Origin of the sequence: Mesorhizobium waimense (assembly GCF_003601975.1) — a bacterium.
Lineage (GTDB): Bacteria > Pseudomonadota > Alphaproteobacteria > Rhizobiales > Rhizobiaceae > Mesorhizobium > Mesorhizobium waimense.
Genome location: NZ_QZWZ01000002.1, coordinates 283552 through 509820, shown reverse-complemented (window position 1 = coordinate 509820; position 226269 = coordinate 283552). Strand labels below are relative to the sequence as shown.

Sequence of the window (226269 nt, the reverse complement as noted above, 5' to 3'; positions counted from 1 at the left end):
GACCTTCGCCCAGGACTCCAGCACGGCATCCATCAGCCGGCCCTTCATCGCCTGGTAGTCGCGCGCCCGTGCCTCGCCGAACACCTTGCCCTGCACCACCACTTGCGAGCCGATATCGGTCTGCGGCTTGAGTAGCACGGGGTTCATGTGGACGGTTGGCGCAACACCGCAGGCGATCGCCTGCAACCACTGAGCGCGGCCGATCTCGCCGCCGGCGGCATTGTTGTCGCCTGGAATGTCGGCGACGGCGGCGTTGTTCGACATGTTCTGCGGCTTGAACGGCCGGACCTTCAGGCCGCGTTTCTTCGCGGCGCGGCAGAGCCCCGCGACCAGCACCGTCTTGCCGACATCCGAGCCCGTGCCTTGCAGCATGATCGCCTTGGCCATCACGCCCTGCCCTGCGCAACGGTGCCGGTGATATCAGACTTCTGCGCCAGCGGCCCACCGCGCCAGATATAGAGCGCCAGCAACGGCTCCTTGGCCGTGCGCATGGCGTGGCTGACATTCGACGCGTGATGAATCACTTCGCCGGCCTCGCGAACGCGAAAGCCACCCTCGCCCATGCGCCATTCAGTGTCGCCGGTCAGCGGAATGTAGATCTCCTCGGCGACATGATGGTGGTCTGGATAGACGATGCCGGGTCCGAGGATCAGCAGGCCGGCCGCAACCTCGTCATTGGCAAAATGGCCGCGCGTGCCGAACACCTCCAGCCAGCCATATTTTTCCAGAAATGCCGCGCCGAAATCCGTCACATTATAGGTCTGCCCCCAGCGGAATTCGTTCCGGCGCCGGGCCAGCAGCCGCGCCAGCGGTCTGGCGTGGGCCGGAGCAAGCTCGACGATACGGTCGAGTTGGGCAAGGCAAGGCAGCGCATGCGGCGCGAGCGCACGGGCCGGCATGTCCCAGTCGATTTGCGCCACGGCGTCCCGTACCAGCGCACTGTCCACCGTGTCCAGATAGCCATGGAAGCCATCGAGGAGGTCATCGAAATGTGTCGGCACGCTATACTCCGCTGATCCATTCGCGCACGGCCGCTGCGCAGCAGGCCGGGTTGCGCGGCGGCATCATTGGTCTAGATTGAGCGGCGCGCAAAGCCAAAAACGACAGGCCAGAGACTGGCCAAGGACATAGGGAGCACGCCATGGACGCCGCGGTCGATGCGAGCACCAGCCAGTTCGAACTCAACGAGGACCAGCGCGCCATCCAGGAGATGGCGCAAGCCTTCGCCGCCGACCGCGTCGCGCCCAACGCGCTCGACTGGGACAGGGCGAAGCATTTCCCCGCCGACGTGATCCGCGAGACGGGCCCGCTCGGCCTTGGCGGCATCTATGTCCGCGACGATGTCGGCGGCTCGGCGCTCGGGCGGCTCGACGCCGTGCTGATCTTCGAGGCCCTGTCGCGTGCCGACCCCGCCTTTTCCTCCTTCATCTCGATCCACAACATGGTGGCGTCGATGATCGACCGTTTCGGCAACGAGGAGCAGCGCCAGCGCTTTTTGCCGAAGCTGACATCTATGGAATGGCTGGCCAGCTACTGCCTGACCGAACCAGGCTCCGGCTCGGATGCAGCGGCGCTGAAGTCGCGCGCGGTGAAGAGCGGCGACGGCTATGTGCTCAACGGCGCCAAACAGTTCATCTCCGGCGCCGGCGACAGCGACCTCTATGTCGTCATGGCGCGCACCGGCGCCGACGGGCCGAAGGGCATCTCTACCTTCGTCGTGCCCAAGGATGCGCCGGGCCTTTCCTTCGGCGCAAATGAGCACAAGATGGGTTGGCACATGCAGTCGACCCGCCAGGTCATCTTCGAGGACTGCAAGGTGCCGGCGGAAAACCTGCTGTCGACCGAGGGCGCCGGTTTCGGCATCGCCATGGCCGGCCTCGATGGCGGCCGGTTGAACATCGCCGCCTGTTCGCTGGGCGGCGCGCAATCGGCGCTCGACAAGGCGCTCGCCTACACGGCGGAGCGCAAGGCCTTCGGGTCGAAGATCAACCAGTTCCAGGCGCTGCAGTTCAAGCTCGCCGACATGGAGACCGAGCTGCAGGCGGCCAGGATGTTCCTCTACACCGCCGCCTCGAAGCTCGACCGCAAGGCGCCGGATGCCGGCAAATGGTCGGCCATGGCCAAGCGCTTCGTCACCGACACCGGCTTCAATGTCGCCAACGACGCCCTGCAGCTGCATGGCGGCTACGGCTATTTGCACGACTACGGCATCGAGAAGCTGGTGCGGGACCTGCGCGTCCACCAGATCCTCGAAGGCACCAACGAGATCATGCGGATCATCATCGCCCGCGCGCTGATCGGCCGCTGAGCAGAACCGGGAGACATTCGATGACCACCATCGCCTTCATCGGCCTCGGCAACATGGGCAATCCGATGGCCGCCAATCTGGTCAAGGCGGGGCATACCGTGCACGGCTTCGACCTGATGCCGGAGAACCTGACTATCGCCCGGGAGCACGGCGTCGTCATCATGGCCAATGCGGTTGCCGCGGTGAAGGACGCCGATGCGGTCATCACCATGCTGCCTGCCGGCAAGCATGTGCTGTCGGTCTATGAGGACATCACGCCCAAGGCGAAGAAGGGCGCGCTGTTCGTCGATTCCTCGACCATCGACGTCGAATCGGCGCGCAAGGCGCATGCCATCGCAAGCAAGCATCGGCTAGCGTCGATCGACGCGCCGGTCTCCGGCGGCACCGGCGGCGCCACTGCGGGAACGCTGACCTTCATGGCCGGCGGTTCGAAAGACGCGTTCGCCGCGGCCGAGCCGATCCTCAAGCCGATGGCCGGCCGCGTCGTCCATTGCGGCGGCGACGGCGCCGGACAGGCGGCAAAAATCTGCAACAACATGATTCTCGGCATCTCGATGATCGGCGTTGCGGAAGCTTTCGTGCTGGCGGAAAAACTCGGGCTTTCGCACCAGGCGCTGTTCGATGTCGCCTCGACCTCGTCGGGCCAATGCTGGTCGCTGACCAGCTACTGCCCGGTACCCGGCCCGGTGCCGGCGTCGCCTGCCAACCGCGACTACAAGCCCGGCTTTGCCGCGGCACTGATGTTGAAGGATCTAAAGCTGTCGCAGGAGGCCGCCCAAGGCGCTGGCGCGGTGACGCCGCTCGGCGCCGAGGCGACGCAGCTCTACGCGCTGTTCAACGCGCAAGGGAATGCCGGCGCCGACTTTTCCGGCATCATAAATTTTCTGCGCGGCAATTCTAATTAAGCTTCGAATTTCACAGCGCTTTTTTCGCTTTATCCGGTGGAAAGAGCGTAAATTTAGATTTGCTTAAGTTCTCGATAACCGGCCGGTAACGATGTGCCTATAAAACGGACAGCGAGGCGGACATTTCGCATCCGCCCGGCGCTCCGGATCAGGTCTCGCGTACCGGAGCCCGTAAGTTTCGCAAGTGTTTTGTTGGCGAAACGCCATGCGTATCTGGCAAAGCCGCGTTCCCGGTGGGGCGCGGTTTTTGCGTTTGGCAACGCTGCTTCGCGAGCCAGAACATCTGGCGCCCTCACCGAAGGCGCCAGACGATTGTTCGCTTGGAGCAATTCCAGGAAAAGTGTGAAACGGTTTTCCGTCCGGAATTGCGTCAAAACAAATTACCGCTTGCGCAGATCCGCTTCCGCCAGGTCGAGCGCCTTGGCAATGCGCTCGCAGGCCATGTCGATGGTCTCGCGTGTCCAGATCAGCGGCGGCGACAGGATCATCGTGTCGCCGGTGGCGCGCAGCATCAAGCCCTGGGCGATGGCGTGGTCGCGCACGACCACGGCGGCACTGCCCGCCGGCAGGAAGCGTTCCTTGGTCGCCTTGTCCTTGACGATCTCGATCGCGCCCATCAGCCCGATCGAACGCACCTCGCCGACCAGATTGTGCCCGGCAATGCGGTCCTGCAAGGCTTCAGCGAAGTACGGCCCGGTGTCGTTCTTGACCCGATCGACCAGACCCTCGCGCTCCATGATCTCGATGTTCTTCAGCGCCACGGCACAGGCCACGGGGTGACCGGAATAGGTGTAGCCGTGATAGAACTCGCCACCCTTCTCGACCAGCGTCGCGGCAATGCGGTCACCGACCAAGAGCGCCGACAGCGGCTGGTAGCCCGACGTCAGCGCCTTGGCCGTGGTTATGGTGTCGGGCTCGATGCCGAAGGTTTGCGCGGCGAACCACTCGCCGGTGCGGCCATAGCCGGTGATGACCTCGTCCAGCATCAGGAGAACATCGTATTTGCGGCAGATACGCTGCACCTCCGGCCAGTAGCTCATCGGCGGGATCTTCACCCCACCCGCGCCCATCACCGGCTCGCCGATGAAGGCTGCGACCTTGTCGGCGCCGGCTTCGAGGATAGCGTCCTCGACCGCCTTGGCCGCGCGCAGGCCGAAATCATGGTCGCTTTCGCCGGGCAGCGCCAGCTCATAGGCATAGGGCATCATCACATGGACGATGTTGGGCACCGCGCCGCCGAGCTGCTTGTGCATCGGCTCCATACCGCCGAGCGAGGTGCCGGCGATGGTCGAGCCGTGATAGCCCATCTTGCGCGAGATGATGCGGTTCTTCTCCGGCTTGCCTTCCAGCGCCCAATAATGGCGCACAAGCCGCAGCGCCGTGTCGTTGGCCTCTGAGCCGGATGAGCCGTAGAACACCTGGCTGACGCCCTTTGGCGCCAGTTCCGCCAGCTTTTTGGACAACAGCACCGGCGTCGGCGTCGAGCATTTGAAGAAGGAGTTATAGTAGGGCAGCTCCTTCATCTGGGCATAGGCCGCCTCGGCCAGCTCGTCGCGGCCATAGCCGACATTGACGCACCACAGCCCGGCCATGCCGTCGAGGATTTCCGTGCCGTCGGCATCGTAGATGAACGGCCCATTGGCATGCGTGATGATGCGCGAGCCGGCCTCGCGCAATTCCTTGTGGTCGGTGAACGGATGCAGATGATGCGCGGCGTCGATCTGCTGAAGCTGCTTCAGCGAATAATTCTGATAGGTCATGAGTTTGGTCTTTCCTCTTGAATCAATCCGGCAAGCTGCCGGGGCGGATTCGTCAGAGGAAGGCGGGCGGCGAATAGCCGATGCGGGCGCACAGGCGCAGAAGCTCGGCACGCAGCGTGCGCGGTGACGGCGTCACCGCCACCCCGAATGCGCTGGATGTCTTCATCAGAGCCATGGCGGCACCTTATGACGCCTGAGGCCTTGTGTTCAAGCCGTGGCAAGTCTTTCGAATGAGCATGGGATCATCCGAAAACCGATTTCACTTTTCGGTCCGATGCTCCAGCGCCCCTTGCAGAAACACATAGCGCATCGCAGCCTGTGCCGCCTGCGGCCGGCGATCGCCGCGCCCGCCATGTCCGCCCTCGGTCTCCTCGAAGAACAGCGCTCTCGCATGGCCGGCGGCCTGCAGGCGTGCTGCCATCTTGCGGGCATGGCCGGGATGGACACGGTCGTCTGCCGTCGAAGTGGTCAGGAGCACCGGCGGATAGTCAGCGTCGGCCGCGACATGCTGGTAGGGCGAATAAGCGGAGAGCCACGCCGCCTCTTCCGACTTCGAGGGATCGCCATATTCGGCCATCCAGGAAGCACCGGGTGGCAATTCGGTGTAGCGCAGCATGTCGAGCAACGGCACGTCGATGATGACGGCGCCGAACAGCTCCGGGCGCTGCGTCAGCGAGACGCCGGTCAGCAGGCCGCCATTCGAGCCGCCCTGAATGCCAAGCGAGGCCGCCGTGGCAATGCCGCGCCTGACGACATCCTGTGCAACCGCGGCGAAGTCGTCGAAGGCATTCTGACGGTTGCCCTTGAGCGCCGCCTGGTGCCAGGCCGGGCCGAACTCGCCGCCGCCGCGGATGCTGGCCTGCACATAGGCATTGCCTTTCTCCAGCCACAGCCTGCCGCGCACGCCGGCGTAGCCGGGCAAGAGCGGCACTTCGAAACCGCCATAGCCGTAGAGCAGCGTCGGCACCGGTCCTTTCTGGTCGCGGCGCCGGACGACGAAATACGGGACCATGGTGCCGTCCTTCGAGCGCGCCTCGAACTGCTCGGAGACATAGGGCGAAGCATCGAAACGCGCCGGCTGCGACTTCACCGTCGCCAGCGTCTCGCCATCGTTGTCCGACCAGATGATCGAGCTCGGGGTCAGGAAATCGGTGAAGGAGAAGGAGACGCTGGTACCGAAATGCTCGGCATGGCTGATGCCGACATTGCCGTTTTCCGGCAGCGCGACTGGCTTGAGCGACCATCCGCTGCCGACGCGGTCGCAGGCGATGACCTTGCCGCGCACATTGTCCATCAAATTGATGAACAGTCGCTCCTGCGTGCGCGCGAGCCCGGCGATCGAGACCCGGTGCGCTGGCTCGAGCACGGTTTCGGCAGGCCCCAGCGCGCCTGTTTCGATCCAGCGCTCGAAATCCACCGAATAGAGAGCGTCGGGCAGACAATTCGTGCCGTCTGGCGCCGTCCACGGACTGCGCACGCCGAATACCAGTTGCCCCCTGAAGATCGCCGTGTCGGTGACGTCGTCCGGCAGCGGGATGCGCCTGTTCTCGCCGGAAGCCAATCGCAGGAAGCTGTGCGAGGAGAAGAAGTCGATGGTGCGGGCAAGGAACAGGTGCCGCCTGTCGCCGTCGATCTCGACCCCGCCGCCGGCCGCGAGATCCTGCTTCTCGGCCTCGAAGATCAGCGTCGCGTCCTCCAGTTTCGTACCGCGCTGCCAAAGCTTGACGACGCGCGGATAGCCGGACTGGGTCTTGTCCTCCTCCTCGAAGGCGGCCGAGACGATCACCGTGTCCTTGTCCAGCCAGGAGAAACCCGACTTCGAGGCTGGCGCGCGAAAGCCGTCCTCGACGAAGGATTTCGCCGCGATGTCGAACTCGCGCATCTCGCTGGCATCGCCGCCATCCGGCGACATCGAGACCAGGCAAAGGTTGAAGTCAGGGTAGAGGCGGCTCGCACCGCTGAACACCCATTTGACGCCCTCTTTGGCCGAGAGCACGTCAAAGTCGATGATCGTCTGCCATTCGGGCTTGTCGGTCTTGTAGGAGGCGACCGTCGTGCGGCGCCAGAGGCCCAGCACATTGGTCCTGTCCTGCCAGAAATTGTAGACATGGCCGTTGAGCGCAGCGCCAACGGCGATGTTGTCCTCGGCCGTCATCAGGTCGAGCGCGGTTTCGAACGCAGCCTGGTAGGACGGATCGCCCTGCAATTCGCCGACTGTGACCTCGTTCTGGCGGTGAACCCAGTCGAGCGCCTCTTTCCCGCTTCGGTCCTCCAACCAGAGGAAGGGGTCTTCGACAGCGGCTTCGGTCTGGCGTTTTGTCGTCGATTGGGTCACGCATGGTCTCCAAGCTATGTCTGGCGGCCCTGCCTACATCGCGTCCCAGGCGCCTACATTCAAGATGGTGACGTCAGGTCATCGGCCCGAATTGCCTCACACCATGCGCCGGCGCAGAACCGTAGCCACCGCCAACACCGCGCAGATCACACCGAGCGTCAGCGGCAGGCCGGATGCGCCGATCACATCCATGACGCCGCCGGTGAGCGGCGGGACGAGGATGCCGCCGACGCCCCACATCAGCGAGAAAGCGGCGTTGCCGGCGACCAGCGCCGAGCCGGTGAAGCGCTCGCCGAGCTCGATGATCGACATCGTGTAGATGCCGTAGGAAACCGCGCCCCAGATGAAGACGCACGGCCAAATCAGCGGCGTCTCTATCAGCAGCGTCAACAGCGCACAGCCCAGCACTGTCAGCGACACGCAGATGAAGCGCACCAGCCGTGCCGTCAGCCGCTCCGCCAACAGGCCGAGCGGCACCTGCATGGCGATGTTACCGGCAATCATCATCGACAGCAGCGCCGACATGCGCGCTTCCGTAATGCCGTAATGGGTCCCATAGACCGGCAGCAGCGCCAGCACGCCCTGTTCGAAACCTGCGGCCACGACGACCGCCGACAGCAGCAGCCAGGCCATCGGCATGAACCCCATGACCGAAACCTGGTGCCCGGCCTCGTCGACTTTAGGCAACCGAGGCAGCACCAGCGCCAGGCAGCCGCCGCAAAAGACGAAGGCAGCGATGCCGACCAGAAACGGCGGCCAGCCTTCGGTGCCGACCGCAAGCAGGCAGAGCGGACCGGCGGCGAAGCCGGCCGAAATGATCGTCGAATAGACACCCATGACGCGACCGCGCCGCGACGGTGGCGCCAGTGCGATCACCCATATTTCGCTGAGAACATAGAGCGGATTGGTGACCACACCGATCAGGAAGCGCAGCGGAAACCACAGATAGACATTCTGCGTCCAGCCGATCAGTGCCAGCACGAGCGCGGAAAGTGCTGCGCAGATCAGTGCTGTACGCCCTGCCCCGAACCGCCGCGCCAGCGCCGGAATCATCGGCGACGAGAGGATGAAGCCGACCGGCGTCATCGCCGCCGAAAGGCCGATCATGGCCGGCGAGACGCCCTGGCGCTGCAGGATGAAGCTCAGCAGCGGATAGGAAAGCCCTTGCGCGATGGCGAACACCGAAACGGTCGCGATCACGCCGGTGATCGCTGCCCACTGCATCGGCTCATCTCTGCTCGTTTCCGCCAAATCCATGCGGGCAGCCTTAGCGGTTCGCCTCTATGGCCGTAAGCCCCGCCGCCGAAAACCGCTTGCTCCAGCCAAAGCCTGTCAGGAGCTCCTGCGCCTGGCAGATCTGTAGAGCGCGAAGGCAATCAACACCGCATCGAGCCCGGCGATCACCGCCGGCAGGCCGAGCGGGCCGATCACCTGCATCAGGGAGCCTGCGCCGGGCGGGCCGACAATGCCGCCGGCACCCCACATCAGCGCGAAGGCGGCGTTGCCGGCGACAAGTGCTGTTCCTCTGAACCGGCTGCCGAGCTCGACCAGCGCCATCGTGTAGACGCCGTAGCCGACCGCGCCCATCACCACCAGCACCGGCCAGACCAGCGGCGTCGTGATCAGCACGGGCAGCGACAGCGCACAAGCGGCCGTCGCCAGGGCGCAAAAGACGATCATCGCACGCCCGCCGAAGCGTTCGGCCATCAGCCCAAGCGGGATCTGTAGCAGGATGTTGCCGGCGGACAGCGCGGTCACAAGCGCCGCCAGTCTCGCCTCTGGTAGATTATACCCAGCGCCGAAGACCGGAATCAAAGCATAGGTGCTCTGCTGCACCGCAGCCGAAACCAGCACCGCCAGCAGCAGCGCCGGCGCCAGCCTGGCGAAGCCGACAAGGCCGCCGGAAGCCTGGCCGTCTTCCTCGAAACCGGTCAGCTTCGACGACACCGCGCGCAGGATCAGCGCGCAGAGCGCAAAGCCTGCAATCGCCGCGATGAACGGAGGCCATCCAGATGCGCCGACCGTGATCAGGATCAGTGGTCCCGCCGCGTAGCCGGCGCCCATCAGCGCGTTGAACACGCCAATCACCCGGCCACGCCGCGACGGCGGCGCCAGCGACAGTGCCCATACTTCACCGAGCACATAGAGCGGGTTGATAACCACGCCGACGAGAAAGCGAAGGACGAACCACGCGACCCAATCCTGCAGATAGCCAATGGCCAGGAAGCAGAGCGCGCCGGCCAGCGAACAGCCGACGGCGAGATTGCGCGCCCCGAAGCGCCGCACGGCCGCCGGCACGAACGACGCCGAGAGAATCAGGCCAACCGGCATCATCGCGGCGGAAAGACCGATCAGCGCCGGCGACATGCCTTGCCGCTGCATCAAGAGCGTGAACAGCGGATAGCTCAACCCTTGCGCAGCGCCGAACATGGCGAGCGCCGCGGTGACGCCGGCAAGCGCTGCCCATTGCGTTGCCGCCTCGCCATCGCTCGAATCGGTCGCGACCATGCTGCCATCCGTGTGAAAATGCCCACCCTGCGGTCGGCAAGCTATCCGGCTAGCGGTTCGATCCGGGAAAAGGAAGGGCCGCGCCGGCAAATCCGCTGCGCCAAGTCACCCAGGCGGCGCCGCTGATCCTGCTGCCCTTCCGGCATGTCGCTTCCCTCGCCCTACTGGTCGCCGCCTCCGCAATGGCCGGCGAGCCGGCGGTCCATTATGCCGCCGCATTATCGCAGCGTACGAGGCATTTCATGACCGCCGCCCTTCACCCCGCCGAACCTGCATTGGCAACTGACCGCGCCCGTCGCGGCGGCCGCGCGGGAAAGCGCGCCGGTGGGTCGGCGGCGTTCGAGCAGCCGCCCTTTCGTCAGTTGAAAAACCCGCTGACGCCAACCAAGCTGGTCTCCGACGACGAGCTGGAATCGATCCACCTCGCCTCCTTGCGGGTACTGCGGGAAATCGGCGTCGACGTGCTGCATGACGAGGCGCGCCGCATCATGAAGGCGCATGGCGCCGATGTGCGCGAAGGCAGCGAGCGGGTGCGCTTCGACAGCGACATGATCCTCGAGCTGGTTTCGCACTGCCCGCCGGAATTCACCATTCACGCCCGCAACCCGGCACACAATGTGCGCTTCGGCGGCAACAATCTGATCATCTCGATGATGGCGTCGGCGCCCAATTGTTCAGACATCGATCGCGGCCGCCGGCCGGGCAACCAGGCGGACTACCGCAACTTCCTGCGGCTGACGCAGATGCACAACATCCTGAACTGCACCGGCGGTTATCCGGTCGAGCCGATCGACATCCACCCGTCGGTCCGCCACCTCGAATGTATCCGCGACCTCAGCCTGCTCACCGACAAGGTGTTCCACATCTATTCGCTCGGCAAGGAGCGCAATGTCGACGGCATCGAGATCGCCAGGATCGCGCGCGGCATCAGCCACGAGCAGCTGCTCGAGGAACCGTCCGTCTTCACCATCATCAACACCAATTCGCCGCTCAAGCTCGACGTGCCGATGATGGAAGGCATCATCCAGATGTCGAGCAAGGGCCAGGTCGTCGTCGTCACGCCGTTCACCCTGTCCGGCGCCATGGCCCCGGTGACCATCGCCGGCGCGCTGGTGCAGCAGAATGCCGAGGCATTGTCCGGCATCGCCTTCGCGCAGATGGTGAAGAAGGGCGCGCCCGTCGGCTATGGCGGTTTCACCTCCAATGTCGACATGAAATCCGGCGCGCCGGCCTTCGGCACGCCCGAATACATGAAGGCCCAGCTGGTCGGCGGCCAGCTTGCTCGCCGCTATAACATCCCCTACCGCACCTCCAACACCTGCGCTGCCAACACGGTCGACGCGCAGGCCGCCTATGAGAGCATGTTCTCGCTGTGGGGCGCCATCCAGGGCGGCGGCAATCTGATGATGCATGCGGCGGGCTGGCTCGAAGGCGGCCTGCGCTGCTCCTACGAAAAGACCATCCTCGACATCGACCTGCTGCAGATGGTGGCCGAATTCCTCACCCCGCTCGACCTGTCCGAGGAGGCGCTCGGCTTCGACGCCATCCAGTCGGTCGGCCCGGGCGGCCATTTCTTCGGCACCCAGCATACGCAGGACCGTTACAAGACCGCCTTCTATTCGCCAATCATTTCCGACTGGCGCAATTTCGAAACCTGGGCGGAAGCCGGGTCGCCGACGGCGATCGAGAAGGCAAACAAGGTCTGGAAGGAGCGGCTGGCTTCCTATGAGGAGCCTTACATCGACCCGGCGATCCGCGAAGAGCTCAACGATTTCGTCGACAAGCGCCGCGCCGAAGGCGGCGCGCCGACCGATTTCTGACCGACGAGCAGCGGCGCGTTGACTTCCGTGTCGAGGCGCAGGCTCATCGCTGACCAATCATCTGATTCAGTTTACGCAAAAACGGATCTATCCTCATGAAATCTCACGTAAAAGCGGTAGTCATCGGCGGCGGTGTCGTCGGCTGCTCGGTGCTCTACCACCTCGCCAAGGCCGGCTGGACCGACATAATGCTGATCGAGCGCTCCGAGCTCACCTCCGGCTCGTCCTGGCATGCAGCGGGCGGCTTCCATACGCTGAACGGCGATCCCAACGTTGCTAAGCTGCAGGCCTATACGGTGCAGCTCTACAAGGAAATCGAGGAGATCTCCGGCCAGTCCTGCTCGTTGCACCTGACCGGTGGCGTGATGATGGCCGACACGCCCGAGCGCATGGACTTCCTGCGCCTGGCCCACGCCAAGGGTCGCTATCTCGGCATGGACACCGAACTGATCACGCCGTCCGAAGCCAAGGCGATGTTCCCGCTAATGGACGAGAGCAACTTCGTCGGCGCCATGTGGGATCCGGTCGAAGGCCATCTCGACCCCTCCGGTACTACCATAGCCTACTCCAAGGCGGCGAAAAAGCTCGGCGCCGAGATCGTGCTGCGCAATCGCGTCGTCGAACTGACGCAGGAGGTCGACGGCACCTGGAACGTCGTCACCGAGCAAGGCACGGTGAAGGCCGAGCATGTCGTCAACTGCGGCGGCCTTTGGGCGCGTGAGATCGGCCGCATGGTCGGCGTCGAGCTGCCGGTGCTGGCCATGGAGCACATGTACCTGCTCACCGAGCCTATGCCGGAGGTCGAGGAGTTCAACAAGTCGACCGGCCGCGAGATGATCGGCGTGCTCGATTTCAAGGGCGAGATCTACACTCGCCAGGAGCGCAACGGCATCCTGCTCGGCACCTACGAAAAAGCCTGCAAGCCATGGTCGCCGGTCAACACGCCGTGGGATTTCGGCCATGAACTGCTGCAGCCCGACATCGACCGCATCGCGCCGTCGCTGGAGATCGGCTTCAAGCATTTCCCCGGCATCGAGAAGGCCGGCATCAAGCAGATCATCAACGGCCCCTTTACCTTCGCGCTCGACGGCAACCCGCTGGTCGGTCCGGTGCAGGGTCTGACCAATTTCTGGTGCGCCTGCGCCGTCATGGCCGGCTTCAGCCAGGGCGGCGGCGTCGGTCTGGCGCTGTCCAACTGGATGGTCCATGGCGACCCCGGCTTCGACGTCTGGGGCATGGACGTGGCGCGTTTCGGCGAATGGGCGAGCCTGCGCTACACCAACGCCAAGGTGCGCGAGAACTATTCGCGCCGTTTCTCGATCCGCTTCCCCAACGAAGAGCTGCCGGCCGCCCGTCCGGCGCAGACGACGCCGCTCTACGACACGATGCTCGCCAACAACGCCGTGATGGGTGACAGCTGGGGTCTGGAAACGCCGCTCTGGTTCGCGCCCAAGGGCAAGGAGCCGAAGGACATCGTCTCGTTCCATCGCTCGAACGATTTCGGTCCGATCGGCGAGGAAGTGCGCGCCACGCGCGAGCGCGTCGGCGTCACCGAAATCGCCAACTTCGCCAAATACGAGGTGTCCGGACCGGCGGCCGAGGACTTCCTCAACCGTCTCATGACCAACCGCATGCCGAAGATCGGCCGCATCGTGCTGACGCCGATGGTCAATGAATTCGGCAAGCTGATCGGCGACTTCACCATCGCCAAGGCGGGTGAAGACCGTTTCATGATCTGGGGTTCGTCCGCCGCACAAAAGTACCACATGCGCTGGTTCGAAAAGCATCTGCCGAAGGATGGAACGGTGCGCATCCACCGCTTCGACCAGACGCTGGTCGGCCTGTCGATCGCCGGACCGAAATCCCGCGACCTTTTGCAGAAGCTGGTCGATGCCGACATCTCGACCAAGGCCTTCCGCTTCATGGATTTCCGCGAAATGGCGGTCGGCGGCGCGCCCTGCATGGTCAACCGCATCACCTATACCGGCGATCTCGGCTACGAAATCTGGATGGCGCCGGCCTACCAACGCCTGGTCTACAAGGCGATCAAGGACGCCGGCGAGGAATTCGGTCTGGTCGATTTCGGCATGCGCGCGCTTTTGTCGATGCGCCTCGAAAAGAACTTCCCGACCTGGTTCCGCGAGTTGCGGCCGATCTACGGACCGTTCGAAGGCTCGATGGATCGCTTCATCAAGCTGGAGAAGAACGACTTCATCGGCCGAGAGGCGTCGGCGAAAGAACATGCCGAAGGGCCAAAACTGCGCCGCGTTTCCTTCATTGTCGATGCGGCGGACGCCGACGTGATGGGCGACGAGCCGATCTGGGCCAAGGTCAGCAAGGATTACGGCACGGTGGAAAAGCCGCACGGCTACGGCGCGCCGCGCTTCGACACGGCAGGCAAAGAAGTGCGTGGCTCGAAGGCCGCCGAGGGCGCTTCCGCTGTGCGCGGCATCGTCGACGGCGACTGGCGCGTGGTCGGCTGGGTGACCTCGGGCGGCTATGCGCACTACGTGCAGAAGTCGATGGCGCAAGGCTACGTGCCAGCGGCGCTCGCCGAGGATGAAAGCGCCAGATTGTTCGAGATCGAGATCCTTGGCCATCGCCGTCCGGCCCGCATCAATGTCGAAGCGCCCTTCGATCCGAGCGGCGAGAAGATGCGGACCTGAGGTTCAACCATGGACAGCGCGGCGCCAAAGGGAAGCTTCGGCCGCCATCGCAAGATCATGCCGTTCGAACCCGGCTCGATCGAAGCACTGCGCGAGGACTCCCGCCAGAAGGCGGCTTTGCTCAACCAGCATGTGCTGGGCTACGGCGCCGTGGCAGAAGCCGAATGGGCAGCGGCAGGCATTGCCGCGCCAGACTTGGCCGGGATGCGCAAATACCGGCTCGAACGCATACGCGCCGAACTGAAGCGCCGCGGCTATGCCGGAGCCTTGCTCTATGACCCCGTCAACATCCGCTACGCCACCGACTCGACCAACATGCAGCTCTGGGTCGCGCACAACCCGACCCGCCACTGCTTCGTCGCCGCCGAAGGCCCGGTGGTGCTGTTCGACTATTTCTCCTGCGAGCACCTGTCCGACCATTCCGGCGTCGTCGACGAGGTGCGTCCGGCCGTGTCGTGGATATATCTCTACAGCGGTGAACTGACGGAACTGAAAGTCCGCCGCTGGGCCGGCAGCATCGCCGATCTGGTGAAGGAACATGGCGGCGGCAACAGCCGCGTCGCGGTCGACCACATCAATCCGGAAGGCGTCGAGGAACTGGCCCGCCTCGGGATAACGATCGGCAATGGCGAAGCGGTGATGGAGAATGCGCGGCTGATCAAATCATCAGACGAAATCCTCGCCATGCGCCGCGCCATCGTCGCCTGCGAAGCGGCGATGGGCGAGATGGAGCAGGCGCTGAAGCCGGGTGTCTCCGAGAACGAACTCTGGGCCGAACTGCACCGCGGCAACATTGCGCGCGGCGGCGAATGGATCGAGACCCGGTTGCTGTCGTCGGGACCGCGCACCAATCCCTGGTTCCAGGAGTGCTCGTCGCGCATCATCGAAGCGGGCGACCTTGTCGCCTTCGACACCGACCTGATCGGCCCTTACGGCTTCTGCGCTGATCTCTCGCGCACCTGGCTGTGCGGCGATAAGAAACCGTCGAATGAGCAGCGCGATCTCTACCGCATCGCAGCCGACCAGATCGCCCACAACACCACGCTGATGCAGCCGGGCACGTCGTTCCGCGACCTCGTCGAACGCTCGGCGGTGCCGCCGGGCGATTGCTTCCCAACCCGCTATGGCGTGCTCTATCACGGCGTCGGTCTGGCCGACGAATATCCGACGTTGCCGCATGCCAACGACTGGACGGCGGATACGCCGGACGGCGTGATCGAACCCGGCATGGTGCTGTGCGTCGAAAGCTACATCGGCCGGCTGGGCGGGCACGAGGGCGTCAAGATCGAGGAGCAGATCCTGATCACCGAGACTGGCAACGAGCAGTTGTCGACCTACCCGCTCGACGAGCGCCTGTTGGGCTGAGCCTATCCGAGACCCGCGACGGCCTCTCTTAGCGCGGCCACCGTCTTCTCCGGCGTCGTCCTGGCGGTGATGAACGGCAGGCCTTTGCGCCGGCCCGTCCAGCCGACGACCTTCACCTGCCGCGCCGCCGGCTCGAAGCGCTGCGCCAGCGCCCAACTCTCGCAGTCGATGGCCGCAATGTCTGCCCTGCCTTCGGCGATGGCGACGATCGAGGACCGGTGGCCGCCGCTCGGGCTGCGCGAAGCAAAGAGGTCGAGGCTTTCACCTATCGCCTCCAGATCGCGCTTCAGTCCGAGGAAGCCGGACATCGAACCGGTGTCGTTGAAGGTGAAGCGCCTGCCGCGCAGGAGGTCGAGCGGGATCAGCGGAGCACCGTCAACCGGCGACGCAACCGATGGCCCGCCATCCGCCGGCATCACCAGCGCGCTGGAATAGAGCTCGCCCTGCCCGCCTTCATAGGCATCGTAGCTCGGCTGGGCGACAACCTGGACATGTGCGGACAGGCCGCGGTCCATCGGCCCCCAGCAGGTCTGCCCGAATAGCAGCGCCGGGTGCAGCCAGAGCCGGTGAAAGTCCAGTTCGTCCGGCGGCAGCGTCACCGGATCGGGCGCGATAACCTTGCCCTCGGCGTCGCGGATACCACCCGGCACCGGCGGCAGGTCGCCATTGACGCGGGCAAGCGTTTCGGGCGCATCGATGCCCTTCTTACGGAAGGCGTCGCGCAGCAACGCCCATTGCGCGTCGACCTCGCCCCGCATTTCGGGCCAGTCATACATCGGCAAGGCCGCAATAAATCCGCCGTCATAAGCCATTGATTTTGTGTACTTCCCTTTAAAAGCCCGTTGCGCAGTGTTGCGCTACATGTTGCGCATCGTTGCGCATTCGACCATATCGCCGCGCATTCTCACCCGGTAGTATCACAATGTAATTCCGACAGGAGCCTTGTGATACCGAAATGGGAACGATCGTTGAGCGCCGTCGCGGCGACGGCACGACCGCCTTTATGGCAAAAATCATCCTCAAGAAAAAGGGCAAGATCGCCCACCGGGAGACAAAGACATTCGATCGCCGGCCGGCCGCGAACGCATGGATCGCCAAGCGCGAAGAGGAGCTATCTAGGCCGGGCGAGATCGAGCGCGCGAACACGCCGAGCGTGACGCTCGCCCAGGCGATCAAGAAGTACAAGACGGAAAGCGTCAAACAGATCGGGCGCACGAAAGGCCAGGTGCTCAATTCCATCCTGGAGTTCGAGATAACCAACAAGCCCTGCGACCAGATCGCCAGCCACGACATCGTTCAGTTCGCCACCCAGCTTGCGAAGACGCGCAAGCCGCAGACGGTCGGGAACTATCTTTCCCACCTGTCCGAAGTCTTCACCGTGGCGCGGCCGGCATGGAACTACCCGCTCGACCGGCAAGCGATGGATGACGCGCTTATCGTGGCGCGCCGGCTTGGGCTCACAGGCCGCTCAGACAGCCGCGACCGCCGCCCGACGATCGATGAACTCGAGAAGCTCATGACGCACTTTGCCGGTCGGAAGGCGACCGCGATCCCGATGACGAAGCTTGTCGCCTTCGCGATCTTCTCGACCCGACGCCAGGAGGAGATTACCCGGATCACATGGGCGGACCTGGACGAGGAGCACAGTCGCGTCATGGTCCGCGACATGAAGAACCCGACCGAGAAGATAGGCAACAATACGTGGTGCGACCTCCCGCCCGAGGCGCTGGCGATCATCCAGAGCATGCCGCGAGGAAATGGGCCGATCTTCCCGTACAAGCCCGACACGATCGGCTTTGCTTGGCGCGATGCCGTCGCCATCCTGGACGGGATCGAAGACCTCAGGTTTCACGACCTGAGACACGAAGGCATAAGCCGCCTATTTGAACTCGGCTGGAATATCCCGCACGTCGCCGCCGTCAGCGGGCATCGATCGTGGCAAAATCTCAAACGGTACACGCACATCAGGCAACGTTCTGACAAATACGCCGGCTGGAAATGGCTGGAGATCGTCGCGCCCCAAAAAGAGAAGGCCGAGGAACGGGGGTGACAATCCTATTCCTCGGCCTCTTGACCGGTTGCACGGGTCAGGACGGGCGCTACACCCGATTCGATTTATACCGCAGCTGCGACCGATTTGTAAGCCGCCGCGCGCTGCTTGTGCTGATTGGCCTTGACCAGGCAGACCACGACAACGACCACGACGACAGCCGCGATGACACCGATCAGCCACCAGTTCGGCCCGCTGTTCATGACGGCATCGGTTCCGCTCGCGCCAGTGCCACCGGCCACCGCGCCGCCCGCACCATTGGTCTGCGTCTTAGCCTTGCCCGCCGCCTTGTCGGCTTCAACGTCAAGCTCGATCTTGCGGCTCGCTGGACTCGTTCCTGAATTGGCGAGCCACATGGCGACGGCCTTGGCTTCAACGTCTGCAACGCGCGCTGACCAGCCGCGTTTAAACGTGTTCCAGATTTTTAGACCTTGCATGAAGCTGAGCCGCTTGGCGCAAAACTTCTGGATGGTCTTTTTCTTGTCGGCCAGGATCAGCGCCTTGAGCGTGCCAGCGCCAACCTTGCCATCGGCCGCGACGCCGACGACGCGCTGCAAATCGCGCACCGCACGCGACGGACCCGAGTTGATGCCATAATCCATAGTCGCGAGATCGACGCCGAACGGCAGATCGTCGCCACGGATCGGCGTCCAGAAGCCGTCACGGTAGATGAATTCAACATCGGTCTGACTGATGTTGCGAAGCTGGGTCTTGCTCGCGCCCGGCTTGTATCGCCGGAACGTCCCGAGCGTGATCCCCTTCATGGTCGCGCCGCCTGGGTCTTTCTTGTTGTCGGACCAACCGCCTTCGTAGGCCAGAGAGACGGGCAAGCATTTCGACAGGTTTCCAGTCGCCATAGTGTCAATCCCCGTTGGGTGTGAAGCTCGACAACTATCCCCGGCAATAGTTGGCGGCATCGAACACCCCCGCGCGGAACTCCTTGCCAATCGCATCGTGAGAGATTGGTTGAAAATGGCCGTCATCGTCCGAGGGGATCGGCGTCGGGCCGCGCATGGGGTATCGGGACCATGAACCCGGCGAAATGAGGCAAATCACGGTGACGGGGCCGCGACCGGAATGAGCCGGGCGCGGCTCTTTCATTTCACCAATCCATTTTCTCGTCGGCATAGGTCAGCAAGTCAGGCTTGCCGCTCCGGTAGATCGTCCTGTCTTCGCCATCCTTGCGGTCGCGCTCAGCTTGCCATCCAAGCTTTTTCATGATCCGCCCGACGCGATCGGAATGACGCCGGTCAGCATCCTTTTTCAGGATGCCGAGCGTCTCGAAAATTTCCAACTGAGTGACTGACGTTCTTGTCTTGAGCATCGGCGCGATGTGGCTGACCCATACGTCGACATCGGTGCGCTTTTCCTGCTCTGCCTCTACTGTCGGGGTCTCGTCTTCCTTGATCCACCATTGCGCGCCGCTCTTGAACAGCGCCACAGCCTCAGCCCAAATCTGATCACGGTCGCGGTGGATCGCGTCGATATCGATCTTGCGGCATTCGAGCGGCCAGAACCGGCGCGCACCGGTTGGATCATGCAGATACGGATTGCCTTCCGGGTTGATGGTCCCGGCCATCACCACGCGGCGAGGCGCTTCAATGACGGACCGGCCATATGGCGGGCGGAACCGGTCAATCTGCCGAGGCAGGAATTTTTTGACCGCGCTGGTTTCGGCGGCTGAGAAGCGGTGCATTTCAGCGACCTCAAGACCCCATACGCCTTGCAGTTCCATTATCGCGTCTTTGGAGCCGATATCCGACAGGTTGTCGCTAAAAAACTCGTCGCCATAAAGAGCCCTGATAGCAGTCGACTTGCGCAAGCCTTGCGGCCCTTCAAGGATCGGCATCGTGTCGACCTTGCAGCCAGGCTTGAGCCCGCGCGCGACGCTGGAGATCAGCCAACGTTCGCTCACGATCGGCGCATAGGTGTCGCCGAGGCACCCGAGGTAATCGTTGGCGAACCGCTTCACGCGCTGCTTGCCGTCCCAGGCCAGGCCTTCAAGGTATTCAGTCAGCCGGTCGAAGCTCGAATGTTCCGCGACGGTCTGGATCACCGCCGCTATGTTCGACGCCTTGGGCGTCATGTACCGCCCTTCCAGCCACATGACCGCCTCGCTGTAGTCGCGATCCTGGACGGCGCGCGGCTCCCAGGCCGAACCCTTCCCCGCCCACGGCGGCGCGCGCATCAGCATGACGCGCAGTTTGAAGGCATCGAAGGCGAACACGTCGACCGTTTCGGGATGGTTTTCGAGGAACAGCGCCCAATTCTTGGTAGCGCCCGGCTTGATCTTGCCTTCCTCATTGCAGATCAGGCCAAGCTGCCAGCTATCGTCAGCCTTGACCGTCTTGCGCGTGTGCAGCTGGGTCACGGTCGCGGGCTGGGCCTGCTCCACCGTGCGGGCCTCTGCAACGGGCTTGGCAGGGCCGGCGGCGGGCGGAACGCGCTCAGCGGCCTCGCCTGCCGGTTTCTGTTGCGGCGGCGACCATGGCCGAGCGGTAGCGCGCATGAAGGCGTCAAGCTGATCCTTCGACCAGCCGTCATCGATCGCGTCGGCGCAGTCCCACCCCTTCTTAGGCTGCTTGCCTTCCTGCCAATCTGAAAATGAATAAGTCATTTCTTGGCAGCGCGCCCGGTCTTGGCCCAAGTCATGCGGCGACCGCCGCCGCGTCCAAGCTTCACGTCGATGTCGAGACCGCGAGCGCGTATCTTCTCTTTGAAATTCCGCATGCCGACTGACAGGCTATTCTCTGCCATTTCAGGCCCGCCATCGGGATCGTCGGCGTACAGCACATCAACGATCTCGCCCGCCGAAAGGAATTTGCCGAAGTTGCCGGCGAAGATAGCGAACAGCGCCCGCTCTTTGCGCGTCAGACGGATCGTCTTCCCGATCTCGACCGGGCTTCCGGTTCCTTCACGGAAGCCGCAGCAAGGACAAGCGCTCATTGTGCGGCCCTCAGCATCATCTTGACCGAACAGCCCAGCCCCGTCAGGAGCCCGGCGATCTCGCCGGCAGTCTTCAGGCCGGGCTCATCGTCATCCGGCCAGATCACCGCCGAGCGCCCGGCGAGCGGCGACCAATCCACATGGTTAATCCCGTAGGTCCCCCCCGGCCAGGTCACGACATTGCGCCCGCTGGCGGACGCCAGCTTATCGCGGCATTTCTCGCCCTCGACCACGATCACTTGCCCATCGCGAAGCGACATAAGCCCGTAGAGCGGGCGCGGCCTGGGAAACGGGAAGCGGGACCAGCATTCTTTGCCGTTCGGCAGACGCACCCACATCACCATGGGCGTTTCCTTGCCGCCGTCTGGTAGATCGTGGCGCAGCACATAGCCGATCAGCGACCCATCTGCGCGGGAGTACGGGAACACCATCGACGGGGCGAACGACCCCCATTCGCGGTCAGTGTCGGCGCGCTTCGGGTTGTAGAGCGTGACCTTGCGCCCGACGACGATCTCACCGGCAGGATGTAGCGGCACGATCCCCGCGTAAACGTCCCTCGCCTCGACCTTGCGCGGCGTGATGTTTGGGCCAGCCTTGCCGCCGCCGAGAATGCGGATCGCTTCCTTGAGATCGACGCCCTTGATCCCTTGAACAAAGTCGAGCACGTCGCCACGCTCACCGCAGCCGAAGCAGTGGAAGCGCTCGACGTGATCGTTGCCCGTGAAGATCGTAAAAGACGCGGTGTTGTCGGCGTGGAACGGGCAGCAAGCCACCCGCTCTTTGCCGTCTTCCTCAAGTCTGACGCCGAAGCTTTCAGCCGTGGCAGGTAGGGAAACCTCGCGCCGTATGCGCTCGACATCGTTGGCCATTTTGCAATTCCCTACACTGATTTGCCTGTTGCGAATATCACAACATAGCGTTGAGCAAATCGCAAGAGCTTGCCGACGATTTGCATAAAATCTTAGGAGGCGGTCAGCGCCAGAGGATTTGATTTAGGTCCGCTTCGTTGCGGGCAACACCCGCCCTGCCGCCAGCATTGTTGACCGCATCGACCCACGCGGTTTGTTCCTTCGTCGGCCTGCCGTTTTCCTTCACCTCGACCTGAGCGTAAACGGCGACGGTTGAGCCGATCATGTCGTGAGTGATCTCGACAGGAACCCAGCCGCCAAGATCGGACATACCTTCAAACCCGGCATGGAACGGGCGAGCGTTGCGGATCACGACATCGCCGGCCGCAAGCCGGAAATGACCCGGCCCGCGCTCGACCTTGCCTACCCAGGCCATGCCGACTTGCTGCCTGAAAAGCCGCGCCCCGAGAGAGGACGCGAGCTTTTGCAGCCGGCGCATGAGATCGCCCTCAGCCATCAGCGAGCCCGACAGTCGGCAACCATCGCCAACCGCTTCTCGCCATAGGTGATCCGCTCCGGTATGCCCGAAGCAATCGCAAGCTTGGCCGTATGCTCCAGCGGGCCAAACCTATCTGTCTCGATTGCGCCGGCCTTCACCGCGAGCGCTCGCTTGCTCATGGCAATATCGAAATGGACCCAACTGGCATTGCGATACTTCCCAAAGGAAAGCGTCTGATGCCCCTGTATCCATTTCCTCTGGACGCCGATCTTGTCGGCCATCGTCAAAAGCTCATCGTCAGTATCGGCCCACATGTGGCACATAACCATGTTGCCGAACGGCGCTTTCATGTCGTCAACGTAGACGCCCATCATCGCACCTCAGAACGGGATTTCGTCGTCAAGCTGACGCGACGAAGACTGGTTAGAGCCCTCGCCGTTCCGCGCCGCGCCGCCCGATTGCGCGCCGTAGCCGCCGCCCTTGTTGCCCGGCCTGTCTGTGTTGCCGTTCTGATCGGGGCGAGCACCGCCGCCGCCATCGCCGAGAAGGATCAGCTTGGCGTCGAAGCCGGTCAGGACAACCTCAGTCGCGTAGTGCGTGACGCCATCCTTTTCCCATGTGCGGGTTTGCAACTCGCCCTCGACGTAGACCTTGCTGCCCTTCTTGACGTACTTTTCGATGACGCCGATCAAGCCGTCATTCCAGACAACGCAACGATGCCACTGCGTCACCTCTTTCTTTTCGCCCGTGTTCTTGTCCTTCCAGCTTTCGGACGTGGCCAGCGAGAAGTTCGCGACAGAGTTGCCGCTGTTCAAATTCTTGATGTCGGGATCAGCGCCGAGGTTGCCAATCAGCGTGACCTTGTTGAGTGAGCCGGCCATTTCAATGAACTCCCAGGATGAGGCGATACCCTTGGCGATACCCCACGTTTTCGACGGTGATACCGGACCCGGCCAAGCGAGCCCGAAGGTGGCAGAGCGCCACCTTGAAAGCGGCATACATGCGCGTCGGCGACGGCCCGCCATCGGGGTCATCAGCGTACATCGCGTCAAAAATTCTTTCGGTCATGACGGGCATTCCCTTGCCCTTCCAGACCGCACCGAGAATGCGCGCCTCAAGCGGCGTGACCTTGTAGCGGTCAACCACGATCGCGAGCGTAGGAACCGCCACGTGCTGTTGGCAGCACGGGCAGTTAATCGGTGAAAGTTTGAGTGTTGAATGGCTCATCATCATCGTTGGTCCCCGTACCTTTCCGCCTTTTTCGCAAGCCTCGCCGTGAGAACGTGAGCCGCCCATTTCGCGGGCGACTTCGACCTTTTCGCCGTTGTCGTTTCGAGTAGGATTTTCAGCTGCTTCTTGATGCCGGCGTCGAGATCGTCGGTTCGCCCGTCGATGATATCAGCCGCCAACTGGCGAGCTTCCTCATCGTGTCGCCGCTTCCGCTCACGGCGAACCGTCTCAAGGTCGACCTCCTCAAGCTCGCCCTCGACCTCATCGAGAAGGCGACCCATGCCAGCGCCATCATTCTTTCTGACCGGATAGACAAAGCCGCAGTCAGGGCATTGCGGAGCGGGCGCGTGCGAATAGAAACACTCTTTGCAGATGAGTACGCCCTCGCCGCGATCCGCTTTCTTGCGCCCCTCAAGCGACCATTCGCGCTCCTCATCCGGCAACCCGTGACGGCCAAGGTTGCCGACCAGATCGAGAAGGATTGCCGGCTCTGGCTTCTTGCGCAGCCCGCGCCCGAGTTGTTGTAGGTGCTTCGCCAGCGATTGCGTCGGCGAGTATTGCAACACCGCCTCAATCGTCACGTCGCGATCGACCTGGGCGGCGAGATCGAAGCCCTCGCAGAACAGCGCGCAATTCACGATCACATCAATTTGCCGGTCGGCGAAGCCAACGAACGCCGAGCGGCGATCCTCTTGCGGCGTGTTGCCATCGAGCGCCACGGCCATGACACCGTTCGCGCGGAACTCAGCTGCGAGTTGCTCGCTTCGAATGATCGACGGCGAAAAGGCAATGGTGCGCTTGCCTCTCGCGAACTTGCGCCAGTGCCGCACCGCGCCGGCCAGCACCGCCCTGCCCGACATTAAGTCATCGATCTCCGATGCCACATAGTCGCCGTTGCGCGTGTGAACGCCCGACAGATCAAGACCGGCAGGAGCGAAGGCCCGATATTTCGAGAGGTGCCCATTGTCGATCAGCCAACGGACGGACGGCCCCATGACCATCGTATCCCACACGTCGCCGAGCGGCTTCCCATCCAGGCGCTCAGGCGATCCCGTCAGGCCAATCAGCCTTGCGAGCATTTCCTTGTAGTGCAGAGCGACCGCAGCCCATCCGCTCGCCGCACTCAGGTGCGCCTCATCCACCATGATGTAATCGGCGGGGATCTTCCCGAGCCGGTTTTTCAGCGTTGCGATAGAGGCGATGAAGACCTTGTGATACGGGTTGAAGTGATAGCCGGCCGCGATGTAGGAAAACGGGATACCGAACTTCTCAAAGGTCTTGGCCGTTTGAGTGATCAGATCGACACGGTGAACGCAGAAGATCACGCGCTTGCCCGCCGCAATGATCAGCTTGATCAGCGCCGCCGCAAGCACCGTCTTGCCGAAGCCGGTCGGCGCATAGACCAGGACGGCCGCCGACGAACGCAGCGCCACCCGGAGCTTTGCCCGCACGTCTTCCTGATCAGGGCGAAGCTGGATCATCAGTCTGGCGCGCCGAGCAGGAGTTGCGCCTTGGGAGCTTCAAGCGACTTCGCGCCCGACGCCTCGGACGTGCAGAGCCGGCCCATGCCGTCGCGGCAAAGTGCGCCGTTCCAGGACATGTGATCCAGGCGCATGCGGTCTTTGGTAGTTGAGCCGTCCGCCATCAACCGGACAAAGCCGCCCGCCGTTTTTGCGTATAGGAAGCCGTCGCGCTCATAGAGATCGACTTGCTTGTAAACGCCTTTGATGACGACGATCGCCGCCTCACCCTCGACTTGCTTGAAAAATCCCACGTTACCGCCTCCCCGTAACCATGTGCTTGATCGCGTCCTCATGCGGCGCAATGCGGCGCAGCCGGGCGGCGATCAGGCGCAAATCCTCGGCTTCCTTCTTGGTGACCGTCATGTGCGTCTCGACCGCGTCGGAGCCGTCGCGCATAACGCAACGGGCGGCTATCTGATCGATGAATTCCGCCTGCTGCCCGATGGTCATGGGCCTGGTGTCGCCGGTCATTGAACTTCCGGCGTCAGATCGTCAGAGGTGAGCGGAACCTTATGGTCAGCGGCGGCTTGAATGATCAATTCCTGATCCTTGCCGCTGATCAGCCCTTTCTCGTCGCTAAGCGCGCGGCTGATCTTGGACCTGTGCCGATTGAGGACACGCGCGAACTGAGACGGCGACATGCCGAATTTCGCATGCACTTTCTGCCACGGAGTTTTGCATGGTTCCGCCAAGTGAGGTGTCTCCTTTTGATGCATGTTTCACAACAGTACGTTGCGATTTTCACATCGTCAAGGCATCTCAACACCGGGTTAACCAAAAAAGCTGGATTAACCAAAACGGCTCATACCGGGCTACCTCCCTTGCCCGTCTTGCCGTTTGTTGCGAAAGGTGCAACGGTATCAATGCGGCGGGATTATCAATCTCGCATACGGAAAAGTGCATGCAAAAGACTATGGAGCGTCCAGTCATCGATAAAGATTGGTTCATCGAAAAGCTGGCAGAAGGGGGCAAGTCCGTTCGCGGCTTGGCACGGCATCTTGGTGTTGATGCGTCCGCTGTTTCGCGGATGCTGTCAGGACAACGCAAGATGAAGATGGAAGAAGCCAACGAAATCGCACGATTTCTAGGCGCGCCCATCAGCGAAGTTCTAGTTCATTCAGGCGTTTCGATTGACCTGGATCAGCAATCTACAAGCATATTGCTTGCCGCGATCATTGACGAACGCGGCATCATGGAAAAGCTCGCGGACCCTAAGCCATTGCCGCAAGCGGTGATCGAGCGCGCCCAAGCGTCGATCACGGTTCATGGCAACAGCCGAATCATCGGGGCGCAGATACGAGCCCTGACCGGCCCGCTATCGGTTATGGATGATGCTGTCGTGCTGTTTCGACATTCGGACAGCGTTGACCCGGCAGCGATTGGCGTCCTGTCTATTTGTCGGACAAGAGACGGAGAACAGTTCTTCGGCAAGGTCGAACGCGCAAGGAAAACTGGCGAGGCCCATGTGATTTGCGCAACCGGCGAAGCTAGGGACGTTCTGCTAGAGGCGGCAACGCCCGTGCTGGTGATGATCCCATAAGAAAAGCCCGCCAGATCGGCGGGCTCTTCACTTCAAAATCACAGCCAATTGATCAGGCGAAAGATCGCCCAGGGTCGAAATAGCCGGCAGTGTAGACGGGTCGCCTCAGTGCGAGCGCAGCGAGCGTGTACAAGGCGTGATCCATCCGCATTGATTTCCCTTCCGTTGTGAGAGCCCTACGCGATCAATCTGACTGCGAGACAGTTGAGCCTGTGAACAGGCCAAAAAAACGCCCGACGCAGGGAGGTGATGCGTCGGGCGTGAGTGGGCCGCTCGGGAGGAGGTGAACGACTGTTGCGAATTACGCACAGATCGCCACACTCGTCAATCATAAAAATCCTGAAATTCTGAAATCCAGCCTATTGACTGTTGCTGGCTGTTGCGCATATCGTTGTGGTCTTAGCAACAGAAACAACACTAGGAGCAACAGCGGTGAACCAGATCGTCACCATCCCGAAGGGTTTCAAGGCGGGCGTCTATCACGGTATCCCGAATGAGGATTATCACGCCGGCCCCGGCATCTCTAAGTCCGGTCTCTGGACTATCGAGACGCAATCGCCGGCTCACTACAAATTCAGCGAGCGCGAGACCACCAAGGCTTTCGACTTCGGCGAAGCCTGTCACCTCGCAGTACTCCAGCCCGATCTATTCGAGGCCAACGTTGTTCGCGGTCCCGATGATCGGCGCGGCAACAAATGGAAAGACCTTGCCGAGGTTTGCGCCGCCGAGGGCAAGCTGTTGCTCACGTCCGGTGACTATGACGGCGTCCTTGCAATCCGCGACACCGTTCATGCTGACCAGCGGATCAATTCCATCATCACAGGCGGCAAGCCTGAGATCGAGGCGTCGGGGTACTGGATCGACCCCGCCACCGGCCAGATATGCCGTTGCCGGCCCGACCTGTACCGAAGCGATCTCGCCGGCATCCTGGACGTTAAGTCGGCCAGATCGGCGCACCCCGACGCCTTCGCCCGTGCAGTCGTCAACTATGGCTATCATGCACAGGAAGCCCACTATTCGGACGGCTGGCGCGTCTTGGGCCGCAACGTCGATTGGTTCGCCTTTCTCGTTTTCGAGAAGGAGCCGCCCTATGCGTTCGCAGTCTACGAGCTTCCGCCGTCCATCGTGGACGAAGGCCGCGCGATCATGCGCAAGGCGCTCGACACCTACGGCGAATGCGTCAAGGCCAACCATTGGCCGGCATACGGTGAAGGCGTCCAGGAGCTTTCGTTTAAGCGCTGGGCCTACCGGCTCACCGAAGCGCCGGGCATCGACGGCGAGGAAGCGGCTTGATGCTGAACCTCGCCGACCGGACCCGAAATTTCTGGTGCGCGGCGTACTTCTATCGCCGCGCCGATCCGAGCAGAGACCGCGCCATCGTCCCGAAGGTGCTTGAGCAAGTCACCACGAAAGCCAACGGCACGGTCAAGGATCGCGCCGCAACCCTCCTGAGAGAGATCAATGAACCAGATCGCAACCCTCCCCGCGCTTAAGCAGAACATCGCCAAAATGGGCGCGGAGTTCGGCAAGGCCCTGCCAGGCCACATCAGCGCCGACAAATTCGTTCGCACCACGCAAACGGCTATCGCCCTCACCCGCAACATCGACAAGGTGCGCAACCCGCAATCCTTGCTCGCCGCGTGCACCAAGGCGGCATCGGACGGCCTTATCCTGGACGGGCGCGAGGCCGCGCTTGTCATCGACAACAACGGCGACGTTCAATATCGGCCGATGATGCGCGGGCTTCTCAAACTCGCTTACAACAGCGGCGCGATCAAAAGCCTCGTTGTCGAAGCGATCCGCGAAAACGACCTGTTCGACTATCAGCCGACGCGATCGGCAGAACCGATCATTCACAAGATCGACCTCAAGTCAGATCGCGGCGAAGTCTATGCCGTCTATGCCCTCGCGGTATTCAAAGACGGCGGCATTGTTCATGAGGTTATGACGGTCTCGGACGTGAACCGCATTCGCGACCGATCCGACGCATGGCGGGCGCACAAGGCGGGCAAGATCAAGTCGACGCCCTGGGCGACCGACTGGAGCGAAATGGCGCGCAAGACGGTGTTCCGCCGCCTGTCCAAATATCTGCCGGCCAGCAGCGACCGCGACGATCGCTTGCAGCAAGCCGCCGAGCGGATCGATGAAGATTACACGTTCGACATCGAAGCAGAACCCGCACCGGCCGGCAGCGCCCTTGCCTCGACCGCCAAGAAGCGCGGCGGCGCGGCGGCGGCTCTCAAGGACGTGACGCCCAAGCAGCAGGCAAAACAGGCTGCAAAGCCGCAGGAGAGCCAGCCGAAACAGGGCGGCGGCGATGACTATGATCCCGAGACGGGCGAGATCATGGACTATGACGGCCCCGATCAGAGGCCCGGGGACGACATATGAGCGTCGTCACCATCCCCGGATTTTCCCGCGTGGAAATCAGGACGCGCGGCAAGGATGATCTCTCCCTTGCCGCCGCCGAACTCAAGCGCCTTGCCGGCGAACTCGAAAGCATCGCCGGCCAGGATCACAACGACGAAACCGCGACCATCCTTGCGCACCACAAGATCAAGGCCACGTCGCAAATACTCAGGGGCAAATGATGCAGATTGAAGACGGCAAGTTCTACACGACCCGAACAGGCGGCGTTGTCGGTCCTGTTCGCGCCGGTCCAGACGGAACGTATTTCTGGCTTGGTCGGACCTACACCAAATCCGGGAGCTACCATGCGGACGGAGAGAGCAGCCCTTTCGACCTAGTTGAGGAACGCGAGCACCCTCTCGCGGAGGCTAAGCCTGCCGCACCGCAAGAGAACATCTTGCAGTTCTTCGCCTATGACCATCTTCCGCCGACGATGAAGGAAGTCAGCCGCCCGTTCGGCGCTATGGCCGAAAACATGGTCAAGACCCTGCCGCGCAATCCCGAGCGCACCGTTGCGCTTCGCAAGCTCCTGGAGGCCAAGGACGCAGCTGTCCGCGCCTTCATCGCCAAGTAACCACCCACGCCAGCAACGGAGATCATCCACATGGCAAACCAGACTGGAATAGCAATCGTGATCAAGGCGTTCCTGCCGACCGGCAGGACAATTGATGAGCAGTTCGCCGCGCTTAGCATCGTGAAGACAGCGCACGAGACCGGCGACTATTCGGCGCTGTTGCAGGCGTCGACCGTCGAAGAGGTGAAGACCGAGCAGAAGACGCGCCGGATCGAGGATCAGACGCAGACCACGCAGGAACCCTCGACCGAGGGCGAGCAGGGCCAGGGTACGGCCAGCGAGCAAGGCGGACAGGCCCCGGCCACAACGACCGCCAGCGAGGCCGCAAGCGCGAAGCCAGCGACCGAGACCGCCAGTGACGCCGATGTCCCGGAATTCTTGAAGAAGGACAAAAAGTCCAAAGCTGCATAATTGCTGTTGCGATAATCGCAACATGTTGCTATCAAGGGCCACGAAGCGTTTAAACGCCGTGGCCCTTTTCGCATCAGGAGCGCAACACATGGTCGTGACACACAAAGGCTGCTTGGAATGCGGCAAGCTCTGGAATGACCGCAAGCCCGGCCGCGAGTTCTGTTGCTCATCCTGCCGTCTGACGTTCAACAATCGACGGATGAAACGCGGCGCTGAGCTTTACGATTTATTCCGTGCCATGCGCCGCGAGCGCGATCAGGCGAAGCTGCTTGGCCTGTGGTCGGAAATGTGCCGCCTCGAATTGCAATATCAGATCGAGGACGAAGCCCAGCGGCCAGGCCGGCGTTCCTACATGCCGCCGAAAAAAGCCCTCGCCAATCTGTTTGACAAGGGCTCTTTGCCGCGCGGTGATGTGCTGACTACGAATGCAGCCGGATTGCGCCGCCGCTAGTTCCAACAGCCTTGCGAGACGCCGAACCGATTATGACCCGCGATCCCCTGCCCTGCGGCAACGTCATTGCCGGCCAGATAGACGGCTGTCGCCGGTTTCACGGGAATCTTATTCCACCCCGCGCAATTGCTTGCAGTCGTCTGGCAGCCCGCCAAGCTCGACGCACAAAGCAGAAGCATCCATATTCCGAACTGTCGCATCGACATCAGTCCTTTTCTTGTAAGCCTTCACCGTGTCCGCCAGGACAGCCACGCGCCCGTCAGAGCGGCCCTTGGCGTATCCGCCGAGGAACAGCGCCGCGCAGATCGCCGTCGCCGTCCCGAGCTTCCACAGCAGCGCGGTCACCTGTTCGCCTCGTCATCATCCGGCAGCACGGCGGCGCGCGGGCGCATCCAGATGTTGGCCAGGACAACGGCGATCGTGAAGTACGGGAGGTACTTCGGCGGGATGATGTCGCCCCAATAGACGCCGCCAAGCTGTTGCAGGATTTCCGGCAGAGCGAGGGCGACGGCGGCGAGGATGTTGAAAATCCAGGTGCGCCAGCGGCGCAAGGTCTTGATCATGGGAGGTCTCCGGTTGGACGGAAGACCATTCACCGGCAAGAGTTGCAGCGAGAAATCAGGTGATCCGCAGCCAATGCCGAACCGCCGTCACAGCGGCATCACCGGCCCACATGAGAAATGCGCCGAAGGAGAGCCCGCCAACGGCCAGGAGCCCCGCTATCCCGATCCCTAGGGACTTCATGCGCTTCCAATCCTCAAGCGAGGGATCGACTTTCTCGTTGAGCGCCTTCAACTCGTTTCGAACCTGGGCCTCAATCTTGCCGGCAATTGTGACATCGGTTCGCAGGCTAGCTATCTCTGTCGCATGTTCGTCAAGGCGGCGGTGTATCGATGTGCGGCTTTCGTGGGCGCTGCGCTTTTCTTCCTTGAAGTCATCGCGCAATTGCTCAACGCCTTCTTGAACGCGCCCTAGGGCCAGGAAAATATCTTCCAGGGAAGCCAAAAGCCCAAACCTCGCGCCGCCGTTTTGAAAGCCTTAGAGGCGAAAGGTTGACCTGATAAACGGCAACGCCCGCGCGAAGACGGGATGGCCGGGCTCCAGCGGCGGGACTTCATTAGCCGGACGGCCCATCGGCGTCGGGCTCGGTGCCGGTAAAACTGGCCTGCGCCTATTGCGATCTCACGATAAGCTTTGTCGCGTTGGGAAGATCGCCAAGCAGGGAATAGCCGGCTTTCTGGAACCCGTCCGGCACGACTGCGGCATCCCCGATGGGGATATCGGTTGCCGCTATGTCGGATGGCGGCATTGTTTCAGATGCGGCGGAAAACTGGTCAATCGTGGTTTCACCATCGCCCGCGTCAGAGACATCCCAATGAATCGGGCGACCGTTGGCTTTTGCATATATCGCTGCCGTTGCCTTGACGTAGTTGGCTCGCACAGTGTGGGCGCGCTTTGCGGACAACAGGGCACAAGAGGAAGCTCCAATGACCGCAACCGCCACAACAGCTAGAGCGGTCCATGGTCGGCTTGACAACGCCAGCGAGGATGAACTGACCGCCACGGCCATCAGAGACCCCATGGCAATTATGGTCAATAGCGGCGCCAAGTGGATCCCGGGGCCAGTAAAGTCGACCCACAGGAGGCCTGAAATTGTCGGTGCGACTACCGGCGCCAGTGGCGCATGGATGAATGGCTTCAGCACTATGACAGCCGTCACCAAGACCGAGCCAATGACCAACACGATGGCGCTGGCTTGCTTCTCTCGCTGTCCGAGCCACACCAGCCCCAGCCAAACAATGACGGTTGAAGCGCCGTCGACGTAGCGGCCATAGATGACGTGATCTATCCGACCGGGCGTCATCATCTGCATGACAGAAGCCGCTGTGATTGCCAGCATAGCAGCGACTGAGAAAAGGATCATCGGTCTAACGGCGGGGCGCGATTGAACCATCTGCCAGCAAGCCAATAAGCCAACGACAAAGAACCCCAACGAGGATGCGATCAAGGACCAGAGTTGCCCTATCGACACGGCGACGGCAGACTTGAACCCATAAGGCGTCATCAGCGCTTGCAGAAAGCCGGCTATTCTTCCGCTTTGTGATAGGTCTCGCCCCCAGATCGCTATCTCAAAGTGGTTGTTTGCAGCATCGACCCCGAACCAGAGCAGGAGCATGGCAGCAGCCGACGCCCCAACTTCCGTCCAAGTCGCCTTTTGCATGGCCCGGGCAACGACCAGCGCCACGAATGCTACCGGGACGATACCCAGCGCGCGGGGATGAATGGCGTAGAGAATGATCACCATGGCCCCGAACAGCACCCAACGCCATGGCCGCCCAGCCACCCAAGCCGATGTGAACGCAAACACGGTAAGCAAAAAGGCCAGTCGAAAGGTCGCATCGGACCACACTACGGCATTGTGATAGGAATAGGCTGGGAATACAGCCACCAGGAACGAACAGGCGACCAGAAACAATGACCTGGGTTGCCCTATCTTTTCGGCTATCCCGATCAGAACTACAGGCACCATTGCGGTTGCGAGGCAACTGACGACTACGCCGATCCTGTAGACCGTCGCCACATCGCTCGTTACCCAGAATGCCGGCGTCAACAGGACGGCGTGTCCGAAGCTGTAGTTCGCTAAAGTAGAAAGATTGAGCGCTTCGCCAGTCGCGAGGTACTTTGCGATTGCGAGATACCCCACCTCATCCGGCAAGACGGGAACGGTCCCGTCAGACGTGGCGTAGACCAGAATAACGAACAGAACCACTCCGGCCGCCGCAATCCGACTAAAACCGACCTGACTGCTCATGCCCTGTCAGAAGCCAGGGCACGCCACGGAGTAAGGGACGCCTTGCGGTGCTGTCTTTTCCGCTTCGCTCATGCATTTCTCGATGGCGCCGGGCATGACGGTTGATCTCGAATGGCCGAAGATGGCCAATCCGACGACGAGAAGCGCCGCTGCGATCGCAAAGTAAGGTTTCGGCTGGGTCATTCTCTTTCCATCGCACCATAGCCACCTGATTGCAATGCGGTTTCTTCGCGGTCGCGTCAGGCGTTCTTTATCCGGGCTTCCCAGCCGAAGAACCAGTTCGCGCTAGCCGCCGCGTTCACGGTGACAGTGAATGTCGTGGCCGTAGCGGCGCTGACCCAGAAGCCGGTCAGGGTCGATGTCGCAAGGCTTGTTGTCGGCGTGATGCGAATGTCCGTAACGGCAGGCGTGAAGCCGAGGCCGTGGTTTATGACCGCCGACGAAGCCGCCGAGTTGACTACGCCCGCCCCCTGGTTGTTGGTCTTAGCCCCGGCGCAATTGCGGATGATTGTCCCGGTGCCGTTGTCCACGATTGGCGTTGTGCAAAGCGAAGCGTCGATGTTGTCGAGCGTAATCCCATTCGCGCCAGCGTCGATCTGGACGCCCCGCGTCGGGTTGTTCGGGCCGTAGCCGAGATTTGTGCCGATAGTGACATCACGGACCTTGCCTGTCGTCCCAGAGACGAACTGGATTGCCGGCAGGTTGGCCGTGTTGCTGGCGTTGATATCAGCCATAAGACCGCCGCTGATCTGGGTGTCTTTTGACCCAGTATCCACCAGGATGCACCGACCGCCAACATAGGTCCACTGGCAGCCCTCAACGACCGTGTGAACAGCGTCGGCCAGATAGAGCCCGGTGGCGGTAAGGAACGATGAGAACCAGCACCCAAAGAACTTGGTGCCAACAGCCTTGAAGACCGCCGCAGCCGTGATCATAGCGCTATCGAACAGGCATCCATTGAAGACGTGGAACAGCGAGCGATCCGCGTTCGAGGTGCTAAGCGCATCGATCAGCAGTGGATAGTCCCCGCCTGAGACTTCCGTACCATCGTAGACGCCAGCATGGCAGCGGCCATAAATGCGGATGCCGCCATTGGTATGACCGTTGACCTTGGTGGCGAGCGTGCCGGTAGCCCCAGACGTGCTTCCGGTCAGAACCTGGCTGACGGTCGGAACCGTGGCGGTGAACACGCCCTTGTAGTTGTTGCTTGCGTCCTTGAAGATCGTCCCAGAGCCACCAGAGAACGTGACCGTCTCGCCGCTCTGGAACGTGCCGGTTATCCCGGTCATCGTGATCCATGAGCTATTCGCGGCAAAGACGCATCCGGGTGCAAGATGGATTTCGTTTGTGCCGTCGATAAAGAATGCCGAGTAGCGCGTGTCGGTCGATGTCTGCCGCGAACTCGTCACCCATCCCGAAACCGCATGGACGCCAACGTAGCAGCCGTCCGTAGATATCTGATCGACCACGCCGCGAGCCTGCGAGCCACTGTCGAACAGAATGCAGTCACCAACAGTGGGCGCTATGTTCGGGGTCTGGCGCTCGAAGCGTACCTGCTTGACCGAGCCATAGAGTTGCGATGAGAACCGGAAGCCACGCGTTGCCGTGCCGGAAAACACCAGCTTGGCATTGGATGCACCCTTGTCGGAGGATACCTGCTGGCCCTTGGTGCATTCGATATAGGCCGAGCCATCGGTGGTGTAGTACCCGAGCGTGGCCTTCAATTCGCCGCCGATTGTTACACTGTCCGCCCATTTCTGCAGCAGCGTCAGTGAATTGGTCGCCGTGTTCAGGTTGTCGCCGGCAAACCATCCGGCATAGCTCTTTTGCAGGCCGGCGATAGCGCCAGTGCCAGTGAGATAGAACCTTTGCTTCTTGGGCGCATGTATTTCAGGCTCGGCTAAATTGAAGTCGACCGTCACGCCATTGGCAACCAAGAACTTCGTTCCAGATGAGAACCGCAGCGTCTTTGTCGGCGTGTAATTGGTGCCTATGAAATAGCTGGCATTCTTGAGGCGGATCACCTCTTCGGCGGTCGCTTCCAGCGCCACAAGAGCAGCCACATCATTGGTGACGCCATCGGCGGCCGGCGTGCGCGCAAAGGAGTTGATGAAGGGCGAGCCGAGAATGTCGCGGACCTGGGCGGCCGTCTTCGTAAGATAGCCGGAAGCATCCGGCTTAGCCTGGAGGAACGTGTCGGCCGAGACCGGAGGCAGGTTGATACTTGCCGCCGACGCCGCCGCAGCGATAGCCGAAGCCGAAGCCGAAGCTGCATAGCCCAGCGCCTTGCGCATCCAATTGAACGCGGAAAACCCAGGCGCGTGAACGCCGTCGTTTACAGCAACGTCCTCATCCTTTTGAGCCCACTCCCATGCCGTCACAGCAGACGCCGCCGCAGCGGTTGCGGCCGGGCCAGCGGCGACAACTTCCGCAGCTATGCCCGCAACCGTAGTCACGTCATCCTCAATCCCCGCGACAGTATCGATCTCGTCGGCGCTGTCAGCCAGCCGCAAGATGTCGTGCACCAAACCATCAAGCTGGGCAGGGTCTTCCGACGCCGGAATGGTGACGGCGCGGTTGATTTGTTCCTGCAATTGCTGATCGCGCATGACGGCAAGATCAAGGCCGGTCTCAACCGTCTCGGCGTAGTAAGCGCCTTGGTTTTCAAGATCGATTTCCTGTGTGAAGGGAACGTGCGGTAGGAGCGTCAGCGTCTGTCCGGTAGGCAATGCCACAGTTAGCACGACTTGGCCGCCCTCAGGCGCTCTCACCCCTGTAACCGCGTAATCGGCCGTGAGGGTCAGAACCGTTTCGACGCCAGCGGCATCAGCCTTGATCGCCCTGAGATAGCTCTCATCGACAATCCGAAATTCATAATCAAACGCGGTCGTGACCCCGTTGCCGTTGTAGGGGCCGGAACGGTTAGTTTCGCTTGGAACAGTCATGTGATCTCGCGCCCAAATGTTTCGGGCACGATAGGGGCCGATGGTTGCGGCCTAGAACTTCACGCGATCATTTCCCAAGACGGCCAAGCAGGTATTCGAGCGGCGAAACATCCTTGCCGTCAGCCTGCCTCCAGGCGGCGTCAACGGCGCGGTTGATTTGCGTCGCCGGCAGGCCGGTAGCCAGACCGGTCGCGTTGACGATCGACTTGATGAACTGCTTGCGCACCTCCCCCTTCTGGACTGACTTGCCGCCCTCCAGAAACGGCGTTGCGATTTCCTTGGTGATCGACCCATATGAGCCGCCGCCGTCAAAGCCTTGCAGCGGGCCGGTGATGTCGCGAACGCCGGGGATCGTCGCCATGACCGAAAATCCCGTCTGCTTGGCGAGGAAGGCCATCCAGCCGTCATCGTCATCGCCGCCGTCGCCGCTTGGCAGCTGGCCCTTGATCGCCGCGCCGATCACCGCCTCCAGCGTGAACAGGAAAGCCATGTCCAGCGTCCAGGAAAGCGCCTCCTGCCCCGAGCGAGCCGACAAACCCTCATCGCCGATTAAACGCTTGGCCTTGGCGGTGCGCTCATAGGCGACGTTGAACTTGGCGAACATGTACGAGCCAAGCGCCGTGAACAGCCGCACAACGTCATTCTGCCGCGCGGTGCGCGATACTGACCCGCGCTCGACCGCCGAGCGATCGGCAAACAGACCGGACGCCTGGGCGCGCTTCACCACGGCATCGGCATGGGCGACGGCCTTCGTCTCATCGTTGCCATTCTGCCGCAAGCCCTGCCGATAGCCGGCAAGCCATGTAGGAACGTCCGCCAGATACCATTGCGTCTTGGTCATCAGCCAGAACGCCAGCGGCCCGACGATCTCGGCTTTGATCTCACCCCAGCGCGAGGCAACCGGCCCGGTCTTCGGATCGGAATAGAAATCAAAGATATCCTTGTTGAACGTGGTCTGGCGTGTAGCCATGAACTGCGACTTGGCCGCAATGTCGCGCGCCATGCTGATCGGGTTTTTCGCCGCCTGCATGATGCCAACGGCCATGTCTTTCTTGCCGACAACAACCATCGACTGAGACAGGCCGGTAACCTGCATCGCAACCGTCGAAAGGTTGAATGCCAATTTAGCCGCGGTGAAATTCGACTTGAGCGTTCGCGCCGCCCGACCGACCAAATCGGCCGATTTCAACTCGCCCTCAGCCACGTCCTTGAGCCAGATTTCGAGCGCGTCAAAATCTGCCTGCTTGCCGGCGTCCATGAACGCCGAGCGGACCTCGCCGCTCTGGAGGATACGCCACGAATTCGCGACCGGCTCGCTTAGCTCCAGGTCATAGATGACTTGGTTGACGTGGCGATGCAGCACCGACATATCAAGCTCGACATCGCGGCCCGAGGACCGCGCACGTTCCTTGAGGTGACCTTGGCGCGTCTGCGCCTTGCCGAACCGGCCAGCCTGGAGCGCCGTGGCGATATCATTCGTTTCATCGTCACGCGCGAGCGACGACAGGCGCGGATCGTACTTCAACGGGTAATAGCCGCCCTTGAGCGTCTTCCCGGCGATATCGACCGGCGTTGCCTCGACCCATTGCGGTTCGACGCCAGTTGCCCGGCGCTCGCGAGCGGCGATATCGTCGCGGAACGATCCGACATAATCCCAGACCGACTGCACGAAATCGGCGTCGCGCGCATCGAGCTTGGCGATCACCGCCGAGATTTGCGCCTCAGTCAAAGATCCCCGAACTTTGGTATCGGTCAGCCTCGCCCGGTTGCCTTCGTTGCCGAGGTTAAGCGCGACCGCGATCCGTTCCCACTTCGAAAGCGCATAGCCAAGCTCAGGGATATGATGACGAACAGCCATGCGGCGGCGATCTTCCTTGGCGTAGACCGCATAGAGGCTTTCCAGATCGCTCGCCGCCTTTTCCTTGCGCGCGGTCAGCCGATCCGCCGCCTCATCAATCGGCGTCTTGATGTTGCGATAGGCCGCGCCCATGTCCTTGAACCCGTCGATCTCTCTAAGGATCGTTCCGGCGTTCAGCACAAGGTCAAAGAACTGGCGCACGGAATGCCGCAGCGATTCGCGCTTTGTGCCGACGCGACCAGGCGGGCGCTTGGGCATGTTCGCATCGAAGGCGGCGACGACATCGACAATCACCGCGTCGAGATCGCGTTGCTTTTGCGTGTCGATCAGCTTGTTCCAGCGAAGCGCCACATGCTCCAGGTTCTTAAGCGTGTCGACCACGCCCCGCAGTTCTTCGACCGGCAAGGTTTTGTAGGGACGGCGCGCTGCGTCGCTCAGGACGCCCTCAGGAATGGCAAGCTCGTTCTCCCGGCCAGCAGCCGTCATCGCGGCCACGAAGGCATTCAGCGCCCCTCGCCGGCTCTCAGCGGCCCCACTCAGCTTGCGGAAGTCGTAGCGCTCAAGGAGTTCATCGATAGCGCTCAGATAGTCGACCCGCGCGTTCTCTCTCCGGCCAGCGCCCGCGATCTTCTCTCGCGTCGATTTCTTCGCCAGCTTGGCAACGAAGTTTTCCGCCTTGTCGACTTCGCCGATCACGTTGCGCGCTTCCATGTAGAGCGCATGGTTGAGCAGTTGGCGACGCTTCGTTTCGATCAGGCGAGCGACCAGATCGTTATAGCCGTGCGATGTCGCGGTGCGCTCGCCGCCCTTGATCGTGAAGGCGTTGCCCGACTTGCTGACGGCCTCGCGATCAGGAACCGTGAACGTGCTTTGCGTCGTCGCGAACTTCTCGTTGTAGGCGTTGATCGCCGTGGCGACGGTATCGGGCGAGGTCTTGCCCTTCGACGCCGCGCGCGCCTTGCTTTCGATGCGACGGCGCGCGGCATCGACCCATACCTTGTCACGCGCCAGCATCGCGCCGAGCTTCGCGGCCTCATCAGCGGCTTTGCGTTCGGCGGCCAGGAAACGGATCGAGTTCACGGCATCGCGGACGCGCATCCGCGCAATCGACGCCCGAGCCGTGGCGCGCGCTTCTTTCGCGGTCATGCCAATGCCGGTTCCCGCGACCTCGACAACGGCCTTGAGTTCGGCGGCAATCCATTGCCCGCGCCTGTCACTGTGCAGCGCGGCCAGCGCCTCAGCCTCGATCGACCCATCAGTCAGCACGTCGCCATGCCGCTCGCGCATCAGCTTGTCTGTTTCGGCCTCAATGGCTTGCTTGCGCGGCGGCGCTTTTTCCATCGCCTGGATAAGCTCATCGCCACTGTCGAAGCCAAACCAGCCGGCAGCTTCGTCAGGGTCAATCCCGCCCTCGACCGCGTACATGGTCTGCATGCCGCGCGGCAGCGTCTTCAAGACGCCCTCGCCATAGAGCTCCACAAGGATATCCTTGGACAAGCGGATATCGGGCATGTCTTCCGGCTTGCCCTCGCCCCACCAGCGACGGTTGCCCATCCACTCCATCGCCCGATAGTAGCGATAGGTGTTGACGTTGCCTTCAACCTCATCGCGCACCTTGGCGCGCTCATCCTTGAACCACTTCTCTTGCGCGCGCTTCACCGGAGCCATGGCCTCGCGCAGCAGTCGCGCCTTGGCGTCATCCTCAGCCTGATCGCGCAGCTTGAGGAGCGACGCGAATTCGCCGGGCGTCAGGCCCATTTCCTCAGCTGTCGCGAAGATCGGGCCACGATCGCCAGCCTGATCCTTGGCCTTGGCGATCTCTTCGTCAGAGGCAATCATGCGGTCAAAGACCTCGCGAATGCCGTCAGACACAGTGACGTTGAGGCCGGCCAGCCGGCGATAGACCGAAATCAGCCAGGAGCGGAATTTCTCGAAAGCGCCGCGCAGTTCGATGGACGGCGCTTTGCCTTCCATTAGGTAGCTCTCGAACCCGCGCGCCCATTGCTCTTGCATGCCGACATCAATGGCTGCGTCCTTCATCAGATCGCCGGTCGTGCCGTTGTTGATCGCCGCGTTCACATCGTCGGCGGTCAGGGTGACATCGGGCATGACGCGCATGGCGTCTTTCGCCACGGCGTCGGCGTTCGCACTCCACCATTCCTTGACGCTGCCCATGTCGCCAGCGGCGGACGCCTCGCCCTTGTCGGCGAGATCGCGCAGCACCGTCAGGAAGTAATGCCCGCTCTCATGCAGGAATGTGGACAGATCGGCGCTTTCGAACAGCCGAACAACCGTGTCGCCGTTGCCGACGCCGCCGCCTGGGAATTGGATCGAGCCGCGCGGGCCGCGCACGTCGCCGGATTGCTCAAACGAGGTGACGGCAACGCGGCTGTCGTCATAGATGACATAGTTGGTTTTCTGGCTTTCGTGGCCTACGTATTGATGGCCTGGGATGCCAGCGCCCTCGCCCGTGCCGATGTGATCCGTTGAGAACTTGTCGAACAGATGCGGCGTGCCGTGATAGGCCGGCTGGGCGTACTTCTTTGCCTCATCTGCCTGATCAGCCTGGACAGCCTCACGGATCGCGGCATCACTGTCATCGAGCGAGACGCCCAAGCCCGACAGGTACGCCTCAATCTGATCAAGCTGCGCATTGTGATCCGCCTTGGCCGCGTCAACCGGTGCGGCGTGATCCGCCTCGCCGCGCATTTCGCGGCCGATCGCGTCGAGCAGCGCCTTGCCGATATTCGGCACTTGCCTGCCTTCCTTGATCGCGTTGCGGTATTCGGTCGCCACCGGATCGTTCGCCAGAAACCCGGCCTCAATCGCGGCCTGGGCCACGTCATCAAGCCCGTGCTTTTTGCCGCTCGCCTGCCCGAACATGTCGCGCACGCCGGCTATTGTCCCGCGCGCGATCTTGAGCGTCTTCTTGCCCTTCCGCTTGATCGTGGCGGCATCCATCGCCTTGATGTCGCCGCCGACATCATTGATCCCGCCGTAATCGGAAATGAACTCCAGCAGCGATTGCCGCTTGTCGAGACCGGCAGAGCGTTGGGCGCGGGCTTCGGCCAGCGTCCGGTTCAATGCGTCAACGTCGCGGAACTGCATGCCCTCAGGCAGCGATCCGCGCACTTGCGGCAGCGGATAAGCCCGCATGAAGTCTTCGACGGTCTGGCCCGAGCGTTCGGCCATGGTCCGATAGAACGCCGGGTAGAGCGCCGCCTCAGTCGTGGCTACGTCCGTCGACCGCCCGGCCGCGCGCAGCTGCGAGACCATCGTGTCATAGATTTGCTGTTCGTGGGACCGCGACGCCTCTTCGTCCAGGCGATCCGCCTCAGCCACTTGCCAGGCTTCGTCAAGCGCGTCTTGCGCGCGCTCATTGAACTCCTTCGCCTCCAGCGCCGTGAATTCGTTCGGATCGAACCGCATGTTCTCCATAAGGAAAGCATCGTGATCCGTGCCGGCGAGCTTCGCGGCATAGGTGGCAGTCGGAATTTGAAGATCCCCGCCGCCCGCAAGAGCAACGTCGAGATCGTCGCGGCTCATGCCCTCAAGCTCATCGACAAGCGCATGAGGATCGACGCCGAGGCTTTGGAAGTATGTGGCGAACTGTTCGGCCGGAACATAGACGTTCTCGACCGGCCCGTTCGCCGTCGCCGCCTCGACAAACTGGCGGAAGGTGTCAGGCGTCCGCGCGCGCACCTGAGACGCCTGGGCATTGGCCGATATCTCGCCAAGCTGGGCAACCGTGCCCTCAGCGACCTTGGCCTTGCGCCGATTGGCGGCGAACTCCCGGCCAGCCGCGCCCATTTCAACCGGCGCGGTCGCGATCTCAGCCACGCCCTCAGCGATGACATCGTTCCAGTCGACAGGCTGGCCCGCGGCGACGCGAGCGGAGTATTCGCCGGCAGCGCCGAGGATCGCCTGTTGAGCGCTCTGCGCAATCGCCTCGACAATCGGATTGTGTACCAGAGCCTTGCCGGCGAGACCGCCAGAGAGCAGATCGAACGCGCCGACAATCGAGCCGCGAATGACACCGCGATTTGCCGCCTCTTCCATGATCTTCGGATCAGCCAGAAGGCGTTGCACGTCTTCCGGCTTGCCGAGGTCGATCCCCTTTTCAGACAAGAAGTCAGCCGGCGCGGTGTACCGTTCGGTCACGTAGGAGCCGCCGCCGAGCGCCGCGACGCCAGCCGATGGACTGATCCGGCCAGCCACCAGCGCCGCCGCGAGTTGTGGCGCACTTTCGCCAGCTGTTTCCAGAGCCCACGACAAGCCGCCGACAGGATTGCGAAGGAACGCCGCGCCGAAGTTCGCAAGCGCCTCGCCGGGCGTAGCATCCTTGACGATTGCCGCACTTTCGAACGCCTGAGCTGTTGCCGATTTCGGCGTTGCCGCAAGACGGTCTTGGCTGTCTTTGACGCCCGCCGCAAACTGCGTCGCCGCAGCCGCGTCATCCGTACCGATCATGTCGGCATAGCGGGCGTCGACCCACCGCCCGAACGCGCCAAGGTATTCGGAGCCCGTCCAGGTCTTGAGCGGCTGGCCCTGCATGTCGCGCAGACCGGAGCCTGTCTGTTCGCTTTCTAGGATTTGGCCGAAACTCTTGTCCCGATCAGAGGCGCGGCCTGCCGTCTGTTCGAGCATGAATTGATTGCCCATCTGGCTCAGGCGATCACCCGAGCGGGAGAGCGTATTTGTCGCGCCGCGCCCGAAGCCTTCGAACCAGGACAGGTTTTGCAGATCGTCGCGGGCGAGCGCCGCGTTGTCGGGGCTGCGAAGCCAGTCCGTCAGGCGCGGCGAAGTTGACAGGATCGTCTTGTTTTTCTGTTCCTCGATCTTCTGCTGAAAGACGTTCCGATACTCGCGAACCATCGGCAGCGGCGGAACCGGGTTGCCCGTGGCCTTGCCGAACTCATTGGCAAGGTTTACGTCGCCGGCCACCTGATCCGGCTTCTCGTTAACCGATCCGAGAACGACTTGAGCCGCGCCGACGCCGCTCTGTTGCTGCTTATCTTTCCAGGCGTTATAGTCCGCGATTGTATCCATGAGGGCGTAATTCCTATGAGAGATCAGCAGGCAGGTTGGCGCGTCACGAATGCGGGCATCCGCAACGTCGCCTTGATCCTCTTTGGAATTTGGTTGGCGGGACAAATCGGCCTCGCCATTCGAGCCATCAGCGGTTGAGAACGAAATCCTCGTAGCGCTGCACAACCTCTTCCTCGCTGGGCTTGCGGCCAAGCTCGCGTTCAAGATCGGTCGAAATCCCGCGCCGCAGATCAACCGGGATATCGCCATACTTGACAACGACATCGACGCTTGAGTTGTCGCCGCGCTGACCCTCTTCGAACACGAAGCCGTCACGTTCAGTCGTTGAATTCATGGACCACGGCGTCTTGAGCGGGTTCCAGATCGAGCGCTCAGTTTGATCGCGGATTACCACCGGCAAGAGCAGGCGGTTGATCATCGACTGAATTTCCATCTGGTTCGGCGCTTTGTCGGTCGACCGTTTAAACTCTTCCATTTGCGCGGCCAATGCGTTCTGAAACTGAGCGACGCGCTTGGCTGCGTCCTCGCGCTCTTGGTCCTGCTTCCCGGCCGTTGTAATGCCCACAGCCTCAAGCTGAGTGTTGGCCTGGGAAAACGCCGTGGTGAGCGTCATCCCGTCTTCCTTCGCCTTACGCTGATCGGTCAGCGCCGTTGTCTGTTGACCGGTCAATTCCTTGATCGCCTCTTTCGACAACCGGTCGCGGTAATCGTTCAGGTCGACGTTGGCGAAGTCGGTCGGATTGGTCGCGGCATATTTGCGCATGTCGTAGAGCAGGCTTTCATCGCTATCGGCGGCGCGGCCCTTCGCGGCAGCGTCCATGTAGCTCCAGGCCGACGAGACCGCCGCCATGCCTGCTGCCTGCCGAACCTCCATCGGCACCTGATCGGGCGTCTGGCCCTGATCAATGTATTTCCACAGTTCGGCCTTGGCTGCTTTCTCCTGTTGCTCACCGGCCTTGCTCTGGGCTTCCAGCGCCGAATAGAGCCGCTTGCGCGTGGCGTCCCTCACATCAGGATCAGAGATCGCAGCCAGCTTGGTTTCGATGTCGTCATAAGACGGCGCGACCGATCGCGGCGCGATCGTGTTGCCCCTGGGCGCGACGGTTCCGGAGACTGCCGCCCTGCCCTGCGATCCCACCGGCTCGACATGCCACGGCTCATGCTTCATGGGGAAAAAGAGCCCGTATTTGCCCGCGTTCTCGTGGACCCAATCAACAACGTCCTTCGGAGCGCGGGCGAGGCTTTCGCCGTTGTAGGAAAGATCGACGGCGCGACCGTGCAAATGGTTCGAGCCCTTGGCGATGGTGCCGTTCGGCTTCCTATAGCCGGCCGGGAACGCGACCGAATGCCCGGTCTTATCGCTTTGCGCGAACAGCCTCTTCTGAACCTCATTCGAGCGATACCCCGAGAAAATCCCGAGCCCTTCACGAATGCCGGGAGGCGCGTCCTGCATCATGGCGGCGAGGTTGTCGGCAAAGCTGTTGTCGAGATACAGCGTATCGCCGGCCCGGCCTTGGTGAGAGGACCGTTTCTCAAGATACGCCTTGGCTCGCGTAGGCCCACCGCCACCGGGAGGAGCAACGGCCGGCGTTGCATCCGGCGCGCCTGGCACGGCGCGACCGCCTGACAGGATCGCCTCAGCCTCGCGCTTGGACTTCTCTGCGACCAGTTCCGTTTCCAGTGAGGCGTTCAGCGAGTATTGATCCGCGCCGGTCATCTGATCGGCGTTCGCCTTCATATACTTTTCGGCGGCTATGGCGTCGTCCTGGGCGAGCCTGAGCGTGATGTTCTTGTGCACGCCCGACACATAATCGCCCTCGCGCTGCTTGAGCGTGGCGGCGTCCCAGCCTAAGAGAGAACCTTGCTGACGTAGCTCAGCCTGCCCCGCCGCGATGTTCTTCGTCACTGTTGCCGGATTGTTGAAGTTCACCAGCGCATCGTTCGCGAACGTCTCGACACGCGCCGCCGAAGCATCCTTGAACCATGCCTTGCGCTCGCCCGCGCTGTGAACGATGGATTGCTGATAGACAGACTGTAGCCGGGCCTGCGAAGCCGTCTGGTAGGCGCGAGCGGCACCCGCCGACAGACCGGCCCCGAATTCCTTGCGCTTGTCTGCCGCCTCTTCCTCGAACGTCTTGCGCTGATCGACGGCGTTGCGGCCTTCCAGCGTCATAAAGCCGTTGTCGCCATACATGCGATTGCGCAGCCAGTCGGAATAGGAGTTGTCCGCGTCCTTGGCGCGCGTCACATCCTCAAGCTGCTGGACCTGGGTGACGGCATCGCCGAGATTGTCGAGACCACGCGCCGCCGACTGCATGCCGCGACCGATGCTTGCGCCAAAGGCGTCAGGCGTCGCGTTGGCCTCCAATCCTTGTTGGAAGATCGGACGAACTGAAACGTCAGACTGATATTCGGGAACGCGCGGCATCCTTCACCCCTACCCGATAGAGCCGATTTGAGACTGCTTGTACTGGCCGTAAGCCTTGCCCCCGCCAGTCAAAACGGTTCCGAGGGCATCGAGATAGCCGCCTGTGCTTGCAGCACTAGCGCTCATTCGGCTCATGGTCGCGCCAGCCCGCTTGTTGACCGCATCGACCTTGTAATCATACGCCTCGCGATTGGCATTGGTGCGGATTGTCAGCGCGTCGAGCTCGCCCATGACGGCGGTATCAACGAGCGTGTCGAGCGGCGATCCAAAGCTGAGATCGACGCCGTTCGCGGCCATCGCCGCGCGTTGCTGACCCTGGATGCCGGCGACCTGCTGACGCTTGCGCTGTTCCTCCAGAACGCCGCGATCAATGGCGTCCTTCGCCTTGCGGTCTGCAAGCTTGGCGTTCATGTCTTGGACCTGGGCGTTGTACTTGTTCGCCGCAGACGTGGCCTGGGCTTGCTGGATCGAGCCAGCCGCGCCGAGCAGCGTTGAGCCGATTGTCAGAGCTATACCCAGATCGCACATCAGTCGGACCTCAGTTCGAACAGCCTGAATTCATGCCCCCGGTATTCAATCGGATCGGAGAGCGTGAACCCGAGCCAGCGGAGCCAGCGGATCGACGCTCGATTGCGAACGTCGACAAAGTTCCTCAGCGTCGAATAGCGCCGTAACAGTTGGTCCCTAAACCCGACCGAGCGCCGCAGGAACGCCACATAATGGCGGTCAACCGCATCGGTACCGAGCAGCCACGGCGCGCCGACACCGGCAAGAACGTTGATGTCGCCCACGCCAAACATCACCTCAGGAACGCCGTCGATTAGCGCCGTCCAGGCGTGAGACGACTTGCGCAGCGAGAAGATCAGTGCGTCAGCCGGCGATCGGCCAGACGCGGCGGACACCTCATCGCGGTCGGCTTGGCGCATACGCCGGGCAATCGATCGAACATGAGCGGCGCGGGCCGGAACGATCCGGATATCAGCGACCGATTGTGACATCTGGCATAAGCGCAAGAATTGTCATCGGCAGCGGATCGAACTGCTTGATCCAGATGTTGCCGCCATCGGTCCAATCCCAATGCGGCGTCATCCTGATATCACCCGTGTAAAGGCCGATCGCTTCGTTCCACGCTTCGGTTGAACGCTGCTTGTACTCGACCAACGTGTTGGCATCGTCGCGTTCGCCGTCACGCGGCCCGAGGAAGATCCCGCGCGTATCCTGGACGCGCAACGTCACCTCACTGATCGACTTCGAGCGGCCCTGCACCGTGCCAAGCCCCCGCACCGATCCAAGATCGATATCGAGGGATTGCATCGCCGCAGTCATCGGCAAGCCTACGTGGACCTTGGTCGCGGGGTTTGGCAGCGTGACAGTACCGCCACCTGAGACAGTCAGATTGCGCACCACGTTGCCATTCGCGAGCGCGACGACAGACTGCCCCGCAAGATGACCAAGACCGCTGATCAGCGTCGCCTCCGCGCCCTCATAGGTCAGGCCGCAGTCGACAAAGAAAGCATCCTCAACGGTGTCGAACGCGCGCGAATGCAGCCTTTCTATGTAGCGCTTCGAAACGCCGCCGATGGTCCGCTTGACGATGAAGTACGGAACGTCCTCATTGCCTTCCGCGATGACCGTGACGCACTCGAAATAAGCGTCATCATTCGGGCCGCTCTCGTGATGCGTCCAAGCCCAAATCTCATGCTCTTTCAGGTATGTGAGCGAGACAAGCGAGCCGTCATCCAGGACAACCCACACCATCGAATAGGGAGCCTGAGCGAAGGCCCAAGAGACAATCTCTTTACCTTCGAATAGGTGGCGGGCGAGGATGGTCAAATCCTTACCCGTGAAGCTGTCTTGCGTGAACTCATAGCTGAAATCGCGGATCACGCAGCCGCGATTTTGCGGGAACAGTACCGTGTTGCCGACAACGACCGGCTGCACGTGCGCAGCGCCACGGAAACCCTGGTTATCGATCTTGATTGCCGAGGGCGTGATCGCGTCGGAATTCGCGCCGCCAGACACAACCCATTCCGCGCCCGAGGTGAGCAGCATCAGGCCACGGATAGGCAGAGCAGCCCTGATCTCATTGACCTGCCGGGCGCGAATGCGGAACGTCACGGCGTCACTGGCCTTGGCCGGCGACGCTACGCCAAAGTTCTCATAATTCGCCGACTGCGAAAGGTATGCGGCCTGAGGATCATTGTCCGTCGAGAAAAGCCCAAGGCGCTGTTCAACGAACGTGACACAGCGCGGATAGTTGCCCGCGCCGTTGAACGGATTTCTCGCCGTTTGAGGACCATCAGAAACATCGGAGACAATGTTTTCGTCGGTGAAATCGGTCGTTTCCGACGTGCCTATATAGCCATACAGGCCATTGTCTTCGCGGTAGACGATGTAGCGCCCCGCACCGGCCACGGCAGTCCAAGTCAATTCATTTCGGTTGCCTTTGTAGGACATGTCATTCGTCAGGGTCAGCGAAGCTGACGGTAGGCTTTCCTCGCCGGTATCGTCATTCACTGCCGAGACGACATACTTGGCATCCTTGCCGTAGATCGTGGTGGACGTTAAGCCTGTCGGCGTGGCTGGGGCTCCGGGATCGGCCGCGCCCGGAATAGCCGCGCCGTCGCCGGTATATTGATCCTGCAAGAGATCGACAGTCGTGCTCGTGGTCTCGACCAGAACGCCCGTTGAGCCGTCAGTGCGGTACACCCGGTATGACGAGGCTCCTACTACGGCGTTCCATGCGATGCGTATCCTCCTGCCGTCATCATTTTGATACTGAACATTCTCGGTTGTCGCAGCGGAGGCTGCGCTCTGCTCTCCACCAGCGCCAACGGACGTGACCTTGTATGAGATGTTCGCGCTGTCGCCGGATCGCCTTTTAAAATTAGCTGTTCCAACCAACCCCGTTGGCGCAACCGTGGCCGGCCCAAATGTCACAGATACAAGCGCCCAATCGTCATCGGCAAGGCGCTCGAGTTTTTTCACCGGATAGTTCGAATGCACGATGTACATGACATCGGCTTCTTGAACGAAAACCAGATCGGGGACGTCGGCGCTCGCATAGGGCGTCACGCACTCATAAGGAACGCCGCCCGACAGCACGACGCCGCCATTCTTGAAGACGCGGAAATAGAGGTTGCCGAACTCCAGCACATAGGATTGCGCGGTGTTGAACTGGAATGGCAGAAGCCACGTCTTGTTGGCGCTGGCCTTCACCTCGCGGACGAATTCAAAGCCAGCCCGGTTCGACGCCCCGCCGTGCGGATGCACGAACAGATTGAGCCCCGTCTTGAGGCCGGTCGCATACTTTGCCAGGTCGACGCGCGCCCACAGGGCAGGCGAAAGAACGCCGGCAGTGAACGAGGGTTGGAATGTACGCAGGGCCATTACGCGCGCTCAGTCACAAATTCGCTGTCATGGTCGGAGGTCTCGCGATCCTCATTCGCGTCCGCCGCCGAGGCGGTGTTTTGCGTCGCCTGGGCAAGCTGGTAGGCGTCGGCGCGCACCTTGGGATCGCGGGTCAGAGGCATCGCCATGCGAACGGCCAGATGCCAGGACAACGCCTCAATGAAAAGCGGCGTGTACTTCGTCGGATCGGTCAGCCGATAGGTGTAGCGGAGGAAGGCCGGCGACAGATCGCAATAGATCGTCTGGCCCTCGATCTCATGCGCAAAACCGAAGGCGTCGGATTTAGCCGCGGTTAAATCCGAAGTCTGGTTTTCCGTGTACGCAGGCCTGACATAGCGCACCTTGAGGCAGTCGGTCGGGCGGCGATAGGCGTAGCCCCAACTGCCCACCTTGTCGTTCGCGACTTCCGCCAGCGAGGCGGTCTTAGCCGCGAAGCTCCAGGGATAGACCTGGAGCAGCGTGTCGCGGACGTGATCATAGAACTGGTTGCAAGCGAGCGCCTCAGCCCCGGCGTCGGTCAAGGCGCTGATGTTGTCTTTGCCGAGATTGGACAGGGCGAGGTTGCAGATCGAGACGATTGAGGACATGCGAATTTACCCGTTCGGGAAGAGGACAGATGCCGCGTCGGGCTTCTTTTCCTTGGGCTCAAAGCCGGCTTCGATGATCTCGAATGACATTGAGCGCGAGCCATTCTTGCTGGCGCTGAGATTGGAAACGCGAACGGTGGCCGTCATGGTCATCTCGGTTCCGATATCCGGCTTGCCGAGATCGAGGCCATCCATTTGCTTTTCATCGAGACAGAGCGACGGGAAGTATTCGTCAGTGTTCGAGCCATACGGCTTGTCGAAATCGCCGTACTTCTGCGCAAGACTGGCCATCTTCGTCATGTCAGAAGCTCCCCGGCATCGTCACGACCGCAGCGGCGACACCGACGCCGACAGCCAGGCAAGACCAAAAGAGCGCAAGCGCAAAGTCGTAGATCGGCGTCATAGTGAAGCCCTTAGTTGCCCGCGAACCCGGTGGCATTGATGAACACGCCGCCCGTTACAGCGGTCAGGGTGACGGCCTCCAGAAGGGTGTTAGCCGTCCCCTTTAGCGGCGGATCGAACTGGATCACGCTCGCCGCAGCCGCATCGACAGCGCCGGTCTGGAGCTTTCCGCGCCAAAGCACGGTTCCGGCTGCGCCGTCGCGAATTGCCAATTCGGTCGCGGCTCCAAGCGCGTCATGAGCAACGGTCAGGGTCTTGAGATAATTCCTGATGCCCGCGCCGGCTGCGGCCTTGATGGTCACGGCAACAGCCGTGTTGACGATACCGCCAGTCGCGGCTGCGTAATTCCAGAACGTCGATGAAAGACCAGACTGTACGACCGCCCCATTCGCATCGTTTGCGCCGAGGTTTGAGGCCGGGTTGCCGCTCCCGTCGACAGGGACAACGCCTACAACCCGCTGCTCATTGTACAAAGCGGCCATCTGTCAGTCCCCCTGTAGTGAAAGGGGGAGGGAAGGCAAGCATTCACCGCGACATGCTGATCCGCGATTACTGGCTTGCCTCCCCTCCCGTTTAATCGGTCACAGCCTTAGGAGCAGCGCCAGGAGCGAGCCAATCCGGCTGAGTGGTGCCGAGAGCGTCGTTGATCTCGCTCTTGGCTCGGACAGGTGCCGGCGCATCGGCGAACGGCGCGGCCTCAGGAGCCTTGACCGTCACCGGCTTTGCCTTGCCCTTGCCCTTCTTCGGCTTCGGAGCTTCGTCGCCGTCGCCAGCTTCGCCGCCCTCGCCCTCGCCGGCTTCGGCCTCAGCCTCGACCTCGCTTGCGCCAACTTCCTTGCACCACTTGGGGCGGCGTTTTTCATCCGCCCATAGATCGTCAGGGACGCCGAACACATCGCCGGTTTCGCGGATAATGCCGCCGAAATAACCGCGCATCTTTGCGATGACCTTAGCCATTGGACTGAGACCCCATGACTGCGCCGGCCGTGATCTTGCCGAGCGTGGGAGCGGTGCCGGTCACGGTATAGTTGAGGCGCATATAGCGCTCGTCCGTGCCGCGCGGGATGAACTCGGGGATGATCACCTTGCCGAGGATGAGATCAGCCAGGACAACAGTCGTTGTCCACACGGTTTTCGCCGAGGCGAAACCCGCGTTGTCGTCGGTCTGGAGGGCAACGGCGAGCGAGGTGAGGTTGTTGAAAGCCTCAACCACCTGGACGCGCAACGGGATAGGCTTCCCCTTGCCGATGTCGCGGGCGAACCCGGCGTTGATCGGGCCGAGATCGATAATGTTGGTGCTTGCCGCCGTCGCCGTGATCGCCTGCGCGTCGGAAAGCAAAGTCTGCTGGTCGAAAATCATTGCCTTGCCTTTCGTTGAAATCCTGCCCGCCGCCAGATGGCGACAGGCTCAAGCGTTGAGCGATTAGATCGCGACCGAGCCGACGAGTGCTTCGGTGTTCAGAAGCGCGTCGGTCATGCGGATCGGGATTTCGCGATAGGTGCGAACAAGCTTACCTTCGACCTGGGCCTGACCCAGCGCGGTATAGTTCGGGTTGGCGGCGATCAGCGCGCGGTCGGTTGACTGCGCGTCCAGGACTTCCAGAACCTGACGGTTCATGTAGCAGGCCGACTTGCCGCCAAGCGCGCCGATGCCGTACACCTGGAACATGCGGTAGTAGGCCTTGCGGAGCAGCGCCCACACATCGACCGTGCCGGCCATCATGTCGGAAACGTCGATATTGGCGATACGGACGTTGTAGCGGTAGTCCTTGACGAACGCGCCCATGTCCCACTGGAACGTGGTGACCTTGGCATAGTAGGGATCGCCGTTGCCGTCGAACACCTTTTCCGTACCCTTGTCCTCGACCTGGACGCCGGCCTTGCTCGCCTTCGGGTAGAGCAGCGACGTGGCGTGATCCGCCCAGGTGACGAACCAGATCGACGTATTGTCGGCACCCGAGCCGCCGCCGTGGATAACCTGGTTGGCGATGTTCGGCTTGGTCGGGTCGGGAATGTTGGTGTTGTAGAGCGAGAAGCGCGGCGACAGGCCCTTGAACTTTTCGGGCGTAGCGTCGGTGTTGTGGTAGAACATGCCCGTCGCCATTTCCTGGTTCATCACCTCCAGGTACGGCGCGCTGTCCACAAGGCGGGCCTTGGCCGGATCGGGCGCGAGCTTGAGCAAGTTCACGTCGATTTCGGAACGCGCCTGGAGGAAACCGGTCGTGTCATCGACCTGCTGCATGGTGGACTTGGACGCCTTCACGCCCTTGTAGAGCCGGCCCCACGAGACGGTAGGATAGCCAGTGCGGATGGAATGGCGGTGAAGCGCGTCCATGTTGCAGGGCGTCGCGATCGCGTCTTCCAGGATCGGGTTGTTCTGCTTGAGCAGTTCAATGACGGTGCCTTCGGCAGACGCCTTGTGCATGTCGATTAGCTGCGGGTAGGTGTTGCCGATGGTTGCCATAGTTCATTCAGCCTTTCGGTGCGTCGTTCGGAAACAGTTTGTGAGCAGCATCGACGGGCTTTCCTTGCCCTTCCGCGCCGCCAGTGGCCGGTTTGTCTTCCGAGATCATCGCCCCGACCTTCGCCATGAAACGGATAAGCTCGGGATGGTTGCCGCCACCACTCGCGTTGAGATATTCCTTGAGGCCGGGCGAACCGAGGGCGTTGACGGCGCGCTGACCGGCCTGGACAGTGCCGTCCCATTTGTCGCCGCCGATCTCGCTATCCTTCTTCGCGGTATCGACCCAGCCGGATAGGGTTTTGCCCCAATCTTCGACGCGCTTCGCGGTGCGCGCGGTCTCGATTTTCACATACTCATCGGTGAGTTCCTGAGCCTCGCGAACCGTCATCTGCTTCGCGGCGAACTTCGGGCCGAGCGCGTCGAGCAATTCCTGATCGACCGTGACGCCTTCCGGCATCGTCAGCACATACTTGCCGTCCTCGGGAATGGCATCGAGCGCCTTTTCGGCGTCGGTCTTTTCGGCTGGCTTGGTCTTGTCGTGCTCCGCCTTGGCGGCGGTGTTCTCGGCTTCCGACTTCGCCGGGTCGTTCTCGTATTCTTTCCAGTCGGCGGCAGGAGGATCGACCGGCTTGTCACCGGCAGGAGGGTCAGTGGGCTTTTCGGCCGGGAACAGCACACTCTCAGGCGTCGGCGGCACGACAACAGGAGCAGGCGTCCCGCCACCAGCGCCGCCGCCCTCGCCCTCGAAAGCCGCCATTGCGAAAGGCGATGATCCAGTCATCAGCGCCGCGATCCTATTCCTCATCTTCCGTCTCCTGTTTGGCGGCAGCAGCCGCACGGTCCATTGCTCTCAGGTTGGCGATTTCGAGCAGTAGGCGCGGATAGAAACGCGGGTCGACCTCATCGAGCTTTGAGATCAGTTTGCGTCCAGCGGCCTGGAGCCCGAGCGAATAGTTGGTTGCGTTCGTGTTCTCGCTCGCGAACGGATCGGCGTAGATCGCGCACTGTTCCAGCATCCAGAACAGGACGCGCTTGCCCGCCGCGAGCGCGAAGACTTCGGCGAACGCCCTTGCCAACTCATCGCGCTCGGATTGTTCCTGCGGAGACAGTTGTTCGCTCAAATCGCTCATGGGATCAGAGCCCAGATCATCCACGCAGCAAGCGTGACGATTAGCGCAATGCCGTGCATGACGGCGTTGCCGATGCCTTGCCCGATCTTCCCATAGTCATAGGCTGGGCTGCGATCTTGCTGCCATGTCGACCAGCCGAACGCCGCTGCCGTGATGAGCGCCGGCACAAGCCACCAGCCGAGTTGAATGGTGAAGGTCATCAGCCGATCCCGAGCTTGCTGAGCAGAGCGCTACCGCCTGGGTTATCCTGAGCGCCGGCCAGCACTGCCGCAGCGTCCGCGCCCTGCTTTGCGGCAGGCGCAACGGTTGCCATCATTTCGGCGTTCTCAGCGGCTTGCTGTTTCTGCGCGCGCGCCTGTCGAACCTTGGCGACCTTATCGTCAGGGATGACGATGGACGGCGGGACGCCGAGATAGTCGAAATACACGTCAAGCGCTTCGTCGCCGTCGAGCTTGTCGAGCACTTCGGGCTTGACTGAGGCAAGCTGTCCAGCGAACGCAAAGCCGCGTTCGATGCTGCCCGTGGCGACGGCCTTCTGAGCCTGAGCGAGGATCGAGATATACTCAATGTTGAGTTCCTCCCCATGCAGATCAGGCGGCGGCGGCGGCAGCATTCCGCGCCGACCCATGATCGCGAACGTGCGATCAATCACCGGCTCCAATTGCCCGCCGTAGACGTTCTCCAGCACCGGCCCGAGGGCGAGCAACTTTTCTTCCTTGCGCTCCGCAATCTCGAACTGATTGCGCGGCTGGATGCCTTCCATGTTGGCGAGCATCAGGAACAGATCGGCATAGAAAACTTGCTCGATATGCTGGCGCAGATCGCGGATATCGGCGGTCAGGTGCGACAGGTCTATGTTCACGTCCATCGCCGCCCGGTAGCCCTTGCCGGTCGGGTCATCGACATAGGTGACAGAGCCAGGCAGCAGCGAAGCCGGGTTGTTCCTCATCGACGTTGGCCCAGTCATCGGCGGGCGAACTTTCTTGTCGATCGCTTCCCACTTGCGCTTGGTCTCAAGCTGCAAGCCCTTCACGTCACCAAGCGCTATTTGCCCCGGCGACAGGGCATAGTGATCGTCGCCGGCAAGCTCCCACGGCGGCGCGATGATCGGGTTTTCATCGAACCCGCTTTCCTCCAGCAATTCGCCGGCCATGCCGCCAGCGGTCATGCTGTCTTCCCAATAGTTCGACAGGAACGCCTTGTTCTTCTTGTCGATCCTGGAGGCGTCGCGGTTCAGGCGCGGCTCGACCGCATGCCAGATGTCAAAGCGTTCGTCATACTTGCTTTGATCCCACATCTGCTTGATGCGAGCGCTTACCTTGTCGTAGCCGAAGCGGCTGACGACGCGCTGCACCGACCAACGGAAGGTGCGATAGAGCGTCGTAGCGCGGCCCTTCTCATCGCGAGCGATCCAGAAGCGACCGTGCAGCAATTGCTGCATGCGAACCGTCGCCTCTTCGTCTTCGACCAGGAGGCCGACCGATTGGCCGAACTGACCAAGATCGCCATAGCCAATGTGAAAGGCGTTGTAGACGTTCGATCCCGCGAACACCTCGCGCATGCGCGTCTCGACTTCGGCGAGGTACGTCTTGACCGGAGCGAAGTCTTTCAGATCGGGATCGTTCGTTGCCAGCCGGAACCACGGGCGAGCCGGCGACGTGATGCCGGAATGCATGCCCGACGCCAGCGTTCGCAACGCCTTGGTGCCAGTGCTGTCAAGGATGCTTGCGCGGCTCATCGCGCCTTCGTTCGTGTTCGACAGGCGCAGGCGCGTCGGCTCGATGAATTCGGCGAGCGGACGCCAGACCGTTTCCCACGGATTGCGAACGGTTTTCAGTTCCTCAGCGCGTCGGCGATGATAGGCGACCTGGGTTTCGTTGCGCGCGGTGTTGACGGTCATGCGAGCCCCTGCGCCGCATTGGCGATGGCGAACCAGAGAGCTAGGACGAACGAGATCAGCGAAGCCGCCGCCAACAGGGCGGCGATCATCCAGGCGTCAACGCGCTTCTCAATGTCCGCCGTGGCTACCCACAGCAGGCTTGCTGCCGACGACACGCCAAAGGCGATCGACAGCAGAATACAAAGCATCGCCCACGCGCCCATGGTGATCTCACTGGCCCAGGAGGGTTTTCTTGTCGGTTGGGGCCGCAGCCGTGACGCCCGAGCCCGAGGTGAGGATCGTGTTCGCGCCCGAGCGCAGCTTGTCGGTCGCGCGCTTGCCGACGCCCGCCCTCACCGCGCCCTGATCGGGCTCACGCATCGCGGCGGTTTCAGGCGGCAGCGTCGGCTCATCTTGGTTTGGCGTGTTGAACATGCACATTGCGGGTCACCGGCAAGCTGGAGGGTCTTTGATCGACCACTACGGCTTGATGGTTGCCGGCACGAACACGCGCCTATTGGAAAGGATCGTAATCGACCGCCGCTTGGTTCTGTTTGCCGCCGCCAAGAATGGTGCGGTCTTTCTTCGCCACCGGCTCAGCGAATGTCAGCGCCAGCGCATCGCCCTTGTTCGGCGATGGCATGCCGCGCTCTTTCATGTCCTCTTTGCTCTCAAGCTGGATTTTGCCGTCCAGGCGCGGCACGGTCTCAGGCCCGATGATGTCTTGATAAAGTTCCTCATCGCGCGGGTCGATTGCGCCGCCCGCCTTGAGCCACTTCTTTTTCATGCCCCACATGTATGCGCGCTGGTTGAGATAGCCGGGATCGACGGACTTGCCTGAGAACCAGATTAAACGCCACGAACGGCCCATGACTTGGCCGGCGCTGACAATGCCCGTGCCATAGCCGGCGTCCACAAACACCGCGTCGGCTTGATGCTCATCCTCCAGGCGCGCAATGAGGTTCGCCACCTCAACATCGTTGTCATTGCGGGCGATGGTCGCGAGGCTCTTGGAGTAGAGCCCTTGCCTCAGCATGATCTCAAGCTTGTCATCGCCGGTCCAAGCTGGGTCGACGCCGATGATGACAGGCGCAAAGCTGTATTGCTCTTTGCGCAGATGGACATTCCGCGCCTTGTCGGCGTCGGTCTCGCTGATGAACTGCATGGCTGATTGCGCTGGGAACTGCCCCCGAACACGCACCTTCACGATGTCGCTGTCTTCTCCGTTGTCGTCAACAAGGCGCTGGAGATAAGCCTTGTTCGTGCCGGGGACCGTGCGGCTGTCTATCTGCCGCTGGACCCAGCGATGCCGGAAGCGCCGGAAGCACTCGCGGAAACGCCCGCTGTTGCGCGTCGGGTTGCCGAAGACGATCCAGATGATGACCGTATCTTCGTCGGTCAGTGCGCCCTCAGCGACTTCCCAAACCTTGTCATGAATTTTCGACGCCTCATCGAACAAGAGCAGGATGATCTTGCCTTCGTTGTGCAGACCGGCGAACGCTTCCGTGTTGTGTTCGCTCCAAGGCGTGAAGTCCTGCCGCCAGCTTTCGCCGTGCTGCGGATCGCGGCTCTTGATCGACGTGGCCTGCACATCGAACCAATGCGAGGTGAGCGAGGTTCGGAACCACTTGCCGATTTCAGGCGCGGTCTTGGTGCGCAACTGGCCTTCGGTGTTGGCCGTCGCGGTAATGCGCGCGTCAGCCCAACAGGACATAGCCCAATTCGAGAGCATGCCCATTTCGGCAGACTTGCCGATGCCGTGGCCGCTGGCGACGCTGATCTGCAACGGCTGGTAGCGCGTCGCGGGATTGGCGAGGTGATCTCGGATGACCTTGTTGATGTCGTCTTGCCACTCACGCGGGCCTTGGTGCTTCTCCAGGTTGCCGACGCCCCAATCCCATGCGACGCGGCTCCAGCGCAGCGGATCGAACCGGCAAGAGGCAGCGAGTTCGATTATCGCGTCGTTCGGGTCGACACGCGCGTTCATTGCGCCAACGCCCGCTCCAGTTCGTCGCCGCTCATGCACCGCATGTTGCGCGGCGTCTCATAGCAGGATGGTTGCGAGGTGCAGGCGGCCAGGAGCAGCGCCAAGGCGATCGCAATGAGTTTGTGCGCCATGGCGTTTAATCGCTTCCCGCGCGCTTGTTTGCGCGTGCCAGCCTATCGGCCAGACTGTCGAGCCCGGTGATTGCAACCTGTTCCTCGAACGCCTTCACGCCTACGTGCTTGCCGATCAGTTCGACGCGACGGATGCGATCCGACAGTTTTACCTTGCGCACGGTGCCGATGCGCTGACGCTCCTTACCGAAGCCGTCAAAAAGTTCCTCGACCTCGATCCCTTGCACGAGACCTTGACGCCAGATCAGCGGCCAGTCGTGGACCGGCAACAGCTGGCCCTCATCGTCGTAGAGATCAGCGATATCGGCGACCGCTTCATCGGCGAGGCGCTTGAGCACCCATGCAGCGTCAATCTTGGTCTCTTCGGAGCGCTCAACTTTGGCGGCGTTGATCGCGGCTGCAACTTCAACATTCTCCAACAGTCGCGGGCCTTGAGCATGCGCCGTCTTGGCACTGTAGCCAGCCCGAATAGCCGCCTGAGTTGCGTTCAGGTCGATCAGGTATTCACGTACGAATTGCTCTTGTTTTGGCGTCATCGCCCACGGTCTCAATCTCAGCATGCATTAGGCGTTGAGATTTAAGCACCAATGGTTGTTGCGAGCGTCACCAATCACGAAGGAGGTTTGGAAGGACGTTTCTAAGAAGCACCAAAACTTTTCCACAAGGCCAGATTTCGAACTTATATAAGCCAGCCTATTTTATAAACCGATGTACCGACCCTGATTAAAAAGTTTACTACTCTCTTAGAAACCATTCAGTCACTATATAAATAATTGATTTGATTGCATTTTTTGGAGCGGAGAGGTTTTTAAGGGATGATTTTTGCGATTGTTCACAAAATTCCTTTGTATTCGGAATATCGTTCACAGCATTATATATCCGCCTGTAACACGGCCTAAAAATATTCCTTAAAAACCTGCTTGCGCGACTAAGTGGATTGTGCGAAGCGTTGTGAAAGTCACAACATTCATACGAGAGCGCAACATGATCCTGTCTGACCGCGAGCAGCGTGTTCTGGTATACATGTCTGAGGACGTGCCGCCTGAATATGGCGTGTACATGCGTGCGATCCGCGCCGCGGAAGTGATCGAGCCCCGCAACGTTCGCCGCGTGGTTCGAGCTCTCGCCCGGAAGGGAATGGTGAAGCTCTTGACGCTTTCCAACCCCGCTGATTTCTACATGGCTGGAAGCGGATATGTCGTGACCAGCGCCGGCCGCGCCGAAGCCGACCGTCTCAAGGATGAGGTGGTGCTGTGAGCCGGGTCAAGAAGCCTAATGCGATCGCCGAGGCCGCGCGCAAGAAGATCGCCGGAAACCCGGAGCTTGAGGCCGCAATGCGCGAAGCCTGGTCGGGCGTTCAGACCTTGATTGAGGCCCATATCGAGGCGTCGCCGAAGAAATGGAAGGCGTACGAGGCGCACCACGTCACCAGCGCCGCGCGCCTCGCCATGCTCACGGCATTTGTCGACGGCAAGTCGACGGCTGAATGCGGCCTCGCTGCGCTTAGGACGATCGGGCAATGACACGCGATTACATAGGCAAAGCAGAATTCGACGGCGAGAGAAACGCCAACATGCGTGAAGCTCGCCGGCGAGACGTTCCGGTTAAAATCTGCCTCGACTGCTACGCCGTTAATTACGCGGCGGTCCGCGTATGCACTCAATGTTTCTTCACGTTCCCTCGAAAAGCCGAGCCGTCGAAATGACCTCCCTCGCCCGCGTCATCGACTATGAGACCACGGGAACGCCCGAGGACGCCGAGCCCGAGGTGATCGAAATGGGATGCTATGACGTCAATATGACGTCACGCCTGCTTGTCCATCAGAGCGCTTTCGCTTCGCTTTGCCGCCCGCGCGGGCCGATCCCGCCAGTCACTAAGGCCGTCCACCACATCAGCGAGGAAGACGTTCAGCATGCGCCGCCCGCCCGCGACCTATGGGACCGACTACTTACCGGCAATGGCGAACCGCAATGGCTTGTCGCGCACAACGCCAAGTTTGAGCAGCATTTCACGCCGCCGTGGGGCATCCCCTGGATTTGCACCTATAAGGTGGCGCGCATTGTCTATCCCGACGCTCCAGGCCACAGCAACCAGGCGCTACGCTATTGGCTGGAGTTGCCATGCGATCGCAAGCTTTCCGATCCGCCGCACCGCGCCTTGCCCGACGCCTATGTGACGGCACATCTTTTCAGCCGGCTCCTGGAGCACAAGACGCCCGAGGAAATGGCAAAGATCAGCGAATACCCGGCGCTGTTGAAGGTGATGAAGTTCGGCAAGTACCGACGCCAAGGGATCACCATCACATTCGAGCAATGCGCGCAGAGCGACCCGAGCTACCTTGAGTGGATCAGGGACGAAAGCGACATGGACGAGGACACCAAATTTTCCGCCCGCTACTGGCTGCAAAAGAGGACGAAATGAACCACATTAAAGTTGACATCAGATCGAGCGCCCCGATTTTCATAGAGGCAAACGCGGATACATTTGGCCGCATCTTTGCAGCCATGAATAGCGAGGATCAGGTATCCGTTCTCAGCGCGATAGAGGAGCATCTGAGACCTCACCCCGCGCAATGGGACTACATTTCATTTGAGCTTGAGAAGCCCGAACACGCGCGGGTGCGAGACAAGCTTAAAGCGATGCTGCTCCCTGTAGGTCTGGCTATTCAGGAAGAGGCTACTGCCTTCGCTGACGAGAACCGCACGTCTCAGCTTGAACGTGCCGAGAAGGCCGAAGCGGAACTTTCCCGCGCTATGTCACTCTTGGAACGTCATCGCGCGTTAGCACCAAAGGTCATTACTGCGCTGATGAATAGAAACGGGCGCGACGATCTCTTAATATTTGGCATCAATCGGGATGACGATGCATCTCGCGCCTTCCTCCAAGAGCAAAAGAGGACGAAATGAGCACCAAGGAAATACCGGCAGACGTGATGGTTGCCGCGACCGATGTAGCGCGGCGCTGGTATCACGAAGAATGGGAACCAGAGAACTACATTCAACAGAAACTCATAGAAGGCATCGCCCGCGCCATCCTTGCCGAGCGCGAGCGGATCGCCAAGCGGATCGAGGCGACATACCGAAACGAGGAAGGCGAAGCTTTGCGCGCTACCTTCATCGTCCCCGAGGCCAAAGACGGCTATTTGCAAGCCTGGCATCAAGCGTCAGATGTCGCCGACTTCGTGCGGTACAACCCGCAATGAACTACGCCGCCCGCCTCGCCCGAGAGGACGCCATTACCGAAGCCTTGCGCGCCGCCAACGACGCAATAGGCGACGAGACGCCGACCGACCAGGCATTCAAAATCATCGACGCGATTAAACGCATGCGCGAAGGCCAGCCGGCGCGCGTCACGTCGACCGACCGCCGCGATTACCTCGCCGAGGTGCAGGAGAAGGCGCGCGCGGCTTGGTTCGCGGCGGCACAAGGCCCCGAGCATGACGCAACTGCCGGGATCGACACCCCGCTTGGACGCCTACGCGCGACCACGTGGCGAAGGCCTTGGGCCGGCGATCGCGGCGAGCGGATCGCATGGGCGAGCGAGTACTACCTAGACGACAAACCTATCACTGTCGCGGAGATCAAGGCGACTGGCTTGGCTCAACGACCAACAACAAGAAAGAGGCGGAAACCTTAGGCAGCAATACCCCAGCAGAAGCGGCAAGGAGGCCCAACTATTGTGAGTGCATACGCGCAGGAAAACGACATAGACGCATTTGTGAGTGACGGAGGCGGCGGCGATAAGATTACAGTCATGATGATGCCAGACCAACGCCGCTGGCAGTTTGCGAATATTACGCCTGAGACAGCCCGCCAGCTGGCCCAGCGTTTGACCATCGCCGCGAACGACGCGGAGAAAAACACCCCCGCACATTGATTTCTACTGGCCTGCGGCCCGGCGAAAAAGTCGGGCCAAAGCCGTTGACACCTTATATAAACGGGTCTAGTGTTGCGATTAACACAACAGAACAACATGGATCGCAACATGACACGCCTTGGAATGAACCCGCGAGCCCAAGGGCTGCATCGCCTTCTTGGCGTCTTCTACATCGAAGAACACGGCGATCTCGGCAAGACGGAAGACGGCTTCCACATCAGCATGCGCAGCCGCGCCGTGAGTGAAAATGACATCACTCTTTCGATCGAATGCCACGATGCGGCCGGCTGGTACGTGGCCGGCGAGTACCGCGATCCGATCACCGTCTGCTCACTGTTCGAAGACTGGCGCAAGCGTTTCCGTTGCCGCCTTGTCGCGACGCATCCCGACGCGCCTAACCGCCTGACCGTGGCGAGGCACTGACATGCGCGTTCTCGTCGCCTGCGAATATTCCGGCACCGTCCGCCGCGCCTTCGCCAATCGTGGTCACGACGCTTGGTCGTGCGATCTCCTCCCGTCCGAGGATCGTAGCAACAAACACATCATCGGCGACGCCCGCGAGCTTCTTGGCGACGGCTGGGATTTGCTCATGGTGGCGCACCCGCCTTGCACCCGGCTTTGCAACAGCGGCGTTCGCTGGCTATCGGTCCCGCCGCCCGGCAGGACGGCGGACGACATGCAGCGCGAGCTACGCGAAGGCGCGGCGCTGTTCTCGGCTTTCTGGAATGCGCCGATCGAGCGCGTTTGCGTCGAGAACCCTGTGATGCATCGCCATGCCAAGGCGCTGATCGAGAATTACCAAGATCCCGCGCAGTCGGTCCAGCCTTGGCAGTTCGGCCACGGCGAGGTGAAGCGCACATGCTTTTGGTTGAAGAACCTCAAGCCACTCACGCCGACCAACATTGTCGACGGTCGCGAGCCCCGCGTTCACCACGCATCGCCCGGCCCGAACCGCTGGAAAGAACGGTCGCGGTTTTTCCCAGGTATCGCCGAGGCCATGGCCGACCAGTGGGGCGGCGACGTTACATATTCTGGGTCTAAATCCGATCTGCACCCAGAATATGTCACGCGCCAACTCGACCTTTTCGGAGGGCGCGCAGCATGAACCACTCCCCGAAATTCCGCTCGCCCTACCACACGACCGGCGCGGATTTAGCCGCGGCCTTGGGCATGAAGCCCCGCGCAAAGCAGGAGGTGCACGTTCTCACCAAGCGCTACGGCGGCGGCATGGGCGAGCGGATCACCGTGCTTGTCGACGGCGAATACTACGATGTCCGCCAGCGGACGCTTGATGCGCTCAACATGGGCCAGACGCCCGCCGATCTGGAGCTTGAGCCAGCCGACCCGGAAGACGATTTCAACGATGACTATGAGGGCAAGTAGATGACCCCGTTCGCCTCAGTTGCCCTATTCCGTCGCAACGGCGGTGTCGTGTTCCGGCCTCCGCGCAAAGAGCGCCCCAACGACGCCACCCAGGCGCGCAAGGCCGCTATGCGGTTCTGGAGCGGCATCCACGGCGAGGCGCTGATCAAGGTGTTCCTTGTCCGCGAGTTCGCCGGCAAGCTGGAGCTCAGCGAGCGCGGACCCGCAGACGCCCTCTGGAAAGGCTACGACCGCGAGATCAGAGGCGCGGAGGCCGAGCCCCACATTGCGGCCTGCCTCATCGAGCTTGGCGTTGATCCGAACGTTGCGCCGCCGCCCCTGCCCGACGTGCTGAACATCAACGGGTTTGTTTACAGGAGAGAGATATGAGCGAGATCGACTGGGTAAAGGTCGCAAAACTGGCAGGCGAACACGGTGTTCGTTACCGTACGAATGCGTCGTTTGAAGCTTTCATCCGCGCCCTTGCCCTTCCCTCCCCACAGGCACAGCCGCTGGAAGAGGTGACGGAGAAGCAGAGTGCAACCGAAAGAGCACTGCAAGCCGCAGCCGATGCAAATGGCGGATACATCAACGCCAAAATAGTTCGCATCGTAATGGCCGCTTTGTCCGCACAGGGTGCAGCGTTAGCGGTCTTTTGGGGTCGGAAACTTCGTGCGGCGATAAATCGGGCTGATCCGGCCGAAGGAGCTCCCGGCATACCCGCAGACATCATGAAGGCGGCTACCGATATCGCCTATTCCGCCGAGACCGGCGTTCCAGTCGGAAGCTTTCCGGGCGCTGTCTATATCGCCCGCGCCATCCTCGCCGAGCGCCAGCGCTTCGTTGCCGACTTCGACGGAGTGGCAGACGCCGGCATTGACGCGGCGGTTGCTGCCGAGCGCGAGCGGTGCATTGAGGCAGCAAGAGCGGCGGGCAACTTCGGCGACTATCGGCGCGGCGAACTAACCGCGGATTTCGGCCAACCCCGATTCGACATGATGAACAGCATAATATCAGCCATCGCCGCCCTTTCCCCTGTCGCTGCACCATTGCAGGAGGTGGGGGAGCGGCGGGTGCTTGACGATAGCAACCTTCATGGATGGGCACACCAACAGCACGATTTCTTGCGCCAGCACGCCGAAGTATTCACGAACGAATTGGGCAATGAAATCCGACTGGTCGCCTGGGTCTCCGAAGGCGACCCTCTCGCGGTCCGCTACATACTTGATGGACCGCGCAGTCACACATCTCAGCAGATGACACCGATGGAGGCGGAACAACTCATTGCCCATCTTCGCGCGGCTCTCGGCTGGCCTGCTGCGCTGCTCTCATCCAATGCAGAGCCAGCAATAAACGCGGACCTTCGGTCGCGTGAGGATTTCCATAGCCACCCGGTTGACCAATTAGCCTTTGAATTGGCCTTCGAGCTTGAGGAAGCCGATCTCGACAAGAACGATTACGCCATGGTGAACCGCGAGAAGTTGAAAGCAATATCCAGGCGCATCCTGGCTCGCGACCATCCCGCCCCACCAGCGCCAGGAGAGGCAGACGTTCAATGAACACCGCCTTCCTGCTCATGGCGCAATTCGACGGCGCAGCTGTGATCCCGGTCGAGAAGGTTTGCAGCGAATATTTCAGCCACCTCACGCCGACGCAGTTTGCGCGCAAGGCGACCGAGGGCGAGATTGACTTGCCCGTGGTCAGGATCGAGACCAGCCAGAAGGCGGCGAAGGGCGTGCATCTGCTCGACCTCGCAGCCTGGATTGACAATCGACGCGAGGCCGCAAAGAAAGAGAACGACCAGTTACAGGGCAGACGATGACAGCGACCGACCTTAAGCGCCTGTTCGAGATCGACCCCGGCATTCTATCAGCGCCGCGCCGCGATAATTCCGCCTACCTGAAAGCCATGGCTGACATGCGCCGGGCCGCGCTTAACGCCGAGATCGCTTTGGGCGGTCCGGTCTACATCGCCAGCACCGAGATCGACCAGGGCGACGGCAACCACACGATCAAGATGGAGTTTCGCCGCGTCGGCGAGTAGCGACCCCCACCCAAAAACAGGAAGCCCAGGTCGATCGCCTGGGCTTTTTTGTGCCGCCAATCCGGTATTACTTTTTAATCACAAGCCGCACGCAAAGCCTTACTCAGTAACGGCTTCCGCCCGATCATACATCGGCAAGGCCGCAACGAATTCACTCATGCAGGGATTGGACCGCTATTGTTGGAGACTGACAAGATCACGGTACGAGCCGCCTGGCATCGCCGCCGGCAATGCCGCAAGAATCATTCCTTCGGCGGTTCGGCGGGAACCGGCGCGCTGCCAAGCCCGGAGACACTGCGCGCCCTGACGCGCGGCTTGAACGCCCGGCCCGGCTCCGGCGCGCGCCTGAGCACCGGGTGGACGATCGGCTCCTTGGCCTTGAAGGCATGCGCCTTGAGCAGCGCGAAATAGTTCGGATAGGCATAGCCATTGTTCATCCGAAGCCATTCGTCGCGACGGTCGCGGAACAGCTTCGGCAACCGGTACCAGGCCACTGTCGGGCTCTTGTGATGGACGAAATGCAGATTGTTGTTGAGGAACAGGAAGGACAACGGCGACCGTTCGACGATCACCGTGCGTCCCTCGGGATGTTCCGACCACTGGTGTTCGGCATAAGTGCGGATCGAAATCAGCGACTGACCGAGCCACACCGGCACCAGAATGTAGAGCCACAACGGAATGCCGAAGCCGAACTGCACGACCGGCAACACCACGGCGAGGCCGATGGCGTGCAGCAGCCAAGCCTTGCGGATCGCCTTGTCGCCGGCAGCAATCTGCTTGGCATCGTCGATGAAGAAGCCGACGCAGGACAGCCAGGGACCGAGGAAGAAGCGGCCAACCATGGTGTTGTTGATCTTCAGCAGGAATTTCATCGCCGGCGGCAAGTCGTCGTGGTGCCAGAGCGCCTCATAATAGCTTTCGGGGTCGTCGAGCGGATCGGTCAGCCGCTCGTCCGCGTGATGTCGCAGATGAATGGTCTTGAAGCGGCGGAACGGCCAGACGAGGCCGATCGGCAGGAAGACGAAGGCCTCGTTGACCCGAGCGTTGCGGGTCGGATGACCGTGCAACACTTCGTGCATGATTGATGATTGCAGCGCGGCGGTAAAAGCCAGGATGGCGAGGGCCAGGATCGGATAGGAAGGCCAGACAAGGAAGCCAGCGACGAGCCAGACACCGTAACAGAAAAAGGTGAGAAACACGGTCGGCCATTCGATGGCCGGTGCACTGCTGCGTCTCTTGCTTATGCTCGTCATGCTATCGACCACTGCCTTTCAGTCGCCGGAACCCCTCTGATTCCTGACAGCATTGTGTCAGGAGTGTCGCGTTGCAGCAACGCGACAATGCGCACAAACTGTTGCGACTGCGCATTTCCAGCCGCATATGTTATGTTTTGTAAACAGCGGCGAGGATTCATTTGCGCCTGAGCCACGATCCCGGCGGCTTCAGAGCAATTTTTTCCTCCTACTTACTGGAGCGAAACTATGGACAAACGTGACCTGTCGACGATCTTTCGCGAGCGCCTGAAAATGCTCTTGACACGGTCCGATCTGAACCAGTCGGCCTTCGCGACCGCGGTGGGCATCGACCGTTCGGCGCTGTCGCAGCTCCTCTCAGGTGCCTCGACCCGCCTCCCCCGTGCCGAAACGCTGCTCAACATCGCCGCCGAGTTCAAAGTGTCGCTGGACTGGCTGCTCGGGCTTAGCCAGGACGAGGGCGTCACCGGCGAAATCCGTGAAAGCCTCGAGATCGAAGAGGCGCCTGACGGCTTCGACCGCACGCTGCTCGCCAAATGGCATGCCGAGGCCGCGGGCACCAAGATACGCTATGTGCCGGCGGGCATTCCGGACCTGCTGCGCACCGAAGCGCTGGTCAACTACGAAGCCCGCATCACCAACAAGAGCCGCGAGGCGCAGGCCGGCGAGACGCAGTATCGCATCGACTACAACCGCCGGCCGGAAACGGACATGGAAGTCTGCATGCCGCGCCACACGCTGGAGATTTTTGCGCGCGGCCTTGGTGTCTGGGATCGCTTCCCCGAGGCCGACCGCCGCCAGCAGCTCCTGCACATGGCGGCGCTGCTTGATGACCTCTACCCGACCTTCCGCCTGTTTCTCTATGACGGGCGGATACGCTACTCGATCCCCTACACCATTTTCGGCCCCTATCGCGCCGCGATCTATGTCGGCGACATGTATCTGGTGCTGAACGCGACGCAGCCGGTCCGCACTTTGACCAGCCATTTCGACAATCTGATCCGCGCCGCCGACATCAATGCCCATGAATCGGCGGCCTTCACGCAAAGGCTGGCCGACATGCGTTTTTGATGGCAGGCAGCCCGCTTCGACATTGACGACATATAAAGAGTTCTTTATATCGTTATCTCATAGATATCCCGGAAGGCGTATGTCACCATGACCAATCCGATCGAAGCGCTGCTTGCCGAAAAAGGCGTTCTGCTCGCCGATGGCGCCACCGGCACCAATTTGTTCGCCATGGGGCTCGAGGCCGGCGAGGCGCCGGAACTGCTGAACGAAACCGCGCCCGCCACCATCACCAGCCTGCACCAGAACTTCGTCGATGCCGGCGCGGATATCATTCTGACCAACTCCTTCGGCGGCACCCGCCACCGGCTGAAGCTGCACCATGCGCAGGACCGCGTGCATGCGCTGAACAAGCGCGCCGCCGAGATCGCCCGCGCGGTTGCCGACAAGGCCGGCCGCAAGGTGATCGTCGCCGGCTCGGTCGGTCCGACAGGCGAACTTCTGGTGCCGCTCGGCGCCATGACCTATGACGAGGCCGTCGACGCCTTCGCCGAACAGATCGAGGGCCTCAAGGCCGGCGGCGCCGAAGTCGCCTGGATCGAGACCATGTCGGCGCCCGATGAAATCCGCGCCGCCGCCGAAGCCGCGATCCGCGTCGGCTTGGACTACACCTATACCGGCTCCTTCGACACCGCCGGCCGCACCATGATGGGCCTGCTGCCCAAGGACATCCATGGCGTCGTCGACGGGCTTTCGCAAAGCCCGCTTGGCGTCGGCGCCAATTGCGGTGTCGGCGCGTCCGATATCCTCGCCTCGCTGCTCGACATGACCGAGGCGAAGCCGGAGGCGACTGTAATCGTCAAGGGCAATTGCGGCATTCCGGAATTCCGCGGCACCGAGATCCACTATTCCGGCACGCCGGAGCTGATGGCCGACTACGTCCGGCTCGCCGTCGATGCCGGCGCGAAAATCGTCGGCGGCTGCTGCGGCACCTCGTTCCAGCACCTTGCCGCGATGCGCAAGGCGCTCGACGCGCACACCAAGGCCAGCCGGCCGACCGTCGAGACGATCGTCGAGCGCATCGGCCCGATGCGCAACAAGGTGGCGACGGCAAACACTGCCGAAACCAGCGAAGCCCGCCGCGAACGGCGCCGCGGCCGGGCCTGAACCGATCCGGCCTGGCTGTTTTCTGTTTCGGCTATTCGCTGTTTTCAGCGTAGCTCGACTGAGCCGACTTGAAATCCGTACCGGCCGCGTCACTTCGCATCGTCATCAGGGCTCCCGACGACTGCGGGTCGCTAATCTGTTCCAGCATGACCCGGAAGCGGTCATTGTTCAGCGCCGACATCGCTGTGTTCCTGGCGGCGGCTACGTCATCGCTGATGCGCCTGACTTCCGGCGGCGGCGCCTGCGAGGCGGTCGACTGAACGTCCCGTGCGGCCGGCATTGAAGCCGCAATGTCTCTGATCAGCAATTCCGGCCCCCACAAGCCCGTACATTAGCCCTGCATAACAAGAGGGAATTGCGATCCTGTTCCGGAATTGCCGCGCAATTTAACGATCTGACCTTGCGCCAAGGGTCGGATGCACATGGCTTCAAGTCAGGACGCGACTTTGCCGCCGGCTCGGGCTGACGCCGAAGAACCATTCGACAGCAGGCAGAAATCGGCTTGGCGTGATTACCCGCGCTGGCGACGAAATGCTGCGAAGCGTGCTGGTGGCTGGCGCCACCGCCCTCATTCAGCATATGCGGCGGGGCAGCATATGCGGCGGGGCAGCAAACGGGTCTGGCCCTGGTTGCAGGCCCTGATTGTGCGCAACCCAAGCTCGCAGCGGTAGCGCTGGCCAACAAGCTGGCGCGGATCGCTTGGAAACTGATGGTCAGTGGCGGGCATTACCGCCCCATCGGCGCCACCTATCCGGAGCCTGCGCAGCCATAAGAGAGATCAGAGTTCGGCGCCGAGCACAGGGTCGACGCCGAGGCCGGAACTTGCAAGTAGAGGAGAAGATGGTGTGACCGGTCGAACCGGGACCAGCGAGGCATTCCGAGGTGCTCACCGGCAGCAAATGTCGTGTCCGTGTTTGGAACTCGCTATCCGTGCAGCCCATCTTGGCCAGCGCTCACAAATTCGCGCGCAAAAGGCCGGACATATGAGCGCAAGCGATCCGATCAAACTACCTCAGCCATCCTTGCAAGCAGGGGGCCGTCCACATATGAGCACCGGAAGCGCAGGAACCGTCGTTCGCAGGCCGGCATCACCTGAATATCAATAGAACCGAAAAAAGGCCGGCAAGGTTTCCCCCGCCGGCCTGCCTCACCCGCCCGTAGGCCGGCTCCCCCTATCAGAACGATCCCCGTCTGAATGGAACCGGCCCTCATTGCCACTACCGGTTACCGCCCAGCGCCGAGGCAAGGCGCACAAGCGAAAGGAATTCCGACCTGTAGCCAAACGGGTCGGCTCCTCGGGCGGCGGTGGCAATCTCCATGATCTTGTCGTAGCCGAACTTCGCGGTGGCATCCTCGTCGCGCAGCTTCTGGCCGAAGGCGGCGACCGCGACGGAGAAGCGCTGGTCGGTGCCGGCCTCGTTGAAGGACGCGACCTCGTTGGCCGAGGTGACCGGCGTCGTGATCAGCTTCGAAACGTCCTCATTGGGCAGCTTGTAGCGGATCTTGACGAAGGCATATTCGTCGGCATTGGCGACGCCGCCATTGTTCACCGTTGCCTCGCCGTAACGCAGCGGGTCGATCTGCTCGCCGCCGCTGCCTTTCGGCGTGATCTCGTAGATCGCCGTCACCGAATGGCCGGAGCCGATATCCCCGGCGTCGACGCGGTCGTTGTTGAAATCCTCGCGGTTGAGTGCCCGGGTTTCATAGCCGATCAGCCGGTACTCCGAGACCTTGTTCGGGTTGAACTCGACCTGGATCTTAACGTCCTTGGCAATGGTGAACAGCGTCGAGGACGCATCCTCGACCAGGACCTTCTCGGCCTCGGCGAGCGTGTCGATATAGGCGGCGGTGCCGTTACCGTTCTGGGCGATGGTCTGCATCATCTGATCGTTCAAATTGCCGCGGCCGAAGCCGAACACCGACAGGAAGACGCCGGTCTTGCGCTCCTGCTCGATCAACCGCTTCAGGTCGTCGTCATCTGTCTGCCCGACATTGAAGTCGCCGTCTGTGGCGAGCATCACACGGTTGATGCCGTCCTTGACGAAGGACTTTTGCGCCAGCCTATAGGCTTCCTTGATGCCCGCTTCGCCGGCCGTGCTGCCGCCGGGCGTCAGGGTGTCGATGGCATGAAGGATCTTGTCCTTCTCGGAAACCTTGGTCGGCTCCAAGACGGTGCCGGCTTCGCCCGCATAGGTGACGATCGAGACCGTGTCGTCGGGCTTCAGCTTGTTGACGAGGAGCCTGAAGGCCGACTGCAAGAGCGGCAGCTTGTCCTGTTCGTTCATCGAGCCCGACACGTCGATCAGGAACACCAGATTGGCCTTGGGCTGCTCGACCGGCTTGACGTCGAATCCCTTGATGGCGACGTGCATCAGTTTGGTGTGATCGTTCCACGGCGTCGGCATGACGCTGACGGTCGAGTTGAACGGCGTCGACGCGGAATCCGGCCCCTTCCAGTCATAGGGGAAGTAGTTGACCATCTCCTCGACGCGGACCGTATCGGCCTGCGGCAGGTACCCTTCCTTCAGCGAGCGCCGCACGAAGGAATAGGAGGCGGTGTCGACGTCGATCGAGAAGGTCGAAACCGGATCCTCGAGTGCGGCATGCACCGGATTGGTCTTGAAGTCCTCGACACGGTCGTTGTTTTCCTGTTGCGGCAGCAAACGGTCTATGGGCGCAGTCGAGGGCTGCACCATCAGCTTGGATTCGGCCGCCGTGCCAGGCATGCGGCCCCGCGCGGCATCCGCGGGGGCTGCAGCGCCACCATCGAGGGCAACCACGCCGTTGGCTGTCGGCGCAGGCGCCGGCTCAGGGCGCTGAAGCGAATGCTGCCGCGTCAGGCCGCCGACCTCGTTCGCTTCGGATTTCGGCGGCGAGGCCGGCGCGCTCAGCGCTTCCGCGGCGTCACGGCTTTCGCTGTCGCTGTCCTTCTTCAGCTTGTCGGCCTCGGCAGGCACCGGCTTCACCGTCGCCGGCCCGTTGGTCGCCGGCTTGTCGGCCAGCGTTTCGGTGATCTTCTCGTCGCCGGCGAATGTCGACGGCTGTTCCCTCAGCATATGGAAGGTGGCGTATCCGGCGATCGGCAGGGCGACGAGCCCGGCAAGGGCCGGCGTGGCGATGAGTTTCTTTTGCATGATCTCTCTCCAGAGCTTTTGTGCTCGCTCTGTGAGACGAAGCCCGCCAAGCGATCCTTGGGCGGCGGCAAAAGTTTTTTCTTCCAGGTCATAGGCGCGCATGGCGGCCGCGAAGGCGCGCGCCTTCGCATCCTCGCCGGGTGGTGGCGCTGCGATGTCGCGCAGCCTCTCGAGTTCGTTGTCGTCGACCATGGTCACACTTCCCCGGCTGAACGCATCAAAATCTTCAGCCGTTTCTTCGCTTCATGGATGTGCCAGGAAACCGTCGTCTCCGAGATCGCCATCGCCTCGGCGGCGGCCGCGTGGCTCAAGCCTTCGCCATAGACCAGAAGCACCGCGTCGCGCTGCTTGTCCGGCAGCTTGCGCACCGCCGCCCACAGCGCCTCGGCCGGATCTTCCGGCTCGGCTTCGGTCTCGCCCGAGATCAGCGCGTGGACGCCATAGGCTTCGGTCTTTGCGGTGTCGCAGGCGGTCTTGCGCATCATGTCACGCGCCACGTTCAACGTCATGGTGTAGAGCCATGTCGTGAAGGCGCCGCGGCCATGATAGTCGCGGATCGCCCGGCCCAGCCTGACACAGACTTCCTGGGCGATATCCTCGGCGTCGGCCTTCCTGCCGCACCAGCGATAGGCAGCGCGATAGACGAAGCCATAGTGCCTTTCGAGCAACTTGCCGAAAGCACCCCTGTCTCCGCCCTTCGCCCGCCCGATCAATTCGGCGTCGGAGGCTTCGCTTTCGTCAAGCATCATCGCCATCATTTGCCTGTTGGACGCAGGCTAATGGCGATTCCTTGGGGTGATGGAAAGATTTTTTTGGAAAACGATCGGATCGTGTCCAGGGACGTCCCGGAACACGTTCCGGCCAGAACCCGTTCCTGCTTGACTCATCCATATCTCCACAGTTATACATCAATCAATAGCCATCAGGTTATCGATCACAAATGCCGAACGCTCACGATGTGCTCTTCAGAACGCTGGCCGATCCGACCCGGCGCGCTATCTTCGAACGCCTGTGCCGTGAAGGAGAGCAGACGGTCGGAGCACTGACGGCTCAGTCCGGAGTCTCGCAACCCGCCGTTTCAAAGCATCTCGGCCTTCTGAGGCAGGCCGGGCTGGTGCGCGACCGCCATGAAGGACGACAGACCCACTATAGTGCCCAGCTCGGCGCGCTTTCCCCGCTGATCGACTGGACAAGCCAGATGGCCGGGTTCTGGGAAACCCGGTTCGACGACCTCGAGGATTTGCTCAAAAGAATGGACCAATGACCAATATTGCGACCGAAACCCGCGCCGTCATTGTCGAACGTGAAATCCCTTTTCCGCCGGAAAAGATCTGGCGCGCGCTGACCCAACCGCACCTGATCGAGGAGTGGCTCATGAAGAACAGCTTCAAGCCGGTCGTGAACCATCGTTTCAGTCTCAGCGCGGACTGGGGCGCTGTCGACTGCCAGGTCCAGACAGTCGAACCCAACAAAACATTGTCCTACACGTGGGACACCAAGGATCTCGAGAGCGTGGTGACCTGGACGCTCACGCCGACGAGCACGGGGACCCATTTGCGCATGGAGCAGACCGGCTTCCGGGCGGATCAGCAGCCATACTACCGGGGCGCCACCGTCGGGTGGCAGAGGTTTTTTGCGGCCCTGGAGCAGGTCCTGGCGCGGCTGGACTGAGGTCCGCCAGCGCAATCAAGGCCACACCTGTGTTCACGGTGCGGTACACCGCGAACGAGACCAATGGAGGAGAGACGATGAAGATCAAGCTGACCAGCGTCTACGTGGACGACCAGGAAAAGGCTTTGGGCTTCTACACCGAGGTGCTGGGCTTCACCAAGAAGGCCGATTTCAGCAACGGGCCGTATCGCTGGCTGACCGTGGCTTCGCCGGACGAGCCTGATGGAACCGAGCTGCAGCTGGCGCTCAACGACAACCCGGCGGCCAAGGCCTACCAGCAGGCCATATTCAAGCAGGGCCAGCCCGCGGTGATGTTGTTCACCGACGACGTCAAGGGCGACTACGAGCGCATCAAGGGACGCGGTGCGGGTTTCGCCATGCCGCCGACCGAGGTGACCGGCTCGACCATCGCCCAGCTGAACGACACCTGTGGCAACCTTATCCAAATTACCCAGCTGGCGCGCTGGTAGGCGGGCCTGCCGTTCATTTTTCACAGGAGGTGGCATTGAATTTTAGCAAGTGGATTCGCCAGATTCACCGCTGGCTGTCGATCATCTTTACGGTGACCGTCATCGCCAACTTCGTCGCCATGGCATTGGGGGAGCCTCCCGCCTGGGTGGTCTATTCGCCGCTCCTGCCGCTCTTCCTACTGCTGTTTTCCGGCCTGTACATGTTCGTGCTGCCACATGTCGCCAGGTCGACTGACGAGCAATGCGCGGGCGGATAGGAGAAACGATGGCCAAGGCGCACCGGAAATCGACGTCCCCTGGGCAGGTCGGCACGAAGCCCGCCCTGCTTTCGGGTGGCAATCCGCAAATCGCGAAGGCTTATGGCGACGCCCCGGTGCAGGCCTACATCGCGGCCATGCCGGGCTGGAAAAGCGACCTCGGGCGCCGCCTCGATGCGCTCATCGAGCGCACCGTCCCTGGCATGCACAAGGCGGTCAAATGGAACTCGCCGTTCTACGGGATAGAGAGCCAGGGCTGGTTCCTCAGTCTCCATTGCTTCACGAAATACGTCAAAGTGGCTTTCTTCCGTGGCGCGTTGTTGCATCCCGTCCCTCCCGGCGCTTCCAAGACCAGGGACACGCGCTACCTCGACATCCATGAGGACGACGAATTCGACGAAGCCCAGTTCGCCGATTGGGTGAAACAAGCCAGCCAATTGCCCGGCGAACGATTGTGAGCGGCGCGACAAAGACCACGGAGGAAATGACGACACCATGAAGAAGGGCAGCTCGACGGAAGGAACCGGAGGGAATTCCCCCTCCCAGCTGATCGATGCGAGGATCAGCGAGCTGGGCGACTGGCGAGGCGAGATGCTCAGCCGGCTCCGTGCCTTGATCAAGGAAGCCGACCCCGAAGTGGTCGAGGAGTGGAAGTGGCGAGGCGTTCCGGTGTGGGAGCACGCCGGTATGATCTGCACCGGCGAGACCTATAAGGCTGTCGTCAAGATGACCTTCGCCAAGGGCGCCTCGTTGGAAGACCCATCCGGCCTCTTCAACTCCAGCCTCGAAGGCAACACCAGGCGCGCCATCGACTTCCATGAAGGCGAGACGATCAACGAGGAGGCACTCAAAGCGCTCATCCGCGCCGCCGTGGCACTGAACACGTCGGTGCGCGCTCGGTGAGACGGGCCGCGTCGCGATAGCGTGCCTATCCCAACGTTTCCGCGAACAGCGTGATCAGCCGCTTCCAATGGCGCTCGGCGCCGGCAGCGTCATAGACGCTGTGGTCCGACACGCACCAGCCATGCGCCATGCCGACATAGTTCTCGATGACATGGTCGACTTCCGCCACTCGCAGCGCCTCGGCCAGCCGCGCCGACTGTTCCGGCGGGAAGCTACGGTCGATACCGGATGTGCCGACATAGACGCGCGCCTTGATGGATGCGGCCTTGCGGTGCGGGCTGTCGGGAGAGTCGCTGGCCAGATTGCCGCCGTGGAAACTGGCGGCGGCAGCGATGCGGTCCGGATAGCTTGCCGCCGCATTCAGCGCTCGCGCGCCACCCATGCAATAGCCGACCGCCCCGATTGGTCCGGCGATGCCCTCGGCGGCCAGCGCATCGAGGAAGGCGCTGCCGTCGCGAATGGTCATGTCCTGCGTCGTGCCGCCGCTCAAGGCCGACAGCGCAGCCCTGCTCTTTTCCTCGGCAAAGGCGGTCTTGGGGTCGAACGGGCCATAGGGCACGTTGCGATAGAAGAGATCGGGCACCAGCACGGCATAGCCATGCCCGGCGAGGCGCTCGGCCATCTGATCGAGCGCCGGACGCGGGCCGAAAACATCCATGTAGAGGATGACGCCGGCCTTTGTTGAAGCCGCCGGACGAAACAGCCCCGCTCTGGCCGTGCCGTCCTGTGTCTTGATCTCAATGTCCTGCTTTGCCATCACGCACTCCGTTGCCTTTGTTGCGCGATACATATCCGCGTCGACCTTCACGGCAAGTCATAAGCTGGCCGTCCCATTCAAGATTTCGTGCGGCATTGGGACTGAACTAGAGGCCCGCGAAACTTGCCATGTGAAAGGCCTGCACCTCTGCGGGGTAGCGATAGGCCGTGCCGTAGGGACAGGCGTTGCGGTCGAGGCAACCGCCGCTACGGCACGGTTCGCCATTCGCGCCCCGCACATGCGCAAGACAAGCCTGATGGGCAAAGCCATCCAGGGAATAGCCCTCGACCGGACAGGATTTCAGGCAAGGCTTTTCGACACATGCATCGCAAAGGTGTATCGCTTCGTGAGCTTCCGGAAGCGCGATCTCATCCTCGAACAGCAGCGCACCGCGATAGGCATGCCAAAGCCCGTAGCGCAGATGCATGAGAATGCCGAGCGGTGACGGTTTTAAAGCCTCCGCCCGCATCGCCCATTGCTGGAACGGCAGATAGGGCCGGTCGGAAGGCGAGACGGCACGCGCGTCGACAGTCTCCGCAACCGCGCCGATCACTTGCCGCGACCAGGTGTCGAGCAGATTGGTCAAGGCCAGCGGTTGCTTCTCCCGCCAGCGCAGGAAATGCGGCCACGGCGCGGCACCCGCCTGCCCCACCAGCAGGACAGATTTGGCCGGCAGGCCTGTAGGACCAAAAGCGGCCTCCTCGCCATCGGCGAAGATGAACCCGCCGCGCAGGATCAGACCGTCACGCGCCAGCGCCGATACGATGCTTTCGATCGTTCCACGCAAACATCATCCCTTCTTGTCCGGGTCGGAGAAGGCGCTCCGCCAGACTTCCTTGTGGATGATGTTGGCGACTTTAGCCCCGCCTGACTCGGGCTCCTTTCAGGTGAAGGCGTCGGGCATCGACCCCTTCTTCTTGGCGATGAAGTCCTTCAGCCCATCGTCGATGCCCTGATCGAGATGCGGCGCCTCATAGGTCTCCAGCCAGCGGCGGGCGAGGTCGTTGGCGCGCTGCGGCGCGGTCTTCTGGCCCTCGGCCAGCCACTGCTCATAGGAATTGTTGTCGGCGATGCTGGAGCGGTAGAATGCCGTCTGGAAATTGGCCTGCGTGTGGTCGCAGCCGAGATAGTGGCTGCCCGGACCGACCTGGCGGATGGCGTCCATCGCCTGGCCGTTCTCGGACAGGTCGACGCCCTCGGAAAACTTCTGCGTCATGCCGAGCTGGTCGATGTCCATCATGAATTTCTCGTAGCAGGACGCCAGCCCACCCTCCAACCAACCGGCCGAGTGGAGGACAAAGTTGGTGCCGGCAAGAATGGTCGAATTCAGCGTGTTGGCGCTTTCATAGGCAGCCTGCGCGTCCGGAATCTTCGAGGCGCAGAGCGAGCCGCCGGTGCGGAACGGCAGGCCGAGCCGGCGCGCGAGCTGCGCGGCACCATAGGACACCAGCGACGGCTCCGGCGTGCCGAAGGTCGGCGCGCCCGACTGCATCGAGATCGACGAGGCGAAGGTTCCGAACAGCACCGGCGCACCGGGACGGATCAGCTGCGTGAACGAGGCGCCGGCCAGCACCTCGGCCAACACCTGCGTCAGCGTGCCTGCGACCGTCACCGGGCTCATCGCGCCGGCGAGGATGAAGGGCGTGACGATGCAGGCCTGGTTGTGGCGCGAATAGACTTTCAGCGCGCCGAGCATCGTTTCGTCGAACACCATCGGTGAGTTGGCGTTGATCAGGCTGGTCAGCACCGTGTTGTTCTCAACGAAATCGTCGCCGAACACGATCTTGGCCATGGCTACCGTGTCTTCGGCCCGCTCCGGCGCCGTGACGGAGCCCATGAACGGCTTGTCCGAATATTTGATGTGGCTGTAGACCATGTCGAGATGGCGCTTGTTGACCGGCACGTCGACCGGCTCGCACACCGTGCCGCCCGAATGGTGGATCGACGGCGCCATATAGGCGAGCTTCACGAAATTCTGGAAATCCTCGATCGTCGCATAGCGGCGGTTGCCGTCGAGGTCACGCACGAAGGGCGGCCCGTAGACCGGCGCGAAGACGGTGGCATTGCCGCCGATCTGTACCGAGCGCTCGGGATTGCGGGCATGCTGGGTGTAGATCGATGGCGCGGTCTTGAGCAGCGAGCGGCAAAGACCCTTGGGGAAATGCACGCGCTCGCCCTTGACGTCGGCCCCTGCCTCTTTCCAGAGCTGCAGGGCTTCGGCGTCATCGCGAAAAATGATGCCGATCTCTTCCAGCACCGTGTCGGTGTTCTTCTCGATCAGCGCCAGGCCTTCCTCGTCCAGCACCTCATAGACGTTGATCTTGCGCTTGATATAGGTGAGCTGGGTGCCTGGGCCGCCGCCCGAGCGCGCCGCCCGCCGGGCAGCCGCTCCGCCGCTGGCGCCGCGCCCGCGGCGCGCGTTTGACGCTTCCTGGTCGACTGCCGCGTGTTCGCTCATGGTGGTTCTTCCCTGAATCTGTTCTTGTCTGAAATCCGCTGCGGCCGCATCTTGCCGCTCCTGCCCGGATCGTAGCCATGCACCCTATTCGAAACGGCCAGCCAGCGCCAACGCCTGTCGCAAAATCGACAAGAATTCCAATAGATTTGCGGTCGCTTTCCTTTTGCGGGAAGTCGCAAATCAGCTATGGATACCCGCCCCTAGCGGGTTAGGTATGGACGCAAATATGTTGTGCCTTGCGACGCAGTCGCGATGCCGTGAGGAGCTGGATCGAAAAATGGCCGACGACGAGATCATCCTTTCCGAGCTTTCCGACGACGAGTTGGTGCAGCAGATGCACGACGACCTTTATGACGGGTTGAAGGAAGAGATCGAGGAAGGCACCCAGATCCTGCTCGAGCGCGGCTGGGCGCCCTACAAGGTGCTGACCGAGGCGCTGGTCGAGGGCATGCGCATCGTCGGCGAGGATTTTCGCGACGGCATCCTGTTCGTTCCGGAAGTGCTTTTGTCCGCCAACGCGATGAAGGCCGGGATGTTCATCCTGCGTCCGCTGCTTGCCGCCACCGGCGCGCCGAAGCAGGGCAAGATGGTGATCGGCACCGTCAAGGGCGACATCCACGACATCGGCAAGAACCTCGTCGGCATGATGATGGAAGGCGCTGGCTTCGACGTCATCGACCTCGGCATCAACAATGCGGTCGAGAAATATCTCGACGCCATCGAGCAGCACCAGCCCGACATCATCGGCATGTCGGCGCTTTTGACCACCACCATGCCCTACATGAAGGTCGTCATCGACACGATGAAGGAAAAGGGCATTCGCGACGACTATGTCGTTCTCGTCGGCGGCGCGCCGCTCAACGAGGAATTCGGCAAGGCTGTCGGCGCCGACGCCTATTGCCGCGACGCAGCGGTGGCGGTGGAGACCGCCAAGGACTTCATGAAGCGCAAGCACAATGTGCGGGCTTCGGCCTGATCGCCCAATCCGGCGCGGACAATGGAGAAAGCCGCGCCTTGCAGCGCGGCTTTTTTGTTCCCAGATTATGAAGAAGGCTGGGCGCGGATCAGGGTTTGGTGACGGTGTCGTCAACAGCCTTGGCCGTGGACTTGATATCCTTGCCGACGCCACGGACGGTGTTCGCGCATGCCGTAAGGGCCAGGGCGCAGGCAAGGATGGCAATCGGCGCGATGCGTAGCAGTTTCATGGACGGTGTCTCCCTCAATAGATAAATTAGCCCCACAGCAACGAAAGGCCGGCTCGACTGGTTCCATGGCCAGGACACAAAAAACGAAACCGAATCAAACGGACAGGCTGCTCGTCATCGCCTGCGGGATGATTGCGCGCGAAGTTTTGGCCGTCAAGGAACAGCTCAAACTGGATCACCTCGACTTGACCTGCCTGCCGGCGGAGTTCCATTTCTATCCGGACCGCATCCCGCCGGCCATGGACAAGGCGATCGAGCAGGCCAAGGCCGACGGCTACGAACACATTTTCGTCGGCTATGCCGATTGCGGCACTGGTGGCCTGCTCGACCGTATCTGCGAGAAGCACGGCGTCGAGCGCATGGCCGGGCCGCACTGTTTCGCCTTCTATCAGGGCATGGACGCCTATGCGAAAGTCGCCGACGACGACATGATGTCGTTCTACATGACCGACTTCCTGTGCCGGCAGTTCGACGCCTTCTTCATGAAGCCGCTCGGCCTCGACAAGCACCCCGAGCTGATCAAGGACTATTTCGGCAATTACGAGAAGCTGGTCTACATCGCCCAGACCGACGATCCCGAACTCGACAAGGTTGCCGAAAAAGCCGCCAAGATGCTCGGCCTTGCCTATGAGCGTCGCTCGACCGGCTATGGCGATCTGACGACCGAGTTGGCCAGCGCTGCCGCGCACGCCTGAGGATCAGGTTGCTTCCGCTGCCAGCGCGGCGAGCACATCGGCAAAACCCGTCTTGCAGACAAAGCCTAGCCTCTCCCTCGCCCGCGAGGCGTCATAGACGCGATCGATCGACGAAAACATCGTCCAGCCCTTTCGCGCATAGAGCGCCGGATAGTCCGGGAAATAGCGCACGACGACGGATGGCGCGTCTGCAATCAGCGCTTCGCAATCCTCGGGACGGAACGGCGTCGGCGCCGAGACGATGAAAATGTCGAAGCCAAGCTGCGGTACCTTTTCCAGCGCCGCGACATGGGCCTCTGCCGCGTCTTCCACGGTCAGCCGGCGAAACAACAGCTCATTGGCCTTGGTGTTGGCATCCGACTGCTCAATCGCATGCGCCATATCGTCGGCCTCGGGAAAGAACCGCGCGGTGCGCAGCACGATGACAGGTAGGCCGTGCTCTATATGGTAGAGCCGGCACAGATGTTCGGCCGAAAGCTTGGTGACGCCGTAGATGTTGCGCGGCTCGGGCGACATCTCCTCGGTCAGCCAGGCGGCCCTGCGCGCGCCTCCGGTAAAGCCGGCGCGTATCGCCTGGGAGATCATCAGCGACGTCGTCGAGGTGAAGACGAAGCGTTGGACGCCGAAGGCTACCGCTGCATCGAGCAGGCTGAGTGTGCCGCGCACGTTCGTCTCGACGAAATCCTCGTTGCGATTGTGCTCGATGTTCGGCTTGTGCAGCGCGCCGCCGTGGATGATGGCTTCGATGCCATTGTCTGCGACCGTCCGCATGACCAGGTCGCGGTCGGCAACCGAACCGACCACCTGCGTCTGCACTGAAGGAGCAGGATCAAGGCCGATCACCTCATGGCCAAGGCTGCGCAAGCGCGGCGCCAGCGCGCTGCCCAGCCAGCCCGACGATCCCGTGAGCAAGATCCGCATCGATCAAACCGTCATTTTCGACCCGATGCTGTTAAGCACGGATGACAGGTCACCGCGAACGGGTAAGTTGTGCGCCAGAAGCAAAAACAGGCTGTTCCAGCCATCAAACCGGGAAACGCATCAATGACCCCTCGCCTCCTGCTTGTCGCGCTCGGCCTCGTTTGCTTTGCCCTGCCGGCTTACGCCGACGGCGAGGTACAGAAATTGATCACGCCCGGCGACAAGGCGCGGCTCGACAAATATGGCGAGACGCGCAAGGCAGCCCTCGATGAGGCCAAGGCTGGCGACCCCGCCGAGGTCAAGCAGCTCGACGCACTGCTGGCAAAGCAGCTTGTAGCCTTTTCCGACAAGGACCTGACCGGCAACTGGAAGTGCCGCACCATCAAGGCCGGCGGGCTGAGCCCCCTCGTCATCTATGGATGGTTCAACTGCAAGGTGAGCGATGACGGCTCCGGCTGGCGGCTGGAAAAGGTGAGCGGTTCGCAGCGCACCAAGGGCCGCTTCTTCGATGACGGCGAGAAGCGCGCCATCTATCTCGGCTCCTTCACCGTCAACGAGGATCCAGCAAAGCCTTATGGCAGCGGTCCGCAAAGCGACCAGGTCGGCTATGCCTTCCGCAACAGCGCCAGCGAATGGCGCATCGAATTCCCGGCGCCTTATTACGAATCGAAGCTCGACATCATGGAATTCAAGCGTTGATCGGCGGCGCGCCTGTGGCGGCGTGCCGATCACCAAGGATTAACCCGGACGGCCTAGCATCCTGCTGCCGATAGCAGGTCATCCCCAGGCACGTCAAAAACCATGGAATCGTCGAAAGCAAACCCACGGCCGATCGTCGTCGTCACCGAAGGCGGACCGCATATCTGGGCCATCGTCAACGCCATAGCCGAGCGGCTTGGCTCTGTCAGCGTAGTCCTCGAAAGACCTGAATCCAAAAAGCGATTGCTGCTTGGACGCGCCCGCCGCCAGGGCTGGATCTCGGCCATCGGTCAACTCGGCACGATGGTGCTGACGCGGCTCGGCAAGCGTTTTTTCGCCAGCCATGCGGCGCGATTGATTGCCGACCAGAAGCTTCAGACCGAGCCGAAGCCGGGCCAGAAGATTATCAACGTTCCGTCGGCAAACGCGCCGGAATGCCTGCAGGCGATCACGGACCTCCAGCCGGGTGTGGTGCTGCTTGCCGGCTGCCGCCTATTGTCCAGGCAGACGCTGGCGAAGATACCTTGCCCGGTTCTCAACTATCATGCCGGCATCGCCCCGAAATATCGCGGCATGAATGGCGGCTACTGGGCTCTGGCCTCGGGCGATGCGCAAAATTTCGGCTCGACCGTGCATCTGGTCGATGCCGGCGTCGACACCGGCGGCGTGCTAAGACAGGCGCGCGGCAGGCCGGAGCCGGGCGACACCATCTCGAGCTATGCGCTGCGCCAGGCGGCGCTCTCGCGCGACATCTGCGTCGAGGCGCTCGGCGATAAACTGGCGGGGAAACTTGCCACGTCAGATCCGGATCTGCCCTCAAAGCAATGGTACCACCCGACGATCTGGTTCTATCTATGGACCGGCCTGACCAAGCGAGTCTGGTAGCCACATCACTGCCAAGAATTTCGCCTTTCCTCTGCGGCATTCAATAGCGTCGCTTTTGAATGCGCGCGCGTCGTCCCATAACAAGCAGCCCCCATGCGCATGCGGCAATGCTCGATGCTTAGAGGAGTGAGAATTTCATGGCCGATCTGATCGTCGTGTACTGGCGCGACATCCCCGCCCAGGTCATCGTCAAGAAGGGACGGCAGAACGCCAAGCGCGAACTGCCGCTGCGTTTCACCGAGGCGATCGACATGTGTGCCATGCGCACCGGCGCCGGCGGCACCGACGATTACCTGGCTGAATGGCGCAAGGCCGATCCAGTACCGGTCGGCGATGATCTTGAAGCCGAGGTCGAAAAGGCTTTTCAGGAGCTCGATGCGAAATATGACCGCGAGCGGCTGGTCGCTCTGGTCAAGGCGGGCGGGAAAGAACATGTCTGAAACCGTTCCTGTCAAGGATGGCCCAGGGGTCATCCAGCCGGTTACCCAGGCCACCCTGGTCAAGAAGGCAGCGCCGAAATCCGACTACAAGCCGGCCGACGTATCGCCGCAGCGGCGCGTGCAGCGCTCGTTTGCGGTGCGGCTGTGGTCGATCCGCCATTCACGCCTGCTCGAATGGTTCTATTCCCGCTTCGCCGACATGTTCCTGCTGCTGCATCCGCTGTGGAAGGGCATCGGCTACGGCCGCGTCGAAGCCCCGATCAAGTTCGTCGAAAAGCGCGTCAAGGGTTTCATGTTCGACTGCCGCATGTGCGGCCAGTGCGTATTGTCCTCGACCGGCATGTCCTGCCCGATGAACTGCCCGAAGCAGTTGCGCAACGGCCCTTGCGGCGGCGTGCGCGCCAACGGCAATTGCGAGGTCGAGCCCGATATGCCCTGCGTCTGGGTCAAGGCCTGGGAAGGCTCGCAGAACATGGTGCATGGCGACAAGATCCTTGACGTGCAGAAGCCCGTCGACCAGTCGCTGCGCGAAACGTCCGCCTGGCTGCGGGTGACCGCACAGGCGGCAACCGCGCGTGAAGCCGCCCAGGCGCCCAAGACCGGAGCCTCGGCATGATCGCCCACCAGCGCGACGAGAACCCGGCCGGCATCCACCTGCCGCTCGATCCCCTGCCCGGCCACTCTTCGCGCGGCCGCCTGGAGCGCGTGCTGCGGCGCGGCGAGTTCGCGGTGACGACCGAACTCAACCCGCCGGACAGCGCCGATCCGGAAGATGTCTACAACCGCGCCAAGATCTTCGACGGCTGGGTCGACGCCATCAATGCCGTCGATGCATCGGGCGCCAACTGCCATATGTCCTCGGTCGGCATCTGTGCGCTGCTGACGCGCATGGGCTACGCGCCGATCATGCAGATCGCCTGCCGCGACAAGAACCGCATCGCCATCCAGGGCGACGTGCTGGGCGGGGCGGCGATGGGCGTCGCCAACATGCTGTGCCTGACCGGCGACGGAGTGCAGGCCGGCGACCAGCCCGGCGCCAAGCCGGTCTTCGACCTCGATTCCATGTCGCTGCTCGAGACCTGCCGCATCATGCGCGACAACGGCAAGTTCCTGTCCGGCCGCAAGCTGACGACACCGCCGCAGATCTTCCTCGGCGCCGCCGTCAATCCGTTCGCCCCGCCCTTCGACTTCCGTCCGATCCATCTCGGCAAGAAGATCGCCGCCGGGGCGCAGTTCGTGCAGACGCAGTACTGCTTCGACGTGCCGATGTTCAAAAACTTCATGCAGAAGGCGCGCGATCTCGGCCACACCGAAAAGGTATTCACCCTGTGTGGCGTCGGGCCGCTGGCCTCGGCCAAGACGGCCAAGTGGATCCGCAACAACGTACCGGGCATCCATATCCCCGACGCGATTATCAAGCGCCTGGAAGGCGCGCAGGACCAGAAAAAGGAAGGCAAGCAGCTCTGCATCGACATCATCAACGAGGTGAAGGAAATTCCCGGCATTTCCGGCGTCCATGTGATGGCCTACCGCCAGGAGGAATATGTCGCCGAGATTGTCGATGAATCGGGCGTGCTCAAGGGCCGCCAGCCATGGAAGCGCGAAATCCGCCGCGACGACCAGATGGTCGCCGACCGGCTCGGCCACATACTGCACGACGAGATTACCGAAACCCAGGTGGATATGGTGAAGACGGCGCATTGACGGCGCCAACGGTCACCATTCGCTTGAACGAAATCAGATAACGATATAAAGAACTCTTTATATCATGACGGAGAGATTTCATGACCCGCACCATCGTCGCCTCGGCGACACGAGAAATCATCATCGGCTTCGACCAGCCCTTCTGCGTCATCGGCGAGCGCATCAACCCGACCGGCCGCAAGAAGCTGGCCGCCGAGATGGTGGTCGGCAATTTCGAGACCGTCATCAAGGACGCGCTGGAACAGGCCGCCTGCGGCGCCACCATGCTCGACGTCAATGCCGGCGTAACCTCGGTCAACCCGAATGAGACCGAACCCGGCCTCCTGGTGCAGACGCTGGAGATCGTGCAGGGCCTGGTCGACCTGCCGCTGTCGATCGACTCTTCGGTGACCGCTGCGATCGAAGCCGCGCTGAAAGTGGCCAAGGGCCGGCCGCTGGTCAATTCCGTCACCGGCGAGGAAGAAAAGCTCGAAGCCATCCTGCCGCTGGTCAAAAAATACAACGTCCCGGTCGTCGCGATCTCCAATGACGAAACCGGCATCTCGATGGACCCCGATGTGCGCTTCGCCGTCGCCAAGAAGATCGTGCAGCGATGCGCCGATTTCGGCATTCCGGCGCATGACGTCGTCGTCGATCCGCTGGTCATGCCGATCGGCGCACTGGGCGATGCCGGCCGCCAGGTGTTCGCGCTGCTGCGGCGACTGCGCGAAGAGCTCAAGGTCAACACCACCTGCGGCCTCTCCAACATCTCCTTCGGCCTGCCGCACCGCCACGGCATCAACGCCGCCTTTATTCCGATGGTGATCGGCGCCGGCATGACCTCGGCGATCATGAACCCGGTGCGCCCGCAGGAAATGGAAGCCGTGCGCGGCGCCAATGTGCTCAACGGCACCGACGAGAATTGCACCAACTGGATCAGGACCTACAAGGACTACAAGCCGGCCGAAGGCGGCCAGGCGGTCGCAGCGCCCACCGCGGTCAACGCGCCGGGCGAAGGCGGCGGCAATGGCGGACGTCGCCGCGGCGGCCGTGAAGCCCGCATGGCCAGGGGATAAGCGCGCAATCGTGAACTCGCCTGCCAACATCACCGATCCGCTCGTGCTGTTCATGCCGTCCGGCAAGCGCGGGCGGTTTCCGGTCGGCACGCCGGTGCTTGATGCCGCGCGCCAGCTCGGTGTCTATGTCGAGAGCGTGTGCGGCGGTCGCGCCACCTGCGGGCGCTGCCAGATCGAGGTGCAGGAAGGCAATTTCGCCAAGCACAAGATCACCTCCTCCAATGAACACATCTCGCCGAAGGGCGCCAAGGAGGAGCGCTACGAGCGCGTCCGCGGCCTGCCCGAACGGCGCCGCCTGTCCTGCTCGGCGCAGATCCTCGGCGACCTCGTCATCGACGTGCCGCAAGACACGGTCATCAATGCGCAGACCATCCGCAAGGATGCCGACACCAGGGTGATCGCCCGCGATTCGGCGATCCGGATGTGCTATGTCGAGATCGAAGAGCCCGACATGCACAAGCCGCTCGGCGATCTCGACCGCCTCAAGATCGCTTTGATGAAGGACTGGGGTCTCAAGAGCCTGGACTTCGATTTCTACCTGCTACCGCAGGTGCAGGGCATTTTGCGCAAGGGCAACTGGACCGCGACTGCCGCCATCCACAAGGACGCCGACTCTGAGACCGCGCGCGTCATCGCGCTGTGGCCCGGCCTCAAGAACGAGGCCTATGGGCTCGCCTGCGATATCGGCTCGACCACGATCGCCATGCATCTTGTGTCGCTGCTGTCGGGCCGCGTTGCCGCCTCGTCGGGCACCTCGAACCCGCAGATCCGCTTCGGCGAGGATCTGATGAGCCGCGTCTCCTATGTGATGATGAACCCGGACGGCCGCGAAGGCATGACGGTGGCGGTGCGCGAGGCGATCTCCGGCCTTGTCGACAAGGTCTGCGCCGAAGGCAATGTGCAGCGCGGCGACATCCTGGATTCTGTCTTCGTCGGCAATCCGATTATGCATCATCTGTTCCTCGGCATCGATCCGACCGAGCTCGGCGGCGCGCCCTTTGCGCTGGCCGTCTCCGGCGCGGTGCGCATCAAGGCGTCGGATATCGGCCTGAAGCTCAATCAGGGCGCGCGTCTCTATATGCTGCCCTGCATCGCGGGCCATGTCGGCGCCGATGCGGCGGCGGTGACGCTGTCGGAAGGCCCGCACCGCCAGGACGAGATGATGCTGATCGTCGATGTCGGCACCAATGCCGAGATCGTGCTCGGCAACAAGACCCGCGTCGTGGCGGCCTCCTCGCCCACCGGCCCGGCCTTCGAAGGCGCGGAAATCTCCGGAGGCCAGCGCGCCGCGCCCGGCGCCATCGAGCGCGTGCGCATCGATCCCGACACGCTGGAACCAAAATACCGCGTCATCGGCTCGGAACTGTGGTCCGACGAACCCGGCTTCCTCGACAGCGTGCAGGCGACCGGAGTCACCGGCATATGCGGCTCCGGCATCATTGAAGTGGTGGCCGAGATGTATCTCGCCGGCATCATCTCCGAGGACGGCGTCGTCGACGGGTCGCTGGGTGCGCGCTCGCCGCGTGTCGTCGCCAATGGCCGCACGTTCTCCTACGTGCTGAAGGAAGGCGAACCCAAGATCACCATCACCCAGACCGACGTGCGCGCCATCCAACTCGCCAAGGCGGCGCTCTATGCCGGCACCAAGCTGTTGATGGAAAAGCAGAACGCCGACCATGTCGACCGCATCCATTTCGCCGGCGCCTTCGGCTCCTTCATCGATCCGAAATACGCCATGGTGCTGGGCCTGATCCCCGACTGCGACCTCGACAAGGTTTCGGCCGTCGGCAATGCCGCCGGCGCCGGTGCGCGCATGGCGCTGCTCAACCGCGGCTATCGCCGCGAGATCGAGGAAACGGTGAGCCGCATCGAGAAGATTGAGACCGCGCTGGAGCCGAAATTCCAGGAGCATTTCGTTTACGCCATGGCGCTGCCGAACAAGGTCGACCCGTTCCCGAAGCTGTCGGCGGCGGTCAAGCTGCCACCGCGCAAGACGGTGAGCGAGGACGGCATTGCCGGCGACGCCACGCCACGCCGGCGCTCACGCGAAGGCCACGCTGCACGGCGCGGGCGGGAATAGGCCGCCTGCCTTAAGCTGGCAGGTTCGTTCAATTTCATTTGCATGCGAATGTTTCCAGATCAGCTCGATCTGAAACAAACCGCCATTTTCGTGAAATCCACCAGATACACGCACGGGGCATACAACCGGCATCGAACGGCAGGCAGGAAATGTCTTTCAGCCGCCGCAACGCTCTAAGGGAGATGAAGATGTCGATGTTCGAAAGCCTCGGCCGCTATGGCACGGCCATCAAGCATGCACACAGCAGGAGCAAGTCGATCCGAGCTCTGAACAGCCTGCCGCCCGAACTCCAGAAGGACATCGGCTGGCCGGTCTCGCCGCGCAATGACGCGCAGGCCACCCTTTCGGCCCTGCTCCTGGGTTCGGCGCGCTGATGAGCTTCGCCGACAAATGCAAATTGCTCGGCACCCGCCGGGGTCGTCCTTCGGCCTCGGCGGCCAGCAACAACAAGCTGCGCGCCGCGCTGCTGCCGCGGCGGTGAGCACTGCCGCGGACTGGCAATCGGATCACACCACCGTGTTGTTCCCGGCGCAAATCTTGACATTTTTCGCGCAGATACGATGTTCGAAAGCGTGGGGGATTTCTCTTAGTCGGCTCCGGCCGAAGTCCGTGTATCCGCATGCCCAGTTTCAAAAGCCACGTCGTTTCTTTTGTCCTCAGGCATAGCCGCAAGCAGGCTTTTTCCAGTCCGGAAAACCTGCAGCGCTGGATTGCCTATGCGCGCAAGACCGAAGACCACCATCCGCCGGCGTCGCTGCGCCACCGCCTCGACATTGCCGAGCGCAGCGTCAATGGCTTCCCCGTCTATGAGATCGCGCCCAAGGCCGGCGAGCACAAGCGCATCCTCTATTTGCATGGCGGCGCTTATGTCTTCCAGATCACCTCCTACCATTGGGGGCTGATCGCCGAGATGGCTGAGCGGCTGGGTTATGGCATCACCGTGCCGATTTACCCCATCGCACCCGAGCACGATTTCCACGCCATGTTCGGCATGGTCGGCGACGTTTACCGGCGGATGCTGGACGAGACCAACGCCGGGGACATCGTCTTCATGGGCGATTCCGCCGGCGGCAACATGGCCGTGGTGCTGACCATGATGGCCGCGCAGGACAGCCTTCCCCTGCCCTCGCGCCACGTGCTGATCTCGCCCGGGCTCGACATGTCGCTCTCCAACCCCGAAGTGTTCGAGGCCGAGCGCAACGATCCCTGGCTCGGCATTTCGGGCGGGATGGAGGCAGTCCGGCTCTACAGCGCCGGGTTCGATCGCAGCGACTGGCATATCAGCCCGCTTTACGGCGACCTCTCGGTCTTGCCGAAAACGCTGCTCCTGACCGGCTCGCACGACCTGCTCAGCCCCGATAATTTGATCTTCGCCGAGAAGGCGCGTGCCGCCGGCGTCGAGGTCGAGGTCGTATACGAGGAAGGCATGTTCCACGTCTGGCCGCTGATCGAGATGCCCGAAGCGCGGCGGGCGCGCGAACTCATCGTCGCTTTTCTGAGCAGCGACAAAACCACCCGTCAGGGCAAGAGCGAAGCGATCACCTGGTCAGTCAAAGCTTCATCAAGCAATCCATTCAAGACCGGATTGGCCAGCACATAGATCGCTTCCGGTATTTCTTCATCTCGTTCTGGCTGGTAGTCGATGTCTCCCTGCATTCGATCAGGTCCGCCCATGCCTCCACGTCCGCGGCAGTGAGTTCTCCTGCCTGGAACCGTCGGAGCACACTCAAAATATGATCGGTGGTCAGGACGACCACTGGCGTCCCGCACCAACCCACGTCGCCTACGATTGCGACCAGAACATCAATCGGCTTCGCGAACGTGATAAGATCGCTAAACTGAAACACGGTTCACGTCCTGGCTCGTCAGAACTTACCGGTTTCCCTGAACACTTCGAAAGTCGCGCGGATATGGTCGGCAACGGCCTTGACCGGCGCACTGGCATCCGGCGCCACCACCATGGCGAGATTGTAGGTGCCGATATCCGGCATGCCGTCCTTCGGGCAAAGCTCGACCATGTCGTTGCCGAGGAAGGATTTTGGCAGCGGCGCCACCGCCAGATCGGACATGATGGCGGCGCGCTGGCCGGCCGTATGCGCGCTCATATAGGCAATGCGGTAGTTGCGGCCCTCGCGGCCAAGCGCCTCGAGCGCCCCTGCCCGCCATGCACAGCCCTCCTCCCACAGCGAAACCGGCAGTGGCTCGCGCAGATGCGCGCAGCCACCCTTGGCGCCGGCCCAGACGATCGGTTCGGTGAGCAGGACCTCGGCACCGAGCGCGCTGGTCTTGTAGGAGTTGGTGAGCAGCGTGATGTCGAGTGCGCGGTCGTCCATGCGCCGGCGCAGGTTGACGCTCTGGTCGATGGTGACGTCGACGGCGATCGACGGATGCGACTGCGCGAAACGCTTCAGCACATGCGGCAGCACGCGCTCGCCATAATCGTCCGGCGAGCCCAGCCGCACCACGCCGACAATGTCTGGGATGATGAACTTCGACACCACCTCGCGGTTGATCGACAACAGCCGGCGCGCATAGCCGAGCAGCATCTCGCCATCCGTGGTCAGCGTCACCGAGCGCGCGTCGCGCGCGAATACGGAGCGGCCGAGAATGTCCTCGAGCTTCTTGATCTGCATGGAGACGGCCGAGGGGGTGCGGAACACCGCATTGGCGGCCGTGGTGAAGCTACCGGTCTCGGCAATGGCCACGAACGTGCGCAGGACATCGAGATCGAGCAGCGGCAGTGGATGATTGAGTGGGGCGTTCATCGGGATCGACCTTCAATTTTTCTGATGTGAACGATCATTCCATTTCGTTTGATTGAACATCAGTTTGGGAGGATAGTCAACTCCATCGAAGCAGCAGGCATCGAAAGCGGTCACGAAACGACCACCACGCAGACCTGCATCGACATGAAATGAAGTTGAAACATGCCGGCCCGTCACGGCCCCAACATAAAGGAGAATGAAATGTCTATCCTGTCATCCATTGGTCGCCTCGCGACCGAATTCAGCGCAGCCCGCGCCCGCTACCAAACCGAACGCGCCATCCGCTCGCTGCCGATCGAACTGCAGAAGGACATCGGCTGGCCCGAAGCCGCCGACACCAGAACCGGTGCACGCAACGGCGTTGGATCCTGGGCTGGAGCGAAGTAAATCGTGTGTATCAAAGTCTGAAGGCCTGCCGCAGAGATCCGGCAGGCCTTTTTATTTGCATTCAAATGATTTCTGCAAGCCATGCCGCCGCTGCATGACGCATATGAGCCAACTGCATAGCAGCCCATTTTTCGAATTAACGCACTGTAAATAATCGTAAATTCTGGGCAGACTGCCCAACAATGTCGCAATCGATGTCGCTTTTCATATCAAGCGCTTCGCTTTTGTGATTTAGTTTTCGCTCACACAAGCTTATATCACCGCCAGCAAACGAGCTGCCCCACTCCATCAAGCGAAGGCGACCCGTCTGAGCAACCGAATGGAGATGAACATGAAGCTTTTTGCCCGCCTCTTCGCCCGCCGCGAGATGAACCTGACGACCGCTCTCGAGCGCCAGCGTCTTTCCAAGACCATGCCTGGCCAGACCGGCGCCATGAATGCGGCGCGCCTCGGCTTCGTCGCCTGAGATACCGGCTTCAAGTGCAGCGCTCCCTGCCGCTGCTTCGAGGTTGACGCCGCTTCGGTTCTGCCGGGGCGGCGTTCTATTTTGCCCAGCCGGGTCGGCAATTGCCCGGTCCGCTGGCACGGCCTGCCCGTCGCGCAAGACAATTGCCCATTTGCGACCCATGTCGCAAATTTAGTTGCCGCAAAGCCCTCTACCCGATTGACAGGAATGGTTTTTCCTGATGACGCTATGCTGTTCGCGACATCCTGTTCGCGTCATGGCCGCGCGAGGTTTCCCGTGAATGCCGTAAAGCATCCGATCAGAAGATCGTTTGTATTTTTCCTTATTCCCGATTTCACGATGATCGCCTTTGCGACGGCGCTCGACCCGCTGCGTTCGGCCAACCGGATGCTCGGCTACGAGGCCTATCGCTGGCGCCTTGCCAGCATCGACGGCAAACCGGTGCGCGCCTCGAACGGCGTCGAATGCGCCGTCAACACATCGCTTGAGGAAGAGCGCAGGAAGATGGCCGGGCCGGATCGGCCCAACATGGCGATCGTCTGCAGCGGCACCAATGTCGAGCGCTATCAGAACAAGTCGGCCTTCGCCTGGCTGCGCGAGGAGTACAATCGCGGCGTCGCCGTCGGCGGTCTCTGCACCGGCGCGCATATCCTGGCCGCCGCCGGCCTGTTGTCGAACAAGCGCTGCGCCATCCATTGGGAGAACCTGCCCGGCTTTTCCGAGGCCTTCCCCAAGGCCAATGTCTTTGCCGACCTGTTCGAGATCGACCAGAACATCTACACCTGCGCCGGCGGCACCGCCGCGCTCGACATGATGCTGAAGCTGATCGGCGACGATTTCGACGAAAGTCTCGTCAACCGGGTGTGCGAGCAGGTGCTGACCGACCGCGTGCGCAGTCCGACCGACCGCCAGCGCCTGCCGCTGCGCGCCCGCCTCGGCGTACAAAACTCCAAGGTGCTCACCATCATCGAACTGATGGAAGCAAACCTGTCCGAGCCGCTGTCGCTGATCGAGATCGCCGACCATGTCGACCTGTCGCGCCGTCAGATCGAGCGCCTGTTCCGCACCGAGATGGGCCGTTCGCCTGCCCGCTACTATCTGGAGATCCGCCTCGACCGGGCCCGACACCTGCTGATCCAGTCGTCGCTGCCGGTGGTCGAAGTCGCGGTCGCCTGCGGCTTTGTCTCTGCCTCGCACTTCTCCAAATGCTACCGCGAACTCTATGCCCGCTCGCCGCAGCAGGAGCGCGTCGACCGCAAGCAGTTGCTGGCCGCCTAGAGCAATTTCAGGAAAAGTGTGAAGCAGTTTCCCGTCCGGAATTGCGTAAAACAAAGAGTAAGAGCAATTCCAGGAAAAGTGTGAAGCAGTTTCCCGCCCGGAATTGAGTCAAAACAAACAGATAGAGCGGAAACGATGAACCGCTCTAGCCCTGTCAGACCTTGGCCAATACAGGTTCGTCTTTTGCGGCGGCCTGCCTCAGTACCAGTCGTCGCAGTAACACTCGGCAGATGAGATGCGGTCGTTCCAGCCGCTGCCGCCGAAATCACGGACCCGGCGATTAAGCTCGATCGACCGGCCCCGCATCCTCGAATCCTCATAGGCGACGAACGTGCAACCGCGACGCACGATCACCGACGATGCGCGGTCGTTCCAGAACTGGCCGCCGCGAAAACTCACCGAATCATTGGCCCCCATCTCAATCGCGCGGCCGCGAAAATTTGCATGCTCGAACATGACGCAGCCGGTCTCACCGTCATATTGGGCGCTGGCAGTGCCGGCACAAACCACCGAGGCAATAGCCGTCAGGATGACAAGTTTCTTCATAAGCATTCTTCTCCTCAACCGCATTGCCGCCAGCGGCCTGATCTCGCCCGGCGCATGCGAGTTTGCCATTGCTCAGGCCAAACAGGCAATCCACCGCATCAGCCAAGAAAGGAAACATGCGAAGATTGAGCGTATCCGCTCTGCGCGCTATCGGGCGTCGAACATCCAGCTGCGATCGCGCCACATTTTCTCACCGACCTGGCAATCGGCGACAGGTACGTCCTGCGCCAAGACGATCGGCGGATGATCTGCCTCTTCCGCCACCCATTGCGGCGAGGCCGGGCCGGCAAGTTCCAGCACCAGCTTGCGGCGGATCGCTTCGGGAAACTGCGTCCAGTCATTGACTGGGATCATGAAGGCGCCGGGGCCGCCGATGACACAATCGCTGTAGTAGCGATCGAGATTGTTGACGTCATAGACGCCGCTAAAGCCGCCTCGCGTCATCAACGGCAGCCCGTTGATGGTGATGCCTTGCCTGACCACCTGGTCGCGGATGAAATTGACCGGCGCGCCCTGGTTGTTGGGACCGTCACCGGAAATGTCGATGACGCGCTTGACGCCCTGGAAGCCACTTTCGGCAAAAAGGTCGCTGCCGAACTGCAGCGCGCCGGAAATCGATGTGCGCCGGGCGCTGCCCGGCGGATGGGCGGAAAGCTGGGCGGCCACTCGCTCGGCGTCGGCACGACTGGCGATCACCGTCCACGGCACGACGACCTGCTGCCAGGTGGCGCCGGCCCATTCGACATAGGTGACGGCGATCTTGCCATAGGCACCGTCGGCAATGGCCTTCAGAACGCTCTCATGCGTCAACGCCGCCGAATAGCCGTGGCGCTGGATTTCGAGTTCATCCGGCGACATCGACAGCGAAACATCGACGGCCAGCACCAGCTCGATGTCGACGGGTTCCGCGGCGAGGGTTCGCGAGGTCGGGCCAAGCAACAGCGCCAATGCGGCGGCGCTCGAAAGCAAGTATCCTGCATGGCCAGAAGCGGACATGACGCAAAGGTAAGCGAGAATCGCCGTTCGACAAAGAGAAAAGCCCGACAACGGATCCGGCTTTTGCAATCACGCACTTCCGCTGATCATCGTTTGTTGACTGGCCAGCCCCCTTACCCCTCCAATCGACAGGCTCTGCCTCGTCCGGTTTGGCTTCGCCAGCCTTGGCAGACGACCGCACGATGCGCCTTTCCCGACTTGGCCGCGAACAGCTGTCCAGTTCGGTTTGAACGACGGGGGGGAACCACAACAGAACACCGGCGGCTGCCGCTGGCAGGATTATGGCGAAGCGAAGAACCGACAGTACCATGCCGGAGATGCCGACGATCTGCGCCGCCCGACGCGCGCCGAAGCGAGGCAAAAGCAAGTCCCTGGCGATCGTGCCGCCATCCAACGGAAAAGCCTAGAACGTTGAGTATGGCAAGGACAAGGTTCAACAGCGCACCAAGCCAAAATGTCCATGCAAGAGGACTGGCCGGGCGTAAGGCGAGCCAGCCAAAAGGCCGATCCGAAGCGAGAGGGCGGAGAGACCCCAAGGTTAGGTAGCAGCATGCAGCAAACGCCACTGCCAAAATGAAGTTCGTCAGAGGACCTGCAAATGCGATCCGCGCCCACATATAGGGCTGCGGCTTTACCGGCCGGGTAGATTTGAAATGCGTCAGCCCGCCGAACAAATACAACTCTATCCGCTCGGTCCCTATGCCCAGCCGGCGCGCGGCCCGCACGTGCGCAAGCTCATGCAGGAACACTGACAGAAACAACAGCGCTCCGAAAATGAGCGTATGAGTGAGCGCGTCCAGCGGCCTTTTCCGCCACTCATAAACGAAAGGCAAGACGACAGGAATCGCAAAGGTCCAGAGATGCGAACAGGTATGTCGCCGCGCAGCCAAAACACCAGCGCATCGTTCTTCTTGTCCCAGCTCAAGAGACGCAATTGCCGTTCTCCCCCAAAGCAACGGTAGGCGAGAATCGCTCCTGAACAAAGCAAAAAGGCCCGGCTTCGGCCGGGCCTCTGCATCTAGAAACTTTGCCGGAATTCCAAGAAACTAGCTGCGCGGCTTGAGGTTCTCCGGGTCGTAGAGCGGCTTGTAGCCGACAGAAGCGACCTCGACCGGATAGGTCTCGCCGAAATATTCGACTTTGAACTTGCGGCCTTCCTGGCAATACGCCCACGGCAAATAGGCAAGCGCGATGTTCTTGCCGATCGTCGGACCGTAGGCGATCGACGTGGTGAAGGAGCGGCGGCCAAGCTCGTCGACGAGCGTGTCGCCCGTATCCGGGTCCATCACCGGCAAGGTCCCCACGGGATAGCGAGCAACACCCTTGGAGTCGGTATTGTCCGTCATCACCAACGTGCACAGCATGGCCGGCTGGTGCTCGCGGGCGCGATACTCCACATGCTTGGCTTTGCCGCAGAAATCATTCTCCTTGACCTTCGGGCGGGCAAGATCGGCTTCGAGCAGGTTGTACTCCGTCAGAAGGTCGGCATTCTGCAGCCGCAGGCTCTTTTCCAAGCGGCGCGTGTTGGCATAGGTCTCGACACCGAAAGGCATGACGCCGGTCGAACGCAGCGCGTCCCAGACGGCTAGCCCGTCCTCGTAGCGCATATGCAGCTCCCAGCCCTGCTCGCCGACATAGGAGATGCGGAAAGCGGTGACGTCCTTGCCCCCGATTTTGACCGGCTTGATCGCGGCGAAGGGAAAATTTTCGATCGAGAGCCCGTCCGGATTCTCGACCACCTTCTGCAGGGTCGCCCGCGCGTTCGGGCCCCAGATGCCGATGGTGACGAATTTTTCCGTCACGTCGGTGATGGTGACATCAAAGCCCTTATCCTGCGCGGTGCGGCGCATATACTGGAAGTCCCGCGGCCCGGCATCGGCGCCGTCGATCACCCGGCAGCGGTCGGCCATGCGGATCACCGTAAAGTCGGCGCGCACCATGCCTTCCTCGTCGAGGAAGTGGGTGTAGATGCCTTTGCCGATGTTGTTGTCGCCGCCGACCTTGGCCGCGCACAGCCACTCAAGCAGCGCGACATGGTCCGGACCTTCGACGTCGTACATGGAGAAATGCGACAGGTTGACGATGCCGCAATCCTCGCTCATCGCGAGATGCTCGGCATTGGAGACGCGCCAGAAATGGCGGTTGTCCCATTCATCCTGGCGCACCGGAACGCGGTTGCCGTATTTCTCCAGAAGATGTTCGTTGGCGGCATAGCCATGCGCGCGCTCCCAGCCGCCGAGCTCCATGAAGTAGCCGCCAAGCTCCTTCTCGCGCTCCCAGAACGGCGATCGGCGGATGTTGCGGCCCTTGGAGAAGGGCTCGCGCGGATGCACCGCCGGATTGTAGACCTTCATCGCCGTCTCGGTGCAGCGGTCCCAGATGAACTCCTCTTTCATCTGGTGCGGATAGAAGCGCGAATAGTCGATGGCGTGGTGGTCGATCGACGTGCGGCCGTCGGTCATCCAGTCGGCGATCAGCTTGCCCATGCCGGGGCCGTCCTTGACCCAGATGGCGACGGCGTACCAGAGACCTCTCACCTTCTGGCTCTCGCCCATCGACGGGCCGCCATCGGTCGTCACCTGCAACAGACCGTTGAAGGAATGGCTTTCATTGTAGCCAAGTTCGCCGAGGATCGGCGTCAGTTCCATGGCGCGTTCGAGCGGCGCCAGGATCTGATCCATGTCGAGGTCGCGCTGCGAGGGCGAAAGGCGCGCCTGGTCCTTTTCCAGCAGGTCGCGCGGATGGCAAAGGCGCGGATCGGTCTCTTCGTAATAGCCCCATTCGATCTGCCCGCCTTCGGCGGTCTTGGGGTCGCCGGTGTCGCGCATATAGGCCGAGTTGCCCTGATCGCGCAGCAGCGGCCAGCCGATCTCCTTGCCGGTGCCGGCGAACTCGGTATAGGGCCCGAAGAAGGTCAGCGGATGGTCGATCGGCATGACCGGGAGGTCTTCGCCGACCATTTCGGCGGTCAGCCGGCCCCATATGCCGGTGCAGACCACGACGTAGTCGGCCATGATCGTGCCGCGGTCGGTCACCACGCCCTTGATGCGGCCGTCCTCGACGATGAGCGACCTGGCCGATGTATTGGCGAATGACTTCAGCTTGCCGGAGGCTTCCGCCTGGTCGACCAGCTTGCCCGCCACCGTCTGCGAGCGCGGAATGACCAGACCGGCATCGGGATCCCACAGGCCGCCCTGCACCATCTCTTCTTCGATCAGCGGGAACTTCTGCTTGATCTCGGCCGGCTCGATCAGCCTGGCGCGGGTGCCGAAGGCCTTGGCCGAGGCGATCTTGCGCTTGATCTCGGCCATGCGGCTGTCGTCACTGACGCGAGCGACCTCAAGACCGCCGATGCGGGCGTAGTGGCCCATCTTCTCGTAGAAATCGATCGAGTAGAGCGTCGTCCAGCAGGACAGGAAATCGTGGCTGGTCGTGTAGCAGAAGTCGGAGGCGTGCGCCGTCGAACCGATGTCGGTCGGGATGCCCGATTTGTCGATGCCGACAATATCAGTCCAGCCGCGCTCGATCAGGTGATGGGCGACCGATGCGCCCACGATCCCGCCCAGCCCGACGATGACGACCTTCGCCTTTTCCGGAAACCCTGCCATTGCCCGCGACTCCAAGATGACATGCGGGCGCGCCGGCGCCCGTTTCGATTGGCGCACAATATGCAGAGGACGGCGATTGAGCTACCGCCTGTTTGCGACACGCCGCAGGTACGGCGCGACCCTGCCTACAGGCCGCTGTCGCAGGCGCCGAAATTGACCATCTGGAACGGTTTGCCGCCTCCGAAGCGCGCCCTCAGCGCCGCCTCGGCCAAACCGAGCGACAAAGCGTGCTGTCCAGGCTGGACATCGAACCTATGGCTTGTCTCCGGGAATTGCATGGAGTGCGGCACGGCGAGGACTCGCCGATGTCCACAATGCCATCAGCGGGCCGGCAAGCAGCAGATAGGGCGGCAGCAGATTGGGGAAATAAATACGCGTGTCGTGGATCGGAAATACCGCGAACTTCGCCAGCACGCCGAGCACAAGGGCGGCAAGCAGAATGCCGGCGCGGCGGTCGAGCCGGAAACCGGCACGGCCCAGCCCATACCATCCGGCCAAGGCCAGCACCGAGACGCCGACCCAGCTGTTCATGTCGACGGCGCGGAGCAGTGAGGCTGCGAACGCCTTGAGATAGGCGGCGAGCGAAAATGGCGGCTCGAAACCGTCCATATTGTAGTGTTGCTCGATGCTGGAGAACCACAGATGCGGCCACCAGCCGGGATGATGAGCCCAGTGCGAGATGGCGAAATAGGCAATGAAGGACAAGGCAAAGCCGGCCAGAGCGCCCCACGCCTTCTGCCGGAACGCGACAAGCAGCACGGCGAAAATGGCAAGGAAAACGATATTGTCCGGCCGCGCCATGAAGGCGAGGAAGAGCAGGACTGCGGTTGCTGCCTCGCGTCCCCGCACATAGGCAAGCAGCCCGCCGAGGAACAGCGCCGAGCACAGCAGGTCCGGCGTCGATGCCCGCGCCGCATCCCCGAATTCGGCCATGATCAGCACCGCGCCGACGACCGGCGCTAGCGCCATCGCGCCCTCAGCGCGCAACCAGAGCAGCGCGACAGTGCCAAACAGCAGCACCGAGAATACCTGTAGCACCCGCATAGCCTCGACCGGCGACATGACCGAGCTCATGGTCGACAGTATTTCGGCATAGAGGAACTTGATCCGGTACATGCCGAGCAGCGAGTGGAAGTCGGCGGCGTTCTCCGCCATGTGGCTGCGGTAGCCGCCGCCATCATCGATCAGCATCTTGTAGTCGGCCGCCGAGACGCCGGCCTTGACCGTGCTGTAGGCATAGTCGTGCAAGGCCTGCGGGTCGGGATAGTTGCCTTCCTCGGCGATCGCCAGATAGGGCAGCATGTCCCAGTTGGCGTCGGGCATGATCCACGCCATCATCGCCGTCAGCAGGATGTAAAGCGAAAAGGCAACGGCCCCGATCGGTGCTGCGAACCGTGCATAGGTCCCCTCGCCCCACGCCAGGCCGGCTTCGGTAAGCCGGTCGAGCGGGTTGTTCGGAGCGGGCGACTTGGTCAGCATCGTCGAACTCACCGAACCTGGCTTTTGACGAAGTCCTTCACGATCGACACGATGCCGCGCGACAGCAGGCTGTCGAAAGCATCGACGAAACGATCGACATGCTCGCGCAGGCAGATCAGCGGCGGCTCGAGACGGATGACGTTGCGGTTGTATTCGGTGAAGGCGACGAGCACGTCGTAGTCGCGCAGCAAAAGCGCACCGACGAAGCCGGACAGCGAGCCCTTCAGCTTGTCGTCGAGCACGCTGACGATAGGCCTGAGCACCATCGGCAAGGTCTGCGAGAAATCGTGGAACTCGAGCCCGACCATCAGGCCCTTGCCGCGCACGTCCTTGATGATCTTCGGATATTTCTCCTTCAGCGCCTGCAGCCGCTGCAGCAGATAGTCGCCGGTGGCGGCGGCATTGTCGATCAGCCCCTCGTCATAGAGCACATTGAGCGCCTCGATCGAGGTGACGCATGCCTCGCCCATGCCGCCGAAGGTGGCCATGGCATGGATCATCGCAGTCTTCGGCGTGCCATAGGCCTTCATGTAGATCTCGCGCCGGGCGATCATGGCGCCGACCGCCGCCTTGCCGCCGCCGAGCGACTTGGCCAGCGCCGTCACATCTGGAACCACCCCGTAGTGCTCGAAGGCATAGAAGCGCCCCGAACGGCCATAGCCGCACTGGACCTCGTCGGCGACCCAAAGCACGCCGTGCTGGTCGCACAGCGCACGCAGCTTCTGCCAGTACTCGGCAGGCGCCTGGATGATGCCGCCGCCGCCCTGGATGGTCTCGAGCACGATGACGCCGATCTCAGGATCGCTGCGGAAGGCGCGTTCGACAGCCTCGATGTCGGCAAAGGGGATGCGGACCGTATTGTCCGCCATCTTGAACTCGGCGCGGTAGAGCAGGCCATCGGTGATGCCGAGCACACCCTTGGTCTTGCCGTGGAAGGAATTCTCGGCATAGACGACCTTCGGCCGCTTCGGCCCGGCGGCGCGCTCGGCGAGCTTGACTGCCGCTTCCATCGCCTCCGAGCCGGACGAGCCGAGGAACACCATGTCGAGGTCGCCGGGCGAGCACTTGGCGATGTTGTGCGCCAATGCCGCCGCATATTGCGACATGAAGGCGATGGCGATTTCCTGGCACTTTTCCTCCTGGAACTTACGGCGCGCTTCGAGGATGCGCGGATGGTTGTGGCCAAAGGCCAGCGAACCGAAACCGCCGAAGAAATCGAGGATCTTGCGGCGGTTCTGGTCGATGTAGAACATGCCTTCGGCGCGTTCGATCTTGATCTTGTGGAAGCCGAGCAGCTTCATGAAATGCAGCTGGCCCGGATTGAGATGCGCCTTGAACAGGTCGGTCATCCGCGCCACGTCCATCGTCTTTGCCTGCTCGACGCTGATCAGGTCGGGCTTGGCGATGGTGGCGGGCGACAGCGACGGCGCGCTGACCATGGTGCGCGCGTTCGTGTGCTCGGGTTTGGCCATGACGGTCATATCAAAAATCCTCTGTTCGGCGGGGCCAGCTATTCGGCAGGCACATGTTTGGCGACGACGGCATGGCCGTCCTTCTTGGCGCGGTATTCGCTGTAGGCGGCGATCAGCATGTCCTCGTCGCGGTATTGCGGCACCCAGCCGAGCTGGCGCCCGGCCTTTGACACGTCGAGCACGCATTCCTCGTCGGCGATCAGGTACTGTTCAGGATCCATGATCGGCAGGTTCATGAGGTCGAGCAGGTCGAGCGTGCGCTTGACGGCCCAGCCTGGTGTCGGGATCAGCAGCGATTTCGACCCGGCATGCTTGATCAGGTGACCGAGCAATTTCTTGACCGGCGGCGGGTTGAGCGAGCCCAGATTGTAGGCCTCGTTCGGCACGCCGGCCTTCCAGGCGGCGCGCGCAGCTTCAGCGCAGTCGAACACCGAGATGAACTGATAGGGGTTCCTGCCCGAGCCGATCATCGGCACCGGAAAATTCCAGTCGATCAGCTTGAACAGTTTTTCAAGGATGCCGAGTCGGCCGGGGCCGATGATCAGGCGCGGCCTAAACAGCGAAATCGACATGCCGCGCTTGCGCCACTCGGCGGCCAGCTCCTCGGTCTTCTGCTTAGACCAACCATAATCGCCGAGCGGCGCGACCGGATGCTCCTCAGTCATCGGCATCGTCACCGTATGGCCGTAGATCATGTCGGTCGTGTAATGGACCAGCTTTGCGGCGCCGGCCTTGTCCATGGCCTGCATGATGTGTTCGGTGCCGTGGAAATTCACCGGGAAGAAGAACTCGTGGCGCTTGGCACGCACCTGGATCGGCGACAGCATTTTCGCCGAAAGGTTGTAGACCATGTCGTCGCCCTTGAGCCCAAACGCAGCGACCGAGGCCGGATCGGTGACATCGCATTTGACGAAACGGACCGAGCGGTAGTGCGGCAGGTCGCTCTTGACGATGTCGGCGACGACCACCTCCTCGCCGTCGGCCACGAGCTTGGGAGCAAGATGACGGCCGACGAAACCGTCGCCGCCGAAAATCACATGTCTCATCGAACGATCTCGCTGTGAATCTTGTCGGACGAAAGGGAAGCCGTTTCCTCCTCATGCCCGCGCCCGCTTTGGGCGATCAGCACCGTGCCGACGCAGATGCAGGCGATACCGGCGATGCGCCAGCCATTGAGGTCTTCGCGGAAGACGAAATAGGCGAAGATCGCGACCGCGACATAGGCAAGGCTGAGGAACGGATAGGCGAAGCTGAGCTCGACCTTGGACAGCACATAGAGGTGCGAGGCCATCGAGATGACGAAGGTGCACAGCCCAAAGAACACCCAGGGGCTGAAGACGATCTGCAGCAGCTTCAAAAGCGGGTTGGTGCCTTCGACCGAAATCGGCCCGAGCGACATCATGCCTTGCTTCAGCATCAGCTGCGCCGCGGCATTGGTCATGACCGTAAAGAGAATGAAGACGATGTATTTCATGGTTGCCACCCGCCCTGCAGCGGTCCTACTACAAACCTGCAAAGAATTCGTGAAGTCACACGAAAGTTTTGAGTAAATCCTGGTGTTAACACTTCATTTACCACGATTTATTCAAACTCTATCTATTCCGCAGCCTCGACCGTTCCTCGCCGCACATCCAGTTTCTTCGCCGTCCGCGCCCAGAAGTCGGAAATGAAGACAGGGTCGCGGAGCGCCTCCAGCCGCTGCCATTCCGGGAACGATGCCGCGAAGGTCTCGGCACCCATCCGGGCGTCCTTGTAAGAATTGACCGCGCCACCTGCCTCGACAGTGATCCGGTCGAGTTCCTTGAGCAGATTGAGCGTCTTTTCACCCCGGTTGGGGAAATCCAGCGTCAGCGTATATCCTGCTCGAGGGAACGAAAGCAGCGCCGGCGAACGCACTGCGCCGAAGCGCTTGAGCACGGTGAGGAACGACCCCTGCCCGGCTCGTCTCGCCGCCTCCAGCAGCGCCGGCACGGCTTGGCGGGCAGCGTCTTCCGGCACCACGCTCTGATGCTGGAACAGCCCTTTCGGACCATAGAGCCGGTTCCAGTCTCCGACGCCGTCGAGCGGAAAGAAAAAGCCTTGGTAGCCGATCTGGCGCGGCGCCGCCGAGCGGCCTTTTTTCCAGCGATAGGCGGCGTTAAAGGCGGTCAGGAACGGCCGGTTGAGGACATTGAACGGCGGCTGCAATGGCACCGAAAGGCGCCCGCCGGCGCGCGAGGCCTTGTGGGAGCCATGCTCGGCATGGTTGCCGGTGAGCAAAAGCCCGCGCCCTCGGCCATGGCCGCCGGCGAGCTGGTCGATCCAGGCGACGGCATATTCATTGGCCTCGTCGGCGGCTTCCGCCAGGTCGAAGAATTCGACGAGATCGCGAAACGGCGTCGCCTTCTCGACGATGTCGAGCGAAGGCACCCGCATCAGCCGGATCGAGGCCGACAGGATCAGGCCGGTCAGCCCCATGCCGCCGATCGTCGCCCGGAACAGCCTTGCATTGCTCGCATCCGAGCAGCGGTAGCTACGCCCGTCCGAGCGCAGCAGCGTGAAAGAAACGACATGGCAGCCGAACGTGCCGCGCCGGTGATGGTTCTTGCCATGGACATCGTTGGCAATGGCGCCGCCGAGCGTCACGAACTGCGTGCCTGGAACCACCGCCGGAAAGAAGCCGTAGGGCGCGGCATGGGCGATGATGTCGGACAGAAGCACACCAGCGTCTGCTTCGAGAACACCGGTCTCGGCATTGAAGGTACGGATGCGGTTCAGCGGCCGCATGTCGACGACCGAGCCCGCCTCGTTCTGGCAGGAATCGCCATAGGAACGGCCATTGCCATAGCCGAGCAGCGAGCCGTTCTTCGCCGCGCGGCCCTTGAGCAGCGCGATCGCGTCATCTGCCGCGACCGCGCGCGGCGCCGGCGGCGTGGCGCGGCCGAAACTTCCGAAGCGCTCCGTCGCCATCCCTACCAGCCTCCGGCGACCAGCAGCGCCGCACCGATCAGCACGACGATCTGGCTGCGCCAGTCGCGGATGATGAAGACGACAGGATCGTCATGCATTTCGTTGCGGCGGGCGAGGATCCAGACTCGCATGGTGAGATAGAGCACGATCGGCGCCAGCGGCCAGACCAGCCAGGGATGCGGGTAGAGTTCGCGCACCGAGACGCTGTCCATATAGAGCGCCAGCACCAGGGCGGAGGAAAAGGCCGAGGCCATGCCGGCCTGAGCGACGATCTCCTGGTCTTCGGTGCGGTAGCCACGGCCGGCAATGCGCTCGCCGGCCGGAATCGCGGTGGTGCGCAATTCGACATAGCGCTTCACGAGCGCCAGAGACAGGAAGAAGAAGATCGAGAAGGCAAGCAGCCAGAACGAGACGTCGACACCCGTCGCCGCCGCACCCGCCAGCACGCGGATAGAATAGAGGCCGGCCAAAGTCAGCACGTCGACCAGAAGCATGCGTTTGAACGACAGCGAATAGGCCGTGGTGACGACTATGTAGCCGCCGAGCACGCCAAGGAATTCGAGCGACAGGAACAGGCCCGCGGCGACGCCGATCGACAGCAGCACCAGGATCGCGCCCATGCCGAACGGGATCGACAGCGCGCCGCTGGCGAAAGGCCGGTTGCGCTTCGTCGGATGCCTGCGGTCCAGCGCGAGGTCGAAGAAATCGTTGAGGATGTAGATCGCGGACGCCACTGCGCAGAACGAAACGAACGCCACCGCGCATTCCCAGATCATGTCGATGTTGAAGTATTCATGCGACAGCACCATCGGCACCGCGATCAGCACGTTCTTCAGCCATTGATGCACGCGCAGCATCTTGACGAAGGTCTTGAGGGTCGGTTTCGGCGTCGGCACCGTTTCGGCGCCATGGGCGGCCTGCCAGCGCGCGGCGCGACGGTCGGGCGCCACGACGATCGCACTGCGCGCGGCGTCGAACACCCTGACATCGTGCCGGCTGTTGCCGGCATAGTCGAAACCGCCATCGCCATAGGCGGCGACGAGCGAGGCGCGCTTCCTGCCCGACGTCATATTGTGCGGACCGTCGGTCGCCAGCACGCGATCGAAAATGCCGAGATGGGCTGCGATCGCCTCGGCGAATTTGCGCGGCGTACCCGTCGCCAGCACGATCTTGCGGCCTTCGCCATGCTCTTTGCGCAGCCGCTCGAGCAGGATCTCGCGGTAGGGCAGCGAGGCCGGATCGATGTCGATTCGGTCGGCGATCGCCTGCTTCAGCCGTGCCGGGCCTCCGGCCAGCCAGAACGGCACCAGGAAAATATAGAGCGGATTCTTCTTGAGAAGGATGAACAGGCCTTCCCACAAAAGGTCCGTTGCAATCAGCGTGCCGTCGAGATCGACCGCAAGCGGGATTGCGTTCCTGTCCGACCTCGCGTCCATTTTTTCCTGCCCTGCCTGAAGCACATGACACCGAATGCCGGTCCGGATGGGGTCATGTGCAGATACACCCCGCGCCATGTTTCGGCGTCTTGGCATCGGATATAGCGGGAGATGACGTAACGATCGTTAAAACGCCCGGTTGTGGCAGGACGGCGCGCTGGTATTTCCCGCGTCATTGTTAAACAAGTACTACCGCAAACAATAAAAGGCCGGGCAATGCCCGGCCTTCGCAAAAGATGCTGCCGCAAGTTTACTTGATGCGGGCGACGCCGCCCGAGATCTCGACAGTTTCCGAGCCGGTCAGGGCTTCGAGGTCACCATTGGGCAAGGTGACGAAACAGCCGTTCGGGCAGAATTCCACGGTTTCGCCGGCGGCCAGAGCCAGCTCCGTCTTGCCGCCGCCCTCGGTCACGATCAGCGTCCGGGTCTCGGCGTCCTTGTTGACCGCGCTGGCGGCGAAAGCCGACCCGCCCACGGCAAGAAAAGCGATGGCGGCGACGACAGACTTCCACATTTTGCAATATCGGTGTTTCCACACCGCCTCTGGTTGCATTTTGCAAGGCATTCTCGCCCTTTGCATGCGAGCTTATATGACTTGCAAGCTGAACCGCAACTGAATGCCGCATTCATGCCGCAATTGGTTTTCGCCGCATGTAGCACAGTTCCAAGGTGTGCTGAGATTCAGGTCAGGCCGAGCCGAAAATGGTGGGTTCCGAGAACCGGAGCGGAGCGTGCACCCGAAGCGAAGGAGCCCGGCATTGCAGGCCGGCATCACCTGAATATCAGTACACCTTAATCCGGGTCGGGCTTGCGGCTCTTGCGCTTCGACTTCGCCAGGCGTTCCCTCTCGATCGCGGCTGCGGCTTCCGCCTCCTCGCGCTCGGCGAATTCGGCTTCCATCTTGTCGTCGTCGATCGGCCATGCCTCGTGCTTCTTTACCTCGGCGCGCGGCGTCGAGGGGATCTCGATATGCTCGCCGTCGAAAGTATCGAGAACCGTGAAGCGGATGTCGTTCTGCACGATGGCGCCGTTGAGCACGTCGGCAAGAAACACCCGGATCTCGAATTCGAGCGCCGCCGCGCCGAAATTGGTGAACAGCACGAACGGCTCCGGATTCTTCAGCACTAGCGGATGGCTGCGCGCAATGTCGAGCAGCAGGGCGTGCACCCGCTTGACGTCGCTGCCATAGGCGACGCCGACCTTGATGTCGACGCGGCCGAGCTTGTTGCGGTGCGTCCAATTGCCGACCGCGTTGTTGATCAGGTTCGAATTTGGCAGGATCACCGACTGCCGCTGGAACGTCTCGATCTCGGTGGCGCGCACGCTGATCTTCTTGACGGTGCCGCTGATGTCACCGGCAACGATCCAGTCGCCGACCTTGAACGGTCGCTCGGCGAGCAGGATCAGGCCCGAAACGAAGTTCGACACGACATTCTGCAAGCCGAAGCCGATACCGAGGGAAAGCGCACCGGCAACGAGCGCCAGATTGGACAGATCGATGCCCGCCGCCGAGACGCCGACGAGAGCTGCGAGTGCGACGCCGGCATAGCCGACGGCCAGCCGGATCGAGTTGCGCACGCCGGTATCGACCCGGCCGCGCGCCATCACCGAGCCGTCGAGCCAGCCCTGGAACCAGCGCGTCAGGAAGTAGCCGATGACGAAAACGACGATGCCGCTGAGGATGCCAAGGAACGAGATGGTCACCGAACCGATGGAGACGCCGGTCGCCAGCTTGTAGGCCCAGGCCTGGATGTCGCCGGGCTGGAACCCCCACATCAAAAGGATCAGCGGCAGGAACACCAGCACGATCATCAGGTTGATGGCGATGCTGACGACCAGGCCAAGTTGGTCGAGCGCGGTTTCCTCATAGCTGGAATTGGTGGAAAGCCAGTGACCGATCGAAGTGCCGGCGAAACCGCCTTCCTCGCCGATCTCTCGTGCCGAAAGAAAGCCGATATAGGCGGTGATCAGGACAGTGCCGGTGACCACGACCTGAAGCGAGACGAAAAGGGCAAGGCCGATATAGCCGAACAGCGCCGCCGCGATGGTGAAAAGACCGAGCGCAACGGCAGTGTAGCGCAGCCATGCCGGCCAGGGGCGCCAGCCTCCGTCGCGTGCCTTGAACGGTTTCAGCAACGCCATCAGGATCAGGATGACGCCTACGATGATGGTGGCGACAAAACTTCTGACGATGGTGACCGACAGCGGCGAGCCCATCTTGTCATTGACCACCGACAGGAAATTGTTGACGCCGATGACAATCGCCATGGCTGTCGTCAGCCGCACCAGCCAACGCGCCGGACCTGTCTCGACCGGTATCAGACGCCAGTTCGGCAGCCGCGGCTCCAGCGCCGCATTGGTCAGCCGGTTGACGCAGAACACCACCGCGATGACGGCAGCCAGCGCGTTGAGGAAGACGCCGATATCGCCGCGCAGGACGTTGTAATAGTTGAACAGGAAAACCGTCGAAGCGAGGAAGGCGCCGACCGCCAGCGTCGGCAGTAATGTCGACCAGAACGCCACCGACAATCGGCTGAGATAGGAAGGATCCTCGATCGACGCATCGGCTTCGAAGATACGCCCGAACAGGCGGCGGCCGCCGACCAGCAGCACCACTGCGAGCGCCAGCGCCATGAAGGTCGCCGCAAGCATCGCCTTGAACTTGAATTTGAAGGCAAAGCCAAGCCAGGACGACACGGCCTTGTAAAGGTTTGCGTATTCGTCCTGGGCGTCGGAAACGACCTGCGGACTCAGCGCGTCGGAAAGTTCATAGCGTTTGGTCAGAAGGTTGCGGAACAGCTCGCTGCGCATGTTGCCGATCTTGTCGATCAGCCCACTGATGCGAATCGACAGGTTCTGCGCGGCAGCGATGACGGCGTTGATCTCGGCCTTTTCCGACGCCAGCGCCTGGCGTTCGCCGGTGACGATGTCGGGCTCTTGCGGCTGCCCCGTGGCCGGCGGCGGCCCCAGTGTCTCAATCCGGTTGTTGATGTCGGTGAGCCGTGAACGGAAGGCGAGCGCGCTGGTCAGCGCTGCCCGAGACATTTCCTCCAGCTGCAGCCGGACTTCCACGAGCGAGGCATCGTCCTCGCTGTCCTGCTGTATTTTCTTCTCGAGACCGTCGGTCTTGGCGGTCAGGTCCTGGATGGCCTTCTGCTGGTCAGTGATCAAACCCGCCGCGCCCTGGCCGATCGCCTGCGCCATCGCGTCGAACGACTGCGGCGCCGCGACGACAAGCGCAAGGATCAGGATCAGGCGGAGCAATCGAAAAAACATCTGTGGTCTGGCGACTCGCGGCAAAGGCCGGTTCTGAAAACCCATCCTTGATAAAGGCGCTCCTATCATGGGGCAACCCGTCCCGGCTGGCGCGGTTTCGGAGTCGGCCAGTCGAAAAGCGATGGCGCAATCTTGGCTTTGCGGCAGCGGCCTGCTCTATAGTCTGCCGCATCGCACAAGCGGATGGTTGCAGCGCGGCCCATCCGAAGCTCATGACAGGCTCCAAAAGTATGGCCGAATACTCCGCCCTTTCGCTCCTCAAGAACGCTTTCACCGGAAACAAGGACTGGAAGCCCGCCTGGCGCAAGCCGGACCCCAAGGCGTCCTACGATGTCATAGTCATCGGCGGTGGCGGGCATGGATTGTCGACGGCCTACTACCTCGCCAAGGAGCATGGCATCACCAATGTCGCGGTGCTGGAAAAGGGCTGGCTCGGCTCCGGAAATGTCGGCCGCAACACCACCGCGGTGCGCTCCAACTACCTGTTGCCGTCCAACACACGCTTCTACGAACACTCGATGAAGATGTGGGAGAACCTCTCGCACGATCTCAATTACAACGTCATGTTCTCGCAGCGCGGCTGCCTGAACCTTGCGCATACCCCGGCCCAGTTCGACGACTATGCCCGCCGCGGCAATGCCATGCGCCATCTCGGTGTCGATGCCGAACTGATGACGGTGGCCGAGATCAAGCGGCTGGTGCCGGCGCTGGACGTTTCCGGTTCGGCGCGCTTCCCGATCTTCGGCGGGCTAATGCAGCCGCGTGCCGGCAGTGCCCGCCACGATGCTGTCGCCTGGGGCTATGCACGCGGCGCTGACCGTCGCGGCGTCGACATCATCGAGAACTGCGAGGTCACCGGTTTCCTGCGCGACGGCGACCGCATCACCGGCGTGTCGACGACGCGCGGCGAAATCCGCGCCAAGAAGGTAGCGCTCGCCGTTGCCGGCAGCACCGGTCGGGTGATGCAGCTTGCCGGCATCGACAAAATGCCGATCGAGAGCCACGTGCTGCAGGCCTTCGTGACGGAATCGCTGAAACCCATCATCGATACGATCCTGACCTTCGGCATGGGTCACTTCTACATCTCGCAGTCGGACAAGGGCGGCCTCGTCTATGGCGGCGACCTCGACGGCTACAACAGCTACGCCCAGCGCGGCAGCCTACCTATTGTCGACGAAGTGATGAGCGAGATGCTGGCGCTGTTCCCCGGTCTTGCCCGCGTGCGCATGCTGCGCTCATGGGGCGGCGTCTGCGACATGACGATGGACGGTTCGCCGATCATCACCACCGGGCCGCTGCCCGGCATGTATCTCAACTGCGGCTGGTGCTACGGCGGCTTCAAGGCGACGCCGGCCTCGGGCTGGTGCTTTGCCTGGACCATTGCCAAGGACGAGCCGCACGACTTCAACGCTCCCTTCACGCTCGACCGCTTCCATCGCGGCCTTGTCATCGACGACAAAGGCCAGGGCGCCACCCCTCGGCTGCATTAGGGTCCAAACAAGATGCTGATCACCTGTCCCTATTGCGGCCCGCGCGACGTCATCGAATTCACCTATCAGGGCGACGGCAACCGCCAGCGTCCGCAGCCTGCCTCGCAGGATCTCGACGCCTGGAACGCCTATGTCTACGACCGGCTGAACCCGGCCGGCGACCACAACGAGATCTGGCAGCACTCCGGCGGCTGCCGCGCCCATCTCAGGGTCGTGCGCAACACGCTGACGCATGAAATCTCGAGCAGCGGCTTCGCGCGTGGCGACCACAAGGCTGCCCGGCACAAGCTGGAGGCCAAGTCGTGAGCCCGCGCCGCGCCGAAACCGGCGGCCGCATCGACCGGCTGCGCACCATCCGCTTCACCTTCGACGGCACGCCCTACACCGGTTATGCCGGCGACACGCTGGCCTCGGCGCTGCTTGCCAACGGCGTCACGCTGTTCGGCCGGTCGTTCAAGTACCACCGCCCGCGCGGCGTGCTGACCGCCGGCGTCGAGGAGCCGAACGCGCTGGTGACGGTGCTGCGGGGCGAGGTTCGCGAACCGAACATCGCCGCCACCATGGTCGAGATCTATGACGGGCTGGTAGCGGTCAGCCAAAACCGCTTCCCATCGCTCGCCTGGGACGTAAACGCCATCAACCAGCTCGGCGGCAAGATCCTGTCGGCCGGCTTCTATTACAAGACCTTCATGGGACCGGTGATCGGCCCGCTGAAAGGCACCCGCTTCTGGATGTTCTGCGAGCATTTCATCCGCCGCGCCGCCGGCCTCGGCAGGGCCGGCACCACCGCCGATCCGGAGCGCTACGAGCGCATGAACGCCTTCTGCGACGTGCTGGTGGTCGGCTCCGGCCCGGCGGGGCTGATGGCCGCCAGGGCGGCGGCCGATCAAGGCCAGCGCGTCATCCTCTGCGAGTTGGAGCCGAATTTCGGGGGCTCGGCCAATTGGTCCCGCGAGACCATCGACGGCACGCCCGCGGCGGACTGGGCGGCGCGCGCCATCGGCCAGCTCGAAGGCCATGACAATGTCCGTCTGCTGCCGCGCACCACGGTCTGGGGTTACTATGACGGCAACACGCTGGCTGCACTTGAACGGGTCACCGACCACAAGGAAGCCCCGGCCAGGGGCGAGCCGCGTCATCGCTACTGGGCGATTCGCGCCAGGTCGGTGGTGCTTGCCACCGGCTCCTTCGAGCGGCCGCTGGTGTTTCCCGGAAACGACCGGCCGGGTGTCATGCTGGCGCATGCCTCCGAGCGCTACGCCAACGAATATGGCGTTTTGCCGGGCGACAGGATTGCGCTGTTCACCAACAATGACAGCGCCTATCGCTCGGCGCTGGCGCTGAAGAATGCGGGCGCTGCGATTGTCGCCATCATCGATGTTCGCCAGGAGCTGTCGGGCGAGATGCGCAAGCTGGCCACCGAGGCCGAAGCCGAGATCCTGTCCGCTCATGCCGTGGTCGCCACCGAAGGCGGCAAGGCGCTTTCCGGGCTCAAGGTGCAGCGTTTCGACATGGTGAGCGGCGCGCTGACCGGCGATGCGCGCAGCATCCATGCCGACTGCCTGCTGATGTCGGGCGGCTGGTCGCCGACCATCCACCTCGCCAGCCAGGCGGGCGCTAGCGCAGAGTGGGACGCCGCGCGCCAGGCCTTTCTGCCGCCGAGGCCGACGCAGAAATGGGTCGGCGCGGGCGCCTTCACCGGCAGCTTCTCCACCGCCGAGGCTATTGCCGAGGGCCGCACCGCCGGTCTTTCCGCGGCCGGAGCAACAGGTGCGCCGACCGCGTTGCCGGTCGTGGAGGGCGCTCCCGGCGACCCCGATCCTGCGCCGGTCTTCGAGATCAAGGCGAAGGGAAAAAGCTTCGTCGATTTCCAGCACGACGTGACGGCCGAAGATGTGCGCCTTGCCCATCGCGAAGGCTTCGTCTCGGTCGAGCACCTGAAGCGCTACACCACGCTCGGCATGGCGACCGACCAGGGCAAAAGCTCCAACGTGCCGGGCCTCGCCATCATGGCCGAGGCGCTCGGCAAGCCGATCCCCGAAGTCGGCACGACCCGCTTCCGGCCGCCCTACTCGGCGGTGTCGATCGGCTCGCTGGCGGCGGAACGCTTCGGCGACCTGAAGCCCGAGCGGCTGACGCCGATGCATGACTGGCACATTGCCAACGGCGCGACGATGTATTCGGCCGGCCTCTGGTATCGCCCGATGATCTACGGCCTTGCCGGCGAGACGATCGAGCAGGCCTATGTGCGTGAAGCCAAGGCGACCCGCGACAGCGCCGGCATCGTCGATGTCTCGACGCTGGGCAAGATCGCCGTGCAGGGGCCGGACGCAGCGGAATTCCTCGACCGCGTCTACACCAACATGTTCTCGACGCTGGCCGTCGGCAAGGCCCGCTACGGGCTGATGCTGCGCGAGGATGGGCTCGCCTTCGACGACGGCACCACATGGCGGCTCGGCGAGCAGGATTTCCTGATGACCACCACCACGGCCAATGCCGGTAAGGTGATGCAGCATCTGGAATACTTCCTCGACGTCATCTGGCCGGAGCTGAAGGTCACTGTCACCTCGGTCACCGACGAATGGGCGGGCGCTGCCATCGGCGGCCCGAACGCGCGCGCAATCCTCGCCGCTTGCGTCAAGGGGACCGCCGTCGACAACGCTACCTTGCCGTTCATGGGCATCGTGCGCGGCGAGATCGCAGACGTGCCCGTCATGATCTGCCGGCTCTCCTTCTCCGGCGAGATGGCCTTCGAGGTCTATTCCGGCGCCGGCTACGGCACCCATGTCTGGGAAGCACTAATCGGGGCCGGCAAGCCGTTCGGGCTGGTCACCTATGGGCTGGAAGCGCTGGGCACGATGCGCATCGAGAAGGGCCACGTCACCGGCGCCGAGATCGACGGCCGCACCACGGCGCGCGACCTGCATCTCGACTGGATGCTGTCGAAGAAGAAGCCTTTCATCGGCTCGGCGATGATGGACCGCGAGGGCCTGATCGCGCCCGACCGGCTGCAACTCGTCGGTCTGGTTTCGCTCGACAACCGGCCACTCAACGGCGGCGCTCATATCGTCGAGGAACTGGACGAAGCCAATCCGCACGATTCCATCGGCCACATCACCGCCTGCTGCTACTCGCCGGCGCTCGGTAAGCACATCGCGCTGGCGCTGGTCAGCGGCGGCAAGGCGCGGCACGGCACGCGCGCCTTCGTTTCCGATCCGCTGCGCAACCGGTTCGGGCCGATCGAGATCGTCTCCAACCACTTCTACGATCCGGACGGGAGCCGCATGCATGGTTGAGCGCCAATCACCGATTGAGCCGGAACTGCATCCCGGCTCGCACGGCAATTTCGAGCATGGCGTCGAAATCATCCTGACCGAGACCAGACCCGGCTCGATCCTGCAGCTTGCCGCATGGCCGGGTGAGGAGAAGCGTCTGATGGCGGGCATCCGCACCGTCACCGGCCTTGCCCTGCCTGACGGCGCCGGCGGCGGCATCGCCGATGGCGTCAAGGCTGTGTTCGGCTTCGCGCCGGGAAAGTTCACCGTGGTCGACGATGCCGAGGGCCTGGCCTCGGCCTTTGCCGGTGTCATCACACCGGCGATCGGCACCGTCACCGACCTGTCGCATGGCCGTACCGCGATCCGCATCGCTGGCCCGAAGGCCGAATGGGTGCTGGCCAAATTCTTCGCCATCGACTTTGCGTTGCCGGCCTTCCCGGTCGGGGCCGGCCGCTCGACCACCCATCACGATGTCTTTGCCCAAATCCAGCGCACCGGCGCTGACCAGTTCGATATCTATGTGTTCCGCTCCTTTGCCCGCTCGTTCTGGAAGGCGCTCTGCCATGCGAGCGAGGAAGTGGGCTACGAGGTGCAATAAAGCTCTGCCGGCCGTCCACTTGGCATTATGGACCGGCACAACTGCTGCTTGAGCCTTGGGCCAGCGGGGAGGATAGGTAAGGAATCACGAGCTCTTGCCGAGGCAGGCGCTCGTCCAGTCAACCGGTTCGACAATATCCTTCCATGACCGCAGAGACTTCGGCGACTGCCACAACCCGCTTTGCCCCGGCGGGCGAGGCGTCGATGCTTTTGCCGGCGACGGTCGCCTGCGGCGTCTTCATGACCAGCCTCGACCAGAATGTCGTGGTCACCGCACTGCCCGGCATCGGCGAAAGCCTTTCCCGGCCACCGAGCCAGCTCGGCCTCCTGATCACCGTCTATGTCGCCAGCCTGATCATCTCGATGCCGCTCGGCGGCTGGGCCGCCGACCGCTTCGGCCTGCGCAACGTTTACTGCTTTGCCTTGCTGGTGTTCGCCGCGTCATCGGCGCTCTGCGGGCTGTCCAACGACATCTGGACGCTGGTCGGCGCCCGCGCGCTGCAAGGTTTCGGCGGCGCATTGATGGGTACGCTCGGCCAGGTCGTTATCCTGTCGACCTTCCCGCGCAGCCGCACGCTTAAGATCAACATGTATATCTCGCTGGCCGGGCAGTCCGGACCGTTGGTCGGCCCGCTCGTCGGCGGCGCGCTCACCACCTACATCTCTTGGCGCTGGATCTTCTTCATCAACGTGCCATTCGCGCTGGCGGCGGCCGTCCTTGCCGCCTCGCTGTTTCCAACGGTCACCAAACGGGTGCGCACGCCGTTCGATTTTGCGGGCTTCCTGCTGGTCGGCAGCGGCATGGTCCTGCTGGTCTTCGGTATGGACTCGCTTGCGGCGAAGGATGCAGCCGGCAGCATGATCGCGGCCGAGCTGGCACTGGCGATCGTCATCCTGACGCTTGCCTCCTTCTACTGCCTGCGTGCCCGCAACCCCCTGCTTGACCTGAAGCTCCTGCGCATCCGAACCTTCCGCATCTCCTTTCTCACCGGCGGCGGGCTGGACACGATCGGCTTAAGCTCAGTCGTCTTCCTGCTGCCACTGATGTTCCAGCTCGGCTTCGGCATGAGCGCGGTGCAGGCGGGATCGCTGACCTTCGTTGCTGCGATCGGATCGCTGATCATGCGTGTCTTCATGCCGCGCCTGCTCAACCGCTTCGGCTTCCGCCGTGTGCTGGTCATCAACACGCCGATCGTTGCAGCGATGGTTGCGGGCTTCGCTTTGATCCAGGCGACCACACCCGTATGGATCGTGCTTGCCTATATCTTCGCCTTCGGTGTTTTGCGCTCGGCGCAGTGGGCTTCGACCGGCAACCTCGCCTATTCCGACATCGCGCCGGAACAGCTCGCCCGCTTCAGCGCGCTCTACTACATCCTCTGGCAGCTTGCGGTGGCGATCAGCGTAGGCCTGGCAGCCGCGATGCTGTCGTTCCTGGCTGGCGGTGGACCGGCTGTGACCAACGACTTCCGCATGCTGTTCGTGATCGAGGGCGTCATCACGCTTTGCGCGCTGATCGCCTATCTCAAGCTGACGCCGCAGGATGGCGCCCATGTCAGCGGCCACGGGCCCCCGCTGAATACGGAATGAGGTGGAAGCCGACGCCCTTGGCATCGGCTAGCTTCATTCGCTGAACGTCACCCATTCTTCCAGCGGCACGCGGTCGGTGCGGAACTCGTTTTCGGGCTTCGAAATGTCCTCATGGCCGAGCGCCATGCCGCAGACGACGATCTCCTCGTCGGGAATGTTGAGCACCGGCCTGATCTGCCGGTGATAGGGCGCGAACGCCGCCTGCGGGCAGGTGTGCAGGCCCCTGCCCCGCGCCGCTACCATGATGTTCTGCAGGAACATGCCGTAGTCGATCCACGAGCCCTGGTTCAGCCGCCGGTCGATGGTGAAGATCATGCCGACCGGCGCGTCGAAGAAGACGAAGTTGCGGTCGTGCTGGGCGCGCATCCTGTCGACCTCGCGCCGGCCGATGCCGAGCGCCCCGTAAAGGCCGAAGCCGTTGGCGCGCCGACGGGTGAGATAGGGCTCGAAGAACTGGGTGGGATAGTAGCGATACTCGTCCCACTCGGCCTTCTCGGCGCGGATGCCCGAGTTGAGGATGGCGTCGGTGATGCGCTGCTTGATCTCGCCCCTGGTCACATAGACCCGCCAGGGCTGCATGTTGGTGCCCGAAGGCGCGCGGGCGGCCACCGAAAGAATGGCACGGATGGTCTCGTCGTCGACCATGTCGGGCAGGAAGGCGCGAACCGAGCGGCGCGACGTGATCGCCTCGTCTACGATCGCCGCGTCCTTGGCAATCCGGGCGTTGTTTTCCAGCATGGGCCGTCCCTTGACGCATGGCCTCGGAGAACCGGACCGGCTTCCGGATAGGACCATGCGCGAATTCCAAATACCTGGTCCTCGACCGGACGTCCCCACCCGCCGTTCGTGGGTCGAGCCTTTGCATGAACCGTCAAAATGGCGCAAGCAAATCTTGTGGTCTTGTGAAAATCCTCTTGATTTTTTCATGGCGCTGGCCACTCATGAAATTTGTCCGGAATTTTTCATAGAGAGAATGGCTTGACCTCAACCGCCGTCAGATCGGAGCAGGAGAACAGCGAACGGCTGCTGGCCGGCGATATCAGAGCGTTGCGCAAGGCGCGTGGGCTGACGCTGGCCGAGATCGGCCTGAAGCTCGGCCGCTCCGTCGGCTGGGTCAGCCAGGTCGAGCGCGGCCTGTCGATCCCTTCGCTCGGTGACCTCAGGGCCTTCGCCGACCTGTTCGGCGTGCCGGTCAGCCTGTTCTTCAGGCACGATGTGCCGATCGAAAAGGAGCGCGGCGTTGTCGTGCGCGCCGGCAACCGGCGCAGGCTTGGCACAAGCGATTCCGGACTGGTGGAGGAGCTTCTGTCGCCCGATCTCGGCGGTAGCTTCGAGATGCTGCGTTCGGTCTTTGCGCCGGGCGCCGAGTTGAAGACCGAGGCGCGTCGGCCGACGGAGGAAGCCGGCTATGTCGCATCCGGCACCTTCGACATCGAAATATCGGGCGTCTGGCACCGGCTTGCCGAGGGCGACTCCTTTCGCTTCGACGGCAAGCCGTTCCGCTGGCGCAATGCCGGCGCCGAGCCGGCGGTGGTCATCTGGGTGGTTTCGCCACCTGTTTATTGAGTGAATATTTGGGAGAGCAACATGGCCGGTTTGCCGACCACAGCACGCGTGGTGATCATCGGAGGCGGTGTCGTCGGCACCTCTTCGCTCTACCACCTCGCCAAGGCGGGCTGGACCGACTGCGTGCTGCTGGAAAAGAACGAGCTGACCTCCGGCTCGACCTGGCACGCCGCCGGCAACGTGCCGACCTTCTCGTCATCGTGGTCGCTGATGAACATGCAGCGCTATTCGACCGAGCTCTATCGCGGGCTGGCCGACACGGTCGACTATCCCATGAACTACCATGTCACCGGCTCGCTCAGGCTCGCCCACTCCAAAGAGCGCATGCAGGAGTTCCAGCGCGCCAAGGGCATGGGCCGCCACCAGGGCATGGACATCGACGTGGTCGGCCTCGACGAGATCAAGCGCCGCTACCCGTTCATCGAAACGCATGAGCTGAAAGGCGCGCTCTACGATCCGAGCGACGGCGACATCGACCCGGCGCAGTTGACCCAGGCACTGGCCAAGGGCGCGCGCGACATGGGCGCGAAAATCATCCGCTTCTGCCCGGTCACCGGCGTGCACCGCGAGAACGATGAATGGGTGGTCGAAACCGCGCAGGGCGAGATCCGTTGCGAGATCGTCGTCAACGCCGCCGGCTACCGCGCCGCCGAAGTCGGCCGGATGTTCGGCCGTGAGGTGCCGATGATGGTGATGAGCCATCAATACATATTATTCGAGGAGATCCCGGAACTGGCAGCCTGGTCGAAGGAACAGGGCAAGAAACTGCCGTTGCTGCGCGACGTCGACACCTCCTACTATCTGCGCCAGGAAAAGACCGGCATGAATCTCGGCCCCTATGAGCGCAATTGCCGGGCCCATTGGGCGACCCATAACGATCCGATGCCGGAGGATTTCTCCTTCCAGCTGTTCCCCGACGATCTCGACCGTCTCGAACACTATCTCGCCGACGCCGTCGCCCGCGTGCCGATCCTCGGCACTGCCGGCCTGTCCAAGGTCATCAACGGGCCGATCCCCTATGCGCCTGACGGCAACCCGCTGATCGGGCCGATGCCCGGCGTGGCAAACGCCTTCGAGGCCTGCGTCTTCACCTTCGGCATCGCCCAGGGCGGCGGCGCTGGCAAGGTGCTGGCCGAATGGATCACGCAAGGCCAGACGGAATGGGACATGTGGTCCTGCGACCCGCGCCGCTTCACCTCCTTTGCCGCCGCGCCGGACTATTGCGTCGACAAGGGCATGGAGATCTACGGCAACGAATACGCCATCCAGTTTCCGCGCCATGCCTGGCCCGCTGGGCGCGACCGCAAGCTGTCGCCCCTGCATGATCGCATCAAGGCGCTTGGCGGCCGCTTCGACGCCTATAATGGCTGGGAGCGCGCGACGTGGTATGCGCAGCCCGGCGACGATGTCTCGGAGGAATCGACGCTGACCTTCCGGCGCGACGGGCCGTGGCAGCATCGCGTCCGCGAAGAGTGCCTTGCGGTGCGCGACGCCGCCGGCATTCTGGACCTGCCGGGTTTCTCGCGCTTCAACCTGGAAGGCCCCAGCGCCGCCGAATGGCTGAGCCTGCAAGTCACTGGCGCGGTGCCGAAACCGGGCCGCATCGGCCTCGTCTATTTCTCAGACGACAAGGGCCGCATCGTCACAGAAATGTCGGTCGTGCGCCATGGCGAGGACCAGATGACGCTGATCACCGCCGCGGTGGCGCAGTGGCACGATTTCGAGTGGCTGAAGTCACGCATGCCTGGGGATGCGAAATTCACTTTGACCGACCGAACCGAGGAATATTCGACGCAGATCCTCGCTGGTTCCAACTCGCGGAAAATCCTCGCCGAGGTTTGTGCTGCCGATCTTGCCTTGCCCTGGCTCACCCATCAGGAAACCAGCATCGCCGGACGCTGGGCCAAGCTGGTGCGTGTGTCCTTCGCCGGCGAGCTCGGCTGGGAGATCCACACCAAAGTCGGCGACACCGCGACGGTCTTCGACGTCGTCTGGGCGGCCGGCCAGAAACACGGCCTGAAGCCGTTCGGCATGTATGCGCTGGATTCGCTCAGGTTGGAAAAAGGCTACCGCGCCTGGAAGGGCGATCTGTCGACCGACTATTCGATCCTGCAGGGCGGGCTGGAGCGCTTCGTCAAATGGGACAAGCCCGACTTCCGCGGCAAGGCAGCACTGCTGAACGAGAAGCAGCAAGGCGTGAAGAAGCGCTTCGTCACGCTGGTCGTCGAAAACCCCGGCGATTGCGACGCGCCCTACATGTCGACGCTCTGGCATGACGGCCAGATCGTCGGCGAGACCACATCCGGCGGCTGGGGCCATCGCATCGACAAGTCGATCGCGCTCGGCATGCTGCGCGCCGACCTGACCGAGCCCGGCTCCGCTGTCGAAGTCGAGATCTTCGGCGACCGCTTCAAGGCGGTCGTGCAGAAGGACGAGCCGCTGTGGGATCCAAAAAACGAAAGACTGAGAGCATGAAGAAAGTCGTCCTCACCGATGGCGGCATGGGCCAGGAACTGGTCCGCCGCAGCAAATCCGAACCGACGCCGCTGTGGTCGGCCAGGGTGCTGATCGACGAGCCGGATCTGGTACGCGACCTGCATGCGGAATTCATCCGTGCCGGCGCCCGCGTCATCACCATCAACACCTATTCGGCGACACCGGAGCGGCTCGCCCGGGAAGGAGCAGAAGACCTGTTCAAGCCGTTGCAGCAGCGTGGCATCGAGCTGGCAAGGCAGGCTTGCGAGCAAGCCGGAGAGGCAACCATCGCCGGCTGCCTGTCGCCTTTGTTCGGCAGTTATGCGCCAGCGCTGACCATCTCCTACCAGGAGACGCTCGACACCTATCGCCGCATCGTCGCCGAGCAGGCTGACGGCGTCGATCTCTTCCTGTGCGAAACCATGGCCTCGACCGACGAGGCGCGAGCCGCCGTCACCGCGGCAACAGAAAGCGGCAAGCCGGTATGGGTGTCCTGGACGCTCGCCGACCACGGCGCACCACGCCTGCGCAGCGGCGAAGCGATCGCGGCGGCGTCCGGCGCGCTCGACGGCCTGCCGCTCGCGGCACGGCTGATCAATTGCTGCCGGCCCGAAGCGGTCGGCGCCGCCCTGCCCGAGCTGATCGCGCTCGGCGGCCCGGTCGGCGCCTACGCCAACGGCTTCACCTCGGTCGAAGCGCTCAAGCACGGCGGCACGGTCGAGGTGCTGCACGCGCGCCACGATCTTGATCCGGCGGCCTATGCCGAGCAGGCGATGGGCTGGGTAGAGGCCGGCGCCCAAATCGTCGGCGGCTGCTGCGAAGTCGGGCCGGCCCACATCGGCGCCTTGCGCGACCGGCTCGAACAGGCCGGTTACCAGATTTCGGGAGTTGCATAATGCCCAGACCATCATCGCGCATTACCGGCATCGTGCCGTCCGGCAAGGATGGCTGGGAGGTTCATTTCGCGGCCTGGACCCGCAAGGAGGCCGGCGAAGACATCATCATGCTGTCGGTCGGCGACCATGATTTCGATACGCCGGACCAGACCATCGAAGCCTGCGTGACGGCGGTTCGCGGCAGCAATCACCACTACACGCCGCTTCCCGGCCTGCCGCGCCTGCGCAAAGCGATGGCGGTGGCCTCGACCGCGTGCACGGGCGTTGCGACAAGTCCCGACCAGGTCATCGCCACGCCGGGCGGGCAAGCTGCGCTTTACGCCGCCGTGCAGGCCGTGCTCGACAAGGGCGACCATGCCATCGTGGTCGCCCCCTACTACGCGACCTATCCCAACACTTTCAGCGCGGCGGGCGCCGACTTCACAGTGGTCGAGACGCCCGCCGAGGACGGCTTCCAGCCGCACGCCACCGACATTCGCGCGGCAATCCGCCCCAACACGCGCGCCATCCTCATCAACACCCCGAACAACCCAACGGGCGCGGTCTATTCGCGCCACCACCTCGAAGAGCTGGCGCAGATATGCCGCGAACATGACCTCTGGCTGCTGTCCGACGAGGTCTACTGGACGCTCGGCGGCGGCGAGCATTTGTCGCCGCGCGCCCTGCCCGGCATGGCCGAGCGCACACTGGTCATCAATTCGATGTCCAAGAGCCACGGCATGACCGGATGGCGCATGGGCTGGCTGACCGGCCAGGAGACGATGATCTCGCTGCTGGTCAACCTCAATCTGGTGACCACCTACGGCCTGCCGGCCTTCATCAGCATCGCTTGCGCCGAGGCGCTCGAGAATGGCTATGGCGTCAAGGAGATCGCCGAACGCTATGCGGCGCGGCGCGCCGTCTTCCTCGACGCCATGCGCGGCATGAACAACGTCACCGTGCGCGGTTCGGAAGGCGGCATGTATGCCATGCTCGACATATCGGCCATCGAGCCCGACGACGAGAAATTCGCCTTTGCCCTCCTCGACGAGGAAAAGGTCGGCGTGATGCCGGGCTCGAGCTTCGGCGAGGCCGCGGCCGGCCATATTCGGGTCAGCCTCTGCCAGCCCGAGCCGGTGCTGCTGGAAGCAGCACGGCGCCTGCGCCGTTTCGTATCCAGCTATCGCCGCGAGGCCGCATGACCAGGGGTGTTCCCACCAAAGCCCGCGCGGTCATCATCGGCGGCGGCGTCTCCGGCTGTTCGGTCGCCTACCATTTGGCCAAGCTCGGCTGGACCGACATCGTGCTCTTGGAGCGCAAGCAGCTCACCTGCGGCACCACCTGGCATGCGGCCGGCCTGATCGGCCAGTTGCGCGGCTCGCAGAACATGACCCGGCTGGCGAAATATTCGGCCGACCTCTACGTCAAGCTGGAAGCCGAGACCGAAGTCGGCACCGGCATGCGCCAGGTCGGCTCGATCACCGTGGCGCTGACCGAGGAGCGCAAGCACGAGATCTACCGCCAGGCGTCGCTTGCCCGCGCCTTCGATGTCGACGTGCGCGAGATTTCGCCCAGCGAAGTCAAGCAGATGTACCCGCATCTGAACATTTCGGATGTCGTCGGCGCGGTGCACCTGCCGCTCGACGGCCAATGCGATCCGGCCAACATCGCCATGGCGCTGGCCAAGGGCGCGCGCCAGCGCGGCGCCACCATCATCGAGAATGTGAAAGTCACCAAGGTCCAAACCAAAGCCGGCCGTGTCTCCGGCGTTTCCTGGGCCCAGGGCGAAGAACAGGGCACGATCGAGACCGACATCGTCGTCAACTGCGCTGGCATGTGGGCGCGCGAGCTTGGTGCGCAGAACGGCGTCACCATCCCGCTGCATGCCTGCGAGCACTTCTATCTCGTCACCGAGCCTATTCCCGGCCTCGGCCGCCTTCCGGTGCTGCGCGTGCCCGATGAGTGCGCCTACTACAAGGAAGACGCCGGCAAGATGATGCTCGGCGCCTTCGAGCCGGTGGCAAAGCCTTGGGGCATGGACGGCATCCGCGAGGATTTCTGCTTCGACCAGTTGCCCGAGGACATGGAGCACTTCGAGCCGATCCTCGAAATGGGCGTCAACCGCATGCCGATGCTGGCAACCGCCGGCATCCACACCTTCTTCAACGGCCCCGAGAGTTTCACGCCTGACGACCGCTATTATCTCGGCGAGGCGCCGGAACTGTCCGGCTACTGGATGGCCACCGGCTACAATTCGATCGGCATCGTCTCCTCCGGCGGCGCCGGCATGGCGCTGGCGCAGTGGATCAACGATGGCGAAGCGCCCTTCGACCTGTGGGAAGTCGACATCCGCCGTGCCCAACCGTTCCAGAAGAACCGTCGCTACCTCAAGGAACGCGTCTCCGAAACGCTCGGCCTGCTCTATGCCGACCATTTTCCGTATCGCCAGATGGCGACCTCAAGAAATGTCAGGCGCTCGCCGCTGCATGAACATCTGAAGGCGCGGGGCGCGGTGTTCGGCGAGGTTGCCGGCTGGGAACGCGCCAACTGGTTCGCCCGTGACGGCCAGGAGCGCGAATACCGCTATTCCTGGAAGCGGCAGAACTGGTTCGACAACCAGCGCGAGGAACATCTGGCGGTCCGCAACGGCGTCGGCCTGTTCGACATGACCTCGTTCGGCAAGATCCGCGTCGAGGGCCGCGACGCCTCTGCCTTCCTGCAAAAGCTCTGTGCCAACGACATGGACGTAGCGCCGGGCAAGATCGTCTACACCCAGATGCTCAACCAGCGCGGCGGCATCGAAAGCGACCTCACCGTCTCGCGCCTCTCGGAAACCGCCTATTTCCTCGTCGTGCCCGGCGCCACACTGCAGCGCGACCTTGCCTGGCTGCGCAAGCATCTTGCGGATGAATTCGTCGTCGTCACCGACGTTACCGCCGCCGAAGCTGTTCTTTGCCTGATGGGTCCGGACGCGCGGAAACTGATTCAGAAGGTGAGCCCGAACGATTTCTCCAACGAAACCAACCCATTCGGGACGTTTCAGGAGATAGAAATCGGCATGGGCCTGGCCCGCGCCCATCGCGTCACCTATGTCGGCGAACTCGGCTGGGAGCTTTATGTCTCGACCGACCAGGCAGCTCATGTCTTCGAGGCGATCACTGATGCTGGAGCAGACGTCGGGCTGAAACTCTGCGGCCTGCACACGCTGGATAGCTGCCGCATCGAAAAAGCCTTCCGCCATTTCGGCCACGACATCACCGACGAGGACAATGTGCTGGAGGCAGGCCTTGGTTTCGCGGTGAAGACGGCCAAGGGCGATTTTCTCGGCCGCGACGCGGTGCTGCGAAAGAAGGAAGCCGGCCTGTCACGCCGGTTGGTACAGTTCCGGCTGAAGGACCCGCAGCCCCTGCTCTTCCACAATGAGGCGATCCTGCGCGACGGCAAGATCGTCGGCCCGATCACCTCGGGCAATTACGGCCATCATCTCGGCGGCGCCGTGGGGCTCGGCTACGTGCCGTGCAAGGACGAGAGCGAGGCGGATGTGCTGTCTTCGTCCTACGAGATCGAGATCGCCGGCGAGCGCTTCGCCGCCGAAGCCTCGTTGAAGCCGATGTATGATCGGAAGGCGGAACGGGTGCGCATGTAGCATCGCCCAGCTGGCTGCGCCCCCCTTTCACGCCAATCGAAATTTTCCTTACCGTGATCTTTGCCGAGGACACTGCTACGCTGCAGTCCTGGCCCAACCGGCATCGCATAACGCCGGACGGCTGCAAGACCGCGTTTCGCATGCGGCAACACAACGGAGGGGAAAATGAACACGACAAGCAAGCCGCGCGTCCTTGTTCTTGGGGCGGGTTTTGGCGGCCTCGAACTCACCACCCAGTTGTCCGAGACTTTCGGTGCGGACATCGACGTGATCTTGATCGACAAGAGCGACGCCTTCGTCTTCGGTTTTTCCAAGCTCGACGTCATGTTCGGCCACAAGACAGCGGATGCGGTGCGCATGCCGTACCGCAACTTCGTGAAACCGGGCGTGCGCCTGCTCAGGCAGACGGTCACCGCCATAGATGCCGAAAGGCGGCGGGTCACCACCGATGGCGGCGTCCATGAGGCCGACTTCCTGATCGTGGCGCTCGGTGCCGACTATGATTTCGACGCCACGCCGGGGCTGGCGGGCGCCAACGAATTCTATTCAGCCGCCGGCGCCGAGCGCCTGCGCGACGTGCTGCCCACCTTCACCGGGGGAAAGGCCCTGGTCGGGGTCTGCGGCGTGCCATACAAATGCCCGCCAGCGCCCAGCGAATGCGCCCTTATGCTGCACGATTACCTGGTCAATCGCGGTGTTCGTGGTGGCTGCGAGATCAGCTTCGTGCTGCCGCTGCCGAGCCCGGTGCCACCCTCGCCGGAAACGTCGCGAGCGCTGGTAGCAGCCTTCGTCGAGCGCAATATCGGCTTCATCCCGGGGCGCCGCGTCGCCTCGATCGACAATGCCAGGAAGGTCGCCATTCTCGATGACGGGGTGGAGATGCAATTCGACCTGTTCCTCGGCGTCCCCAGGCACCGCGTGCCCGATGTGGTGATTGACAGCGGCATGGCCGAGAATGGCTGGATTCCGGTCAATCCGCGGACATTGGAAACCCGCTATCCCGGCGTCTACGCCGTTGGCGACGGCGCCAACACCGGCACGCCGAAAGCTGGCGTATTCGCCGAAGGGGCCGCCCGCGCCGTGGCCAGCGACCTGATCGCCAGGCTGCGCGACACCGGCGGCGGGAAACAATATGACGGGTTCGGCACCTGCTATATCGAGTTCGGCGGCGGACGTATCGGCAAGGTCGAGGTGGATTTCTTCTCCGGCCCAAAGCCGACCGGAAGCTACCACGAGCCGTCGGTTGCCTTGCGCGCGGACAAGGAGGTTTTTGGATCGAGCCGCCGCGCCCGCTGGTTTGGAATGTAAGGTTCGCAGCCGATATGGCGCGGTCCGTCCCCAGCGAGAAGAAGCCTAAAACCGCTCCAGCTTCCGCCGCACCCTGCCCAGAAACGCCGCCCTGGTCGCCGGCGTCGAAGAATCCATCAAATAGTGCGCCAGGAAGAACGTCCGGCAGCGGGTGGCACACAGCGCCCGCATGCCGCGCAGGATGGTCTTGCGGCCCGGCTGGCCGACAACGACGCTCCACCATGTCGGCGCGCCGCAGGTGGTGATGACGCCGACCCTGGTCACATGCGTCATCAGCGACTTGATCCGCCCCTTTCCCGCCGGCAGCTTGAAGGCGACGTCGGTCGCCCACACCCGGTCGAGCCAGCCCTTCAGCATTGCCGGCAATCCGTACCACCAGGTCGGATAAACGAAGAGGATCGCCTGCGCCCAACCGAGATGATCGAAATGCGGCTTGAGCGCCGGATCCTGCGGTGCGCACTCATTGTAGAAGCGGCGCTCGTCGCAGCCCATCACCGGATTGAAATTCTCGGCATAGAGGTCGAGCAGCCGCACCTCCCAGCCCCTCGCCTTCAGCACCTCGACGGCACAGTCGCGGATCGAGGCGCAGAAGCTTTCGGGCACCGGATGGCAATAGACCACCAGCACGCGCATCAGAACGCGTCCATGTTAGCGCCGACCTTGGCCATGAATGCCCGGCGCGTTTCGTCGGTCGACAGGTTCATCGAATAATGCGCGAGATAGGAGACGGAGGCACCGGGCTTGATCGTCGCGCGCAGCATGCGGTTGACCAGCTTGCGTGGCGGATCGCCCATGAGCATGGCGCGAAAACGGCTGCCGCCATAGGTGGTGACGGCGGCCAGCTTGCCTATGTTGTGCAGCGACGGCTGCACCTTGCCGTCGACCAGTCTGAACGACACGCCGGGCAGAAAGACGCGGTCGAAAAAGCCTTTCAGCATTGCCGGAAAACCGAAGTTCCAGACCGGATAGGACAGCACCAGCGCCTCGGCCCGCAGCAGGCGCTCGACATAGAAGGCGGCAGCGTCACCCTCGCCGCGCTGGTCGTGGTAGCCGAGCCGCTCGGCCCGCGTCAGCCGCGGGTCGAAGTCCTCGACATAGAGATCGCAGTCGTCTACGGCATGGCCGGCCGCCGTCAGCCGCTCCACGATCGTCCGGTGCAGGCCGGCATTGAAGCTGGTCTCGACCGGATGCGCGTAGAGGACCAGTATCTTCATCAGCCCGCCTTTTGCAGCCCCTTGAACAGGAACGACTTGCCCGAGCGATAGTCGTAATTAGGGTTTTCCCAGGCGATCATCTTGCCGGGGTTGAGCAGTCCTTGCGGATCGGTCTCGCGCTTGAAGGCAAGCTGCACCTCGTCGGTCTGCTTCATGCCGCCCTCTTCCAGCGTGTAGCGGTGCGGGTTGAAGATCCAGCAGCCATTGTCTTCATGGATGCGGATGATCTCGTCCAGCCGCTCGGCCGTGGTGAAGCGGACCAGCGGCAGGCCGGCCGCGCCGATGGCGCCGTCGAAGCGGATGAACTCGAGATGCGCCGGCACCTCGTCGCCGAAGCGCTCGACCATTGCCATGACGTGAGCGAGATGGTCCGGCGACGGGTAGCGCGTCTGCAGGTAGGTTATGGTCGGATCGACCCGGATCGCACGCAGCGTCGTGTGGTTCCAGGTCAACTCATAGGCCGGCGGCAGTCCCTTGAGGTCAGCTTCCTGGTCGGCGCGGAAGACGATTTCGCCCTTGCCGCTCCGAACGAAGGCGACAAAGGCATCCATCGCATGCGGCGCGATCATGCACACCACGATGCTCTGTTCGCGCCGGAAAAATTTCTGATGCCGCTTGAAATAATCGTACGGGATGGGTGCTGCGATCGGCGTGATCAGTTTCGCCAAAATGCCGTCCTGGATGGCGAGGCCGTTGCCGAAGCCGGCCGCGTCCATGAAATCGTCGAAACCGATGATGACGTCGATCCAGTCGTAGCTGGCCGTCAGAGGCATCTCGACCTCGGTGATGATGCCGTTGGTGCCGTAGGCATGCATGACCTTGAGCACGTCCTCGCCGGTGAGCTCCATGACGCGCGGCTCGGCTTCCATCGTGACCGTCCTGAGACGAATGACGTTGCCTAGGTCGCGCAACCCGCCCCAGCGGATCGAGCCGACGCCGCCTGAGCCGCCAGCAACGAAGCCGCCGATCGACGCAGTGTTGTAGGTCGACGGCGACATGCGCAGCTCCTGGCCGGAATGCCGTGTCGCCTTGTCGATCTCGGCCAGCACCGCGCCCGGCCCGGTGACGACGCGGCCCGGCGCGATCGCCTTGACCGCGTTCATCTCGGCAAGATTGAGCACCACGCCGCCCGACAGCGGCATCGCCTGCCCGTAATTGCCGGTGCCGCTGCCGCGCGGCGTCACCGGGACGCCGTGACGGTGGCAGGCGGCGAGCACGCGGATCACCTCGTCCTCGCTCTTCGGCGTCACGATCAGGTCGCCGGTGACATGGTCGAGCTGCTGTTTCAGCACCGGGCTGTACCAGTAGAAGTCGCGGCTCTTCTGCTGGACGATTGCCGGATGGTCGTCGATCTTCAGCCCGTCGAGGTCGCGCTTCAGCGCTGCGATATCCATCATCCCACCATCAGTTCGTCGAGTTCGGCATAGTCGGGCAGCTTGCGTTCGATCGCCCGGCCGTCGCGCACGACGATGCGATCCGATTCCGGCCGCGACAGCAATTCCGTCCAGCTCCGGCCCTTGAAGACGATGAAATCGGCACTGCCACCGGCGGCAAGCGTTCCAAAACCGTCGAGCCGCATCACCTTGGCCGGCGTCGCCGCCACCGTTTGCGGCCAGTCGCCGACCGGGTGATCGAAATGCAGGATGCGCGTCGCCATGCGGTAGACTTCCAGCATGTCGAGATCGCCATAGGCATAGAACGGGTCGCGCGTGTTGTCCGATGCGACCGAAACTGGAATGCCCCTCGCCTTCATCTCGTGCAGCAGCGTCACGCCGCGCCAGCGCGGCGTCGTGTTGTCGCCGCGCCGGTCCTGCAGATAAAGATTGCACATCGGCAGCGACACCACGGCCAGCCCCGCTTTCGCAACCTTGTCCAGCGTGTCGAGCACATCGAGGTCCGGCTGGCGCGCCAGCGAGCAGCAATGGCCGACCAGGATGTTGCCCTCAAAACCGTTCCAGAGCGCCGCCTCGGCGATCTTCTTCAGCGAGACCGCCGCGACATCATCCGTCTCGTCGGCATGAAAATCGAGGTCGAGGCCATGCTTGATCGCCTCAGAAAACACCTTGTCGAGCAGTTCCTCGAGGTCAGGCACCATATAGGTGACGACGCCGAGCACGCCCTTGGCCGCAGCGACGCGTTTCGCCAGTTTCTCGAACCATTTTGTCTCGCGCACGCCTTCGACGCCAAGCAGGCAGGCGGCCTGCAACTCGATACTGCCGCGCCATTTGTCCCGCATCGTCTCGAACACCGGCCAGGAGATCTCCTCCTGCGGCGCGACGCTGTCGAGATGGGTGCGCAGCGCCTTTGTGCCGTGCGCATAGGCGCAGCGCAGCGAGAAGTCCATGCGACGCGCCACATCCTCGGCGCTCCAGCGCGCGGCGCGGTCGGCCCCTGTAGCGTTGAGCGCGCCCATGAAGGTGCCGTCGGGGTTGGGTTTTCGGGGCCAGATATGGCCCTTGTCGATATGGGTGTGGCAGTCGACGAAACACGGCAGCACGATGCGGCCGCCAAGGTCGATGGCATCAGCCGGCGCCTTCGATCGGCTGGCAGCCGCGATGGACGAAATTCGTCCTTCGGCGACGGCGAGGTTGGCAAGGGCAAATCCGTCGCTATCGAAAGCCGCGGCCAAGCCCGGCGTCAGCGATGCATGGAGCCGGACGTTGGTGAGATGATAGGAGCCGGAGTCCGGGATCAAATTCCACCCTCCTGGGCGACACGAGCAACCACCTATCGCTCCTGCTTCAGCGCGCTCTCATGCCAGCGCCGCAAAATGAGATGCGATACCAGCGACAGCACCAGGAAGATCAATATGCCGGCGAGCGAGATCAGGATCAGCGCCGCGAACAGGCGCGGCGCGTTGAGCCGGTAGCCGGCCTCGATGATGCGCGAGGCAAGCCCGGACGACTGTCCCTGCGCGCCGGCGACGAACTCCGCCACCACGGCGCCGATCAGCGACAGGCCGCCGGCGATCTTCAGCCCGCCGAGAAAATAGGGCATTGCCGCCGGCAGCCTGAGATAGCGCAATTGCTGCCAGCGGGTCGCGCCGTTGAGCTTGAACATGTCGCGCAGATTGCGGTCGACGGAATTGAGGCCGAGCGTGGTGTTGGACAGGATCGGAAAGAAGGCGACGATCCAGGCGCAGAGCAGAAGCTTCACCGTCTGGTTGTCGACATAGATGTTGATCAGCGGAAAGATCGCCACGATCGGTGTCACCTGCAGCACGATGGCGAAGGGAAAGAACGACATCTCCACCCATTTCGATTGCGCGAACAGCACCGCCAGCCCGACCCCGCCGATCACGGCAAGAAGCAGGCTGAGGAAGGTGATCCTGAGCGTCACCAGCAGCGAGGAGAACAGCAGTCCGGCATCGTCATAGAGCGTCTGCAGCACAACGCCCGGGCGCGGCAGGATGTATTTCGGGATCTCGTTCCAGACGCAGACGCGGTCCCACAGCCAGATCGCCAGGATCATGATCGCCAGCGGCAGCACCCAGCGGCCGATCCGCTCGAGGCGCTCCTGGCGCACGCGGCGCGCCTCCTCGGGATCGAGCTTCAGCGCGCTGTCGTCAATGGCCGTCATGATGCGGTCCGGCAGTTGAGTTGATGGCGCCGACCAGGACGTCGGATGCCTGGCGGCAAAGTGCTGCATAGTCGGGCGAGGTGCGAAACGCTTCGTCGCGCGGGTAAGCCGCATCGACGGCAAGTTCGGCAAAGACCCGGCCCGGCCGCGCCGCCATGACGACGACGCGGTTTGACAGGAACACGCTCTCGAAAACGCTGTGCGTGACGAAGACGACGGTGAAGCGCTCGTCCTGCCAAAGTTCCAGAAGATCGTTGTTGAGCTTGAAACGGGTGATCTCGTCGAGGGCGGCGAACGGCTCGTCCATCAAGAGGATGCGCGGCTTGGTCACCAGGGCGCGGGCGATCGAGACGCGCATCTTCATGCCGCCGGAAAGCTCGCGCGGCACGGCGTACTCGAAACCAGTCAGATGGACGCGCGCCAGCATCTCCATCACCGCCGGCGCCGCCTTTGCCCGCGATACGCCTTTCAACCTCAGCGGCAGCCAGATGTTGTCGAAGACATTGGCCCAGGGCAGCAGCGTCGGCTCCTGGAAGACGAAGCCGATATTCGTGCGATCGCCGCCGATGCGGCCGCGCCAGTCGAGTACGCCAGAGGTCGGCGTCGACAGGCCGGCGATCAACCGCAGCGCTGTCGACTTGCCACAACCCGATGGTCCGAGAAGGCTGACGAAATCCCCTTCGCGGATGGTCAGGTCGACATCAGTCAGCGCCATGACGCCGTTGGAAAAGACCTTGCCGACATTGCGCAGCGCCAGCAGCATCGGGGCTTCACCCGATGCCACCATGGGCGCCTGCGCCACTTTTTCCAGCTTCACGATTACTTCTTCAGGTCCAGCCCGACGCCCTTGTTGATGAAGGCGAGCGTATAGGCCTTCTTGATGTCGATGCCGGGCTGCGCCACCTTGGCCTTGACCATCTTGTCGTAGAAGCTCTGGATGCGTGCTTCGGTCATCGCGCCGATGCCGAGCTTTTCCGTGTCGCCGGAATCGACCACGCCAAACTTCTTCAGCTGCTCGATCGAGAAGGCGATCTGCTCATCCGTCATATCCGGATTGTCCTTCTTGATCATGTCGTTGGCGGCTTTGTTGTCGCCGTAGAGATAATTGTACCAGCCCTTGGCCGAGCCATCGACAAAGCACTGGACGACCTCCGGCCGCTTGTCGATCGTCTCCTGCATCACCTCGACCGTGGTCGCATAAGTGTCCCAACCATAATCGGCGAGCAGGAACTGGTTCGGCACGAAGCCGCCCTGCTTCTGCACGGCGAATGGTTCAGAGGTGACATAGCCCTGCTGGATCGACTTCTTGTTGGCGATGAACGGCGCCGGATTGAACGTGTAGGGCACGCGCTTGGCGGCATCGAAGCCGAGCTCGGTGACCATCCACTGGAAGAAGGTCTGCGCGCCCTCGTCGCCGAGAATGTACTGCTCAGCGTTCTTCAGATCTTCCCACTTGTCCAGCCCCTGCCCCGGCTGGGACATGATGACCTGCGGGTCCTTCTGGAAGTCGGCCGCCACCACGCGCATAGGAATACCCTGCTGCACGGCGTCGAAGGCCGACAGCAGATTGCCGCCCATGTAGAAATCGAGCTTGCCGGCGAGCAGCAGCGGCCGTCCGCTGACCTGCGGACCGCCCTGCGAAATGGTGACGTCGAGGCCGCAGGCGGCGTAGGTGCCGTCCGCCACCGCCTGGTAGTAGCCGCCATGCTCGGGCTCGGCCAGCCAATTGGTGCCGAAGGTGACTTTCTCGTTCGCTGCAGCACCGAGCGTGCTTGCGGCAAGCAGGACGATTGCGCCCGCCGTGATCTTCTCTTTTCCGTACATCGACACCACCCTCTGTTTGCTCCGGCGCGCCGCGCGCCGGGCTCGACACCATTGATTCGAGAAGCAAGACACATGCCACCGCCGGGGGCCGCCCGCTTGCGCAACAGTCGCGCGCCAAGCCATGACGGGTCATGCTGTATGGGAGGCATCGTGCCTATTTTTTGAACGCCTGTCCACAATCGCCCCGATCACATGCACTGTATCTTGAAGGGGTGTGCGGTCCGGCCTTAGGCTGCCGAAAACCGGAGATTGCCATGTTCAAATTCCTCACGCCGAAGTCGATCAAGCCGCCCTTCGCCCGCTACAGCCATGGCGTCGATGTGCCTCCAGGCAAACGCCTCGTGCTGTGTTCCGGCCAGGTCGCCATCACCGCGGACGACCAGATCCCGGAAGATGCCGGCGCCCAGGCCGAACTCTGCTTTCAGAACATTTCGGCGATTCTGGGCGAGGCCGGGTTTGGACTCGGGGATATCGTGCGCATCAACGCCTATGTCACCGACCGCGCATTTCTCAGACCCTATATGGACGTCCGCGATAGGCTGTTTTCCAGCCCTGCGCCGGCCTCGACGCTGATGATCGTCTCTGGTTTTGCCCGTCCCGAATTCAAGGTCGAGGTCGAGGTCATCGCCGCTGGATGATCGACAGGCGCTGTCTGTCGCGCTAGGTCTCGGTCACATGAAAGAGGCAAACATGACCGTTGCAAAAAAACGCTTGTGGTGGGGTGACTACCGGACCACCGAATACGCCACGATCGACCCGGAAGCGACGATCGCCGTCCTGCCGGTGGCGGCAATCGAGCAGCACGGTCCGCATCTGCCGGTTTCGACCGACACCTCGATCATGAGCGGCATGCTGGAAACGGTCATCGCCCGCCTGCCCGACGATCTCGACATCCGCATCCTACCGGTGCAAGCCGTGGGCAAGTCGAACGAGCATTTGCATGCGCCCGGCACGCTGACCCTGCCGGCGACGACGCTGGTCGATACCTGGACCGAGCTTGGCCTGTCGGTCTCCCGCGCCGGCCTGAGAAAGCTGATCGTCGTCAACTCGCATGGCGGCAATGAGGAAATCATGGGCATCATCACGCGCGAGTTGCGCGTGCGAGCCAAGATGCTGGCGGTGAAGACCAGTTGGCAGCGCTTTGGCCGCCCGGCCGGCATGTACACCGAACCGGAGGATCGCCACGGCATCCATGGCGGCGATGTCGAGACGTCGCTGATGTTGCACTTCCGCCCGGATCTCGTCGACATGGGCAAGGCCGACAATTTCGTTTCCAACGTCAGCCGGGCGGAAAAGGAGTTTGCGCTGCTGCGCCACACCGGCACGCACGCCTTCGCCTGGATCGCCAGCGACCTCAATCCGAACGGCGTGGTCGGCGACGCCAGCATCGCCACGGCCGAAAAGGGCCGGCTGACCGCCGAGCATCAGGCCGATGGCTTCATCAGCCTGTTGAAGGATGTCCGCAAGGCGAAGCTCGCCGACTGGCTGGCATAGCAAAGTCCTGCGAGACGTTCAGCCATCGATCCTTAACTCGAAGGGCGTGCCCTCAAAAGCATCTGCGCCGCGTCCGATCGCCTCTATCGCAGCGATCATGCGGCCATCGCGGCCAAGCAAGGCATCGGCGACGGCGATCAGCCGCGGATTGGGCGTCGCCGAGGGCGACAGCGCGCGCAGCGTTTGCGCCAGCTCAACCTCGTCGCGTTTCGGCGCCAGCGCAGCCGCAATGATATAGGCCGAGGCGGTCGACCGGCTGATGCCGGCATAGCAATGGACGACCATAGGCTTCGCACAATCCCATTGGCGCGCGAACTGGAGCAAGTTGCGCACATGCTCTTCGCCCGGCATGGTCATGCCTTCCTGGGCCACCGCAATGTCGTGCATCACCAGATGCAGATGGTTCTCCCTAGCGATCGAGGCCGGGCGTATCACTTCGGTGCCGGCGGCAAGCAGCGAGAGTAGACGCTCGGCGCCGGTTCTCGCCACCGTCTCCTCGACTTTGGCCAGCGAACAGACATGGATCATCGCGCGATCTCCTTCGGCCCATCGTCGCGCCGTGCGGCCCAGTCGGCAAGCGCCGATTCGAGCCGCTGCCATTCCGCGTCGGAACCCGGCAGCCCGGCGCGCAGCACCTGTGGCCGGTCGGCAAAATGCCGAAGCAGCACGCCGCGCTCGCCAAGCGCCGAAAACAACCCGGCCGCATCGGACAGGCGAAGATAACGGAACAGCGTCGTTCCGCCGGCGACAGGCACATCGAAGCGGCCGAACAGCGCGTCGAGCCGCGCCGCATCCTGCGTCAGGCGCTGCCGCATGGTGGTCTGCCAATCCGTGTCGGCCAGCGCGCGGATGCCATAGTCCAGCGCCGGGCCGGCGACCGCCCACGGCCCCAATTGCGCCTCCAGCCTCTCGACGGCCAGCGTGTCGGCCAAGGCAAAGCCGAGCCTAAGCCCGGCAAGGCCAAAGAACTTGCCGAAGGAGCGCAGTACCACGATACCGGATTGACCGACGTCGCCGGCCAGGCTTTCGGCGCGCGGGCCGACATCCATGAACGCTTCGTCGACGACCAGCAGCCCGCCTGAGGCGCGCAGTTTTCCGGCAAGCTCCAGCAGTCTGTCGCGTTCCACGACACGCCCGTCCGGATTGTTGGGATTGACCACGATGGCGAGGTCGGCCCCGGCAAGCGCCTCGAAATCATCGACCTCGGCCGCCGCATGGCCGGCGATCGCGGCCGCCCGCTTGTGCTCGGCATAGGTCGGCCCGAGCACCAGCGCCTCGCCGGGGCTCGCCAGCGAGGCGACACGTGGCAACAGGATCTGCGTGCCGGGCGCCGCCGCCACATGCGCCGCCGACGGCGCGCCATAGGCGCGCGCCGCGACCTCGGCCAGGTCACGGGCGCGCGCGGTTTCAGGCAACCGTGACAGGGTGGTGGCGGGCAATTCGAAAAGCGGATAGGAGTGCGGATTGATACCCGTCGAGAGGTCGACAAAAGGCTGTGGCGCGTGAGGGAAGAGCGCGCTCGCCCGGCCGAGGCTTCCGCCATGATCCACTGCTGCCATCGCTCCATCAGAAAGCTTCATGTCGATCCTGATCGCCTTCTTGTCGCTAGCCATCGAACGCATCTTCGGTTACCCGGACGGGCTGTTGCGCGCCATCGGCCACCCCGTCACGTGGTTCGGCAGGCTGATATCCTTTCTCGACCGCAGGCTCAACCACGCCACTGATTCCGACGCCCTGCGTCGCCGCCGGGGCGTCGAGGCATTGCTGGTCATCGTTCTGGTGCCGGCGGCCATCGCTTTCGCCGTACAAATCCTGCTCTGGCAGATCTTTCCCGCCGGCCTGCTCATCACGGCAATTCTGGCATCGTCGCTTCTGTCGCAGAAGAGCCTCGCCGACCATGTCGAGGCAGTGGCCGATGCGCTCGATACAGGCGGGCTGACGCTCGGCCGCATCGCCGTCTCGCGCATCGTCGGCCGCGATCCGGAAAAGCTCGACAAGCCGGGCGTTGCCCGCGCCGCGATCGAGAGCCTGGCCGAGAATTTTTCCGACGGCATCGTAGCACCCGCCTTCTGGACCGGTGTCTGCGGGCTGGCCGGCGGCGTCGCCTACAAGGCCGCCAACACCGCCGATTCGATGATCGGTCACCGTACCCCGCGCCACGAGGCCTTCGGCCGGGCGGCCGCTCGTTTTGACGATTTTATCAACCTGCCGGCCTCCAGGCTGACGGCGCTGCTGATCGTGCTTGCTGCTTTCATCGTCAAAGGCGCCGATCCGAGCGGAGCCTGGCAGGCCGTGCGGCGCGACGCGAGAAAGCACCGCTCGCCCAATGCCGGCTGGCCGGAAGCAGCAATGGCCGGCGCGCTCGGTCTGGCGCTGGCCGGACCGCGCAGCTATGGCGGCGTTGTCGTCGAGGATGCATTCATGGGCGAAGGCGGCCGGCGCGACGCTGACAGCACCGATATCAGGCGGGCGCTGAAGCTCTACCGGGTCGCCGATCATCTGCTGATCGCGCTGTTCGCGATCCTATCGGTGGTGCTCATCTACCTGACGTTCTGAACCGCCTTACCCTCCCCATTGTGGGGAGGGTCGGACAACAAATATCGCGAAGCGGTGTTTGTTTTCCGGGGTGGAGGTATTGCGCCAGCGGAGCGTCCCCCACCCCGATCCGCTCCGCGGATCGACCCTCCCCACAAGGGGGGTGTTTGGACCGGAGACATCGCGAACAGGTGTGCGAGGACATCGCGAACAGTTTTGCGCTTTTTGCGCAAGGGGGTTCGGGATGCCATTCGAGGACAGAAGCGCGATGTCTCCGGTCCAAACAGGGGGGAGGGTGAAGCACTCAGAACTCGATCCCTTGCTGCGCCTTCACGCCCGCCGCGAAATGGTGCTTGGTCAAGCCCATCTCGGTGACCAGGTCGGCCGCCTCGACCAGTGCCGGCTTGGCGTTGCGGCCGGTGATGACGACGTGCAGGCCTTCACGCCGGCCTTTCAAGGCCGCGACCACGCTGTCGAGATCGAGATAGTCGTAGCGAAGCGCAATGTTGAGTTCATCGAGCACCACAAGGCTGATCGACGGATCGGCCATCAGCTCGAGCGCCTTCGCCCAGGCGGCTTCGGCGGCGGCGATGTCGCGCTTCAGGTCCTGCGTTTCCCAGGTGAAACCCTCGCCCATCGCATGCCAGACGACGCGGTCGCCGAAGGCAGCAAAGGCTTCCTTTTCACCGGTGTGCCATTTGCCCTTGATGAACTGGACAACGCCGACACGCTTGCCGTAGCCGAGCATCCTAAGCGCCAGCCCGAAAGCGGCCGTGGTCTTGCCCTTGCCCGGACCGGTGTTGACGATCAGCAGGCCCTTCTCGATCGTCTTCCCCGCCACCTCGGCATCCTGCACCGCCTTGCGCTTGGCCATCTTGGCGCGATGGCGTTCCTCGTCCTTGGGGTCGATATCGCTCATCTCACTTCACCTTCAGCGGCAGCCCCGCCACCATCAGCAGCACCGTGTCGGCGACTGCAGCGACCTGCTGGTTGAGCCGGCCCGCGGCGTCACGGAACCGGCGGGCGAGCGCATTGTCCGGCACGATGCCCTGGCCGACTTCGTTGGACACCACGAACCACGGCCCCCGCGGCCGCGAAAGCACATCCGTCAGCCGCAGGCATTCGGCCTCGATGTCATGCTCGGCCAGCATATGGTTGGTCAGCCAGAGCGTCAGGCAGTCGACCAGCACCGGCCGGCCTTCGGGCAGAGCCGCAAGCGCGCCGGCAAGATCGAGCGGCGCATCCACGGTCGTCCAGCCTTCGCCGCGCCGCGAGCGGTGCAGCGCGATGCGTTCGCGCATCTCCCGGTCATAGGCTTCAGCGGTGGCGATATAGGTCCAGGGCGCTGGCCTTGATGTGACCAGGGTTTCGGCATGCGCGCTCTTGCCGGAGCGCGCACCGCCGATGACGAAGGTCAATCGTTTGCGATCAGGCAAAGCTGTCGCGCAGGCCGGTCGCCGTGCCGGTGAAGCGGCCGCGCACCACGCCGACGACGGCGCCGAGCACCAGCCAGAACACCAGGTTGGTCACCGTCACCGCCACCACGAATTGGTGATGCAGGCCTTCGGGGATCGGCGTCTCGAAGCTATTGGGCTGCGGCGCGCCGACGATGTGCGGTGCCACGATCAAGGCCACGGCCAGGATCGCCAGCGGCAGCGACTTGCGGAAGGCGATCAGGCCGAGACCGGCCGCGGTCGCCGCCACCGTTGCCCACCACCAGATCTGGCGTTCGGTGAGGTCGGCCGCCGGCATGGCCGGCAGTTCCGGCGGCAGGCCGAGGCCCGGCGCAAGCGTGAACGCGGCAAAACCGGCCAAACCCCAGAACACGCCCTGGCGCCAATTGCCGATGCCGCCGGCAAATTCCGAAACCGCGACCAGGACCAGCGCGAAGCCGATGCCGGTGACGATGTTGGCCAGCACGCTGAAGGCGAAGCGCTCGAAGCCATCGGCCGGCGCCCAGCCTTCGTCCTCCGCCGGAGCCGCCGCTTCGGTCGGCGCCGGTGCGGCGCTGCTCATTGCATCGGTGCTTGTAGCATTGGCGGCCGGCGCCGCGGCATGCTCATGCTGGTGGCCGCCTCCGGCCTGTTCGTAGACCTCGGCCTTGAGGATGAGCGGCACGGTGGCAAAGGCCTGCATGCAGGCGAGAGCGACGCCAGCCACGAGCCCTGCGATCGCCGCGATGAACACGACGTTGCGAAACAGGTTCATGATGTCAAATCCTCGTCAGTGGCAGGGAAATGCCATCGAATGGCGATAGTCGTGCGCAGCATTGTGGACCGCATCGATATGCGAGAAGCCGACAACGCCGATGACGAAAAGGCCCAGAAACGCGCTCAGAACGAGCTGCGTAAAGCGCGACTGCGAGGAGACCGTAGCGCCGAGAGAGACCGAAGCGGAATTCATGTCTTGTCCTTTCGCCCTCCACCCGAGGGCACAGAAGTCAGTTCCCTGTCGCCGGCAGGTCTCCTGGCTCGCGGATCAGCGCCCTTCCCCACCTTCCCGAAGAAAAATCCTCAGTGGCCTATGGAGAGGACTACCGCACACAGTTGCGGGGGCAGCCCCGGCATCGGGCATCAGCCCTCACCGCATTCCCTCTTGGTCCCTAATGGAACCGACGACAGGCCGTGACTATAGGCAGAATCACTGCCTCCGGCAAACCAAATTCCGCCCGTTACCAGCGCGAATGCGCCATGCCGCTTCATGGCTTCGACATGGCGATCCGCTCGGCCACGAGATGCTGCAGCCGCCACAGACGGGAATCATGAATGCCGCGTTGCTCAAGGTTCTTCACCGTATTGTAGAGATAGTCGGCGCCCGATCCCCAGTGCCCGCACGACGTTGCCAGCCTTTCGACCACCTCGTCTTCGTCGAGCGGCCCGGCATAGGTGGTGCCCTTGCGATTGATGACGAAAGCCAGGCCCTTGATCGGTCCACTATCGCTCGCCAGGTCCTGGTGCAACCGTGATAGTCGTTTGGCACCAGTGAATCGGAATGCATGACCATGAGCCTTCAAACCCCGGCAGAGCCCGATCAGGACCCGTCGAATTCAAGGCGCATCACAGCCATCGACATCGTGCGCGGCATCGCGCTGCTGGCCATGGCGAGCTACCATTTCACCTGGGATCTGGAAAATTTCGGCTATACCGATCCCGGCCTCACCGCCTTCGGCTGGTGGAAAATCTATGCGCGCTGCATCGCCTCGACCTTCCTGTTCCTGGTCGGCGTCAGCCTGTTCCTCGCCCATGGCAGGCAAATCCGCTGGCCGGGTTTCTGGAAACGGTTCGCCATGGTCGCTGTCGCGGCGATCGCAATATCGGCCGTCACCCACTTCGCAACGCCGGGCGGCGTCATCTTCTTCGGCATCCTGCATGAGATCGCGCTGGCCAGCCTGCTCGGCCTTGCCTTTCTGCGGCTGCCGGCGCTGCTGACGATCGTCGCTGCGGCGCTCGTCATTGCAGCGCCTTTCTATCTGCGATCGGAATTCTTCGACCATCCGGCGCTGTGGTGGGTCGGCCTGTCGGCCACCAATCCGCGCTCCAACGACTATGTGCCCCTGTTCCCATGGTTCGGCGCCGTACTCGCGGGCATAGCCGTAGCGAAGCTCGCCTTTGCCTCGGGGCTTCTCGCGAGACTAGCCGACCTTGCGCCCGGCCGCTGGTCGAACCCGCTGGTCTTCATCGGCCGGCACAGCCTCGCCTTCTATCTGATCCACCAGCCCTTGCTGTTCGGTGCGGTCTGGCTGTTGTCGCAGGTCGCGCCGGCGCCGGTCGAAACGCGCGAAGTGACCTTCCTGAAATCCTGTCAGATATCCTGCGAGCAGCAGCGCGACACGCAGTTCTGCACCAGCTATTGTGTGTGCATGCTCGATACGCTGCAGAGCGAAGCGACATTCGACCGGCTCTACAACGGCGACCAGACCCCGGAATTCAAAGCACATCTGGGCGATCTCGCCGGTGTCTGCACCGCCAAGACCGACAGCACATTGATGGAGGGAGGCCAACAATGACCGACGCCACGCCGAAACCCGGGCTCATCCCATGGCCGCCGCTGATCTACGTCGCGGCAATCATCATCAGCGTCGTGCTCGGCCTGCTCTATCCGTTGCCATGGATCGGCGATCTGCTGGGCGACATCCTCTTCGCCGCCGGCTGGGTAGCCTTGTTCGGCGTCGCCGCGCTGTGGTTCACTGCCATTCGCGTCATGCTGCGCGCGAAGACGACATTCAACCCGAATGCCGTGCCGGACCATCTGGTCACCTCCGGCCCGTTCTCCGTCAGCCGCAACCCGATGTATCTCGCCAACACGCTGCTTTTGATCGGCGTCGCCTTTATCACGGGGATCGCCTGGTTCCTGCTCATGGGTTTTATCGCCGCCTTTGCAACGCAGAAGATGGCGATCGAAAAGGAGGAAAAGATCCTGGCGGCAAAATTCGGCAAGAAATACCGGGACTACGCCAAACGCGTGCGGCGCTGGATCTGAGTTCAGGGCTCGCCAAGGCCGTTTTCAGAATTCGGTCTGGCGATCCAGATAGCGCGGTTTTCGAGAACCGGAGCGGAGCGTACATTTGGGTACATATGAGCACCGGAAGCGCAGAAAACCACGCTATCTGGCCGCCGGAGTAGAATTATCAAAAACGGCCGCGTTCAGGTGTTGACGCCGAGCTCTACCAGACGCTCGACGCAGGACTCTTCGGCCTGGTCGAGTTCGGCCAGCGTCTCCTCGAGGTCGCGGCGCTTCTGCCTGAGATCCTCGCGCTTTTCCTCGATGCGCTTGATCATCAGCTTGAGCTGACCGACCTCGCCGGGCGGCTCCTTGTACATCTGGATGATTTCGCGGATCTCGTTGATCGAGAAGCCGAGGCGCTTGCCGCGCATGATCTGGCGGATCAGATGCCGGTCGGACGGGCGAAACAGCCGGGTCCGACCACGCCGCACCGGCTGCACCAACCCTTCGTCCTCGTAGAAGCGCAGCGTCCGCGTCGACACGTCGAATTCGCGGGTCAGTTCGGTGATTGTGTAGTATTCCCGCATCATCGCTCCCGACGCCGGAATCTCAGGCGGTCACCGTGATACGGCGCCGCCTTCCATCCCGATCAAACCCGTCCATGCTGGAATCGGCATAGGACCCCGCGCGAACCTCGCACGGCATTTACGTAAAAGTCAATTGAGCCCTTCAGGGTACGGCGAACCACCAAGTGGCCAGCCCAAGAAAGGCGAAGAAGCCGACTACATCGGTGACCGTGGTGACGAAAACCGCGGAAGCCACCGCTGGGTCGACCTTGAACCGGTCGAGCAGCAGCGGGATCAGGATGCCGGCCAGTGCTGCGACGAACATGTTGATGATCATCGCCGCCGCGATGATGCCGCCTAGATTGGGATCGCGGAACCATGCCGCCGCGACGATGCCGATCAGCACCGCGAAGACGATGCCGTTGATGAAGCCAACCCCCATCTCGCGGCGGATGATGCGGCCGGCATTGTAGATGTCGAGATCCTTGGTCGCCAGCGCCCGCACCGTGACCGTCATCGTCTGCGAGCCGGCATTGCCGCCCATGCCCGCCACGATCGGCATCAGCACCGCCAGCGCCACGATGCGTTCGATTGTATGGTCGAACAAGCCGATCACCGACGCCGCCAGGAACGCCGTCAGCAAATTGACCAGCAGCCAGGGCACGCGCGAGCGCGAGGTGGCGAGCACGGTATCCGACAATTCCTCGTCGCCGACGCCGCCCATGCGCAAGAGATCCTCCTCGGCCTCCTGCTGGATGACGTCGACCACGTCGTCGATGGTCAGCACCCCGACCAGCCGCTCGTTCTCGTCGACGACGGCCGCCGACAAAAGGTCGTACTGTTCGAATTCCCGCGCCGCCTCTTCCTGGTCCATGGTGGCGGGGATGGCATGCCTTGTCTCGTGCATGACCTCCTCGACCTTCACCGCGCGCTTGGCGCGCAGGATCTGGTCGAGATCGATGGCGCCAAGCAGCTTGAAGCTCGGATCGATGACGAAGATCTGGCTGAAGCGGTCGGGAAGGTTCTTGTCCTCGCGCATGTAGTCGATGGTCTGGCCGATCGTCCAGAACGGCGGCACCGCGACGAACTCCGTCTGCATGCGGCGGCCGGCCGTCTCTTCCGGATAGTCCAGCGAGCGCCGCAGCCTGATCCGCTCGGTGAACGGCAGCTGCGACAGGATCTCGTCCTGGTCCTCCTGGTCGAGGTCCTCGAGAATGTAGACGGCGTCGTCGGAATCGAGCTCCTGCACCGCTTGCGCGATCTGCTCGTTCGGCAAATTGTCGACGATGTCGAGGCGGATCGCCTCGTCGACCTCCGTCAGCGAGGAAAAGTCGAAGTCGGCGCCCAACAGCTCGACCAGCGCGCGGCGCTGCTCGGGATGAAGCGCTTCAAGCAAATCGCCGAGTTCCGACTGATGCAGGTCGCCGACTTCGCGCTTCAGCGCCAGCGTATCGCGGTCGGCAATCGCCGCGCCGATCTGCGCCAGGAACGACGACTGTACGGCGCCGTCCTCGCCATAGATGTCGGCGTCCTCAACAGACCGGGCGTCCTGTTCGTTCTGGCCTTCCACCAGCGCCTCCCGCCATCACGATTCCGGAAAGGGTGCCTTTCAGGTCTAGAGCATCGAACCCAAAAGGGGAAACCGGTTTTGGGGAATCCGACGCTCAATCCATGGATAGCGCGGCAGCACGATTCGATTTGGGAAACTATCGCTCTAACGCACGGAATATCAAACGAAATGCGTGCTTGCCTGCCAGATTGACTTACCGGGAGGCGGCATCGCCAAACCCGAACTGACAATGCCGATCCTGTCAAAAACCGATAGGATTCGGGTTCAGGCGACGCGACAGTGCATGTCGCTGGGGAAAGAGCACCCCTGCGTGGTTGGGGCAGAATTGCCTTGATGCCGGTCCAGGCAAACAGCTGGATCTGCCCATGCCCAAAGCCAGAGCAACCGGAAGCCCTTGAAGATCAAGTCGCAGAGAACGAACCAGGCAATCGGCGAGCGCCGCGTGCGCGTGATCGTCGCCGAGCGTAATCCGCTCGTCGTATCGGCGCTGCGTGAAATGCTGGAATGCGACGGGCGCTTCGAGTTCTTCGGCTCGGTGCAAAGCGGCAAGCAGTTCCTGGAATTGGCGGCAGAGCCGCAATTCGACGTCGCAGTCATCGGCTGGAAGCTCGCCGACATGGACGGCGCCGATGTTCTGGCCGAGATCCAGAATCGCAGGCTCGACGTGCGGATCACGGTGTTTTCCAACGACCACGACATCGGCATCCTGAAGCAATGCGTGCGGCTCGGCGCGCATGGCTATTGCTTCCAGTTCGACGACCCGCCGATCATCTTCGAGACCATTCTGGCCGTCGCGCATGGCCGCATCTGCATCCCCTATATCGACATCAACAAGGTCAACGACACGCCGCTGTCGCAGCTCACGGTTCGCGAGCGCGAACTGCTGGCGGTGCTTTCCGATGGCTGGACCAACCTTCAGATCGCAACGCGGACGGGGATTTCCGAGAACACGGTGAAGTACCACCTCAAGAATCTCTATGACAAGCTCGACGTCCGCAACCGGGCGATGGCTGTCGCGCTCTATTCGAGCGAGAAGCGCCGTAGTCAGGGCAGCCATTCGGGTAGGCCGGCCGGGTAGGCCAACCGGGTAGGCTTGTCCCACCCGCGCGCGGCGAGATCTTACCCGGCAAGGTGTTGTTGCCGGCCGCCGTAAAAACGAGACTCCCCTCATCAATTTGCTGGATCAGAGGAGAGTTCGCAGCATGGCCGGCTTCACCCATCTTTTCATTCCGGGGCCAACCAACATCCCCGAACAGGTCCGGCAAGCGATGAACCTTCCGATGGAGGACATGCGCGCCGCCTCATTCCCCGATCTCACTTTGCCGCTGTTCGAGGACATCAAACACGTCTTCAAGAACGAAACCGGCCGTGTCTTCATCTACCCCTCGTCCGGCACCGGCGCCTGGGAAGCGGCGATGACCAATGTGCTCAGCCCCGGCGACCGCGTGCTGATGTCGCGCTTCGGCCAGTTCTCGCATCTGTGGGTCGACATGGCCGAACGTCTCGGCTTCGAGGTCGAAGTGATCGACTGCGAGTGGGGAACCGGCGTGCCGCTCGACCTCTATGCGGAAAGGCTGAAGGCGGACAAAACGCACCGTATCAAGGCGGTCTTCTGCACGCAGAACGAGACCGCCACCGGCGTCACCAGCGACGTCGCCGGCTGCCGCGCCGCGCTCGACGCGGCGAACCATCCGGCGCTTCTCTTCGTCGACGGTGTATCGTCGATCGGCTCGATCGATTTCCGCCAGGAGGAATGGGGCGTCGACTGCGCCGTCAGCAGCTCGCAGAAGGGCTTCATGCTGCCTGCCGGTCTCGGTTTCCTGTCGGTCTCCAAGAAGGCGCTTGTCGCCTCGAGGACGGCTACCCACCGGCGCTGCTTCTTCTCCTTCGAGGACATGATCCGCGCCAACGACGCCGGCTATTTCCCCTACACGCCGGCGACGCAGCTGCTGCGTGGCCTGCGCGCCTCGCTCGACCTGATCGCCGAGGAAGGGCTGGACAATATCTTCGCCCGCCACCATCGCCTCGCCGAAGGCGTGCGCAAGGCGGTCGACGCCTGGGGCCTGAAGCTTTGCGCGAAGGCGCCGAAATGGCACTCCGACACGATCAGCGCCATCCTCGTGCCGGAAGGCATCGACAGCGGCGACGTCGTCAAGCAGGCCTACCAGAAATACCAGACCTCGCTCGGCGGCGGCCTCAACAAGGTGTTCGGCAAGGTCTTCCGCATCGGCCATCTCGGCTGGCTGAACGAGGTGATGGTGCTAGCCTCGCTTTCCGCCGCCGAGCTGGCGCTGCTCGACTGCGGCGTCAAGCTGGCGCCGGGTTCAGGCGTCGGTGCCGCGATCGCGCATTTCCGCCGGTCGCCGCAGTCCGCCATCGCCGAAGCCGCCTGACCCGGAGCGCGACATGAGCCACACCATCAACCACCTGAAGAAACTGAGGCTGCAGCGCAGCGAACTGGCGGTTCCCGGCTCCAGCCCGGAAATGATCGACAAAGCGGCGAACAGCGCCGCCGACTTCGTCTTCCTCGACATCGAGGACGCCGTCGCGCCGCCCGACAAGGAACGCGCTCGCAAGAACATCATCCAGGCCCTCAACGACATCGACTGGCGCGCCAAGGGCAAGACCGTCTCCGTGCGCATCAACGGCCTCGACACCCATTACATGTACCGCGACGTGGTCGACGTGATGGAACAGGCCGGCGACCAGCTGGACACCATCCTGGTACCGAAAGTCGGCGTTCCGGCCGACCTCTACATGGTCGAGGCCATGGTCAACCAGATCGAGATGGCCAAGGGTTTTAAGACCCGTGTCGGCCTCGAGGCGCTGATCGAAACCGCACTCGGCATGGCTAATGTCGAGGCGATCGCCGCGACGCCCGGTCGGCTGGAAGCCATGCATTTCGGCGTCGCCGACTATGCCGCCAGCTGCAAGGCGCGCACCGTCAACATCGGCGGGCTGAACCCCGATTACCCCGGCGACCAGTGGCATTTCGCTTTGTCGCGGATGACTGTCGCCTGCCGGGCCTACGGCCTGCGCGCCATCGACGGGCCGTTCGGCGATTTCTCCGATCCGGAGGGCTATATCGCCGGCGCAAAGCGCGCCGCCGCACTCGGCATAGAGGGCAAGTGGGCGATCCATCCCTCGCAGATCGCGCTCGCCAACGACGTCTTCTCGCCTCCGGAAAAGGAGGTCACGCGCGCCAGGCGCATCCTCGAAGTGCTGAAGGAGGCCGAGGCGGCGGGCAAGGGAGCGGCCGCCCTCGACGGCAAGATGATCGACGCTGCGTCGGAGCGCATGGCGCGGAATGTTTTGGTGGTCAACGAAGCGATCGAACGCGCCGGCCAGCAGCGCTCCGCCGCGCATTGACGGTTACCGGGAGGAAAAAATGGACATCCACGAATATCAGGCCAAGGAACTGCTCGCCCGCCACGGGATTCACGTCCCGCGCGGCGGCCTCGCCTACAGCCCGGAGCAAGCGACCTACCGTGCCAGGGAAATCGGCGGCGGCAAATGGGTGCTGAAGGCGCAGGTTCATTCCGGCGCCCGCGGCAAGGCCGGCGGCATCAAGCTGTGCGCCAATGACGACGAGATTTCCAACGCGGCGGAAGCCATGCTCGGCCGCAAGCTGGTGACCCAGCAGACCGGCCCGCGCGGCAAGCTGATTTCGAGGCTCTACCTCGAGGAAGCCGTCGACATCGCGCAGGAGCTCTATGTCGGCTTCGTCCTCGACCGCAAGGAGGAGCGCGTCATGATCGTGGCGTCGGCCGCCGGCGGCATGGAGATCGAGGATATCGTCGAGAGGGCGCCGGATTCCATCATCCGCACCACGGTCGATCCCGGCGTCGGCATGCAGCGCTTCCAGGCGCGCGAGATCGCCTTCGGGCTCGGCCTCGACCAGAACCTGATCGGCAAGGCGACCGAAACCATCTTCAGCTGCTACCAGGTGTTCCGCGACTACGACGCCTCGATGCTGGAGATCAATCCGCTGGTGGTCACCCGCGACAGCAACCTCGTCGCGCTCGATGCCAAGATGTCGTTCGACGAGAACGCCCTGTTCAGGCGGCCGGAAATCTCCGAGCTGCGCGACAAGAGCCAGGAAGACCCGCGCGAGACCTTCGCCAGCGACCGTGGCCTCTCCTATGTCGGCCTCGACGGCAATATCGGCTGCATCATCAATGGCGCCGGCCTGGCCATGGCGACAATGGACATGATCAAGATCGCCGGCGGCGAGCCGGCCAACTTCCTCGACATCGGCGGCGGCGCCTCGCCCGAGCGGGTGGCGAAATCGTTCCGCGCCGTGCTCGGCGACAAGAATGTCGAGACCATCCTCGTCAACATCTTCGCCGGCATCAACCGCTGTGACTGGGTCGCCGAGGGCGTCGTCAAGGCGATCCGCGAGGTCGGCGTCAACGTGCCGTTGGTGGTGCGGTTGGCCGGAACCAAGGTCGAGGAAGGGCGCCGCATCCTGGCCGATTCCGGCGAACCGGTGATCGTCGCCGAAACGCTTGCCGAAGCCGCCGAAAAGGCCGTCGCCGCCTGGCGCGCGGCCACCAAGACAAAAGCAAACTGAGGGGGTCGAGAAAATGGCAATCCTGCTCAACCGCAACACGCGGGTCATCGTCCAGGGCTTCACCGGCAAGATCGGCAGTTTCCATGCCGAAGACATGAAGCGCTATGGCACCAAGCTCGTCGGCGGCGTCACGCCCGGCAAAGGCGGCCAGACGCATCTCGGCCTGCCGATCTTCAACACCGTCAAGGGCGCGGTGCGCGAGACCCGCGCCGAGGCCAGCATCGTCTTCGTGCCACCGCCCTTTGCCGCGGACTCCATCATGGAGGCTGCGGATGCCGGCATAAAGCTCTGCGTCTGCATCACCGACGGCATCCCCTCGCAGGACATGATGCAGGTCAAGCGCTACATGCTGCGCTACCGCTTCGAGGACCGCATGCGGCTGATCGGGCCGAACTGCGCCGGCGTGATCACGCCCGGACAGGCGCTGATGGGCATCATGCCGGGCAACATCTACCTCCCCGGCCGCGTCGGCATCGTCGGCCGCTCGGGCACGCTCGGCTACGAGGCCGCCTCGCAGATGAAAGCGCTCGGCATCGGCGTCTCGACCAGCGTCGGCATCGGCGGCGATCCGATCAACGGTTCGTCCTTCAAGGACATGCTGAAGCTGTTCGAACAGGACGACGATACCGACGCCGTGGTCATGATCGGCGAGATCGGCGGCCCGCAGGAAGCCGAAGCCGCGATCTGGGCGCGCGACAATATGCGGAAGCCCTTGATCGCCTACATTGCCGGTCTCTCCGCGCCGAAAGGCCGCCGCATGGGCCATGCCGGCGCGATCATCTCGGCCTTTGGCGAGTCGGCGCAGGAGAAAGTCGAAATCCTGAAAGAGGCCGGTGTCGTCATCGTGCCGACGCCGTCATCCTTCGGCGAGGTCGTGGCCGAAACGCTGTCCCGGACGAAGAAGGCGGCGTGATGGCCGACCTGGCGAAGACCGCATAGCGCAAAATGTGAAGTCTGTTTCGGGTTGGCGGAGGCATCGCGAGTGGCGATGGGCATGAAGGTGGTGGAGAGCCCTGACCGCCTTCTTCGAGAGTCGCCCGGTCCCCGATCGGGTCGGCTGACAAACGGCGCCGCCCTCGATTCAGGGCGCGCGGCTACGGCGGCAATCGATGCGGACGGAATAGGAAAGCGGTTTGGAACAGAGCAGACGCATCAAATTTCGTGAGGACGAGCGCAGCCTTTTGTTGCGCTTGCTGCTTCAGGTCGCAAGCGCGCGCGAGCCCGAGATCGCCGCTGTTCTGAGCGGACGCAGGTCGCTTGTCTCCCTCGCCGCGGAGCAACGCATCCCGGCGCTTCAGGCGAGCGGCGTATGGTTCCAGTTGCTGACGATTGCCGACGAATTGCTTGCCATGCGCGCGCGTCGCGAACTCGAACAAGGCGCGGGTGTCGACGAAGTGCCCGGATCCTTCGCTAGCGTGATCGCGCAGATGGCAGCGAACGGCCACTCAGCGGAGAAAGTCCAGGCGGCGCTCGACGAGCTTTGCGTCGGCCCGACCATGACCGCGCACCCGACGGAGGCCAAACGCGTCACGGTGCTGGAGATCCACCGCCGTATCTATCGCAAGCTGACCGAACTCGACCAGCCGCGCTGGGCGCCGCGCGAACGCGACCTGTTGGTCGCCGATCTGGAGAGCGAGATCGAGCTTCTGTGGATGACGGGCGAGCTGCGACTGGAGCGCCCGACGGTCGAACGCGAGATCGCCTGGGGCCTGCATTTCTTTCGCGAAGTCATCTTCGAGGCGACGCCGCAGCTCTATGGCAAGCTTCAAGGCGCCTTCGAGCGTCACTATCCGGGAGAGCCGGTCAGAATTCCCTCCTTCATGCGTTACGCGTCTTGGATCGGCGGCGACCGCGATGGCAATCCAAATGTGACGGCCGCAGTCACCGCCCATGCCATGGCCGAATACCGCAATACCGCCATAGGCTGGTATCTGACGCAGATGCAGCGGCTGGTGACGGTGCTCAGCGCCAGCTCGAACGTCATTGACCTGCCGGCCAGCTTCAAGCCGGTGCTGCAAACGGCGCTTGATAAAAGCGGACAGGCGGACGTGATCGTCGCCCGCAACCCCGACGAACCACTTCGCCAGTTCGCTTCGGCGTTGCTTGCCCGGCTGGTGGCCACGCGAGACGGCGCTGCAGCGGCGTACCTCTCGGCGGAGGCGTTCCGTGCTGATCTGAACGGGCTGACTTGCGTTCTCGAAGCGATCGGAGGGCGTGCGGTAGCCGGGCGTTTCGTCCAGCCTCTGCTTTGGCAAGTCGGAAGCTTCGGCTTCCGTACAGTCTCGCTCGACATCCGGCAGAACTCCACGGTCGTCAACAGGGTGCTGGCCGAGCTCTTTGCGCTGACAAATCCCGCCGATCCGGTCGCAGTCGGCGCGCCGCAATGGTCGGCGCGCATTCGCGCAGCCATTAGCCAGGGCGAGCGGCAGGAGATCGACGCAGACCGGCTCTCGCCTGAAGCAGGTGAACTGCTTTCGACATTCTCCGTCATCCGCGAGCACATCTCGAGCTCGGATGCCGACGCTGTCGGCTCTTTCGTTCTCAGCATGACCCGCTCGGCCGACGATCTGCTCGCGGTCTATCTGCTGGCGCAATATTGCGGACTTTCAACCGCGCCCGCTGGCGGCGGCACAATCAGGCTGCGGATCGTGCCATTGTTCGAGACCATCGCCGATCTACAGGCCGCCCCTGGCATCCTGAATGGATTGCTCGGCGTTTCGCTCGTGAGGCGGACGGTGCGGGATTTCGGCGCGCGCCAGGAAATCATGCTTGGCTATTCGGATTCCAACAAGGACGGCGGTTTCCTGGCTTCCAATTGGGAACTGGCAAAAGCGCAAAAGCGCCTCGCCGCCGTCGGGCGCAAGCACAATGCCAGGATCAGTTTCTTTCACGGTCGCGGCGGCTCCGTCAGCCGTGGCGGCGCGCCGACCGGCCGGGCGATCGCGGCACAGCCGCAGGGCACTGTCGCCAGAACCATGCGGGTGACGGAGCAGGGCGAGGTCGTATCGTCGAAATTCGCCAATCGCGGCACCGGCCTCCACCAGCTCGAGGTTCTCGCCGCCGGCGTGCTGGCCCACAGTGTCGGATCGCCCTGTGATGTCGAGCCGAAGGAAACGCCGGAGTTCGACGAAGCGCTGGAAGCGCTGGCAGGCATGTCGCAGGCATCTTATGCCAGGCTGATGGCTGAGCCCGGCTTCCGCGACTATTTCAACCAGGCGAGCCCGGTCGCGGAACTGGCGCTGCTGAAAATGGGCTCAAGGCCGGATCGCCGTTTCGGCGCAAGCGGCATTGCCGACCTGCGCGCCATTCCATGGGTGTTCGCCTGGAGCCAGAACCGTCATCTGTTGACAGGCTGGTATGGTATCGGCAGCGCACTCAGCTCTTTCGTCGCGGTGCGCGGCGAGGCCGGGCGCGAACTTCTGACCCGCATGTTCGAGCACTCGCGCTTCTGCCGCCTGATCGTCGACGAGGCCGAGAAGACACTTTACCAGTCCGACATGGAGATCGCGCGGCTCTACGCCGGCCTGGTGGCCGACAGCGATGCGGCCCGACGAATCTACGCCCGCATCGCCGCCGAATACGAGTTGACGCGACGCCTGATTGGTGACCTCACGGGAGGCGATCTTTCCGCGCGCTTTCCGATGTTCAAGCGACGTTTCGACAATTTGCGGCGACAGATGGACGACATTCACCGGCTGCAGGTCGATCTGCTGCGTGAAGTTCGGGCAAATACCGGCACGGCGGATCAAAAGCGGGCGACCGACGCCCTGCTCGTATCGATCAATTGCATCTCGGCTGGCCTTGGATGGACGGGATAGGCCCGGTTTTCGCCGAGCTACCGACGTCACCTCGCGTCATTGTGCTCTTTATTCCCTCACATACGCCCGCGCGCGCCTTCCGGATCATAGGGAGAGTCGGCGATCACCTTTGCCGGACAGCGCTCGCCGAGGATTGAAACCTCGAGTGCCGTGCCTAGCGTCCCGAGCTCCAGCGGCAGCAGCGCCAGTGCTATGTCGTGGCCAAACGTATAGGAGTGGCCCGCCGACGTGACGCGGCCGACAAGCTTGCCGTCGCGGTAGACGCCCTCATAGGCAAAGGCGCTCGCCCCGTCTGTATCGATGGACAGCGTGACGATCCGGCGTGCCGTGCCCTGCTTTTGCTTTGTGGCCAGAGACGCGCGGCCGATGAAGTCTCCCTTGTCGAGCCTGACGAAGCGGTCGAGACCGCTCTCCCAGGCCGACAGTTCGAGGTTCATGTCGCGGTACATGGCGCGGAAAGACTTGTCGAGACGCAGCGATTCCAACGCCTGCAGCCCGACCAGCCTGAGCCCGTGCGCCTGACCTGACGTCAGAAGCGCATCCAGCAAATGCCGCTGGTAGCAGAGCGGATGATAAAGCTCCCAGCCGAGTTCACCCGAATAGTTGACGCGCATCAGCCGCACGTCGCTGGCCAGGCCGACTGTGGCCGACTGCACGCTGAACCAGGGGAAAGCCTCGTTCGACAGATCGATCTCGGTCAGCGGCTGCAGCACGTCGCGCGCCCTGGGCCCGACCACGGTGAAGCTGCCGCGATCGTTGGTGACGTTGCGCAGCTGCGCGCTGCCGTCCTTCGGCAGCAGCCGGTTGAGGTCGTCGTAGTTCCAGCGCTCGGCGCGCGGTGTCGAGACGAGGTAGAACAGGTCACTCTGCAATCGCGCCACCACATATTCGGCCTGCACGCCGCCGGCCGGCGTCAGGTGATGGGCGAGCGCGATCCGGCCGGGGCGCGGCAAGCGATTGGCGAGGATCCCGTCGAGCCAGCGCTCGGCGCCCGGGCCACTGATCTCGAACTTCGTCATCGGCGTCATTTCGACAAGGCCGACGGCTTGCCGGACGGCCTGAGCCTCCTCGCCGACATAGTTGCCCTTGGCGGTCCAGCGCCAGCTGTACGAATTGCGGGCCTCGACACCCGAGGGCGCGAACCAGCTCGGCATTTCCCAGCCGTTCAGTACATCCCACACCGCGCCGAGCTGGCTCAGGCTGTCGTAGGACGGAGCCGTTTTCTGCGGTCGTGCCGCCGGCATGTCCTGGCCCGGATAATGCTGTGTCGCGTGGGTACCCCAGGCTTGCCTCACCTTCTCCCGGGTCCAGTTCTTGTTGGCATAGTCGCCGAAGCGCCGCGGATCCAGTTCCGCCGTGTCGATGCTGTTGCCGCCCTCGACAATCCGCTCGGAAAGATAGTGACCGATCGCTCCGCCCCACAGGATGCCACCCGGTACACCTTCGGCGAGCCAGACATTCTGAAGCCCCCAAGCCGGCCCCATCAGCGGCAGCTCATCGGCCGTCATCTGGAAAGGCCCTCGCACATTCCTTTTTATGCCGGCTCGCCCGAGTGCCGGCACCAGTTCCGTTGCCCGCTCCCAGTTCCAGGAAACGGCGTCGAAATCCTCATCGAGCAGGTCGGCGCCGAACCACTTCGGTACGCCATTCTCGGCAAACAGCTTGAGCTGTTCGGTGCGCTCGTAGGGGCCGAACATCAGCCCGTCCCCCTCTTCGCGCAGGTAGCCTTCGTAACCCTCGTCCCTGAGGATCGGCATTTCCGGAAGGCCCAGTCGCTTGCGTTCCACGACTTCGGGCACCGCGTCGGTGATCCAGTACTGATGCACGATCGGGATTGCGGGAATGTCGAGGCCCAGCATGGCGCCGGTCTGGCGCGCATAATTGCCCGTGGCGAGGATGAGGTGCTCGCAGACGATGTCGCCGCGGGAGGTTCTGACCTTCCAATCGCCGCCCGGCATCCGTTCGAAACCCGTCACTTCGGTGCTGAGGTGGATCTTTGCGCCGAGGTCGCGCGCACCCTTGGCCATGGCCTGGGTCACATCCGCGGGCGCGATGTGGCCGTCATCGGGATGGTAGAGCGCACCCAGCATACCGCTGTTGTCGAGGAGCGGCCAGATCTCGCGCGCCTCGGCCGGCGATACGATCCGCGCCCGTATGCCTTGGACCTCCGCGACATCCATGTAGCTGCGGTACTCATCGAGCCGGTCGCGCGTGTTGGCGATGCGCAACTGGCCGCATTTGTGCCAACCGACCTTCTGGCCCGTCTCGGCCTCGAGGCCCTCATAGATCTCGATGGACTTGGCGATCATGCGGCCGACGTTGAGACTGCGCGCATAGGAGGGTATGAGCCCCGCGGCATGCCATGTCGAACCGGCGGTAAGCTGCGTTCGCTCGAGCAGCGCGACATCGCTCCAGCCGCACTTCGCCAAGCCGTAGAGAATACCTGCGCCGACACAGCCGCCACCGACGACCACGGCACGAACGTCAGTCAACATACGCGATGCCCCTGGATGGAATTGTCATGGGCAATATAGGCAAGCGCGACACCGTCAGTCACGCATTTTGCGGCACCGGCGCTTCGAACGACAGTTTGCTACGCCATTGCGCGCTGGCGCGGATTATCGCCGAGGCAAGCCGAGGTCAAATCGGAGAATTTTGGTGCGGTCGAGAAGACTCGAACTTCCACGGGTTGCCCCACAGCGACCTCAACGCTGCGCGTCTACCAATTCCGCCACGACCGCACGTGGTAGGAGCCGGAACGAACCGGCTCGGGGCCTGTAGCAAATCGTTTCCGGCGAAACAAGTGCGCGGCGCGGAATAATCGCCGCGGATCGGCGCAATGCTCGACAGCCCCGGAAAATGCAGGGAACTGGACGTTTGGGCCGATTGCCGCCATATGAGGGGCTGATGCATATCGCCCCTAAGCGCTGAGCGGTTTTGGGGCACGGCAGGGCACGGACAAACATCCTGGAGTGCGGCTTCAACCAGGCGCGCTTCAGACGAGATAGACCATGACAGAACGCAGCCAGATCGCCACGTCGTTCCTGCCTTTGCCCGGTTCCGCGCCGGTCGAATGGCGCGTCGAATCTGGCCTTAGCGCCTATCCCGACGCGCTCGCTTTCATGGAGGCGCGCGCCGAGGCGATCCGTAGTGGTGCCGCCGGCGAGATGGTCTGGCTGGTCGAGCATCCGCCGCTCTACACGGCCGGCACGAGCGCCCGCATCGAGGACCTGATCGAGCCCGGCCGCTTCCCGGTCTTTGCCGCCGGACGCGGCGGCGAATACACCTATCATGGCCCGGGCCAGCGGGTCGCCTATGTGATGCTCGACCTGAAGCGCCGGCGCGAGGATGTCCGCGCCTTCGTCGCCGCTCTCGAAGAGTGGATCATCGGCACGCTCGCCACCTTCAACATCCGCGGCGAACGGCGCGAGGACCGTGTCGGCGTCTGGGTGGTGCGGCCGGATCGCCCGCCGCTTGCCGACGGGTCACCGGCCGAAGACAAGATCGCCGCCATCGGCATCAGGCTGCGGCGCTGGGTGAGCTTTCACGGCATCGCCATCAATGTCGAGCCGGACCTCGGCCATTTCAGCGGCATCGTTCCCTGCGGTGTTTCGGATCACGGCGTCACCAGCCTGGTCGACCTTGGCCTTCCGCTGGGAATGGCTGACCTCGACCTGGCGCTGAAGTCCGCCTTCGAAGAGGTGTTCGGCCCTGCCACGTCTTCGCTCATCGAGGCCGCCCGCAAGGCCGGCTGAAGTCTTCCCCGGGTCAGCGGCTCAGGTCAGCCGCGCCGAGGCCCACAGAAGCCCGTAGCCATGGATAACGAACACCGCCAGCAGTGCCGCGGCCATGGCAAAACGGTCGACGGTGCGGATCGGCTTCAGCTCGTGGCGCGGCTTCACCGCACTGCCCATGGTCAAGAGGCTGAGCGCGGAAAAGACGGCGCCGGCCGCCAGCAGGAAACCAGATGAGAAGCCGGCCCGCCAATGCCAGCGCCAGCGCCAGCGGGCCAGGGCAGATCTGGCGCAGCACCTGACCGCCGTCGAATTTCCACACCGGCACCAGATTGGCGATGTTGAAGAGTGCCGAGCAGCCGGCAAGCGTGGCCAGCAGCGCTGCGGCGAGATAATGCCCCTCGCCCCTGGCAAACCCGCTGGCGGCGATCAGCACCGGCACCAGGAAGGCCGAAAACCCGGCGCCCATCAGCGCCACGAAGGCGACTTCGAAGCGGCTGTCATAAGGCCTGCCGCCAATGGCGATGCCACCGAGCAGCGGGATGAAGATCATCCGCGCCTTGCGATGCCCCATCAGCCGGAATGCCGCCATATGGCCGAGCTCATGCAGGGCCACCACGGAGGTCAGGATCGAGGCCAGCGCCAGGCCGCCGAGGTTGAGACCGAAGAACGGCCACAGGATGAATGCCGAAAGCACGGCAAAGCCGACCTGGCTGAGCGGATGCTCGAACCAGCCGCCTTTGCGATACTGGCCGGTCCTGGCCCATTTCTGCAGCTTGCCGAGTTCACGCCGCATGGCGAAATAGCGGAAGACCAGGAAAGCGACACCGCGATAGCGATCGGTCTGGCTAAGCACGATCCGCGTCCCGCTCCCTTCGGAAACGAGTTCCGTGGTTTCGCGATAATCGGTCCAGAACGACGCATCGAGCGACGCGTCATCGAGGACCCGCATGGAAAAGCGACTTCCTTCCGCGACGTCCTCGAGCATGACCTTGCGCTCGATCGGTTGCCCGTCGCGCCCTTCCCAGGACAGCTTGATCCGGGCCGTGCCCTGCCCGTCGAGCGCCTCGGCGTAGAGGATCTCGCCAGACCAGCCGGCATCGTGGCCAAGCGGCCACAGCGCCTGCCAGAGGCGGCGGCGGTCCGCCGCCACCAGCCGGCCGAGCCTGACCGTGCGCAGCCCGAGCGGCACGGTCATCAGCAGAAAGATCAGTCCGAGATTGCTGGCCACCAGGATGGCCATGACGATGGGCGACACGTGACGCTACTCCCTGTCTTCGAGGGACCCTAGCGTCGGGGGCGGCAAGAAAGGCTTAACGTCGCGACGGCTCCCTGGCCGCCGAAAGGGGGAGCGCGGCATGCCGCCTCCTCACATGGCTCCGATCCAGATCGCCATGGAAATCAGAAACGTGCTCATGCACACGAGCGACACAACATCCTGAACAAGATCGGTCATAACTCTCTCCAGTTGTTAGTATGTTCGTATTTTGTTCTAATTTTGTTCGAATGTCAACGAGCGGAATCCGGACCGGCCCAGCGATCAGATCGGCAGGGTTAAGGAAAGGTTGACGGTTCAATACACCGGCAGGGTGCGTTGAGATTCAGGTCAGGCCGAGTCGAGAACGGTGGCATCCGAGAACCGGAACGGAGCGTACTTTTGGGTACTTGAGTACCGGAAGCGCAGGAGCCCGCCTTTCGCAGACCGGCCTGACCTGAATCTCAACGCACCCTTAGAGGGGGACGACCTTACCCTCGGCCAACGTCACCCGGCGGTCCATGCGCGATGCCAGCTGGTGGTTGTGGGTGGCGATCAGCGCCGCCAGGCCCGATTGCCGGACCAGCGCTTCCAGCGCCTCGAACACATAGGAAGCCGTAACCGGATCGAGATTGCCGGTCGGCTCGTCGGCCAGAAGCACCAGCGGCGCATTGGCGACGGCGCGCGCGATGGCGACGCGCTGCTGTTCGCCGCCGGAGAGTTCCGACGGGCGGTGATGCGCGCGCTTGCCGATCTGCATGTAGTCGAGCAGCTGCGCCGCCCGCTCGGCGGCTTCCTTGCGCGACAGCCCTTTGATCAGCTGCGGCATCATGATGTTCTCCAGGGCGGAGAACTCCGGCAGCAAATGATGGAACTGATAGACGAAGCCGACATCGTTGCGGCGGATCGCCGTGCGCTCCTCGTCGGATAGCCGGCCGCAGGCACGCCCGGCAAGCAGCACGTCGCCGGCGTCAGGCCGCTCCAGCAGCCCGGCCGTGTGCAGCAATGTCGACTTGCCGGTGCCCGAAGGCGCCACCAGCGCCACCATCTCGCCGCGCTTCAGGGAGAAATCCGCGCCATTGAGGATGGTGAGCTTGCGCGGTCCCTGGACATAGTGCCGCTCGACGCTCTTCAGCTCGATAAGGGTCTCAGCCTTCATTCGTACCTCAAGGCTTCGACCGGATCGAGCCGTGCTGCCCGCCATGCCGGAAACACCGTTGCCAGGAAGGAGAGCACGAGCGCCATGATGACGACATAGGTCGTCTCGCGCAGATCCATCTTCGCCGGCAGCTGGCTGAGGAAATAGAGTTCGGGGTTGAACAGGATCCTGCCGGTCATCCAGGAGAAGAATTGGCGGATCGATTCGATGTTAGTGCAGATGACGACACCGAGCAGCACGCCGGCAATGGTGCCGGTGACACCGATGGCCGCCCCCGTCATCAGGAAGATGCGCAATATGGCGCCGCGCGAAGCCCCCATGGTGCGCAGGATGGCGATGTCGTGGCCCTTGTCCTTCACCAGCATGATCAGGCCCGAAATGATGTTGAGCGCCGCCACCAGCACGATCAGCGTCAAGATCATGAACATGACGTTGCGCTCGACCTGCAGCGCCGAGAAGAACGTCTCGTTGCGCTGGCGCCAATCGACGATGTCGATCGGCCGTTGCGCCGCTTGCTCGACCAGCGGCTTCAGGGCATCGACATCGTCGGGATTGTCGACATAGATCTCGATCGTCTGCGCCCGTCCGTCCAAGTTGAAATAGAGCTGCGCTTCGGAAAACGGCATGTAGACGATGGAGCTGTCATATTCCGACATGCCGACTTCGAAGATCGCGGCGATCTTGTAGCCCTTCATGCGCGGTGTCGTGCCGAGCGGCGTCACGTCGCCGTCCGGGGAAATCAGCGTGATGGTGTCGCCGAGCACAAGGCCGAGATTTTCGGCCATGCGTTTGCCGATGGCGACGCCCTCGCCGCCATCGAAGCCGTCAAGCGTGCCCTGCTTGATGTTGCTTGCCACGATCGAGATCTTGCCCAGATCCTCACCACGTATGCCGCGTACCAGCGCCCCGGTGCCGCCGCCGACGTTGCCTTGCGCCAGAACCTGCCCGTCGATCAGCGGAATGGCGTATTTGATGCCGGGCACGCCGTTGATGCGGCCGGCCACCTGCGCATAGTCCTCAAGTGGCGAATCCAGAGGCTGCACGATCAGATGGCCGTTGACGCCGAGAATGCGCGTCAACAGTTCGGCTCTGAACCCGTTCATCACCGCCATGACGACGATCAGCGTCGCGACGCCCAGCATGATGCCGAGGAAGGAGATCGAGGCGATGACCGAGATCACCGTCTCCTTGCGCCGCGAGCGCAGATAGCGCCACGCCACCATGCGTTCGAACACCGAAAAGGCGCCGGCGGCCGGAGACTTCGCTGCTGCGGTTTCGCTCATGCGGCAATACCCAGGCGCTTTCTCGCCTCGGCGATTGGCAGCGTCTCGCGCTCGCCGGTCCTGCGGTTCTTGATCTCGACCTCGCCGGCGGCCACGCCGCGCGGCCCGACGATCACCTGCCACGGCAGGCCGATCAGGTCGGCGGTGGCGAACTTGCCGCCCGGCCGCTGGTCGGTATCGTCGTAGAGCACGTCCTTGCCGGCAGCGGTCAGTGCTGAGTAGAGCTCGCCGCTGACGCGGTCGCAGTCGGCGTCGCCAACCTTCATGTTGATCAGGCCAATGTCGAACGGCGCCACCGCTTCCGGCCAGATGATGCCGTTGTCGTCATGGCTGGCTTCGATGATCGCCGCGACCAGCCGCGACGGCCCGATACCGTAGGAGCCACCGGAGGCGAAATGATCCTTGCCGTCGGGCCCGGTCACCTTGGCGCCCATGGGCTTGGAATATTTGTCGCCGAAGTGGAAAATATGGCCGACCTCGATGCCGCGGGCCGAGAGCCTGTCGCCGTCGCCGACCATCGCCCAGGCCGCCTCGTCATGCATCTCGTCGGTGGCGGCGTAGGGTGTCGTCCACGTCTTGACGATGTCGGCGATCTCGGCGTCGTCGGAAAAGTTGGTGTTCGCGCCCGGAACATCCAGCGAAAGATAGTCGCGATGGCAATAGACCTGGCTTTCACCGGTATCGGCCAGGATGATGAATTCATGGCTGAGATCGCCGCCGATCGGGCCGGTGTCGGCGCGCATCGGAATTGCCTGCAGGCCCATGCGCGTGAACGTCCTGAGATAGGACACGAACATGCGGTTATAGGCCGCCTTGGCGCCCTCATAGTTCAGGTCGAAGGAATAGGCATCCTTCATCAGGAATTCGCGCGAACGCATGACGCCGAAGCGCGGCCGCACCTCGTCGCGGAACTTCCACTGGATGTGGTAGAGGTTGAGCGGTAGATCCTTGTAGGACTTCACATAGGCGCGGAAGATCTCGGTGACCATCTCCTCATTGGTCGGGCCGTAGAGCATGTCGCGCTCCTGCCGGTCCTTGATGCGCAGCATCTCCTTGCCGTAGTCGTCGTAGCGGCCGCTTTCGCGCCAAAGCTCGGCCGACTGAATGGTCGGCATCAGGATTTCGAGCGCGCCTGCGCGATCCTGCTCCTCGCGGATGATCCGGCAAACCTTGTCGAGCACCCGCTTGCCGAGCGGCAGCCAGGAAAAGCTGCCTTGCCCCTGCTGGCGGATCATGCCGGCGCGCAGCATCAGCCGGTGCGAGACGATCTCGGCCTCGCGCGGATTTTCTTTGAGAATGGGCAGGAAATAGCGCGACAAACGCATGGACTGGTCCGTGAGAGAGGAAGGCCGCGCCGGAATCGGCGCAACGCAGGCTGCTTGCCCCGGCTTCATAGCTATTTCATGACAGAATGGAAACCCGACCTGCCGCATCGGCCCGCAATCGGGAATCGATTTTTGCCGCGCTGGCGTTGCGGTTCGGAAGGTGCGGTGCGGAGATACAAAGCGCTGCAGCGACCTTGGCGCGGCCGAAGGATGGGCGGCGCCTCAGGTTGCGGCAATGCTGCGCCGGCTGCGTTGATCGATTTACAAGCAAAGCCTGCCATTCTATTGTGCAGTGCAGCACGAGATTGCCTGTTTCCGGGCAAAATTCTTCGTGACATTTTCATCCGGCTTAGGCTAGTGTGCCCCAATAACCGAGAGGGCAGAGAAAAATCTGCTCTCCTACGCGGTCAAAGTCTTGGGAGGATGCGATCTAGGCGCGGTTACTCGCTGCCGCCGGACACCGGAAACAGATCGGACGCGTTTAAATTGCAAGGCCTTGTGCCTTGCATTTTTTTTGTGCAAACATCTGCTTAGCGCAAACAGCTCTCAAATCGCATGACGTAGCATCAGTGCGCCGGCTCACAATCCGGGGCCGGTTGCCGGTGGCCCCGAGGTCGATGCCCAACCGCCTGTCACGAAACCTGTCGTGCAAGGGCTATTGTGACGGCGGCTGCGCAGCTTCCGGGATGATGTGCGGAACTTCGTCGAGGCTGAGCCCCAACCCTCTCGTCAGGCCGTAGAAAATACCCATCAGCACCGCGGTGGCGATCGTCGTTCTGATCACGGCGCGCAGCATATGCGGCCCGCGCGGCGCGCTTGAAACCGTCCCCAGCGTCACATCATTGTCGTCGTCCTGCGTCTTCACGCTGAACGGCAGCACGGCGAACAGCACCACCCACCAGGTGGCGAAGAACAAGGCGGTGAAAGAAACCCAGCTCATGCTTGCTCCAATTCGACCAGCGTGCCGAAAAAGTCCTTGGGATGCAGGAACAGCACCGGTTTGCCATGCGCACCGGTTTTTGGGTTGCCGTCGCCAAGCACGCGCGCGCCGCTGGCCTGCAAACTGTCGCGGGCGGCCAGGATGTCGTCCACCTCATAGCACACATGATGCATGCCGCCCGACGGGTTTTTCGCCAGGAATGCCGCGATCGGCGAGCCCGCGCCCAGCGGCTCCAGAAGTTCGATCTTGGTGTTGCCGACATCGACGAACACCACCGTCACGCCATGCTCCGGCAGCGCCTGCGGCGCACTCACGCGCGCACCGAGCGTATCGCGATAAGCGGCCGTCGCCGCGGCCAGATCCGGCACGGCAAGCGCGACATGGTTCAGGCGTCCGAGCATGTCCGAGCCTCCTGAGGTTCAATGGCTGGCGTCATACGTCAAATCGGCGCCTTTCGCGAGGCGCACACGGTCGCACTTCGATGATCAGTCTTCGAGCCTCTCGAACGAGCAAGAAGATACAAAATCGCACCCCAGCCTATTCCAATCGACAATTGCAAAGGTACAAACGGCAATGTTCGACGCCCACACTACTCGCGCACACGTCTTCACCTTCGGCCTTGGGTCATTCAAAATCGCTGCTTTGCTCGATGCCGTCGATGTTCGCGACAACCTTGCGTCGGCTTTTGCACCTGGACAATCGCCGACCGCAGTACAGGAACTCGCAGTCTCGAGCTTTATCGACCGCGATCGCTACGAGCACTGCTTCATCCCGACGCTGATCGACACCGGTTCTGAAAAAGTTCTGTTTGACACGGGATGCGGAGACGAGGGCAGTTCACTCCTGGAATGTTTGCAGGACCTGGGACTGGGACCGGACGACATCGATGTGGTGGTTATCACGCACGGGCACCCGGATCACATCGGAGGGCTTGTGAAGAATGGCGAACCCGTTTTCAGGCGGGCACGCTATGTCTTCGGCGCGGCCGAATTCGCCTTCTGGACCGAGGGCAATGCGGTCCGCGAGGCCAGATTAAGCAAGCGTGATCTGTTCAGGAGGGTCTGTGCCAACCTTGCCGACCAGGCAACATTCATAGCGCCCGGAGACGAGGTTCTGCCGGGCATTACAGCCATCGACGCTGCCGGTCATTCCCCCGGGCTGCTGGCATTTCTCGTCGAAAGCGACGGGCAGAGATTGCTCGTTTGGTCAGACGCCTTCCTGCACTACGTCGTGTCGATCCAACATCCGGAGTGGCAGGCTGATCTCGACGATGACAAGGACCAGGCCGTCGAGACCCGCAAGCGACTGCTGAACATGGCCGCGGAGCAGCGCCTGCTGATCGCGGGCCATCACATGCCGTTTCCAGGCCTGGGTCACATCGAATCGGCGAACGGTTCTTTTCGCTGGCTTCCGGTCAGCTATCAGCTGAACGTGTAGCGATTGGTTTCGTCACGCTCTATCTCGTGACGAACACCGTCACCAACGGCTTCTTCCCCCAGGCTTCGTTGGCGGCACCGCGCACGGCACGACGCACCGCCTCCTGCACGAGGTCAAGATCCTTTCGGCGCTGGCGGGGGATGGAGTCCACCGCGCCAACTGCCGCATCGAGCATCAGGTCCTCCAGCGTTTCGCCGCTGGCGTCGGCCTCGGCGACGCCGATGGCGACCAGGTCGGGATCGCCAGCCAGCTCATATTTGTCGTCGAGCACGACATTGACCGCGACATGGCCGGCAAAGGACAGTTTGCGCCGGTCGCGGATGCCCATCGCCTGGTCTGTGCCGATCAGGCGGCCGTCCTTGTAGATGCGGCCGAACGGCACCTGGTCGATGATCGTGGCAACACCGGGATAGAGCCTCAGCATGTCGCCGTCGCGCACCTGCGCCACCTGGCCGATGCCGGACATCGACATCAGCGATCCTTGCGCCACCAGATGCGCCGCCTCGCCATGCACGGGAACGCCGATCTGCGGCCGCACCCATTCATACATCTTGCGCAATTCGCTGCGGCGCGGATGCCCCGAGACATGCACCAGCGCATCGCCGTCCTCGATGATCTTCATGCCGAGGTCGATGAGGCGATTCTTGATCTCGAGGATAGCCTTCTCGTTGCCGGGAATGGTGCGCGAGGAAAACACCACCGTGTCGCCTGCCGTCAGCGACACCGATTTCATCTCGTCGCGCGACAGCTTGGCGAGTGCCGCCAGCGGCTCGCCCTGGCTGCCGGTGCAGATGATGACCAGGTTCTCGCGCGGGATGAAGCCGTAATCCTCCTCGGCGATGAACTCCGGCAGCCCGTCCATGTAGCCGAGTTCCCCTGCCACATCGATGACGCGCTTCAGCGAACGGCCGAGCACCAGACACTGGCGGCCGGCATCGCGCGCCGCCTTGGCGATGGAGACGATACGGCCGACATTGGAGGAGAAGGTGGTGACCGCGACGCGGCCCTTGGCGCTCTGGATGACGCCCTTGAGCCCCTCGCCCACGGCCACTTCCGACGGCGACTCGCCTTCCCGCAGCGCATTGGTGGAATCGCAGATCAGCGCCAGCACGCCCTTGTCGCCATAGGCGCGAAAGCGTGTCTCGTCGGTCTTCGGGCCGATGGTTGGTTCCGGATCGATCTTCCAGTCGCCGGTGTGGATGACGGTGCCGACCGGCGAGGTGATTGCCAGCGACATCGGTTCGGGGATCGAGTGTGCTACTGGAATGGCCTCGATCTCGAACGGACCGACGGTGAATGTCTCGCCCGCCCGGTAGATCGTCAGCGGTATCTTCGGCGCGCCCTGCTCGCCCTGCCGCTTGGCTTCCAGCAGCCCAGCGCTGAACGGCGTCATCCACACCGGAGCCTTCAGCTTCGGCCACAGGTCGAGCAGCGCGCCGTAATGGTCTTCATGCGCGTGGGTGATGACGATGCCGCGCAGGCTGTCGAGGTTCTCCTCGATGAAGCGCGTATCGGGCAGTATCAGGTCGACGCCAGGATGCGCGGCATCGGGGAAGGTGACGCCGACATCGACGACGATCCACTCGCGCGCATTGGCCGGCCCATAGCCGTACAGGGCGAAGTTCATACCGATCTCGCCGACGCCGCCAAGCGGCACGAAGACGAGTTCGGCGTTTTCCGCTTTCGCCATGATATTCCCTTCCTGGCCGGTCAAACCCAAGCCGGTCAAACCGCTGCCGACGCAACGGCACCGAAGTGCACGTCGCCGGCGGCGATCGTCACAACAGTCCCCTCATCGTCGCGGATCACGAAACGGCAGTCCTCGTCAATGGTCTCGAACGTCCCGCGCACCACATTACCGTCAATTCTGACAGCAACCTGGCTGCCCAAGCCCGCCGCGCGCGCCAGCCAGCGCTGCCTGATCGCCGACAATCCGCGGCCATCGCTCCACAGCCGGGCATTCTCGCTCCAGGCGTCCGACAGCGCCAGGAACAATGTCTCGGCATCGCATGTCGCCCCCAATGCTCTGAGCGATGTCGCGGGATAAGGCAAATCCTCGGGATATGCCACCACATTGACGCCGATGCCGACCGCCACCGCGAAGCGGCCGCCCTCAAGGATCGCAGATTCCAGTAGGATGCCGGCAAGCTTGGCGCCGGAAGCGAGCACGTCGTTCGGCCATTTCAACTCGAAGCGGTTCTTCCCCTGGCTTGCGCCATCGAGACCGATCGCGATCTTGCCTTGCGGCACGACGGCGTCCAGCGCGTCGGCCAGCGCCAGTCCGGCGACGAAGCCGAGCGTCGCGGCGAGCCGAAGTTCACCACTGGTGACGACGAGCAACGTCGCCGCCAGATTGCCTTCGGGCGTCGCCCAGACACGGCCACGCCGGCCGCGCCCGCTTTCCTGTTTCCTGGAGACGACCCAGAGCTTTCCCGGATCGCCTGCACGCGCATGGGCGAGCGCCAGCGCATTGGTCGAGCCGACCGTGTCATGAGCCTCGAGCCGGAACCCTTCCGACGCTGCGGTTGGAGCCAGCCGAAACGCCATGCCGTCAGAAGAATGTCTTGGCGGCGGCTTCGGCATAGGTGCCGATCGGCCCGCCGATCAGCACATAGAACAGCACGAAGGCGCCGGAGACGCCGAGCACGAGGCGCAGTTCGCTGGCCATCGGCACGAAGCCGCCGACCGGCTCGTCGAACCACATGATCTTGATGATGCGCAGGTAATAGTAGGCGCCCACCACCGAGGCCAGCACGCCGATGATCGCCAGCGCATAGAGATTGGCGTTGATGGCGGCGAGGAAGACGTACCACTTCCCCCAGAAGCCGGCGAGCGGCGGGATGCCGGCCAGCGAGAACATCAGGATGGTGAGGATCGTCGCCATGACGGGGTTGGTCGACGACAGCCCGGCGAGGTCGCCGATCTGTTCGACGTTGCCCTCCTTGCGCCGCATGGCCAGGATGAAAGCGAAGGTCCCGAGCGTCATCACCAGATAGATCAGCATGTAGATGGCGACGCCGCGCACGCCGGCCTGGCTGTTGGCGGCAAGGCCGACCAGCGCATAGCCCATATGGCCGATCGAGGAGTAAGCCATCAGCCGCTTGATGTTGGTCTGGCCGATGGCCGCGAAGGCGCCGAGCGTCATCGACGCGATCGAGATGAAGACGATGATCTGCTGCCAGTCCGACGCAATCGGCTTGAAGGCGCCCATGGTGACGCGCACGATCAGCGCCATCGCCGCCATCTTCGGCGCCGCCGCAAGGAAGGCCGTCACCGGGGTCGGCGCGCCTTCATAGACGTCGGGCGTCCACATGTGGAACGGCACCGCCGAGATCTTGAAGGCAAGGCCGGCCAACACGAAAACCAGGCCGAAGACCAGGCCAAGCTGGCGCTCGCCGCTGCCGAGCGCCGTGGCGATCTCCTGGAAGCCGGTGTTGCCGGTGTAGCCATAGACCAGCGAGATGCCGTAAAGCAGCATGCCCGACGACAGCGCGCCGAGGACAAAATACTTTAGGCCGGCCTCGGTCGAGCGCAGATTGTCGCGATTGATCGCCGCCAGCACATAGATCGCCAGCGATTGCAGTTCGAGGCCGAGATAGAGCCCGATCATGCCATTGGCCGAGATCATCAGCATCATGCCGAGCGTGCAGAGCAGGATCAGCACCGGATATTCGAACTTGTCGAAATGCTCCGCCTTGGCGAAGCGCATCGACATGACCAGCGTCACCGCCGAACCGATCAGCGACAGCATCTTCATGAAGCGCGCGAACGGATCCTGGACGAAGGCGCTGCCATAGGCGGTGCCCTGCACGCTGGAGAAAGCCATCCAGAGGCCGGCCACCACCAGCACGGCGACGGCAAGGCCGGTCACCGTCATGGTGCTGTCGGAGCGCGAATAGGCGCCCACCATCAACAGCGCCAAAGCGCCGATGGCGAGGATCAGCTCCGGCGTCGAAAGCGAAAGGCTGGAGAGAAGGTCCGGCGTCATGGTTCGCAAAACCCCTGGTCAGTTCGCCGCCGCGGTCTGCGCGGAGCCGATGGATGCAGTGACATTGGTGACGAGCGCCTTGACCGATTCGGCCGTCGCGTCGAAGATGGGTGCGGGATAGACGCCGAAGAAGATGACCAGCACGACCAGCGGGTAGATGATCGCCTTCTCGCGCGTCGAAAGATCCAGCAGGCCCTTCAGGCTTTCCTTGGTCAGCGCGCCGAAGATCACCCGGCGATAGAGCCAGAGCGCGTAGGCCGCCGACAGGACGACGCCGGTGGCGGCGAAGAATGCCACCCAGGTGTTGACCCGGAACACGCCGAGCATGGTCAGGAATTCGCCGACGAAACCGCTGGTGCCGGGCAGACCGACATTGGCCATGGTGAAGATCATGAACACCGTGGCGTATTTCGGCATGTTGTTGACCAGCCCGCCATAGGCGTCGATGTCGCGCGTGTGCATGCGGTCGTAGATGACGCCGACGCACAGGAACAGGGCGCCGGAGACGAGGCCGTGGCTGAGCATCTGGAAGATCGCGCCCTGCACGCCTTCCTGGTTCATGGCGAAGATGCCCATGGTGACGAAGCCCATATGGGCGACCGACGAATAGGCGATGAGCTTCTTCATGTCCTCCTGCATCAGCGCCACCAGCGAGGTGTAGATGATGGCGACGACCGACAGCGTGAACACCAGCGGCGCGAACATTTCGGACGCCAGCGGGAACATCGGCAGCGAGAAGCGCAGGAAGCCGTACCCGCCCATCTTCAGGAGGATAGCGGCCAGGATCACCGAGCCGGCCGTCGGCGCCTCGACGTGAGCGTCGGGCAGCCAGGTGTGCACCGGCCACATCGGCATCTTCACCGCGAAGGAGGCGAAGAAAGCGAGCCATAGCCAGGTCTGCATGCTGGCCGGGAAATTATGCGTCAGCAGCGTCGGGATGTCGGTGGTGCCGGACTGGAAGAACATCGCCATGATGGCGAGCAGCATCAGCACCGAGCCGGCCAGCGTATAGAGGAAGAACTTGAACGAGGCATAGACACGCCGCTTGCCGCCCCACACGCCGATGATGATGAACATCGGGATCAGGCCGGCCTCGAAGAAGACGTAGAACAGCACGATGTCGAGCGCGCAGAACACGCCGATCATCAGCGTTTCGAGCAGCAGGAAGGCGATCATGTAGGCCTTGACCCGCTTCTGGATCGATTCCCACGACGCCAGGATGCAGAGCGGCATCAGGAACGTTGTCAGGATGACGAACAGCATCGAGATGCCGTCGACACCCAGATGGTAGGAGATGCCGGAATCCAGCCAGGCGAACTTCTCGACGAACTGGAAGCCGGCCTGCGAATTGTCGAAGCCCGTCCAGATGAACAGCGAGACGATGAAGGTGATGCTTGTCGTCCACAACGCGATGGCGCGGATGTTGCGGCGCGCATTTTCGCTGTCGTCGTTGATGAACAGGATGAGCAGCACACCCACCAGCGGCAGGAAGGTGACCAGCGAGAGGATTGGCCAGGCGGTCATCAGAGCATCATCCAGGTGACGAGTGCGGCAACGCCGATCAGCATGGCGAAGGCATAGTGATAGAGGTAGCCGGTCTGCAGCTTGACGACGCGGTTGGTGACGTCGACGACGCGCGCCGAAACACCGTCAGGCCCGAGCCCGTCGATGATCGTGCCGTCGCCGGTCTTCCACAGGAACCTGCCGAGCGCCTTTGCCGGCCGCACGAACAGGACGTCGTAGAGCTCGTCGAAATACCACTTGTTGAGCAGGAACGCGTAGAGCAGGCGATGGTTGGCGGCGACGCTCCGGGGCAATTCCGGCGAGCGGATATAGAACTTCCAGGCAACGCCAAAGCCGATGACCATGGCGAAGAACGGCGCCAGTTCGACCCACAGCGGCAGTTCGTGGATATCGTGCAGTATGTGATTGTCAGGCAGCGTGAACAGCGACGCCTTCCAGAACTCGGCATAGCCCTCGCCGATGAAGGCGCCATGGAAGATGATGCCGGCAAACAGCGCGCCCGCCGCCAGGATGAACAGCGGCACCAGCATCACCGGCGGCGATTCATGGACATGGTGCATGACTTCATGGCTGGCGCGCGGCTCGCCATGGAAGGTCATGAAGATCAGCCGCCAGGAATAGAAAGAGGTAAAGCAGGCGGCGACGACCAGCAGCACGAAGGCGGTGCCGGCAAACATATTGTGGCTGGCAAAGGCGCTTTCGATGATCGCGTCCTTGGAGAAGAAGCCGGCGGTGCCGATGACCGTCACCGGAATGCCGACACCGGTCAGCGCCAGCGTGCCGATCACCATCATCCAGTAGGTCTTCGGAATGAGCGTCCTCAGGCCGCCCATCTTGCGCATGTCCTGCTCGTCGGAAACGGCATGGATCACCGAGCCCGAGCCAAGGAACAGCAGCGCCTTGAAGAAGGCGTGCGTGAACAGATGGAAGATCGCCGCGCCATAGGCGCCGACGCCGAGCGCCACGAACATGTAGCCGAGCTGCGAACAGGTCGAATAGGCGATGACGCGCTTGATGTCGTTCTGGACGAGGCCGACGGTGGCAGCGAAGAAGGCGGTGAAGGCGCCGACGAATGTCACGACCGTCAGCGCCGTATGCGACAGCTCGAACAGCGGCGACAGCCTGGCCAGCATGAACACGCCGGCGGTCACCATCGTCGCGGCATGGATCAGCGCGGAGACCGGTGTCGGGCCTTCCATGGCGTCCGGCAGCCAGGTGTGCAGCGGCACCTGCGCCGACTTGCCCATGGCGCCCATGAACAAGAGCACGCAGACGACAGTCATCGCCGAATGCTTGTCGAGCGCATAGCCAAGGAAGGTAAGCACGGCCGCACCGTGCTCGGCGCCCTCGGCCGGAAGGAAGGTCGCCGCATTGGCGAAGATGGTGCCGAGATTGACCGAGCCGAACAGCACGAAGACGCCGAAGATGCCGAGCGCGAAGCCGAAATCGCCAACGCGATTGACGACGAAGGCCTTGATCGCCGCGGCGTTGGCCGAGGGCTTTTTGTACCAGAAGCCGATCAGCAGGTAGGACGCCAGGCCGACGCCTTCCCAGCCGAAGAACATCTGCACCAGATTGTCCGCCGTCACCAGCATCAGCATGGCGAAGGTGAACAGCGACAGATAGGCGAAGAAGCGCGGCCGGTTCGGATCGTGGTGCATGTAGCCGATCGAATAGATATGGACCAGCGCCGACACCGTGTTGACGACGACCAGCATCACCACCGTCAGCGTGTCGATCCGCAGCGCCCATGCCGCGTCGAGCCCGCCCGACTGGATCCAGCGCAGCACCGGCACGGTGAACACCTCGCCCCCGCCGAAACCGACCGAGAAGAAGGCAACCCACGACAGCACCGCCGAAATCACCAGGAAACCGGAGGTGAGGTATTCGGAGGCCTTGGCGCCGAGCGAATTGCCGAACAGGCCGACGATCAGGAAGCCGAGCAGCGGAAGGAAGACGATGGCCTGGTACATGGTGGTTTCCGTCAACCCTTCATCATGTTCACGTCTTCGACCGCGATCGAGCCGCGGTTGCGGAAGAAGACGACAAGAATGGCGAGACCGATGGCCGCTTCGGCCGCCGCGACCGTCAGCACGAACAGCGCGAACACTTGGCCGACGAGATCGCCGAGCGCCGCCGAGAAGGCGACGAAATTGATGTTGACCGCCAGCAGTATCAGTTCGATCGACATCAGGATGACGATGATGTTGCGGCGGTTGAGGAAGATGCCGAACACGCCGAGCGTGAACAGGATCGCCGATACGGTGAGGTAATGTGCGATGCCGACGACCATATCAGATGCCCTCGCCCGATTTGACCTTGCGGATTTCCATGCCGGTGGCCGGCGTGCGGCCGACCTGGGCCGCGATCGACTGCCGCTTCACGCCCGGCTTGTGGCGCAGCGTGAGCACGATGGCGCCGATCATGGCGACCAGGAGCACGAGGCCGGCAATCTGGAAGTAGTAGAGGTAGTCCGTATAGAGGATGTCGCCGAGCGCCGCCGTGTTCGAGCGTGTGGCAAGGTCCGGAATGGGTTTTGAAACTGTCGCCGCCAGGTGCGGCGCGAAGGTGTAGCCGCCGAGCACGACGATCAGCTCCGCCGCCAGGATCAGCCCGACCAGCGCGCCGATCGGCGCATATTGCAGCGCGCCTTCCTTCATCTCGGCAAAGTCGACGTCGAGCATCATGACGACGAACAGGAACAGCACCATGACCGCGCCGACATAGACGACGAGCAGGATCATCGCCAGGAACTCGGCCCCGGTCAGCATGAACAGGCCGGCGGCGTTGAAGAAGGTCAGGATCAAGAACAGCACCGAATGCACAGGGTTGCGCGACGAAATGACCATGAACGCCGATGCCACGGCGACAAAGGCGAAGAGGTAGAAAAAGGCCGCCTCAAGTCCACTCAGCATGGGTTCCCCCGGGTTCCTGTCCGAACAGGACGTTCGTCCTGTTCGTTCTCTCTGGCTTCGTTCCGCCTCCGGTGCCGAAGCCGCGTGTTCCTTAGACGAGGCCCCTCGCCCCGTCCATGCGTCAAATGTCAGCGATAGGGTGAGTCCAGCGCGATGTTGCGCGCCAGTTCGCGCTCCCAGCGGTCGCCATTCGCCAGCAGCCTGTCCTTGTCGTAATAGAGCTCCTCGCGCGTCTCCGTCGCGAACTCGAAATTCGGCCCCTCGACGATGGCGTCGACCGGGCAGGCTTCCTGGCAGAAGCCGCAATAAATGCACTTCACCATGTCGATGTCGTAGCGCACGGTGCGCCGCGTGCCGTCATTGCGGCGCGGCCCGGCCTCGATGGTGATGGCCTGCGCCGGGCAGATCGCCTCGCACAGCTTGCAGGCGATGCAGCGTTCCTCGCCGTTCGGATAGCGGCGCAGCGCGTGCTCGCCGCGGAAGCGCGGGCTGATCGGCCCCTTCTCGTGCGGATAGTTGATCGTCTCCTTCGGCGCGAGGAACTGGCGCATCGACAGGAAGAAGGCGCTGACGAACTCCTGCAGCAGCAGCGATTTTGCGGCCTGGGAAAGAGCGGACATCACGCAAACCCCGTGATCTTGAGGAAGGCGGCGGTGGCGACCACCATAAACAGCGAGATCGGCAGGAACACCTTCCAGCCCAGCCGCATCAACTGGTCGTAGCGGTAGCGCGGCACGAATGCCTTCACCATCGAGAACATGAAGAACATCAGGCAGACCTTGAGCACGAACCAGATCAGCCCCGGCACCCAGGTGAACGGCGCGAAGTCGAAGGGCGGCAGCCAGCCGCCGAGGAACAGGATGGTGGCCAAAGCGCACATCAGAACGACGGCGACATATTCACCGAGGAAGAACAGCAGGAACGGCGTCGAGGAATATTCGACCATGTGGCCGGCGACCAGTTCCGATTCGGCCTCGACGAGGTCGAAAGGCGGGCGGTTCGTCTCGGCCAGCGCCGAGATGAAGAAGACCACGAACATCGGGAACAGCGACAGCCAGTGCCAGTCGAGGAAGGTGTTGGGCAGGCCAAGCCGCGTGCCCAGCCCATCGTGTTGCGACAGCACGATGTCCGACAAATTGAGCGAGCCGACGCAGAGCAGCACGGTGACGATGACGAAGCCGATCGAGACTTCGTAGGACACCATCTGCGCCGCCGAGCGCAGCGCGCCGAGGAACGGATATTTCGAATTGGAGGCCCAGCCGCCCATGATCACGCCATAGACCTCGAGCGAGGAGATGGCGAAGACATAGAGGATACCGACATTGACGTTGGCGATCGCCCAGCCCTCATTGACCGGAATGACGGCCCAGGCCGAGATCGCCAACACCGCCGATACCAGCGGCGCCAAAAGGAACACGCCCTTGTTTGCGCCGGACGGGATCACTGGTTCCTTGAAGACGAATTTCAGCAGGTCGGCGAAGGCCTGCAGCGTGCCCCATGGTCCGACGACGTTCGGGCCGCGGCGCAACTGCACCGCCGCCCAGATCTTGCGGTCGGCATAAAGCAGATAGGCGACCGCGATCAGCAGCACGACGATCAGCACGACCGATTTCAAAAGGATGATCAGCGCCGGCAGCACGTAGATGGAGAAGAAAGTGTCCATGCTTATTCCGCCGCCTGCTTGAAGCCGCTCTTGGCCAGCGCCGAGCATTCCGCCATCACGGCAGAGGCCCGCGCGATCGGGTTGGTCAGGTAGAAATCCTTCACCGGCGAGGTGAAGGTGCCCTTGTTCAGCCGCCCGCCGAGCTTCGCCACCTTGGCGATGTCGTCGGCGCTGCCCGCCGCAACCTGGTCGATGCGGGCAAGATGCGGATATTCGCTATAGAGCTTGGCGCGCAGCTGCGGCAAGGAATCGAAGGGCAGCTTCTTGCCCAGAACATCGGACAGCGCCCGCAGGATCGCCCAGTCCTCGCGCGCATCGCCCGGTGCGAAGCCGGCGCGGTTGGTCTGCTGGACCCGGCCTTCGGTGTTGACGTAGGTGCCCGACTTTTCGGTATAGGCGGCAGCCGGCAAGATGACATTGGCGCGGTGCGCGCCGTGATCGCCATGGGTGCCGATATAGACGACGAAGGCGCCGCCGGTCTTGCCCATGTCGATCTCGTCGGCGCCGAGCAGGAACAGGAGATCCGTCCCGCCAAGCATGCCGGCGACGTTCTTGCCGCCCTCGCTCGGCACGAAGCCGAGATCGAGGCCGCCGACACGGCCCGCCGCATTGTGAAGCACGGCAAAGCCGTTCCAGTCGGCCCGGGCGGCATTGACGGCGGCGGCCAGCTTCGCCGCCTGTCCGAGAACGGCCGCACCATCGGCGCGCGCCAGAGCGCCCTGGCCGACAATGATCAGCGGATGCGTCGCCTTCTTCAGCACCTCGAAGAACTTGCTGTTGCCGTCGGCCAGGTCCTTCAGGGAATCCGGACCAGCGCCCAGCTGCTCATACTCATAGCGCGTGTCGCCGACCTCGCCGATGACGCCTACCGGCAGATTGCCGATGCGCCAGCGCTTGCGGATGCGGGCGTTGAGCACCGAGGCCTCGAAGCGCGGATTGGCGCCGATGATCAGCACCGCGTCGGCCTGCTCGATGCCTTCGATGGTCGGGTTGAAGATGTAGCTGGCACGGCCAAGTGACGGATCGAGGGCTGCACCATCCTGGCGGCAATCGGTATTCTTCGAGCCGAGCGCGGCCATCAAAAGCTTCAGTGCGTAGATCTCCTCGACCGCCGCAAGATCGCCGGCAATGGCGCCGATCTTTTCTGGCGCCGTCGTAGAGACCTGTTCCTTGATCGCGGCGAAGGCTTCCGCCCAGCTTGCCGGCGCCAGCTTGCCGTTCTTGCGCACATAGGGGCGGTCGAGGCGCTGCGTGCGCAGGCCGTCCCAGATGAAGCGGGTCTTGTCCGATATCCATTCCTCGTTCACCGCCTCGTTGACGCGCGGCAGGATGCGCATCACTTCGCGGCCGCGGCTATCGACGCGGATCGCCGAACCGACGGCGTCCATCACGTCGATGGATTCGGTCTTGGTCAGCTCCCACGGCCGCGCCTGGAAGGCGAACGGCTTCGAGGTCAGCGCGCCGACCGGACACAGGTCGATGACATTGCCCTGCAGCTCCGAGGTCATGGCGCTTTCGAGATAGGTGGTGATCTCGGCATCCTCGCCACGGCCGATCAGGCCGAGCTCGGAAATGCCGGCGACCTCGGTGGTGAAGCGGACGCAGCGCGTGCAGTGGATGCAGCGGTTCATCACTGTCTTGACCAGCGGCCCGATATACTTGTCTTCGACGGCGCGCTTGTTCTCGTGATAGCGCGAGGAATCGACGCCGAAGGCCATCGCCTGGTCCTGCAGGTCGCACTCGCCGCCCTGGTCGCAGATCGGGCAGTCGAGCGGATGGTTGATCAGCAGGAACTCCATCACGCCTTCGCGGGCCTTCTTGACCATCGGCGTGTTGGTGAAGATTTCCGGCGCCTCGCCGTTGGGGCCGGGGCGCAGGTCGCGTACGCCCATGGCGCAGGACGCTTGCGGCTTGGGCGGACCGCCCTTCACCTCGATCAGGCACATGCGGCAATTGCCGGCGATCGACAGCCGCTCATGAAAGCAGAAGCGCGGCACTTCCGCGCCCGCGTCCTCGGCCGCCTGCAGCAGCGTGTAATGGTCGGGTACAGTGATCTCTTTGCCGTCGACCTTGAGCTTTGCCATCAATTGCCCCCGGCGGTCTTCGCCGTCTCATATGCCTGGATGAGGTCGCCAAGGCTGATGCCGTTGATCATCATGCCGGCGACTTCTGCGTTTTCTATCTTCACGTTGCTCATGTTCACATTGGTGAAAAACGTATTCGAGAGATTTGCGTCTTCCACCTTGGAATTGGTCAGGTTGGTGCGCTGGATCCTGGCCGCCGACAGGTTGACGTTGTGGAACTGAGTGTTCGACATGTTCACGTCATCGAAGCTCGAATTGGCGACGATGGCATTGCGAACGTCGAGAACGTCACGCTTGTCGTGGACCTCCATGCCCTACCCCTGCCTCTTGGCCCTGGCGGCGAGCACAAGCGCAGCCGCCTGGCGGGTCCAGTCGTCACGACCGATGCGGCCGGCCAACGACAGATAGTCCTCGACCCAGGCGATCTCTTCCGGCGTCCAGGCCGCGATCTGTGCATGGGTCCAGATGCCCAGGCCGTTCAGCACCTTCTCCAGCTTCGGCCCGATGCCCGATATCGCTTTGAGATCGGACGGCTTGGCCGGCCGCTCCAAAGGCTTGGGCTGCCTGAAATCCTCGGGCATCAGCCCGGTTGCCGCATTGCCTGCCACCGTGTCGGCGCCGGCGGTGTCCTGTGCCTTCTCAACGGTGTTGGCGGCAATGTCGGTCACATCCCTGGCGAAGATCTGCGCCTCGGCTATCAGCGTCTTGGTCGCCTTGCGCGCCTTGGAAGAGCTTTCTGCGGCGTCCGAAAACACTTCGCTCCTTGCCTCGAAATCATCGACGATCGGCTGGAACAGCCGCTGCGAAGCCTCGGCCGCGCCGGTGAGCGCGCCGAGCCAGACGCCAAAAGCGTGGTTGGCAAGGCCGACGCTGAGCGCCGACATCGCCGCAGCACTCGCGACAGGATGAGCGAACAGATTGACGGCGCTTGCCATCTCCTTCGGCATCATCCTGGTCAAGTCCTGGTTCATCTTCTCGAACTGGTCCATGTCGGGCATCATTGGGTAGGGTATCGAATACGGCGCCATCGGTCGTCTCCTGGTCGTTTCTTCGTATGCCCCGCCCGGTATCCTCGTCTCGGGCCTTCGCCCGTATTTCGATTTCTATTCCGCAGCCACCATCACCGGCTCCGCCCGGTGCGCGTTGCGCGAAAACTCGTCGATGCGCCGCTCCACCTCGCCGCGGAAATGCCGCATCAGGCCCTGGATCGGCCATGCTGCCGCGTCGCCCAGCGCGCAGATCGTGTGGCCTTCAACCTGCTTGGTGACGTCGAGCAGCATGTCGATCTCGCGCTTCTGCGCCTCACCGCGCACCAGCCGTTCCATCACCCGCCACATCCAGCCGGTGCCTTCGCGGCACGGCGTGCACTGGCCGCAGCTCTCATGCTTGTAGAAATACGAGAGCCTGGCGATCGCCTTCACGATATCGGTCGATTTGTCCATGACGATGACAGCCGCTGTGCCGAGGCCCGACTTCAGGTCGCGCAGCGCGTCGAAATCCATCGGCGTGTCGATGATCTGCTCGGCCGGCACCAGCGGCACCGAAGCGCCGCCCGGAATGACCGCCAGGAGATTGTCCCAGCCGCCGCGGATGCCGCCGCAATGCGTCTCGATCAGCTCACGGAACGGGATCGACATCGCCTCTTCGACGGTGCACGGATTGTTGACGTGGCCGGAGATGCAGAACAGCTTGGTTCCGACATTGTTCGGCCGCCCGAAGGACGAGAACCAGGCCGCGCCCCGGCGCAAAATGGTCGGTGCCACCGCGATGGACTCGACATTGTTGACAGTCGTCGGGCAGCCATAAAGGCCGACATTGGCCGGGAATGGCGGCTTCAGCCGGGGCTGGCCCTTCTTGCCTTCAAGGCTTTCGAGCAGCGCCGTCTCCTCGCCGCATATATAGGCGCCGGCGCCGTGATGCATGTAGATGTCGAAATCATAGCCGGAAATGTTGTTCTTGCCGATCAGCTTGGCCTCATAGGCCTCGTCGATGGCGCGCTGCAGCGCCTCGCGCTCCCGGATGAACTCGCCGCGCACATAGATGTAGGCGGCAATTGCACCCATGGCGAAGCCTGCGATCAGGCAGCCCTCGACCAGCGTGTGCGGGTCGTGGCGCAGGATGTCGCGGTCCTTGCAGGTGCCGGGCTCGGATTCATCGGCATTGACGACAAGGTAGCTCGGCCGGCCGTCGCTCTGCTTGGGCATGAACGACCATTTCAGCCCGGTCGGGAAGCCGGCGCCGCCGCGGCCTCGCAGGCCCGACGCCTTCATCTCGTTGACGATCCACTCGCGCCCCTTGGCGATGATGCCGGGCGTGTTGTCCCAGGCGCCGCGCGAAATCGCCCCGGCCAGCGACTTGTCGAAGCGGCCGTAGATGTTGTTGAAGATGCGGTCTTTGTCCTGAAGCATTGTTCGTCCCTCAGACCGGCTTCTTGCCGAAGACGCGGATGTATTCGGCGACCCCGCCCTTGGCGAGCGCCTTGGCCTGCTTGACCCAGTCGTCGCGCTCGATGCGGCCGTGGAAGCTCAGATAGCCGTCCACCCATTCGCGCTCGGCCTTCTTCCAGGACGCGACCTGCGCGAAGGTGAAGATGCCCAGCTCGTGCAGGGTGCCCTCGATCTTCGGCCCGACACCGGAAATCAGCTTGAGATCGTCGACAAGAGCCGGCTTGGCGATGCCGGCCGGGCGGTTCTTGTCGTCGAGCGACGGTTTTGCGGGTTTCGCCGCCGACACTTTGGCTTCCGGCGCCTTGAATGCGGAAGCAGGCTCGGCCTTGTTCTTCGGACCGCTGCGCTGCTTCGAAACCCGTTCGACTTCCGGTGCCGCCTTGTTGGCGTTGGCGGCCGAATGCGGCGGGGCCGAGACGCTCGCTGCCTTTTCCACGGCAGGCGCAACCTTGACCGGTGAAGGCGATTTCAACGCCGGGCTGGTTTCCGGCGCGTCGGTCTTCGGCTTGCTGGCCTTCGACGGCGCGACAGGGGCAGCCGGCGCCGGCACGGGCTCGGCGACGATCGCGTCGGGCGCCGCCCTGGCGGCCTTTGTTGCCGCCTTGGCTTCCTTGTCGCGCGTCGACTTGAGGATCGCCTTTTCGCTGGTCAGAGTCGTCAGGCCGGTGATTGGCTCGGACGTGGTGCGGCCATTCTGTGGCCCGGGCGTCACCGATGCGCCCTTGCCGGCACCGTAAAGATCGATGATCTCGGCCAGCCGCTCGGGCGTCAGGTCCTCGAACGTATCCTTGAAGATCATCACCATCGGCGCGTTGACGCAGGCGCCGAGGCATTCAACCTCCTCCCACGACAGCGTGCCCTTGTCGTTGGTGTGGAACTGGTCGTGATGGATCTTGGAGCGGCACACATCCATCAACGCTTCCGAGCCGCGCAGCATGCAGGGCGTGGTGCCGCAGACCTGAATATGCGCGCGCGTGCCGACCGGATTAAGCTGGTACTGCGTGTAGAAGGTCGCGACTTCGAGGCCACGGATATAGGGCATGCCGAGCATGTCGGAGATCGTCTCGATCGCCGATTTGGTCACCCAGCCTTCCTGCTCCTGCGCCAGCATCAGCAAGGGGATGATCGCCGACTGCTCGCGGCCCTTGGGATATTTCTTGATCCATTGCTTGGCCGCCGCCGCATTCGCCCGGTTGAAGGCGAAGGACGCTGGCTGGACGCTGGCTTCTGCGAGACGGCGGACTGACATTTAGCGATCGACCTCACCAAACACGATGTCGAGGGAGCCAAGCACGGCGGTGACATCGGCCAGCATGTGGCCGCGGCACAGGAAATCCATGGCCTGCAGATGCGCGAAGCCTGGCGCGCGCAGCTTGCAGCGGTAGGGCTTGTTGGTGCCGTCCGAGACCAGATAGACGCCGAATTCGCCCTTCGGCGCCTCGACGGCCGCATAGACCTCGCCGGCCGGCACGCGGTAGCCCTCGGTGTAGAGCTTGAAGTGATGGATCAGTGCTTCCATCGAGCGCTTCATCGCCTGGCGCTTCGGCGGCACCACCTTGCCGTCGAGATTCGACACCGGGCCGGTGCCCTCCTTGCCGAGCAGAAGATCGACGCACTGGCGCATGATCTTGGCCGACTGGCGCATCTCTTCCATGCGCACCAGATAACGGTCGAAACAGTCGCCGTTCTTGCCGATCGGAATGTCGAAATCCATCTCCGGATAACATTCATAGGGCTGCGATTTGCGCAGGTCCCAGGCCGCGCCCGAGCCGCGCACCATGACGCCCGAAAAACCCCAGGCCCAGGCATCGGCCAGCGACACCGTGCCGATGTCGACGTTGCGCTGCTTGAAGATGCGGTTGCCGGTGAGCAGCGCATCGAGATCGTCGAGCGACTTCAGGAACGGATCGATCCACTTGCCGATGTCCTCGACCAGCTTCTGCGGCAGGTCCTGGTGCACGCCGCCGGGGCGGAAATAGGCCGCATGCATGCGCGAGCCGGAGGCGCGCTCGTAGAACACCATCAGCTTTTCGCGTTCGACGAAGCCCCACAGCGGCGGCGTCAGCGCACCGACGTCCAGCGCCTGCGTCGTCACATTGAGGATGTGCGACATGATGCGGCCGATTTCGGAATAGAGCACGCGGATCAGCTGGCCGCGCTTCGGCACCTCGATGCCGAGCAGCCGCTCGGCCGCGAGCGCAAAAGCATGCTCCTGGTTCATAGGCGCGCAATAATCGAGCCGGTCGAGATAAGGCACCGCCTGCAAATAGGTCTTGTGCTCGATCAGCTTTTCGGTACCGCGATGCAACAGCCCGATATGCGGATCGACGCGATCGACAACCTCGCCGTCGAGCTCAAGCACCAACCTCAAAACACCATGCGCTGCAGGGTGTTGAGGTCCAAAGTTGATGTTAAAATTGCGGACGGAGGTTTCAGGCATTCTGGCGCCTCAATTCGTCTTGGCTTTTTCGTCGCCCGGCAGGACGTAATCCGTCCCTTCCCACGGCGAGAGAAAATCGAAATTGCGGAATTCCTGCTTGAGCTCGACCGGCTCGTAGATGACCCGCTTGGCCTCGTCGTCGTAGCGCACTTCCACGAAACCGGTCAGCGGGAAATCCTTGCGTAGCGGATGGCCTTCGAAACCATAGTCGGTGAGGATGCGGCGCAGGTCTGGATGGCCCGAAAACAGCACGCCATAGAGGTCGTAGGTCTCGCGCTCGAACCAGTCGGCGCCGGGATAAACGGCGGTGAGCGACGGCACCATCGTTTCCTCGTCGGCCTGGACCTTGATGCGGATGCGCAAATTCTGCTTCGGCGACAAAAGGTGATAGACGACGTCGAAGCGCCTGGCCCGCGATGGATAGTCGGCGCCGCAGACGTCGATGATCGAGATGAACTGGCAGCGCTGGTCGTCGCGCAGGAAGGTCGCCACCTCGATCAGGTCGCCCGCCTCGACCGAGACGGTCAGCTCGCCATAGGCCAGCACCGCGTTGTTGACCCTGCCGATCAGCTTCTCGCCCAGATAGGTCGAGAGTTCGTTCAACGACTGGCTCATGGGTTCACCGTTCGATCGTGCCGGTGCGGCGGATCTTCTTCTGTAAGAGAAGAATGCCGTAAAGCAGGGCTTCGGCGCTCGGCGGGCAGCCGGGCACATAGATGTCGACCGGCACGATGCGGTCGCAGCCGCGCACCACCGAATAGGAATAGTGGTAGTAGCCGCCGCCATTGGCGCAGGAGCCCATCGAGATGACGTAGCGCGGCTCCGGCATCTGGTCGTAGACCTTGCGCAGTGCCGGCGCCATCTTGTTGGTCAGCGTGCCGGCGACGATCATGATATCGGACTGGCGCGGCGACGCGCGCGGCGCGACGCCGAACCGCTCCGAGTCATAGCGCGGCATCGAGGTATGGATCATCTCAACGGCGCAGCAGGCGAGACCGAAGGTCATGAACATCAGCGAGCCGCTGCGCGCCCAGGTGATCAGCGCCTCGGTCGAGGTAACGAGAAAACCCTTGTCGGCCAGCTCGTTGTTGATCTCGAGGAAGAACGGATCGTCGGAACCGACCGGTCGACCGGTATTGGGGTCGATGATGCCCTTGGGCTTCGGTGCGACGAGCGTGCCGGAACTGTCGTTCAATCCCATTCCAGCGCTCCTTTTTTCCATTCATAGGCAAAGCCGATGGTCAGCACCGCCAAAAACACCATCATCGACCAGAAACCGAGCATGCCGATCTTCGAGAAGGACACCGCCCACGGAAACAGGAAGGCCACTTCCAGATCGAAGATGATGAACAGGATCGACACCAGGTAGAAACGGATGTCGAACTTCATGCGGGCATCGTCGAAGGAGTTGAAGCCGCATTCGTAAGCGGAAAGCTTTTCCGGGTCGGGGTTGCGGTAGGCCACCAGGAACGGCGCAATGATCAGCGCCAAGCCGACGACCAGCGCCACGCCGATGAAGAGGACTATGGGCAGGTACGAACTCAAAAGTGCGTTCATGCTGCGGCTTTCCGTTGGCGGTCAATCCACTTTGATTACAGCAACCAACCTTAATGCGGAAGCGTGACAGATTAACCGCTGAACCGTTTTAGGTGGCCTATGCTGCAACGCGGCGAGGGTTAGCGCAGCGCTTTCGGCGAAGCAAGTCAAACCTTGTTCAAAACGCGGTGCTGGACGGCATATCCCGGAAAACTGGTCCGATCCGCTCCTGTTTGATTTCCTTCACTTTTTACTCCAGTTTTCTCTCCTGACATATATCCCGCCAAAACCCTGCTAGCATGGCTAGGAATCATCGGGTTTTTGCTTCGCTTGAACAGCATCAAGGCGCCGTCCGCATGAAGGAAAAGATCTCGCTCGGCATGGCCCGGCGCATCGCTCTCGCAGCACAGGGATTTACCGACCCGAGACCGGGCGGCACACCGGATCGCCGCCACCTTGCCCGCGTTTTTTCCCGTACCGGCCTGCTGCAGATCGATTCCGTCAGCGCGGTGGTGCGCGCCCACTATATGCCGCTCTATTCACGCCTTGGTTCCTACCCGTTCGCTTTGCTCGACAATGCCGCCGTGACGCGCAAGCGCACGGTGTTCGAATATTGGGCGCACGAGGCGTCCTTCCTGCCGGTCGAGACATACCCGCTGATGCGCTGGCGCATGCAGCGGGCCGAGCGCGGCGATGAAATGTATCTGGGGCTCGCCAATTGGGGCCGCGAACACGCCGCCTATATCGAGGAGATCTATCGCGAGGTCGTTTCGCGTGGCCCGATCGCGGCATCCGCGCTCGAAGGCCAGAAGGGGTCGGGCGGCTGGTGGGGCTGGAGCCACGCCAAACACGCCTTCGAATGGCTGTTCTGGGCCGGGCGCATCACCACGGCATCACGTCGCGGCTTCGAGCGGTTTTACGATCTGCCCGAACGCGTCCTGCCGCAGGCAGTCCTCGACCTGGCGGTGCCCGCCGCTGAGGATGCGCACCGCGAATTGCTGCGCATCTCAGCCCGCGCCCATGGTGTCGCCACCGCGGGCGACCTGCGCGACTACTTTCGCTTGTCGCCAGCCGACATGAAAGGCCGCCTCGAGGAACTGGTCGAAACGGGCGAGCTGCTGCCGGTGCGCGTCGAAGGCTGGGACAAGCCGGCTTACCTGCACAAGGACGCCCGTTTGCCGCGCCGGATCGAGGCGCGCGCTCTGCTGGCGCCATTCGATCCGGTCGTCTTCGAACGAGCGCGGGCGGAGAGATTGTTCGATTTCCGCTACCGCATCGAGATCTACACGCCGGCCGAAAAGCGCCAGTACGGCTATTATGTGATGCCGTTCCTCCTCGGCGACCGGATCGTCGCGCGCCTCGACCTCAAGGCTGATCGCCCAGCAAGCGTGCTGCGCGTCCACGCCGCCTACGCCGAAGCCTGCGCACCACCCGAAACCGCCGCTCAGCTCTTCGAGGAATTGAAGCAGATGCAAGGCTGGCTCGGCCTGGAGCGCATCGAAGTGACGCCAGCGGGCGATCTGGGTCCGGCGCTTGCCGACATGGCCGTGTCGTAGACGCGCGTTGACACGACTGTCCCTACAAGCCTAAATCCGCTGCAGACGGTCTCCTCTCGGCAAAGGGAGGAGCCAAGAGGGAATGCGGTGCGGGATCTGAAGATCTCAAATCCGCGGCTGTCCCCGCAACTGTAAGCGACGAGCCTCAGCCGAAAACCACTGGGATGTTCCCGGGAAGGCGGCACCGAGGCGATGACCCGCGAGCCAGGAGACCTGCCGTCTGAGACATAAAGAATCCGATCGCCTGGCGGGTTTTCCGGGCAAGGAGCCTGATTTGGAGCGCGACAGCAGTTTTCCGGCTGAGACAGCGGACATATTGTCCGGCGGCGGCGATTCCCTCGCCGGCGTCACCGTCATTGTCTGCGCCTCCTGCCGCGACGAGACCGGCTCCGATGGCCATCCCCGTGCCGGCGCGCTGCTCGCCGATGATGCGCGCCGCGCCGCTTCGGGCGAAGACCTCCGCATCCGCACCGTCGAATGCCTCGGCAATTGCAAGCGCCGCCTCAGCGCTGCGATCCTGCGCGACGGCTGCTGGAGCTACGTCTTCGGCGACCTTACCACGACCAGCGGCGCCGACCTCGTCACCGGCGCAAAGCTCTTCGCCACCTCGACCGACGGCCTCATTCCCTGGCGCGGGCGACCCGATTCCCTGAAGCGCGGCCTCGTCGCGCGCATCCCTCCCCTCGACATCCTGAAGGACTGACCATGACCGCTTCCGTGTCCCGCGTTCCTTGCACCGTCGTCACCGGTTTCCTCGGCGCCGGCAAGACGACGCTGATCCGCCATCTGCTCGAGAACGCCGGCGGCAAACGTATTGCGATCATTGTGAATGAGTTTGGCGACATCGGCATCGACGGCGAGATTCTCAAGGGCTGCGGCATCGACACTTGCCCGGAGGAAAACATCGTCGAACTGGCCAATGGCTGCATCTGCTGCAGCGTGGCCGACGATTTCGTTCCGGCGCTCGACCAGATCCTGTCGCTGACGCCAAAGGTCGACCACATCCTGATCGAGACTTCCGGCCTGGCTCTGCCAAAGCCGCTCGTCCAGGCTTTCCAGTGGCCGACGGTGAAGAGCCGGGTGACCGTCGATGGCGTCATCGCCGTGGTCGACGGCCCGGCGCTGGCCGAAGGCCGCGTCGCCAACGACATGGACGCCCTGCAAGCGCAGCGCGCCGCCGACAACTCGCTCGACCATGACGATCCGGTCGAAGAGGTGTTCGAGGACCAGATCGCCTGCGCCGACCTGATTATCCTGTCGAAGAGCGACCTGATGGACGCCGCCGGTTCGGCTCGCGCCAACACCATCATCAACGAACACTCAGCCCGCGCCGTGAAGATCGTGCCGACGTCGCATGGCAAGGTCGATCCCTCCGTACTGCTCGGCCTCGGTCTCGCCGTCGAGGACGACATCGAGAACCGCAAATCCCATCATGACGGCGCATTCGACCACGAGCATGACGACTTCGACACGTTCATCGTCGACATTCCCTCGATCGCCAATCCGGATGAGTTGGCAAAACGCGTCGCCACCGTGGCCGAGGAAGAAAACGTGCTGCGCGTCAAAGGCTTCGTCGAGGTCGGCGGCAAGCCGATGCGGCTCCTGCTGCAGGCCGTCGGCCCGCGCGTCAATCACTATTACGACCGCGCCTGGACGGTGGATGACGACCGCCGCTCGCGCCTGGTCGTCATCGGCCTGAAGGGGCTGAACCGCCCGGCCATCGAGCGTATCCTCGCCGGCTGAGGCAAAACCGAACCGCGATGCACATCCTCACCACAACATCCGCCTCGCTCGACGACCTCGCCGAGCCTGTCGATCTCCGGCAGACGCCGGCGGATATCGTGGCGCTGTCCTTCACCGACAGCGATCTCTCCGGACTGGCGGCGGCGTGGAAGGCGGACGCGGCGCGCCTGCCGTCGATGCGGCTGGCAGCGCTTCGCGATCTGCGCCATCCGATGTCCGTCGATCTCTGGATCGACAGCGTGGCGCGACATGCCAGGGTCATTCTCGTCCGCATCCTCGGTGGCTACGACTGGTGGCGCTACGGCTGCGACCAACTCGCCGCGATTGCGCGTGAGCGCGGCATAAAACTGGCGCTGCTGCCCGGCGAGAGCCACGACGAGGATTTGCGGCTGATCGAAGCCTCGACACTGCCGCGTGCGGAGTTGGACGCGCTGCTTGGCTATTTCCGCGAGGGCGGCCCGGCGAATATGGCGGTGCTGGTGCAGAGGCTGGCTCGGTTGGCGGGGGCGAATGCCGATGTCGTCGAGCCGGTCGCGGTGCCCAAGGCGGGATTTTACGAGCCTGGACGAGGCGTCGTGGATAAGCCGGGCCTTTCGAATGTCTGCGCCGCCGTCATCCCCATCCTGTTCTACCGCTCGATGCTGCTCGCCGCCGATGTCGCGCCGATCGACGCGCTTTTTGAAGAACTCAGAGCGCGCGGCATGGCGCCCGTGCCGATCTTTGTCTCGAGCCTCAAGGACCCGGTTTCGCTCGCCTTTGTCGAGACGTCACTCGCCGCGCTGAACCCCGCCGCGATCATAACCGCGACCGCCTTCGCCTCCGGCGCCGAACCCGGCGTCGAAACCCTGTTCGACCGCGCCGGCGTGCCGGTCTTCCAGGTCATCGTCGCCACGACCAGGCGCGACGTCTGGGAGAAAAACCAGCGCGGCCTGGCGCCTGCCGACCTTGCCATGCATGTCGTGCTGCCCGAACTCGACGGCCGCATCCTGGCCGGCGCCATCTCCTTCAAGGGTGAAAGCGAAACCGATCCGGCACTGGCCTTCCGCGCCTTCGCCAACCGGCCGGAGCCGGACCGCGTCGCGCAGGTGGCAAACCGCATCGAGGCGTTTGTCCGCCTCCAGCGGGCGCCGCGCGCGACGCGCAAACTTGCCATCCTGATCCCCGACTATCCCAGCGCCCCCGGCCGCACCGGCTATGCCGTCGGCCTCGACGTGCCGTCCAGCGTGCTCGCCATGCTGCATGATCTGAAGGAACAGGGCTACGCCGTTGAAGGGATTCCGCAATCGCCGCGGATGTTGCTGGAGATGCTGGAAAAGGGTGGCCACGGGCTCGCCTTGGAGGATTACCTCGCCTTTTCGGCGGAGCTACCCGAAGCCGCGCGTGAAGCGATGGAAGCGGCGTGGGGGAAAGCCAATAACGACCCTCACATCAATGCGCCCCCCTCTGTCCTGCCGGACATCTCCCCCACAAGGGGGGAGATCGGCAGCTTCGCCGACGGTGCCAGCTTTCCAACGTTGGAGATTGGCGAAGGCAGAGACGAGAGCGCAATCTCCCCCCAAGTGGGGGAGATGTCTGGCAGGACAGAGGGGGGCGCGACAGAACGCCAACCTTTGCAGAGATTTGGCGAAAAGCACTTCCCCTTCCGCGCCGCGACCTTCGGCAACATCACCGTGGCGCTGGCCCCTGATCGCGGCCGGTCAGCCGACCGCCGCGCGGACTATCACGACCCGACGCTCCCCCCGCGCCACGAACTGATCGCCTTCGGCCTCTGGCTGCGCAATTCCCTCGGCGCGCACGCCCTCATCCATGTCGGCGCCCACGGCACGCTCGAATGGCTGCCCGGCAAGACAGTCGCGCTCTCGGCAACCTGCTTTCCCGAAATCGTCACCGGTCCCCTGCCCGTCATCTATCCCTTCATCGTCTCCAATCCCGGCGAAGCGGCGCAAGCCAAGCGGCGCATTGCCGCCATCACGCTTGGCCATCTGCCGCCGCCGCTGACTGGCGCCGGGCTGGACGAGAACCAGCACAAGCTTGAACGGCTGGTCGACGAATATGCCCAGGCCGACGGGCTCGACCGCCGCCGCCGCGACCGGCTGGCTAGGCTGATCGTCGAGACGGCGCAGAAGACCGGGCTTGCCGCCGAGGCCGGTGTCGCCAGGACGGATGCTCCCGACGAAGCGCTGCGCCGCATCGACGCCTGGCTTTGCGATCTCAAGGATTTCGCCATCAAGGATGGCCTGCATATCTATGGGCGCTCGCCCGAGGGGGAAGCCGATCCGCTGCGCCTGCAAAGTGCGGCGGCCGAGATGTCAGCGCTTTTGGCGGCGCTCGACGGCCGCCACGTCAAGGCCGGTCCGGCCGGTGCGCCGGCGCGCGGCCGTTCCGACGTGCTGCCTACGGGCCGCAACCTGTTCACCTCGGACCCGCGCACCATGCCGACGCCGACTGCCTTTGATCTGGGCAGAGCGGCGGCCGAGGAAGTGGTGCGAAGCTACATGCAGTCGCATGGCGACTGGCCGCGCTCTCTGGTCATCGACCTGTGGGGCTCGGCGTCGCTGCGCACCGGCGGCGAGGAGATCGCCCAAGGCCTGGCGCTGATGGGCTGCCGGCCGCAATGGGATGCCGCGACCGGCCGCGTCACCGGCATAGAAGTGCTGCCGCCGGCAACGCTCGGCCGACCGCGCGTCGATGTCACTTGGCGCATTTCGGGCCTGTTCCGCGACATGTTCCCGACCCAGATCGCCCTTATCGACGCCGCCGCCAATGCCGTTGCCACCCGCGACGAGGACGCTTCGGAAAACCCATTGGCGGCCAGGACCCGCACCGAGGGCAAGATCAGCCCGCGCATTTTCGGCACCTCGCCCGGCACCTACGGCGCCGGCGTCGAAGACATTTTGGCAAGCGGCGACTGGGCGGCGCGTGAAGAAATCGGCCGCGCCTATCTCGACGCCACCTCGCACGCCTATGGCGGCGCCGACGGCGAAGCGGTCTCCGCGCCTGGCGCCTTCGAAACCCGGATCGCCGAGGCCGACCTCCTCGTCCATACCGGCGACGACCCCGGCCGCGACATTTTGGAAGGCTCCGCCGATGTCGCCTTCATCGGCGGTTTTTCGGCAGCTCTTGCGGCCCTCGGCAGGAACGCCGACGTCATCGTGCTCGACACCACGGACCCGCAAATGCCGAAACCACGCTCGGTCGGAGAAGCCGTGTCTCGCGTCGTTCGCGCCCGCTCCGTCAACCCGCGTTTCATCGCCGGCCAGATGCGACACGGCCCGCGCGGCGCCTCGGAATTTGCCGAAACGGTTGACCGGCTGGTTGGCTTTGCCGAAACGACGAACGCCATATCCGGCGCGCTGATCGAGGCCGTGCATGACGCCTATCTCGGCGATCCAGACGTTCGCGCCTTCATCCTGCGCGAGAACCCGGCGGCGGCCAAAGTTATCGCCGAGCGGTTCCAATCGGCACGGCGGCGCGGCCTCTGGCATCCGCTGCGCAATTCGATCGACGACGATCTCGCCACCCTGATCGCCGAAGCCCAAGGAGTGGCGGCATGAACGCCTTCTCCCGCCGCGGCGCCTGCCCTGCTCTCAGCAAGCCGATGCAGACCGGCGACGGACTTCTGGTGCGGCTCAACCCGGTTGCTGGAGGACTATCGCCGAAGCTTTTGATCGGACTCGGCGAATCAGCCTTGCGGCACGGCAACGGCATCATGGAAGTGACCGCCCGCGGCAGCCTGCAGATCCGGGGATTGACTCTGGAGAGCGCGCGTCTGCTGGCTGGAGAGGTCGGCGCGCTGGGCATTGCCGTGCGCACCGGCGTGCCGGTCGAGACCGGGCCTCTGGCCGGGCTCGACCCGCAAGAAGTCGCCGACCCGCGGTCGTTGGCGGAGAGCATTCGCGCAGCGATCGATGAAGCCGGACTGGCGCAGCGGCTAGGGCCGAAGGTTTCGGTGATCGTCGACGGCGGCGGGCAGTTGGTCATGGATGCGGTGACGGCCGATGTGCGGCTCGTTGCAACGCGCACCAATGCGGGAATCCAGTGGCGGGTGTCTGTTGCGGGCGACGGGCAGGCAGCGACGCCGCTTACCGTTGTTGAGGAAGATGCGGCCCGGGATATCACGGTCGCGGCTCTGAGGATGATTGCCGAGAAAGGCCGCGACGCGCATACAAGGGATTTGACTGAGAGGCAGCTGACATCTCTCGCAAGCTGGCATTCCTTCGCGCCCCCCTCTGTCCTGCCGGACATCTCCCCCACTTGGGGGGAGATCGGCAACTCCGGCGACGGCTCCGTTTCTGTAATCTCCCCGCACTCCTCGACTTCGTCGATTGGCGAAAGCAGAGGCGCGAGCACAATCTCCCCCCAAGTGGGGGAGATGTCCGGCAGGACAGAGGGGGGCGCGAAGGAACGCTTTCCTCTGACACCTTCGGCCCGCTCGCCCGTCGGCATCTTCGAATTGGCCGCAGCCGGCCATGCCCTCGGCATAGGCCTGCCCTTCGGCAGCATGCCGGCACAAAAGCTCATCGACCTCACCCAACGCGCCTTCACCCTGGGCGCAACCGAAATCCGCCTGGCACCCGGCCGCGCGTTGCTTGTCCTGGGCATCTCCCCATCCGCCTGCCCCGCTCTTCAGCATGCTGCCGCCACCCTCGGCTTCGTCACAACCCCATCCGACCCACGCACCAGGATCGCCGCTTGCCCCGGCTCGCCGGCCTGCGCCTCCGGCCAAATCGCCACCCGCGACATCGCCGAGACCATCGCCTCGGAAAACGCCGACATCCTCGATGCCTCCCTCACCCTGCACATTTCCGGCTGTACCAAGGGCTGCGCGCATCCGGGCAAAGCGGCGCTGACATTGGTCGGTGACGAAAACGGAGCCGGACTTGTCGTGGACGCGACTGCAAAGGCTCTTCCTGCCGGATACAGGCCGGGCTATGACGCCGCGCGCGGTGTCAGTGGCGTTGCAGCGGCAATCCGCAAAGAACGACTTCGAGGCGAGACCGCCGCCGCCTGCCTAGCAAGGCTTGGCGCGGCCGGCATCGCAGAAGCTTACCGACAGGAATGAGCATGGCCGCCTACGACTACATCCACGACGGCACGGCGATCTACGAGCGCTCCTTCGCCATCATCCGCGCCGAAGCCGACCTGTCGCGCTTTTCGGATGCCGAGGCAGATGTCGCGATCCGCATGATCCATGCCTGCGGCCAGGTCGAGGCCGCCAGCCATTTCGTCTTCTCCAGTGATTTCGTTGCCGCCGCGCGTGCCGCACTTTCGGGCGGTGCGCCGATCTTCTGCGACGCCGAGATGGTCTCGCATGGCGTCACCCGCGCCCGGCTGCCGGCCGGCAATGACGTGATCTGCACCCTGCGCGACCCGCGAACACATGAGATCGCCAACACAATCGGCAACACCCGCTCGGCCGCTGCGATCGACCTGTGGGGCGAGCGCATGGCCGGTTCGGTCGTCGCCATCGGCAATGCGCCGACCGCGCTCTTCTACCTGCTGGAAAAGCTGCGCGACGGCGCGCCGAAGCCGGCCGCGATCATCGGCATGCCGGTCGGTTTCGTCGGTGCTGCCGAATCGAAGGATGCGCTGGCCGAGAATTTCTATGGCGTGCCCTACGCCATCGTGCGCGGAAGGCTGGGCGGCAGCGCCATGACCGCCGCCGCGCTCAACGCATTGGCGAGGCCGGGCCTGTGAACGCGATAGCAAAAGGCCGCCTGGTTGGCGTCGGCACCGGTCCCGGCGACCCCGAACTGCTGACGCTGAAGGCCGCGCGGGCATTGGCTGAAGCCGATGTCGTGGCGTACTTCGCCAAGCGCGGCAACAACAGCAATGCTCGTGCCATCGTCGAGGCGCGCTTCCGGCCGGACATGCTGGAACTGCCGCTGCTCTATCCGGTGACGACGGAGATCGACAAGGATCACGACGACTACCGCTCGCAGATCACCGAATTCTACGAGCAATCGGCCGAGGCCGTCGCCGTGCACCTCGATGCCGGCAGGATGGTGGCGGTGCTCTCGGAAGGCGATCCGCTCTTCTACGGCTCCTACATGCACCTGCATGTTCGGCTGGCGCATCGCTTCCCGACAGAGGTCATTCCCGGCGTCACCGCGATGTCCGGCTGCTGGTCGGCGACCGGTCTACCGATCGTCCAGGGCGACGATGTGCTGACCGTGCTGCCGGGCACGATGAGCGAGTTCGAATTGACCCGCCGCCTTGCGGACACCGATGCCGCTGTCATCATGAAGGTCGGCCGCAACCTGCCCAAGATCAGGCGGGCACTGGAGGCGACCGGCAAGCTGACCAAAGCCGTCTATGTCGAGCGCGGCACCATGCCGGGCAGCGTCTCGATGCGGCTGGCCGACAAGCAGGACGACAAGGCGCCCTACTTCGCCATCGTGCTGGTGGCTGGTTGGTCGACCCGGCCCGGCGCGTCGGGAGCCAAGCCATGAGCGGCCGCCTGACCGTCATCGGCCTTGGGCCCGGCAATGCCGACCAGGTCACGCCCGAGGCGAGCCGCGCCGTTGCGGAAGCCAAATTCTTCTACGGCTACAAGCCTTATCTCGACCGGCTCGAGCTGCGCCCCGACCAGACCCGCGTCGCCTCCGACAATCGCGAGGAGCTCGCCCGCTCCAAGGACGCACTGGTGAAGGCCGCCGAGGGCCATGATGTCGCCGTTGTCTCCGGCGGCGATCCCGGCGTCTTTGCCATGGCGGCAGCCGTCTGCGAGGCGATCGAGGCCGGCCCTGCCGAATGGCGCGCCGTCGACGTCGCGATCGTGCCAGGGATCACCGCCATGCTCGCGGTCGCCGCCCGCATCGGCGCGCCGCTCGGCCATGATTTCTGCGCCATCTCGCTGTCCGACAATCTGAAGCCGTGGGAGTTGATCGAACTGCGCCTGCTGGCGGCTGCCGGCGCCGGCTTCGTCATCGCGCTCTACAACCCGATCAGCAAGGCGCGCCCCTGGCAGCTCGGCCGCGCCTTCGAATGCCTCGCCGCCATCCTGCCCGGCACGACGCCGGTCATCTTCGGCCGCGCCGCAGGCCGACCCGACGAGCGCATCGAGGTTTTCTTGCTGGCCGACGCCGATGCGGAAAAGGCCGACATGGCGACCTGCATCATTATCGGCTCGCCGGAAACCAGGATCATCCGCCGCGGCGAGCGGCCGTCGCTGGTCTACACACCGCGCTCCGCCACGGGTTCGAGAAAATGATCGACCATCGCGGCGAGCGCTTCGACGGTTTCAGCCGACGGAACGTCTGGCAGCTCCGGCCTGCGCACCATTATCACGCCGATGCCGACCGCTCGTGCCGCGGCGATCTTGCCGTAGGTCGCCTCGCCGCCACTGTTCTTGGACACGATGACGTTGATGCCATGCTCGACAAGCAGCGCGCGTTCGTCGGCTTCCCGGAACGGTCCGCGCGCCAGCAGATAGGTTGCGACCGGCACCGCCAGCCTCGGCTCGACCGGATCGACGCTGCGGATGAGATAGTGGTGTTGGGGTGCCGCTTCGAAGGCGGCCACCTCTTGCCGTCCGAGTGCCAGGAAGACACGGCGCGGCGCCTCGCCGAGGGCCTCGACCGCGCCAGCCACGGTGGCGACCAGCGTCCAGCTGTCGCTGTCGACGGGCTCCCAGCCGGGACGCCTGAGCGCCATGATCGGCACGCCGGAAAGCTGCGCCGCGTCCGCTGCATTGGCCGAAATTCGCGCCGCATAGGGATGCGTGGCATCGATCAGCAAAGCCGTACCGGCTTCCTCGAGATACGCCGCCAGCCCGGGCACGCCGCCAAACCCTCCGGTGCGGACGGGAACGCCTTGCGTCACAGGGCTTTCGGTGCGGCCGGCCAACGACAGCGTGACCGAGAGGTCGGCGCGAAGAGCCAGCTTTCCCGCCAGCTGCCGGGCTTCGGTGGTTCCGCCGAGGATCAGAATACGGTGGGGCATCATGCCTGCTGAGGGTCCGCGCGGCGCCAAGCTCAACTCATGGCTCACAATCGTCGGCATCGGCGAGGACGGTTTAGCGGGTCTCGGCGACGAGGCCAAGCGGCGGATCGCAGGGGCCGAGTTCGTCTTCGGGGGCAAGCGCCACCTTGCGCTGGTGGCGGCGATCGTCAAGGGCGAAGCCCGCGCCTGGCCGACTCCCTTCGACCCGGACATGCGCGGCGTGCTGGCGCTGGCCGGCAAGAACGTCTGCGTGCTCGCCTCCGGCGACCCGTTCTTCCATGGCGTTGGCGCCACCCTTGCCCGCAAGGTGAAGACGCAGGACATGCATGTCATCCCCGCGCCATCGTCGCTTTCGCTGGCCGCATCCCGTCTCGGCTGGGCCTTGCAGGACATCGAGACCATTTCCCTGCATGGCCACTCGATCGATCTGATCCGGCCGCTGCTGCACCCCGGCACCCGCGTCCTTGCCCTGACCTCCGACGCCGACGCGCCGGCTGCCATCGCGCGGCTGCTGACCGAACTCGACTTCGGCGCCTCGCGGCTGACGGTCCTGGAGGCCCTGGGGGGACCTAGCGAAAACGCGCGGTCGACCCGCGCCGACGCCTTCGACCTCGAAACCATCAACCCTCTCAACGTGCTGGCGATCGAGGTTGACTCAACTCCGGATGCCCGAATCCTGCCGCTGACACCAGGCCTCGCCGATCATCTGTTCGATCATGACGGCCAGATCACCAAGCGCGAGATCCGCGCCATGACCCTGTCGGCACTGGCGCCGAGGCGCGGCGAACTGCTGTGGGATATCGGCGCCGGTTCCGGTTCCATCGGCATCGAATGGATGCTTGCCCACCCCTCGATGCGCACCATCGCCATCGAGGTCGATTCGACCCGTGCCGCCCGCATCCATCGCAACGCAGCTGCTTGTGGCGTCCCAGGCCTTGTCGTCGTCGAAGGTTCGGCGCCGAAGGCGTTGGCCAAACTGGACACACCCGATGCCATCTTCATCGGCGGCGGTGGCAGCGATACCGGCGTGCTCCGCGCAGCCATCAAGGCTTTGCCCTCTGGCGGCCGGCTGGTCGTCAATGCGGTGACGCTGGAGATGGAGGCCTTGCTCCTTGCCCAGCACACCAAGCATGGCGGCGACCTCACCCGCATCGCCATTTCGCGCGCCTCCCCGGTCGGTTCGATGCAGGCCTGGCGGCCGGCCATGCCGGTCACCCAATGGAGCTGGGTGAAGCCATGATGGTCGCAGGCATCGGCAGCCGCAAAGGCGTCAACGCAGGCGAGGTGCTTGCGGCGATAGAAACCGCGCTGGAGGCGCACGGGCTGGCGATGACGGCGCTGTCTGCATTGGCGACCGCCTCTGTTAAGCAGGACGAACCGGCAATCTTCTCCGCTGGGCGCGAACTCGCTCTCCCGGTGATCGTTGTAGAGGACGATGCTCTGAAGTCTGCATCGTCTGGCACGCTTAGCCGCTCCGACCTGTCTCAGTCGAAGGCTGGCACACCGTCGGTCTCGGAAGCATCAGCCCTCGCTGCGGCCGGCCAGGGCGCAAAGCTGCTGGGGCCGCGCACCGTGCTCGGCCCGGTCACCTGCGCCATCGCCATCAGCGGAGATGCGGCATGACCGTCCATTTCATCGGCGCCGGACCGGGCGCCGCCGACCTCATCACCCTGCGCGGTGCAAGGCTGCTGGCCAGCTGTCCGGTCTGCCTCCATGCCGGCTCGATCGTCGCCCCGGAATTGCTGCAGCACTGCGCTCCCGGGACAAAGATAATCGACACCGCACCAATGTCGCTGGACGAGATCGAGGCCGAATATCTGGCCGCCCACAGGGACGGCCACGATGTCGCCCGCCTGCACTCTGGCGACCTGTCGGTGTGGAGCGCGGTGGCCGAGCAGATCCGACGGCTGGAGAAGCACAGCATCCCTTATACGCTGACACCGGGCGTGCCCTCTTTCGCTGCCGCCGCCGCAGCGCTGCGCCGCGAACTCACCATTCCCGAAGTCGCGCAGAGCCTGGTGCTGACCCGCGTCTCCGGCCGCGCCTCGAAGATGCCACCCGGCGAGACGCTGGCCGGCTTCGGCCGCACTGGCGCCACGCTCGCCATCCATCTCGCCATCCATGCCATCGACCGCGTCGTCGCCGAGCTGACGCCGCTCTATGGCGCCGATTGCCCGGTGGCGGTGGTCTTCCGCGCCTCCTGGCCGGACGAGCGCGTGCTGACCGGCACGCTGGCGACCATCGAGGCGCAGCTGGCCGCCGATCCGATCGAGCGCACGGCGATCATCTTCGTCGGCAGTTCGCTGGCAGCGCAGGATTTTGGCGAGAGTTCACTTTATGACGCCCACTACCAGCGGCGTTTTCGCGGACGGGACGGGTTGTGAGCGGCAGCGCCAAGCATAAGAGCGGAAACGCAACGGTCGAGCAGGCGCTCGCACGGCTGAACTTCAAGCCGCGCGAACTGGAGCCCGGACATGTCTGGCTGGCCGGCGCCGGCCCCGGCGATCCCGGCTGCCTGACGCTGGAAGTGCTGGCCGCCCTCGGCCAATGCGACGCGCTCGTCTATGACGCGTTGGTCTCGCCCGATGCCGTCGCGGTGGCGGCCGACGCCGAACTCTTCTATGCCGGCAAGCGCGGCGGCCAGCCGTCGATGAAACAGGACGACATCACCGCTTTGCTCGTGCGTCTGGCGCGCCAAGGCCGCAGGGTCGTCCGGCTGAAGGGTGGCGACCCCTATATTTTCGGCCGTGGCGGCGAAGAAGCGTTGGCACTTGCGCGCGAAAACATCCCGTTCCGCGTTCTGACCGGGCTGACGTCGGGCCTCAGCGCACTCGCCGCCGCCGGCATTCCCGCCACAATGCGTGGCATCAACAAGGCAGTGATCCTGGCGACCGGCCACGCCGCCGGCGCCGAAGACGATCTCGACTGGGCGGCAATCGCCCGCACCGGCCAGCCCATGGTCGTCTATATGGGCATGGCCAATCTGCCGGTCATCGCAGCCTCCCTCCTCGACGGCGGCCTGGCACCCTCGACGCCGGCCGCGGTGATCGTGTCCGCCACGACTCCGCAGGAGCGCATCGTCGTCGCCACGCTCTCCACCATCGCTGAAGAGGCGGCCGCAGCCGGCTTGACCGCGCCGGCGCTGATCGTCGTCGGCGGCATTGTCGCCATGCGCGCGGCATTGGCGGGCGAGCCATGACCCGCGCCATCATCATCGGCGCGCCGCGCTCGGGCTCGGGCAAGACCAGTGTCACCATCGGCATCCTGCGTGCGCTGGCCCGGCGCGGCGTCAAGGTGCGTGGCGCCAAATCCGGTCCTGACTATATCGACCCCGGCTTCCACACCGCCGCGACAGGGCTGTCCGGCGTCAACCTTGACAGCTGGGCGATGTCGCCCACCTTGCTCAACGCGCTCGCCGGCAACGCAACCGAGGATGCCGACTTCATCTTCCTCGAAAGCGCCATGGGCCTGTTCGACGGCATACCCGCGCCGGCCGGGCGCTCCGGCTCGGCGGCCGATCTCGCGCGGCTCTACGGCCTGCCGGTGCTGCTGGTGCTCGACGTGTCCGGACAGTCGACGACTGCCGCAGCCGTCGCCAAGGGCTTTGCCACCTATGATCCCGGCGTGCGCATGGCCGGCGTCGTGCTCAACCGGCTCGGCAGCGAACGCCATCTCCGGCTCTGCGGCGATGCGATCGAGGCGCTCGGCCTGCCCGTTGTCGGCGCCATCCTGCGCGATCCCACGCTCAACCTGCCCGAACGCCATCTCGGCCTCGTCCAGGCCGGCGAATATGAGAACCTGATGGCGCATCTCGACCTTTTGGCCGACATGGCGGAAAAATCGCTCGACCTCGATGCCATCATGACGCTGGCGGCGCCATTCCAACCAGCTCCTGGCGGCTTCGGCGATGCCTTGCAGCCACCCGGCCGGCGCATAGCATTGGCCGAAGACGCCGCCTTCACTTTCCTCTACCCGCATGTCGCCGCGTATTGGCGCAAGGCCGGCGCCGAGATCGTCCCCTTCTCGCCGCTCGCCGACGAGGCGCCCGACGAAAGCTGCGACGTCTGCTGGTTGCCGGGCGGCTATCCGGAGCTTCACGCCGGCCGCCTTGCCAATGCTGAAGATTTCCGTGCCGGCATGGCAAAATTCGCTGCAACGAAACCCGTCCACGGCGAGTGCGGCGGCTTCATGGTGCTGGGCGAGACGCTGGAGGATGCGTCGGGCGAGACGCACAAAATGCTCGGCCTGCTCGGCCATTCGACCAGCTTCGCCAGGCGCAAGATGAACCTCGGCTACCGCGAGGCGCGGCTGCGTGCCGATTGTCCGCTGGGAGGCCAGGGCACGCTGGTCCGTGGCCATGAGTTCCACTATGCGCAGATGCTTGCTGCCGGCAATGATGAGCCGCTGGCCGACCTCGCCGACGGCCAAGGCAATCCGCTCGGCGCCTCCGGCTACCGGCGCGGCCATGTCAGCGGCACGTTCTTCCATGCCATTGCGAGGAGCTAGGGCATGAAGCTCCGGAATTTGACCCTTTCGCCCCGACAAATCCTCGACGACATCGCGCTTTGCCTGGTTTTCTTCACAAGACTGCCGCTGCCCGTCTTCGACTTTCGCGGCCGCAGCCTCGCCGCCGCGATCTGGGCCGCGCCGGTCGCCGGCCTTGCCGTCGGCCTGATCGGCGCGGTCGTCTACGCCACGGCGGAACGGTTCGGCCTTGCCATGGGTCCGGCAGCGGCACTTGCCTTGGCGGCAACCTTGCTCACCACCGGCTGTTTGCATGAGGACGGGCTGTCCGATGTCGCCGACGGCTTTGGCGGCGGCAAGACGCGCGGCCTGAAACTGGAGATCATGCGCGACAGCCGCATCGGCGCCTACGGTGCATCGGCGCTGGCCCTGTCGCTGCTGATCCGCTGGAGCGCGCTTTCACAACTCGTCGACCCCACACAGGCGCTCTTCGCCCTCATTGCCGCGCACGCCGCCTCACGCGGCTTGCTGGGCGCCTTCATGCATCTCTTGCCCTCAGCGCGGTCCGACGGCCTCTCGGCCGGCGCCGGCACCGCTTCGGTCGAAACCGCCATAGCCGGTGCCGTACTCGGCGCGGTCCCGCTGCTCTTGCTCGGGCCCGGAGGCGCCATTGTCGCGGTCATCCTGCTTGGCCTGCTGTTTGCAGCGTTCCGCGCCCTTTGCCTCAACCAGATCGATGGCCAGACCGGCGATACGGTCGGCGCCCTGCAGCAGCTGGGCGAGATCACGATCCTGCTCGTCGCTTCCGTTTCCCAATCCTGACTCTTCCCCGGAGATTTTGCCCCCATGCCCTTCAAATCGCTTGATGAACTGCGCGCCGCTTGCCTCGACCTGCCGGCCGGCAGCGACACGGCAGCGACAGCCGTCGCCCGCCGCCAGGACACGCTGACCAAGCCGCAAGGTAGCCTCGGCCGTCTCGAAACCATCGCCACCTGGCTGGCGCGCTGGCAGGGCCGTGACATGCCGCAGCTCGACCGCGTCAAAGTCTTCGTCTTCGCCGGCAACCACGGCGTCACCGCGCAGGGCGTGTCGGCTTTCCCGTCCGAGGTCACCGTGCAGATGGTGGCGAATTTCGCCGGCGGGGGTGCCGCCATCAATCAGCTTGCCCGCATCGCCGGCGCCGAACTCGACGTCATTCCGCTCGATCTGGAGCACCCGACCGGCGATTTCACGCAAGCGGCGGCAATGGACGAGACGGCCTTCCTTGCCGCCGTCTCGGCCGGCTACGACGCTGTGACGAACGATATCGACCTCGTCTGCTTCGGCGAAATGGGCATCGGCAACACGACGTCGGCCGCAGCCATTTCGGCGGCACTGTTCGGCGGCGGCGCGGAGAAGTGGACCGGGCGCGGCACGGGCGTCGACGATGCCGGCCTGAAGCGCAAGGTCACGGCCATCGAGGCCGGCCTGAAGCGCCACGCCGCGGCTCTGACCGACCCGTTGAAGATCGCCGCCACGCTTGGCGGGCGCGAGCTTGCCGCCATCTTCGGCGCGACGCTCGCCGCGCGCCACAACAATGTGCCGGTGTTGCTCGACGGCTTTGTCTGCAGCGCCGCCGCTGCTCCCCTCGCAAGGCTGCACCCGACCGGCCTCGCCCACACGATCGCGGCCCACGTCTCGGCCGAGTCCGGCCACCGTCGTCTATTGGAGGCGCTCGGCCTGCCGCCGTTGCTCGATCTCGGCATGCGGCTTGGCGAAGGCTCCGGCGCTTGTCTCGCGGTCAACGTCGTCCGCTCGGCGCTGGAATGCCACGCCCGCATGGCGAGTTTTGCGGAAGCCGGTGTGTCGGAAAAGTAAATCCGGTCAGAGTTTCAACGCTGCCGATGCATTTGAAGACAGCGTGGCCGCTCTACTCGCGACCACGCTTTCGCAGGATGAATAGGTGCGGTGGACAGCGGATCACGGACCAAGAACATCGTTAACTGTTCGTTAGCCACGCTGTCCTAATTTGAGACATCCGACGCAGATCGTCGGGTAGAGGTCGCGCTAGTTTTTCGGACCCAGCCAAGCCCCGCCAAGGCTAGCGCGGCCACTACTTTTAAAGCAAATCTTGCCGTATGCAACTCATACGTGCGATTAACCTTACTGCATAACCTTAAAGTTAGCGACCGCGGTTTGCTCAGGCAGCGATCAACGGGCCGCCTCCTCGTTCATCTGCGACCGGAACGCTGCCTGCGGACGCCAATATCGCTTTTCGATTCGGCAGGTTTCTGAGCCGCGTTTTTGAACCCGGCAAACGCTGCTTATGAACAAGAACGTTCACGTTGACGCGAACCGCCTCACGTCCCATCGTTCCAAGGTCTTTTCCACCAAGTTTTTGAAAAATTTGGTGGGTGCGCACAGGATTGAACTGTGGACCCGCTGATTAAGAGTCAGCTGCTCTACCAACTGAGCTACGCACCCACTCGGCCGGAAAACCGGCGTCGGCGGGCATATAGCCGCCGATTTCGGGGATGTCCAGCCCTGCCGGAATCATTTCCCGACAAATCGACCAAGCCGCTCGCGCTCAAACGAAAAGCTTGCCTTCCGCCACCCTGATGGCATGGCCGCCAATGCGGGCGGACGCCAGTTTTCCGCCTTCGACATTGAGTTCGAGACGGATGCGCGACGGCCGGCCCATCTCCAGCCCCTGCTCGATCCACAGCTGCGAAACGCCGTCCGTCGGACCGTCGAAATGCATGATGGCGCCGGCAAAGGCGGCCGCCGCCGAACCGGTCGCGGGGTCTTCATAGGACGGACTGCCGGGAACGATCATGCGGACATGGAAAGCGCTTTCGTGGTTCACCGTCTCGCGGCAGTAGACATAGGGGCTGGCGAAGGCCCACTCGCTTTTGCGCGGCGCCAGTTCTGACCACGCCTGGTTGTCCAGCTTTATCCGGGCGGCTGCCTCCAGATTGGCGACGGGGATGGTCACGTAAGGCACGCCCGCCGACCAGAACGAGACGCGATGATTCTCGAAGCCGATCTCGTGCGGCGCGAGGCCAAGGGCGGCACCGATCGCCTCCGGCGCGGCGGACAGTTCCAGCCGCTCCGGCAGCTTCGCCAGGTCGAACTCGGCGAAGGTGGCGCCGTCGTGCTTGCTGACGGCGCAGCGCACCGGACCGATATTCTCCTCCAGCACGAAGATGCCGGCGGCCTCCCCATCCCCGGCCCGTTCGGCGAGCGCGATCGCCGAGCCGACGGTCGGATGGCCGGCGAACGGCATTTCGTAGTCAGGCGTGAAGATGCGAATGCGGGCACGGTGCTTGGGATTGTCGGGCGGCAGCGCGAAGACCGTCTCGGACAGGTTGAACTCACGCGCGATGGCCTGCATCGCGGCCGTGTCCAGTCCTTTGCCATCCAGCACGACAGCCAGCGGGTTGCCGGCCAGCCGCTCGGTCGTAAACACGTCGTAAAGCAAGTAATTCCGCGGCTGCATGCCAGAAGTCCTCCGCCTTGATCCCAACATGAGCGAAATTTAATTTGAAATCCGAACCAACAGGCCTGATCTGTACACACATAGGGACGCTTTCGCATCAATAGGGGTCCAGCTTGGACCAGCTTGTCAATCCGCCAAAGGCGGAATCGGATTCCGCCATCGAGACAGCGCTTGGGCTTGATCGAGGCGGCGTGAGGAAGAAGCGTCGTCGTGGCTGGCTCTACGCGCTGCTGGCACTGATCGCTATTGCCGTCAGCATCGGCGGCTACCAATGGTATGCCGGCGCGCCCGCCAACATCGACTACACGACCGTGCCGGCCGCCATTGCCGACCTCACCGTTGCGGTCTCCGCCACCGGCACGCTGCAGCCCCTCACCCAGGTCGATATTTCCAGCGAACTGTCCGGCGTTGTCCGTTCGGTCTCGGTCAACGAGAATCAGCAGGTGAAGAAGGGGGATGTGCTGGCGGCGCTAGACACCGCCAAGCTCGAGGTGCAGATCGAGCGCGCCCAGGCGTCCGCCAAGGCAGCGGCGGCAAGTCTCGAGGACGCCACCGTAACCTTGGCCGAGAACGAAAAGGCGCTTGTGCGCGCGGCGGCGCTGACCAAGCGCGGCATGGCGACGGACCAGTCGTTTGAGGCGGCCACCGCGACGCGCGACCGCTCCAAGGCCGCACTCGACAGCGCCGAAGCCAATCTTGCCATCGCCAATGCCGACCTCAAGGCGCAGCAGACGGACCTCGCCAAGAGCACCATCTATGCCCCCATAGACGGCATCATCCTGACGCGCTCGGTCGATCCCGGCCAGACCGTCGCCTCCTCGCTGCAGGCGCCGGTGCTGTTCGTCATCGCTGCCGATCTCAGGAACATGGAATTGAAGGCGGCTGTCGACGAGGCCGACATCGGCGCGGTCAAGACCGGCCAGCATGCGCGCTTCACCGTCGACGCTTTCCCGGAGCGGCCCTTCGACGCCGAGATCCGCGACATCTCCTACGCTTCCGTCACCACCGATGGCGTCGTTACCTATGACGCGCGCCTCGAGGTCGACAACAACGAGCTTCTGCTCAGGCCCGGCATGACCGCCACTGTCTCTGTCGTGACCAAGCAAGCCAAGGGCGTGCTTACCGTGCCGTCCACTGCCTTCCGCTACCGGCCGGCGCAGGCCGCCCGTAGCTGGAGCCTGAGGGACCTGTTCACCGGCCGCATGGGCCGCCCCGGCGGCAACCGCCAGCGCCAGGCCACGACGACGACCCCGACCGACGGCTCGCGCACGCTCTACGTGCTGGAAAACGGCCGGCCGCGTGCCGTCAACGTCAAGATCGGCTCCACCGACGGCGAACTGACCGAGATCACCTCGGGCCTTGATGAGGGCGCTGAGGTCATCACCGGCTCGCAGTTGCGGAGCTGACACCGTGTCAGGCCCCGTCCTCATCAGTTTCGACAAGGTCTGGAAAAGCTACGGCCAGGGCGAGGCCCGGGTGCATGCGCTGGCCGGCGTCGACCTTGCCATCCGCAAGGGCGAATTCGTCGCCATCATGGGTCCGTCCGGTTCGGGAAAATCGACGGCGATGAACATCATCGGCTGCCTCGACACGCCAACGTCGGGTACCTACAGTTTCGAAGGCATCGACGCCGGACGGCTCGACCGCAACCGCCGCGCCCTGCTGCGCAACCTCTATGTCGGCTTCGTCTTCCAGGGCTACAACCTTTTGCCGCGCACCACGGCGGCCGAAAATGTCGAGCTTCCGCTGATCTATCGTGGCGTCGCCAGAAGCGAGCGCCGCGCGCTTGCCATGCAGGCGCTGGCGGAGGTCGGCCTTGTCGGCCGCGAGCATCACACGCCGGCAGAACTCTCCGGCGGCCAGCAGCAGCGCGTGGCGATCGCGCGCGCCATCGTCACCCGGCCGACGCTGCTCGTCGCCGACGAGCCGACCGGCAATCTCGACACCGCACGCACGCACGAGATCATGGAATTGCTGACACGGCTGAACGCCGAGCTTGGCCTGACCATCGCCATGGTCACGCACGAGGCCGACGTCGCAGCCTACGCTGAGCGCACCATTCGCTTCCTCGACGGCCATGTCGCGTCGGACAGCAAGAACCTCGAGATGGCGTAGAGCGATGATCTGGGAAACCGTCCGCCTCTCGCTGATCTCGATCCGCCGCAACGTGCTGCGCTCGTTCCTGACCCTGCTCGGGATCGTCATCGGCGTCGCCGCCGTCATCGCCATGCTGACGATCGGTTCCGGCACCACCGAAAAGGTCAAGGCCGACATCTCCAAGCTCGGCAGCAATTTGCTCGTCGTCCGCTCCGGCCGCCCGGCTGGTCCCGGCGGACCGGGCGGGCTCGACCAGGTGGTCCGTCCACTTGCCGAAAAGGACCTTGCCGCGCTGGTCGCGCATCTCAGCGGCGCGCGCGCCATTTCGCCCGCCTCGCAAAAACAGGTGCGGGTCATCTTCGGCACCGAGAGCCTGACCTCAGGCGTCACCGGCACCGACAGTGCCTATCTCGATGCCCGCGACTGGAAGCTGGTTTCCGGCCGTCCGTTCAGCGATTCCGAAACCCGCTCCGGCGCCGGCGTCTGCCTGGTTGGCGAGACGGTGCGCCAGCAATTCTTCGGCGCCGGCGATCCCGAAGGCGAGATCGTCCGTGTCAACCGTACCTCCTGCAAGATCATCGGCCTGCTGGAGCCGAAGGGCTATACCGGCTTCGGCCAGGACCAGGACAATGTCGTGCTGATGCCGCTCGCAGCCTATCAGCGCCGCATCGCCGGCAACCGCGATATCGATTCGATCTACATCGCTGCCGACGACCGGACGCCGACCACCGAATTGCAGCCGCGTGTCGAGGACATCTTGCGCGACACGCGCCGCATCACGCCCGACCGCGATGACGATTTCTCGATCCGCGACATGACCCAGATCGCCGACGCCATGGCCAGCGCCACCACGACGATGACCGGCATGCTCGGCGCGGTCGCCGGCGTCAGCCTGCTGGTCGGCGGCATCGGCATCATGAACATCATGCTGGTGTCTGTCACCGAGCGCACGCGCGAGATCGGCATCAGGCTCGCCATCGGCGCGCACGAGAAACATATCCTCATCCAGTTCCTGGTCGAGGCCACTGTGCTGTCGCTGCTCGGCGGCATTATCGGCATCCTCATCGGCCTGGCGCTGGCCGCCATTGCCTCGGTGACACTGACCATCCCCTTTTCACCAAGCCCGGCAGTCATCCTGCTCGCCGTCGGCTTTTCCGCGCTGATCGGCATGGTGTTCGGTTTCTTCCCGGCGCTGCGTGGTGCAAGGCTCGACCCGATCGACGCGCTGCGGCACGAATAGAGCAGCCGCGCCGGAAACCTGTCCGCCGCAACGACCGCAAGGCGGTGCAAGAGAAGGCACAACGCTGACCATCGCCAAAACGTGGAAACAGGGACCAGCCAAGCGTCTCCTGTTACCCAGCGAGGACAGTGCCGAAGAGCTAGCCGGCTCCGCGCGAAAAGCGGACAGGTTCCCTTACGTGCCCTTCTGAGCTGCAACCTGTCAAAACGGCAGTCGCGCGTTCTCCTTGACCTCCTTCATGACAAAGAAAGTCCGGGTCTGCCGAACGCCTGGTAGCGCGATCAGCTTCTGTCCATGGAGCTTGTTGAAATCCGCCATATCGCGAACTCTTATCTTCAACAGATAGTCGAAGTCGCCGGCCACGAGATTGCAATCCAGGACTTCCTTGAGCTTGTGCACGGCCTCTTCGAAAGCAGCGAAGCTTTCAGGTGTCGAGCGGTCGAGCACGACGCCGACCATGACCAGCGCGCCAAGCCCTACCGCAGCGGGCGCGACCTCCGCCCTGACCCCGGTGATGTAGCCCTCTTCGAACAGGCGTTGCGTGCGCCGATGGCAGGTGGCGGCGCTGACATTCACGCGGGCCGCCAAGTCGGCATTGGTCAGCCGTCCCTCGGCCTGCAGTGCGCGCAGGATCCTGACGTCGATGCGGTCGAGAGTTTCAGTGGAAGATTCTTCCATTTCTATGGGCCTTTATGGATCATTGAGCCAGTTATACCGCGTTTATGTAGGATATGTGTAAATTCCATAAGCAAGTTCGAGAGCACCTTTCGCAAGATCCCGCTTATGATCCGCCCATGGAAAACGACCACGGCGGAGACAGATCGATGTCGCTTCTCGCAAAATTTGAACGTTATCCGCTGACCTTCGGCCCGACGCCCATCGAGCACCTGCCGCGGCTGAGCGCAGCGCTGGGCGGAAAGGTGCAGGTTTACGCAAAGCGTGATGATTGCAATTCCGGGCTCGCCATGGGCGGGAACAAACTACGAAAGCTCGAATACATCGTGCCGGACGCGATCGCATCCGGCGCCGACACGCTGGTGTCGATCGGCGGCGTCCAGTCGAACCATACGCGCATGGTCGCCGCGACGGCCGCCAAGATCGGCATGAAGTGCGTGGTGATCCAGGAAAAATGGGTGCCCCACTTTGATGCGGTCTACGACCGGGTCGGGAACATCCTGATGACGCGCCTGATGGGCGCGGACAGCCGGCTCGTCGACGACGGCTTCGACATCGGCATTCGCAAGAGCTGGGAGGACGCGATCCAGTCGGTGAAGGACGCGGGCGGCAAGCCCTACCCGATCCCGGCCGGCGCCTCGGTGCACAAGTTCGGTGGGCTGGGCTATGTCGGCTTCGCCGAGGAGGTGGCCACGCAGGAAGCCGAGCTTGGCTTCGCTTTCGACTACATCATCGTGTGCGTTGTGACCGGGTCGACGCAGGCCGGCATGATTGTTGGCTTCGCCGCGCAAGACCGCGCCGACCGGGTGATCGGCATCGACGCTTCCGGGACGCTTGACCAGACCCGCGCGCAGGTCCGCCGCATCGTCGACGACACCGCCGCCCTCGTCGGCCTCGGCCGCGCCGTCCGCGACGACGAAATCGTGATCAATCCCGACTATGCCTATCCGGCCTATGGTGTTCCGTCGGACGCCACGAACGACGCGATCCGGCTGGCGGCCCGCACCGAGGCCATGATCACTGATCCGGTGTACGAGGGAAAGTCGATGCAGGGCCTGATCGACCTGACCAGGAAGGGCTTCTTCCCCGACGGTTCAAGAATTCTCTACGCGCATCTCGGTGGTGCGCCGGCCATCAATGGCTACAGCTATTATTACAAGGACGACGGCGCCAGCCTTCCGAACCGGCCGCAATCAGCAGCGGTCCCTATAAGTGAGCCTGGCGTCCGGGAAAGCGCGCCGCACGACGCGCTACCGCCGCTCTTTCCATAATCCGACCCCCGTCCTTGCGACGGGTATCGGCGCAAGGCGACCTCGCTCGATGAGCACATTCTCGAAACGAATCGCTCAGCATCGGTGAGCTATGAATCGTACTTTCGAGCGAGGAGTGAACTCAAATGGAGAAATATGCCTAGGCCACAGTCCTATATTACACCGTTGCCGTGGTTGCATCCGTGTTTCTTGTAGCTGCTTATATGAGCGATCTGTCGGGCCTCAACGCATGGCGACGCAGAAGACACCCGCGAAGTGTCTATCAAGTAGAATTGGCCAAACGGATACTGGACAAATAGTCACCAACGAGCCGCAATGGTCGCAGCGTAAGACACTATAGGCCGGGGTCCTCATCGCTGCCCGCAAAATGCCACTCGATGAGCGGCTTCATATGCCCCATCAACCCTTCCGGCAGGTCGACGGCATGGCGTATGATCACCGGGCCTTCGATTTCGGGCTCAGCTTCGGTGGCGACGAAAGCTGAGATGCGCTGCGCGATCTCGTCGGCCGGCTCGGCAACCCTATAACGGCGGACGATCACCGTGCCGCTCGGCGAGGATAGCGCGTGGTAGCGCTGGCCGCGTGCGGCACCCGACAGATCGATCCCGGTCTCCTCGCCTACCTCGCGGATCATGTTGAAGTCGACGTCGACAAGCCCATCGCGGAAATCGATCGGTTCGAACGAGCCGGCGGCGAAATAGACGCGCCCGGCATTGACCGTGTGCGCACCCATGCGGATCGCCACCAGCGCATTGTCGCCGGCGACCAGCATGGCATGGGCATAGGCATGTTCGGCGCCCGTCCCCTGGCGGTTCTGCCGCCACAGCATGAAGGTCGAGTATTTTACCGCATGGCAGCGCCCCACCAGCCGGTTGTCGTAGTAGGCGAGCGCCGAGAGCAGCACCACCGTGCCGTCGAACAGCGCCGGGTTCGCCTCCATCTCGCGCTGCCAATTCTCTGCGATCGCTTGGCCGTTGTCGCGTTCGAACGGATGCGGGCCGGGGTCGAGCCGGACGTCGACCGCGTCGACCGGCAGGATGACGTTGCGCGGCAAGTCGAAGCTCACGATCAGGCCATGTCCAGCGTGATCGCCACCGGGCAGTGGTCGGACGCCTTCGGCCGATCCCAGCCGGCGCGCGGGAAGCGGTCGACTTCCTGGCCGGCGGGAAAGATTGTGCGCCAGGGCTGGCCGCTGCGGATGATGTCGGGAACCGCTGTCGCGTTCTTCGCCGCCAGTCCCTTCGACAACAGGATGTAGTCGAGCTGGCACAGATGCCGCTCCTGCGGCCCGCGCGTGTGGTAGAAACTCCAGCGATCCATTTCCGGCCGCCGCTCGACGACGTTTTCGCAAAAGCCGCCGGCGGTCAAAACGTTGATGCAGGACTGGCTCTCGTCTATCACCTGAAAGCGGTAGCCATCGAAATTATCGCCCTCGATCTTCACCCGCTGCCGGTAATCGTTCATGTCGCCGCAGATCGCCCAGCGCTTGTCGGCGGCATGATCCTTGCCGAAACGTTCCTCTATGATCCGCCGGACGGCTTGCGCCTCGGCGATACGGATCGGCATCGTCGCCTCGCGTCCATCAAGCCCGTTGCGGGGCGAGCCCATCGACTTGAAATGCACGAGGTAGAGCGTCAGCTGCACGCCGCCCACCGCCAGGTCGATCTCCAGGCAATCGCGGCGGAAGATGCGCTCATTGGCCTGGTTTCCGAGTGCAGCCAGTTCCGGCGTGTGCAGCCCGAACTGCTCGTAGGTGACATAGGCGTGGCTGGTCATGCGCACGAACTCGATCGGCTGGCCCTGCGCGGTCTCGTTGCGCATCATGACGGCGACGTCGATGCCGCGTGAATCATTGCCGGCCGTGGTGTATTTCTGCCGGTAGCCCTCTCCCACCATCTTGAACAGATAGCCATATTCGAAGGCCTTCAGCGCCTCGATATTGTCGACCTCCTGCATGCAGATGATGTCGGCGCGGGTGGCGGCGATCGCCAGCGCCGTCAGCTGGCGCGTGTCGTCGGACTGGGCGATGGCGCGGGCCTGCTCCAGCATCCTGTATTCGGCCTCGCTCTTGATATCGAAGAGCGCCAGCGTGCGGTCCTCGTTGAGCTGGTTGCGATAGCCTGAGAAATCGAACCTGTTCATCAGGTTCTCGACATTGAAGGTGGCAAGGCGCAGCGACATGGCCGTGACCTTTGCCTGCAAGCAGGCACGAAGACAAGGGCCTGATCTCTGCCCGTCATGGTTGATCGCCATGGTTGACGGAACCTTTCCGTTCATCGTCCGTTCAGACGGAAAGTTCCATCAATAGGCTTCTTCCCGGGTAATCTGGGCGTGGGGCCTTGTTCTTCGGAGAGTGCCATGAAACCGCTCTTTTTGTCTTCTGTCAGATCCGGTCTGATGACCTTGGGTCTTGTGGCGGGCCTGACGGCTCCGTCGCCGGCCGGCCCGATCGTGCAACCCGATCTTTCGATCCCGGCCAGTTCCGCGGCGTCCGGGATCACACCCATCCGCGACGAATGGGCTGGCGGCAATGACCGGCAGGTCTATCGGGATTGGCGCTGGCGCAACCGTGGCGGCAATTTCCGCGAGCGTCGTTTTTCCCGCAACTGGGACAATGGCGACGACTGGCGTTGGAGACGTCACCATCACCGCCGCCATTTCGGTGGTGACGCGGCCCTTCTGGGATTGGGCTTAGGCCTGGGCTTGGGCAGCCTGGCCTACGGCAATTATTACGATCCCTATCCGCGCTACGTTCAGCCGCGGCGCATATACCGGTCGTCCAGTGCCCATGTCCAGTGGTGCTACGATCGCTACCGCTCTTACCGGGCGTGGGACAATACGTTCCAGCCTTACAATGGTCCCCGCCAGCAGTGCTGGTCGCCCTATAGCTGAGCGGCAGATACAGGAATGCCCGGCGGCGTCGCACGATGCGGCGCCGCTTTGCTTTCGGCGACCGGTTCCGACAAAGCCGATCGACGCTAACGCTCTGTTTATCAGGCCGGTTTATCGACTGGTCTGATCCGAGCGCTCCCCGAGCGACGATCGCCCCTGGGGATTCCGCACCATGGCCGAGGACGAAAACAGAGACAGGCACCGGCAGCGCGTGCTCAAGGGCGCGTCGATCCTGACCGGCATCACCAACTCCGAAGTCAAATGCACGCTGCGCAACATGCATGCGGGCGGCGCCGAACTCAAAGTCCCGATCGGCGCGCGCGTGCCGGACGAGTTCCTGCTCTATGTGCCGGCCGACGGCATCGGCTACAAGGCCGTGGTCCGCTGGCGCAGCGAGGGTCGCATCGGCGTCGAATTCACCGGCACCGAGCCGAAGCCGCATTGGCACTACGGCTGAGCGCCGGGCGGCAGCACGGCCCGCAACCCCGTTCAGTCGACGAATTCGACACCGACAAGCGTCTGCGAGCGCCAGCGCACGCGTGCCGAACGGCTGTGCTCGGCGCCATTGACGGAGAGTTCGAATCCCGACGGCACGCCGATTGTGTCACCAAAGCTCAGTTGCGCACCGTTTTCGGACTCGTTGCGTACCGCGCCCTCCATCGCGCCAAACCCATTGTTGAACCGTAGCGTTGCCCCTTTGAGCGCGCGCCGCCGGCGCTGCGCCCGGCGCTCGCCAAAGAACGCATTGCCACCCAACATCATATTCATTTTGCTGCAGTCTCCATTGTCCCGGAGTGTACAAAGCGAATCGCATGCCAGTATTTTCGTATCGGAATGAAACAACCTAGATAAGAGAAAACCGGCGGATCGCTCCGCCGGCCTTTTTCGTTCTCATTAATATTAGGTGATACTAATTTTAATCTTTTCGAAGAGCTTGTTCTTCGCGATCACCCGCGCGATCGCAAGGCGAAGCCCGAGGACGCGCAAGGCAAAGGACCGTGGAGCGCTTTAGTTCTTGGCCTTGTCGACCAGCTTGTTCTTGGAAATCCACGGCATCATCGCACGCAGCTTGGCGCCGACTTCCTCGATCTGGTGGCTGTCGTTGTTGCGGCGGATGCCCTTGAAGCGCGACAGGCCGGCGCGGTATTCCTGCATCCATTCCGAAGTGAATTTGCCCGTCTGGATGTCCTTCAGCACGCGCTTCATCTCGGCCTTGGTGTCGGCGGTGATGATGCGCGGACCCGAGACGTACTCGCCCCATTCGGCGGTGTTCGAGATCGAGTAGTTCATGTTGGCGATGCCGCCCTCATAGATCAGGTCGACGATCAGCTTGACCTCGTGCAGGCACTCGAAATAGGCCATTTCCGGCGCGTAGCCGGCTTCCACCAGCGTCTCGAAGCCGGCGCGGATCAGTTCGACCAGGCCGCCGCACAGCACAACCTGCTCGCCGAACAGGTCGGTCTCGCATTCCTCGCGGAAATTGGTCTCGATGATGCCCGAACGGCCGCCACCAACGCCGCAGGCGTAGGACAGCGCCAGATCAAGCGCGTTGCCCGAGGCGTCCTGGTTGACCGCGACCAGGCACGGCACGCCGCCGCCCTTCTGGTATTCGCCGCGCACCGTGTGGCCCGGACCCTTGGGCGCGATCATGACGACGTCGACCGAAGCCTTCGGCTCGATCAAGCCGAAATGCACGTTGAGGCCGTGCGCGAAGGCGATCGCGGCACCGTCGCGGATGTTCGGCGCGATCTCGTTCCTGTAGATGTCGGCCTGCAATTCGTCGGGCGTCGCCATCATCATCAGGTCGGCCCATTTGGCGGCTTCCGCCACGGTCATCACCTTGAGGCCGTCGGCCTCGACCTTGTTGGCGGTCGCCGAGCCGGCCTTGAGGCCGATGGCGATGTCCTTGGCGCCGGAATCCTTGAGGTTGAGCGCGTGCGCCCTGCCTTGGCTGCCATAGCCGATGATGGCGACCTTCTTGCCCTTGATCAGGTTGAGATCGGCATCGCGATCGTAATAGACACGCATTTCGTCTTCCTTCCCGTTTGGTATCAGAGGCCTTGTGGCCCGGTTTTTGCTCCGAAAAGAGCGAGAAACTGCTGCGTCGCCCGGGCGGCATCGCCGCCGATTGTCGCCTCAGTCAATTCCAGCCGGTCGCCGAGCAGCAGACGGATCTGCACGTCGCGGGCGACCAGCCCGAAAAAGCTCCGGAACGCCGTCTCGGCATCCGAAAAGTCGAGAAGCCCGGCCTGACGACCTGCTTCCAGCACCGGCTTCAGGCGCCGGGCCAAAGCGAAGCGGCCATTCTCCAGCACGACGGCGCCAAGGTTGTCCTTGCCCGATCCTGCATGGCTGACCGCGACGCGGTTGAGTGCAATCGAAGTGTCGCTCGAGATCACGTTGAGCCAGTCGGACGCGAAGCGCTCCAGGCTCGCGGTCAGCGAGGCGATGTGCCCCTCTCGATCGACCGGCGCCACGCGCACCTTGGAGGCCTGCCACTGCACGGTCGCCGTCAAGAGCCCGTCGCGGTCACCGAACCATTTGTAGAGCGTTTCCTTGGAGCAGCTCGCCCGCCGCGCCACCGCCGTCATGGTCAGTTGATCGCCCTCCTCGACCAGCAGACGAAGCGCTGCATCCAGCACGGCCTTCTGCCGCTCCGTCAGCGTTTCGCTGGTGTCGATATTGGCGCTTGCCTGCAACAAACTTTTCTTCCTGCCCCGAGTGTCAGTCGCCCACATAGCGTACCGTACGTTACGGTTCGGCTTTTCTATGGCGCATTGCCCGGCCCGGGGCAAGCGCTATTTGTCCCAAAGGATCCAAATCCCGGGATGCGCGATGTTAATCGGATTGCTTGCACTGGCCGTTGCTGCCGCTTTCACGGGTGCTGCCATCTATGTAAGCGTCGCCGAGCAGCCGGCCCGGCTTCGACTGGAAGATCGGCCGCTGCTGCAGGAATGGCAGCCCTCCTACAAGCGCGGTGCCGTCATGCAGGCCTCGATCGCGGTTGTTGCCTTTGTTCTCGGTGTCTTTGCCTGGTGGCAGACCAGCAGTCTCGCCTATCTGGTCGGGGCGGTGCTGATCATCTTGCCGTGGCCATGGACGTTGATCGTGACCGACATCCAGGATACGGGTGGCCTGATCGCGAAGATGACCGGCAAGCTCATCCTGGTCAGCCATCATCTCTGTCCCTATGTGCAGCGCGCGGCGATATCGCTCACGGAGAAGGGCGTGCCGTTCGAACGCATCACCATCGATCTTGCCAACAAGCCGGCCTGGTTCAAGGCGATTTCCCCGCTCGGCAAGGTGCCGCTGCTGCGCGTCCGGCAAAATGGCGAGGAGACAGCGATCTTCGAATCGGCGGTCATCCTCGAATTCCTCGAGGAGACGGAGACCAATCCGCTGCATCCCGCCGACCCGCTCGCCCGTGCCCGCCACCGCGCCTGGATCGAATTCGGCTCGGCTATTCTGAATGGCATCGGGCGGTTCTACTCCGCGTCCTGCGAGGCCGCCTTCCGTGCCGAAAGCGAGGGCCTGTCGGCGATGTTCGATCGGCTCGAGTCGGAACTGGCCGATCGCAACGCCCCAGGATCATGGTTCGCCGGCGAGCGCTTTTCACTCGTCGACGCGGTCTACGGACCGATCTTCCGCTATTTCGACGTCTTCGACCGGATCGGCGATTTCGGCATTCTCGACGAGAAGCCGCTTGTCCGGGCCTGGCGCAAGGCATTGAGCGAACGCCAGTCGGTAAGGGACGCGGTTGCCTCAGACTATCCGCCGCGGCTGCATGCCTTCCTGCTGGCGAAGCGGTCGCATCTTTCGGAACTCATCCTGAGGAACGATCCGGCCAATTCGCTTCCTTTAGCCCGATCCGCCTGAACGGATCGATCACCGTTCCGGCCACCAGCGAAGCGAGCAATTGCGGCGCCGGCGGGATTTTCGCAACCGTCGCCACCAGCCTGTCGCGCGCGAACGGCAGTGCCACAGAGTCCGACTGATAGAAGGGCGTGAACGCCAGCGACAGCGCCTGGAATATCCGCACGTGCCAGCGTCGCGCCCGCACATAGGCTTCCAGTGCCTCGTCGACACCGGTCGTCCTTGCCAGCGCGTGGCTGAGCGCCGCTGCATCGAGCAGCGCCATGTTCGCCCCTTGCCCGAGCTGCGGGCTGGTCGAATGCGCGGCGTCGCCGATGATCGCCAGCCGACGGCGGGCCGGCAGCCTCATCGTATGATGGCCATAGCGCGCCAGCGAAAGCTGGTCGAAACTGTCGAGCTGCCTGGTGAACGCCTCGCACTCGGGCCACAGGCTGACCACCCTCGCCTTCCAGGCGTCGATCCCCGCGGCCCGCACGCTCTCGGCGTCCGCCGGCTTCAGGCTCCAGAAGAAGGCTGCCATCCTTTCAGCGCCGGGTTCCGGCCGGCCGATCGGCAGCACGCCGACCATGATTCTGGCCTTGCCGTAGCGCTGCAGCAGCGCGTTTTCGTCAAAGCCCTCGCCCCGCCAGCCGAGCGAGGCCCAGAACGCGCCATAGGCGAGCGAGCGCACCTCGCCCAGATCCTTCAGGCACTGACGCAGCTTCGAGCGCGAACCGCTGGCGTCGACGACGAGATCGAAAGGTCCGATCCTTCTTCCGTTGGCGCAGGCGAGCATCGCGCGTTCGCCGGTCTCCAGCGCCTCGATCTCGACACTGGTTTCGATGGCAATCGCCTCGCGCAGGGCGGCGCGGAACAGCACGCCGAACAGCGCGGCACGGTGCACCGCCAGCCCGAACCGGCGGCCGCGCTGCGCATCGTAGCGGACGGCGAGCACCGTGCGGCCGCTGCTGGCATCCGCCCCGTGCAGGCGATCGATACGGCTGCCGAGTGCCAGGATGTCGTCGAGCAGACCGAGATCGGCAAGCACGGTCAGCCCGGTCGGCTGCAGGATCAGCCCCGAACCCACGGGCTTCGGTTCGTCGAAGCGCTCGAAGACGGTGACGCGGTGCCCGGCGCGTTTCAGATAGAGCGCCGTGGCCAGCCCCGCCGGCCCAGCGCCGGCAATCGCGATGTCGAGAGATTTTTCCATTGCCCGCCCAACCCAACTGGCGGGCACAATCCCTCAGGGGCATCGCCAAATCAACTCGGCGCTTTGACGCTTCGAAAGACGAGTTCAAGCTTAGTCAGCGTCGAAGGTAGCGCGCGCTTCGCGCACCGCCTCATGGTTGAGCTCGGCCCATTGGACGAGTTGATACAAGGGATGGAACATCGACCGTCCGAGGTCGGTCAGGCTGTATTCGACACTAGGTGGCTTGGTCGGGAACACCTCGCGATGCACGTAGCCATCGCGTTGCAGCTCATGCAGCGTCTGCGTGAGCATGCGCTGCGAGATGTCGGGAACCAGCCGGCGCAGCTCACCGAAGCGATACGGTTTTTCCGCCAGCGCCATCACCAGCAAAGGGCTCCATTTGCCATTGATGCCCCGCATGACGTCGCGAACCGGACAATCGGCGAAATTTGCGCCCGCCGTCATGGCTTTGTAGATCTCGAGCTTCGATTTCAGATTGACGATCTTGCCGTCCATCGCTGGTTCCCTGCGTGTGCCTACCTCCCGAAAAACTGCCTTCTTTACGGCAACGGGTCAATTCCTATTTTAGTGCTGCTCTCTTTTTGAGACCGTTACAGCACTCGCCGCTTCGGCGCAAAATCAGGATCTCCCGATGACCGAAACCCTTCTCGTCACCGGCGCCTCAGGCCAGCTTGGCCGCGGCGTCATCCATTATCTCCTGGACGCACACAAAGTTGCGCCTGCGCAGATCATCGCCGCCACGCGCAATCCCGAAAGCCTGGCCGACTTGGCGGCGCGCGGCGTCGTTGTCAGGGCCGCCGACTTCAGCGACGCGGCCTCGTTGGAAAACGCATTCAAGGGCGCCGACAGGGTGCTGATCATTTCGACCGGCGATCTCGATCTCAAAGGCGGCAGGCGCCTGAAGCAGCACGAGACAGCCGTCGCCGCGGCCAAACAGGCCGGCGTTTCGCACCTGCTCTACACCTCGATGCCCAACCCTGAACCGGTTTCGCCTGTGCTGTTTGCCGGCGACCATTACGGCACCGAGCAGGCGATCAAGGCCAGCGGTATCCCCTATACGATCTTCCGCAACGGCTGGTACCAGGAGAACCTGTTCATGGCGCTGCCGCACGCGATCGCCTCGGGACAGTGGTACACGTCCGCGGGCGATGGCCGTATTGCCCACGCTGCGCGCGACGACATGGCAGCGGCCATCGCCGCCGGCCTCGCTTCCGGCTCGAGCGAAAGCAAGATCTACACGCTGACCGGTCCGCAGGCGCATACGACGGCCGAGATCGCTGCCCTGGTCAGCGAAGTCACCGGCAAGCCGCTGGACGTCATCCAGCTGCCCGACGAGGCCTTGACCGAGGGCGTGAAGGCAGCTGGCGTTCCCGAGGAATTCGCTCGCGTCATCGTTTCCTTCGACGCCAACACACGCTCGGGCCGCATCGCCATGGTGACCGACGCGATCGAAACGCTTTCCGGCAGGAAGCCGCAAACGCTGAGAGAGTTCCTCGAGGCGAACAAAACCGCCCTGGCCGGCTGACGGCGCTTTCGGCGCACAGTGCAGGCACCGGCTTGGTGGGCGACGCAGCGGTGCGTAACCCTGAGATGCCGGCGGGACAGCGCCCCCCTTCTGTCCTACCCGACATCTCCCCCACTTGCTTGGGGGGAGATCGGCCGTCATCCTGGCTTTCGCCAATCTCCGATGTCGCAAGGAGAGCGTCGCCGCCGAAGCTGCCAACCTCCCCACTAGTGGGGGAGATGCCCGGCAGTACAGAGGGGGTGCAAAAGGTCACCCCCAAGCAGCTATTTCCGCACCGCTGTCAGATGGCCACCTGCGTGCCGATCTCGACAACGCGCCCGGTCGGGATCTGGAAATACTCGGTCGCATCCGCAGCCGTGCGCGCCAGGCCGATGAACAGCTTGTCCTGCCACACCGGCATGCCGGAATTGGGCGAGGCCTTGAGCGAACGCCGCGACAGGAAGAAGGACGTCGTCATGATGTCGAACTTCCAGCCCTGCTTGCGGCAGATCGCCAGCGCGCGCGGAATGTTCGGCTGTTCCATATAGCCGAAGTTCAGCGTCACCCGCATGAACAACTCGTTGACCGTCTCCATCTTGACGCGGTCGCTGTCGGGCACCACCGGCTGGGGCGCCGTCACCACCGAAAGGATGACGTTCTGTTCATGCAGCACCTTGTAGTGCTTCAGGCTGTGCATCAACGCGGTCGGCGCGCTCAGTGGATCGCTGGTCAGGAACACTGCCGTGCCGGACACCAGTTGCGGCTTTTTCTTCAACAGATTGCCGGCGAGGAAATCGAGCGGGATCTCGTTGCGGCGCGTCTTGTCGAACAGATAGCGGCTGCCGCGCACCCAGGTCCACATGGCGAGCACGACGGTGAAGGCCACCGCCAGCGACGCCCAGCCGCCTTCGAAGACCTTGACGATGTTGGAGGCAAAGAAGCCTATATCGATGAAGGCGAACAACGCCGTCATCGCGATTGCCACCCAGAGCCGCCATTTCCAGATACGGGTCATGACGACAAAGAGCAGCACCGTCGTCACCAGCATGTTGCCGGTGACCGAAATACCGTAGGCCGAGGCAAGCCTGCTCGATTCGCCGAAACCGACGACCAGCAGCATAACCGTCAGCGCCAGCAGCAGATTGACGCGCGGCATGTAGATCTGGCCGGATTGTTTTTCCGACGTATGCAGGATTTCGAGCCGCGGCAGCATGTTGAGCTGCACCGCCTGCCTAGTTAGCGAAAAGGCGCCGGAAATCACCGCCTGGCTGGCGATCACGGTTGCCGCCGTCGCCAGCACCACCATCGGGATAAGCGTCCATCCCTGGTTCATCTCGAAGAAGGGATGGCCGACGACGCCACCATGCGCCAGCACGAACGCGCCCTGTCCGGCATAGTTGAGCAGCAGGCAAGGGAACACGATCGCCAGCCAGGCGAGGACGATCGGCTTGCGCCCGAAATGGCCGAGATCGGCATAGAGCGCCTCGGCGCCGGTAACGGCGAGGAAAATAGCACCGATCGTGACGAAGGCGACGTCAGGCGAGTTGATCAGGAAGGCGACGATGTAGTGCGGGCTGACCGCCAGCAGGATTTCCGGGTCGTCGATGATGTGGTTCAGGCCGGAAAGTCCGATGGCCAGGAACCATACGGCCGTCACCGGGCCGAACACCAGGCCCACGCCGCCCGTGCCGAACCGTTGCACCGCGAACACTATGGCGAGAATGAGCAATGTCAGCGGCACCACATAGGGCTGGAACGTCGGCGTGACGACATTCATGCCCTCGACCGCAGAAAGCACCGAGATTGCCGGCGTGATGACGGCGTCACCAAAAAACAGCGAGGCGCCGACGATGCCGACGCCGAGCATGACCGCCGACCGCGTCGGGAAGCTGCCGCGCGCCAGCGCCATCAGCGACAGCACGCCTCCCTCGCCGCGGTTGTCCGCGCGCAGCACGAACATGATATATTTGATGGTGACGATGATCGCCAGCGACCAGATGATCAGCGAGAGCACCCCGAGAATATCGCCACGCTCGGCGACATCGCCGCCGGACGAAGCATGCAATGCCTCACGAAACGCATAAATCGGACTGGTGCCGATGTCGCCATAGACCACGCCGAGCGCGCCCAGCATCAGCACCTTGGTGCTATGCTGCTCGATTTCAGGATGGCTCGATTGGTCGACGGGTTCTGCCTCACTACCAGTGTTGGCAAGGGCCATAAACGACACTCCGATAAACGCGCGGTGCTCTACGCTTGCTGCAATGCAATATCAAGTGCCCCGACGTTATGGCTTCCATGCCGGCAACGCGGGGCTTGCCTCTTTACCATCCGCAAGCCCTGAGAAACCGCCCCACCGTGCCGGCCATGCCATACTCCAACGCATCGGCTGTCAACCCATGTCCGATCGACACTTCTGCCAAGGCCGGCATGCGCTTGGCCAGCGCCGGCAGGTTGTTCACCGTGAGATCGTGCCCGGCATTGACCTGCAGCCCCGAGGCGAGCGCAGCATCCGCTGTTTTTCCCAATCTTTCCAATTCCTTGGCCGCCTCGGCGGAATCGGAATGGCAGCTGCCGTACGGCCCTGTGTAGAGTTCGATCCGGTCGGCGCCAATATCGCGCGCGATCCTTGCGCCGTCCGGATCCGAATCGGAAAACAACGACACGCGCACGCCTGCTTTTTTCAGGCGTTTTACGATCGGAGTGAGGAATGCGGCGTCCGTGGCGAAGTTCCAGCCATGGTCCGACGTTGCCTGGGCCGGATCGTCGGGCACCAGCGTCACCTGTTCCGGCTGGTGCCTTTCCACGAGTGCCAGGAAATCCTCGGACGGATACCCTTCTATGTTGAACTCGGCCTTGGGAAACTCATCGTCGATCAAGGCCCGGATCTCCGGCAAATCGGAGTGCCGCGTATGCCGCTCATCGGGGCGCGGATGCACGGTCAGCCCATGAGCGCCGGCGGAAAGAGCGAGTCGCCCGAGCCCGGTGACGCTCGGCCATGGCAGGTCGCGCCGGTTGCGCAGCATGGCGATGGCATTGAGGTTGACGGAGAGCTTTGCGGGCATGGCTTCGGGTCCAGTTTCACGAGACGGGGCGCATCTATAGCGCCTTTGTCGGGAACAGACAGAGGGTTTTGGGTGTTCCAAGGGGATGAACCGCGAAAGGAACAGCCCTTGAATTTTCTCGACGCCGTGCCGGCGGTGCGCCGCATCGACACCGACCGCGACGACCTTTTCGCTGTCGATATTGTCGGCCATGTGGCGGCCGCCGACGCTGAAAACCTGTTCGGACTGCTGGAGGCGGCCTATGCGCTCCATCCAAGACTGGACGTGCTGGTGCGCCTGATCGACCACGACGGCGTCGACTGGTCCCACGTGTCAGACGAAACCGCCAGGCAGGGCACGGCCCATGCCCTGGAGCATATCCGCCGCTGCGCCGCGGTCGGTGACCCGGACTGGATCCCCTACGCGCAGGGCTTCTTTGCCACGCCGCCGCCTTTCGAACTCAGGCATTTCGACTGGGAGGACGAAGCGGCGGCATGGCGCTGGCTCGGCGCCAGGCCAACTGGGCGATCGTAATCATCTGACGATCGTCAGCCGTTCAGCCGCGCGGGTGATCGCGGTGTAGAGCCAGCGCTGGCGGGTTTCCTTGAACGCCCAGCTTTCGTCGAACAGCACGATCTCGTTCCATTGCGAGCCCTGCGCCTTGTGCACGGTCAGCGCGTAGCCATAGTCGAAATCGTCGAAGCGCTTCTTCTGCTGCCACGGAATCTCGGCATCCGGATCCTCGAATGCCGCCTTGAGCAGCTTGATCTTGGCGACGCCGCGGTCCGGATCGTCCTCTTCCGGCGAGACCAGAAGGTTGATGCCCGGCTTCACCGTCTCGCGCGACGAGGTCATCACCTTCCACAACGAACCATTGAGCAGTCCCTTGGCCGGGTCGTTGCGCAGGCAGACCAGCTTGTCGCCAGCCTGCGGATAGTCGGCATTGAACCCCTTCAATTCGCGCAGCCGCTGGTTGTAACGCCGGCGCGTGCGATTGGTGCCGACCAGCACCTGGTCCGCCTTCAGCACCAGTTCCTGGTTGACATCTTCCTTGCCGATGACTTGCGCCGTGCCGTAGTCGCCGCGCATGAATTCGCGGCCTTCCCGCACGTCGAGCGCCAGCCGGATGATCGGATTGTCACGCGCCTGGCGATGGATTTCGGTGAGCAGCGCATCCGGTTCGTGGTCGGTGAAGAAGCCGCCGCCCGAGATCGGCGGCAGCTGGCCGGGATCGCCGAGCACCAGGATCGGCGTGCCGAAGCTCATCAGGTCGCGGCCAAGCTGCTCGTCGACCATCGAGCATTCGTCGATGATGACCAGCTTGGCGCGCGAGATCGGGCTCTGCCGGTTGAGCGAAAAGGTCGGCGAGATCGAGGTCTTGCCGGTCACCTCGTCCGACACCGATTCCTCGCCCTTGGGCCTGTAGATCAGCGAATGGATGGTGCGGGCGTTGGTCGCCCCCTTGGAGCGTAGCACCTGCGCCGCCTTGCCGGTGAAGGCGGCGAACTGCACGTGGCCGTCGACATGCTCGGCGAAATAGCGCGCCAGCGTCGTCTTGCCGGTGCCGGCATAGCCGAACAGCCGGAAGAGCTGCGGCCGGCCCTCCTTGAGCCAGCGGGCGACCGCCTTCAGGGCGTCGTCCTGTTGGGGAGAAAATTCCATCAGCGCGAAAGACCGGATTCGCAAGGGAAAGACAAGATCGGTTGCCCACCATCGTTGTCGCCGAATGGCGTCGCCAACCAGCTCCGACAACCCAAACTATCAGGCGCCGATCGGAACGTAAAGGGAACAAACAGTGAGGCCGCCGCCTATGCGCCCGCGCCGCCACGACCGTTGGTCGGGCCGCTACGACCTTCGGTCGAGCGTGGATCATTCTCCAGCAGGATCGGCTTGCCGTGCGGCGTCGCATGTGCGGCGCGTTCCCAAGCTGCCGCAAGCGCATCGACATCGCCTTTGCCGGCAACGCCCTTGGCCGACAGCAGCTTCTCCAGCGCCGCCAGCCAGTGCTCGTAATAGTCATGGCCGTCGCTCGCCGCACCAGGCCTATTGACCTCGGTGGCCAGCGCATCGGCCCATTCGCCCCAGGAAAACAAGCCCTTGTCGTGCAGCGCTACAGTCATGGCGAAGGCTTCGGCCTGCCATGGCTCCGTGAACACCGGCTCGTCGATACCCGCCGGCAATCCAGCGGCAGCCTCATGCCGGCTCAAGATAGCTCTCCCAGGCGTCGATCGAGACGGTGAGTGTCGTGTCGGCCCCCTCGCCCCAGATCTCGGCGCCGTCAAAAACCACCGTATAGACCCATTGCGGATTTTCGCCCTGGCCATGCGCGTTGCTGTCGGGGAAGACAAAACCCTCACGCACCGCTTCGATTGTTCCCTGCTTGCCGCGCGCATAGCGCGGCAGCCGCGTGTGGCCGGTCGGATTGAAATTCTTGGTCCGCACGAGATCGCCGGCCTTGAACAGCGCCGGCATCGCAACCGGCCGGTCGCAGGGACCGCCCTTGGCAAGCACCGCCGACACGTTTTCCGCCTTCAGCACCCTTTTGGGCGTCGCCGTGGCATCGACCGCCCTGCCGGCAGCCAGATCGTGCTCGCTGACGAACCCGTGGCGCTTCAACAGCACCTCCAGCGCCTTGATCCAGATCTGGTAGTAGCTCGAGGCATAATAGTCGGCCGGGTGCAGCGATTCGCGCGCATGCCGGCTCTCGTCGATATTCCAGGCGCCCATGGCGCCGGCGGCGAGCGTCACGCCAAGCGCCCGCCTCTCCCAATCTGCATGGAAATAGGGTTCGTCCTTTTCAGGCGCGACCGGCCCGAAACCCATCTGCCCGCCAAGGTCCTGCGGCCCGTTCATGCCGGCTCCTTCGCCAGGCCGGTGCCGATCATCGCATCGCGTGTCACCAGTTCGGCCAGCCGCTCCTCGCTCCAGCCTTCTGTCCCTTCCGGCCGCATCGGCACGACCAGATAGCGCAGTTCGGCGGTCGAATCCCAGACGCGGATTTTTGTCGCAGCCGGCAAGGTCAGGCCGAATTCCTCCAGCACGCCGCGCGGATCGATCACCGCGCGCGAGCGGTAGGGCGGCGCCTTGTACCAGACCGGCGGCAGGCCGAGCACCGACCACGGATAGCAGGAGCACAAGGTGCAAACGACGAGGTTGTGCGTCGCCTCACTGTTGAAAACGGCCTGCATGTGCTCGCCCTGCCGGCCTGTATAGCTGAGCGAGGCGATCGCCGCCGTCGCATCGCGCTTCAGCCAGGCGGCGAACTCCAGGTCGACCCAGGCCTTCGCCACCACTTTGGCGCCGTTGCGCGGGCCGATTTTTGTCTCGTAGGTGTCGACGATGACGTCGATGGCGGCCGGATCGATCAGGCCCTTCTCGGTGAGGATCGTCTCCAGCGCGCGCACCCGCGCGGCAAAAGGATCGAGCTCGTTGTCGTGGTCATGATCATGGGACATGACCGCAAACTACGATCGCCGGAAGCCGGCGGCAAGCACGACGCCTTGGGCCAGCGCCTCCTCACCCGATCGATACTATTCGGCCGCCGCCTTCTGGGGTTCGATGTCCTGTTCTTCCTCGCGATCGAACAGCGAAGGCTGCTCGACAGCCTCGACCGCCCGCAGCGTCGGTCGGCTTTTCTTCGAAAAGAAGCTGAGCAGCCAGCCGGAGAAGTGCTCCATGTAGACATACACCACCGGCGTGACGAAGAGCGTCAGCGCCTGCGAGGCAAGCAGGCCGCCAACGACCGCGACGCCGAGCGGCTGGCGCAATTCGGCGCTGGCGCCGGTGCCGAGCGCAATCGGGAACGTGCCCATCAGCGCGGCCAATGTCGTCATCATGATCGGCCTGAACCGCATCAGACAGGCCTTGTGGATGGACTCGGTCGCCGACATGCCTTCTCGTCGAAGTTCCAGCGCGACGTCGACCATCATGATACCGTTCTTCTTGACGATGCCGATCAGCATCAGGATGCCGATCACTGCGATGACCGAAAGGTCCATGCCGGCAAAGCGTAAGGCAACAACCGCCCCTAGCACAGCCGACGGCAAGCCCGTGAGAATGGTGAGCGGATGGATGAAGCTCTCGTACAGAATGCCGAGCACGATATAGATCGTGAGGATCGCGCCGCCGACCAGCAGGCCCTGGTTGGCCAGCGAATCCTGGAAAGTCTTGGCCGTGCCGGCAAAGGTCGTCGAGATCGCCGTCGGCATACCGATTTGCTCTTTGAGCGCGTTGATGCGCGTTACGCTGTCGCCCAGCGCCACGCCCTGCGGCAGATTGTAGGAGATGGTCACGGCCGGAAGCTGGCCGAGTTGGTTGACCGTCAATGCGCCGGCGGTGCGGTCGACGCGGGCAAAGGCACCGAGCGGAACCAGGCTGCCGCTCGCCGTCCTCATCTGGATGGCGAGCATCCGCTCGGGTGACCATTCGATCTTGGGATCGAGCTCGGTGATGACTTCGTAGCTGTCGGCCGAGCCGAAGATCGTTGAAACCTGGTCGGTGCCGAATCCGCCATAGAGGGCGGAACGCAGCGTGTCGGTGTCGATGCCGAGCTGAGCGGCTTTGTCGCGATCCACCACCAGCGATGCCTGCAGCGCATTGTTCTGGAGGTCGCTGGTGACGTCGGTGAAGGTCGCGTGGTCGGCCGCCATCGCGTCATCCAGTTTCTGCGCCCAGATATCGGTCAAGCCTGTATCGAGCCCCTGAACCACGAGCTGGTAGGCGCTGGCTGACGACCGCGAACCCAACCTCAGGTTCTGCACCGGCTGCATGTAGGTCTCGATGCCCGCCACGCCAGCCAGTTGCTTGCGCAGATCCGAAAGCACCTTCTCGATATCAGGCCGCTGATCCTTGCCTTTCAACTGGACGAAGAGCTGCCCCTGGTTGAGTGCATTGTTGCCGCTGCCAGCCGACCACGCCACATGGTCGACATAGGGCGAATGCGAGAAGACATTGGCCACCTGTCCCTGCAGCTTCGCCATGGCGTCGAACGAAATGTCCTGGCGGGCGATGGTCGTCACCGAGATCTGGCCGATATCCTCCTGCGGGAAGAAGCCTTTCGGTGAGACCTGGATCAGCCAGACCGACAGAGCGGCCGTTCCGACGAAGACCAGGAACACAAGGAATGTGTGCCGCAGGCAGAAGCTCAAAACCACATCATAGCCGCGCGTGAAGAGGTCGTGCTTGTGACCGTCGCCATGCGCTTCACGGTCAGCCTTTGTCACCGACAGAAGCCGCGAGCACAGCATCGGTGTCAACGTCAGCGAGACGAACATCGACGCCAGGATGGCGACCGTCACCACGACGGCGAACTCGTTAAAGATGCGCCCGATCACCCCGCCCATCAGAAGCACGGGGATGAACACGGCCACCAGCGAGATCGAGATCGAAATAATGGTGAAGCCGATTTCGCGCGCGCCCTTCAGCGACGCATCGAAGGCCGAGAGCCCATCCTCCTCCATATGGCGGAAGATGTTTTCCAGCATGACGATGGCATCGTCGACGACGAGGCCGACCGCCAGCGTCAGTCCCATCAGCGAGATGTTGTCGATGGAAAAGCCGAACAGGAACATCGCGCCGAGCGTGGCGATCAGCGAGATCGGCACCGCCACGGCCGGGATGATGGTAGCCGTCACCCGGCGCAGGAACACGAAGATCACCATGACCACCAGCGCGATGGTCAGCAGCAGCGTGAACTGCACATCGTCGACGGCCTGGCGGATCGAGGTCGAACGGTCGTTGAGCAGCTTGATGTTGGCGGCGGCCGGCATCTGGTCCTGGAAGGACGGCAGCATCGCCTTGACCTTGTCGACGACGTCGACCGTGTTGGCGTCGGGCTGGCGCTGCACGGCCATGATGATGGCGCGCGTGCCGTCATACCAGCTCGCCGTCGTCGTCGTCTCGACCGAATCAACGACCCGGGTCACCTCGCCCAGCCGCACCGGATGGCCGTTCTTGGTGGCGATGATGATGTTGGAGAAGTCGGCGGCGTTGGTCAGCTGGGTGTTGGCGGTAATGGTCAGCTGCTGCTTGTTGTTCTGCAGAACGCCGAGCGGCGTGTTGCTGTTGGCCGACGCAACCGCCGCCTGCAGCTGGTCGATGGAAATGCCGCGCGCGGCAAGCGCGGTCGGATCGATCTGGATGCGCACCGCGTATTTCTGCTGGCCGTAAATGGACACCTGCGCGACGCCATCGATCGTCGACAGCGACGGCGAGATCACGTTCTCGGCGAATGCGTCGAGATCGGTCAGCGGAACCGTATCACTGACAAGCGACATCAAAAGGATCGGCGCGTCGGCCGGGTTGACCTTGCGATAGCTCGGCGGCGCCGTCATCTGCGGCGGCAGCGATTTCTGGGTGCGCGCAATCGCCGCCTGCACGTCGGCGGCCGCCGCATCGATATCGCGGTTGAGCACGAACTGGATGGCGATCGACGTTGAGCCGAGCGAGTTGGTGGTCGAGATCGAATCGATGCCGGCGATGGTGGCGAACTGTTTGATCAGCGGCGTCGCCACCGAGGTCGCCATGGTCTCCGGCGAGGCGCCGGCCAGCTGGGCCGAAACATTGACGACTGGAAATTCGGCGCTGGGCAGCGCCGCAACCGGCAGGAATTTGTAGGCAAATAGCCCGCCCAGCACGAGGGCGAACGACATCAGAAGGGTGGCGACGGGCCTGCGAATGCAGAATTCGGAAATCATGGACGGGCCTCGCCGGCCTTGTCGGCACCACTCGCCTTCTCGACTTGCGCCACCTTGGGAGCTGCCTGATCGCCGTTGGTCGCGTCCTTGCCTTCGTGCACGGCGGCGCCGTCCTTCAGCCTGGTCTGGCCCTCGACAACGACGCGCTCACCGCTCTTGAGGCCTTGGCTCACGGCGCTGTTGTCGCCCTCGGTCAGCGCCACTTGCACCGGCCGCATCTCGACCGTGTTGTCCGGCTTCACCACATAGACGAACGGGCCCTTCTGGCTGGGCTGGACCGCAACCGTGGGAACTGAGGTCATCTGCGGCATCGTGCCGGCGTCGAGCACGATATTCACATACTGGCCCGGCCACAGCGAAAGATCGGGATTTGGCAGGCTGGCCCTGGTCGCGATGGTACCGGACGCCGTGTCGACGCTGGAATCGACGAAATCCAGCGTACCCTTGCCGATCGGCGACGGATCACCATCCTTGGTCAAGATCACTCCGCCTTGCTGGGGCGAGGCCAGCGCCTTGTGCAGCAAGGCAAGGTTGCTTTCCGGCAGGGTGAAGTTCACCTGCAGCGGGTCCATCTGCGTGATGGTGACGAGCGGGGTCGTAGTGCTGCCGCCGTTGCTGGTGGTGACGAGATCGCCGACCGAGACATTGACGGCGCCGAGCCTGCCGGAGATCGGCGCCGAGATGGTGGCGTAGCTCAACTGGACGGTATCGGAATCGATCGTCGCCTTGTCGGCATCGATGGTTGCGGCCGCGGCCTTCTGCGCCGCCAATGCCTGATCGTAGGTCTGCTGCGTGCCGGCCTGCTTGGCGACGAGGTCCTTGGCGCGCTGAAGATCCGCCGCGGCACTGGCGAGCATCGCCTGGTCCTTGGCGAGCGTCGCCTGGTCCTTGGCCAACTGTGCCTTCAAGGCGCGGTCATCGAGCGACAACAGCAGGTCGCCGGCCTTCACCATCTGCCCGTCCTTGACCGCGATCGCTACGATCTGGCTGGATACCCGGGCGTTGATGCTGACCACCGCCGGCGAAGACACGAAGCCGATGGCATAGCGGCGGATCGGGAAGTCCGCCGTCGTCGCCGTCGCGGCAACGATCGAAGCCGAGCGGGCGCCATTCGCGCCGCCTGTCGGCTTGTCCGATGCCTTGGCGGCCTTGTCCGTCGTCGCCGCTTTCTGGCCCGGAATCAGCTGCTGGACCTTGCCCATGGCCGTGGGCGAAAGATAGAGACCGGCCCCCGCCAAGCAGATCACCGCAATCACTGCAAAGAGGATTTTTCCGCGCATCGACAACATGGCCTCTCATCCGACACGCCGAACCCGGTGGTCTTGTTCCAGCTCAAATCACGGCTCTTGCCGCGATTTCGCCGAATAGATAGGACACGCCTTTGTCGGAAAAGGGCCAAAACGCGGCATTACGAAGATTTAATGTGCACTGCACAATAAGGCGGCAGGCTACCTAAGCATCGGCCAGAGCGTCGCCGCCAGCAGCACACCCATGGCGATGTTGAACCATTTCAGCCGCACCGGATCGGACAGGAAACCGCGCAGCGCCGTGCCGAACCCAGCCCACACCGAAACGCTCGGAAGGTTGACGATGGCGAACGCCATCGAGATCAGCACCACCGACAGGAACGGATGGTCGGGGTTCGTATAGACGGCCATGGCGGTGATCGCCATCACCCAGGCCTTGGGGTTGACCCACTGGAACGCGGCAGCATCGATGAAGCGCATCGGATTTGCCTGCGTCTCGCCCTTGCAGGACATCGAGCGCGACATGGCGATCTTCCAGGCGAGATAAAGCAGATAGGCGCCGCCGGCGATCTTCAATCCGGTGTGCAGCATGGGAAACGCCGTCAGCACCGCGCCAAGTCCAAAACCGACGGCTAGCAGCAGAATGAGAAAACCGATGCCAATGCCCAGCATGTGCGGCACGGTTCTCACAAAGCCGAAATTCACGCCCGAGGCCAGTAGCATGAAGTTGTTCGGTCCGGGTGTGACCGAGGTAACGAAGGCATAGACCAAAAGCGCCAGGAACGCTTCGAACGACATGGCTTCCTCCCAAGATTAGGTCAATAATATTGTCCTTTCTCGCCGGACGCACAAAGGCCACCGCGGAGCGGCAGGCAGGTCCAGACAAACAGGACTTGAAAGACGGTTGCCGGCGACGAGCGCTGGGCTCTACATCCCCTGCGGGCCGCGATTCATTGCCGCCACGCCGGTGCGGCAGATTTCAACCAGGCCGAGCGGCTTCATGATGGCGATGAACTGGTCGAGCTTGGAGCCCTTGCCGGTGATCTCGAAAATGAAATGCTCGGTGTTGGCGTCGATGACGCTGGCGCGGAAGGCGTCGGCGAGCCGGAGCGCCTCGACCCGGGAATCGCCGGTGCCGGCGACCTTGACCAGCGCCAGTTCGCGCTCCAGCGGCCGCTCCTGGCCAAGCTCGTGCGAGCGCACGGTGAGGTCGACGACGCGATGCACCGGCACGATGCGCTCGAGCTGGTGCTTGAT

230 protein-coding genes, 2 tRNA genes, 1 pseudogene and 2 riboswitches (2 of these 235 cut by a window edge) are annotated in these 226269 nt (G+C 63.1%); of the genes and pseudogenes, 100 read left to right on the top strand and 133 right to left on the bottom strand.

The features are described from left to right. Nucleotides 1-387, bottom strand: partial view of a cobyric acid synthase gene (locus D3227_RS05055; RefSeq protein ID WP_120013003.1) — the start only. 1089 nt of this gene lie to the left of the window's left edge; the window shows 387 of its 1476 coding nt (coding positions 1-387); its start codon is at nt 385-387; the stop codon falls past the left edge of the window. Beyond that, complete coding sequence (locus D3227_RS05050) at nt 387-1001, bottom strand: dimethylsulfonioproprionate lyase family protein (RefSeq protein ID WP_120013002.1); 615 nt, start codon at nt 999-1001, stop codon at nt 387-389. The genes D3227_RS05055 and D3227_RS05050 overlap by 1 nt, the downstream gene beginning before the upstream one ends. A 140-nt stretch (nt 1002-1141) precedes the next feature. On the opposite strand from D3227_RS05050, the gene D3227_RS05045 reads away from it, so the two are divergent. Both D3227_RS05045 and mmsB read left to right on the top strand, forming a co-directional pair. Further along, nucleotides 1142-2308, top strand: coding sequence for an isobutyryl-CoA dehydrogenase (locus D3227_RS05045; RefSeq protein ID WP_120013001.1), 1167 nt, complete (start codon nt 1142-1144; stop codon nt 2306-2308). A 20-nt stretch (nt 2309-2328) separates the two neighbouring features. Beyond that, on the top strand, nt 2329-3213 hold the full coding sequence (gene mmsB / locus D3227_RS05040; protein WP_120013000.1) for a 3-hydroxyisobutyrate dehydrogenase: 885 nt from the start codon (nt 2329-2331) through the stop codon (nt 3211-3213). Nucleotides 3214-3593: 380 nt separating this feature from the next. Here the strand turns inward: mmsB and D3227_RS05035 are convergent, their stop codons facing one another. The 5 genes from D3227_RS05035 to D3227_RS05015 all read right to left on the bottom strand — a co-directional run bounded on the left by D3227_RS05035 (nt 3594) and on the right by D3227_RS05015 (nt 9816). Beyond that, the gene (locus D3227_RS05035; RefSeq protein ID WP_120012999.1) at nt 3594-4973 is read right to left on the bottom strand and encodes an aspartate aminotransferase family protein; all 1380 of its coding nucleotides are present in this window, start codon (nt 4971-4973) and stop codon (nt 3594-3596) included. A gap of 52 nt (nt 4974-5025) precedes the next feature. After that, nucleotides 5026-5139, bottom strand: a complete 114-nt coding sequence (locus tag D3227_RS05030; RefSeq protein ID WP_245451645.1) for a capsid protein — start codon at nt 5137-5139, stop codon at nt 5026-5028. Between the two features lie 93 nt (nt 5140-5232). Further along, nucleotides 5233-7308, bottom strand: a complete 2076-nt coding sequence (locus tag D3227_RS05025) for a prolyl oligopeptidase family serine peptidase (protein WP_120012997.1) — start codon at nt 7306-7308, stop codon at nt 5233-5235. Between the two features lie 96 nt (nt 7309-7404). Next, complete coding sequence (locus D3227_RS05020) at nt 7405-8565, bottom strand: MFS transporter (protein ID WP_120012996.1); 1161 nt, start codon at nt 8563-8565, stop codon at nt 7405-7407. Between the two features lie 75 nt (nt 8566-8640). Then, entirely contained in the window at nt 8641-9816 is a 1176-nt protein-coding gene (locus D3227_RS05015) for an MFS transporter (protein WP_120012995.1), read from the bottom strand. 242 nt (nt 9817-10058) lie between these two features. On the opposite strand from D3227_RS05015, the gene D3227_RS05010 reads away from it, so the two are divergent. The 3 genes from D3227_RS05010 to D3227_RS05000 all read left to right on the top strand — a co-directional run bounded on the left by D3227_RS05010 (nt 10059) and on the right by D3227_RS05000 (nt 15667). Next, complete coding sequence (locus D3227_RS05010) at nt 10059-11636, top strand: trimethylamine methyltransferase family protein (protein ID WP_120013070.1); 1578 nt, start codon at nt 10059-10061, stop codon at nt 11634-11636. Between the two features lie 95 nt (nt 11637-11731). Then, nucleotides 11732-14302 carry a GcvT family protein gene (locus D3227_RS05005; protein ID WP_120012994.1) on the top strand — a complete coding sequence of 857 codons (2571 nt, stop codon included), beginning with the start codon at nt 11732-11734 and terminating at the stop codon, nt 14300-14302. 9 nt (nt 14303-14311) lie between these two features. Then, nucleotides 14312-15667, top strand: coding sequence for a M24 family metallopeptidase (locus D3227_RS05000; RefSeq protein ID WP_120012993.1), 1356 nt, complete (start codon nt 14312-14314; stop codon nt 15665-15667). Nucleotides 15668-15669: 2 nt separating this feature from the next. On the opposite strand, the gene D3227_RS04995 is transcribed toward D3227_RS05000, so the two are convergent. After that, nucleotides 15670-16479, bottom strand: a complete 810-nt coding sequence (locus tag D3227_RS04995) for a phosphate/phosphite/phosphonate ABC transporter substrate-binding protein (protein ID WP_120012992.1) — start codon at nt 16477-16479, stop codon at nt 15670-15672. Nucleotides 16480-16622: 143 nt separating this feature from the next. Between D3227_RS04995 and D3227_RS04990 the strand changes: the two genes are divergently transcribed. Then, nucleotides 16623-17717, top strand: a complete 1095-nt coding sequence (locus D3227_RS04990) for a site-specific integrase (protein WP_120012991.1) — start codon at nt 16623-16625, stop codon at nt 17715-17717. Between the two features lie 65 nt (nt 17718-17782). On the opposite strand, the gene D3227_RS04985 is transcribed toward D3227_RS04990, so the two are convergent. The 12 genes from D3227_RS04985 to D3227_RS04930 all read right to left on the bottom strand — a co-directional run bounded on the left by D3227_RS04985 (nt 17783) and on the right by D3227_RS04930 (nt 25422). After that, nucleotides 17783-18634: a glycoside hydrolase family 108 protein gene (locus D3227_RS04985; RefSeq protein ID WP_167480595.1), complete on the bottom strand. Its 852-nt coding sequence runs from the start codon at nt 18632-18634 to the stop codon at nt 17783-17785. Between the two features lie 185 nt (nt 18635-18819). Beyond that, nucleotides 18820-20334 carry a virulence-associated E family protein gene (locus D3227_RS04980; RefSeq protein ID WP_120012989.1) on the bottom strand — a complete coding sequence of 505 codons (1515 nt, stop codon included), beginning with the start codon at nt 20332-20334 and terminating at the stop codon, nt 18820-18822. Beyond that, entirely contained in the window at nt 20331-20663 is a 333-nt protein-coding gene (locus tag D3227_RS04975; protein WP_120012988.1) for a winged helix-turn-helix domain-containing protein, read from the bottom strand. Before D3227_RS04975 ends, D3227_RS04980 begins: the two co-directional genes overlap by 4 nt. Further along, a complete protein-coding gene (locus D3227_RS04970; protein ID WP_120012987.1) occupies nt 20660-21532 on the bottom strand; it encodes a CHC2 zinc finger domain-containing protein in 873 nt (290 codons plus the stop codon). The genes D3227_RS04975 and D3227_RS04970 overlap by 4 nt, the downstream gene beginning before the upstream one ends. Before the next feature lie 103 nt (nt 21533-21635). Then, nucleotides 21636-22028: a VRR-NUC domain-containing protein gene (locus tag D3227_RS04965; protein ID WP_120012986.1), complete on the bottom strand. Its 393-nt coding sequence runs from the start codon at nt 22026-22028 to the stop codon at nt 21636-21638. Further along, nucleotides 22028-22381 carry a DUF4031 domain-containing protein gene (locus D3227_RS04960; RefSeq protein ID WP_120013069.1) on the bottom strand — a complete coding sequence of 118 codons (354 nt, stop codon included), beginning with the start codon at nt 22379-22381 and terminating at the stop codon, nt 22028-22030. The genes D3227_RS04965 and D3227_RS04960 overlap by 1 nt, the downstream gene beginning before the upstream one ends. A 9-nt stretch (nt 22382-22390) precedes the next feature. Next, nucleotides 22391-22891: a single-stranded DNA-binding protein gene (gene ssb / locus D3227_RS04955; protein WP_120012985.1), complete on the bottom strand. Its 501-nt coding sequence runs from the start codon at nt 22889-22891 to the stop codon at nt 22391-22393. A 1-nt stretch (nt 22892) separates the two neighbouring features. Continuing rightward, nucleotides 22893-23243, bottom strand: a complete 351-nt coding sequence (locus D3227_RS04950) for a hypothetical protein (protein ID WP_120012984.1) — start codon at nt 23241-23243, stop codon at nt 22893-22895. Then, complete coding sequence (locus D3227_RS04945; RefSeq protein ID WP_120012983.1) at nt 23240-24721, bottom strand: DEAD/DEAH box helicase; 1482 nt, start codon at nt 24719-24721, stop codon at nt 23240-23242. The genes D3227_RS04950 and D3227_RS04945 overlap by 4 nt, the downstream gene beginning before the upstream one ends. Next, nucleotides 24721-25014: a hypothetical protein gene (locus D3227_RS04940; protein ID WP_120012982.1), complete on the bottom strand. Its 294-nt coding sequence runs from the start codon at nt 25012-25014 to the stop codon at nt 24721-24723. The genes D3227_RS04945 and D3227_RS04940 overlap by 1 nt, the downstream gene beginning before the upstream one ends. Before the next feature lies 1 nt (nt 25015). Next, nucleotides 25016-25234, bottom strand: a complete 219-nt coding sequence (locus D3227_RS04935; protein WP_120012981.1) for a hypothetical protein — start codon at nt 25232-25234, stop codon at nt 25016-25018. Continuing rightward, nucleotides 25231-25422, bottom strand: a complete 192-nt coding sequence (locus D3227_RS04930) for a hypothetical protein (RefSeq protein WP_245451644.1) — start codon at nt 25420-25422, stop codon at nt 25231-25233. The genes D3227_RS04935 and D3227_RS04930 overlap by 4 nt, the downstream gene beginning before the upstream one ends. Before the next feature lie 242 nt (nt 25423-25664). On the opposite strand from D3227_RS04930, the gene D3227_RS04925 reads away from it, so the two are divergent. The 8 genes from D3227_RS04925 to D3227_RS04890 all read left to right on the top strand — a co-directional run bounded on the left by D3227_RS04925 (nt 25665) and on the right by D3227_RS04890 (nt 30148). After that, nucleotides 25665-26303 (top strand): helix-turn-helix domain-containing protein, encoded by a 639-nt coding sequence (locus tag D3227_RS04925; RefSeq protein WP_245451643.1) that lies wholly within the window; start codon nt 25665-25667, stop codon nt 26301-26303. Nucleotides 26304-26735: 432 nt separating this feature from the next. Then, nucleotides 26736-27596 carry a PD-(D/E)XK nuclease-like domain-containing protein gene (locus tag D3227_RS04920; RefSeq protein ID WP_167480594.1) on the top strand — a complete coding sequence of 287 codons (861 nt, stop codon included), beginning with the start codon at nt 26736-26738 and terminating at the stop codon, nt 27594-27596. After that, entirely contained in the window at nt 27596-27796 is a 201-nt protein-coding gene (locus D3227_RS04915) for a hypothetical protein (protein WP_120012978.1), read from the top strand. The genes D3227_RS04920 and D3227_RS04915 overlap by 1 nt, the downstream gene beginning before the upstream one ends. Next, entirely contained in the window at nt 27765-28694 is a 930-nt protein-coding gene (locus tag D3227_RS04910) for a recombinase RecT (RefSeq protein WP_120012977.1), read from the top strand. The genes D3227_RS04915 and D3227_RS04910 overlap by 32 nt, the downstream gene beginning before the upstream one ends. Next, nucleotides 28691-28894: a hypothetical protein gene (locus tag D3227_RS04905; protein ID WP_120012976.1), complete on the top strand. Its 204-nt coding sequence runs from the start codon at nt 28691-28693 to the stop codon at nt 28892-28894. The genes D3227_RS04910 and D3227_RS04905 overlap by 4 nt, the downstream gene beginning before the upstream one ends. Beyond that, entirely contained in the window at nt 28894-29286 is a 393-nt protein-coding gene (locus D3227_RS42170; RefSeq protein ID WP_208646338.1) for a hypothetical protein, read from the top strand. The genes D3227_RS04905 and D3227_RS42170 overlap by 1 nt, the downstream gene beginning before the upstream one ends. Nucleotides 29287-29343: 57 nt before the next feature. Then, on the top strand, nt 29344-29697 hold the full coding sequence (locus tag D3227_RS04895; protein ID WP_147377576.1) for a hypothetical protein: 354 nt from the start codon (nt 29344-29346) through the stop codon (nt 29695-29697). Nucleotides 29698-29809: 112 nt separating this feature from the next. After that, nucleotides 29810-30148: a transcriptional regulator gene (locus D3227_RS04890; RefSeq protein WP_147377575.1), complete on the top strand. Its 339-nt coding sequence runs from the start codon at nt 29810-29812 to the stop codon at nt 30146-30148. 108 nt (nt 30149-30256) lie between these two features. On the opposite strand, the gene D3227_RS04885 is transcribed toward D3227_RS04890, so the two are convergent. The 26 genes from D3227_RS04885 to D3227_RS04770 all read right to left on the bottom strand — a co-directional run bounded on the left by D3227_RS04885 (nt 30257) and on the right by D3227_RS04770 (nt 57767). Next, nucleotides 30257-30493 (bottom strand): hypothetical protein, encoded by a 237-nt coding sequence (locus D3227_RS04885; protein WP_120012973.1) that lies wholly within the window; start codon nt 30491-30493, stop codon nt 30257-30259. After that, nucleotides 30490-30711, bottom strand: coding sequence for a hypothetical protein (locus tag D3227_RS04880; protein ID WP_120012972.1), 222 nt, complete (start codon nt 30709-30711; stop codon nt 30490-30492). The genes D3227_RS04885 and D3227_RS04880 overlap by 4 nt, the downstream gene beginning before the upstream one ends. A 55-nt stretch (nt 30712-30766) precedes the next feature. Further along, a complete protein-coding gene (locus D3227_RS04875) occupies nt 30767-31153 on the bottom strand; it encodes a DUF1515 family protein (RefSeq protein WP_120012971.1) in 387 nt (128 codons plus the stop codon). Nucleotides 31154-31319: 166 nt separating this feature from the next. Then, a complete protein-coding gene (locus D3227_RS04870; protein WP_120012970.1) occupies nt 31320-32960 on the bottom strand; it encodes a hypothetical protein in 1641 nt (546 codons plus the stop codon). Between the two features lie 6 nt (nt 32961-32966). Next, nucleotides 32967-33143, bottom strand: coding sequence for a hypothetical protein (locus D3227_RS41470; RefSeq protein ID WP_167480593.1), 177 nt, complete (start codon nt 33141-33143; stop codon nt 32967-32969). A gap of 56 nt (nt 33144-33199) precedes the next feature. Next, complete coding sequence (locus tag D3227_RS04865; protein WP_120012969.1) at nt 33200-35905, bottom strand: hypothetical protein; 2706 nt, start codon at nt 35903-35905, stop codon at nt 33200-33202. A gap of 67 nt (nt 35906-35972) precedes the next feature. Continuing rightward, a complete protein-coding gene (locus tag D3227_RS04860; RefSeq protein ID WP_120012968.1) occupies nt 35973-42812 on the bottom strand; it encodes a hypothetical protein in 6840 nt (2279 codons plus the stop codon). Nucleotides 42813-42939: 127 nt separating this feature from the next. Next, a complete protein-coding gene (locus D3227_RS04855) occupies nt 42940-45006 on the bottom strand; it encodes a D-alanyl-D-alanine carboxypeptidase family protein (RefSeq protein ID WP_167480592.1) in 2067 nt (688 codons plus the stop codon). Between the two features lie 243 nt (nt 45007-45249). Next, nucleotides 45250-45768 carry a virion core protein, T7 gp14 family gene (locus D3227_RS04850; protein ID WP_120012966.1) on the bottom strand — a complete coding sequence of 173 codons (519 nt, stop codon included), beginning with the start codon at nt 45766-45768 and terminating at the stop codon, nt 45250-45252. After that, nucleotides 45768-46166: a phage protein Gp13 family protein gene (locus tag D3227_RS04845; RefSeq protein ID WP_245451642.1), complete on the bottom strand. Its 399-nt coding sequence runs from the start codon at nt 46164-46166 to the stop codon at nt 45768-45770. Before D3227_RS04845 ends, D3227_RS04850 begins: the two co-directional genes overlap by 1 nt. A 52-nt stretch (nt 46167-46218) precedes the next feature. Next, the gene (locus D3227_RS42585) at nt 46219-48630 is read right to left on the bottom strand and encodes a phage nozzle protein (RefSeq protein ID WP_245451641.1); all 2412 of its coding nucleotides are present in this window, start codon (nt 48628-48630) and stop codon (nt 46219-46221) included. Beyond that, entirely contained in the window at nt 48630-49238 is a 609-nt protein-coding gene (locus D3227_RS04835) for a phage connector family protein (protein ID WP_120012964.1), read from the bottom strand. The genes D3227_RS42585 and D3227_RS04835 overlap by 1 nt, the downstream gene beginning before the upstream one ends. 6 nt (nt 49239-49244) lie before the next feature. Beyond that, nucleotides 49245-49538: a hypothetical protein gene (locus D3227_RS04830; RefSeq protein ID WP_120012963.1), complete on the bottom strand. Its 294-nt coding sequence runs from the start codon at nt 49536-49538 to the stop codon at nt 49245-49247. A 113-nt stretch (nt 49539-49651) separates the two neighbouring features. Beyond that, nucleotides 49652-50122: a hypothetical protein gene (locus D3227_RS04825; RefSeq protein WP_120012962.1), complete on the bottom strand. Its 471-nt coding sequence runs from the start codon at nt 50120-50122 to the stop codon at nt 49652-49654. A gap of 91 nt (nt 50123-50213) precedes the next feature. Further along, nucleotides 50214-50597, bottom strand: coding sequence for a hypothetical protein (locus tag D3227_RS04820; RefSeq protein WP_120012961.1), 384 nt, complete (start codon nt 50595-50597; stop codon nt 50214-50216). Beyond that, a complete protein-coding gene (locus D3227_RS04815; protein WP_120012960.1) occupies nt 50590-51000 on the bottom strand; it encodes a Bbp16 family capsid cement protein in 411 nt (136 codons plus the stop codon). The genes D3227_RS04820 and D3227_RS04815 overlap by 8 nt, the downstream gene beginning before the upstream one ends. A gap of 63 nt (nt 51001-51063) precedes the next feature. Continuing rightward, nucleotides 51064-52104, bottom strand: coding sequence for a major capsid protein (locus tag D3227_RS04810; RefSeq protein ID WP_120012959.1), 1041 nt, complete (start codon nt 52102-52104; stop codon nt 51064-51066). Nucleotides 52105-52111: 7 nt separating this feature from the next. Continuing rightward, nucleotides 52112-52909, bottom strand: coding sequence for a hypothetical protein (locus tag D3227_RS04805; protein ID WP_245451640.1), 798 nt, complete (start codon nt 52907-52909; stop codon nt 52112-52114). Continuing rightward, complete coding sequence (locus D3227_RS04800) at nt 52899-53234, bottom strand: hypothetical protein (RefSeq protein WP_120012958.1); 336 nt, start codon at nt 53232-53234, stop codon at nt 52899-52901. The genes D3227_RS04805 and D3227_RS04800 overlap by 11 nt, the downstream gene beginning before the upstream one ends. Continuing rightward, the gene (locus tag D3227_RS04795; protein ID WP_120012957.1) at nt 53231-53434 is read right to left on the bottom strand and encodes a hypothetical protein; all 204 of its coding nucleotides are present in this window, start codon (nt 53432-53434) and stop codon (nt 53231-53233) included. Before D3227_RS04795 ends, D3227_RS04800 begins: the two co-directional genes overlap by 4 nt. Next, nucleotides 53434-55134 (bottom strand): portal protein, encoded by a 1701-nt coding sequence (locus D3227_RS04790; protein WP_120012956.1) that lies wholly within the window; start codon nt 55132-55134, stop codon nt 53434-53436. Before D3227_RS04790 ends, D3227_RS04795 begins: the two co-directional genes overlap by 1 nt. Then, a complete protein-coding gene (locus D3227_RS04785; RefSeq protein WP_120012955.1) occupies nt 55131-55337 on the bottom strand; it encodes a hypothetical protein in 207 nt (68 codons plus the stop codon). Before D3227_RS04785 ends, D3227_RS04790 begins: the two co-directional genes overlap by 4 nt. Nucleotides 55338-55344: 7 nt before the next feature. Then, complete coding sequence (locus tag D3227_RS04780; protein ID WP_120012954.1) at nt 55345-55554, bottom strand: hypothetical protein; 210 nt, start codon at nt 55552-55554, stop codon at nt 55345-55347. 73 nt (nt 55555-55627) lie between these two features. Next, entirely contained in the window at nt 55628-57100 is a 1473-nt protein-coding gene (locus tag D3227_RS04775) for a terminase (protein ID WP_120012953.1), read from the bottom strand. Further along, a complete protein-coding gene (locus tag D3227_RS43705) occupies nt 57097-57231 on the bottom strand; it encodes a hypothetical protein (RefSeq protein WP_281034894.1) in 135 nt (44 codons plus the stop codon). Before D3227_RS43705 ends, D3227_RS04775 begins: the two co-directional genes overlap by 4 nt. 5 nt (nt 57232-57236) lie before the next feature. Continuing rightward, nucleotides 57237-57767, bottom strand: coding sequence for a terminase small subunit (locus tag D3227_RS04770; RefSeq protein ID WP_245451639.1), 531 nt, complete (start codon nt 57765-57767; stop codon nt 57237-57239). Nucleotides 57768-58215: 448 nt separating this feature from the next. Between D3227_RS04770 and D3227_RS04765 the strand changes: the two genes are divergently transcribed. The 14 genes from D3227_RS04765 to D3227_RS04700 all read left to right on the top strand — a co-directional run bounded on the left by D3227_RS04765 (nt 58216) and on the right by D3227_RS04700 (nt 64512). Continuing rightward, nucleotides 58216-58488, top strand: coding sequence for a hypothetical protein (locus D3227_RS04765; RefSeq protein WP_120012949.1), 273 nt, complete (start codon nt 58216-58218; stop codon nt 58486-58488). Beyond that, a complete protein-coding gene (locus tag D3227_RS04760) occupies nt 58485-58754 on the top strand; it encodes a hypothetical protein (RefSeq protein ID WP_120012947.1) in 270 nt (89 codons plus the stop codon). The genes D3227_RS04765 and D3227_RS04760 overlap by 4 nt, the downstream gene beginning before the upstream one ends. A gap of 178 nt (nt 58755-58932) precedes the next feature. Then, the gene (locus tag D3227_RS04755) at nt 58933-59652 is read left to right on the top strand and encodes an exonuclease domain-containing protein (protein WP_167480591.1); all 720 of its coding nucleotides are present in this window, start codon (nt 58933-58935) and stop codon (nt 59650-59652) included. Continuing rightward, the gene (locus D3227_RS04750; protein WP_120012942.1) at nt 59649-60137 is read left to right on the top strand and encodes a hypothetical protein; all 489 of its coding nucleotides are present in this window, start codon (nt 59649-59651) and stop codon (nt 60135-60137) included. The genes D3227_RS04755 and D3227_RS04750 overlap by 4 nt, the downstream gene beginning before the upstream one ends. Further along, nucleotides 60134-60433, top strand: coding sequence for a hypothetical protein (locus D3227_RS04745; RefSeq protein WP_120012940.1), 300 nt, complete (start codon nt 60134-60136; stop codon nt 60431-60433). Before D3227_RS04750 ends, D3227_RS04745 begins: the two co-directional genes overlap by 4 nt. Next, nucleotides 60430-60867, top strand: coding sequence for a hypothetical protein (locus tag D3227_RS04740; RefSeq protein ID WP_120012938.1), 438 nt, complete (start codon nt 60430-60432; stop codon nt 60865-60867). The genes D3227_RS04745 and D3227_RS04740 overlap by 4 nt, the downstream gene beginning before the upstream one ends. 42 nt (nt 60868-60909) lie before the next feature. Next, nucleotides 60910-61107, top strand: coding sequence for a hypothetical protein (locus tag D3227_RS04735; RefSeq protein WP_120012936.1), 198 nt, complete (start codon nt 60910-60912; stop codon nt 61105-61107). Nucleotides 61108-61203: 96 nt separating this feature from the next. Continuing rightward, nucleotides 61204-61530, top strand: a complete 327-nt coding sequence (locus D3227_RS04730; RefSeq protein ID WP_147377574.1) for a hypothetical protein — start codon at nt 61204-61206, stop codon at nt 61528-61530. A 1-nt stretch (nt 61531) separates the two neighbouring features. Continuing rightward, nucleotides 61532-62212 carry a hypothetical protein gene (locus D3227_RS04725; RefSeq protein WP_245451638.1) on the top strand — a complete coding sequence of 227 codons (681 nt, stop codon included), beginning with the start codon at nt 61532-61534 and terminating at the stop codon, nt 62210-62212. After that, nucleotides 62209-62490, top strand: coding sequence for a hypothetical protein (locus tag D3227_RS04720; RefSeq protein ID WP_120012932.1), 282 nt, complete (start codon nt 62209-62211; stop codon nt 62488-62490). Before D3227_RS04725 ends, D3227_RS04720 begins: the two co-directional genes overlap by 4 nt. Then, on the top strand, nt 62491-62859 hold the full coding sequence (locus D3227_RS04715) for a hypothetical protein (protein WP_120012930.1): 369 nt from the start codon (nt 62491-62493) through the stop codon (nt 62857-62859). Beyond that, entirely contained in the window at nt 62856-64028 is a 1173-nt protein-coding gene (locus tag D3227_RS04710) for a hypothetical protein (RefSeq protein ID WP_120012927.1), read from the top strand. The genes D3227_RS04715 and D3227_RS04710 overlap by 4 nt, the downstream gene beginning before the upstream one ends. Continuing rightward, nucleotides 64025-64291, top strand: a complete 267-nt coding sequence (locus D3227_RS04705) for a pyocin activator PrtN family protein (RefSeq protein ID WP_120012926.1) — start codon at nt 64025-64027, stop codon at nt 64289-64291. The genes D3227_RS04710 and D3227_RS04705 overlap by 4 nt, the downstream gene beginning before the upstream one ends. Further along, nucleotides 64288-64512 (top strand): hypothetical protein, encoded by a 225-nt coding sequence (locus D3227_RS04700; protein ID WP_120012924.1) that lies wholly within the window; start codon nt 64288-64290, stop codon nt 64510-64512. The genes D3227_RS04705 and D3227_RS04700 overlap by 4 nt, the downstream gene beginning before the upstream one ends. A 242-nt stretch (nt 64513-64754) precedes the next feature. Here D3227_RS04700 and D3227_RS04695 read toward each other — a convergent pair whose 3' ends face one another. After that, nucleotides 64755-65765: a fatty acid desaturase gene (locus D3227_RS04695; RefSeq protein WP_167480590.1), complete on the bottom strand. Its 1011-nt coding sequence runs from the start codon at nt 65763-65765 to the stop codon at nt 64755-64757. 228 nt (nt 65766-65993) lie between these two features. Here D3227_RS04695 and D3227_RS04690 point away from each other — a divergent pair, with 228 nt between their 5' ends. Together D3227_RS04690 and bmt are read left to right on the top strand one after the other, a co-directional pair. After that, the gene (locus D3227_RS04690) at nt 65994-66836 is read left to right on the top strand and encodes a helix-turn-helix domain-containing protein (RefSeq protein WP_120012922.1); all 843 of its coding nucleotides are present in this window, start codon (nt 65994-65996) and stop codon (nt 66834-66836) included. 87 nt (nt 66837-66923) lie between these two features. Further along, a complete protein-coding gene (bmt, locus tag D3227_RS04685) occupies nt 66924-67940 on the top strand; it encodes a betaine--homocysteine S-methyltransferase (RefSeq protein WP_120012920.1) in 1017 nt (338 codons plus the stop codon). 31 nt (nt 67941-67971) lie between these two features. Here the strand turns inward: bmt and D3227_RS41465 are convergent, their stop codons facing one another. Beyond that, on the bottom strand, nt 67972-68247 hold the full coding sequence (locus D3227_RS41465; RefSeq protein ID WP_245451637.1) for a hypothetical protein: 276 nt from the start codon (nt 68245-68247) through the stop codon (nt 67972-67974). 120 nt (nt 68248-68367) lie between these two features. Between D3227_RS41465 and D3227_RS04675 the strand changes: the two are divergent. Next, nucleotides 68368-68712 (top strand): annotated as a pseudogene (locus tag D3227_RS04675) (transposase); the annotation flags it as partial. A 445-nt stretch (nt 68713-69157) separates the two neighbouring features. Here the strand turns inward: D3227_RS04675 and D3227_RS04670 are convergent. Both D3227_RS04670 and D3227_RS04665 read right to left on the bottom strand, forming a co-directional pair. Further along, the gene (locus D3227_RS04670; protein WP_120012918.1) at nt 69158-71266 is read right to left on the bottom strand and encodes a vWA domain-containing protein; all 2109 of its coding nucleotides are present in this window, start codon (nt 71264-71266) and stop codon (nt 69158-69160) included. A gap of 2 nt (nt 71267-71268) precedes the next feature. After that, entirely contained in the window at nt 71269-71829 is a 561-nt protein-coding gene (locus D3227_RS04665; RefSeq protein ID WP_120013063.1) for an RNA polymerase sigma factor, read from the bottom strand. A gap of 185 nt (nt 71830-72014) precedes the next feature. On the opposite strand from D3227_RS04665, the gene D3227_RS04660 reads away from it, so the two are divergent. The 6 genes from D3227_RS04660 (at nt 72015) to D3227_RS04635 (ending at nt 74375) form a co-directional block, all read left to right on the top strand. Beyond that, nucleotides 72015-72338: an ArsR/SmtB family transcription factor gene (locus D3227_RS04660; protein ID WP_120012915.1), complete on the top strand. Its 324-nt coding sequence runs from the start codon at nt 72015-72017 to the stop codon at nt 72336-72338. Beyond that, entirely contained in the window at nt 72335-72745 is a 411-nt protein-coding gene (locus D3227_RS04655; RefSeq protein WP_120012913.1) for an SRPBCC family protein, read from the top strand. The genes D3227_RS04660 and D3227_RS04655 overlap by 4 nt, the downstream gene beginning before the upstream one ends. Nucleotides 72746-72822: 77 nt before the next feature. Next, nucleotides 72823-73215 carry a VOC family protein gene (locus tag D3227_RS04650; protein ID WP_120012911.1) on the top strand — a complete coding sequence of 131 codons (393 nt, stop codon included), beginning with the start codon at nt 72823-72825 and terminating at the stop codon, nt 73213-73215. A gap of 35 nt (nt 73216-73250) precedes the next feature. Further along, nucleotides 73251-73472 (top strand): hypothetical protein, encoded by a 222-nt coding sequence (locus D3227_RS04645; RefSeq protein WP_120012909.1) that lies wholly within the window; start codon nt 73251-73253, stop codon nt 73470-73472. Nucleotides 73473-73480: 8 nt separating this feature from the next. Then, nucleotides 73481-73930, top strand: coding sequence for a DUF1801 domain-containing protein (locus tag D3227_RS04640; protein ID WP_245451636.1), 450 nt, complete (start codon nt 73481-73483; stop codon nt 73928-73930). A 37-nt stretch (nt 73931-73967) separates the two neighbouring features. Further along, nucleotides 73968-74375, top strand: coding sequence for a DUF1801 domain-containing protein (locus D3227_RS04635; protein WP_120012905.1), 408 nt, complete (start codon nt 73968-73970; stop codon nt 74373-74375). A 25-nt stretch (nt 74376-74400) separates the two neighbouring features. Here D3227_RS04635 and D3227_RS04630 read toward each other — a convergent pair whose 3' ends face one another. The 3 genes from D3227_RS04630 to D3227_RS04620 form a co-directional block, all read right to left on the bottom strand. Continuing rightward, nucleotides 74401-75132, bottom strand: a complete 732-nt coding sequence (locus D3227_RS04630) for a dienelactone hydrolase family protein (RefSeq protein ID WP_120013062.1) — start codon at nt 75130-75132, stop codon at nt 74401-74403. A 106-nt stretch (nt 75133-75238) separates the two neighbouring features. Further along, the gene (locus D3227_RS04625) at nt 75239-75919 is read right to left on the bottom strand and encodes a 4Fe-4S dicluster domain-containing protein (protein ID WP_120012903.1); all 681 of its coding nucleotides are present in this window, start codon (nt 75917-75919) and stop codon (nt 75239-75241) included. Nucleotides 75920-76015: 96 nt separating this feature from the next. Further along, complete coding sequence (locus D3227_RS04620; protein WP_120012901.1) at nt 76016-77590, bottom strand: trimethylamine methyltransferase family protein; 1575 nt, start codon at nt 77588-77590, stop codon at nt 76016-76018. A 277-nt stretch (nt 77591-77867) separates the two neighbouring features. Here D3227_RS04620 and D3227_RS04615 point away from each other — a divergent pair, with 277 nt between their 5' ends. Beyond that, nucleotides 77868-78566 (top strand): corrinoid protein, encoded by a 699-nt coding sequence (locus D3227_RS04615; protein WP_008876431.1) that lies wholly within the window; start codon nt 77868-77870, stop codon nt 78564-78566. 88 nt (nt 78567-78654) lie between these two features. Here the strand turns inward: D3227_RS04615 and D3227_RS04610 are convergent, their stop codons facing one another. Then, entirely contained in the window at nt 78655-78795 is a 141-nt protein-coding gene (locus D3227_RS04610) for an entericidin A/B family lipoprotein (RefSeq protein ID WP_006203340.1), read from the bottom strand. 65 nt (nt 78796-78860) lie between these two features. On the opposite strand from D3227_RS04610, the gene D3227_RS04605 reads away from it, so the two are divergent. Beyond that, nucleotides 78861-79490 (top strand): DUF1638 domain-containing protein, encoded by a 630-nt coding sequence (locus D3227_RS04605; RefSeq protein ID WP_120012899.1) that lies wholly within the window; start codon nt 78861-78863, stop codon nt 79488-79490. 3 nt (nt 79491-79493) lie between these two features. On the opposite strand, the gene D3227_RS04600 is transcribed toward D3227_RS04605, so the two are convergent. Beyond that, the gene (locus tag D3227_RS04600) at nt 79494-80411 is read right to left on the bottom strand and encodes an NAD-dependent epimerase/dehydratase family protein (protein ID WP_120012898.1); all 918 of its coding nucleotides are present in this window, start codon (nt 80409-80411) and stop codon (nt 79494-79496) included. A 123-nt stretch (nt 80412-80534) separates the two neighbouring features. Between D3227_RS04600 and D3227_RS04595 the strand changes: the two genes are divergently transcribed. The 9 genes from D3227_RS04595 (at nt 80535) to D3227_RS04555 (ending at nt 88874) form a co-directional block, all read left to right on the top strand. Next, entirely contained in the window at nt 80535-81110 is a 576-nt protein-coding gene (locus D3227_RS04595) for a DUF4893 domain-containing protein (protein WP_120012896.1), read from the top strand. Nucleotides 81111-81212: 102 nt separating this feature from the next. Then, the gene (locus D3227_RS04590) at nt 81213-81995 is read left to right on the top strand and encodes a formyl transferase (protein ID WP_120012893.1); all 783 of its coding nucleotides are present in this window, start codon (nt 81213-81215) and stop codon (nt 81993-81995) included. Nucleotides 81996-82132: 137 nt separating this feature from the next. After that, entirely contained in the window at nt 82133-82435 is a 303-nt protein-coding gene (locus D3227_RS04585; RefSeq protein ID WP_006203336.1) for a virulence factor, read from the top strand. Then, complete coding sequence (locus D3227_RS04580) at nt 82428-83051, top strand: methylenetetrahydrofolate reductase C-terminal domain-containing protein (RefSeq protein ID WP_120012891.1); 624 nt, start codon at nt 82428-82430, stop codon at nt 83049-83051. Before D3227_RS04585 ends, D3227_RS04580 begins: the two co-directional genes overlap by 8 nt. After that, nucleotides 83048-84139 carry a methylenetetrahydrofolate reductase gene (locus D3227_RS04575; RefSeq protein ID WP_120012889.1) on the top strand — a complete coding sequence of 364 codons (1092 nt, stop codon included), beginning with the start codon at nt 83048-83050 and terminating at the stop codon, nt 84137-84139. The genes D3227_RS04580 and D3227_RS04575 overlap by 4 nt, the downstream gene beginning before the upstream one ends. Before the next feature lie 80 nt (nt 84140-84219). Next, nucleotides 84220-85194, top strand: coding sequence for a methyltetrahydrofolate cobalamin methyltransferase (locus D3227_RS04570; protein ID WP_006203333.1), 975 nt, complete (start codon nt 84220-84222; stop codon nt 85192-85194). Beyond that, nucleotides 85145-87274: an ASKHA domain-containing protein gene (locus D3227_RS04565; RefSeq protein WP_120012887.1), complete on the top strand. Its 2130-nt coding sequence runs from the start codon at nt 85145-85147 to the stop codon at nt 87272-87274. The genes D3227_RS04570 and D3227_RS04565 overlap by 50 nt, the downstream gene beginning before the upstream one ends. A 188-nt stretch (nt 87275-87462) precedes the next feature. Then, nucleotides 87463-87648, top strand: a complete 186-nt coding sequence (locus D3227_RS04560; RefSeq protein ID WP_120013061.1) for a hypothetical protein — start codon at nt 87463-87465, stop codon at nt 87646-87648. Nucleotides 87649-87893: 245 nt separating this feature from the next. After that, nucleotides 87894-88874: an alpha/beta hydrolase fold domain-containing protein gene (locus D3227_RS04555; protein WP_120012885.1), complete on the top strand. Its 981-nt coding sequence runs from the start codon at nt 87894-87896 to the stop codon at nt 88872-88874. Nucleotides 88875-89139: 265 nt separating this feature from the next. On the opposite strand, the gene D3227_RS04545 is transcribed toward D3227_RS04555, so the two are convergent. Beyond that, nucleotides 89140-90039: a LysR substrate-binding domain-containing protein gene (locus D3227_RS04545; RefSeq protein ID WP_120012881.1), complete on the bottom strand. Its 900-nt coding sequence runs from the start codon at nt 90037-90039 to the stop codon at nt 89140-89142. A 201-nt stretch (nt 90040-90240) separates the two neighbouring features. Between D3227_RS04545 and D3227_RS04540 the strand changes: the two genes are divergently transcribed. The 3 genes from D3227_RS04540 (at nt 90241) to D3227_RS04530 (ending at nt 92170) form a co-directional block, all read left to right on the top strand. Next, a complete protein-coding gene (locus D3227_RS04540; protein WP_120013060.1) occupies nt 90241-90426 on the top strand; it encodes a hypothetical protein in 186 nt (61 codons plus the stop codon). Nucleotides 90427-90757: 331 nt separating this feature from the next. Further along, nucleotides 90758-90892 (top strand): hypothetical protein, encoded by a 135-nt coding sequence (locus tag D3227_RS43700; RefSeq protein ID WP_120013059.1) that lies wholly within the window; start codon nt 90758-90760, stop codon nt 90890-90892. 339 nt (nt 90893-91231) lie between these two features. Further along, nucleotides 91232-92170: a GlxA family transcriptional regulator gene (locus D3227_RS04530; RefSeq protein WP_425374477.1), complete on the top strand. Its 939-nt coding sequence runs from the start codon at nt 91232-91234 to the stop codon at nt 92168-92170. 198 nt (nt 92171-92368) lie between these two features. On the opposite strand, the gene D3227_RS04525 is transcribed toward D3227_RS04530, so the two are convergent. The 12 genes from D3227_RS04525 to D3227_RS04465 form a co-directional block, all read right to left on the bottom strand. Continuing rightward, nucleotides 92369-92716: a peptidase inhibitor family I36 protein gene (locus D3227_RS04525; protein WP_120013057.1), complete on the bottom strand. Its 348-nt coding sequence runs from the start codon at nt 92714-92716 to the stop codon at nt 92369-92371. A gap of 147 nt (nt 92717-92863) precedes the next feature. Further along, nucleotides 92864-93712, bottom strand: a complete 849-nt coding sequence (locus tag D3227_RS04520) for a DUF1194 domain-containing protein (RefSeq protein WP_167480589.1) — start codon at nt 93710-93712, stop codon at nt 92864-92866. A gap of 113 nt (nt 93713-93825) precedes the next feature. Further along, nucleotides 93826-94473: a site-2 protease family protein gene (locus D3227_RS44240; protein WP_167480588.1), complete on the bottom strand. Its 648-nt coding sequence runs from the start codon at nt 94471-94473 to the stop codon at nt 93826-93828. A 285-nt stretch (nt 94474-94758) separates the two neighbouring features. Next, on the bottom strand, nt 94759-97320 hold the full coding sequence (locus D3227_RS04510) for a GcvT family protein (RefSeq protein ID WP_120012875.1): 2562 nt from the start codon (nt 97318-97320) through the stop codon (nt 94759-94761). 252 nt (nt 97321-97572) lie between these two features. Continuing rightward, entirely contained in the window at nt 97573-98799 is a 1227-nt protein-coding gene (locus D3227_RS04505) for a hypothetical protein (RefSeq protein WP_120013056.1), read from the bottom strand. A gap of 8 nt (nt 98800-98807) precedes the next feature. After that, a complete protein-coding gene (locus D3227_RS04500; RefSeq protein WP_208646337.1) occupies nt 98808-100238 on the bottom strand; it encodes an aspartate aminotransferase family protein in 1431 nt (476 codons plus the stop codon). 71 nt (nt 100239-100309) lie between these two features. Further along, a complete protein-coding gene (locus D3227_RS04495; RefSeq protein ID WP_120012871.1) occupies nt 100310-101317 on the bottom strand; it encodes an NAD-dependent epimerase/dehydratase family protein in 1008 nt (335 codons plus the stop codon). Further along, on the bottom strand, nt 101314-101745 hold the full coding sequence (locus tag D3227_RS04490) for an EamA family transporter (protein ID WP_120012869.1): 432 nt from the start codon (nt 101743-101745) through the stop codon (nt 101314-101316). The genes D3227_RS04495 and D3227_RS04490 overlap by 4 nt, the downstream gene beginning before the upstream one ends. A gap of 122 nt (nt 101746-101867) precedes the next feature. Beyond that, nucleotides 101868-103220, bottom strand: coding sequence for an FAD-binding oxidoreductase (locus D3227_RS04485; protein WP_120012867.1), 1353 nt, complete (start codon nt 103218-103220; stop codon nt 101868-101870). Between the two features lie 2 nt (nt 103221-103222). Further along, entirely contained in the window at nt 103223-104656 is a 1434-nt protein-coding gene (locus tag D3227_RS04480) for a UbiA family prenyltransferase (RefSeq protein WP_120012865.1), read from the bottom strand. Nucleotides 104657-104906: 250 nt separating this feature from the next. After that, complete coding sequence (locus tag D3227_RS04475) at nt 104907-105170, bottom strand: hypothetical protein (RefSeq protein ID WP_006335571.1); 264 nt, start codon at nt 105168-105170, stop codon at nt 104907-104909. A gap of 278 nt (nt 105171-105448) precedes the next feature. Further along, entirely contained in the window at nt 105449-107932 is a 2484-nt protein-coding gene (locus D3227_RS04465) for a mechanosensitive ion channel family protein (RefSeq protein WP_120012859.1), read from the bottom strand. Nucleotides 107933-108162: 230 nt separating this feature from the next. Between D3227_RS04465 and D3227_RS04460 the strand changes: the two genes are divergently transcribed. The 5 genes from D3227_RS04460 (at nt 108163) to D3227_RS04440 (ending at nt 114884) form a co-directional block, all read left to right on the top strand. Continuing rightward, a complete protein-coding gene (locus tag D3227_RS04460) occupies nt 108163-109422 on the top strand; it encodes a sarcosine oxidase subunit beta (RefSeq protein ID WP_120012857.1) in 1260 nt (419 codons plus the stop codon). Nucleotides 109423-109434: 12 nt separating this feature from the next. Beyond that, entirely contained in the window at nt 109435-109728 is a 294-nt protein-coding gene (locus D3227_RS04455) for a sarcosine oxidase subunit delta (protein ID WP_120012855.1), read from the top strand. Then, nucleotides 109725-112718 carry a sarcosine oxidase subunit alpha gene (locus D3227_RS04450; protein WP_120012854.1) on the top strand — a complete coding sequence of 998 codons (2994 nt, stop codon included), beginning with the start codon at nt 109725-109727 and terminating at the stop codon, nt 112716-112718. Before D3227_RS04455 ends, D3227_RS04450 begins: the two co-directional genes overlap by 4 nt. Continuing rightward, nucleotides 112711-113298, top strand: a complete 588-nt coding sequence (locus D3227_RS04445) for a sarcosine oxidase subunit gamma (protein WP_120012852.1) — start codon at nt 112711-112713, stop codon at nt 113296-113298. Before D3227_RS04450 ends, D3227_RS04445 begins: the two co-directional genes overlap by 8 nt. Before the next feature lie 143 nt (nt 113299-113441). Continuing rightward, nucleotides 113442-114884 (top strand): MFS transporter, encoded by a 1443-nt coding sequence (locus D3227_RS04440; RefSeq protein WP_120012850.1) that lies wholly within the window; start codon nt 113442-113444, stop codon nt 114882-114884. A 33-nt stretch (nt 114885-114917) separates the two neighbouring features. Here D3227_RS04440 and D3227_RS04435 read toward each other — a convergent pair whose 3' ends face one another. Continuing rightward, nucleotides 114918-115622: a nitroreductase gene (locus D3227_RS04435; protein ID WP_167480587.1), complete on the bottom strand. Its 705-nt coding sequence runs from the start codon at nt 115620-115622 to the stop codon at nt 114918-114920. A gap of 55 nt (nt 115623-115677) precedes the next feature. Here D3227_RS04435 and D3227_RS41460 point away from each other — a divergent pair, with 55 nt between their 5' ends. The 7 genes from D3227_RS41460 to D3227_RS04405 all read left to right on the top strand — a co-directional run bounded on the left by D3227_RS41460 (nt 115678) and on the right by D3227_RS04405 (nt 124754). Continuing rightward, nucleotides 115678-115866, top strand: coding sequence for a hypothetical protein (locus tag D3227_RS41460; RefSeq protein WP_167480586.1), 189 nt, complete (start codon nt 115678-115680; stop codon nt 115864-115866). After that, the gene (locus D3227_RS04430) at nt 115863-116450 is read left to right on the top strand and encodes a helix-turn-helix domain-containing protein (RefSeq protein ID WP_120012846.1); all 588 of its coding nucleotides are present in this window, start codon (nt 115863-115865) and stop codon (nt 116448-116450) included. Before D3227_RS41460 ends, D3227_RS04430 begins: the two co-directional genes overlap by 4 nt. A 21-nt stretch (nt 116451-116471) precedes the next feature. Next, on the top strand, nt 116472-118925 hold the full coding sequence (locus D3227_RS04425; protein ID WP_120012844.1) for a GcvT family protein: 2454 nt from the start codon (nt 116472-116474) through the stop codon (nt 118923-118925). Continuing rightward, entirely contained in the window at nt 118922-119821 is a 900-nt protein-coding gene (locus tag D3227_RS04420) for a homocysteine S-methyltransferase family protein (RefSeq protein ID WP_120012842.1), read from the top strand. Before D3227_RS04425 ends, D3227_RS04420 begins: the two co-directional genes overlap by 4 nt. Further along, on the top strand, nt 119821-121002 hold the full coding sequence (locus D3227_RS04415; RefSeq protein ID WP_120012840.1) for a pyridoxal phosphate-dependent aminotransferase: 1182 nt from the start codon (nt 119821-119823) through the stop codon (nt 121000-121002). The genes D3227_RS04420 and D3227_RS04415 overlap by 1 nt, the downstream gene beginning before the upstream one ends. Beyond that, nucleotides 120999-123446 carry a GcvT family protein gene (locus D3227_RS04410; RefSeq protein WP_120012838.1) on the top strand — a complete coding sequence of 816 codons (2448 nt, stop codon included), beginning with the start codon at nt 120999-121001 and terminating at the stop codon, nt 123444-123446. The genes D3227_RS04415 and D3227_RS04410 overlap by 4 nt, the downstream gene beginning before the upstream one ends. Before the next feature lie 165 nt (nt 123447-123611). Continuing rightward, a complete protein-coding gene (locus tag D3227_RS04405) occupies nt 123612-124754 on the top strand; it encodes an NAD(P)/FAD-dependent oxidoreductase (RefSeq protein ID WP_120012836.1) in 1143 nt (380 codons plus the stop codon). Between the two features lie 45 nt (nt 124755-124799). Here the strand turns inward: D3227_RS04405 and D3227_RS04400 are convergent, their stop codons facing one another. The 7 genes from D3227_RS04400 to D3227_RS04370 are packed head-to-tail and all read right to left on the bottom strand — an operon-like array spanning nt 124800 to nt 131371. After that, nucleotides 124800-125387: an NAD(P)H-dependent oxidoreductase gene (locus D3227_RS04400; RefSeq protein ID WP_120012834.1), complete on the bottom strand. Its 588-nt coding sequence runs from the start codon at nt 125385-125387 to the stop codon at nt 124800-124802. Then, nucleotides 125387-125968 carry an NAD(P)H-dependent oxidoreductase gene (locus D3227_RS04395; protein ID WP_167480585.1) on the bottom strand — a complete coding sequence of 194 codons (582 nt, stop codon included), beginning with the start codon at nt 125966-125968 and terminating at the stop codon, nt 125387-125389. The genes D3227_RS04400 and D3227_RS04395 overlap by 1 nt, the downstream gene beginning before the upstream one ends. Beyond that, the gene (locus D3227_RS04390; protein WP_120012828.1) at nt 125968-127362 is read right to left on the bottom strand and encodes an FAD-binding oxidoreductase; all 1395 of its coding nucleotides are present in this window, start codon (nt 127360-127362) and stop codon (nt 125968-125970) included. The genes D3227_RS04395 and D3227_RS04390 overlap by 1 nt, the downstream gene beginning before the upstream one ends. Further along, nucleotides 127362-128663 (bottom strand): cytosine deaminase, encoded by a 1302-nt coding sequence (locus D3227_RS04385; RefSeq protein ID WP_120012826.1) that lies wholly within the window; start codon nt 128661-128663, stop codon nt 127362-127364. The genes D3227_RS04390 and D3227_RS04385 overlap by 1 nt, the downstream gene beginning before the upstream one ends. Before the next feature lie 32 nt (nt 128664-128695). Further along, a complete protein-coding gene (locus D3227_RS04380; protein WP_120012824.1) occupies nt 128696-129547 on the bottom strand; it encodes an ABC transporter permease in 852 nt (283 codons plus the stop codon). Then, a complete protein-coding gene (locus D3227_RS04375) occupies nt 129534-130364 on the bottom strand; it encodes an ABC transporter ATP-binding protein (protein ID WP_120012822.1) in 831 nt (276 codons plus the stop codon). The genes D3227_RS04380 and D3227_RS04375 overlap by 14 nt, the downstream gene beginning before the upstream one ends. Before the next feature lie 2 nt (nt 130365-130366). Next, complete coding sequence (locus D3227_RS04370; RefSeq protein ID WP_120012821.1) at nt 130367-131371, bottom strand: ABC transporter substrate-binding protein; 1005 nt, start codon at nt 131369-131371, stop codon at nt 130367-130369. A gap of 254 nt (nt 131372-131625) precedes the next feature. Between D3227_RS04370 and D3227_RS04365 the strand changes: the two genes are divergently transcribed. Together D3227_RS04365 and D3227_RS04360 are read left to right on the top strand one after the other, a co-directional pair. Next, a complete protein-coding gene (locus tag D3227_RS04365; protein ID WP_120012819.1) occupies nt 131626-132009 on the top strand; it encodes a RidA family protein in 384 nt (127 codons plus the stop codon). Between the two features lie 52 nt (nt 132010-132061). Continuing rightward, nucleotides 132062-132865 (top strand): creatininase family protein, encoded by an 804-nt coding sequence (locus D3227_RS04360; RefSeq protein ID WP_120013055.1) that lies wholly within the window; start codon nt 132062-132064, stop codon nt 132863-132865. Between the two features lie 18 nt (nt 132866-132883). Here the strand turns inward: D3227_RS04360 and D3227_RS04355 are convergent, their stop codons facing one another. Beyond that, nucleotides 132884-133393, bottom strand: coding sequence for a tyrosine phosphatase family protein (locus D3227_RS04355; protein WP_120012817.1), 510 nt, complete (start codon nt 133391-133393; stop codon nt 132884-132886). Next, on the bottom strand, nt 133390-134445 hold the full coding sequence (cobD, locus tag D3227_RS04350; protein WP_120012815.1) for a threonine-phosphate decarboxylase CobD: 1056 nt from the start codon (nt 134443-134445) through the stop codon (nt 133390-133392). The genes D3227_RS04355 and cobD overlap by 4 nt, the downstream gene beginning before the upstream one ends. Here cobD and cbiB point away from each other — a divergent pair. Then, nucleotides 134444-135421 carry an adenosylcobinamide-phosphate synthase CbiB gene (gene cbiB, locus D3227_RS04345; protein ID WP_120012813.1) on the top strand — a complete coding sequence of 326 codons (978 nt, stop codon included), beginning with the start codon at nt 134444-134446 and terminating at the stop codon, nt 135419-135421. The genes cobD and cbiB overlap by 2 nt on opposite strands. Before the next feature lie 283 nt (nt 135422-135704). On the opposite strand, the gene cobO is transcribed toward cbiB, so the two are convergent. The 5 genes from cobO to D3227_RS04320 form a co-directional block, all read right to left on the bottom strand. Further along, nucleotides 135705-136319 carry a cob(I)yrinic acid a,c-diamide adenosyltransferase gene (gene cobO, locus D3227_RS04340; RefSeq protein WP_120012811.1) on the bottom strand — a complete coding sequence of 205 codons (615 nt, stop codon included), beginning with the start codon at nt 136317-136319 and terminating at the stop codon, nt 135705-135707. A 1-nt stretch (nt 136320) separates the two neighbouring features. Further along, nucleotides 136321-136836, bottom strand: coding sequence for a bifunctional adenosylcobinamide kinase/adenosylcobinamide-phosphate guanylyltransferase (cobU, locus tag D3227_RS04335; protein ID WP_120012810.1), 516 nt, complete (start codon nt 136834-136836; stop codon nt 136321-136323). Beyond that, nucleotides 136829-137608 (bottom strand): CbtA family protein, encoded by a 780-nt coding sequence (locus tag D3227_RS04330; RefSeq protein WP_120012808.1) that lies wholly within the window; start codon nt 137606-137608, stop codon nt 136829-136831. The genes cobU and D3227_RS04330 overlap by 8 nt, the downstream gene beginning before the upstream one ends. 15 nt (nt 137609-137623) lie before the next feature. Continuing rightward, nucleotides 137624-137803: a CbtB domain-containing protein gene (locus D3227_RS04325; protein ID WP_120012806.1), complete on the bottom strand. Its 180-nt coding sequence runs from the start codon at nt 137801-137803 to the stop codon at nt 137624-137626. 36 nt (nt 137804-137839) lie between these two features. Beyond that, a riboswitch (cobalamin riboswitch) is annotated at nt 137840-138031 on the bottom strand. Between the two features lie 67 nt (nt 138032-138098). Beyond that, a complete protein-coding gene (locus D3227_RS04320; protein ID WP_245451635.1) occupies nt 138099-138359 on the bottom strand; it encodes a gamma-glutamylcyclotransferase in 261 nt (86 codons plus the stop codon). A gap of 42 nt (nt 138360-138401) precedes the next feature. On the opposite strand from D3227_RS04320, the gene D3227_RS04315 reads away from it, so the two are divergent. Continuing rightward, nucleotides 138402-139406, top strand: coding sequence for a heparan-alpha-glucosaminide N-acetyltransferase (locus tag D3227_RS04315; RefSeq protein WP_120013054.1), 1005 nt, complete (start codon nt 138402-138404; stop codon nt 139404-139406). Continuing rightward, the gene (locus D3227_RS04310; RefSeq protein ID WP_120012804.1) at nt 139403-139879 is read left to right on the top strand and encodes a methyltransferase family protein; all 477 of its coding nucleotides are present in this window, start codon (nt 139403-139405) and stop codon (nt 139877-139879) included. The genes D3227_RS04315 and D3227_RS04310 overlap by 4 nt, the downstream gene beginning before the upstream one ends. 164 nt (nt 139880-140043) lie before the next feature. On the opposite strand, the gene D3227_RS04305 is transcribed toward D3227_RS04310, so the two are convergent. Then, entirely contained in the window at nt 140044-140430 is a 387-nt protein-coding gene (locus D3227_RS04305; protein WP_112618641.1) for a MerR family transcriptional regulator, read from the bottom strand. 142 nt (nt 140431-140572) lie between these two features. Beyond that, complete coding sequence (gene mgtE, locus D3227_RS04300) at nt 140573-141979, bottom strand: magnesium transporter (protein WP_120012802.1); 1407 nt, start codon at nt 141977-141979, stop codon at nt 140573-140575. A 394-nt stretch (nt 141980-142373) separates the two neighbouring features. Here mgtE and D3227_RS04295 point away from each other — a divergent pair, with 394 nt between their 5' ends. The 6 genes from D3227_RS04295 (at nt 142374) to D3227_RS04270 (ending at nt 150370) form a co-directional block, all read left to right on the top strand. Then, nucleotides 142374-143057: a LuxR C-terminal-related transcriptional regulator gene (locus tag D3227_RS04295; RefSeq protein ID WP_281034891.1), complete on the top strand. Its 684-nt coding sequence runs from the start codon at nt 142374-142376 to the stop codon at nt 143055-143057. Between the two features lie 124 nt (nt 143058-143181). Further along, nucleotides 143182-144372, top strand: a complete 1191-nt coding sequence (locus D3227_RS04290; protein ID WP_120012800.1) for an aminotransferase class V-fold PLP-dependent enzyme — start codon at nt 143182-143184, stop codon at nt 144370-144372. 13 nt (nt 144373-144385) lie between these two features. Further along, the gene (locus tag D3227_RS04285; RefSeq protein WP_120012798.1) at nt 144386-145348 is read left to right on the top strand and encodes an HpcH/HpaI aldolase/citrate lyase family protein; all 963 of its coding nucleotides are present in this window, start codon (nt 144386-144388) and stop codon (nt 145346-145348) included. Between the two features lie 19 nt (nt 145349-145367). Beyond that, the gene (locus D3227_RS04280) at nt 145368-146552 is read left to right on the top strand and encodes a malate--CoA ligase subunit beta (RefSeq protein WP_120012796.1); all 1185 of its coding nucleotides are present in this window, start codon (nt 145368-145370) and stop codon (nt 146550-146552) included. A 13-nt stretch (nt 146553-146565) separates the two neighbouring features. Continuing rightward, nucleotides 146566-147465 (top strand): succinate--CoA ligase subunit alpha, encoded by a 900-nt coding sequence (gene sucD / locus D3227_RS04275; RefSeq protein ID WP_120012794.1) that lies wholly within the window; start codon nt 146566-146568, stop codon nt 147463-147465. 220 nt (nt 147466-147685) lie between these two features. Next, nucleotides 147686-150370: a phosphoenolpyruvate carboxylase gene (locus tag D3227_RS04270; RefSeq protein ID WP_120012792.1), complete on the top strand. Its 2685-nt coding sequence runs from the start codon at nt 147686-147688 to the stop codon at nt 150368-150370. A gap of 56 nt (nt 150371-150426) precedes the next feature. Here the strand turns inward: D3227_RS04270 and D3227_RS04265 are convergent, their stop codons facing one another. Beyond that, a complete protein-coding gene (locus tag D3227_RS04265) occupies nt 150427-152865 on the bottom strand; it encodes a GcvT family protein (RefSeq protein WP_120012791.1) in 2439 nt (812 codons plus the stop codon). 161 nt (nt 152866-153026) lie between these two features. Beyond that, nucleotides 153027-153111: transfer RNA gene (locus D3227_RS04260), tRNA-Leu, on the bottom strand. A 270-nt stretch (nt 153112-153381) separates the two neighbouring features. On the opposite strand from D3227_RS04260, the gene lipB reads away from it, so the two are divergent. After that, nucleotides 153382-154125 carry a lipoyl(octanoyl) transferase LipB gene (gene lipB, locus D3227_RS04255; RefSeq protein WP_120012789.1) on the top strand — a complete coding sequence of 248 codons (744 nt, stop codon included), beginning with the start codon at nt 153382-153384 and terminating at the stop codon, nt 154123-154125. A 13-nt stretch (nt 154126-154138) separates the two neighbouring features. On the opposite strand, the gene D3227_RS04250 is transcribed toward lipB, so the two are convergent. The 6 genes from D3227_RS04250 to mce all read right to left on the bottom strand — a co-directional run bounded on the left by D3227_RS04250 (nt 154139) and on the right by mce (nt 160467). Further along, entirely contained in the window at nt 154139-155362 is a 1224-nt protein-coding gene (locus tag D3227_RS04250) for a site-2 protease family protein (protein ID WP_245451634.1), read from the bottom strand. Between the two features lie 472 nt (nt 155363-155834). Further along, nucleotides 155835-156518: an ABC transporter ATP-binding protein gene (locus D3227_RS04245; protein ID WP_120012787.1), complete on the bottom strand. Its 684-nt coding sequence runs from the start codon at nt 156516-156518 to the stop codon at nt 155835-155837. Beyond that, nucleotides 156515-157801: a lipoprotein-releasing ABC transporter permease subunit gene (locus D3227_RS04240; protein WP_120012785.1), complete on the bottom strand. Its 1287-nt coding sequence runs from the start codon at nt 157799-157801 to the stop codon at nt 156515-156517. The genes D3227_RS04245 and D3227_RS04240 overlap by 4 nt, the downstream gene beginning before the upstream one ends. Continuing rightward, entirely contained in the window at nt 157798-159126 is a 1329-nt protein-coding gene (gene proS, locus D3227_RS04235; RefSeq protein ID WP_120012783.1) for a proline--tRNA ligase, read from the bottom strand. The genes D3227_RS04240 and proS overlap by 4 nt, the downstream gene beginning before the upstream one ends. 655 nt (nt 159127-159781) lie before the next feature. Beyond that, a complete protein-coding gene (locus D3227_RS04230) occupies nt 159782-160066 on the bottom strand; it encodes a DUF1467 family protein (protein WP_120012781.1) in 285 nt (94 codons plus the stop codon). Next, a complete protein-coding gene (gene mce, locus D3227_RS04225; protein WP_120012779.1) occupies nt 160063-160467 on the bottom strand; it encodes a methylmalonyl-CoA epimerase in 405 nt (134 codons plus the stop codon). Before mce ends, D3227_RS04230 begins: the two co-directional genes overlap by 4 nt. Before the next feature lie 172 nt (nt 160468-160639). On the opposite strand from mce, the gene D3227_RS04220 reads away from it, so the two are divergent. Beyond that, on the top strand, nt 160640-161503 hold the full coding sequence (locus tag D3227_RS04220; RefSeq protein ID WP_120012777.1) for an MBL fold metallo-hydrolase: 864 nt from the start codon (nt 160640-160642) through the stop codon (nt 161501-161503). Between the two features lie 19 nt (nt 161504-161522). On the opposite strand, the gene D3227_RS04215 is transcribed toward D3227_RS04220, so the two are convergent. From D3227_RS04215 to D3227_RS41455, 19 genes are all read right to left on the bottom strand, one after another. Further along, complete coding sequence (locus D3227_RS04215; protein WP_120013052.1) at nt 161523-163193, bottom strand: ribonuclease J; 1671 nt, start codon at nt 163191-163193, stop codon at nt 161523-161525. Nucleotides 163194-163228: 35 nt separating this feature from the next. Next, nucleotides 163229-164050 carry a biotin--[acetyl-CoA-carboxylase] ligase gene (locus tag D3227_RS04210; protein ID WP_120012775.1) on the bottom strand — a complete coding sequence of 274 codons (822 nt, stop codon included), beginning with the start codon at nt 164048-164050 and terminating at the stop codon, nt 163229-163231. A 4-nt stretch (nt 164051-164054) separates the two neighbouring features. Next, nucleotides 164055-165491, bottom strand: coding sequence for an NADH-quinone oxidoreductase subunit NuoN (nuoN, locus tag D3227_RS04205; protein WP_120012773.1), 1437 nt, complete (start codon nt 165489-165491; stop codon nt 164055-164057). A gap of 18 nt (nt 165492-165509) precedes the next feature. Further along, complete coding sequence (locus D3227_RS04200; protein ID WP_120012771.1) at nt 165510-167015, bottom strand: NADH-quinone oxidoreductase subunit M; 1506 nt, start codon at nt 167013-167015, stop codon at nt 165510-165512. Then, nucleotides 167015-168988, bottom strand: a complete 1974-nt coding sequence (nuoL, locus tag D3227_RS04195; RefSeq protein ID WP_120013051.1) for an NADH-quinone oxidoreductase subunit L — start codon at nt 168986-168988, stop codon at nt 167015-167017. Before nuoL ends, D3227_RS04200 begins: the two co-directional genes overlap by 1 nt. A gap of 11 nt (nt 168989-168999) precedes the next feature. Continuing rightward, nucleotides 169000-169308 (bottom strand): NADH-quinone oxidoreductase subunit NuoK, encoded by a 309-nt coding sequence (nuoK, locus tag D3227_RS04190; protein WP_023798863.1) that lies wholly within the window; start codon nt 169306-169308, stop codon nt 169000-169002. A 1-nt stretch (nt 169309) separates the two neighbouring features. After that, nucleotides 169310-169930: an NADH-quinone oxidoreductase subunit J gene (locus tag D3227_RS04185; protein ID WP_120012769.1), complete on the bottom strand. Its 621-nt coding sequence runs from the start codon at nt 169928-169930 to the stop codon at nt 169310-169312. Nucleotides 169931-170058: 128 nt separating this feature from the next. Beyond that, complete coding sequence (nuoI, locus tag D3227_RS04180; RefSeq protein ID WP_120012767.1) at nt 170059-170550, bottom strand: NADH-quinone oxidoreductase subunit NuoI; 492 nt, start codon at nt 170548-170550, stop codon at nt 170059-170061. Beyond that, the gene (gene nuoH, locus D3227_RS04175; protein WP_120012765.1) at nt 170550-171593 is read right to left on the bottom strand and encodes an NADH-quinone oxidoreductase subunit NuoH; all 1044 of its coding nucleotides are present in this window, start codon (nt 171591-171593) and stop codon (nt 170550-170552) included. The genes nuoI and nuoH overlap by 1 nt, the downstream gene beginning before the upstream one ends. A 2-nt stretch (nt 171594-171595) precedes the next feature. Continuing rightward, entirely contained in the window at nt 171596-173677 is a 2082-nt protein-coding gene (gene nuoG, locus D3227_RS04170; RefSeq protein WP_120012763.1) for an NADH-quinone oxidoreductase subunit NuoG, read from the bottom strand. Further along, nucleotides 173677-173988 (bottom strand): pentapeptide repeat-containing protein, encoded by a 312-nt coding sequence (locus D3227_RS04165; protein ID WP_120012761.1) that lies wholly within the window; start codon nt 173986-173988, stop codon nt 173677-173679. Before D3227_RS04165 ends, nuoG begins: the two co-directional genes overlap by 1 nt. A gap of 3 nt (nt 173989-173991) precedes the next feature. After that, nucleotides 173992-174705 (bottom strand): NADH-quinone oxidoreductase subunit E, encoded by a 714-nt coding sequence (locus D3227_RS04160; protein ID WP_120012759.1) that lies wholly within the window; start codon nt 174703-174705, stop codon nt 173992-173994. Nucleotides 174706-174780: 75 nt separating this feature from the next. Then, complete coding sequence (nuoF, locus tag D3227_RS04155) at nt 174781-176085, bottom strand: NADH-quinone oxidoreductase subunit NuoF (protein ID WP_120012757.1); 1305 nt, start codon at nt 176083-176085, stop codon at nt 174781-174783. 10 nt (nt 176086-176095) lie between these two features. After that, nucleotides 176096-177373: an NADH-quinone oxidoreductase subunit E gene (locus D3227_RS04150; RefSeq protein ID WP_120012755.1), complete on the bottom strand. Its 1278-nt coding sequence runs from the start codon at nt 177371-177373 to the stop codon at nt 176096-176098. Continuing rightward, the gene (locus D3227_RS04145; protein ID WP_120012754.1) at nt 177374-178564 is read right to left on the bottom strand and encodes an NADH-quinone oxidoreductase subunit D; all 1191 of its coding nucleotides are present in this window, start codon (nt 178562-178564) and stop codon (nt 177374-177376) included. A 9-nt stretch (nt 178565-178573) separates the two neighbouring features. Beyond that, the gene (locus D3227_RS04140) at nt 178574-179179 is read right to left on the bottom strand and encodes an NADH-quinone oxidoreductase subunit C (protein WP_120012752.1); all 606 of its coding nucleotides are present in this window, start codon (nt 179177-179179) and stop codon (nt 178574-178576) included. Between the two features lie 4 nt (nt 179180-179183). After that, the gene (locus D3227_RS04135; protein WP_006203252.1) at nt 179184-179765 is read right to left on the bottom strand and encodes a NuoB/complex I 20 kDa subunit family protein; all 582 of its coding nucleotides are present in this window, start codon (nt 179763-179765) and stop codon (nt 179184-179186) included. Next, complete coding sequence (locus D3227_RS04130) at nt 179756-180121, bottom strand: NADH-quinone oxidoreductase subunit A (protein WP_006203254.1); 366 nt, start codon at nt 180119-180121, stop codon at nt 179756-179758. The genes D3227_RS04135 and D3227_RS04130 overlap by 10 nt, the downstream gene beginning before the upstream one ends. A gap of 146 nt (nt 180122-180267) precedes the next feature. Beyond that, nucleotides 180268-180444, bottom strand: coding sequence for a hypothetical protein (locus D3227_RS41455; protein ID WP_167480584.1), 177 nt, complete (start codon nt 180442-180444; stop codon nt 180268-180270). A gap of 12 nt (nt 180445-180456) precedes the next feature. Here D3227_RS41455 and D3227_RS04125 point away from each other — a divergent pair, with 12 nt between their 5' ends. The 8 genes from D3227_RS04125 (at nt 180457) to D3227_RS04090 (ending at nt 190612) form a co-directional block, all read left to right on the top strand. After that, the gene (locus D3227_RS04125) at nt 180457-181656 is read left to right on the top strand and encodes a winged helix-turn-helix domain-containing protein (protein WP_120012750.1); all 1200 of its coding nucleotides are present in this window, start codon (nt 180457-180459) and stop codon (nt 181654-181656) included. A gap of 29 nt (nt 181657-181685) precedes the next feature. Next, a riboswitch (cobalamin riboswitch) is annotated at nt 181686-181891 on the top strand. Between the two features lie 39 nt (nt 181892-181930). After that, nucleotides 181931-182359, top strand: coding sequence for a DUF1636 family protein (locus D3227_RS04120; protein ID WP_120012747.1), 429 nt, complete (start codon nt 181931-181933; stop codon nt 182357-182359). A gap of 2 nt (nt 182360-182361) precedes the next feature. Further along, entirely contained in the window at nt 182362-183399 is a 1038-nt protein-coding gene (gene cobW / locus D3227_RS04115) for a cobalamin biosynthesis protein CobW (RefSeq protein WP_120012745.1), read from the top strand. Between the two features lie 17 nt (nt 183400-183416). After that, nucleotides 183417-186953 (top strand): cobaltochelatase subunit CobN, encoded by a 3537-nt coding sequence (locus D3227_RS04110; protein ID WP_120012743.1) that lies wholly within the window; start codon nt 183417-183419, stop codon nt 186951-186953. Continuing rightward, nucleotides 186950-188461: a precorrin-3B synthase gene (gene cobG, locus D3227_RS04105; RefSeq protein WP_120012741.1), complete on the top strand. Its 1512-nt coding sequence runs from the start codon at nt 186950-186952 to the stop codon at nt 188459-188461. Before D3227_RS04110 ends, cobG begins: the two co-directional genes overlap by 4 nt. A gap of 2 nt (nt 188462-188463) precedes the next feature. Beyond that, on the top strand, nt 188464-189096 hold the full coding sequence (locus D3227_RS04100) for a precorrin-8X methylmutase (RefSeq protein WP_120012739.1): 633 nt from the start codon (nt 188464-188466) through the stop codon (nt 189094-189096). Next, nucleotides 189093-189851, top strand: coding sequence for a precorrin-2 C(20)-methyltransferase (locus D3227_RS04095; protein ID WP_120012737.1), 759 nt, complete (start codon nt 189093-189095; stop codon nt 189849-189851). Before D3227_RS04100 ends, D3227_RS04095 begins: the two co-directional genes overlap by 4 nt. Further along, complete coding sequence (locus D3227_RS04090) at nt 189848-190612, top strand: precorrin-3B C(17)-methyltransferase (protein ID WP_120013048.1); 765 nt, start codon at nt 189848-189850, stop codon at nt 190610-190612. Before D3227_RS04095 ends, D3227_RS04090 begins: the two co-directional genes overlap by 4 nt. Here the strand turns inward: D3227_RS04090 and D3227_RS04085 are convergent. Further along, on the bottom strand, nt 190576-191343 hold the full coding sequence (locus D3227_RS04085; RefSeq protein ID WP_120013050.1) for a cobalt-precorrin-6A reductase: 768 nt from the start codon (nt 191341-191343) through the stop codon (nt 190576-190578). The genes D3227_RS04090 and D3227_RS04085 overlap by 37 nt on opposite strands. 1 nt (nt 191344) lies before the next feature. Here D3227_RS04085 and cbiE point away from each other — a divergent pair, with 1 nt between their 5' ends. The 7 genes from cbiE to cobT are packed head-to-tail and all read left to right on the top strand — an operon-like array spanning nt 191345 to nt 197664. Beyond that, the gene (cbiE, locus tag D3227_RS04080; protein ID WP_120012735.1) at nt 191345-192583 is read left to right on the top strand and encodes a precorrin-6y C5,15-methyltransferase (decarboxylating) subunit CbiE; all 1239 of its coding nucleotides are present in this window, start codon (nt 191345-191347) and stop codon (nt 192581-192583) included. Further along, nucleotides 192580-192966: a cobalamin biosynthesis protein gene (locus tag D3227_RS04075; protein WP_120013049.1), complete on the top strand. Its 387-nt coding sequence runs from the start codon at nt 192580-192582 to the stop codon at nt 192964-192966. The genes cbiE and D3227_RS04075 overlap by 4 nt, the downstream gene beginning before the upstream one ends. Next, entirely contained in the window at nt 192963-193727 is a 765-nt protein-coding gene (cobM, locus tag D3227_RS04070) for a precorrin-4 C(11)-methyltransferase (RefSeq protein WP_120012733.1), read from the top strand. The genes D3227_RS04075 and cobM overlap by 4 nt, the downstream gene beginning before the upstream one ends. Next, a complete protein-coding gene (cobA, locus tag D3227_RS04065) occupies nt 193724-194542 on the top strand; it encodes a uroporphyrinogen-III C-methyltransferase (RefSeq protein ID WP_120012731.1) in 819 nt (272 codons plus the stop codon). The genes cobM and cobA overlap by 4 nt, the downstream gene beginning before the upstream one ends. Further along, nucleotides 194539-195849, top strand: coding sequence for a cobyrinic acid a,c-diamide synthase CobB (locus tag D3227_RS04060; protein WP_120012729.1), 1311 nt, complete (start codon nt 194539-194541; stop codon nt 195847-195849). Before cobA ends, D3227_RS04060 begins: the two co-directional genes overlap by 4 nt. A 3-nt stretch (nt 195850-195852) precedes the next feature. Continuing rightward, complete coding sequence (locus D3227_RS04055) at nt 195853-196629, top strand: adenosylcobinamide-GDP ribazoletransferase (RefSeq protein ID WP_120012727.1); 777 nt, start codon at nt 195853-195855, stop codon at nt 196627-196629. Nucleotides 196630-196653: 24 nt separating this feature from the next. Next, nucleotides 196654-197664 (top strand): nicotinate-nucleotide--dimethylbenzimidazole phosphoribosyltransferase, encoded by a 1011-nt coding sequence (gene cobT, locus D3227_RS04050; RefSeq protein WP_120012725.1) that lies wholly within the window; start codon nt 196654-196656, stop codon nt 197662-197664. Between the two features lie 530 nt (nt 197665-198194). On the opposite strand, the gene D3227_RS04045 is transcribed toward cobT, so the two are convergent. Beyond that, nucleotides 198195-198270: transfer RNA gene (locus D3227_RS04045), tRNA-Lys, on the bottom strand. Nucleotides 198271-198373: 103 nt separating this feature from the next. After that, nucleotides 198374-199285: a PhzF family phenazine biosynthesis protein gene (locus D3227_RS04040; RefSeq protein ID WP_120012723.1), complete on the bottom strand. Its 912-nt coding sequence runs from the start codon at nt 199283-199285 to the stop codon at nt 198374-198376. Between the two features lie 113 nt (nt 199286-199398). Between D3227_RS04040 and D3227_RS04035 the strand changes: the two genes are divergently transcribed. From D3227_RS04035 to D3227_RS04025, 3 genes are read left to right on the top strand one after another with little or no spacing between them, the layout of a single operon-like run. After that, nucleotides 199399-200691 carry an efflux RND transporter periplasmic adaptor subunit gene (locus D3227_RS04035; protein ID WP_120012721.1) on the top strand — a complete coding sequence of 431 codons (1293 nt, stop codon included), beginning with the start codon at nt 199399-199401 and terminating at the stop codon, nt 200689-200691. Continuing rightward, the gene (locus tag D3227_RS04030) at nt 200648-201400 is read left to right on the top strand and encodes an ABC transporter ATP-binding protein (protein ID WP_425374476.1); all 753 of its coding nucleotides are present in this window, start codon (nt 200648-200650) and stop codon (nt 201398-201400) included. Before D3227_RS04035 ends, D3227_RS04030 begins: the two co-directional genes overlap by 44 nt. Before the next feature lie 4 nt (nt 201401-201404). Beyond that, complete coding sequence (locus D3227_RS04025) at nt 201405-202622, top strand: ABC transporter permease (protein ID WP_120012717.1); 1218 nt, start codon at nt 201405-201407, stop codon at nt 202620-202622. Between the two features lie 201 nt (nt 202623-202823). Here the strand turns inward: D3227_RS04025 and D3227_RS04020 are convergent, their stop codons facing one another. Further along, on the bottom strand, nt 202824-203300 hold the full coding sequence (locus tag D3227_RS04020; RefSeq protein ID WP_120012716.1) for an Lrp/AsnC family transcriptional regulator: 477 nt from the start codon (nt 203298-203300) through the stop codon (nt 202824-202826). A gap of 146 nt (nt 203301-203446) precedes the next feature. Between D3227_RS04020 and D3227_RS04015 the strand changes: the two genes are divergently transcribed. Then, the gene (locus tag D3227_RS04015) at nt 203447-204568 is read left to right on the top strand and encodes a 1-aminocyclopropane-1-carboxylate deaminase (protein ID WP_120013047.1); all 1122 of its coding nucleotides are present in this window, start codon (nt 203447-203449) and stop codon (nt 204566-204568) included. A gap of 334 nt (nt 204569-204902) precedes the next feature. On the opposite strand, the gene D3227_RS04010 is transcribed toward D3227_RS04015, so the two are convergent. Together D3227_RS04010 and D3227_RS04005 are read right to left on the bottom strand one after the other, a co-directional pair. Continuing rightward, nucleotides 204903-205634: a hypothetical protein gene (locus D3227_RS04010; RefSeq protein WP_120012715.1), complete on the bottom strand. Its 732-nt coding sequence runs from the start codon at nt 205632-205634 to the stop codon at nt 204903-204905. A 2-nt stretch (nt 205635-205636) separates the two neighbouring features. Then, a complete protein-coding gene (locus D3227_RS04005; RefSeq protein WP_120013046.1) occupies nt 205637-206749 on the bottom strand; it encodes an endonuclease/exonuclease/phosphatase family protein in 1113 nt (370 codons plus the stop codon). 177 nt (nt 206750-206926) lie between these two features. On the opposite strand from D3227_RS04005, the gene D3227_RS04000 reads away from it, so the two are divergent. Then, a complete protein-coding gene (locus D3227_RS04000) occupies nt 206927-207460 on the top strand; it encodes a BA14K family protein (RefSeq protein ID WP_120012714.1) in 534 nt (177 codons plus the stop codon). A 172-nt stretch (nt 207461-207632) separates the two neighbouring features. Continuing rightward, nucleotides 207633-207917: a PilZ domain-containing protein gene (locus D3227_RS03995; RefSeq protein ID WP_120012713.1), complete on the top strand. Its 285-nt coding sequence runs from the start codon at nt 207633-207635 to the stop codon at nt 207915-207917. Between the two features lie 32 nt (nt 207918-207949). Here the strand turns inward: D3227_RS03995 and D3227_RS03990 are convergent, their stop codons facing one another. The 3 genes from D3227_RS03990 to D3227_RS03980 all read right to left on the bottom strand — a co-directional run bounded on the left by D3227_RS03990 (nt 207950) and on the right by D3227_RS03980 (nt 210198). After that, the gene (locus D3227_RS03990) at nt 207950-208228 is read right to left on the bottom strand and encodes a PilZ domain-containing protein (protein WP_120012712.1); all 279 of its coding nucleotides are present in this window, start codon (nt 208226-208228) and stop codon (nt 207950-207952) included. 240 nt (nt 208229-208468) lie between these two features. After that, complete coding sequence (ilvC, locus tag D3227_RS03985; protein WP_120012711.1) at nt 208469-209488, bottom strand: ketol-acid reductoisomerase; 1020 nt, start codon at nt 209486-209488, stop codon at nt 208469-208471. 23 nt (nt 209489-209511) lie between these two features. After that, the gene (locus tag D3227_RS03980; RefSeq protein WP_120012710.1) at nt 209512-210198 is read right to left on the bottom strand and encodes a TetR/AcrR family transcriptional regulator; all 687 of its coding nucleotides are present in this window, start codon (nt 210196-210198) and stop codon (nt 209512-209514) included. 409 nt (nt 210199-210607) lie between these two features. On the opposite strand from D3227_RS03980, the gene D3227_RS03975 reads away from it, so the two are divergent. Next, nucleotides 210608-211336, top strand: a complete 729-nt coding sequence (locus D3227_RS03975) for a glutathione S-transferase family protein (RefSeq protein ID WP_245451650.1) — start codon at nt 210608-210610, stop codon at nt 211334-211336. Here the strand turns inward: D3227_RS03975 and D3227_RS03970 are convergent. Both D3227_RS03970 and D3227_RS03965 read right to left on the bottom strand, forming a co-directional pair. Next, nucleotides 211284-212522, bottom strand: a complete 1239-nt coding sequence (locus D3227_RS03970; protein ID WP_167480582.1) for an FAD-dependent oxidoreductase — start codon at nt 212520-212522, stop codon at nt 211284-211286. The genes D3227_RS03975 and D3227_RS03970 overlap by 53 nt on opposite strands. A 90-nt stretch (nt 212523-212612) precedes the next feature. Continuing rightward, complete coding sequence (locus D3227_RS03965) at nt 212613-213017, bottom strand: winged helix-turn-helix transcriptional regulator (RefSeq protein WP_120012708.1); 405 nt, start codon at nt 213015-213017, stop codon at nt 212613-212615. 136 nt (nt 213018-213153) lie between these two features. Between D3227_RS03965 and D3227_RS03960 the strand changes: the two genes are divergently transcribed. Next, nucleotides 213154-214047 carry an SDR family oxidoreductase gene (locus tag D3227_RS03960; protein WP_120012707.1) on the top strand — a complete coding sequence of 298 codons (894 nt, stop codon included), beginning with the start codon at nt 213154-213156 and terminating at the stop codon, nt 214045-214047. Nucleotides 214048-214327: 280 nt separating this feature from the next. Here the strand turns inward: D3227_RS03960 and D3227_RS03950 are convergent, their stop codons facing one another. Both D3227_RS03950 and D3227_RS03945 read right to left on the bottom strand, forming a co-directional pair. After that, entirely contained in the window at nt 214328-216247 is a 1920-nt protein-coding gene (locus D3227_RS03950; RefSeq protein ID WP_120013045.1) for a potassium transporter Kup, read from the bottom strand. A 103-nt stretch (nt 216248-216350) separates the two neighbouring features. Continuing rightward, nucleotides 216351-217091, bottom strand: a complete 741-nt coding sequence (locus D3227_RS03945; protein WP_120012705.1) for a pyridoxine 5'-phosphate synthase — start codon at nt 217089-217091, stop codon at nt 216351-216353. A gap of 108 nt (nt 217092-217199) precedes the next feature. Between D3227_RS03945 and D3227_RS03940 the strand changes: the two genes are divergently transcribed. Beyond that, complete coding sequence (locus D3227_RS03940; protein WP_120013044.1) at nt 217200-217604, top strand: SpoIIAA family protein; 405 nt, start codon at nt 217200-217202, stop codon at nt 217602-217604. Here the strand turns inward: D3227_RS03940 and D3227_RS03935 are convergent, their stop codons facing one another. From D3227_RS03935 to ilvN, 8 genes are all read right to left on the bottom strand, one after another. Then, on the bottom strand, nt 217605-218732 hold the full coding sequence (locus tag D3227_RS03935) for an ATP-dependent DNA helicase (protein ID WP_120012703.1): 1128 nt from the start codon (nt 218730-218732) through the stop codon (nt 217605-217607). It abuts the gene before it with no gap. Nucleotides 218733-218878: 146 nt separating this feature from the next. Then, nucleotides 218879-219277: a nitrile hydratase accessory protein gene (locus tag D3227_RS03930; RefSeq protein WP_120012701.1), complete on the bottom strand. Its 399-nt coding sequence runs from the start codon at nt 219275-219277 to the stop codon at nt 218879-218881. Then, complete coding sequence (nthB, locus tag D3227_RS03925) at nt 219264-219923, bottom strand: nitrile hydratase subunit beta (RefSeq protein WP_120012700.1); 660 nt, start codon at nt 219921-219923, stop codon at nt 219264-219266. Before nthB ends, D3227_RS03930 begins: the two co-directional genes overlap by 14 nt. Next, the gene (gene nthA / locus D3227_RS03920) at nt 219920-220525 is read right to left on the bottom strand and encodes a nitrile hydratase subunit alpha (RefSeq protein ID WP_120012698.1); all 606 of its coding nucleotides are present in this window, start codon (nt 220523-220525) and stop codon (nt 219920-219922) included. The genes nthB and nthA overlap by 4 nt, the downstream gene beginning before the upstream one ends. A gap of 75 nt (nt 220526-220600) precedes the next feature. Next, nucleotides 220601-223765, bottom strand: a complete 3165-nt coding sequence (locus D3227_RS03915) for an efflux RND transporter permease subunit (RefSeq protein ID WP_120012696.1) — start codon at nt 223763-223765, stop codon at nt 220601-220603. Further along, nucleotides 223762-225045 (bottom strand): efflux RND transporter periplasmic adaptor subunit, encoded by a 1284-nt coding sequence (locus tag D3227_RS03910; RefSeq protein WP_120013043.1) that lies wholly within the window; start codon nt 225043-225045, stop codon nt 223762-223764. Before D3227_RS03910 ends, D3227_RS03915 begins: the two co-directional genes overlap by 4 nt. A gap of 168 nt (nt 225046-225213) precedes the next feature. After that, nucleotides 225214-225810: a LysE family translocator gene (locus tag D3227_RS03905; RefSeq protein WP_120012694.1), complete on the bottom strand. Its 597-nt coding sequence runs from the start codon at nt 225808-225810 to the stop codon at nt 225214-225216. Between the two features lie 129 nt (nt 225811-225939). Further along, a protein-coding gene (gene ilvN, locus D3227_RS03900) for an acetolactate synthase small subunit (RefSeq protein WP_006204962.1) crosses the window boundary here: on the bottom strand, nt 225940-226269 show its 3' portion. It continues 243 nt past the right edge of the window; 330 of the gene's 573 nt are visible here — the last part of the coding sequence; its start codon lies off the right edge, out of view — the gene reads right to left on this strand; the stop codon is at nt 225940-225942.

Coding starts and splice junctions, on each gene's coding strand:
- D3227_RS05045 (WP_120013001.1), top strand. CDS start 1,142: ATGGACGCCGCGGTCGATGCGAGCACCAGCCAGTTCGAACTCAACGAG.
- mmsB (WP_120013000.1), top strand. CDS start 2,329: ATGACCACCATCGCCTTCATCGGCCTCGGCAACATGGGCAATCCGATG.
- D3227_RS05035 (WP_120012999.1), bottom strand. CDS start 4,973: ATGACCTATCAGAATTATTCGCTGAAGCAGCTTCAGCAGATCGACGCC.
- D3227_RS05030 (WP_245451645.1), bottom strand. CDS start 5,139: ATGAAGACATCCAGCGCATTCGGGGTGGCGGTGACGCCGTCACCGCGC.
- D3227_RS05020 (WP_120012996.1), bottom strand. CDS start 8,565: ATGGATTTGGCGGAAACGAGCAGAGATGAGCCGATGCAGTGGGCAGCG.
- D3227_RS05015 (WP_120012995.1), bottom strand. CDS start 9,816: ATGGTCGCGACCGATTCGAGCGATGGCGAGGCGGCAACGCAATGGGCA.
- D3227_RS05010 (WP_120013070.1), top strand. CDS start 10,059: ATGACCGCCGCCCTTCACCCCGCCGAACCTGCATTGGCAACTGACCGC.
- D3227_RS05005 (WP_120012994.1), top strand. CDS start 11,732: ATGAAATCTCACGTAAAAGCGGTAGTCATCGGCGGCGGTGTCGTCGGC.
- D3227_RS05000 (WP_120012993.1), top strand. CDS start 14,312: ATGGACAGCGCGGCGCCAAAGGGAAGCTTCGGCCGCCATCGCAAGATC.
- D3227_RS04995 (WP_120012992.1), bottom strand. CDS start 16,479: ATGGCTTATGACGGCGGATTTATTGCGGCCTTGCCGATGTATGACTGG.
- D3227_RS04990 (WP_120012991.1), top strand. CDS start 16,623: ATGGGAACGATCGTTGAGCGCCGTCGCGGCGACGGCACGACCGCCTTT.
- D3227_RS04985 (WP_167480595.1), bottom strand. CDS start 18,634: ATGCCGCCAACTATTGCCGGGGATAGTTGTCGAGCTTCACACCCAACG.
- D3227_RS04980 (WP_120012989.1), bottom strand. CDS start 20,334: ATGACTTATTCATTTTCAGATTGGCAGGAAGGCAAGCAGCCTAAGAAG.
- D3227_RS04975 (WP_120012988.1), bottom strand. CDS start 20,663: ATGAGCGCTTGTCCTTGCTGCGGCTTCCGTGAAGGAACCGGAAGCCCG.
- D3227_RS04970 (WP_120012987.1), bottom strand. CDS start 21,532: ATGGCCAACGATGTCGAGCGCATACGGCGCGAGGTTTCCCTACCTGCC.
- D3227_RS04965 (WP_120012986.1), bottom strand. CDS start 22,028: ATGGCTGAGGGCGATCTCATGCGCCGGCTGCAAAAGCTCGCGTCCTCT.
- D3227_RS04960 (WP_120013069.1), bottom strand. CDS start 22,381: ATGGGCGTCTACGTTGACGACATGAAAGCGCCGTTCGGCAACATGGTT.
- ssb (WP_120012985.1), bottom strand. CDS start 22,891: ATGGCCGGCTCACTCAACAAGGTCACGCTGATTGGCAACCTCGGCGCT.
- D3227_RS04950 (WP_120012984.1), bottom strand. CDS start 23,243: ATGATGATGAGCCATTCAACACTCAAACTTTCACCGATTAACTGCCCG.
- D3227_RS04945 (WP_120012983.1), bottom strand. CDS start 24,721: ATGATCCAGCTTCGCCCTGATCAGGAAGACGTGCGGGCAAAGCTCCGG.
- D3227_RS04935 (WP_120012981.1), bottom strand. CDS start 25,234: ATGACCGGCGACACCAGGCCCATGACCATCGGGCAGCAGGCGGAATTC.
- D3227_RS04925 (WP_245451643.1), top strand. CDS start 25,665: ATGCAAAAGACTATGGAGCGTCCAGTCATCGATAAAGATTGGTTCATC.
- D3227_RS04915 (WP_120012978.1), top strand. CDS start 27,596: ATGCTGAACCTCGCCGACCGGACCCGAAATTTCTGGTGCGCGGCGTAC.
- D3227_RS04910 (WP_120012977.1), top strand. CDS start 27,765: ATGAACCAGATCGCAACCCTCCCCGCGCTTAAGCAGAACATCGCCAAA.
- D3227_RS04905 (WP_120012976.1), top strand. CDS start 28,691: ATGAGCGTCGTCACCATCCCCGGATTTTCCCGCGTGGAAATCAGGACG.
- D3227_RS42170 (WP_208646338.1), top strand. CDS start 28,894: ATGCAGATTGAAGACGGCAAGTTCTACACGACCCGAACAGGCGGCGTT.
- D3227_RS04880 (WP_120012972.1), bottom strand. CDS start 30,711: ATGATCAAGACCTTGCGCCGCTGGCGCACCTGGATTTTCAACATCCTC.
- D3227_RS04870 (WP_120012970.1), bottom strand. CDS start 32,960: ATGAGCAGTCAGGTCGGTTTTAGTCGGATTGCGGCGGCCGGAGTGGTT.
- D3227_RS41470 (WP_167480593.1), bottom strand. CDS start 33,143: ATGACCCAGCCGAAACCTTACTTTGCGATCGCAGCGGCGCTTCTCGTC.
- D3227_RS04865 (WP_120012969.1), bottom strand. CDS start 35,905: ATGACTGTTCCAAGCGAAACTAACCGTTCCGGCCCCTACAACGGCAAC.
- D3227_RS04860 (WP_120012968.1), bottom strand. CDS start 42,812: ATGGATACAATCGCGGACTATAACGCCTGGAAAGATAAGCAGCAACAG.
- D3227_RS04855 (WP_167480592.1), bottom strand. CDS start 45,006: ATGTATGGCGACAACGGCTTTATGACGCTGGAAGGCCGCAACGCCGTC.
- D3227_RS04850 (WP_120012966.1), bottom strand. CDS start 45,768: ATGTGCGATCTGGGTATAGCTCTGACAATCGGCTCAACGCTGCTCGGC.
- D3227_RS04845 (WP_245451642.1), bottom strand. CDS start 46,166: ATGCGCCAAGCCGACCGCGATGAGGTGTCCGCCGCGTCTGGCCGATCG.
- D3227_RS42585 (WP_245451641.1), bottom strand. CDS start 48,630: ATGGCCCTGCGTACATTCCAACCCTCGTTCACTGCCGGCGTTCTTTCG.
- D3227_RS04835 (WP_120012964.1), bottom strand. CDS start 49,238: ATGTCCTCAATCGTCTCGATCTGCAACCTCGCCCTGTCCAATCTCGGC.
- D3227_RS04830 (WP_120012963.1), bottom strand. CDS start 49,538: ATGACGAAGATGGCCAGTCTTGCGCAGAAGTACGGCGATTTCGACAAG.
- D3227_RS04825 (WP_120012962.1), bottom strand. CDS start 50,122: ATGGCCGCTTTGTACAATGAGCAGCGGGTTGTAGGCGTTGTCCCTGTC.
- D3227_RS04820 (WP_120012961.1), bottom strand. CDS start 50,597: ATGGCTAAGGTCATCGCAAAGATGCGCGGTTATTTCGGCGGCATTATC.
- D3227_RS04815 (WP_120012960.1), bottom strand. CDS start 51,000: ATGATTTTCGACCAGCAGACTTTGCTTTCCGACGCGCAGGCGATCACG.
- D3227_RS04810 (WP_120012959.1), bottom strand. CDS start 52,104: ATGGCAACCATCGGCAACACCTACCCGCAGCTAATCGACATGCACAAG.
- D3227_RS04805 (WP_245451640.1), bottom strand. CDS start 52,909: ATGAGGAATAGGATCGCGGCGCTGATGACTGGATCATCGCCTTTCGCA.
- D3227_RS04800 (WP_120012958.1), bottom strand. CDS start 53,234: ATGAGCGATTTGAGCGAACAACTGTCTCCGCAGGAACAATCCGAGCGC.
- D3227_RS04795 (WP_120012957.1), bottom strand. CDS start 53,434: ATGACCTTCACCATTCAACTCGGCTGGTGGCTTGTGCCGGCGCTCATC.
- D3227_RS04790 (WP_120012956.1), bottom strand. CDS start 55,134: ATGACCGTCAACACCGCGCGCAACGAAACCCAGGTCGCCTATCATCGC.
- D3227_RS04785 (WP_120012955.1), bottom strand. CDS start 55,337: ATGGGCGCGTGGGCGATGCTTTGTATTCTGCTGTCGATCGCCTTTGGC.
- D3227_RS04780 (WP_120012954.1), bottom strand. CDS start 55,554: ATGTGCATGTTCAACACGCCAAACCAAGATGAGCCGACGCTGCCGCCT.
- D3227_RS04775 (WP_120012953.1), bottom strand. CDS start 57,100: ATGAACGCGCGTGTCGACCCGAACGACGCGATAATCGAACTCGCTGCC.
- D3227_RS43705 (WP_281034894.1), bottom strand. CDS start 57,231: ATGGCGCACAAACTCATTGCGATCGCCTTGGCGCTGCTCCTGGCCGCC.
- D3227_RS04770 (WP_245451639.1), bottom strand. CDS start 57,767: ATGACGCCAAAACAAGAGCAATTCGTACGTGAATACCTGATCGACCTG.
- D3227_RS04765 (WP_120012949.1), top strand. CDS start 58,216: ATGATCCTGTCTGACCGCGAGCAGCGTGTTCTGGTATACATGTCTGAG.
- D3227_RS04755 (WP_167480591.1), top strand. CDS start 58,933: ATGACCTCCCTCGCCCGCGTCATCGACTATGAGACCACGGGAACGCCC.
- D3227_RS04750 (WP_120012942.1), top strand. CDS start 59,649: ATGAACCACATTAAAGTTGACATCAGATCGAGCGCCCCGATTTTCATA.
- D3227_RS04745 (WP_120012940.1), top strand. CDS start 60,134: ATGAGCACCAAGGAAATACCGGCAGACGTGATGGTTGCCGCGACCGAT.
- D3227_RS04740 (WP_120012938.1), top strand. CDS start 60,430: ATGAACTACGCCGCCCGCCTCGCCCGAGAGGACGCCATTACCGAAGCC.
- D3227_RS04730 (WP_147377574.1), top strand. CDS start 61,204: ATGGATCGCAACATGACACGCCTTGGAATGAACCCGCGAGCCCAAGGG.
- D3227_RS04725 (WP_245451638.1), top strand. CDS start 61,532: ATGCGCGTTCTCGTCGCCTGCGAATATTCCGGCACCGTCCGCCGCGCC.
- D3227_RS04720 (WP_120012932.1), top strand. CDS start 62,209: ATGAACCACTCCCCGAAATTCCGCTCGCCCTACCACACGACCGGCGCG.
- D3227_RS04715 (WP_120012930.1), top strand. CDS start 62,491: ATGACCCCGTTCGCCTCAGTTGCCCTATTCCGTCGCAACGGCGGTGTC.
- D3227_RS04710 (WP_120012927.1), top strand. CDS start 62,856: ATGAGCGAGATCGACTGGGTAAAGGTCGCAAAACTGGCAGGCGAACAC.
- D3227_RS04705 (WP_120012926.1), top strand. CDS start 64,025: ATGAACACCGCCTTCCTGCTCATGGCGCAATTCGACGGCGCAGCTGTG.
- D3227_RS04700 (WP_120012924.1), top strand. CDS start 64,288: ATGACAGCGACCGACCTTAAGCGCCTGTTCGAGATCGACCCCGGCATT.
- D3227_RS04695 (WP_167480590.1), bottom strand. CDS start 65,765: ATGACGAGCATAAGCAAGAGACGCAGCAGTGCACCGGCCATCGAATGG.
- D3227_RS04690 (WP_120012922.1), top strand. CDS start 65,994: ATGGACAAACGTGACCTGTCGACGATCTTTCGCGAGCGCCTGAAAATG.
- bmt (WP_120012920.1), top strand. CDS start 66,924: ATGACCAATCCGATCGAAGCGCTGCTTGCCGAAAAAGGCGTTCTGCTC.
- D3227_RS04670 (WP_120012918.1), bottom strand. CDS start 71,266: ATGGTCGACGACAACGAACTCGAGAGGCTGCGCGACATCGCAGCGCCA.
- D3227_RS04665 (WP_120013063.1), bottom strand. CDS start 71,829: ATGGCGATGATGCTTGACGAAAGCGAAGCCTCCGACGCCGAATTGATC.
- D3227_RS04660 (WP_120012915.1), top strand. CDS start 72,015: ATGCCGAACGCTCACGATGTGCTCTTCAGAACGCTGGCCGATCCGACC.
- D3227_RS04655 (WP_120012913.1), top strand. CDS start 72,335: ATGACCAATATTGCGACCGAAACCCGCGCCGTCATTGTCGAACGTGAA.
- D3227_RS04650 (WP_120012911.1), top strand. CDS start 72,823: ATGAAGATCAAGCTGACCAGCGTCTACGTGGACGACCAGGAAAAGGCT.
- D3227_RS04640 (WP_245451636.1), top strand. CDS start 73,481: ATGGCCAAGGCGCACCGGAAATCGACGTCCCCTGGGCAGGTCGGCACG.
- D3227_RS04635 (WP_120012905.1), top strand. CDS start 73,968: ATGAAGAAGGGCAGCTCGACGGAAGGAACCGGAGGGAATTCCCCCTCC.
- D3227_RS04630 (WP_120013062.1), bottom strand. CDS start 75,132: ATGGCAAAGCAGGACATTGAGATCAAGACACAGGACGGCACGGCCAGA.
- D3227_RS04620 (WP_120012901.1), bottom strand. CDS start 77,590: ATGAGCGAACACGCGGCAGTCGACCAGGAAGCGTCAAACGCGCGCCGC.
- D3227_RS04615 (WP_008876431.1), top strand. CDS start 77,868: ATGGCCGACGACGAGATCATCCTTTCCGAGCTTTCCGACGACGAGTTG.
- D3227_RS04610 (WP_006203340.1), bottom strand. CDS start 78,795: ATGAAACTGCTACGCATCGCGCCGATTGCCATCCTTGCCTGCGCCCTG.
- D3227_RS04605 (WP_120012899.1), top strand. CDS start 78,861: ATGGCCAGGACACAAAAAACGAAACCGAATCAAACGGACAGGCTGCTC.
- D3227_RS04600 (WP_120012898.1), bottom strand. CDS start 80,411: ATGCGGATCTTGCTCACGGGATCGTCGGGCTGGCTGGGCAGCGCGCTG.
- D3227_RS04595 (WP_120012896.1), top strand. CDS start 80,535: ATGACCCCTCGCCTCCTGCTTGTCGCGCTCGGCCTCGTTTGCTTTGCC.
- D3227_RS04590 (WP_120012893.1), top strand. CDS start 81,213: ATGGAATCGTCGAAAGCAAACCCACGGCCGATCGTCGTCGTCACCGAA.
- D3227_RS04585 (WP_006203336.1), top strand. CDS start 82,133: ATGGCCGATCTGATCGTCGTGTACTGGCGCGACATCCCCGCCCAGGTC.
- D3227_RS04580 (WP_120012891.1), top strand. CDS start 82,428: ATGTCTGAAACCGTTCCTGTCAAGGATGGCCCAGGGGTCATCCAGCCG.
- D3227_RS04575 (WP_120012889.1), top strand. CDS start 83,048: ATGATCGCCCACCAGCGCGACGAGAACCCGGCCGGCATCCACCTGCCG.
- D3227_RS04570 (WP_006203333.1), top strand. CDS start 84,220: ATGACCCGCACCATCGTCGCCTCGGCGACACGAGAAATCATCATCGGC.
- D3227_RS04565 (WP_120012887.1), top strand. CDS start 85,145: ATGGCGGACGTCGCCGCGGCGGCCGTGAAGCCCGCATGGCCAGGGGAT.
- D3227_RS04560 (WP_120013061.1), top strand. CDS start 87,463: ATGTCGATGTTCGAAAGCCTCGGCCGCTATGGCACGGCCATCAAGCAT.
- D3227_RS04555 (WP_120012885.1), top strand. CDS start 87,894: ATGCCCAGTTTCAAAAGCCACGTCGTTTCTTTTGTCCTCAGGCATAGC.
- D3227_RS04545 (WP_120012881.1), bottom strand. CDS start 90,039: ATGAACGCCCCACTCAATCATCCACTGCCGCTGCTCGATCTCGATGTC.
- D3227_RS04540 (WP_120013060.1), top strand. CDS start 90,241: ATGTCTATCCTGTCATCCATTGGTCGCCTCGCGACCGAATTCAGCGCA.
- D3227_RS43700 (WP_120013059.1), top strand. CDS start 90,758: ATGAAGCTTTTTGCCCGCCTCTTCGCCCGCCGCGAGATGAACCTGACG.
- D3227_RS04530 (WP_425374477.1), top strand. CDS start 91,232: ATGATCGCCTTTGCGACGGCGCTCGACCCGCTGCGTTCGGCCAACCGG.
- D3227_RS04525 (WP_120013057.1), bottom strand. CDS start 92,716: ATGAAGAAACTTGTCATCCTGACGGCTATTGCCTCGGTGGTTTGTGCC.
- D3227_RS04520 (WP_167480589.1), bottom strand. CDS start 93,712: ATGTCCGCTTCTGGCCATGCAGGATACTTGCTTTCGAGCGCCGCCGCA.
- D3227_RS04510 (WP_120012875.1), bottom strand. CDS start 97,320: ATGGCAGGGTTTCCGGAAAAGGCGAAGGTCGTCATCGTCGGGCTGGGC.
- D3227_RS04505 (WP_120013056.1), bottom strand. CDS start 98,799: ATGCTGACCAAGTCGCCCGCTCCGAACAACCCGCTCGACCGGCTTACC.
- D3227_RS04500 (WP_208646337.1), bottom strand. CDS start 100,238: ATGGTCAGCGCGCCGTCGCTGTCGCCCGCCACCATCGCCAAGCCCGAC.
- D3227_RS04495 (WP_120012871.1), bottom strand. CDS start 101,317: ATGAGACATGTGATTTTCGGCGGCGACGGTTTCGTCGGCCGTCATCTT.
- D3227_RS04490 (WP_120012869.1), bottom strand. CDS start 101,745: ATGAAATACATCGTCTTCATTCTCTTTACGGTCATGACCAATGCCGCG.
- D3227_RS04485 (WP_120012867.1), bottom strand. CDS start 103,220: ATGGCGACGGAGCGCTTCGGAAGTTTCGGCCGCGCCACGCCGCCGGCG.
- D3227_RS04480 (WP_120012865.1), bottom strand. CDS start 104,656: ATGGACGCGAGGTCGGACAGGAACGCAATCCCGCTTGCGGTCGATCTC.
- D3227_RS04475 (WP_006335571.1), bottom strand. CDS start 105,170: ATGTGGAAGTCTGTCGTCGCCGCCATCGCTTTTCTTGCCGTGGGCGGG.
- D3227_RS04465 (WP_120012859.1), bottom strand. CDS start 107,932: ATGTTTTTTCGATTGCTCCGCCTGATCCTGATCCTTGCGCTTGTCGTC.
- D3227_RS04460 (WP_120012857.1), top strand. CDS start 108,163: ATGGCCGAATACTCCGCCCTTTCGCTCCTCAAGAACGCTTTCACCGGA.
- D3227_RS04455 (WP_120012855.1), top strand. CDS start 109,435: ATGCTGATCACCTGTCCCTATTGCGGCCCGCGCGACGTCATCGAATTC.
- D3227_RS04445 (WP_120012852.1), top strand. CDS start 112,711: ATGGTTGAGCGCCAATCACCGATTGAGCCGGAACTGCATCCCGGCTCG.
- D3227_RS04440 (WP_120012850.1), top strand. CDS start 113,442: ATGACCGCAGAGACTTCGGCGACTGCCACAACCCGCTTTGCCCCGGCG.
- D3227_RS04435 (WP_167480587.1), bottom strand. CDS start 115,622: ATGCTGGAAAACAACGCCCGGATTGCCAAGGACGCGGCGATCGTAGAC.
- D3227_RS41460 (WP_167480586.1), top strand. CDS start 115,678: ATGCGCGAATTCCAAATACCTGGTCCTCGACCGGACGTCCCCACCCGC.
- D3227_RS04425 (WP_120012844.1), top strand. CDS start 116,472: ATGGCCGGTTTGCCGACCACAGCACGCGTGGTGATCATCGGAGGCGGT.
- D3227_RS04420 (WP_120012842.1), top strand. CDS start 118,922: ATGAAGAAAGTCGTCCTCACCGATGGCGGCATGGGCCAGGAACTGGTC.
- D3227_RS04415 (WP_120012840.1), top strand. CDS start 119,821: ATGCCCAGACCATCATCGCGCATTACCGGCATCGTGCCGTCCGGCAAG.
- D3227_RS04410 (WP_120012838.1), top strand. CDS start 120,999: ATGACCAGGGGTGTTCCCACCAAAGCCCGCGCGGTCATCATCGGCGGC.
- D3227_RS04405 (WP_120012836.1), top strand. CDS start 123,612: ATGAACACGACAAGCAAGCCGCGCGTCCTTGTTCTTGGGGCGGGTTTT.
- D3227_RS04400 (WP_120012834.1), bottom strand. CDS start 125,387: ATGCGCGTGCTGGTGGTCTATTGCCATCCGGTGCCCGAAAGCTTCTGC.
- D3227_RS04395 (WP_167480585.1), bottom strand. CDS start 125,968: ATGAAGATACTGGTCCTCTACGCGCATCCGGTCGAGACCAGCTTCAAT.
- D3227_RS04390 (WP_120012828.1), bottom strand. CDS start 127,362: ATGGATATCGCAGCGCTGAAGCGCGACCTCGACGGGCTGAAGATCGAC.
- D3227_RS04380 (WP_120012824.1), bottom strand. CDS start 129,547: ATGACGGCCATTGACGACAGCGCGCTGAAGCTCGATCCCGAGGAGGCG.
- D3227_RS04370 (WP_120012821.1), bottom strand. CDS start 131,371: ATGTACGGAAAAGAGAAGATCACGGCGGGCGCAATCGTCCTGCTTGCC.
- D3227_RS04365 (WP_120012819.1), top strand. CDS start 131,626: ATGTTCAAATTCCTCACGCCGAAGTCGATCAAGCCGCCCTTCGCCCGC.
- D3227_RS04360 (WP_120013055.1), top strand. CDS start 132,062: ATGACCGTTGCAAAAAAACGCTTGTGGTGGGGTGACTACCGGACCACC.
- D3227_RS04355 (WP_120012817.1), bottom strand. CDS start 133,393: ATGATCCATGTCTGTTCGCTGGCCAAAGTCGAGGAGACGGTGGCGAGA.
- cbiB (WP_120012813.1), top strand. CDS start 134,444: ATGTCGATCCTGATCGCCTTCTTGTCGCTAGCCATCGAACGCATCTTC.
- cobD (WP_120012815.1), bottom strand. CDS start 134,445: ATGAAGCTTTCTGATGGAGCGATGGCAGCAGTGGATCATGGCGGAAGC.
- cobO (WP_120012811.1), bottom strand. CDS start 136,319: ATGAGCGATATCGACCCCAAGGACGAGGAACGCCATCGCGCCAAGATG.
- D3227_RS04330 (WP_120012808.1), bottom strand. CDS start 137,608: ATGAACCTGTTTCGCAACGTCGTGTTCATCGCGGCGATCGCAGGGCTC.
- D3227_RS04325 (WP_120012806.1), bottom strand. CDS start 137,803: ATGAATTCCGCTTCGGTCTCTCTCGGCGCTACGGTCTCCTCGCAGTCG.
- D3227_RS04315 (WP_120013054.1), top strand. CDS start 138,402: ATGAGCCTTCAAACCCCGGCAGAGCCCGATCAGGACCCGTCGAATTCA.
- D3227_RS04310 (WP_120012804.1), top strand. CDS start 139,403: ATGACCGACGCCACGCCGAAACCCGGGCTCATCCCATGGCCGCCGCTG.
- D3227_RS04305 (WP_112618641.1), bottom strand. CDS start 140,430: ATGCGGGAATACTACACAATCACCGAACTGACCCGCGAATTCGACGTG.
- D3227_RS04290 (WP_120012800.1), top strand. CDS start 143,182: ATGGCCGGCTTCACCCATCTTTTCATTCCGGGGCCAACCAACATCCCC.
- D3227_RS04285 (WP_120012798.1), top strand. CDS start 144,386: ATGAGCCACACCATCAACCACCTGAAGAAACTGAGGCTGCAGCGCAGC.
- D3227_RS04280 (WP_120012796.1), top strand. CDS start 145,368: ATGGACATCCACGAATATCAGGCCAAGGAACTGCTCGCCCGCCACGGG.
- sucD (WP_120012794.1), top strand. CDS start 146,566: ATGGCAATCCTGCTCAACCGCAACACGCGGGTCATCGTCCAGGGCTTC.
- D3227_RS04265 (WP_120012791.1), bottom strand. CDS start 152,865: ATGTTGACTGACGTTCGTGCCGTGGTCGTCGGTGGCGGCTGTGTCGGC.
- lipB (WP_120012789.1), top strand. CDS start 153,382: ATGACAGAACGCAGCCAGATCGCCACGTCGTTCCTGCCTTTGCCCGGT.
- D3227_RS04245 (WP_120012787.1), bottom strand. CDS start 156,518: ATGAAGGCTGAGACCCTTATCGAGCTGAAGAGCGTCGAGCGGCACTAT.
- D3227_RS04240 (WP_120012785.1), bottom strand. CDS start 157,801: ATGAGCGAAACCGCAGCAGCGAAGTCTCCGGCCGCCGGCGCCTTTTCG.
- proS (WP_120012783.1), bottom strand. CDS start 159,126: ATGCGTTTGTCGCGCTATTTCCTGCCCATTCTCAAAGAAAATCCGCGC.
- D3227_RS04230 (WP_120012781.1), bottom strand. CDS start 160,066: ATGAGCTGGGTTTCTTTCACCGCCTTGTTCTTCGCCACCTGGTGGGTG.
- mce (WP_120012779.1), bottom strand. CDS start 160,467: ATGCTCGGACGCCTGAACCATGTCGCGCTTGCCGTGCCGGATCTGGCC.
- D3227_RS04220 (WP_120012777.1), top strand. CDS start 160,640: ATGTTCGACGCCCACACTACTCGCGCACACGTCTTCACCTTCGGCCTT.
- D3227_RS04215 (WP_120013052.1), bottom strand. CDS start 163,193: ATGGCGAAAGCGGAAAACGCCGAACTCGTCTTCGTGCCGCTTGGCGGC.
- D3227_RS04210 (WP_120012775.1), bottom strand. CDS start 164,050: ATGGCGTTTCGGCTGGCTCCAACCGCAGCGTCGGAAGGGTTCCGGCTC.
- nuoN (WP_120012773.1), bottom strand. CDS start 165,491: ATGACGCCGGACCTTCTCTCCAGCCTTTCGCTTTCGACGCCGGAGCTG.
- D3227_RS04200 (WP_120012771.1), bottom strand. CDS start 167,015: ATGACCGCCTGGCCAATCCTCTCGCTGGTCACCTTCCTGCCGCTGGTG.
- nuoL (WP_120013051.1), bottom strand. CDS start 168,988: ATGTACCAGGCCATCGTCTTCCTTCCGCTGCTCGGCTTCCTGATCGTC.
- nuoK (WP_023798863.1), bottom strand. CDS start 169,308: ATGGTCGTCGGCATCGCACATTACCTCACCGTATCGGCGATCCTGTTC.
- D3227_RS04185 (WP_120012769.1), bottom strand. CDS start 169,930: ATGCTGAGTGGACTTGAGGCGGCCTTTTTCTACCTCTTCGCCTTTGTC.
- nuoI (WP_120012767.1), bottom strand. CDS start 170,550: ATGTCCGCTCTTTCCCAGGCCGCAAAATCGCTGCTGCTGCAGGAGTTC.
- nuoH (WP_120012765.1), bottom strand. CDS start 171,593: ATGGACACTTTCTTCTCCATCTACGTGCTGCCGGCGCTGATCATCCTT.
- nuoG (WP_120012763.1), bottom strand. CDS start 173,677: ATGGCAAAGCTCAAGGTCGACGGCAAAGAGATCACTGTACCCGACCAT.
- D3227_RS04165 (WP_120012761.1), bottom strand. CDS start 173,988: ATGGAGGTCCACGACAAGCGTGACGTTCTCGACGTTCGCAATGCCATC.
- D3227_RS04160 (WP_120012759.1), bottom strand. CDS start 174,705: ATGGCGCCGTATTCGATACCCTACCCAATGATGCCCGACATGGACCAG.
- nuoF (WP_120012757.1), bottom strand. CDS start 176,085: ATGCTTCAGGACAAAGACCGCATCTTCAACAACATCTACGGCCGCTTC.
- D3227_RS04150 (WP_120012755.1), bottom strand. CDS start 177,373: ATGTCAGTCCGCCGTCTCGCAGAAGCCAGCGTCCAGCCAGCGTCCTTC.
- D3227_RS04145 (WP_120012754.1), bottom strand. CDS start 178,564: ATGCCTGAAACCTCCGTCCGCAATTTTAACATCAACTTTGGACCTCAA.
- D3227_RS04140 (WP_120012752.1), bottom strand. CDS start 179,179: ATGAGCCAGTCGTTGAACGAACTCTCGACCTATCTGGGCGAGAAGCTG.
- D3227_RS04135 (WP_006203252.1), bottom strand. CDS start 179,765: ATGGGATTGAACGACAGTTCCGGCACGCTCGTCGCACCGAAGCCCAAG.
- D3227_RS04130 (WP_006203254.1), bottom strand. CDS start 180,121: ATGAACGCACTTTTGAGTTCGTACCTGCCCATAGTCCTCTTCATCGGC.
- D3227_RS04125 (WP_120012750.1), top strand. CDS start 180,457: ATGAAGGAAAAGATCTCGCTCGGCATGGCCCGGCGCATCGCTCTCGCA.
- cobW (WP_120012745.1), top strand. CDS start 182,362: ATGACCGCTTCCGTGTCCCGCGTTCCTTGCACCGTCGTCACCGGTTTC.
- D3227_RS04110 (WP_120012743.1), top strand. CDS start 183,417: ATGCACATCCTCACCACAACATCCGCCTCGCTCGACGACCTCGCCGAG.
- cobG (WP_120012741.1), top strand. CDS start 186,950: ATGAACGCCTTCTCCCGCCGCGGCGCCTGCCCTGCTCTCAGCAAGCCG.
- D3227_RS04100 (WP_120012739.1), top strand. CDS start 188,464: ATGGCCGCCTACGACTACATCCACGACGGCACGGCGATCTACGAGCGC.
- D3227_RS04090 (WP_120013048.1), top strand. CDS start 189,848: ATGAGCGGCCGCCTGACCGTCATCGGCCTTGGGCCCGGCAATGCCGAC.
- D3227_RS04085 (WP_120013050.1), bottom strand. CDS start 191,343: ATGCCCCACCGTATTCTGATCCTCGGCGGAACCACCGAAGCCCGGCAG.
- cbiE (WP_120012735.1), top strand. CDS start 191,345: ATGCCTGCTGAGGGTCCGCGCGGCGCCAAGCTCAACTCATGGCTCACA.
- D3227_RS04075 (WP_120013049.1), top strand. CDS start 192,580: ATGATGGTCGCAGGCATCGGCAGCCGCAAAGGCGTCAACGCAGGCGAG.
- cobM (WP_120012733.1), top strand. CDS start 192,963: ATGACCGTCCATTTCATCGGCGCCGGACCGGGCGCCGCCGACCTCATC.
- D3227_RS04060 (WP_120012729.1), top strand. CDS start 194,539: ATGACCCGCGCCATCATCATCGGCGCGCCGCGCTCGGGCTCGGGCAAG.
- D3227_RS04055 (WP_120012727.1), top strand. CDS start 195,853: ATGAAGCTCCGGAATTTGACCCTTTCGCCCCGACAAATCCTCGACGAC.
- cobT (WP_120012725.1), top strand. CDS start 196,654: ATGCCCTTCAAATCGCTTGATGAACTGCGCGCCGCTTGCCTCGACCTG.
- D3227_RS04040 (WP_120012723.1), bottom strand. CDS start 199,285: ATGCAGCCGCGGAATTACTTGCTTTACGACGTGTTTACGACCGAGCGG.
- D3227_RS04030 (WP_425374476.1), top strand. CDS start 200,648: ATGAGGGCGCTGAGGTCATCACCGGCTCGCAGTTGCGGAGCTGACACC.
- D3227_RS04025 (WP_120012717.1), top strand. CDS start 201,405: ATGATCTGGGAAACCGTCCGCCTCTCGCTGATCTCGATCCGCCGCAAC.
- D3227_RS04020 (WP_120012716.1), bottom strand. CDS start 203,300: ATGGAAGAATCTTCCACTGAAACTCTCGACCGCATCGACGTCAGGATC.
- D3227_RS04015 (WP_120013047.1), top strand. CDS start 203,447: ATGTCGCTTCTCGCAAAATTTGAACGTTATCCGCTGACCTTCGGCCCG.
- D3227_RS04005 (WP_120013046.1), bottom strand. CDS start 206,749: ATGTCGCTGCGCCTTGCCACCTTCAATGTCGAGAACCTGATGAACAGG.
- D3227_RS04000 (WP_120012714.1), top strand. CDS start 206,927: ATGAAACCGCTCTTTTTGTCTTCTGTCAGATCCGGTCTGATGACCTTG.
- D3227_RS03995 (WP_120012713.1), top strand. CDS start 207,633: ATGGCCGAGGACGAAAACAGAGACAGGCACCGGCAGCGCGTGCTCAAG.
- D3227_RS03990 (WP_120012712.1), bottom strand. CDS start 208,228: ATGAATATGATGTTGGGTGGCAATGCGTTCTTTGGCGAGCGCCGGGCG.
- ilvC (WP_120012711.1), bottom strand. CDS start 209,488: ATGCGTGTCTATTACGATCGCGATGCCGATCTCAACCTGATCAAGGGC.
- D3227_RS03980 (WP_120012710.1), bottom strand. CDS start 210,198: ATGTGGGCGACTGACACTCGGGGCAGGAAGAAAAGTTTGTTGCAGGCA.
- D3227_RS03975 (WP_245451650.1), top strand. CDS start 210,608: ATGACCGGCAAGCTCATCCTGGTCAGCCATCATCTCTGTCCCTATGTG.
- D3227_RS03970 (WP_167480582.1), bottom strand. CDS start 212,522: ATGGAAAAATCTCTCGACATCGCGATTGCCGGCGCTGGGCCGGCGGGG.
- D3227_RS03965 (WP_120012708.1), bottom strand. CDS start 213,017: ATGGACGGCAAGATCGTCAATCTGAAATCGAAGCTCGAGATCTACAAA.
- D3227_RS03960 (WP_120012707.1), top strand. CDS start 213,154: ATGACCGAAACCCTTCTCGTCACCGGCGCCTCAGGCCAGCTTGGCCGC.
- D3227_RS03950 (WP_120013045.1), bottom strand. CDS start 216,247: ATGGCCCTTGCCAACACTGGTAGTGAGGCAGAACCCGTCGACCAATCG.
- D3227_RS03945 (WP_120012705.1), bottom strand. CDS start 217,091: ATGCCCGCAAAGCTCTCCGTCAACCTCAATGCCATCGCCATGCTGCGC.
- D3227_RS03935 (WP_120012703.1), bottom strand. CDS start 218,732: ATGGAATTTTCTCCCCAACAGGACGACGCCCTGAAGGCGGTCGCCCGC.
- nthB (WP_120012700.1), bottom strand. CDS start 219,923: ATGAACGGGCCGCAGGACCTTGGCGGGCAGATGGGTTTCGGGCCGGTC.
- nthA (WP_120012698.1), bottom strand. CDS start 220,525: ATGTCCCATGATCATGACCACGACAACGAGCTCGATCCTTTTGCCGCG.
- D3227_RS03915 (WP_120012696.1), bottom strand. CDS start 223,765: ATGATTTCCGAATTCTGCATTCGCAGGCCCGTCGCCACCCTTCTGATG.
- D3227_RS03910 (WP_120013043.1), bottom strand. CDS start 225,045: ATGCGCGGAAAAATCCTCTTTGCAGTGATTGCGGTGATCTGCTTGGCG.
- D3227_RS03905 (WP_120012694.1), bottom strand. CDS start 225,810: ATGTCGTTCGAAGCGTTCCTGGCGCTTTTGGTCTATGCCTTCGTTACC.